This is a genomic window from Geomonas oryzisoli, from assembly GCF_018986915.1.
GTDB classification, from domain to species: domain Bacteria; phylum Desulfobacterota; class Desulfuromonadia; order Geobacterales; family Geobacteraceae; genus Geomonas; species Geomonas oryzisoli.
The window spans coordinates 2,730,057-2,960,742 of record NZ_CP076723.1; the positions used below are offsets into that span (position 1 = coordinate 2,730,057).

Annotated in this window: 201 protein-coding genes and 1 tRNA gene (2 of these 202 only partly in view); 45 read left to right on the forward strand and 157 right to left on the reverse strand. The window is 60.1% G+C overall.

The window, feature by feature from the left end; genetic code table 11:
• From KP004_RS11945 to KP004_RS11970, 6 genes are all read right to left on the reverse strand, one after another.
• Window positions 1-274 carry the 5' end (the start) of an ATP-binding protein gene (locus tag KP004_RS11945; RefSeq protein ID WP_216798765.1) on the reverse strand. 947 nt of this gene lie to the left of the window's left edge, so only the first 274 of its 1,221 coding nucleotides appear in the window; its start codon is at window positions 272-274; its stop codon lies beyond the left edge, outside the window.
• Window positions 275-450: 176 nt separating this feature from the next.
• Window positions 451-1,398 (reverse strand): IS110 family RNA-guided transposase, encoded by a 948-nt coding sequence (locus tag KP004_RS11950; protein ID WP_216798766.1) that lies wholly within the window; start codon window positions 1,396-1,398, stop codon window positions 451-453.
• 324 nt (window positions 1,399-1,722) lie between these two features.
• A complete protein-coding gene (locus KP004_RS11955) occupies window positions 1,723-2,973 on the reverse strand; it encodes a DUF6178 family protein (RefSeq protein ID WP_216798767.1) in 1,251 nt (416 codons plus the stop codon).
• A gap of 302 nt (window positions 2,974-3,275) precedes the next feature.
• Window positions 3,276-3,557 carry a YcgN family cysteine cluster protein gene (locus KP004_RS11960; RefSeq protein WP_239026783.1) on the reverse strand — a complete coding sequence of 94 codons (282 nt, stop codon included), beginning with the start codon at window positions 3,555-3,557 and terminating at the stop codon, window positions 3,276-3,278.
• Between the two features lie 6 nt (window positions 3,558-3,563).
• Window positions 3,564-4,367 (reverse strand): hypothetical protein, encoded by an 804-nt coding sequence (locus KP004_RS11965; RefSeq protein WP_216798768.1) that lies wholly within the window; start codon window positions 4,365-4,367, stop codon window positions 3,564-3,566.
• Between the two features lie 22 nt (window positions 4,368-4,389).
• Complete coding sequence (locus tag KP004_RS11970; RefSeq protein ID WP_239026784.1) at window positions 4,390-5,274, reverse strand: ExeA family protein; 885 nt, start codon at window positions 5,272-5,274, stop codon at window positions 4,390-4,392.
• 527 nt (window positions 5,275-5,801) lie between these two features.
• Between KP004_RS11970 and KP004_RS11975 the strand changes: the two genes are divergently transcribed.
• Window positions 5,802-6,449 (forward strand): hypothetical protein, encoded by a 648-nt coding sequence (locus KP004_RS11975; protein WP_216798769.1) that lies wholly within the window; start codon window positions 5,802-5,804, stop codon window positions 6,447-6,449.
• A 437-nt stretch (window positions 6,450-6,886) separates the two neighbouring features.
• Here the strand turns inward: KP004_RS11975 and KP004_RS11980 are convergent, their stop codons facing one another.
• The 53 genes from KP004_RS11980 to KP004_RS12235 form a co-directional block, all read right to left on the reverse strand.
• Window positions 6,887-8,524 (reverse strand): capsule assembly Wzi family protein, encoded by a 1,638-nt coding sequence (locus KP004_RS11980; protein WP_216798770.1) that lies wholly within the window; start codon window positions 8,522-8,524, stop codon window positions 6,887-6,889.
• A gap of 46 nt (window positions 8,525-8,570) precedes the next feature.
• Window positions 8,571-8,945, reverse strand: a complete 375-nt coding sequence (locus KP004_RS11985) for a GxxExxY protein (RefSeq protein WP_216798771.1) — start codon at window positions 8,943-8,945, stop codon at window positions 8,571-8,573.
• Window positions 8,946-9,058: 113 nt separating this feature from the next.
• The gene (locus KP004_RS11990; RefSeq protein WP_216798772.1) at window positions 9,059-11,005 is read right to left on the reverse strand and encodes a polysaccharide biosynthesis protein; all 1,947 of its coding nucleotides are present in this window, start codon (window positions 11,003-11,005) and stop codon (window positions 9,059-9,061) included.
• 311 nt (window positions 11,006-11,316) lie between these two features.
• Window positions 11,317-12,291 (reverse strand): alpha-ketoacid dehydrogenase subunit beta, encoded by a 975-nt coding sequence (locus KP004_RS11995; RefSeq protein WP_239026785.1) that lies wholly within the window; start codon window positions 12,289-12,291, stop codon window positions 11,317-11,319.
• A 46-nt stretch (window positions 12,292-12,337) separates the two neighbouring features.
• Window positions 12,338-13,318 carry a thiamine pyrophosphate-dependent dehydrogenase E1 component subunit alpha gene (locus tag KP004_RS12000; RefSeq protein ID WP_216798774.1) on the reverse strand — a complete coding sequence of 327 codons (981 nt, stop codon included), beginning with the start codon at window positions 13,316-13,318 and terminating at the stop codon, window positions 12,338-12,340.
• Between the two features lies 1 nt (window position 13,319).
• A complete protein-coding gene (locus KP004_RS12005) occupies window positions 13,320-14,171 on the reverse strand; it encodes an aldo/keto reductase (protein WP_239026786.1) in 852 nt (283 codons plus the stop codon).
• A gap of 95 nt (window positions 14,172-14,266) precedes the next feature.
• Window positions 14,267-14,869 carry a sugar transferase gene (locus KP004_RS12010; protein ID WP_216798776.1) on the reverse strand — a complete coding sequence of 201 codons (603 nt, stop codon included), beginning with the start codon at window positions 14,867-14,869 and terminating at the stop codon, window positions 14,267-14,269.
• A 171-nt stretch (window positions 14,870-15,040) separates the two neighbouring features.
• Window positions 15,041-16,276, reverse strand: a complete 1,236-nt coding sequence (locus KP004_RS12015) for a glycosyltransferase family 4 protein (RefSeq protein WP_216798777.1) — start codon at window positions 16,274-16,276, stop codon at window positions 15,041-15,043.
• Complete coding sequence (locus tag KP004_RS12020) at window positions 16,273-17,055, reverse strand: class I SAM-dependent methyltransferase (protein ID WP_216798778.1); 783 nt, start codon at window positions 17,053-17,055, stop codon at window positions 16,273-16,275. The genes KP004_RS12015 and KP004_RS12020 overlap by 4 nt, the downstream gene beginning before the upstream one ends.
• Window positions 17,056-17,103: 48 nt before the next feature.
• The gene (locus KP004_RS12025) at window positions 17,104-18,180 is read right to left on the reverse strand and encodes a radical SAM protein (protein ID WP_216798779.1); all 1,077 of its coding nucleotides are present in this window, start codon (window positions 18,178-18,180) and stop codon (window positions 17,104-17,106) included.
• Window positions 18,181-18,209: 29 nt separating this feature from the next.
• Complete coding sequence (locus tag KP004_RS12030; protein WP_216798780.1) at window positions 18,210-19,073, reverse strand: DapH/DapD/GlmU-related protein; 864 nt, start codon at window positions 19,071-19,073, stop codon at window positions 18,210-18,212.
• Window positions 19,074-19,101: 28 nt separating this feature from the next.
• Window positions 19,102-19,986: a DapH/DapD/GlmU-related protein gene (locus KP004_RS12035; protein ID WP_216798781.1), complete on the reverse strand. Its 885-nt coding sequence runs from the start codon at window positions 19,984-19,986 to the stop codon at window positions 19,102-19,104.
• Window positions 19,987-20,003: 17 nt separating this feature from the next.
• Window positions 20,004-21,326, reverse strand: a complete 1,323-nt coding sequence (locus tag KP004_RS12040; RefSeq protein ID WP_239027044.1) for a phenylacetate--CoA ligase family protein — start codon at window positions 21,324-21,326, stop codon at window positions 20,004-20,006.
• A 44-nt stretch (window positions 21,327-21,370) separates the two neighbouring features.
• Window positions 21,371-22,009 carry a PIG-L deacetylase family protein gene (locus KP004_RS12045; RefSeq protein WP_216798783.1) on the reverse strand — a complete coding sequence of 213 codons (639 nt, stop codon included), beginning with the start codon at window positions 22,007-22,009 and terminating at the stop codon, window positions 21,371-21,373.
• 68 nt (window positions 22,010-22,077) lie between these two features.
• Window positions 22,078-23,274 carry a glycosyltransferase gene (locus KP004_RS12050; protein ID WP_216798784.1) on the reverse strand — a complete coding sequence of 399 codons (1,197 nt, stop codon included), beginning with the start codon at window positions 23,272-23,274 and terminating at the stop codon, window positions 22,078-22,080.
• Window positions 23,271-24,749, reverse strand: coding sequence for an O-antigen polymerase (locus KP004_RS12055; RefSeq protein ID WP_216798785.1), 1,479 nt, complete (start codon window positions 24,747-24,749; stop codon window positions 23,271-23,273). The genes KP004_RS12050 and KP004_RS12055 overlap by 4 nt, the downstream gene beginning before the upstream one ends.
• A complete protein-coding gene (locus tag KP004_RS12060) occupies window positions 24,730-25,362 on the reverse strand; it encodes a CatB-related O-acetyltransferase (RefSeq protein ID WP_239026787.1) in 633 nt (210 codons plus the stop codon). The genes KP004_RS12055 and KP004_RS12060 overlap by 20 nt, the downstream gene beginning before the upstream one ends.
• A 39-nt stretch (window positions 25,363-25,401) precedes the next feature.
• The gene (locus KP004_RS12065) at window positions 25,402-26,910 is read right to left on the reverse strand and encodes a lipopolysaccharide biosynthesis protein (RefSeq protein WP_216798786.1); all 1,509 of its coding nucleotides are present in this window, start codon (window positions 26,908-26,910) and stop codon (window positions 25,402-25,404) included.
• Window positions 26,907-28,907, reverse strand: a complete 2,001-nt coding sequence (locus KP004_RS12070; protein WP_216798787.1) for a sulfatase family protein — start codon at window positions 28,905-28,907, stop codon at window positions 26,907-26,909. Before KP004_RS12070 ends, KP004_RS12065 begins: the two co-directional genes overlap by 4 nt.
• Window positions 28,904-30,670, reverse strand: a complete 1,767-nt coding sequence (locus KP004_RS12075; protein ID WP_216798788.1) for an alkaline phosphatase family protein — start codon at window positions 30,668-30,670, stop codon at window positions 28,904-28,906. The genes KP004_RS12070 and KP004_RS12075 overlap by 4 nt, the downstream gene beginning before the upstream one ends.
• A complete protein-coding gene (locus tag KP004_RS12080) occupies window positions 30,667-31,881 on the reverse strand; it encodes a GTP-binding protein (RefSeq protein ID WP_239027045.1) in 1,215 nt (404 codons plus the stop codon). The genes KP004_RS12075 and KP004_RS12080 overlap by 4 nt, the downstream gene beginning before the upstream one ends.
• Window positions 31,881-32,687 (reverse strand): sulfate adenylyltransferase subunit CysD, encoded by an 807-nt coding sequence (gene cysD, locus KP004_RS12085; RefSeq protein WP_216798790.1) that lies wholly within the window; start codon window positions 32,685-32,687, stop codon window positions 31,881-31,883. Before cysD ends, KP004_RS12080 begins: the two co-directional genes overlap by 1 nt.
• Window positions 32,688-32,716: 29 nt before the next feature.
• A complete protein-coding gene (locus KP004_RS12090) occupies window positions 32,717-32,932 on the reverse strand; it encodes a hypothetical protein (protein WP_216798791.1) in 216 nt (71 codons plus the stop codon).
• Window positions 32,926-34,044, reverse strand: a complete 1,119-nt coding sequence (locus KP004_RS12095; protein ID WP_216798792.1) for a DegT/DnrJ/EryC1/StrS family aminotransferase — start codon at window positions 34,042-34,044, stop codon at window positions 32,926-32,928. Before KP004_RS12095 ends, KP004_RS12090 begins: the two co-directional genes overlap by 7 nt.
• Window positions 34,041-34,694, reverse strand: coding sequence for an acyltransferase (locus KP004_RS12100; protein ID WP_239026788.1), 654 nt, complete (start codon window positions 34,692-34,694; stop codon window positions 34,041-34,043). Before KP004_RS12100 ends, KP004_RS12095 begins: the two co-directional genes overlap by 4 nt.
• Entirely contained in the window at window positions 34,687-35,667 is a 981-nt protein-coding gene (locus tag KP004_RS12105) for a Gfo/Idh/MocA family protein (protein ID WP_239026789.1), read from the reverse strand. The genes KP004_RS12100 and KP004_RS12105 overlap by 8 nt, the downstream gene beginning before the upstream one ends.
• A 45-nt stretch (window positions 35,668-35,712) precedes the next feature.
• On the reverse strand, window positions 35,713-37,008 hold the full coding sequence (locus KP004_RS12110; RefSeq protein WP_216798794.1) for a nucleotide sugar dehydrogenase: 1,296 nt from the start codon (window positions 37,006-37,008) through the stop codon (window positions 35,713-35,715).
• Window positions 37,009-37,016: 8 nt separating this feature from the next.
• On the reverse strand, window positions 37,017-38,189 hold the full coding sequence (locus KP004_RS12115) for a GumC family protein (RefSeq protein WP_216798795.1): 1,173 nt from the start codon (window positions 38,187-38,189) through the stop codon (window positions 37,017-37,019).
• 34 nt (window positions 38,190-38,223) lie between these two features.
• The gene (locus tag KP004_RS12120) at window positions 38,224-40,983 is read right to left on the reverse strand and encodes an SLBB domain-containing protein (protein WP_216798796.1); all 2,760 of its coding nucleotides are present in this window, start codon (window positions 40,981-40,983) and stop codon (window positions 38,224-38,226) included.
• 504 nt (window positions 40,984-41,487) lie between these two features.
• On the reverse strand, window positions 41,488-42,777 hold the full coding sequence (locus KP004_RS12125; protein ID WP_216798797.1) for a nucleotide sugar dehydrogenase: 1,290 nt from the start codon (window positions 42,775-42,777) through the stop codon (window positions 41,488-41,490).
• A gap of 312 nt (window positions 42,778-43,089) precedes the next feature.
• Window positions 43,090-43,605 (reverse strand): KdsC family phosphatase, encoded by a 516-nt coding sequence (locus KP004_RS12130; RefSeq protein WP_216798798.1) that lies wholly within the window; start codon window positions 43,603-43,605, stop codon window positions 43,090-43,092.
• Window positions 43,606-43,711: 106 nt separating this feature from the next.
• Window positions 43,712-44,017 carry a hypothetical protein gene (locus KP004_RS12135; protein ID WP_216798799.1) on the reverse strand — a complete coding sequence of 102 codons (306 nt, stop codon included), beginning with the start codon at window positions 44,015-44,017 and terminating at the stop codon, window positions 43,712-43,714.
• 284 nt (window positions 44,018-44,301) lie between these two features.
• Window positions 44,302-45,267: a KpsF/GutQ family sugar-phosphate isomerase gene (locus KP004_RS12140; RefSeq protein ID WP_216798800.1), complete on the reverse strand. Its 966-nt coding sequence runs from the start codon at window positions 45,265-45,267 to the stop codon at window positions 44,302-44,304.
• A gap of 90 nt (window positions 45,268-45,357) precedes the next feature.
• Window positions 45,358-46,182: a 3-deoxy-8-phosphooctulonate synthase gene (kdsA, locus tag KP004_RS12145; RefSeq protein ID WP_216798801.1), complete on the reverse strand. Its 825-nt coding sequence runs from the start codon at window positions 46,180-46,182 to the stop codon at window positions 45,358-45,360.
• A 126-nt stretch (window positions 46,183-46,308) separates the two neighbouring features.
• Window positions 46,309-47,910: a CTP synthase gene (gene pyrG, locus KP004_RS12150; protein ID WP_216798802.1), complete on the reverse strand. Its 1,602-nt coding sequence runs from the start codon at window positions 47,908-47,910 to the stop codon at window positions 46,309-46,311.
• Between the two features lie 155 nt (window positions 47,911-48,065).
• Window positions 48,066-48,821, reverse strand: a complete 756-nt coding sequence (gene kdsB / locus KP004_RS12155) for a 3-deoxy-manno-octulosonate cytidylyltransferase (protein WP_216798803.1) — start codon at window positions 48,819-48,821, stop codon at window positions 48,066-48,068.
• A gap of 194 nt (window positions 48,822-49,015) precedes the next feature.
• The gene (locus KP004_RS12160) at window positions 49,016-50,251 is read right to left on the reverse strand and encodes an EAL and HDOD domain-containing protein (protein WP_216798804.1); all 1,236 of its coding nucleotides are present in this window, start codon (window positions 50,249-50,251) and stop codon (window positions 49,016-49,018) included.
• Between the two features lie 196 nt (window positions 50,252-50,447).
• Window positions 50,448-51,515, reverse strand: coding sequence for a protein-glutamate methylesterase/protein-glutamine glutaminase (locus KP004_RS12165; RefSeq protein ID WP_216798805.1), 1,068 nt, complete (start codon window positions 51,513-51,515; stop codon window positions 50,448-50,450).
• Window positions 51,516-51,962, reverse strand: a complete 447-nt coding sequence (locus KP004_RS12170) for a chemotaxis protein CheD (RefSeq protein WP_239026790.1) — start codon at window positions 51,960-51,962, stop codon at window positions 51,516-51,518.
• A gap of 47 nt (window positions 51,963-52,009) precedes the next feature.
• Window positions 52,010-52,888: a CheR family methyltransferase gene (locus KP004_RS12175; RefSeq protein ID WP_216798807.1), complete on the reverse strand. Its 879-nt coding sequence runs from the start codon at window positions 52,886-52,888 to the stop codon at window positions 52,010-52,012.
• Window positions 52,889-52,912: 24 nt separating this feature from the next.
• Window positions 52,913-55,003, reverse strand: a complete 2,091-nt coding sequence (locus KP004_RS12180) for a chemotaxis protein CheA (protein WP_216798808.1) — start codon at window positions 55,001-55,003, stop codon at window positions 52,913-52,915.
• On the reverse strand, window positions 55,000-55,365 hold the full coding sequence (locus tag KP004_RS12185) for a response regulator (protein WP_216798809.1): 366 nt from the start codon (window positions 55,363-55,365) through the stop codon (window positions 55,000-55,002). The genes KP004_RS12180 and KP004_RS12185 overlap by 4 nt, the downstream gene beginning before the upstream one ends.
• Window positions 55,365-55,724 (reverse strand): STAS domain-containing protein, encoded by a 360-nt coding sequence (locus KP004_RS12190; protein WP_216798810.1) that lies wholly within the window; start codon window positions 55,722-55,724, stop codon window positions 55,365-55,367. Before KP004_RS12190 ends, KP004_RS12185 begins: the two co-directional genes overlap by 1 nt.
• Before the next feature lie 19 nt (window positions 55,725-55,743).
• Complete coding sequence (locus tag KP004_RS12195; protein WP_216798811.1) at window positions 55,744-57,540, reverse strand: methyl-accepting chemotaxis protein; 1,797 nt, start codon at window positions 57,538-57,540, stop codon at window positions 55,744-55,746.
• A gap of 975 nt (window positions 57,541-58,515) precedes the next feature.
• Window positions 58,516-59,160, reverse strand: a complete 645-nt coding sequence (locus KP004_RS12200; RefSeq protein ID WP_216798812.1) for a metal-dependent transcriptional regulator — start codon at window positions 59,158-59,160, stop codon at window positions 58,516-58,518.
• Complete coding sequence (locus tag KP004_RS21135; RefSeq protein WP_239026791.1) at window positions 59,157-59,339, reverse strand: hypothetical protein; 183 nt, start codon at window positions 59,337-59,339, stop codon at window positions 59,157-59,159. The genes KP004_RS12200 and KP004_RS21135 overlap by 4 nt, the downstream gene beginning before the upstream one ends.
• Before the next feature lie 267 nt (window positions 59,340-59,606).
• Window positions 59,607-61,598 carry a ferrous iron transport protein B gene (feoB, locus tag KP004_RS12205; protein ID WP_216798813.1) on the reverse strand — a complete coding sequence of 664 codons (1,992 nt, stop codon included), beginning with the start codon at window positions 61,596-61,598 and terminating at the stop codon, window positions 59,607-59,609.
• Between the two features lie 18 nt (window positions 61,599-61,616).
• Complete coding sequence (locus KP004_RS12210; RefSeq protein WP_216798814.1) at window positions 61,617-61,760, reverse strand: hypothetical protein; 144 nt, start codon at window positions 61,758-61,760, stop codon at window positions 61,617-61,619.
• 27 nt (window positions 61,761-61,787) lie between these two features.
• The gene (locus KP004_RS12215) at window positions 61,788-62,219 is read right to left on the reverse strand and encodes a Fur family transcriptional regulator (protein ID WP_216798815.1); all 432 of its coding nucleotides are present in this window, start codon (window positions 62,217-62,219) and stop codon (window positions 61,788-61,790) included.
• Between the two features lie 196 nt (window positions 62,220-62,415).
• The gene (locus KP004_RS12220; RefSeq protein WP_216798816.1) at window positions 62,416-63,168 is read right to left on the reverse strand and encodes an ankyrin repeat domain-containing protein; all 753 of its coding nucleotides are present in this window, start codon (window positions 63,166-63,168) and stop codon (window positions 62,416-62,418) included.
• Between the two features lie 17 nt (window positions 63,169-63,185).
• The gene (locus tag KP004_RS12225) at window positions 63,186-64,388 is read right to left on the reverse strand and encodes a Tle-like phospholipase domain-containing protein (RefSeq protein WP_216798817.1); all 1,203 of its coding nucleotides are present in this window, start codon (window positions 64,386-64,388) and stop codon (window positions 63,186-63,188) included.
• Window positions 64,389-64,447: 59 nt separating this feature from the next.
• Window positions 64,448-65,401: a DUF4123 domain-containing protein gene (locus tag KP004_RS12230; protein WP_216798818.1), complete on the reverse strand. Its 954-nt coding sequence runs from the start codon at window positions 65,399-65,401 to the stop codon at window positions 64,448-64,450.
• On the reverse strand, window positions 65,398-65,721 hold the full coding sequence (locus tag KP004_RS12235) for a hypothetical protein (protein WP_216798819.1): 324 nt from the start codon (window positions 65,719-65,721) through the stop codon (window positions 65,398-65,400). The genes KP004_RS12230 and KP004_RS12235 overlap by 4 nt, the downstream gene beginning before the upstream one ends.
• Before the next feature lie 170 nt (window positions 65,722-65,891).
• Between KP004_RS12235 and KP004_RS12240 the strand changes: the two genes are divergently transcribed.
• Window positions 65,892-66,302, forward strand: coding sequence for a c-type cytochrome (locus KP004_RS12240; protein ID WP_216798820.1), 411 nt, complete (start codon window positions 65,892-65,894; stop codon window positions 66,300-66,302).
• 109 nt (window positions 66,303-66,411) lie between these two features.
• Entirely contained in the window at window positions 66,412-66,711 is a 300-nt protein-coding gene (locus tag KP004_RS12245) for a PQ-loop domain-containing transporter (protein WP_216798821.1), read from the forward strand.
• Window positions 66,712-66,723: 12 nt separating this feature from the next.
• Here the strand turns inward: KP004_RS12245 and KP004_RS12250 are convergent, their stop codons facing one another.
• Together KP004_RS12250 and egtD are read right to left on the reverse strand one after the other, a co-directional pair.
• A complete protein-coding gene (locus KP004_RS12250) occupies window positions 66,724-70,131 on the reverse strand; it encodes an IscS subfamily cysteine desulfurase (protein ID WP_216798822.1) in 3,408 nt (1,135 codons plus the stop codon).
• A complete protein-coding gene (gene egtD / locus KP004_RS12255; protein ID WP_216798823.1) occupies window positions 70,128-71,198 on the reverse strand; it encodes an L-histidine N(alpha)-methyltransferase in 1,071 nt (356 codons plus the stop codon). Before egtD ends, KP004_RS12250 begins: the two co-directional genes overlap by 4 nt.
• Window positions 71,199-71,347: 149 nt before the next feature.
• Here egtD and KP004_RS12260 point away from each other — a divergent pair, with 149 nt between their 5' ends.
• Entirely contained in the window at window positions 71,348-72,541 is a 1,194-nt protein-coding gene (locus tag KP004_RS12260; RefSeq protein ID WP_239026792.1) for a hypothetical protein, read from the forward strand.
• Between the two features lie 99 nt (window positions 72,542-72,640).
• Here KP004_RS12260 and KP004_RS12265 read toward each other — a convergent pair whose 3' ends face one another.
• Window positions 72,641-72,856: a tetratricopeptide repeat protein gene (locus tag KP004_RS12265; protein ID WP_216788453.1), complete on the reverse strand. Its 216-nt coding sequence runs from the start codon at window positions 72,854-72,856 to the stop codon at window positions 72,641-72,643.
• A 322-nt stretch (window positions 72,857-73,178) separates the two neighbouring features.
• Between KP004_RS12265 and KP004_RS12270 the strand changes: the two genes are divergently transcribed.
• Together KP004_RS12270 and KP004_RS12275 are read left to right on the forward strand one after the other, a co-directional pair.
• Window positions 73,179-74,135, forward strand: coding sequence for a hypothetical protein (locus KP004_RS12270; RefSeq protein WP_216798824.1), 957 nt, complete (start codon window positions 73,179-73,181; stop codon window positions 74,133-74,135).
• A gap of 146 nt (window positions 74,136-74,281) precedes the next feature.
• Window positions 74,282-78,787 (forward strand): DEAD/DEAH box helicase, encoded by a 4,506-nt coding sequence (locus KP004_RS12275; RefSeq protein WP_216798825.1) that lies wholly within the window; start codon window positions 74,282-74,284, stop codon window positions 78,785-78,787.
• A gap of 8 nt (window positions 78,788-78,795) precedes the next feature.
• Here KP004_RS12275 and modF read toward each other — a convergent pair whose 3' ends face one another.
• The 4 genes from modF to KP004_RS12295 all read right to left on the reverse strand — a co-directional run bounded on the left by modF (window position 78,796) and on the right by KP004_RS12295 (window position 84,351).
• Window positions 78,796-80,232, reverse strand: coding sequence for a molybdate ABC transporter ATP-binding protein ModF (gene modF, locus KP004_RS12280; RefSeq protein WP_239026793.1), 1,437 nt, complete (start codon window positions 80,230-80,232; stop codon window positions 78,796-78,798).
• Between the two features lie 183 nt (window positions 80,233-80,415).
• On the reverse strand, window positions 80,416-81,585 hold the full coding sequence (gene nifS, locus KP004_RS12285; RefSeq protein WP_216798827.1) for a cysteine desulfurase NifS: 1,170 nt from the start codon (window positions 81,583-81,585) through the stop codon (window positions 80,416-80,418).
• Entirely contained in the window at window positions 81,582-82,442 is an 861-nt protein-coding gene (gene nifU / locus KP004_RS12290; RefSeq protein WP_216798828.1) for a Fe-S cluster assembly protein NifU, read from the reverse strand. The genes nifS and nifU overlap by 4 nt, the downstream gene beginning before the upstream one ends.
• A 484-nt stretch (window positions 82,443-82,926) precedes the next feature.
• Window positions 82,927-84,351, reverse strand: coding sequence for a phosphoglucomutase/phosphomannomutase family protein (locus KP004_RS12295; RefSeq protein ID WP_216798829.1), 1,425 nt, complete (start codon window positions 84,349-84,351; stop codon window positions 82,927-82,929).
• Between the two features lie 236 nt (window positions 84,352-84,587).
• Between KP004_RS12295 and KP004_RS12300 the strand changes: the two genes are divergently transcribed.
• Complete coding sequence (locus KP004_RS12300) at window positions 84,588-84,881, forward strand: PxxKW family cysteine-rich protein (protein WP_199388163.1); 294 nt, start codon at window positions 84,588-84,590, stop codon at window positions 84,879-84,881.
• A gap of 87 nt (window positions 84,882-84,968) precedes the next feature.
• Window positions 84,969-85,427 carry an NUDIX domain-containing protein gene (locus KP004_RS12305; protein ID WP_216798830.1) on the forward strand — a complete coding sequence of 153 codons (459 nt, stop codon included), beginning with the start codon at window positions 84,969-84,971 and terminating at the stop codon, window positions 85,425-85,427.
• Between the two features lie 542 nt (window positions 85,428-85,969).
• On the opposite strand, the gene KP004_RS12310 is transcribed toward KP004_RS12305, so the two are convergent.
• From KP004_RS12310 to secA, 39 genes are all read right to left on the reverse strand, one after another.
• Entirely contained in the window at window positions 85,970-86,791 is an 822-nt protein-coding gene (locus KP004_RS12310) for a menaquinone biosynthetic enzyme MqnA/MqnD family protein (RefSeq protein ID WP_216798831.1), read from the reverse strand.
• 277 nt (window positions 86,792-87,068) lie between these two features.
• Window positions 87,069-87,458: a glycine cleavage system protein GcvH gene (gene gcvH, locus KP004_RS12315; RefSeq protein WP_216798832.1), complete on the reverse strand. Its 390-nt coding sequence runs from the start codon at window positions 87,456-87,458 to the stop codon at window positions 87,069-87,071.
• 3 nt (window positions 87,459-87,461) lie between these two features.
• The gene (accC, locus tag KP004_RS12320; RefSeq protein WP_216798833.1) at window positions 87,462-88,802 is read right to left on the reverse strand and encodes an acetyl-CoA carboxylase biotin carboxylase subunit; all 1,341 of its coding nucleotides are present in this window, start codon (window positions 88,800-88,802) and stop codon (window positions 87,462-87,464) included.
• Between the two features lie 53 nt (window positions 88,803-88,855).
• A complete protein-coding gene (gene accB, locus KP004_RS12325) occupies window positions 88,856-89,338 on the reverse strand; it encodes an acetyl-CoA carboxylase biotin carboxyl carrier protein (RefSeq protein WP_216798834.1) in 483 nt (160 codons plus the stop codon).
• Window positions 89,339-89,414: 76 nt separating this feature from the next.
• Window positions 89,415-90,482 carry an aminopeptidase P family protein gene (locus tag KP004_RS12330; RefSeq protein WP_216798835.1) on the reverse strand — a complete coding sequence of 356 codons (1,068 nt, stop codon included), beginning with the start codon at window positions 90,480-90,482 and terminating at the stop codon, window positions 89,415-89,417.
• Window positions 90,483-90,503: 21 nt separating this feature from the next.
• The gene (aroQ, locus tag KP004_RS12335; RefSeq protein WP_216798836.1) at window positions 90,504-90,953 is read right to left on the reverse strand and encodes a type II 3-dehydroquinate dehydratase; all 450 of its coding nucleotides are present in this window, start codon (window positions 90,951-90,953) and stop codon (window positions 90,504-90,506) included.
• Window positions 90,950-91,309, reverse strand: a complete 360-nt coding sequence (locus KP004_RS12340; RefSeq protein WP_216798837.1) for a roadblock/LC7 domain-containing protein — start codon at window positions 91,307-91,309, stop codon at window positions 90,950-90,952. Before KP004_RS12340 ends, aroQ begins: the two co-directional genes overlap by 4 nt.
• The gene (locus tag KP004_RS12345) at window positions 91,299-92,513 is read right to left on the reverse strand and encodes a tetratricopeptide repeat protein (RefSeq protein ID WP_216798838.1); all 1,215 of its coding nucleotides are present in this window, start codon (window positions 92,511-92,513) and stop codon (window positions 91,299-91,301) included. The genes KP004_RS12340 and KP004_RS12345 overlap by 11 nt, the downstream gene beginning before the upstream one ends.
• 9 nt (window positions 92,514-92,522) lie before the next feature.
• Window positions 92,523-93,602 carry a 3-dehydroquinate synthase gene (gene aroB, locus KP004_RS12350; protein WP_216798839.1) on the reverse strand — a complete coding sequence of 360 codons (1,080 nt, stop codon included), beginning with the start codon at window positions 93,600-93,602 and terminating at the stop codon, window positions 92,523-92,525.
• Window positions 93,599-94,114 (reverse strand): shikimate kinase, encoded by a 516-nt coding sequence (locus KP004_RS12355; protein ID WP_367620730.1) that lies wholly within the window; start codon window positions 94,112-94,114, stop codon window positions 93,599-93,601. Before KP004_RS12355 ends, aroB begins: the two co-directional genes overlap by 4 nt.
• 263 nt (window positions 94,115-94,377) lie before the next feature.
• Window positions 94,378-95,559, reverse strand: a complete 1,182-nt coding sequence (aroC, locus tag KP004_RS12360) for a chorismate synthase (RefSeq protein WP_216798840.1) — start codon at window positions 95,557-95,559, stop codon at window positions 94,378-94,380.
• Between the two features lie 168 nt (window positions 95,560-95,727).
• A complete protein-coding gene (locus tag KP004_RS12365) occupies window positions 95,728-96,030 on the reverse strand; it encodes a disulfide isomerase DsbC N-terminal domain-containing protein (RefSeq protein WP_216798841.1) in 303 nt (100 codons plus the stop codon).
• Window positions 96,031-96,059: 29 nt separating this feature from the next.
• Window positions 96,060-100,181, reverse strand: coding sequence for an Ig domain-containing protein (locus KP004_RS12370; protein WP_216798842.1), 4,122 nt, complete (start codon window positions 100,179-100,181; stop codon window positions 96,060-96,062).
• A 49-nt stretch (window positions 100,182-100,230) separates the two neighbouring features.
• Window positions 100,231-100,818: a hypothetical protein gene (locus tag KP004_RS12375; RefSeq protein WP_216798843.1), complete on the reverse strand. Its 588-nt coding sequence runs from the start codon at window positions 100,816-100,818 to the stop codon at window positions 100,231-100,233.
• A gap of 9 nt (window positions 100,819-100,827) precedes the next feature.
• Entirely contained in the window at window positions 100,828-103,596 is a 2,769-nt protein-coding gene (locus KP004_RS12380; RefSeq protein WP_216798844.1) for a type IV pilus secretin PilQ, read from the reverse strand.
• A 12-nt stretch (window positions 103,597-103,608) separates the two neighbouring features.
• A complete protein-coding gene (locus KP004_RS12385; RefSeq protein ID WP_216798845.1) occupies window positions 103,609-104,139 on the reverse strand; it encodes a pilus assembly protein PilP in 531 nt (176 codons plus the stop codon).
• Window positions 104,120-104,743: a type IV pilus inner membrane component PilO gene (locus KP004_RS12390; protein ID WP_216798846.1), complete on the reverse strand. Its 624-nt coding sequence runs from the start codon at window positions 104,741-104,743 to the stop codon at window positions 104,120-104,122. Before KP004_RS12390 ends, KP004_RS12385 begins: the two co-directional genes overlap by 20 nt.
• A gap of 37 nt (window positions 104,744-104,780) precedes the next feature.
• Window positions 104,781-105,329, reverse strand: a complete 549-nt coding sequence (locus KP004_RS12395) for a PilN domain-containing protein (RefSeq protein ID WP_216798847.1) — start codon at window positions 105,327-105,329, stop codon at window positions 104,781-104,783.
• On the reverse strand, window positions 105,326-106,378 hold the full coding sequence (gene pilM / locus KP004_RS12400; protein ID WP_216798848.1) for a type IV pilus biogenesis protein PilM: 1,053 nt from the start codon (window positions 106,376-106,378) through the stop codon (window positions 105,326-105,328). Before pilM ends, KP004_RS12395 begins: the two co-directional genes overlap by 4 nt.
• Before the next feature lie 18 nt (window positions 106,379-106,396).
• A complete protein-coding gene (locus tag KP004_RS12405) occupies window positions 106,397-106,594 on the reverse strand; it encodes a helix-turn-helix transcriptional regulator (RefSeq protein ID WP_041248407.1) in 198 nt (65 codons plus the stop codon).
• Between the two features lie 254 nt (window positions 106,595-106,848).
• Window positions 106,849-107,469: a pilus assembly protein PilX gene (locus KP004_RS12410; RefSeq protein ID WP_216798849.1), complete on the reverse strand. Its 621-nt coding sequence runs from the start codon at window positions 107,467-107,469 to the stop codon at window positions 106,849-106,851.
• Window positions 107,470-107,482: 13 nt separating this feature from the next.
• Window positions 107,483-108,601: a PulJ/GspJ family protein gene (locus KP004_RS12415; RefSeq protein ID WP_239026794.1), complete on the reverse strand. Its 1,119-nt coding sequence runs from the start codon at window positions 108,599-108,601 to the stop codon at window positions 107,483-107,485.
• A gap of 44 nt (window positions 108,602-108,645) precedes the next feature.
• On the reverse strand, window positions 108,646-109,002 hold the full coding sequence (locus KP004_RS12420; protein WP_239026795.1) for a type IV pilus modification PilV family protein: 357 nt from the start codon (window positions 109,000-109,002) through the stop codon (window positions 108,646-108,648).
• Between the two features lie 28 nt (window positions 109,003-109,030).
• Window positions 109,031-109,522 (reverse strand): pilus assembly FimT family protein, encoded by a 492-nt coding sequence (locus KP004_RS12425; RefSeq protein ID WP_216798852.1) that lies wholly within the window; start codon window positions 109,520-109,522, stop codon window positions 109,031-109,033.
• 180 nt (window positions 109,523-109,702) lie between these two features.
• Window positions 109,703-110,290 carry a pilus assembly protein PilX gene (locus tag KP004_RS12430; RefSeq protein WP_239026796.1) on the reverse strand — a complete coding sequence of 196 codons (588 nt, stop codon included), beginning with the start codon at window positions 110,288-110,290 and terminating at the stop codon, window positions 109,703-109,705.
• A gap of 52 nt (window positions 110,291-110,342) precedes the next feature.
• Entirely contained in the window at window positions 110,343-111,536 is a 1,194-nt protein-coding gene (locus KP004_RS12435) for a prepilin-type N-terminal cleavage/methylation domain-containing protein (protein WP_216798854.1), read from the reverse strand.
• A 35-nt stretch (window positions 111,537-111,571) separates the two neighbouring features.
• On the reverse strand, window positions 111,572-111,982 hold the full coding sequence (locus KP004_RS12440; protein WP_216798855.1) for a type IV pilus modification PilV family protein: 411 nt from the start codon (window positions 111,980-111,982) through the stop codon (window positions 111,572-111,574).
• Entirely contained in the window at window positions 111,954-112,439 is a 486-nt protein-coding gene (locus KP004_RS12445) for a pilus assembly FimT family protein (RefSeq protein WP_216798856.1), read from the reverse strand. Before KP004_RS12445 ends, KP004_RS12440 begins: the two co-directional genes overlap by 29 nt.
• A gap of 3 nt (window positions 112,440-112,442) precedes the next feature.
• Window positions 112,443-117,365 carry a pilus assembly protein gene (locus tag KP004_RS12450; protein ID WP_216798857.1) on the reverse strand — a complete coding sequence of 1,641 codons (4,923 nt, stop codon included), beginning with the start codon at window positions 117,363-117,365 and terminating at the stop codon, window positions 112,443-112,445.
• A 61-nt stretch (window positions 117,366-117,426) separates the two neighbouring features.
• A complete protein-coding gene (locus KP004_RS12455; protein ID WP_216798858.1) occupies window positions 117,427-118,221 on the reverse strand; it encodes a DsbC family protein in 795 nt (264 codons plus the stop codon).
• A gap of 219 nt (window positions 118,222-118,440) precedes the next feature.
• Window positions 118,441-119,808, reverse strand: a complete 1,368-nt coding sequence (locus KP004_RS12460; protein WP_216798859.1) for a sigma-54-dependent transcriptional regulator — start codon at window positions 119,806-119,808, stop codon at window positions 118,441-118,443.
• 102 nt (window positions 119,809-119,910) lie between these two features.
• Complete coding sequence (locus KP004_RS12465; protein WP_367620731.1) at window positions 119,911-121,392, reverse strand: sensor histidine kinase; 1,482 nt, start codon at window positions 121,390-121,392, stop codon at window positions 119,911-119,913.
• A 4-nt stretch (window positions 121,393-121,396) separates the two neighbouring features.
• On the reverse strand, window positions 121,397-122,221 hold the full coding sequence (locus KP004_RS12470) for a prepilin peptidase (RefSeq protein WP_216798860.1): 825 nt from the start codon (window positions 122,219-122,221) through the stop codon (window positions 121,397-121,399).
• Between the two features lie 96 nt (window positions 122,222-122,317).
• Window positions 122,318-124,984: a valine--tRNA ligase gene (locus KP004_RS12475; protein WP_216798861.1), complete on the reverse strand. Its 2,667-nt coding sequence runs from the start codon at window positions 124,982-124,984 to the stop codon at window positions 122,318-122,320.
• 259 nt (window positions 124,985-125,243) lie between these two features.
• Window positions 125,244-126,605 (reverse strand): response regulator, encoded by a 1,362-nt coding sequence (locus KP004_RS12480; protein WP_216798862.1) that lies wholly within the window; start codon window positions 126,603-126,605, stop codon window positions 125,244-125,246.
• Between the two features lie 237 nt (window positions 126,606-126,842).
• Window positions 126,843-127,979: a serine hydrolase domain-containing protein gene (locus tag KP004_RS12485; protein ID WP_437178129.1), complete on the reverse strand. Its 1,137-nt coding sequence runs from the start codon at window positions 127,977-127,979 to the stop codon at window positions 126,843-126,845.
• 78 nt (window positions 127,980-128,057) lie between these two features.
• Entirely contained in the window at window positions 128,058-128,465 is a 408-nt protein-coding gene (locus KP004_RS12490; protein WP_216798864.1) for a DUF2914 domain-containing protein, read from the reverse strand.
• A gap of 87 nt (window positions 128,466-128,552) precedes the next feature.
• Window positions 128,553-129,728, reverse strand: a complete 1,176-nt coding sequence (gene argJ / locus KP004_RS12495; RefSeq protein WP_216798865.1) for a bifunctional glutamate N-acetyltransferase/amino-acid acetyltransferase ArgJ — start codon at window positions 129,726-129,728, stop codon at window positions 128,553-128,555.
• Window positions 129,729-129,960: 232 nt separating this feature from the next.
• Complete coding sequence (gene secA / locus KP004_RS12500) at window positions 129,961-132,843, reverse strand: preprotein translocase subunit SecA (RefSeq protein ID WP_216798866.1); 2,883 nt, start codon at window positions 132,841-132,843, stop codon at window positions 129,961-129,963.
• A gap of 386 nt (window positions 132,844-133,229) precedes the next feature.
• On the opposite strand from secA, the gene mnmH reads away from it, so the two are divergent.
• The gene (mnmH, locus tag KP004_RS12505; protein ID WP_216798867.1) at window positions 133,230-134,258 is read left to right on the forward strand and encodes a tRNA 2-selenouridine(34) synthase MnmH; all 1,029 of its coding nucleotides are present in this window, start codon (window positions 133,230-133,232) and stop codon (window positions 134,256-134,258) included.
• A 106-nt stretch (window positions 134,259-134,364) separates the two neighbouring features.
• On the opposite strand, the gene KP004_RS12510 is transcribed toward mnmH, so the two are convergent.
• Window positions 134,365-135,264, reverse strand: coding sequence for a DUF2156 domain-containing protein (locus KP004_RS12510; RefSeq protein WP_216798868.1), 900 nt, complete (start codon window positions 135,262-135,264; stop codon window positions 134,365-134,367).
• Window positions 135,265-135,503: 239 nt separating this feature from the next.
• Between KP004_RS12510 and KP004_RS12515 the strand changes: the two genes are divergently transcribed.
• The 12 genes from KP004_RS12515 (at window position 135,504) to KP004_RS12570 (ending at window position 149,710) form a co-directional block, all read left to right on the forward strand.
• Window positions 135,504-137,474: a cache domain-containing protein gene (locus KP004_RS12515; RefSeq protein WP_216798869.1), complete on the forward strand. Its 1,971-nt coding sequence runs from the start codon at window positions 135,504-135,506 to the stop codon at window positions 137,472-137,474.
• A 36-nt stretch (window positions 137,475-137,510) separates the two neighbouring features.
• On the forward strand, window positions 137,511-138,893 hold the full coding sequence (locus tag KP004_RS12520) for a sigma-54-dependent transcriptional regulator (protein WP_216798870.1): 1,383 nt from the start codon (window positions 137,511-137,513) through the stop codon (window positions 138,891-138,893).
• Window positions 138,894-139,268: 375 nt separating this feature from the next.
• On the forward strand, window positions 139,269-139,466 hold the full coding sequence (locus tag KP004_RS12525) for a hypothetical protein (RefSeq protein ID WP_216798871.1): 198 nt from the start codon (window positions 139,269-139,271) through the stop codon (window positions 139,464-139,466).
• A 71-nt stretch (window positions 139,467-139,537) separates the two neighbouring features.
• Complete coding sequence (locus KP004_RS12530; protein ID WP_012529954.1) at window positions 139,538-139,789, forward strand: hypothetical protein; 252 nt, start codon at window positions 139,538-139,540, stop codon at window positions 139,787-139,789.
• A 31-nt stretch (window positions 139,790-139,820) separates the two neighbouring features.
• Window positions 139,821-140,867: a hypothetical protein gene (locus tag KP004_RS12535; RefSeq protein ID WP_216798872.1), complete on the forward strand. Its 1,047-nt coding sequence runs from the start codon at window positions 139,821-139,823 to the stop codon at window positions 140,865-140,867.
• 876 nt (window positions 140,868-141,743) lie between these two features.
• The gene (locus KP004_RS12540) at window positions 141,744-142,055 is read left to right on the forward strand and encodes a DUF485 domain-containing protein (protein ID WP_216798873.1); all 312 of its coding nucleotides are present in this window, start codon (window positions 141,744-141,746) and stop codon (window positions 142,053-142,055) included.
• A gap of 16 nt (window positions 142,056-142,071) precedes the next feature.
• On the forward strand, window positions 142,072-144,063 hold the full coding sequence (locus KP004_RS12545) for a solute symporter family protein (protein WP_216798874.1): 1,992 nt from the start codon (window positions 142,072-142,074) through the stop codon (window positions 144,061-144,063).
• A gap of 205 nt (window positions 144,064-144,268) precedes the next feature.
• A complete protein-coding gene (locus KP004_RS12550) occupies window positions 144,269-145,486 on the forward strand; it encodes a putative nucleotidyltransferase substrate binding domain-containing protein (RefSeq protein WP_216798875.1) in 1,218 nt (405 codons plus the stop codon).
• 63 nt (window positions 145,487-145,549) lie between these two features.
• Complete coding sequence (locus KP004_RS12555) at window positions 145,550-145,873, forward strand: DUF4212 domain-containing protein (protein WP_216798876.1); 324 nt, start codon at window positions 145,550-145,552, stop codon at window positions 145,871-145,873.
• Complete coding sequence (locus tag KP004_RS12560) at window positions 145,866-147,386, forward strand: VC_2705 family sodium/solute symporter (protein WP_216798877.1); 1,521 nt, start codon at window positions 145,866-145,868, stop codon at window positions 147,384-147,386. The genes KP004_RS12555 and KP004_RS12560 overlap by 8 nt, the downstream gene beginning before the upstream one ends.
• A gap of 252 nt (window positions 147,387-147,638) precedes the next feature.
• Complete coding sequence (locus KP004_RS12565) at window positions 147,639-148,907, forward strand: putative nucleotidyltransferase substrate binding domain-containing protein (RefSeq protein ID WP_216798878.1); 1,269 nt, start codon at window positions 147,639-147,641, stop codon at window positions 148,905-148,907.
• Between the two features lie 8 nt (window positions 148,908-148,915).
• Window positions 148,916-149,710, forward strand: coding sequence for a sugar phosphate isomerase/epimerase family protein (locus KP004_RS12570; protein WP_216798879.1), 795 nt, complete (start codon window positions 148,916-148,918; stop codon window positions 149,708-149,710).
• Here the strand turns inward: KP004_RS12570 and KP004_RS12575 are convergent.
• The 12 genes from KP004_RS12575 to KP004_RS12630 all read right to left on the reverse strand — a co-directional run bounded on the left by KP004_RS12575 (window position 149,700) and on the right by KP004_RS12630 (window position 165,603).
• Window positions 149,700-150,155, reverse strand: coding sequence for a universal stress protein (locus tag KP004_RS12575; protein ID WP_216798880.1), 456 nt, complete (start codon window positions 150,153-150,155; stop codon window positions 149,700-149,702). The genes KP004_RS12570 and KP004_RS12575 overlap by 11 nt on opposite strands.
• Window positions 150,156-150,527: 372 nt before the next feature.
• Window positions 150,528-151,340 (reverse strand): inositol monophosphatase family protein, encoded by an 813-nt coding sequence (locus KP004_RS12580; protein ID WP_216798881.1) that lies wholly within the window; start codon window positions 151,338-151,340, stop codon window positions 150,528-150,530.
• Complete coding sequence (locus KP004_RS12585) at window positions 151,330-151,773, reverse strand: ferritin family protein (RefSeq protein WP_216798882.1); 444 nt, start codon at window positions 151,771-151,773, stop codon at window positions 151,330-151,332. Before KP004_RS12585 ends, KP004_RS12580 begins: the two co-directional genes overlap by 11 nt.
• 303 nt (window positions 151,774-152,076) lie before the next feature.
• Window positions 152,077-153,558 carry an ammonium transporter gene (locus tag KP004_RS12590; protein ID WP_275423136.1) on the reverse strand — a complete coding sequence of 494 codons (1,482 nt, stop codon included), beginning with the start codon at window positions 153,556-153,558 and terminating at the stop codon, window positions 152,077-152,079.
• A gap of 111 nt (window positions 153,559-153,669) precedes the next feature.
• On the reverse strand, window positions 153,670-154,008 hold the full coding sequence (locus KP004_RS12595; RefSeq protein WP_216798883.1) for a P-II family nitrogen regulator: 339 nt from the start codon (window positions 154,006-154,008) through the stop codon (window positions 153,670-153,672).
• 489 nt (window positions 154,009-154,497) lie between these two features.
• The gene (locus KP004_RS12600; protein WP_239026797.1) at window positions 154,498-156,795 is read right to left on the reverse strand and encodes a putative bifunctional diguanylate cyclase/phosphodiesterase; all 2,298 of its coding nucleotides are present in this window, start codon (window positions 156,793-156,795) and stop codon (window positions 154,498-154,500) included.
• Window positions 156,789-159,233 (reverse strand): response regulator, encoded by a 2,445-nt coding sequence (locus KP004_RS12605; protein WP_216798884.1) that lies wholly within the window; start codon window positions 159,231-159,233, stop codon window positions 156,789-156,791. The genes KP004_RS12600 and KP004_RS12605 overlap by 7 nt, the downstream gene beginning before the upstream one ends.
• Before the next feature lie 117 nt (window positions 159,234-159,350).
• A complete protein-coding gene (locus KP004_RS12610) occupies window positions 159,351-160,037 on the reverse strand; it encodes a type 1 glutamine amidotransferase (protein ID WP_216798885.1) in 687 nt (228 codons plus the stop codon).
• A 37-nt stretch (window positions 160,038-160,074) separates the two neighbouring features.
• Window positions 160,075-161,007, reverse strand: coding sequence for a CapA family protein (locus KP004_RS12615; protein WP_239026798.1), 933 nt, complete (start codon window positions 161,005-161,007; stop codon window positions 160,075-160,077).
• Window positions 161,008-161,389: 382 nt separating this feature from the next.
• On the reverse strand, window positions 161,390-163,384 hold the full coding sequence (locus KP004_RS12620; protein ID WP_216798886.1) for a (Fe-S)-binding protein: 1,995 nt from the start codon (window positions 163,382-163,384) through the stop codon (window positions 161,390-161,392).
• A 55-nt stretch (window positions 163,385-163,439) separates the two neighbouring features.
• Complete coding sequence (locus KP004_RS12625; RefSeq protein WP_216798887.1) at window positions 163,440-164,768, reverse strand: FAD-binding protein; 1,329 nt, start codon at window positions 164,766-164,768, stop codon at window positions 163,440-163,442.
• Window positions 164,769-164,790: 22 nt separating this feature from the next.
• Window positions 164,791-165,603, reverse strand: coding sequence for an electron transfer flavoprotein subunit beta/FixA family protein (locus tag KP004_RS12630; protein ID WP_216798888.1), 813 nt, complete (start codon window positions 165,601-165,603; stop codon window positions 164,791-164,793).
• A gap of 218 nt (window positions 165,604-165,821) precedes the next feature.
• Between KP004_RS12630 and KP004_RS12635 the strand changes: the two genes are divergently transcribed.
• Window positions 165,822-166,676 carry an energy transducer TonB gene (locus KP004_RS12635; protein ID WP_216798889.1) on the forward strand — a complete coding sequence of 285 codons (855 nt, stop codon included), beginning with the start codon at window positions 165,822-165,824 and terminating at the stop codon, window positions 166,674-166,676.
• Between the two features lie 34 nt (window positions 166,677-166,710).
• Here KP004_RS12635 and galU read toward each other — a convergent pair whose 3' ends face one another.
• The 7 genes from galU to KP004_RS12670 all read right to left on the reverse strand — a co-directional run bounded on the left by galU (window position 166,711) and on the right by KP004_RS12670 (window position 170,645).
• Window positions 166,711-167,577 carry a UTP--glucose-1-phosphate uridylyltransferase GalU gene (gene galU, locus KP004_RS12640; protein WP_216798890.1) on the reverse strand — a complete coding sequence of 289 codons (867 nt, stop codon included), beginning with the start codon at window positions 167,575-167,577 and terminating at the stop codon, window positions 166,711-166,713.
• A gap of 182 nt (window positions 167,578-167,759) precedes the next feature.
• The gene (gene folD / locus KP004_RS12645) at window positions 167,760-168,605 is read right to left on the reverse strand and encodes a bifunctional methylenetetrahydrofolate dehydrogenase/methenyltetrahydrofolate cyclohydrolase FolD (RefSeq protein WP_216798891.1); all 846 of its coding nucleotides are present in this window, start codon (window positions 168,603-168,605) and stop codon (window positions 167,760-167,762) included.
• 176 nt (window positions 168,606-168,781) lie between these two features.
• The gene (locus tag KP004_RS12650) at window positions 168,782-169,021 is read right to left on the reverse strand and encodes an FmdB family zinc ribbon protein (RefSeq protein WP_216798892.1); all 240 of its coding nucleotides are present in this window, start codon (window positions 169,019-169,021) and stop codon (window positions 168,782-168,784) included.
• A gap of 85 nt (window positions 169,022-169,106) precedes the next feature.
• On the reverse strand, window positions 169,107-169,565 hold the full coding sequence (locus KP004_RS12655) for a CBS domain-containing protein (RefSeq protein ID WP_216798893.1): 459 nt from the start codon (window positions 169,563-169,565) through the stop codon (window positions 169,107-169,109).
• Window positions 169,562-169,873, reverse strand: coding sequence for a DUF167 domain-containing protein (locus KP004_RS12660; protein WP_216798894.1), 312 nt, complete (start codon window positions 169,871-169,873; stop codon window positions 169,562-169,564). Before KP004_RS12660 ends, KP004_RS12655 begins: the two co-directional genes overlap by 4 nt.
• Entirely contained in the window at window positions 169,870-170,316 is a 447-nt protein-coding gene (locus KP004_RS12665; protein WP_216798895.1) for a DivIVA domain-containing protein, read from the reverse strand. Before KP004_RS12665 ends, KP004_RS12660 begins: the two co-directional genes overlap by 4 nt.
• Complete coding sequence (locus KP004_RS12670; RefSeq protein WP_216798896.1) at window positions 170,313-170,645, reverse strand: YggT family protein; 333 nt, start codon at window positions 170,643-170,645, stop codon at window positions 170,313-170,315. The genes KP004_RS12665 and KP004_RS12670 overlap by 4 nt, the downstream gene beginning before the upstream one ends.
• 245 nt (window positions 170,646-170,890) lie before the next feature.
• Here KP004_RS12670 and KP004_RS12675 point away from each other — a divergent pair.
• The 5 genes from KP004_RS12675 (at window position 170,891) to KP004_RS12695 (ending at window position 175,195) form a co-directional block, all read left to right on the forward strand.
• Window positions 170,891-170,988 (forward strand) — tRNA-Sec (locus KP004_RS12675).
• 189 nt (window positions 170,989-171,177) lie between these two features.
• On the forward strand, window positions 171,178-172,413 hold the full coding sequence (locus KP004_RS12680; RefSeq protein ID WP_216798897.1) for a tyrosine-type recombinase/integrase: 1,236 nt from the start codon (window positions 171,178-171,180) through the stop codon (window positions 172,411-172,413).
• A gap of 161 nt (window positions 172,414-172,574) precedes the next feature.
• Entirely contained in the window at window positions 172,575-172,772 is a 198-nt protein-coding gene (locus KP004_RS12685; RefSeq protein WP_216798898.1) for a helix-turn-helix transcriptional regulator, read from the forward strand.
• A 99-nt stretch (window positions 172,773-172,871) separates the two neighbouring features.
• Window positions 172,872-174,059 (forward strand): Fic family protein, encoded by a 1,188-nt coding sequence (locus KP004_RS12690; protein ID WP_216798899.1) that lies wholly within the window; start codon window positions 172,872-172,874, stop codon window positions 174,057-174,059.
• An 86-nt stretch (window positions 174,060-174,145) separates the two neighbouring features.
• Window positions 174,146-175,195 carry a Fic family protein gene (locus tag KP004_RS12695; RefSeq protein WP_216798900.1) on the forward strand — a complete coding sequence of 350 codons (1,050 nt, stop codon included), beginning with the start codon at window positions 174,146-174,148 and terminating at the stop codon, window positions 175,193-175,195.
• Between the two features lie 181 nt (window positions 175,196-175,376).
• On the opposite strand, the gene KP004_RS12700 is transcribed toward KP004_RS12695, so the two are convergent.
• Entirely contained in the window at window positions 175,377-175,754 is a 378-nt protein-coding gene (locus KP004_RS12700; RefSeq protein WP_216798901.1) for a hypothetical protein, read from the reverse strand.
• A 235-nt stretch (window positions 175,755-175,989) separates the two neighbouring features.
• Window positions 175,990-179,136, reverse strand: a complete 3,147-nt coding sequence (gene mobF / locus KP004_RS12705; RefSeq protein WP_216798902.1) for a MobF family relaxase — start codon at window positions 179,134-179,136, stop codon at window positions 175,990-175,992.
• Window positions 179,137-179,446: 310 nt separating this feature from the next.
• On the opposite strand from mobF, the gene KP004_RS12710 reads away from it, so the two are divergent.
• Together KP004_RS12710 and KP004_RS12715 are read left to right on the forward strand one after the other, a co-directional pair.
• Window positions 179,447-180,187 carry an abortive infection system antitoxin AbiGi family protein gene (locus tag KP004_RS12710; protein WP_216798903.1) on the forward strand — a complete coding sequence of 247 codons (741 nt, stop codon included), beginning with the start codon at window positions 179,447-179,449 and terminating at the stop codon, window positions 180,185-180,187.
• Between the two features lie 143 nt (window positions 180,188-180,330).
• Window positions 180,331-180,945, forward strand: a complete 615-nt coding sequence (locus tag KP004_RS12715) for a hypothetical protein (RefSeq protein ID WP_216798904.1) — start codon at window positions 180,331-180,333, stop codon at window positions 180,943-180,945.
• Window positions 180,946-181,657: 712 nt separating this feature from the next.
• Here the strand turns inward: KP004_RS12715 and KP004_RS12720 are convergent.
• The 5 genes from KP004_RS12720 to KP004_RS12740 all read right to left on the reverse strand — a co-directional run bounded on the left by KP004_RS12720 (window position 181,658) and on the right by KP004_RS12740 (window position 186,052).
• Window positions 181,658-182,728, reverse strand: coding sequence for a sulfate/molybdate ABC transporter ATP-binding protein (locus KP004_RS12720; RefSeq protein ID WP_216798905.1), 1,071 nt, complete (start codon window positions 182,726-182,728; stop codon window positions 181,658-181,660).
• Window positions 182,729-182,732: 4 nt separating this feature from the next.
• The gene (gene cysW / locus KP004_RS12725) at window positions 182,733-183,605 is read right to left on the reverse strand and encodes a sulfate ABC transporter permease subunit CysW (protein WP_216798906.1); all 873 of its coding nucleotides are present in this window, start codon (window positions 183,603-183,605) and stop codon (window positions 182,733-182,735) included.
• Between the two features lie 30 nt (window positions 183,606-183,635).
• Entirely contained in the window at window positions 183,636-184,460 is an 825-nt protein-coding gene (gene cysT / locus KP004_RS12730; protein WP_216798907.1) for a sulfate ABC transporter permease subunit CysT, read from the reverse strand.
• A 66-nt stretch (window positions 184,461-184,526) separates the two neighbouring features.
• Entirely contained in the window at window positions 184,527-185,519 is a 993-nt protein-coding gene (locus KP004_RS12735; protein ID WP_216798908.1) for a sulfate ABC transporter substrate-binding protein, read from the reverse strand.
• Window positions 185,520-185,590: 71 nt separating this feature from the next.
• Window positions 185,591-186,052 carry an RrF2 family transcriptional regulator gene (locus KP004_RS12740; RefSeq protein ID WP_216798909.1) on the reverse strand — a complete coding sequence of 154 codons (462 nt, stop codon included), beginning with the start codon at window positions 186,050-186,052 and terminating at the stop codon, window positions 185,591-185,593.
• A gap of 577 nt (window positions 186,053-186,629) precedes the next feature.
• Between KP004_RS12740 and KP004_RS12745 the strand changes: the two genes are divergently transcribed.
• From KP004_RS12745 to KP004_RS12755, 3 genes are all read left to right on the forward strand, one after another.
• The gene (locus KP004_RS12745) at window positions 186,630-187,676 is read left to right on the forward strand and encodes a M48 family metallopeptidase (RefSeq protein WP_216798910.1); all 1,047 of its coding nucleotides are present in this window, start codon (window positions 186,630-186,632) and stop codon (window positions 187,674-187,676) included.
• A gap of 168 nt (window positions 187,677-187,844) precedes the next feature.
• Complete coding sequence (locus KP004_RS12750) at window positions 187,845-188,216, forward strand: hypothetical protein (RefSeq protein WP_216798911.1); 372 nt, start codon at window positions 187,845-187,847, stop codon at window positions 188,214-188,216.
• 40 nt (window positions 188,217-188,256) lie between these two features.
• The gene (locus tag KP004_RS12755; RefSeq protein WP_216798912.1) at window positions 188,257-188,817 is read left to right on the forward strand and encodes a dihydrofolate reductase family protein; all 561 of its coding nucleotides are present in this window, start codon (window positions 188,257-188,259) and stop codon (window positions 188,815-188,817) included.
• Between the two features lie 24 nt (window positions 188,818-188,841).
• On the opposite strand, the gene KP004_RS12760 is transcribed toward KP004_RS12755, so the two are convergent.
• The 4 genes from KP004_RS12760 to KP004_RS12775 all read right to left on the reverse strand — a co-directional run bounded on the left by KP004_RS12760 (window position 188,842) and on the right by KP004_RS12775 (window position 191,129).
• Window positions 188,842-189,255 (reverse strand): type II toxin-antitoxin system MqsA family antitoxin, encoded by a 414-nt coding sequence (locus tag KP004_RS12760; protein WP_216798913.1) that lies wholly within the window; start codon window positions 189,253-189,255, stop codon window positions 188,842-188,844.
• On the reverse strand, window positions 189,248-189,565 hold the full coding sequence (locus tag KP004_RS12765) for a type II toxin-antitoxin system MqsR family toxin (protein WP_216798914.1): 318 nt from the start codon (window positions 189,563-189,565) through the stop codon (window positions 189,248-189,250). The genes KP004_RS12760 and KP004_RS12765 overlap by 8 nt, the downstream gene beginning before the upstream one ends.
• 132 nt (window positions 189,566-189,697) lie before the next feature.
• On the reverse strand, window positions 189,698-190,288 hold the full coding sequence (locus KP004_RS12770) for a hypothetical protein (RefSeq protein ID WP_216798915.1): 591 nt from the start codon (window positions 190,286-190,288) through the stop codon (window positions 189,698-189,700).
• Window positions 190,251-191,129, reverse strand: a complete 879-nt coding sequence (locus tag KP004_RS12775; protein WP_216798916.1) for an N-acetylmuramidase family protein — start codon at window positions 191,127-191,129, stop codon at window positions 190,251-190,253. The genes KP004_RS12770 and KP004_RS12775 overlap by 38 nt, the downstream gene beginning before the upstream one ends.
• Window positions 191,130-191,445: 316 nt before the next feature.
• Between KP004_RS12775 and KP004_RS12780 the strand changes: the two genes are divergently transcribed.
• Entirely contained in the window at window positions 191,446-192,210 is a 765-nt protein-coding gene (locus tag KP004_RS12780) for an alpha/beta hydrolase (RefSeq protein ID WP_216798917.1), read from the forward strand.
• On the opposite strand, the gene KP004_RS12785 is transcribed toward KP004_RS12780, so the two are convergent.
• The gene (locus KP004_RS12785) at window positions 192,191-192,358 is read right to left on the reverse strand and encodes a hypothetical protein (RefSeq protein ID WP_216798918.1); all 168 of its coding nucleotides are present in this window, start codon (window positions 192,356-192,358) and stop codon (window positions 192,191-192,193) included. The genes KP004_RS12780 and KP004_RS12785 overlap by 20 nt on opposite strands.
• Before the next feature lie 87 nt (window positions 192,359-192,445).
• On the opposite strand from KP004_RS12785, the gene KP004_RS12790 reads away from it, so the two are divergent.
• From KP004_RS12790 to KP004_RS12845, 12 genes are all read left to right on the forward strand, one after another.
• Complete coding sequence (locus tag KP004_RS12790) at window positions 192,446-193,027, forward strand: LemA family protein (protein WP_216798919.1); 582 nt, start codon at window positions 192,446-192,448, stop codon at window positions 193,025-193,027.
• A gap of 124 nt (window positions 193,028-193,151) precedes the next feature.
• Window positions 193,152-194,066, forward strand: a complete 915-nt coding sequence (locus KP004_RS12795; RefSeq protein ID WP_216798920.1) for a cation diffusion facilitator family transporter — start codon at window positions 193,152-193,154, stop codon at window positions 194,064-194,066.
• Between the two features lie 3 nt (window positions 194,067-194,069).
• Window positions 194,070-195,131: a M48 family metallopeptidase gene (locus tag KP004_RS12800; RefSeq protein ID WP_216798921.1), complete on the forward strand. Its 1,062-nt coding sequence runs from the start codon at window positions 194,070-194,072 to the stop codon at window positions 195,129-195,131.
• Between the two features lie 3 nt (window positions 195,132-195,134).
• Window positions 195,135-195,728: a hypothetical protein gene (locus KP004_RS12805; protein WP_216798922.1), complete on the forward strand. Its 594-nt coding sequence runs from the start codon at window positions 195,135-195,137 to the stop codon at window positions 195,726-195,728.
• A 1-nt stretch (window position 195,729) separates the two neighbouring features.
• A complete protein-coding gene (locus tag KP004_RS12810) occupies window positions 195,730-196,872 on the forward strand; it encodes a glutathionylspermidine synthase family protein (protein WP_216798923.1) in 1,143 nt (380 codons plus the stop codon).
• Between the two features lie 12 nt (window positions 196,873-196,884).
• Window positions 196,885-198,132, forward strand: a complete 1,248-nt coding sequence (locus tag KP004_RS12815; RefSeq protein WP_216798924.1) for a hypothetical protein — start codon at window positions 196,885-196,887, stop codon at window positions 198,130-198,132.
• 1 nt (window position 198,133) lies between these two features.
• A complete protein-coding gene (locus KP004_RS12820; RefSeq protein WP_216798925.1) occupies window positions 198,134-198,541 on the forward strand; it encodes a DUF350 domain-containing protein in 408 nt (135 codons plus the stop codon).
• A 667-nt stretch (window positions 198,542-199,208) separates the two neighbouring features.
• On the forward strand, window positions 199,209-199,808 hold the full coding sequence (locus KP004_RS12825) for a hypothetical protein (protein WP_216798926.1): 600 nt from the start codon (window positions 199,209-199,211) through the stop codon (window positions 199,806-199,808).
• Window positions 199,809-199,869: 61 nt separating this feature from the next.
• Window positions 199,870-200,622 carry a TRADD-N-associated membrane domain-containing protein gene (locus KP004_RS12830; RefSeq protein ID WP_216798927.1) on the forward strand — a complete coding sequence of 251 codons (753 nt, stop codon included), beginning with the start codon at window positions 199,870-199,872 and terminating at the stop codon, window positions 200,620-200,622.
• Window positions 200,623-201,148: 526 nt separating this feature from the next.
• Window positions 201,149-202,870, forward strand: coding sequence for an HD domain-containing protein (locus KP004_RS12835; protein ID WP_216798928.1), 1,722 nt, complete (start codon window positions 201,149-201,151; stop codon window positions 202,868-202,870).
• Window positions 202,858-204,255: a B12-binding domain-containing radical SAM protein gene (locus KP004_RS12840; protein WP_216798929.1), complete on the forward strand. Its 1,398-nt coding sequence runs from the start codon at window positions 202,858-202,860 to the stop codon at window positions 204,253-204,255. The genes KP004_RS12835 and KP004_RS12840 overlap by 13 nt, the downstream gene beginning before the upstream one ends.
• 14 nt (window positions 204,256-204,269) lie before the next feature.
• A complete protein-coding gene (locus KP004_RS12845) occupies window positions 204,270-204,833 on the forward strand; it encodes an ATP/GTP-binding protein (RefSeq protein WP_216798930.1) in 564 nt (187 codons plus the stop codon).
• A gap of 387 nt (window positions 204,834-205,220) precedes the next feature.
• Here the strand turns inward: KP004_RS12845 and KP004_RS21610 are convergent, their stop codons facing one another.
• From KP004_RS21610 to KP004_RS12945, 20 genes are all read right to left on the reverse strand, one after another.
• The gene (locus tag KP004_RS21610) at window positions 205,221-205,604 is read right to left on the reverse strand and encodes a VF530 family protein (RefSeq protein WP_239026799.1); all 384 of its coding nucleotides are present in this window, start codon (window positions 205,602-205,604) and stop codon (window positions 205,221-205,223) included.
• A 336-nt stretch (window positions 205,605-205,940) separates the two neighbouring features.
• Window positions 205,941-208,151 (reverse strand): nitric-oxide reductase large subunit, encoded by a 2,211-nt coding sequence (locus KP004_RS12855; protein ID WP_239026800.1) that lies wholly within the window; start codon window positions 208,149-208,151, stop codon window positions 205,941-205,943.
• A 955-nt stretch (window positions 208,152-209,106) separates the two neighbouring features.
• Entirely contained in the window at window positions 209,107-210,321 is a 1,215-nt protein-coding gene (locus tag KP004_RS12860; protein WP_216798932.1) for an IS256 family transposase, read from the reverse strand.
• Window positions 210,322-210,622: 301 nt separating this feature from the next.
• Window positions 210,623-211,054 carry a hypothetical protein gene (locus tag KP004_RS12865; RefSeq protein ID WP_216798933.1) on the reverse strand — a complete coding sequence of 144 codons (432 nt, stop codon included), beginning with the start codon at window positions 211,052-211,054 and terminating at the stop codon, window positions 210,623-210,625.
• 223 nt (window positions 211,055-211,277) lie between these two features.
• Entirely contained in the window at window positions 211,278-212,354 is a 1,077-nt protein-coding gene (locus KP004_RS12870) for a GTP pyrophosphokinase (protein WP_216798934.1), read from the reverse strand.
• A 152-nt stretch (window positions 212,355-212,506) separates the two neighbouring features.
• Window positions 212,507-213,640, reverse strand: a complete 1,134-nt coding sequence (locus KP004_RS12875; RefSeq protein ID WP_216798935.1) for a potassium channel family protein — start codon at window positions 213,638-213,640, stop codon at window positions 212,507-212,509.
• A 202-nt stretch (window positions 213,641-213,842) separates the two neighbouring features.
• Window positions 213,843-215,462: a sensor histidine kinase gene (locus KP004_RS12880; RefSeq protein ID WP_216798936.1), complete on the reverse strand. Its 1,620-nt coding sequence runs from the start codon at window positions 215,460-215,462 to the stop codon at window positions 213,843-213,845.
• Window positions 215,459-216,289, reverse strand: a complete 831-nt coding sequence (locus tag KP004_RS12885; RefSeq protein WP_216798937.1) for a phosphate/phosphite/phosphonate ABC transporter substrate-binding protein — start codon at window positions 216,287-216,289, stop codon at window positions 215,459-215,461. Before KP004_RS12885 ends, KP004_RS12880 begins: the two co-directional genes overlap by 4 nt.
• Window positions 216,290-216,613: 324 nt before the next feature.
• The gene (locus tag KP004_RS12890) at window positions 216,614-216,775 is read right to left on the reverse strand and encodes a hypothetical protein (RefSeq protein WP_216798938.1); all 162 of its coding nucleotides are present in this window, start codon (window positions 216,773-216,775) and stop codon (window positions 216,614-216,616) included.
• Window positions 216,776-216,974: 199 nt separating this feature from the next.
• The gene (locus KP004_RS12895) at window positions 216,975-218,960 is read right to left on the reverse strand and encodes a (Fe-S)-binding protein (protein WP_216798939.1); all 1,986 of its coding nucleotides are present in this window, start codon (window positions 218,958-218,960) and stop codon (window positions 216,975-216,977) included.
• Window positions 218,961-219,107: 147 nt separating this feature from the next.
• Window positions 219,108-220,451, reverse strand: coding sequence for an electron transfer flavoprotein subunit alpha (locus KP004_RS12900; RefSeq protein ID WP_216798940.1), 1,344 nt, complete (start codon window positions 220,449-220,451; stop codon window positions 219,108-219,110).
• A gap of 12 nt (window positions 220,452-220,463) precedes the next feature.
• Window positions 220,464-221,276, reverse strand: coding sequence for an electron transfer flavoprotein subunit beta/FixA family protein (locus tag KP004_RS12905; RefSeq protein WP_216798941.1), 813 nt, complete (start codon window positions 221,274-221,276; stop codon window positions 220,464-220,466).
• A 332-nt stretch (window positions 221,277-221,608) separates the two neighbouring features.
• Complete coding sequence (locus KP004_RS12910; RefSeq protein ID WP_216798942.1) at window positions 221,609-222,430, reverse strand: CoA-transferase subunit beta; 822 nt, start codon at window positions 222,428-222,430, stop codon at window positions 221,609-221,611.
• 1 nt (window position 222,431) lies between these two features.
• Window positions 222,432-223,397 (reverse strand): CoA transferase subunit A, encoded by a 966-nt coding sequence (locus KP004_RS12915; protein WP_216798943.1) that lies wholly within the window; start codon window positions 223,395-223,397, stop codon window positions 222,432-222,434.
• Between the two features lie 40 nt (window positions 223,398-223,437).
• The gene (locus tag KP004_RS12920; RefSeq protein WP_216798944.1) at window positions 223,438-224,595 is read right to left on the reverse strand and encodes an acyl-CoA dehydrogenase family protein; all 1,158 of its coding nucleotides are present in this window, start codon (window positions 224,593-224,595) and stop codon (window positions 223,438-223,440) included.
• Window positions 224,596-224,706: 111 nt separating this feature from the next.
• Window positions 224,707-225,648 carry an electron transfer flavoprotein subunit alpha/FixB family protein gene (locus KP004_RS12925; protein ID WP_216798945.1) on the reverse strand — a complete coding sequence of 314 codons (942 nt, stop codon included), beginning with the start codon at window positions 225,646-225,648 and terminating at the stop codon, window positions 224,707-224,709.
• A 114-nt stretch (window positions 225,649-225,762) separates the two neighbouring features.
• On the reverse strand, window positions 225,763-226,539 hold the full coding sequence (locus KP004_RS12930; protein ID WP_216798946.1) for an electron transfer flavoprotein subunit beta/FixA family protein: 777 nt from the start codon (window positions 226,537-226,539) through the stop codon (window positions 225,763-225,765).
• A 28-nt stretch (window positions 226,540-226,567) separates the two neighbouring features.
• Complete coding sequence (locus tag KP004_RS12935) at window positions 226,568-228,685, reverse strand: heterodisulfide reductase-related iron-sulfur binding cluster (protein WP_216798947.1); 2,118 nt, start codon at window positions 228,683-228,685, stop codon at window positions 226,568-226,570.
• A gap of 82 nt (window positions 228,686-228,767) precedes the next feature.
• On the reverse strand, window positions 228,768-229,907 hold the full coding sequence (locus tag KP004_RS12940; RefSeq protein ID WP_216798948.1) for an acyl-CoA dehydrogenase: 1,140 nt from the start codon (window positions 229,905-229,907) through the stop codon (window positions 228,768-228,770).
• A 193-nt stretch (window positions 229,908-230,100) separates the two neighbouring features.
• On the reverse strand, window positions 230,101-230,686 hold the 3' portion of the coding sequence (locus KP004_RS12945; RefSeq protein ID WP_216798949.1) for an enoyl-CoA hydratase/isomerase family protein. 197 nt of this gene lie beyond the right edge of the window; 586 of the gene's 783 nt are visible here — the last part of the coding sequence; the start codon falls outside the window, past its right edge — the gene reads right to left on this strand; its stop codon occupies window positions 230,101-230,103.

Here is a 230,686-nt window from a genome sequence, read left to right on the forward strand (position 1 = left end):
GCTCGGCTTCCCTGCTGCCGGTGTAGACCGCTGAATAGAAGATGAAGGGGATCTTGCCGAGCTCGTGGAATTTCTTGAGTTCGCGAAGGAACCGGAAGCCGTCCATCACCGGCATGAGGCAGTCGGAGATGATGAGGTCGGGGGCTTCGGCCGCTGCCATCTCGAGCCCCTGTTTGCCGTTGGCGGCCTCGACGACGTGGCAGCCGTGCCACTCCAGGTTGTAGCGGGTGATCTTGCGATCGTTTCGGGAATCGTCGACGACCAGGACCTTCATCCTCCCCCCCTAACGGCTGCGGCAAATGCCTAAGAGGATACCAATGAGGGAGAGGATTGCAACGAAAGGGGATGGAGGGGGGACCCAAGAAAGAACCCTTCGCGTTAATGGTTTAAAAACGAAACAGACTGAAACAAAATCAAAAAAGGCTCAACGCAAAGCAACCGTGTTCTCTGTCAAGCAAAAGTGTGGCTATCGCTCCAAGGCTGGTTATCTCTGAGCATTGCATTCAGTATGACCAAGAGCTTTCGCATCGTAGCGGTTATTGCCACCTTGTGCACCTTACCGGCGTTCCTTAGCCGGTCATAGAAGACTTTTATCGTGGGGTTAAATCGTACTGCTGCTAGTGCCGCCATGTACAGGACACAACGTACTGCTGCACGGCCTCCCCAGATCGAGCGTTTGCCTTTAACCCTGCCGCTGTCACGGTTGTAAGGGCACAAGCCGACTAACGCGCTGATTTGTTGCCTGGTGACAGATCCCAACTCGGGGAGTGCAGCGAGCAAAGTTGCTGCTGTCACAGGACCAATGCCCTTGACACTGGTCAGAATCTCCCCCTTTGCCTTCCACATTGGGGAAGACTGGATGAAACGAGATATATCGTCATCATAGGAGCGGATCTGCTCCTCCAGCCATTCGATGTGGCGGGTGATGCCATCTCGTACTGATTTCGGAGCAGCGGAAAGCCTGTTCTTTTCGGCCGTGAGCATCTCGACGAGTTGCCTCCGGCGCGAGATCAGCGCCGATAGTTCCTGGGCCGGCTCATCCTTAAGAGGACGAATTTCAGGCTCGATCTTCTGCCCGAATAGTGCGATTACCTTTGCATCGAGCTTGTCTGTCTTTGCAAGTAATCCACAGGCTTTGGCAAAGTCTCGAATCTGCCTGGGATTGATAATTACTACGGGAAGTGAGGCCGCAGAAGCAATTCCGGCTGCCAGCATTTCGAGTCCTCCTGTGGACTCGAAAATTACCCGGGATGGTGCTAGCTCAGCAAGGACCTTCACCAGCTCATTGCAGCCGCTCTCATCATTGACGAATCGCTGTGAAACACCCAGAGGGATCACGAATAGGTCGAGATTCTCTTTGCTTACATCAACGCCAGCTACAGCTACTTTAGGTTCCATGTGTTCTCCGTCCCTTTCTTGCGAAGATGCGGGCTCAGGCCCAGGCAACCGTTCGGGCTGTGAAGAAGAGGACATGGCGTTTTACGCTTTGCGACGGGCTCGAACCCAAGACGCGAACAAACTGCCATGTCCCGGAACAGAAAATCTAGCTGCTTGATGGTAAACATACAAGACGCAGAGGCGCGGAGACGCTAAGAAAACCCTTTAAAAGCTTTTGAATGGTTTACCCCTTGCGCCTCTGCGGCTCCGCGCCTTTGCGTTAATGATTTTAAAACTGCCTTTATCCCTTGTATCCCTTTTATCCCTGTTAGACAGGGGTTATTGTCACTGCAACTGGGCCAGCAGGTCGGAAACCCGCCGCACGTCCTCCTGGTCACGGAACTCCCGATAACCGTCGATACCGTCGGCATCGAGCCCGCGGTAGAAACGGGGACGCTTGGACTTCAGCCCCGCCAGGAGCTTCCCGGTGGCGTAATCGACGGTTTCGGTGTCGCGGGCGGCGAACTTCAACTGCAGCACGATGCTGTAACCGAGCTGGAACAGCCGCTTCAGCTCCTCCTCGACCAGGATCTGCGCAGCTTTACGCTCATCCCCACCGGCAAGCTTCTCCAGGGCGATGTTGAGATAGCCGCAGACGCGGTGCATCACACCGAGCATCGCCTCGGGCTCGTGAAAGGCCTGCCCCTCGGCAACCAGGGCGCTGTTCACCAGGTAGTTCAACTCCTGCAAGACGATTTCGGAACCGGCCATCCCCAGGGCGCGCGCGAGCAGCGTCCCTTCGTCGGCGAAGACGGGGATCAGCTGCCCCCCCTCCCCTGCCGCAGCGAGTTCCTTGCCTCCCTGCAACTGGAAATGGTCCGGGTGGATCCGGGCGTAGATGGAAAGTGCCTCTTCCAGCGGCGGAAAGCCGAGATCCTGCAGCCTCCCGGTGCGGAAACGCTGGCACTGCTCCTCGAGCTCCAGGTCCACGTCCCCTTTCACCCCCTCCATGAGCGCGGTGTACAGTTGGTTGTCCAGCTTGACCAGCATGGAGAGGAAGGACCCGATCAGCTGGCTGTGCTTCGGGTTCTTGAACTTGATCATGAAGACGTCGTCGAAGGTGTGGTCGTAGTCGGCCCGGCGCTCCTCGTCGTTGCCCTGGTCGCCGATGCCCCCGCCGACGATGATCTCGCGGCTAAAAAGCAGCTGCAGCAGCTCGAAATCCAGATGTTTCAGCAGTTCATGAACCCGCGCCTCGCCCCCCTCCATGAAGTAGGTGAGCCAATGGCAGGCCTGGTCTTCGGAGAAGGTCCAGCCGTCCCACAGTTCCATGTCCATGATGAAGACGGACTGCTCCGCCGTCGCCAGGCGCAGCAGATCCACCGAGTCGACCTCGCCCACCTCCTTCATGAGCCAGAAGAACTCCTGCGGCTGCAGACCGGCGGTCAGCCTCCTGGCGTCGGAATCGGCGACGATGAGGTCAAGTTTCTCCTTGCCGGAGACCGTCCCCAGGTAATCCTTTTTCTGTTGCAGGGAAAGCGTCTGGAACTCACGCTCGGAAAGTTTTACTACAGCTATCTGCTTCTTCTCTGCCATTACACTCCCTTTGAAACCGTTCTTAACAGGGATAAAAGGGATAAAGGGGATAAACCAAAGACTCTTGTTTACCCCCCGCCCTCTCCTGTATTCGTGTTTTCATTGCGCCTTTGCGCCTTTGCGTTAAAAAGATATGCTTTAAAACCGTTTTAACAGGGACAAAAGGGATGAAGGGGATGAACAACTTGTGTGCCCCCACGCCCTATGCCTGTTTTTATGTTTTCTCTGCGCCTTTGCGCCTTCGCGTTAATAACCTGTTTTTGTTTCTATCCCTTTTATCCCCTTTATCCCTGTTAAATGGTTTAAAGGATGCCTTTGCGCATGGCCTTTTTGTAGCCGCAGCTTCGGTGCAGCCACTTGAGCTCCTTGACCAGCTCGGGGGTGAGCTGGACGCACTCGGGGAAAACCTTGAAACGCTTCTTGTAAATCTTGCAGCGCCTCGTAGTGATGTCGAGATAACGACAGGGAGTCGAGGTGAACAGGATCCTGCCGTCCTCGTCTTCTATCTTCTCGAAACAGCAAAGGCCGCATTGCTCGCAAAGGGCCTCCCACTGCTGCTGATCCATTTCGGGTCCCGGTGCCATCGCGCCTTACTCCTCTCCCGCCCCGAGGGGGACGACAAGGCTGTTGCCCTTGCTGTTGGAAAACCTGACGCTGTCCTCATAGATCTGCTCGATCTTGTAGCCGTTCACGGTATTGCCCTGGCGCATGGGACTGCCGTTCACCATGGCGAAACTCGACTCGCTGCTGTTCTGCCAGGCGATACCGGTGACGCGGATCTCCGGTCGCGACTTCTGCTGGGTCACCGGTTGCGGCGCGGCCGGAGCGGGTGCGGCAGCTGTGGGTGCCGGTTGCGCGACAACCGGTTGGACAACGGCAAGAGCCTTGGCCGCACCCGACGGCTGAGCAAGTTGCTTCGCGGCAACCTTGGTCGCGATGTGAGGCTGGGCAGCGGCCTTGGCTGCCGCCTGGGTCACCGGCTTCGCGACCGGCGGTGCCTGTTTTGCCGCCGCTGCAGCAGCAACCGGAGCCGGCTTAGCAGCGACCTTGGCGGGGGCGGCCGTAGGCTGCGCCGGTTGAACGGACGCAGCAGGTGCGGCAGTCTGCTCGGTGACGATCACCTTTGGTTCCACGCGTACGGCCTGCGCCGCCTTGGCCGGTGCGGCAGTCGCCACAACATCGTCCTTTGGCGCAACCTGTGCGGACTTGTGGGAGAACCCGCCCATGAGGGCGTAGGTGGCCAGAGTGGCGATGGCAGCTCCCCCCAGGGTCCAGACCGGGATCAGCCAGGCGGGGCGACGCCCCCGTGCCTTGGGAAGCCCACCGGTGCCGGCGGGCCGGCGGGTCCGCTGCGACTCGTCCACCTTCTCCAATGCCTTCAGTATCGAACTCATAAGCTCCTCGAAAAGTTGAAAATCAGCTGCGGCCGCGCGAAAAGCCGCCGGTCAGGCGCTTCAGCAGCTGCGCCGCCAAACCGTAGGGGGACCGCCCGCCCACCTCGGCGACGGCCTGTGCCGCCATCGGGCCGGTGATGGTCCTCGCCTCCTCGGTGAACCCGATCAGGAGCGCCCGGTCGCAAACGACGTTGACTAGCCGCGGCACCCCTCCGGAGAAGCGATAGATCTGCTTCATGGCCGACGTGGAAAACTCGGCGGCGCGGTAGCATCCAGCCAGCTCCATGCGGTGGTCGATATAAGCGTGGGTGCTGTCGAAGTCCATGGGGAGCAGGTGGTAGCGGACCGTGATGCGCTGGTTCAGCTGGCGCAACTCCTTGCGTCCCAGGACCGAGAGGAGCTCCGGCTGCCCGGAGAGGACGATCTGGATCAGCTTGTCCGTTTCCGTCTCGAGGTTCGAGATGAGCCGGATCTGCTCCAGCACCTCCATGGGGAGGTTCTGCGCCTCGTCCATCACCAGCACCACGCTGCGTCCCGCCTGTTTCTGCTCCAACAGGAACGCGTTCAGCACCTGCAGAAGCTCCACCCTGCTCTCGGACTCCCAGACCAGGCCGAACTCCCGGTTCACGCTTTTGAGCAGTTCCAGGTCGGAGAGGCAGGGATTGAAGATGAGCGCGGTGCGGTGCCCCTCCTGGTCCAGACGGTTCAGGAAGGTGCGCAACAGCGTCGTCTTGCCGGTGCCGACCTCGCCGGTGAGTTCCACGAACCCGGCCCGGTTGTCCACCGCGTAGATCAGGTGGGCGTAGGCCTCCCGGTGCTGCTCGCTCATGAACAGGAAACGGGGATTGGGCGTAATGGTGAAGGGGCTTTCCCTGAAGCCGTAAAACTCGCAGTACATCGCAGGCATGTGGTTCCCTTGTGACGGTTGCCGTTATCGAGGCAGAGAATATAGCGCGAATCTGGCGGAAAATAAAGGGGAAAGGGGTGAGATGTGGGGGTAAAGGTTTACGGCTTTGAGGCCATCATCGCTTCGCCAGCATGTCTTTGTGAATCGTACAAGGCCAAGCGCTGCTCCAAATGGAGACCGTCATCCCTTCCATCCCTGTTGCACATCTTGCGATTCAAAGCACAGATCTCACTGCGAAGGAGTTCCTGCGCCCCTATCACAAGGTCCAGCTTCCTGTTTAACTCGGACAACAGCACCTCAATATTATCTTTTTTCACGGCCGCCTCGCTGGTAGGACTGTCGGGGGATAAGTGGACACCCGCGATTATCACACAGCGATGCGAGCAAGGCAAGGGCCACAGCCGCCGTCCAGGCGGTGACTGCGACAAGGGGCGCGGATTAAGTTTTTTACCCCTTGCATTCCGGAAAAACCGTGCGACACTTCCGGCGTTGGATTAGTAAAGACCAATACAAAAGGAGACGAGCACATGGGCAAAAAACCGAAGGTCAAACGCAGCTTGGGCCGTCTAAACGACGCCAGCCTGAGCGCAAAAGGGAAGGTGATTGTAACCTCGATGACCGACAACCCGCACTTCAAGGAACCATACCCCGAAGGCGTCACCCCACTGGCGCAAGTAAAGGGTACACTGGAAAGTTTTGACAATGCCTGCATCGAGGCGCGTAGCAATGCGAAACAGAGTGTCACCCTGCGTAAGAGCCTGCGAGCCCAGTTCATCAAAGAGCTCGGACAAATGGGGGGCTACGTTGACCTCGTCGCCCAGGGAAATATCGAGATCCTCGAATCCAGCGGCTTTGACTACACCAAGGAGACAACACCCTCCACGGTGAAGCACCAGGCGCCCTGTCCGGACATAGTATTGTCCCAAGGCGTAAAACGGGGCGGGATCGTCGGCAAGGCCAAAAGTGCACCTCGCGCCAGAAGCTGCGAATTTCATATAACGACGGGCGACCCCTCCGTGGAGGGGAACTGGAAGCATGCGGCGGTGTTCGGCCAGTTCAAGAACATGGAGCTGGATGGATTGACCCCGGGACAGCAGTACGCCCTCAGGATGAGGTGGATCATGCCTGAAGGGCCCGGTCCCTGGACCCCTCCCCTCTTCTTCATGCCCACCTAAGGAGTACCCGAAACGCCCGCAACTGCGGGCGTTTCCATTTTCCCACCAGCAGCATCCCCGCCGGCGTCATCTGATTACCAGGTCCATCCTCTTTGCGAAAGCCCTCTGCGCTCTGACTTTGGCGCTTTGCGCGCTGACTTTCCACCTTTGCAAGCTGACTTTTTACCTCTGCAAGCGTGCAAAGTACCTTTGCAAGCGTGCAGAGGTACTTTGCACGCTGACTTTTGCAGTATGCGCGGTTAAAAAATTGAAAAACAGCTATTTGAGGCGCGAATGAAGAAGGAGAAGGGGTATTGCGGCACGCTTTTTGTTCAAAACAAGTGGATTTCCAACCGACGCACGCTACAAAGGTCCAAAAGCAGCTTGTTTTTCGGCAAAAGCAACACGCAAAGGTCCTTTGCAAGCTTGCAGAGCTAGAAAAGCAGTCTGCAGCGGCATCAATACCGGTAGGAAAGCTCGGCGCGCAGGAGTCGGTTCATCCGGGTGTCGCCGGCACGCAGTTCGTAATTGTGGATCCACTCCTGCCCGTAGAGCAGCAGAGCGTTCCACTCTTTCGAGAACGGGAAGGTCCAGGTTGCCCGCAAGGCGTTCTTGCGCTCGATGGACTGCATGGTGCCGGCGGCATCGAAGCGACCGGCGGCGTTGACGGTCACCCGGCCGTAGTCGCCGCGCCTGGTATGGAAGGCCTCCAAGGCCAGGTTGTTGCGGACGGAAAACCAGTGACTGTAGCGCAGGAAGAAGTCCTGGGTCGCGCCCCCCTGCGAGTGCCCGATGGGCATGTTGTGGTAGAGGTAGCCTTCGGGGAAGGTACTGTTGGTGTAGAGGATGCGGTTGCCGCGGAAATACTCGAAGCGGAGATCGTCGCTGCCGCTTTCGGTGAGCCGCGGGATATAGAAGCCGGCGACATAGCTCTCCACGATGGGCCAGAAGGCGGCGGCGTCCTCGCCGGAAAACTCGCCGTAGAGTTCGGTGTTGCGCAGCCAGGGAAAGCGAAGACGCAGATCGAAGCCCGCCACAGTGTTGGAGTTGTCATCACTGGTGCCGCCGACCACACCGCGGATGATGTCGCCAAAGCTGTTGTTGACGCCGGGACCACCCACCTGCCGCCCCAGGTTGATGCCGAACTCGAGATCGTCGAGCGGCTTCATGGCCAGTTTGCCCGCGAACAAGAAAGGCTGACGCTCTTCACCGTTGGTGACGGTTTTTTCGAACCGGGAGAAGACGAGTGAGTACTTAAGGTCCCAGAGGTATTTAGTTTTAACCAGTTCGGGGCTGGAAAGCTTGATGAGATCGAAGTTCCTGGCGTTGTTGGTGAGCGTGAGCGCCCCGCGGTAGCCCGGCCCCAGCCAGTTCTCGTCGCGCCCCACCTCCAACTCGAGTACCCTCCCTCCCAACTTCGCATACCCCCTGTTCAGCCTGAGGGTTGCCTCGTCTCCCGCTTCGGACCACAGGAGCATCGGCTCAACCGCGGCTGAAGCTATCGAGCCGAAGTACAGCTCGCCGCTGCCGCGCAGGTCGACGTTGGTTCCCCGGTGGTAGACCACGCCGTCGTTGTTTTCGAAGAGAGGGGTACCTTCCGTTCCACGCTGCTGGACCGGTGAAGGGTAAGGATTCGGGGGTCTCAGGCCGCTGCCGATGCCGAAGACCCCGTCGTTGCCGGGGTCGTGGACCGGGCGGAAGTAGCTTCTAGGGGCACCGTCGAGGTAGACGTAACGAAGGCGAGCGGTATTGAGGGGGTCGAAGTCGAATGCCGGCGCGGCATCTTCACGGTCGTAGTAGGAGATTTCGCGCGGCAGCAGTTCTTTCAAGCGTTCGAGGAGCTCCGTCGCCAAGGCGGACGATGCGGTGGAGGCACTGCGTGCTTCGGCCTCCTTGACCAGGCGGACAGCCTCCGCCTTGGAGAAAGGACGGATTCCCTTAACGTCCGAGGAGATGAGTCCGAAACCGGACAACTTCTCCAAGTAAAGATAAATGGGACTGTCCAGCGGGATGTTGGGAGAAGACAGCGCAAAGGCAAGACATGGAAACAAGAGGACTATGGATGTCGCGACCACCACAAACTTGGAAAATTTCATTTAATTCTCAATCATTTAACAGGGATAAAAAGGATAAAAGGGATGACTACGTGCACAATCTGTTACCTAATCTTCGATACTCCAACTTCGGAGATCCAAAATTGATAAGTAAACCGATGCCAATGCCTGTGGCTTTAAGGTAATTCAAGATCTGGGCTACATGCTCAGGAGCTAAAGTTTTTACAGCTTTTAACTCTAGCAAGACGATTCCCTCAACAACGACGTCCGCATAAAAGTCGCCAACGTTTTTGTTGCGGTAAAAGACCTGTAGCGGAACTTGTGCCTGTGCCCGAAGACCTGCTTCTTCAAGAGCTATCAAAAGGGATTTTTCGTAAACCGACTCGAGGAACCCGTTACCGAGTTCGTTACTCACGTCGAAGCAAGCCGCTAGAATCTTCCCGGTCAAATCTTCATAAATCATCGGGTGGACTCCTGAGATTCAGAAGTTGAGATAGATGATTCTAAGAAGTGTGCTTCGTTTTATCCCCTGTATCCCTTTTATCCCTGTTCAATAGGGTTTGTCTCTGACTCTGTTTACGCCGCCGTTCCCTCGCTGGTGCCGGCGACGCGGAGGTTTCTGATGAAGGTGAGCCTTTGGGGCGGGAACAGGTCGGGCCTGACCCGCTGGAAGGCAAAGGGAGGAGCGACGTCGAAGTGATAGCGCGGCACGAACTCCGGCACGATGCTCCGCAGCGCATCCAGCACCGCTCCCACGTCATGAGACCTGGCGTGATTGAAAAGCTGCTCGAGGTCCGCCGTGATCTTCTTCAGGTCGGTCTCCACCGGGGCCATTACCCTGATCTTCTTGTGGCTGGTGGGCTTGATCCCCTCCCCGTCGATCAAAAGCTCCTCGAAGAGCTTCTCGCCGGGCTTCAAACCGGTGAACTCGATCTCGATCTCCTTGTGCGGTATGAACCCGGAGAGCCTGATCAGTTCCTCGGCGAGGGAGAGTATCCGCACCGGCTCTCCCATGTCAAGCACGAAGATCTCCCCGCCGTGCCCGATGCAGCCGGCCTGCATCACCAGTTGCGATGCCTCGGGGATGGTCATGAAGTACCGCACCACATCCTTGTCGGTCACCGTCACCGGGCCGCCGTTGCGGATCTGCTCCTTGAACAGCGGAATGACACTCCCGTTACTCCCCAAGACGTTGCCGAAACGCACCGTGGTGAACTTGGTCTGACTCCTGGCCGCCAGCGCCTGCACGTACATCTCGGCGCTTCTCTTGGTGGCTCCCATGACGTTGGTCGGGTTGACCGCCTTGTCCGTGGACACCATGACGAAGTTGCGCACCTTGAACTTGTGCGCCGCGTCCGCCACTATCTTCGACCCCATCACGTTGTTGAGCACCGCCTCGGCCGGGTTGTACTCCATCATGGCGACGTGCTTGTAAGCCGCCGCATGGAAGACCACCTCCGGGTTGAATTCGTCGAAGACCGTCTCGACCCGGTCCTGGTTCTTCACGTCGCCAACCATGGGGATGATGCGCAGGTCCGGGAAGGCCGCCGCAAGTTCCTTTTCGATGTAGAAGAGCGGAGTCTCGGCGTGGTCGAAGAGCACCAGTTTTGCCGGTTTGAAAAGCGCCACCTGGCGACAGATCTCGCTGCCGATGCTGCCGGCCGCGCCGGTCACCAGGATCCTCTTGTCGGTCAGGTAGTTGCGGATCGCCGTCTGGTCCAGGACCACCGGTTCACGTCCGAGCAGATCCTCGATCTCCACGTCCTTTATCTGGCTCATGGAGAACTTGCCGTCGATGATATCGGTGATGCCGGGAAGCGTCTTAAACCGCGCTTTGGCCCGCTCGCAGTTGGTGATCACGCGACGCATGAGTTCCGGCCCGCCCGACGGGATGGCGAAGATGACCTCGTCTATGCTGTACTTGCGCACGATGGCGCAGAGCCGGTCGGTCCCGCCAAGGACCCTGATCCCTGAAAGGCGCATCCCGTCCTTTTCAGGGTCGTCGTCGACGAAACCGACTACGTTATAGGTGGCCTCGCTCTGCTTGCGGATTTCCTTGAGCAGGAGGTTGCCCGCTTCCCCCGCGCCGATGATCAATGTCCGCCTCCCCTTGCGCAGGCCCGGCACCAATTGGGTTTCGCGATAGATGCGCCAGAGCAGCCGACTGGTTGCCACCATGGAGAAGAGCAGGAACCAGTCCAGGATGTAAATCGAGCGGGGCAGGCCGAAGGGACCTTTCATGAAAACAAGCACAAGAGCCGAGACGATCGTGGAGAGAGTCACCACCTTGAAAATCTCGTAACCGTCCTGCAACGATGCATAGCGCCAGATGCTGCGATACATACCGGAAGCGATGAACAGCATCGGCTTTGCAACCAGGATAACTGCCAATCCTGCCAGCATGTTTTTGAACTGTTCGGGGGGAATCTGAAAGTCGAAACGAAGCAAAAAGGAAAGACCAAAAGCACCGGCGATCAGCATTACGTCCAGGAAAAACACCAGGATTCTTCTTGCGCGGAACATGTTCCCCCCACAGCACAACAAGTCAGTGAGAAAGCTAAAGGGTCTACATTAAGGCAAACAGAGAATGACTATATCACCAAGCAAAGAAAAAGCAAACTCTAATCTCAACGTCTCCATTTCATTGTTTTAGTTCCTCTCACCCCATCAGTCATAGCGACTGTAATAAAAGAATGAATGGCGGCAAGAGAAGGTTTTCAGCCACTGCAAGTTGATTCTTCCACGCGTGTTGTCATAGGCGCGTCCGTAAAGAAACGGGCCAGCTCCTGTGACTGGAACTGGCCCATAGGTGTATGGAACAGGTATGAGGACGGCTACTGAGCTGCGTAGCTTACCCGGTGCAGTAGCATGCCTTCTTCGTGGCAGGGCTTAACCAGCCTGTTAACCGCAGTCACTATGTCAGCGCTGACGGGGTAATAGGCAGCTTCAAGGGTTCGACTAGCGGGAGCGGGAAGGTCGGGAAGGGTGACCCGCAGTACCGGTGCCCTCAAACAGCTAAAGGCTTTCTCTGCTGCCAAAGCGGCGATTTCGGCTGCAACCCCGCAGGTTTTCCAGCCGCCATCAGCCACCACCAGCCGACCTGTTTTTTGCAGCGACTTATGTATCAGGTCGAAATCCAACGGCTTCACCGTGCGCGGATCGATGATCTCTGCCTCAATCCCGTGCTGTGCCAGTTCCTCGGCGGCCTTGAGCGCCTCGCGCACCATGTAGCTCACAGCGACGATGGTGACGTCGCTTCCCTGCCGCCGTATGACCCCCTTGCCCAGCGGGATGCTGTAAAACTCCTCCGGGACCACCTCTTCCAAGCCGTAGAGCCAGCGGTCATCAATGAAAACCACCGGGTTGTTATCCTGAACCGCTGCTACCATGAGCCCTTTGGCGTCCGCCGGTGTTGCCGGCATGACCACTTTGAGCCCGGGGATATGGGCGAAAAGCGCGTGCAGGGCCTGGGAATGCTGTGCCCCCTGCTCTCCGCCCCGGTTGATCACCCCCCAGATGACCGCCGGGACCGGCAGTTTCCCGCCGTTCATGTAGAACCAGTTGGCAGCCTCGTTGACGATGGGATCGATGGCGTAAAGCATGAAATCCATGCGCGGATGCTCAACAATGGGGCGCATGCCGGCCAACGCGGCTCCGACGGCGGCGCCGGTCATGGCGTTCTCCGACACCGGCGTGTCGATAACCCGCCTCGCACCGAACCTCGCCAGCAACCCCTGGGCCGTGTTGCCCACATACCAGGGGCTCTTCACCCCTTGGCCGATGAGCATCACGGTTTCGTCGCGTTCCATGAGTTGGTGAAAGGCCTCATTTATGGCCAGGCTGTAGCTGAGTGTTCTATTGGGCGAAGACATAGTTCGAAAGTTCCTCCTTGGCCGGGAATGGGCTCTGCCGCGCGAAATCGAACGCCTCACTCACCTCTGTGTCGATGACTGCGCGTATCTGTTGCAGATCTTGGGAGCTGAAACCGCCCTGCTGCAGCAGGTATTTCTCCAGGCGCTTGATCGGGTCTTTCTTGAGCCATCTTTTTATTTCCGCGGCGGGGCGGATGTCGGTATGGGTGCCCTGGACGTTGTCGTCCGGACCAACGTGCCCGCGCTGCCGGTAAGTCAGGCATTCCAGGAAAACAGGTCCTTCGCCGTTGCGGCAAAGTTCCACCGCCTGCTTTGCATGCTCGTACACCTTCAGCACGTCGTTACCGTCGATGCGATGTCCCTTCTCGCCAAACGGCAACGCCATCTTATAGATGTTGCGACTGACGCGGATCTCATCGATGCAAAGATGGGTCGAGTAGAGGTTGTTCTCACAGACGAAAACGATAGGAAGCTTTTTGAGGGCAGCGAAGTTCAGTGATTCGGCGAGCGTCCCTTCTCCCGTCGCACCGTCGCCGAAGAAGCTGACGGCGACCTGCCTGGTGCCGCGCACCCAGGCGGACATAGCGGCACCCAGGGCCATCGAGATGGTGCCACCGACGATAGGGGCCGAGCCGAGCATGCCACAGGAGGGGTCAATGAGGTGCATGGAGCCGCCTCGCCCACGCGAGCAGCCAGTCTCTCGGCAGAACACCTCGGCCACCATCTCCTTCAATCCCCCTCCTTTAGCCAGGTAATGGCCGTGCGAGCGATGGTTGCCGAAGATGTAGTCGTCCTTTTCCAAGACCGAGCAGACTCCGGCAGCTATTGCCTCCTCGCCCGAACACAGGTGCACCGGGCAGCGTATCTCGCGATTGAGGATGGGCTCGACAAATCCCTCCTCGCTGATGCGGATGCGCAGCATCGTTGCGTACAGATCCTCTAGTAGTTTTCGCGAATAAGTCACGTCACCTCCTGGGTATACCGGTTATTGCATCGATCATGTCAAGTTCGTCGCCGGTCAGATTCCAACCGTCGCAACCGAGATTATCGCTTACCTGCTGTTCGGTCTTCGCGCCAAAGAGTGAACAGGTGAAGGGTGCCCGATCCAGCACCCAGCGCAGCGCCAACTGTCCTACCCGGCACCCCCGCGCCTGGGCCATATCCTTGAGCCGCGCCACGGCCTGTAGCCTGCGCTCGAATTCAGCGCCGCGGAACTCGGGCATGCGGCTTCTATGGTCGTCGGTTGCAAACTGAGCTGCCGCGGTGAATTTCCCGGTGAGCAGGCCGTCCGCAAGGGCTCCCCAGGCGACCAGCGTCACGTTGCGCCTGGAGCATGTTTCCTGCAGTTCGGTAAACGCTTTTCTGTCAAAGACATTCATCTTTACTTGCACAGCGCTTATCGGCGCAACTTTGAGTGCAGCTTCCAAATCCTCGCAGGAAAAATTGGAGATCCCGATTGCACCGATTTTACCTTCTTCACGCAAACGTTCAAGCTCACCGACTGAATCTTCAATAGGAGTTATGCCGTCAGGCTTGTGAATGTAATAGAGAGGAACGTGATCCAGCTTCAGCCGGGCGAGGCTCGTTTCCAGTGCGGACCTGAGATAGGTAGGAGAAATATCCACCCATATACCCCTTTCTTTGGTCCAGCGCACCCCTCCCTTGGTGGCGATCACCACCTTTTTTCTGCACCCTTCCAGCGCCCGGGCCAGCAGTTCCTCTGACTTGCCCAGCCCGTACGCGTCCGCGGTGTCGAAGAAGGTGACCCCGCCCTCGTAGGCAGCACGTATCGCCCGCAGTGATTCCGTTTCGTCCACCGCGCCCCAACCGTGCCCTCCGACGGCCCAGCAGCCCATCCCCAGGCGGCTGACCGGGCGGTCGCAGTTCCCCAGGGGCATGTGTTCCAATAGGCTCATCGGTGCGCGGCCCTTTTAAGAACGCGCCAAGCTGTCTGCCATAGGATAACGAGGTCGCTACCCAGGCTCCATTCCTTAACGTACTTCACGCGCAGCGCGTTTTTACGCGGCAGGATGTGCTCCCGAAAGAACCGGTCAGGATCCTCGCTCCCCACCTGGTCATCCAGGTCGGCAAACTCTATGGAGGCGTAGTCGGTGATGCCGGGGCGCATGCACAGGATGCAGCGCTCCTCACCGCTGTACTGCGAGGTGTACTCGAGCACCTCCGGCCGCGGGCCGACAAGGCTCATGTCCCCCTTGAGGACGTTCAGGAACTGGGGCAACTCATCCAGCTTCGTCTTGCGCAAAAAGGCACCGACACGGGTCACCCTGGGGTCGTTAGTCCCGGTGGTGGGGCCGCCCAGGGCCTCGGCATCGAGCACCATACTGCGGAACTTGAGGATCCTGAAGGTGGTCCCGTTCAACCCGGAGCGCACCCCTCGGTAGAACACGGGGCCGGGGCTGGAGAGCTTCACCGCGACCGCGGCAGCCAAAAGCAAAGGCCAGAGCACGAGGAGCACCAGCAGAGACAAAACGAAGTCTGCGCCCCTCTTCAACATAAGTGCCCAAGTCGGATGGTCTACGGAATCCGAGCAATGTTGTTGTTTTATGAAAGTCATGCTCACTCCGGATTCTGAAATAGCAATGCGTCATCCCCCTCACCATCGACATATACCAGCAGGTGAAGGTGGGCTGTACGTGTGCCACACGGTGCTTTCAATATCACGCCTTCAGCCCCTAGCACTTGCCAGGTTTTCGATATAGTCAGCGTATTGCCCATAAATCATGTCAGAACGAAATTGAGATTCATAAAGCTTGCGCGCGTTGGCTCCCAACTCACTACGAAGTGCCGAATCAGCTGAGAGCAGCGTGACTATTCGATAAAAAGAAGCGACATCGCCGGGAGGGTAAGAGTATCCGACGCTATATGCATCGATGAGTGCTTCCATTTCTCCTTGTAAAGAGGAAACAATAGGGATGGCTGCTGAAAAATATTCAAAGGGCTTGTTTGGCATAGCGTTATAATTGCTTTTGCCGGCCCCAGCCGGCATCATTCCAACATGCGAAATCGACATGAGGTGCAGGATATCTTCCTTATTAATCCACCCCAGCATAGTGACGTTCGGCAACTCATTGACCTGCCGACACACTTCGTCGTACTGCTCCCCTGTTCCCGCGAAGACAAAATGAATTCTGGTATTGCGCTCCTGACAAAGACGCTTAGCTGTGCTGATGACCGTGTCGAAGTCGTAGGTCTTACCGAAGGTCCCAACGAAGGAAAAGACAACCTTATCATGTGCAAGCTCCGCGTATTTAGAACGCGTAGCGTCAATAACAGGGTTGGGCTGGTACCCGATATAGAAAACCCGGTCAGTGCTGCGTTGAGGCCGTCCAGCTATTCTGACTCCCCACTGGAGGCAGCCGCGGGAAACAGCAACGATGCCATCAGCGTCTGTCAACAGCTCTTTAGTCATTCGGAAGTAACCGTCGAGGACCAAGCGGGCGAAAGTCTTAAACGGTCGTGGAAATTCGTCCACAATGGTGTCAGGCCACATATCGCGGACATCTATGACAATGGGGATACTTTTCTCTTTTGAAAATCTGACCGCTGCGTGCGCTAAATCAATGATGGGCATTGCGCTGACTATGATATCCGGCGCAGGCAATTTTTTAGCGCAGGCGGAAAAACGCTTGGCTAGACGCCGGTGGTGCAGAAAGCGTCTAAATGAAAAGTTCTTTTTATAGGTTCCTGCATGTAAAAGCCGTTGGTTGAACTGAGCTTTAACCTCAGAGACTGCATCATGGTCAAAAAGAAGTTCCTTCCCCTGATGGTAGAAAGTGCTGCACCACCATGTTACGTTGTGCCCCCTTTCTTGCAGCACTTCTCCCAAAATCCAGGTTCGCATTTTCCTAGAGTTCGGAACAAGAGGCTGGTTTTCGCCGTCCTTTATCAGCCAGATGTTCATTTCGCCACTTTCGGATCAGAGAGAGTAAAGATCATCTGCCATGCCATCAGCTGGACATAGGGGATTTTCAGCAAGACATCATCGACGGCTTCGAGTGTAGAGAGGATAGGCTTAAAGATAGGAGTATTGCGAAAAGGGACCGCAGCAATGGAAGCGAGATGAAAATAATCTACCTTTACCGTCCCGAAATACTTCTTTGCCTTGCGCAGATCCCGCAGGGTCAGGATATGCTCGGCCTCCCATGCCGTGCGAAGATGGGGCGTCATCTTGCGATAAAGAGAAATGATAGGGTTGTACCCCAAAGCCTCACCACAGATGATGAGCCCACCCGGTTTCAGAACCCTTGCCAGTTCGGGGTAGGCATTATCCAGATCCAGGTGGTGCAAAACTCCACTGCAAAGGATGACGTCGAAGGTATTATCCGGAAATTGCAGTTCTTCGGCATCCATAACCGAAAAGTTAGTCCGGTCAGCAACCCCGGCCTTTTTGGCCTCTGCTTCTGCCGTCTTCACAGACTCGTCGCTTATGTCTATACCATAGACAATGCCGCCCTTTTGTGCCATCTGTAACGACATTGCACCTAACCCACAACAGTAATCCAGAACGGTCTTACCTTTCACACTGCGCTCGATAAGCCCGTCTATGTACTCAGTGCTCTTTCTCTGAATCGCATAGTATTTCTTGTTGGAATATTTCTTGAGGAAAGATTCCTCGTCCATACAGGACCTGTCTTCCTCTCGCATGTTGTGGAATTGCATTTCCTGCTCTTTCCTGTTCATGTTAGCTCCTCAAGATTTGGGAATTTGTCTTATGTCGCCAATTGGCGGTTAGCACGCATCGTCGTACCAGACCCTCAAATATCCCCGCTCATCCACTTCAGCTGTTGCGGGTAACTGCCAAGACCCGTTCCACATCCGTCGCTCATCGTAGCGATAATTGCTTTGAAGCAAAATCTTGTTGTCCTTCTTTTCAACGACCACTCCCTCGTAGAACGTGATCTTGCCGATGTCTGACATAGCAGCGAACATTGGCTTTGCTCTTCCTGAAATTTTACCGCTGCAGACCAACTCCTTGACAAGTTGAAGTCCCCGCGTAACGCTGGTCCGCAAGTGATGAATGCCAACCATGGGAATACAGTGGAAGAGATAATGAGACTCTATGTTGTTCTGTCTCATCTTGTTGTAAAGTTCCACCAGCGTCTCAATGTTGTCGTTTACTCCCTTTAGGAGGACATTCTGGGAATAAACTTTAACGCCACAGTCAGAGATCCTTTTGAAGGCAGCCTCCACCTCGGGGAAAAACTCCACAGGGTGGTTGATCTGTGTGGCCAGCTCAAATCTCAGCGAAGGCTTGTTGCTGAAAAGATTCTGAACGCTTTGGTCGATTCTTGCCGGATCCTGCCCCGGTATTCTAGAGGCGATGCGGGCAATCTTAATATTTGGAGCATACTCGATGAGCGCGTTGAGCAGAACTTCTAACCGTTGCGGGAAGATGAGGGGGTCCCCCCCGGTAATCAGCACCTCGTTGAGGATATCCCTGTTGCTGGGATGCCCGCAGTATTTCGCCACTTCAATCAATTGCTTTTCGGACAGGGTGTGCTTCGCATAATTACTTCTGAGACAATAGCGGCAATGGGCAAGACAGACCAAGGTCGGTTCGATGACGAGCGTCTTCCGATACAACCGCTCCAACCCGGGGAGGATGCACTCCTCATTGTGAACTTCTACCCCAGCCTCATAGTGCTTCAGGCTGTGCTCATTTGCTACGGCCCCCTCCTCCTCTGACTTGCAGTACTGTAGTGCGAGGCCGAGGTACGCACGTGATTCCGGCCCTTCAGACGATTTTAGGTCTGAGAGTCTTTCACGAAGAAAAGGTGTTATTTTTTCGGGCAACAACTGGCTCATGAATTCCCCCTTTAGATAGCATGGCCTCTCTAACGCAGAAACCTTGCAGGGTTTCCGACGTAGACACCTGGATCCGATAAGTCCTCCACTACGACCGCCCCCTGTCCGATGGTGACGTCGTCATGTACCGTGACATTTTCTCGGATGCATGCGTTCGGCGCGATTGTTACATTGTCACCGAGCACAACATTGAAAGCAATGACGGAACCTGCTGTGACCATGCATTTGCTGCCTATGTAACTTCCGCCTCCAATATGTACAAGATCGTCGAGCTTGGTATTGGCACAAACGGTCGTATCCTCGACGATAGCACGCTCTATCGTAGTGTTCGACCCGATCCATACCTGGTCGCCCACGATCACCCGCCCCAGTTGAGGAGGATGAAAAGGAACACCATCCTCGTCATCGATGAAGCCCCACCCCTCGCTACCTACCACAGCTCCGTCCTTTATCACGCATTGCTTCCCTATTGTTGCCGGACCATTGATTACGACGTTGCTGAGAATCTTGGTATTGTCTCCTATTTCCACATCGGGACCGATAACGGACAAGGCGCCGACCATGACGTTGCGACCTATCCTGGCTTTGTCGGAAACTACAGCGGAAGGATGTACGGTATTCATGGTAAGAGTGGAAAAAAACTCTCTTAGGACGTTGCCCATGTCCAGTTCGGGGCGGTCAGTGACGATGTATGCATGGCATGGCGATCTTTCCTCTGGGGTAGAGGTCAAAAGCAGGATGTTTGCGGGGTTGGCGACATTGCGCGCCGGCCCCGATTGGTAAATCCTTAGGGAACGGGGCCCCTCCAAGATAAAATCCGTCCCAACCAGGTCCCTGTTTAGGAACCCCGCTATCTCAGAGGCCCAAACTTCAAACTTTTTCAGTTCGTACATTGGTCATCTCCTTTTGATAAGTGCCAGATTAAGGATGAATCTGACGGGAAGGCACACCTGCTACTGTCGCGCCGTCCTGGACATCCTTAAGAACCACGCTCCCCAACCCAACGACTGCTCGGTCACCCACTATTACCTTTTGCTTAACCACGCTATTAGGTGCAATCCAGCACCGTTCCCCAATCACAGCACAGCCGCATATCACCACATTGGCCATCACCAACGTATTCCTACCAATGGTGACGTTGTGTCCTACCTGTACTAGATCGTCAATCTTGCTCCCTTGCCGTATCAGGGTAGCCCCGAGCGAGGCGATTTCGACACTGGAGCACGCTCCAATCCAGACGTCGTCCTCGATTACAATCCTGCCAAGATGCGGAAAGTGTAAAGGACTTCCGTCGTCATCATATTCAAAGCCGAAGCCCTGTGCCCCGATCACGCTATTGGACTTAATTCTGCAGCGCTTGCCGAGGCTGACATTACCTTCTATAACCACTCCGGAACCGATTTCACAGCCTTCACCGATCTCGACTCCTCCCTCTATCCTGGTGTAGGCACCGACAATGACATCGCTGCCAATGCGAGCATCGGGAGAGACGAGTGCGGTCGGATGAATCCCTACGGTCTTGCGAGGCAAAAAGAACTTGGTTAGAACCTTGATGAAATCCAAACGCGGATTGTCCGAAACAATATGCGAACCAGACAGATGTGGCGCAGTTTCTTGGTCGCAAATGATCAAAGCAGGGTTCCCCTTGACGACCGCGGCTATTCTCTCAGGCGTCAGACTGCGCACCCACACCAGGTCTCCCCCCCCACACTCTTTCAAATCAGCAGGTTTCACTACCGGAACATCTGCTCCGTGCAAAGGCTTGCCGAGAAACCCGGCGATGTCAGCTGCAAATAGATCCCGCATTCGCGTCCCCTCTTTTGTCAATAAGCCTTTCTCACCCTCTTGGTTTTCCCTTCCGATCGTGGGAACATCCCATATTCCAACAGTTCCACTGCAGGCGTAAAATTGAGCTCTGATGCACACAACTCTGTTAGCATCTCCATAAGTCCGGGGAATTCATCCTTGGTCACCGTCTGCCCTGCTTCAACACGAAGCACCGGCCTTTCATAGGGAGGCGGTGTCGTAAGGACCAGCTCATACTCCCCGCTGAAACAGGCGTGGCGATCAGACAGGATTTTGCCGACTGAACTGGGGTAAACGTTGATCCCACGCACGGTAATCATGTCATCAACACGGTCTACCACCTTGAATCTAAGAGAGTTCCGCCCGCAATCACACCTGGAAGTTGACAACACTTCGATCAGGTCACCGGTTTTGTAACGGAGTAGAGGCTGTGCCTCACGAGTGAGGTTAGTCAGAACCATCTCGCCAATCTGGCCTGCAACAACAGGCAGCTTGATTCCACTATCGGGATTTATCAGTTCCAAATGGATTATCCCCTGGCCATGGAAATGAAGCCCTGCTTGATGTTCACATTCGGATCCGAAAATGCTCAGCACATCCGACATTCCGTAGTTGGCATCCATGGGTTCAAGCCCCCAAGTGCTTCGTATTTTTTCTCTGATTTCCGGATTCTGCAGTCCCCCTTCCCCCCCCAGGAAGGCCTTTTTGAGTCCGAGATCCTTTGGTGTGATTCCGAAATCCTCCTTCAGTAAAAGCTCAAGCCGTGACAGGTATGACGGAGTGCAGGAGATGCCCGTGGGCTTTATTCTTCTAATGGTTTCTATCAGTTTATGTGAGTGGCCTACACCAAAGGGAACAACCATGGCGCCGACTCCCTCAAGGCTCAAATGGTCAGTGACCCCTCCCGCCCACATACAATAACTTAGGCAGTGAACAACGGTATCGTTGGGAGTCAACCCGGCGCATCTAAAGGCACGGATTCCTGCTGTCAAAGTAGATTGGACGTCCTTTTCCGTCATTGCAATGAAGACGGATCGCCCGGAAGAACCGGAAGTGACATGGACCCGCCGCAGATTTTCCTGCATTTGTGGAGCATTGGCCAACCGGCCAAAGGGTGGAAAGTCTGCCTGCTCCTTTAAGACATCTTCCTTTGAGGTGAACGGAAGCTCGCCAAAGTTTTTCATCTCCAACACATCGGAAGTGGCGAGGCCAACTGCTTTCCATTTTTCGTTGTAAAAATCACTACAGTCGGCGATGTACTTCAGTTGTTTGCCCAAGAGGGGAAAGTCAACCTTTTCAGAGCATTCCTCATACGTAAGTGTTTCAATGGCTTCAAGCACGTTCAAAAATCACCTCCAATGATATCCACTACAGAGGGGCATCGTCACATGATCCAGCGAAGGACCTCGAATGTCTCTGCATACTTGACACCTACCTGGGTTCCCCTCGTGATGGCCAGTGATCTGAGGAACTCTTCACTAGAATAGAACCTTTGATTCTGTGACCTGTAGCATGCCAGGGCAGCTATTTTTGTTTTGAGATGATCCTCAGTCAGCGTGACGAAACAAGTCGTATTGAAAGACAGGTTGTTCCACGGGACCTCATATCCCAGAATCGTCGACGAGAGTTTGAACGCCCTCAGCCCTTCGCTCGCGATAGTGCCATGATCCTGGTGCAAGTCCTGTGACGACGGGAGGAAGACCAGATCGGGCCGAATATCTTTTCCCAGCTTTACCATGCTGTCTAAAATTTCTTGCCGGTCCCGGGGGAAGCAACGGACCTCGAAGCCTAGATTGAATACATTTGCTGCGGGAATCTTTAAGAGGCTGGTGGCTTCTCCCAATTCACGTGCCAAGGTTCCAGAAGGGCATCCCGGTGGAAGAGATTTCTCGCAATCGGAGAAGGCTGCGTAAAAAACCTCCTTCTGTTCATCTATGAACCGGGTAAGAGTTCCACCACAGCCAAACTCACCGTCATCGGTGTGCGGAGCAAGGACAAGAATACGTTTAAAGGACCTGATCATGAAAATGCACCCTTTCTGAAGGTTCTCCAGCTTCGTGACAGGTACATGGCACCGTCACTCAGCCAGCTCTAGTAACGGCTGAAATTATCCAGAAGTTCTGCGACTACGCTTTCTACTGCAAAATGTTTCATCACACGGGATCTTCCTGCTTCTATAAGTCGCAGACGCTCAGTGTTGTCTTCCAAGATATGTTGAATAGCATCGGCCAAAGCCAAAGCATTCTCCGGTGGGACCAGTACCCCCGCGCCATCAGACAGAAGCTCTGGAATCCCTCCGGTACGTGTCGAGACAACGGGAATCCCATATCCCATGGCCTCGATGAGTGATACAGGTATGCCTTCATGCAAACCGTTGCCTAGATCGATACTGGGCAGGATAACCAAATCGACCTTGTTTTCGCGGTACAGCGACATCACGTCTGAATGCGGCAAGTGGCCCATAAACTGCACAATAGGTTCAAGGCGTAGTGAGGCAACCTGTTTCTGAAGTTCATCGTAAAGAAAGCCCTCGCCTGCAAGTTGTAGCCGACATTGGACACCGCGGTCTCTCAGGATGGCGATGGCACCAAGGAGGTACTTGTGTCCTTTTACCGGGAAAAAAGTAGCCGGGCACAGAAGCGTCGGTGTGCTGCTGAGTGTTGCTGTTACCTTGAACACTTCGGGCAGAATTGCCCCCATATGCACAATGACAGCAGTTGTTTTGCCTAGGTCGGCGCCCACGGACTTGGCAAGATTGCGGCCGCTATGGGATATGAACCTCACAAACCTGGCATTTTCGAATTTAACCTGCAACAGGTTGTTGGCAACTATATCTCCCCTGTGGGCGGTGACGCTCCAAGGAATCCCTGAGACAGTACTGGCAAACAGTGCAAGCGATGCAGTAGTAGAGCACCAGTGAGCATGGATATGGTCTACTTTCTGGCAGGCGGCAAGCCTCGAGAACCAGAGCGCTTTCGGAAATACCGCGACATTATGAAAGAACACCTTCGGGCTACGGCAACGCAAAAGGAAACGGGCGGCCTTAATTGTCGCGAGTGGCTTTGAGAGCGCCTCCAACATCGCCCCCCACAACACTGGAAAGGACAATAAGGGTGCCGGGAATGCCAACCTTGCCAGTTCAGGGGCCATGACTTGCGAAGAATTCTCGGGTGACCTCGGTACAATGATGACATCAATGCCCTTTTTGAGGAGTTCGGTCACCTCGGCGATGAGAAAGGATTCGCCATTGCCAAAAGGCATCGTCGCTGTTACATACGCGATCTTCATGCCCTCTCCGCCTCCTTCTTTTCAGCAGGGCACAAGAAACTGCGGTTCAACGATGGCAGCAAGAACACGACTAGGAACGGGATGAGCCCCATAAGCAGATTCTTGAAGTTGCCGAAGAGACCGGAACGCACGGCGGCCAGGACCAGTGCGTTGTACATGACTGCGTAGATCAATGGGACCGCGTCGTAATGGATGTTTTTTTTGACCCACTGGAATATGGTCTCTACGCACCACCCGTAGACAAAAGTCAGCACCAGAACTCCCAGCACGCCGCCGGCCCAATATCCTTCCTGCAGGAAAAAGAAACCGAAACCGCCCCCCTGCTCGAGTTCTCCCGGATAAAATGTCGCTGCGAACTGCTCGCTCAGAGGCAAGGGACGGGAAGGAAAGAGTACCTTCGGAATGAAAACAAGGAACTCGGAGATCAAGGAAAGCCCGTAAGTGAAACCTGATTCGTTGGCATTGATGCCTGAAATCAGGCGCAGCAGGTTAGTGCCGACCAGCAGTTCCGTGGAAGAGGTGAAGCTTAGAAACTTGGCGTCGCCGGACTGCAGGGCGGCCTGCACAAGATTGTACATCTCGCCAAGGTTGCTTGTGCTTCTGACAAAGCTCATAACATTAACAAAAAGGTACACGAGAGCCCCTGAAAGCACAGCGGCAACAGTCTTTATTCTTCTGACGCGATAGTGATAAAAAATTGCAGGGATAATCACCGCTGCCATCACCTGTCCCCGCCATCCCGCCATAGTGTTTCTCGCCAAATAGGACAAGATGATGACACTGCCGGCTATCATGTAGGCCCGTTTCCGGCTTGTAAAAACATACAAAGTGGCAAGGCAAAGTATCAGCGTTAAAGGAAGGTTGGTGAACAGGGTCTCTGTTATCCCCGAAGCGCTATCTTGCATTCGTTCCAGGCGCAGTGCCAAGGCCCGCTCTGCATACGAAGGGACATTCAGGAAATTAAACCACGGTAGCAATCTGTAGCAGAAGATCCCTCCCAACAACAACGCAGCCCAAAACAGCTTCTGGTGAAACTTGTTGTTCTCAACAAGGAAAACGGAGGGGAAACGAATCCCTGTCGCCGGCATCTTGATGCGCTGGGCGAAAAGCATTCCACCGACAAGCCCGATCAGCCCCGCCAGGCATGAGAAGTAGTAGGTGGTTAGTACATCGTCACCGACAGGATCATTGTGTGCAGTTAGCCCCGTAGTTTCAGCAAACAGCGCGGAAGATACCGCGTACAAAAACAGCAAAACCGTGAGGCCAACACCAGGAGAAAAGAAATCAATGTCCCTTCCCTCGCAGTAAGCTGACAGGAACAGCCCAACTATCACTACGTAGACAAATACAAAGGCTTGAAAGGGGGAGCTTAGGTCATAGACACCGGCAAGCTGCCCCAGGACGGCACCGCCAGCCAGGGACGACATCAATATCCCTTTTCTCAGTGCCTGAAGATTATCTCTGTTGGGATTCAAAGCCGCTCATTCCTTTATAGGGCGAGGGATGGCAGTGGTTTCTTAACACACTCCTCGCTTTTTCTGTCTCCTCCTCAGTAGGGAAGCGAGACCTTACTGGTTTGGCCGGGATCCCGGTACAAATGGTGTAGGGGGCCACGTCCCTGGTAACAATGGATCCGGCACCGATGACGGCACCGTCGCCGATGGTAACGCCTCTTAGCACGATGACGTTGGCGCCGATCCAGACGTCGTTGCCGATTACCGGCGGTGGCTGCTCCTTGTCGGTAGTGGCATCTTCGCCTTCCAGCACTTTGATGAGGTTGGGAGAAGTTGTTACTCTCCTGTAATCATGTTCGGTAGGGCCTATCAGAACGTTGTAACCCAGCGATGACCAAGAGCCTATTACACCGCTCATGATTTCGCCGGAGTTGACGTAGGTCCCCTTCCCTACGGAGACATTACTCCCGATGGTGACGTCGCCAAAGTAAGCGGCTCCACGGATCTTCGCCCGCGGGCTAATTCGCGCCCCGGCTCCAAGCTTTACCCCCAGCAAGGACGCACGGGTAAAGCCCGCAGCATAAAAGAGCGTGTAGGCCACCAACGCCACAATATTCTGTAAAAGTTGCAACATGTGTCTTCTCCGTCCGGGACGCGAGGGGTGGTCGGGTGCCTAGCGCACACTGATTGCGGGCAGGACATACCTCCTGAAGATGCTGTTGGTCGCTGGAGTTACCAAGACGGTAGCCACAAAGCTGAGCAGGTAGCAAAGCGCAATAGTAGCGACACCTGCAAGTCCAGACATTCTCCAGAAGACGGCAAATTTGATGAGAACCACTACAGCTACCGCGGCGGCCAGTGGCCGGCAGAGATCTTCCCAGAACCATTTTGCCTGCTCCCCTGGGATGAAGCGCTTGTGTGTCACGAAGACCGCAATGGCGTTTTGCAGCAGACTGATTAACGAAAAAGTGACTGCTGCCCCTAACACACCCCATACCTTCACGGCCAACACGAGCAACGGCGCATAAACCAAAAGAAATGGCATGAACACGTACAATATGTACCTGGTCTCCCCGAAAGCCTGCTGCAGCGAGTACGGCATGTACAAGAGCCCGTTCAGCGTCCCTCCAACGAGTAGCACTGATAGAATCAGATAGCTGTACTGCACCGTTTCTTGATCGGCAATCCACAAGGACAGGATTTCCCGTGAGTAGACGGCAAGCACTGCGGAAATGGGGAAGACTGCCACCGCCATGAGTTGGCATCCCTTGTGGTAGGTAAGCTTCAGCTCAGCATGATCTCCCTTCGCGCGCAGTTGGGTGATCACTGGGAAGAAAGCTGCGTAGATAGGGTAATAGAGCATAAACAAGCTCCCTACAACTTGCCACGCAAGGCTGTAATAGCCAAATTCGATGAGCGAGAGTTGCTTGCTGAGCACAATCTTGTCCAGTTGGTTGAAGAGTAGGATCACCACCGACACAGCGCTCATGCCGATCGCCAAGCGCCAGACCGATTGGACCAGCTCGCCCTGGAACCTCGAGCGCTGGCCGCCCACCGGAAGCGAACGCCAAAGTGCAATGGCGACTGCAGCGACATTGGTGATACTCATAAGAAGTTGCCACCAAAAGAAGGCAAGTACCGGCGATGAGGCCAGCATGACTACCACCAGCGCCCCTACGCCGCGTAAGGTCCACAGCACAGTGTTGATTGAGTTGAACAGGACCTGTCGTTGCAGCCCCATTAGTCCACCGGTGTAGAATCCTACCGGCCACTGGAACACGATAGAAAGCCCCATGAGAAGAACAGATTGCTTCACCACCTCCAAAGGAAGCGCTTGAGGTTTTACCCAGTTGGCTGCAACCATTGGCGAAACCAGGAGCACTACACAGCACAGCACCGCTGCAAGCCCCCAATAAACGACTTCCAAGGTGCGTACGAGGTTACGCATCACCTGTTCTTGCCCCGACGCGGCGGAATAGCGGGCAAGTTCACGGTTGATTGAGGGGCTGAGTCCCAAATCCAATATGGTCATCAGCGGTTGGATCGTCGCGAAAATGCCAACCAGCCCATAGGCCTCGATCCCCATGTGCTTTATGTACAGCGGAACGAAAGCGATGTTGATAAGGGCAGCCCAGGCCTTACCGGCGTAGTTAGCTATTACATTCTTCTTGAGTGTGCTCAATGCCCAGCCCCGTTGCCCCTGTCGAATAATAGCTCGGTGGAAATCAGACGGTTCATTCGCGCGGCCAGCACGGCGTCTTGAACTGCAAGGCTGCTATTTTCGTTTGGATCTTTCTCCAGGTTGTACAGTTCCTCTTTTCCTGTCTGAAGATTACGGACATACTTGTAGTTGCCATCAACAACTCCGATGGTCCCTGACTTGACCACAGCCTTCTGGTAGTTCTGTTCGAGGTTCATCGAGAAAATCCTTTGTTCCTGCCTTTGCCCGCCTCTCAGTAGACCCATGAAGGATTTACCCTGCATTTCGGCAGGCGTCGGTATCCCAACGGTAGCGAGGATGGTCGGTGCCAAGTCAACCTGTTGAATATTCTGCCTGATGCGGGAGCTACCTTTTTGCCCTGGGAGGCGTACGACGAGGGGGATATGAATAAGCGGCTGGTTCAGCCTGTCCCCGCCGTGTGACTGCTGGCCCTTCTCGAAGATTTCGCCATGATCGGCAGAGACGAAAACGGCAGTATTCTCCAGATAGCCATCCTTCTCGAGTTTTTTGACAAAGAGCCCGAACTCGCTGTCGGTATAGAGAATCAATTCATCATAACGTGCCCTTAGAACGTCTATCCTAGGCTGGTCTTTAAGATCATAATTCATGCCATAGATGGTGTTTTGTGACACAGCTGTATCGTAAAGTTTCTGTTTCAGGAAGGAATACTTATACTTCTCCGGCGGCAGGTAAGGTGCGTGCGGGGTGAATACATGTATCCATAGGAAAAAAGGTCCCTCCTTCCTAGCATTCAAGAATTTCGAGGCTTCCTCGAAAGTTCTTTCCGGAGGGTTCATGACCCGGGTGTTCCACCCCTTGTTGCCGACCAAGAACAAGTCATGCCACTCGGCCTGCATTGGAGGGGCAAGAACTAAATATTTGAAGAAGTACTTGTAGGCGGTATAAACAACGACACCCTTCATGCTGTAGAACCAGTTATTGATATTACTGTCCAGTTTCAGCAGCTTTGGAGTGAATGTATTGTAGCACCAGCCGGAAACGTAGTCAGAAACATAGGGGACCGGAGCCACATAGCTGAAATCAGGGTAAGACCTGTTATGCCAAGGATGCGCCGCCGGGTTAGCCACCACCGCCGCCGTTGTATAGCCATTTTTCTTCAGTGTGGCGCAGAGATTATCGCGACGCGCTTCTTCTGTGAGGACCATGAAGTTGTTGTAAACCTTGTGCTGTGTTGGGTATTTGCTGGTCAGTATGCTGCAAACGCTGGGGGAGGTGTGGTTGGAGTTAGAGTACATGCGATCAAAGATGAAGGCGCTCCTCGCAAATTCATTCATGTTCGGGGTGGTATCCCTTGGGTAGCCGTAGAGTGACATATCCGATGCGCTCAACGCGTCGAAAGTGACCAGAATGACATTGAGTTTGCTTGTTGAAGCAGATTTTACCGGTGGTGTCGGTCCTGCATACAAAGAGACGGCAGCCAATTTCAGCACGAGGAGGAGGGCCGAAACGGCCGCAAAGACCGGGATCACCTTAAATGCCCGATTTACTATCACCGGCATCTGTTTCAGTTTTGTGGCCATGAAAATATTAAAAAGCAGAAATATGCCAATTACTGTGATGCGCCGCAGCGTGTTCTGTCCCTCGGGAACCACCGTTGCCGACCAAAGGTTCAAATAGATGAAGAAGACGAGATCAGCAAAAAGCCATACCACCACATTGTTGATCGCCAGCGTCAGTTGTCCCAGCGTCTTGCTAAAAAGACCCAGCAGGGTGCTTATCAGACCGACAGCAAGTGCAATAACTGCCGCAGCGAATCCGAGGACCAAGCCGAGCAATGACGCGTCTACAGCAATGGTAGTTAAGGTGAACGAGCGAAGGAAGGAGTCGATCCGGTAAAGAAAGTCGGCCGGCAGCAAGACGAGCAGCAGCGTGCAGCTCCAGTACTTGAATATGCTTAGCGTGTTCTGCTTAATTTCATGCGCCGAAAACTGGTTCATGGCCTGCACACACTCCCGATGACCCCGGCGACGTCGAGCACGGTGCCGATAGCTGCCATATCTTCCCTCATGTTGCCGAATATAACCCCCGGTACCAGGGAGGCGTCGCAACAGTGATCACCACTCCACTTTTTAAGGTTGTCCTCCACTACAGGGCCAGCACCGAAGGCACCTATGGCATTTTGCCAAGAGGAGCGATAGCCATCGGAAAACCCGACCACCAAGTCCGGCCCCTGTCCGGTCCCGCCGTAGAGTCCACAGGTGTCGTAGCATCCCTTGACGGCGCTGGCTCCAGCATCCGTAAGCGCCAGCAATTCCTTGGCCAGCTGTTCCTTCATGCAGGGCAATTTGTCTGGCTCCACTACACCGTGGCGCTCCCTCCCCTTCAGGTTGAAGTAGATGCTGGTGAAGCCGACTGCGTAGGCGCTGCTTTGGGACCAGTCCACCCCCTCGAAGAGTCCAGGGCAGGAGTCCGCACCCTGCTTCAGCTTCAAGTACCCCTTTTCCATGAGCCAGGCGTTGAGATGTACCGAGCGCCGGAAAGTAGTGAAACCATGGTCGGAGCAGACCAGCAACTGCGCCCCGGGTGCCCGCTCCATGACCTCGCCCAATATCCGATCCATCCAGCGGTAATACCTGCCGATCACGTCGCCTAAGTTTTCTACGGCCTGCGGGTCATGCATCGGGTGCGAGGTATCCTGCAGGCGCCAGAACATGTGCTGGATGCGGTCGGTGGTATCGAAGACGCAGCCGAGCAGTCCCTGCCGGAAGCGTGCGAGCTCATGCATCAACATCGCCTCGCGCTCCGCCATCACTTGGTCGCACAATTCGATGAATTCGCGGTCGGAGAGGACGCCGTCGTTGAGCGCGTTGGTGTCCTCGGAGATGCCGAGGGTGGCGTAAGGACCAATTGCCCTGCACAGTTCTTCGGCGTACCCTGCGGGGGTGGCGATGGGGAACTCTGCACTGGCATAGCCTACCTGAATCGGAGTCAGGTAGAGCCTGAATTCGGGGTCGGTCTGCTGCAGCAGGAAACGGCAGACGCCGGTCACGCTGCGGAAGAAGCCGATATCGAAGGAAAGGTCGATCCACGGGCTCCAGGAGCCGACCGGAAGCGTCACCACCTTCCTGCCGATCTTGAGCGTGGCCTGACGCTCGTCGAATTCGATCAACAGCGGCAGCGTGGCCGCCTTTCTCCCGGCGAGCGATGCGGTGAAAGGACCGGCTATGTCGGTCTGGATCCTGCCGCCGCGGGGAGAGACCTCGACGATGCGCCCTTTGCTGTCGGGTGCGAGATCCCCCTTCTCGGTGGTGTACCAGGCGTAGCTTCCCAGCATGCCGCGCACGTCGGGAACGCCGAGTCCGGCCAGGAGCTTGCCGTCCTGGAATGGGCGCGGGGGAAAACCCATGGGCCACTTAAGGAGCGTACCCTGCACGCCGCGCCGGGCCGCCTGCTCCCAGAAGGTCTCCCCCTGCACCGGGTTCACGTACTTGCCTCCCTGCTGGCGGTGCAGGGACAGAAACGGCTGGTAGGTAGCCGGATCGCGGTGGATGAAGTCGAAGATGCCGTGGTCGCTGGGCGCCTTGCCGGTAGCGATGCTGGACCAGACCACCGGGCTCTGCGGCGGCGCGATGGTGGCGAGCCTGCCGTAGGAGCCCTTTTTTGCCAGCCGCTCGAAGTTGGGGAGGCTCCCCTCCCCCATCATGCGTTCGGCGATGACAGGGTCCATCCCATCCACCCCGAGGAAAATGCGCCCGGTCATGCCACGATCCCTGCGCCGGCCGGGACGCCGTCGCACTCGATCACGAAGCGACCCAGTTCGGGGACCCGCGCGAACGGGTCAATCACAAGCGAAGCCTCGGTACGGATGCGGCAGCGCGCCATCTCCCCTATATTCAGGCTCTCCGGATCAAGCTCCTCGTCAGGCGCGGCCGGGTCGTACACCTTGAGGAGCTCGATTACACCGGCAACCGCCTGGGTGGCACAGCGGATCATCACGCGGCGGCCGGAGACATAGGAATCGGCGAACCAGAAAATGGTGGCGCCAAAGAGCGAGACGGCGTTGGGCGCCGGTTCACCGGCAACAACCTCCCCGCGCTGTGGTACCCGATCCGCATCAAGGAACAGCCCGACGGCGTCGCCGTAGCTGGCTGCACCCACGTCCGGCTCCGGATATTTCGCGATGGCGCGGACCCGGGCGCTGTCCCCCCCAGGCCAGACGACGACCTCGTCCCCGGTGGCCAGCCGACCGGAATCTACCTTGCCGACCACGACCGCCCCCTTCTCGTGCTGATAGACGTCCTGAACGGCGAAACGGAAAGGACGCTCTTCGATGGGCGGGGTGTCTATGGCGTCGAGCACCTCCAAAAAGCAGGGGCCGTAGTACCAGGAGAGTCCTCCCTCCCGGGCGCGGGTGGCGACGTTCTCCCCGGTCAGGGCGGAGATGGGGATGATGGCGAAGGGGGTGCCGGAGAACTCGGCGAACAGGTCGCGCACCTGTGCCGCCACCTCGAGGTAACGCCCCCGGTCGTAGCCGGCCTGGTCCAGCTTGTTGATCAACACGCAGATGTCCTTGATACCGACCAGGGAGAGGAGCTTCGCGTGACGCCTGGTCTGCGGGCAGATACCCTCGACGGCGTCCACCATCAGCACGGCGGCGTCGGCGTAACTTGCGCCCGTCAGCATATTGCGGATGAACTCGCGGTGTCCCGGCGCATCGATGATGACGTAGGGGCGCCGCGCACTGGTGAAGTAGATCTGCGAGGTGTCGATGGTGATGCCGCGGGCACGCTCCTCCTCGAAGGCGTCCAGGACGAAGGCGAATTCGCTCGCCTTGCCGGCGTCCTGTGAACTCTGCCGCATCTCGGCCAGACGGTCGGCCTGCAGCGCGCCGGTGTCGTAGAGCAACCGTCCAATCAGGGTGCTCTTGCCATGGTCGACGTGACCGGTGATGACGATCGGAAAGGGACGCATCACATGTACCCCAACGAGCGGAGTTTCTGCATGGTGTAGAGGTTCTCCTTGTCCTGGGCGCGCCCGGCCCGCTCGGACTCAGTGGTGAGCTGCAATTCCTCGATGATCTCCTCGATGCTGGCCGCGGGCGACGCGACCGGCGAGCAGCAGGGAACGCAGCCGATACTGCGGTAGCGATGCCCCTGCCGGCTCAGGTACAGATCCACCAGTGGGAGCTTTTCGCGCTGGATATAGCGCCAGATGTCCAGCTCGGTGAAGTGCAGGATAGGGTGCACCCGGTAATGCTCGCTGTCGTTCAAAAAGGAGTTGTACTGGTCCCAAAGCTCGGCCGGCTGATGCTCGTAGTCCCACTGGAACTGCGAGTCGCGCGGCGAGAAGTAGCGCTCCTTGGCCCTGATGCCGTGCTCATCCCGCCTGATGCCCAAGAGGATGGCCTGGAACCCCTCCCGGTCGATCAACTGCTTCAGTGCGTTGGTCTTAAGTTCGGTGCAACAGTCGAGCTTGGCCCCCTGGTCCGGCCCCATGCCGCAGGCAAGCTGCTCCTCGTTTCTGGCCACGATGACCTCGAAGCCCCACTCCTTGGCCAAGCGGTCCCGGAACTCGTACATCTCCGGGAACTTGTAGCCGGTGTCGATGTGAATCACCGGGAACGGGATCTTCCCGAAGAAGGCCTTGCGCACCAGACAAAGCAGCGTGGTCGAGTCCTTGCCCACCGACCAGAGCATGCCGGTGCGCCCCTTGAACTTCTGGTAGGCTTCGCGGATCACGCAGATGCTTTTACTTTCCAAGGCGTCGAGGTAGTCCATAAAACGTCCTTTAGGCCAAAGGCCCTGCGCTAGTTGTCGTCAGGCCTGCGGAAGATCTTCCGCACCAGTTTCACTATGCCGTCCCTGCAGAAGACGAACCCCGCCGCTATGGCCGAGATGATCGGGAAGAGCACCTGGAAGACGTAGCCGCCGGTGTTGGGGTCGATATAGGCATGGGCATCGGTGCGATTCAGCGCCACCAGCACCAGGGCCAGCGCCGGTACCATAACAGCCGCTCTCAACATGCGCCCTCCTTGGCCGCCACCCTGACCGAGTCGGCGATGCGCCGCTGGTCCTCGACGCTCAGGTAAGGGTGCATGGGGAGACTCATTACTCGATCGGCGGCCGCCTCGGCCACGGGGAAGCTCCCCTTGCCGAGCCCCAGGCCGGAGAAGACCGGCTGCAAGTGCAGCGGTACCGGGTAGTGCACGGCCGTGGGAATACCCGCGTCGGCGAGTATCTTCTGTACGTGGCCCCGGTTCGCCACCTGCACCGTGTACTGGGCATAGACCGAGCTGCATCCCGACGCGAGGTATGGTGTCACCACCGCGTCCCCCAACAGCTCACCGTACCGTGCTCCGACGCGAGCGCGCTCCGCCACCTCGTCCGGGAACACCTCCAGCTTCGCCAACAGCACCGCGGCCTGCAGTGTATCGATGCGGCCGTTCACACCAAGGGCGGGATGGTGGTAGCGGCGGTCCTGGCCGTGCACGCGCACCTGACGCATCCTGGCGGCCAGTTGGTCGTCATCGGTGAAGCAGGCCCCGCCGTCGCCGTAGCAGCCCAGGGGTTTGGACGGGAAGAAGCTGGTACAGCCAATGGTGGAGAGGGCACAGGAGCGCTTGCCGTGGTAGAGGGCGCCAAAGCTCTGGCAGCCGTCCTCGATCACCGGCAGACCGTGACTGGCCGCGATGGCGTTGATGGCGTCGAAGTCGGCGCACTGGCCGTACAGGCTGACCGGCAGGATCGCCCTGGTGCGCGGTGTCAGCGCAGCCTCGATCTTGGCCGGGTCGATATTGTAGGTACGCGGGTCGATGTCCACGAAGACCGGCTTCGCTCCCAGGAGCGCGATCATTTCGCCGGTGGCGATGAAGGTGAAGGGCGAGGTGACAACCTCATCCCCGGGGCCGATTCCCAGCGCCATCAACGCGATGAGCAAGGCATCGGTGCCGCTCGCTACGGCGATGGCGTGGCGCGAACCGGTGTAGGCGGCAAGCTTCGCCTCCAACTCCCCCACTTCCGGCCCCATGATGTACTGGCCGTGGCTGAGCACAGCCCTCATCCTCTGGTCCAGGTCGGGCAGGATACGCTGCTGCTGTGTCTTCAGGTCGATGAAGTCGATTGCGCTCACGGTCATGCCCCCGCCTTGAAGTTGTCGTAGAATTCCTTGCCGACGGCAAGCTCCGCCGGGAGTGCGGCCTCCTCGTCCAGGTCAAGGCAGCGCAGAACTTCTCCGCTCAACTGGTAGCGCAGCCCGCTCTCCGGGCAGGTCATGATCCCCGCGGCGTCGGGCGCGGCGAGCAGGTGTCCGTGCCTACTCATCCATCCCTTCTGGCGCGCCGGCACACCCACCATGAGGGCATAGTCGGGGACGTCCTTCGCCACCACGGCGCCTGCTGCGACAAAGGCGTAGCGCCCGATGCTGATGCCGCATACGACGGTGGCGTTGGCGCCGATGGAGCAGCCGCGCCTGAGCAGGGTCTTCTCGTAGAGCGAGCGTCTGAGTACCTGCGAGCGCGGATTGGTGACATTGGTGAGAACGCAGGAGGGCCCCAGGAAGACGTCATCCTCTATCACCGTCCCCTCGTAGATGGAGACGTTATTCTGCACCTTCACGTTGGATCCGATGACAACGCCAGGGGAAATGACGCAGTTCTGGCCGAAGCTGCAGCGCTCGCCGATCTTCGCGCCGCTCATCACATGGCAGAAGTGCCAGATTTTAGTCCCCGCACCGATCTCGCACGGCTGATCTACGAAACTGGATTCGTGGACGAAGAAGTCAGACACGCTTGGCCTCCTTGAGCTCTTGCAGGAACTCGTGGGAAGCCGAGGAAACACCCTGCGGCTTCGCCTCGCGGATCTCGTGGGCGAGGACGATGGCGGGGCGCGCATCTTTCAGGCCAAAGCCGTTGCCTTCCAGGGTGCGCTGGTAGACGACGGTGTGCAGATCGGTAAAACCTTCCGAGAACTCGACCTCCTTGCCATCGACGGTGATGGAGCGGAAGGTGGAGAGGCCCTGGTCCGTAGCCGCCTGCGGCAGGTCGCTGCGGTCCACGGAAAGGAACCAGCGCACACGCGCCCGCTCCAGTTCCACTACGCCGCCGGTGCGGTGTCCGTCGGCGTGATGCACCTCGCTGTTCTGCACAGCCCCGAAGAGCCAGATGAGCAGGTCGAAGAAGTGGATGCCGATGTTGGTCGCCACCCCACCGGCCTTGTCAAGGTTCCCCTTCCAGGAGTTATGGTACCAGGGGCCTCGGGAGGTTATGTAGGTCAGGATGACGTCGTGCTTTTGCTGGTTCGGCTTGGCCTCGTGCGCGGCCGCCAGCGTGTCCTTAAGCGCTACCAGCGATGGGTGCACCCGGAGCTGCAAAATGGTGCATACCTTTTTGCCGCTCTCCGCCTCCATCTCCTCCAAAGCATCCAGGTTCCAGGGGCTCAGTACCAAGGGCTTTTCGCAAATGGCGTTGGCGCCGACGCGCAGGGCGAAACGGATGTGGGCATCGTGCAGGTAGTTCGGAGAGCAGATCGAGACGTAGTCGATCCGTCTGGCCGGGTCCTGGCGCCTGAGTTTCTCGACGTAGCGGTCGAAGCGCTCGAACTCGGTGAAGAAGGAAACATCGGGAAAAAACCGGTCCAGTATCCCGACCGAGTCATTAACGTCCAAAGCAGCCACGAGCCTGTTGTTGGTTTCCTTGATGGCCTTCAGGTGACGGGGCGCGATGTAGCCGCCTACTCCTATCAATGCGAAGTTCTTCATCATGATAAACTCCCCTTCTTCAGCATTTTCGCGTTGCCAACTGCGTTTTCAAAGTCTCCAGAACCGAACATCGTGCTGCGCCAGTTGCTCCCTTTCGTAGATCCCCTTCACGTCGATCAGAAGCGGCGTCCCGTTCATCATCCCCCTGATATCCGGAACGCTCAGCGTCCGGTATTCCTTGTGCGCGACCGCCACCACCACAGCGTCACTTTTACCCAATTGCTCCTTGGGTACCAGCTTGACCCCGTACTCGCGCTGGGCCTCCTCCGGGTTTGCCAGCGGATCCGTGACCTGCACGGTGACCCCGTATTCCTGCAGTTCGCGGATGATCTCTATCACCTTGGAATTGCGCAGGTCAGGGCAATCCTCCTTGAAGGTAAGCCCGAGCACAGTGACCACAGACTCCCTGACGCTGTGCCCGGCACGAACCATCTCCTTCACCGTACGTTGGGCGATGAACTTGCCCATGCCGTCGTTGATCCTTCGGCCAGACAGGATTACCTGCGGGATGTAGCCGGCTTTTTCTGCTTTATGGGTGAGGTAGTAGGGGTCGACCCCGATACAGTGCCCGCCGACCAGGCCGGGCTTGAACTTGAGGAAGTTCCACTTGGTGCCGGCCGCTTCCAAGACATCGGTGGTGTCGATATCGAACTTGTCGAAGATGACGGCAAGTTCGTTCATGAGGGCGATGTTGAGGTCGCGCTGTGTGTTCTCTATGACCTTGGCGGCCTCGGCCACCTTTATCGAGGAAGCACGGTGCACACCTGCGGTCACGACGGACTCGTACATGGCGGCCACGATGTCGAGGGTACGCTGGTCCTGCCCCGAAACGACCTTCTTGATCCTGGTGAAGGTGTGCTCCTTGTCGCCGGGATTGATGCGCTCGGGGGAATAGCCGACGGTGAAATCGGTGCCGTTTTTCAGACCGGAAATTTTTTCCAGGATGGGAACGCACTCCTCCTCGGTGACCCCCGGGTACACCGTTGACTCGTACACCACAATGTCCCCCGTTTTGAGGGCGCGGGCGACGCTTTCGGAGGCACGCAGCACCGGCGTCAAATCAGGACGGTTGGCACTATCGACCGGGGTGGGCACGGCAACGATGTGAAAATCCGCCAGAGTCAGCACCGACACCTCGTCGGTGTATCTGACTTCTGCGGCGGCGAGTGCCTCGGCGGTCACCTCCCCGGTCCGGTCATATCCCTGTTGTAGTTCCCGTATCCTTGCCCGGTTCACGTCAAAGCCAATGGTCTGGTGCTTCATCCCAAAAGCTATCGCTACAGGCAAACCAACGTAACCTAACCCCACGACAGATACTGTTCTGTTCTGCATGATCTCCCCCATTTTTTGGGTTATCTGATCTGGATTGCAGATTTTTTTATTTCTTGCAGTAGCTTCCTGTCCTTCTCAGGAAGCCGTGCGAGGTATTCCTGGACGAAAACTATAAAAACACTGCCGAAAAATGCAAACAAGGTGGAAAGTATGACGATGCGGGATCTAACTGGCCGTGTTTTCTTTACAGGTATCACGGCCTCGTCCAAAACTTGTAACGACGAAGAATCTTTCGCTTCGTTCAGCTTTGCTAGTTCATACTGCTTAGTCAGCTGTTCATATACTGCTTCTTGGGTTTTGAACTCACGCATCCGTCTTGAGTACTCCAAGCCTACTTTGGGCACCTCACCCACAGCGGGAATGGCGCCTCCACCTGTGTTGCCGGTTAAAGCATAGATTTGGGTCTTGAGACTGCGGATGCTGCTCTGTACAGCTTTAACCTCGGGGCTTTGGTCGGTCTGTTTGCTACTTAACACAGCCAGTTGAACCTCTTTACTGGCAAGTTCCGCACGGAGCTTGGCGATCCCTTCAATGGAAGCCTTGGCTTGGGAGTCAACTGCAACAATCTGTTTTTGGAGGGAGTACGACTTCAACTCATCTTCAGCAGCTTTCAGGTCCTTTTTGACCACCTCAAGCCGCCTCTCCAAGAAGCTCCTCTCGGTCCCCGCCTTACTCAAGTTGAGCCTGACCATTGCCTTTCCCAGTTCGTCGGCAAGAGTGTTAGCCAACTGCGCGGCGAATTTGGGATCCTTATCCTCGACTGTTATTGCAAGGATGCCATCCTTTGACGCTTGAACCTTCAGTGATCCGGCTAGAGCTATTCTGGCGTTTTCAATGGATTCACTCTGATAAACCTTCATGAGGTCCAAGCGTCTGATAACTGCATCCGCCACGGACCTGCTTTTCAAAATGCCTTGATAAAGTTCGGTCCCTCCCCCCAACCCTGCAGCAGCAAGCCCTGTCAGTCCACCACCTTGACCGAGAAGCGCGGTCAGCCCTCCGGCAGTTTCCTTCTGTGGTGGCAGAACTTTTGTTGTCGCAGAGTAAATATTTTGAAGGGAAAGGCTATAGCCGACAGAAGCGATAACCGCTACAACGCACACCTTTGCGATGAATAGCTTCCGCTTTAACAGGATGTGCACAAGGTCAAGCAGATTTATTTCTTGTTCCACTGTTTTCTCTTTCAAGTCCATATGTGAAAGCACCTGATCGTCGGGTTAACTTGGATTAGAGTCCGGCGGCAACCAAAACACCGGCAGTAACAGCTATGTTGCCAATGACTGAAGCGATATCCTTGGCACCTCTAAGCCATGCCGTCTTCTCGTACTGCCTCGGCACGATGATGGTGTCGCCGGAGTCAAGCTTCTTGCCCCAGAAGGAGTTGTAGAACATGAACTTGGAGGAGTTTGCCTGGCTGATGACCGAGCCGTCCACCTTCACCACGTAAATGCCGTCCATGTCGGCATCGCCGGTTGGCCCGCCAACCTGCTTAATGTACCAATCGATATCCCGGCCGCGCTGGGTAACGACGGTGCTCTGGTTGTAGACGTCCCCGATCACGTTGATGCCACCGGGGTCACTCGGGACGGTAAGCTGATCCCCCCCCTGCAGTTCGAGGTCGTACATGCCACCCTTCAGGTCGCGCAGGGAGGTGATCTCCATCAGCACGCGTCCCTCCGCCTTCTTCGCTTTCAGAATCTCTATGCTGCGCATCAGGTTGTCGAGGGTGGTCTTGGAACTGGCGACCTCTTCGGCGGAGGCTGCGGTCTGGGAAACGTTGCTCTGCAGCTTGATGATCTGGTCCTGCGCCCTGTCCAGGGCCTCGTCCATGCGCTGCTGCTGCAGCTTGCGGACGTTCTCCCTGGTAAAGCGCACCCCTTTCAGGTAGGCAAGGTCGGTGAAGCCGCCGGCGCGGGCGATGACTGAGCTGAGCCGCTCCCCCTTGTAGATGGGATAGGTGCCGGGGAACATCACTTCACCCTTCAAGGTGACGTAACGCTCGGTGGCCTCTGCCCAGTTGGGAATGCGGCGCACGGTGAGTTCGTCGAACGGCTCGAGCTTGATGTTTTCCTCGCCGCCTTTCAGCGCCTGCTCCAGGTTAACGGTGAGGGAGTAGGAGGTGACCGAGCCGCCATCGCGCTTGATCCTGGTGATTTCGGCACTGCCGAGATAGGCGGAGAGCTTCACGTTCCCCACCTGCATGAGCAGGTCGCGCACGGTCATGTTGTCCAGGTAACGGACCTGTCCCGGCCGTTGCACCTCACCGCTCACCTTGACGACGGGGGTCTCCTCCATCTGCTCCCGCGAGAAGATCTTCACCCGGTCGAACTCCTTGAGCTCCACGTCCTGGGCGGGATCGCCCTTCAGCGCTCCGGTGACGTCGAAGTAGACGATCTCGGGATGCAGGTCCGGCGGATAGAGACGGATGATCTGCCCCGCACCGCCGTGATATTGCGGCAGGAGGTTGTCGCCCTGCAGAAGGGAGCTGACCTTCATGCCCGGCTTCAGCGCGTAGTCCCCGGGGCGCAGCACATGCCCCTCGAGCCTCACATAGCCACGCAGCACGCTGTCTATGGGCAGGACGTTGACCAGGTCCATGTCCTGCATTTTGATGCCGGAGATCTGTTGCTCCGCAGCCGGCCCGCTCAGGTCCAGGTTGAAGTCCTTGACGACTTTCTTGTCGTGCGCCTCGACGCGGTACAACTGCACCCTCTGCAGGTAACCGGTCGGATTGGCGCCGCCGCCCAGGGCGAAGACATCCTTCAGCGTGCTCTCCCCCTTCAGCTCGTAGATGCCGGGACGCCTGACGTTGCCCACGATGCCGGCGACGCGGCCGATGACCGGAACCAGGATGGTGTCGCCCGGCTGCAGCCGGATGTCCTTCCCTTTGTCCCCCTTCAGGAAGAAGTCATACAGATCGACCGTCTCCATAACCTTGCCGTTGCGATTGATCTGAATGTTGCGCAGGCTGCCGTTTTTGGTGGGACCGCCGGCGGCGGAGAGTGCGCTGATCACGGTGGAGAGCGAGCTCACGTTGTAGTCGCCGGGGGAAGCCACCTCCCCTACCACGTACACCTTGATCAGTCTCAGCTTGTCGAGGTTCACGTTGAGCTGGAAGTCCTTGTAGATGCGTGCCACGCTCCCCCGCAACAGGGCGGGGAGCTCACCGAAGGTCACCCCGGCGACCTTGACGGCCCCCACTTTGGGGAGCACGATCTCGCCGCTGCGATTAACTTCGAGCTTGTAACTGCCGTTGACGCTGCCCCACAGGGTGACGATCAGGCGGTCGCCCGGGCCGACCAGGTAGTCGGGCCCCACCGGAACGTCGGTCTGGGCCGCGAAGGTGTCCTTGCCGCGTTTGAAGAAGCTGTAGCCGAACTGGGTCAGCTGATCCCACCCGTAAGGCTGCGCCTTGGACTTGTCCACCGTGACGGGGTTCTCCCCCATGGCCTTTTCCAGCGCCGAGGGCTCTACCGCCTGCGGCGTCCTCTTTTTGGCCGGCGCCTTGACCGTCTTCTTCTTATCCTTTTTTTCCTTCTTGTCTGTTTTGTCCTTCTTATCCTTCTCTTCCAGGGTCTGGCGTTCCTTGCTCCACTTGCCGTCCTGCATCTGCCGCTCTTCTTTGCCCGTCGAAGGATCGAAGAAGTCACGCTCTTCCCTGCCCCGCATCTCCGTGACATCATCGGACTGTTCCTGGGTTCCCTTTGCGGGGGCGGCTTCGACAGCGTCAGAGTCTGAGCCGGCTTCACGGACAGGCGCAGTGCGCCTGTAGCTCGACTGATCGTCGTTGCGAACGGTACCCTGGGAGTCGCCATCGGCGTCTTCGGATTTGGTGAAGTAGTCGGAAGAGATTTCGGGGGAAGCGTCATCCTCTTTGACGGCCGCGGGGGACGTATAGCCGGATGAGTCCTCGGTGATGGATGCTGAAAAGGCGGTTGCAACGGACAAAAGCGTAAGGCTTACCACAAGAAACAGAATTCTCTTCATGCTTGGCTGTACCTCTGAAGTTTCAGGAAGGCGGGAACAGCAGTGGGGGATCAGACAGTAACTCACAAGAAAACGGGGTTATTCCTTTGTGACACTACCGTTGACTGCCCATCGTACGGGCAGAGCCGATCACAACTGCACCCAGCAAACAAAAGTCATTACTAATGATCAGGCTCTAGTCTATATCACTTACGAGACCGGATGTAAATGCAAAAGAGCTAGCGCTGAAGCGATTATCGTCATGATGTAGCAGGGCTTTGGGCACATCAACCAAAGCATTTTTCATGCCTTTTTTTCATGTGTGCTTACACGTAAACCCATTCCGTATCGAACGGGGTGTCCCGACCTTGTCTCAGCGACAGATACAGAGTCTATCAGAAAATAAATGAGTGCAAACTATGAGTATGTTTTTTTTCTTCCGCTTCTAAGACAGTAACAGGCAGAACTGATACTCATCGATGACATGACAAGCACCGGACGCCGACAGCAGACGAGGTGTCTGTGCTACAGCCTCCACAGCCTGATGCCGTGTTCGGCCAACTGGTTGTTGTCGAAGATCCCTTTCACGTCGATGACCAATGGTGAGCCGTCCATCATTCTCTTGAGCTGTTCCGGGGAGAGTGCACGGTACTCCCGGTGTGCTACGGCTATGACCACGGACTCGGCGGTCTGCAGTTCCGCGCGCGGAACCAGGGTGACCCCGTACTCGTGGCGGGCCTCATCCGGATCGGCCAAGGGGTCGCTCACCTGTACCTCCAGGCCATAGTCCTGCAGCTCCCGGATGATGTCGATGACCTTGGAGTTGCGCAGGTCAGGGCAGTCTTCCTTGAATGTCAGACCGAGCACGGTGACCCGCGAACCGAGCACGTTGTGCCCGGACCGGATCATCTCCTTCACGGTGCGCTGGGCGATGAACTTCCCCATGCCGTCATTGATGCGTCGACCGGCCAGGATCACCTGGGGGATGTAGCCGAGTTTCTCAGCCTTGTGGGTCAGATAGTAAGGATCGACCCCGATGCAATGCCCTCCGACCAGTCCCGGCTGGAACTTGAGGAAGTTCCACTTGGTCCCCGCCGCCTCCAGCACGGAGTTGGTGTCGATCCCCATGCGGTCGAAGATGAGGGCGAGTTCGTTCATGAGCGCGATGTTGAGGTCGCGCTGGGTGTTCTCGATGACCTTGGCGGCCTCGGCGACCATGATGGAGGCGGCCCGGTGCACGCCGGCGGTGACGACGGACTCGTAGACGTCCCCCACGATCCTGAGGGTTTTCGCGTCCTGACCGGAGACGACCTTCTTGATCTTGGTGAAGGTGTGCTCCTTATCGCCGGGGTTGATGCGTTCCGGGCTGTACCCGACGAAAAAGTCCGTGCCGCAGACCAGGCCGGAGACGCGCTCGAGAATGGGGACGCACTCGTCCTGGGTGACGCCGGGATAAACCGTCGATTCGTACACGACGATGTCCCCCTTTTTCAGAGCCCGCCCCACCGTGTCGGATGCGCGCAGCATCGGGGTCAGGTCCGGCTGGTTGGCGGAGTCGATGGGGGTGGGCACTGCCACGATGTGGAAATCGGCCTCCCTCAGCACGTCGATGCTGTCGGTGAACACGATGTCCGCCTCGCGGAGGTCGTCTGGAGTCACCTCTCCGGTACGGTCGTGTCCTTCCTTAAGCTCTGCGATACGCGCAGCGTTGATGTCGAACCCATAGGTCTTTTGCACTTTGCCAAAGGCCACCGCCACCGGCAGGCCGACATAGCCCAAGCCGATGACGGAGATGATACGGTCGTGCTTTAGCATTTGACACACTCTCCTCAACGAATATTCAGACCGAGTAACCACTCAAAGACAGGTTGCTTGATCGTAGATCCCGATGCCAAGGCATAGGCGTTTCTTTGATCCAGCTAATAGTAGGGGGGATTGTATCAGAAAATACTCAGAAAGAAACTGTGACAGAAAAAAATTTTCTCAGAAACCGGAGGGGGGGGAGACTCGAGGAAAAAAGAAAGGGGATGTCGAACCATCGACATCCCCACAATTTACAACCGGTCGTTAAACGGCTATATCCGCAGAACTCACAACTGTCTGACGCCGTCGGTCAGGCTGAGTGCCTTACACGTAGTACCTGGAGGTCACGCTCTCCCAGGTCCCCTGGGCCTTCAGGATCAGGTCACAGAGCTCACGCACAGCTCCCCAGCCGCCACGGTTCCTGGCAACGAAGTGGGCGAAGGGAAGCACCTCCTGAACGGCATCGGCAGGTGCGGCAGCGAAACCCACCCGCTTCAGAAGCGGTATGTCGATGACGTCGTCCCCCATGAAGGCGACCTGCTCGTCGGAAAGGCCGGTCGCCTCGAGCATCTGGCGGTACGGCACCAGCTTGTCCAGTGACTTCTGGTAGACCTGGCCTATCCCCAGTTCCACGGCGCGGTTGTAGACCACCTGCGACTCGCGGCCGGAGATGATGCCGACCTCGATGCCGGAGCGCTGCAGCATCTTGATGCCGTGTCCGTCCTTCACGTTGAAGAACTTGCTCTCCACACCGTTGGAATCGAAGATGATGCGTCCGTCGGTGAGGACACCGTCCACGTCGAGTATCAAGAGCTTGATCTTTTTGAGTCTTTCTTCCATGAAAACCTCACAGATGCCCTGCTCACGCAAAGACGCAAAGGCGCTAAGAACTGCATAAACATTTAACAGGGATAAAAGCGGATACAGGGGATAAAAACGTCTATCGCTAACTTTCCTTTACTCTGTAAATCCCGTGGTGGGCTTCGAATCTTCCCTCGAGCCCCTCCAGTTTATCCAAGACGGCATGATGTCCCTCGGCCAGTAAGGCAACCTGGTGGCCAAAAATCTCAACGGCCGAGCTGACATGCTGCTTGAACTCTTCAGTGGTAGCCTGTAGCTCCTGTCGAAAACTTTCGGAGGTGGCCTGTAGCTCCTGTCGAAAACTTTCGGAAGTGGCCTTTAGCTCCTGTCGGAACTCATCTCCCTGCCTGGCAAACAGCGCCTCAATAAACTGCCTGTCCTGTTCGTTCACCACACCCTCCCGATATGCCCCCACCCTTACGCAAAGCAGCAAAACTGCAAAAAACCTTTAAACAGGGATAAAGGGGATAAAAGGGATACATCAAAGCTAATTTTATAAAGCAACGACGCAAAGCAACAGGAATCTCGTGTAACTACAGAAACATTAACGTTGCATTCAACGCCATGCCCACTGCTTGTTGATATGTTTCCACTGCGTCTTTGCGGCTTTGCGTTAAATTAAAGGGTTTATGCCTTTATCCCCTGTATCCCTTTTATCCCTGTTAATTGTTTTGTCTATGCTATGCCGGCCTTCAGCAGGTCGTGCAGGTGCACGATGCCGACCGGGGCGGTGGCGTCATCGTCGGAGAAGACGAAGAGCGAGGTGATGGAGTACTGCTCCATCTGCTGCAGGGCGCGCGCGGCCAGTTCGTCGCGGCGGATCCGCTTGGCCCCCTTCTTCATCAGCGCCGATGCAGGGAGGTTGATGATGTCGAGCCCCTGCCCCAGGGCCCGGCGCAGGTCGCCGTCGGTGATGACCCCGACCAGGGCGCCGTCTTCAGAGGTGACGCCGGTGATGCCCAACCCCTTGGAGGTGATGGTGAAGAGCGCCTCGCGCATCAAGGTGTCGGCGCTCACCAGCGGAAGTCCCTCGCCGGAGTGCATGATGTCCTCGACCTTCAAAAGGAGTCTGCGCCCAAGTGCGCCGCCGGGGTGGAACATGGCGAAGTCCTCGGCTTTGAAGCCGCGGCTCACCAAAAGCGCAACGGCGATGGCGTCGCCCATGGCCAGCGTCACGGTGGTGGATGCGGTCGGGGCGAGCCCCAGGGGGCAGGCCTCTTCCTTCACAGAGATGTCGAGGAAGATGTCGCCGCTTTTGGCCAGGGTGGAGTTGGGGTTGCCGGCCATGGCGATGAGGGAAGCGCCCAGCCGCTTGATGATGGGAAGGATGCGCACCACCTCGTCGGTTTCGCCGGAGTTGGAGATGGCGATGACGACGTCCCCTTTCATAATCATGCCGAGATCGCCATGAATGCCTTCCGCGGGATGCAGGAAAAAGGCGGGCGTGCCGGTGGAGGCCATGGTGGAGGCAATCTTCTGGCCGATGAGACCGGATTTGCCCATGCCGGTGACGACGACGCGCCCGGTGGTGTTCAGTATCATCTCTACGGCTTTTTCAAAGGTCCGGTCGATGGACGCTTCCAGGTTCAAAAGCGCCTCTGCCTCGACTCTGATTACCCGCTTCGCTTCTTCTAAAATCAAGATCAACTCCTTAAACCGTTTAACAGGGATAAAAGGGGCGGGATGTTATCCCTTTTATCCCCTTTATCCCTGTTCGAGTCGGTTTTTCTTTTAGGCCTGTTTCACGATGGTGTCGATGGCCTTCAGCCTGTTCAAAAGTGCCGGCAGGTCGTCCAGGCGCACCGAGTTCGGGCCGTCGCACAGGGCGCGCTCGGGATCCTCATGCACCTCCATGAAGACGCCGTCCACACCGGCTGCAACCGCGGCCCGGGACAGGAACTCCACGTACTCGCGCTGACCGCCGGACGAGGTCCCCTCCCCTCCCGGGAGCTGGACGCTGTGGGTGGCGTCGAAGATGACCGGGAAGCCGGTGGAGCGCATGATGGGGAAGCTGCGCATGTCGACCACAAGGTTGTTGTAGCCAAAGCTCGCTCCGCGCTCGGTGAGAATGATGTTCTCGTTCTCGCAAGAGCGGATCTTGCCGACCACGTTCTTCATGTCCCACGGCGCCAGGAACTGCCCCTTCTTCACGTTGACCACCTTGCCGGTCTTGGCGGCGGCGACCAGCAGGTCGGTCTGGCGGCACAAGAACGCCGGTATCTGCAGCACGTCGAGGACGTCGGCTGCGGGCTCCACCTGCTCGATGGAATGGATGTCGGAGAGGACCGGAACGCCCAGCGATTCCTTCACCTTGGCCAGGATCCTCAGCCCTTCGTCCATGCCGGGACCGCGGAAGGCGGTGACCGAGGTGCGGTTCGCCTTGTCGTAGGAGGCCTTGAAGATCAGGGGGATGCCGACGCCGTTGCAGATGCTCATCAGGCGCTCCGCGTGGCGCAGCGTCGCCGCTTCGTTCTCAATCACGCACGGCCCGGCTACCAGCACCAGCGGCCTGTTACCGCCAATCTTTATGTTTCCTACCGAGATCTCACGAATCATCATTTTCTCCTATTTCGTCTCACGCCCGTTCGCTTTCACTCACTAAAGCCGCAAAGACGCAAAGTGACAGAGCAAACCGTTCAGTGATTTGTTCTGCGCCTTTGCGTCTTTGCGTGAGGCGGATTGCTAGCCTTTGCGCGCCTTGGTGGCCCCGATGAACGCCTTGAACAAGGGGTGCGGGTTGAGCGGCTTGGACTTGAACTCGGGGTGGAACTGGCACCCCAGGAACCAGGGATGGTCGGCCAGTTCGACGATCTCCACGAGGTTGCCTTCCTTGTAGATGCCGGAGATGATCAGCCCCTTCTCTTCCAGTGCGGCGCGGAAGGCGTTGTTAAACTCGTAACGGTGACGGTGGCGCTCGGAGATCTCGGTGGCGCCGTAGGCCTTCTGCGCGAAAGTCCCCTTGGTCAGCGAGCAGGGGTACGCGCCCAGGCGCATGGTGCCCCCCTTCTTGTCGACACCTTTCTGCTCTTCCATCAGGTGAATCACCGGGCTCTGGCAGGCGGGTTTGAACTCGCTGGAGAACGCCTCGGGGAGCTTGCAGACGTTGCGCGCGAACTCGACGGCTGCCATCTGCATGCCGAGGCAGATGCCGAAGAAGGGAACCTTGTTGACGCGGGCGTACTCGATCGCCTTGATCTTCCCCTCGGTGCCGCGCTCGCCGAAGCCGCCCGGAACCAGGATGCCGTCCACATCGGCCAGGTACTTCTCGGCCCCCTCCTCCTCTATCTTTTCGGAGTCGAGGTAGTTGAGGGTGACGCGGCAGTCGTTGGCGATGCCGCCGTGGGTGAGCGCCTCGGAGAGCGACTTGTAGGATTCCTTGAGATCGACGTACTTGCCGACGACGGCGATGCGCACCTCGCCGCAGGCAGGGTTGGTCAGCTTGGAGACCACCTGCTGCCAGTGGGAGAGGTCCGGCGCCTTGGTCCAGATGTTGAGTTTTTCGACCACCTGGTCGTCGAGCCCTTCCAGGTTCAGCGCCAGCGGCACCGCGTAGATGTGCTCGGCGTCGCGGGAGGTGATGACGGCCTTCTCCTCCACGTTGCAGAAGAGAGCGATCTTCGCCTTCATGTCCTGGGGGAGCTCCTGCTCGCAGCGGCATAAGAGGATGTCGGGCTGGATGCCGATCTCGCGCAGTTCCTTGACCGAGTGCTGGGTCGGCTTGGTCTTCAGCTCGCCCGCGGTCCTAATGTAGGGGACCAGGGTGACGTGCAGGTAGAGCACGTTCCCCGCGCCACGGTCGCTTTTCAACTGGCGGATCGCCTCGAGAAACGGCAGCGACTCGATGTCGCCCACGGTACCGCCGATCTCGACGATGGCGATGTCGCTACCCTTGGCGTTCTCGAGGATGTTGGCCTTGATCTGGTCGGTGATGTGCGGGATGACCTGCACGGTGCCACCGAGGTAATCGCCGCGGCGCTCCTTCTCGATGACCGAGAAGTAGACCTGTCCCGTGGTGAAGTTGCTCTTCTTGGAGAGCTTGCTGGAGGTGTAGCGCTCGTAGTGACCGAGGTCGAGGTCGGTCTCGGCGCCGTCGTCGGTGACGAAGACCTCGCCGTGCTGGAACGGTGACATGGTGCCCGGATCGACGTTGATGTACGGATCCAGCTTCTGGATGGTGACCCGAAGCCCCCGTGCCTCCAGCAGAGCGCCCAAAGAAGCGGCGGCGAGTCCCTTACCTATAGAGGAGACAACGCCGCCGGTAACAAAGATGAATTTTGTCTTCACTGAAAAAACCTCCGAAATAGAAACCGTTCAACGTTCAAGGTTCAACGTTCGACGAGACCACTGGTAAAACTCCAGCGGCAGCGTGACGCGATCCCTCAGCGAAGAACTTGATACAGAAAACAGCAGCAGCCAAAAACGTTGAACGTTGAACGGGTTTAGCCTTTCAACTTTGCCAGCACCTTCTCCAGGTCGGCCGGGGTGTCGACGCCGATCGACTCGCACTCGGTCTCGACGATCCTGATGCGGTAGCCGTTCTCCAGGACCCGCAACTGCTCGAGCTTCTCGGCCATCTCGAGGTAGCTCGGGGGAAGCGCTGCGAACACCGGCAGAAACTCCCTGCGGTACACGTAGAGTCCCACGTGCTTGTAACACAACAGCTTGCCGCAGCAGAAGGCATCGTCCTTCAGGTCGTTCCACTTGTCGCGGAAAAACGGCAGCGGCGAACGGGAAAAATAAAGTACGTTACCCTTCGGGTCGGCGACCACCTTCACCACGTTGGGCGACAGGAAGTCGTGCAGCGTCTTGATGCGGCACTTGAGGGTCGCCATCGGGATGGAGGGATCCTCGAGCATCGGTGCGATGGCCTGGTCGATCATGGCCGGATCGATGAGAGGTTCGTCCCCCTGCACGTTGACGATGATGTCGGCGTCGAGCCTGCCCGCCACCTCGGCGAGACGGTCGGTGCCGGTCTCGTGCTCCACCGAGGTCATCTCCACCCGCCCGCCGAAGGCGCGTACCGCAGCGGCGATCCGCTCGTCGTCGGTCGCCACGATCACCTCGGAAACGAGGGAGGCCTTCGAGGCACGCTCATACACATGCTGGACCATGGGTTTGCCCATGATGTCCGCCAATGCCTTCGCCTCAAAACGCGTAGAAGCATACCTGGCGGGAATTACCGCGGTTATTTTCATTTGGCGTCTCGGTACGACCCGCACCGGTCGGGCCGGCAGCGAGTCCTGGTTGCGGTTGTGTTTTGGTGATTTTTTTGGCTGGCTTTTGCTGCGATTTTAGCCGGTGGAGCGCAGCCTGAACCTCTGGCTCCGTCCCTTGTCTGGCGGGACGAAACAAGTTACATCAAAAGAAAGGTTCGTGTCAAGGAGTGAAATTAGAGGGATGCGCTCAGCTTGTCGGCCCACGAGAAGGTCTCCAACTGGGCGGAGAGGAGCTGATCCAGTTCCAGCTCGCAGATATCCAACTGCTCGCTTACGGCGGGGAAATCCGCCTGTTCCAGCAGCTCGGCCAGCTCCAGGAGTGCCCCGAGGTCCCCCTCGTGGTGCAAGAGCGCGCTCTTCACGTTCTCCACGAGGTTAAGCTTCCCCACCAGCTCGGCCATGGAATCCTCGAACAGCACGTCGATGAGCGACAGGATGCCGACCATGAAGCCCTGGTCCGCGAGCTCGCCGGCGCCGCGGCCGCGGGAGGCGAGAATGAGGAGCTCCATCAACTTGCCGCGGGTGGCGGCCATCTCCAGAAGCGGGCTTTGCACGCCGTTTTGGTCGTTGCTGGCGTACAGCGCGAGGGTGATCCAGCGCTTGAGCTGCTCGAGCCCCAGCACGGTCAGGGCGTGGCGCAGCGTCTTGATCCGGACCCTGAGCCCCATGGCGACGGAGTTCACCAGGCGGAGCAGGTTGTAGGTGAGCCCCGGGTTCTGCTTGAAGGTTTCCTCGATCTCGGCCCAGTCCGCGTCGGACATCACCTGCTTCATGAGCTGCATCATGGTGATCTTGCCGATGTCGATCTTGTTCTGCCTGAGCACCACCGGACGCGCGAAGTAGTACCCCTGGAACAGGTCGAAGCCGAGCTGCGAGCAGAATTTATAGTGCTCGGCGTTCTCCACCTTCTCGGCCAGAAGCGTAAGCGGCCACTTCCTTAGGTTTTCCACCATCTCCGGCAGGGAGTCCGCCGCAGTCTCCAGGACATCGACCTTCACGATGTCGATGAGGCGGTAGATGTCATGGAAGGCGGGGGAATAGACGTGGTCGTCCAGGGCGAGGCTGAAGCCTAAGGCCTTCAGGGAGCGGCAGCGGTCCACGACCTCCTGGTCGGCGACGATGCTTTCCAGCAGTTCGATCACCACGCGGTCCTTGGGCAGGAGCTCCACCGCGTCGCTCATCAGCACCTCGCGGGTGACGTTGAAGAAGCCCTTGTGACGTCCCAACACGTCCTGGATGCCGAACTGGGCGAGCGCGTTGACGATGACGCTGGCGCTGGCCATCTGCACGTCGAGGATATTGGCCGCGTTCAGGCTTTCCGGCGAGCGGAACAGGAGCTCGAACCCCATGATCTGCTGGGTCCGGTCCAGGATGGGCTGGCGCCCCAGGAAAAACTTTTCGTCAACCATGACCAACCCCAAAAGCGAAACACGTTCAAGGTTCAACGTTCAACGTTCGAGAAGGATAACTGCTTCGGTCCACCCCCACCGTGACTGCGACAATACCCACACACCAGGGAAAGTCTCAGCCACGGCACAAAGGCCCAACGTCGAACGTTGAACGTTGAACGGCCGTTGGGCGTTGGGCCGTCGGGCCGTTGGGCCGTTAGTTACACAGCCTCAAGACCTCGCGGCTGATGGCGTCCAGGGGGCGGACGTAGTCGACGCCTCCCAGCTTGATCGCCTCGTTGGGCATGCCAAAGACGATGCAGCTCGCCTCGTCCTGGGCGATGTTGAGGGCCCCGGCCTGCTTCATCTCCAGCATGCCGTGCGCACCGTCGTCCCCCATGCCGGTCATGATCACGCCGACCGCGTTCTTGCCGGCATAGCGCGCGGCGGAACGAAACAAGACGTCCACCGAGGGGCGGTGACGGGACACCAGCGGCCCGTCCTTGACCTCGACGTAGTAACGCGCACCGCTACGCTTCAGGAGCAGATGGTGGTTCCCCGGCGCGATCAGGGCGCGGCCACGCACCACGGTGTCGTTGTTCTCCGCCTCCTTGACCGTAATCCGGCACAGGCCGTCCAGCCGCTGCGAAAAGGCGCGGGTGAATCCCTCAGGCATGTGCTGCACGATGACGATGCCCGGGCAGTCCGCCGGCAGCGACTCCAAAAACGTCCGCAAGGCCTCGGTCCCGCCAGTCGAGGCGCCCACCACCACGACCTTCTCGGTGGTCTGCATCATCGCCTGGCTCTTGGGCTTTTCCATGATCACGTCGGCGGTGAGCTTGGGCGCCACCTGGTGGGTAACCGCCGAGACGCGACGCAGCCTCGCCTGGCTCGCCGCCTTCACCGCATCGCAGATCCTCACCCGGGACTCCTCCAGAAACGCCTTGGTCCCCAGGCGCGGCTTCTGGATGATCTCGACCGCCCCGTACTCCAGGGCTTTCAGGGCCGTCTCCGATCCCTTCTCGGTGAGACTGGAACACATCACCACCGGGATGGGATGCTGGCTCATGATCTTGTGCAGGAAGGTGATCCCGTCCATCCTGGGCATCTCGACGTCCAGGGTGATCACGTCGGGGACTTCCTGCCGGATGCGGTCGGCGGCGATGAAGGGATCGCCGGCCGTGGACATCACCTCGATCTGCGGGTCGGATGAGAGGATTTCCACCATGGTCTGACGTACCACGGCCGAATCGTCCACTATGAGTACCTTTATCTTCTTGGGCATTCAACAACCCCCTGATTTTCTCATCCGCTTGAGGAGAACCTCTCCGGTGTGGGAGTGGAAGATGATCTTCCTGCCGCGCTCCCCCCCCAGGTCCTGCTTGGCGACCCGCACCGACTCGTGCGCCAGCACCTTGAGCGCCATCTCCGAGTTCTGCCGCCCCACGCTGCGCAGCCTGCCCTGGGCATCGAACATGTCGGCGCCGCCGAAGACCTTGGCCTCCAGTTCCCCGCGCAGCGCCCCCCGCTTGAGCAACCTCTCCAGCATGGCCCGGATGGCGGTATCGACGTATTTGCCGTGATGCTCATCCTGGATGCCGTCGAAGAGGTCGCCGGTGCCGGGAAGCTGGGCGTGGCAGATCGCTCCCAGCCGGAGCCGATAACTGAAGATGGTGACCGCGACGCAGGAACCGAGCAGGGTCGTCACCAGCACAGGCTCAGAGCTTACCATTATCTGGCCCGGTTTCAGGAAGACGACCTTTCCCTGCGCGGGCGGGATCATCTCGGCCGGCGGTACACCGTCGGGTAGACGCTCACCAACGGCACGTTGAGACCGCTCAACGTCTCCGAGTGCCCCATGAAGATGTAGGCGCCGGGTTTCATGTGACGATGGAAACGCTGCAGCAGCCGCTCCTGGGTGGGGCGGTCGAAATAGATGATGACGTTGCGGCAGAAGATGACGTCCAGCTGGTCGCGCATGCCGAAGTCCTCGTCCATGAAGTTGAGGCGGCGAAAGCGCACCTTCTCGCGCAGCTCAGGGACGATGCGCACCACGCCGCTGGAGCGGTCCTTGCTGCGCAGGAGGTACTTTTTCTTGAGGTCCATGGCGACCGGCTCGACCTGGCTCTCGGTGTAGATCGCCGTCCTGGCCTTGTCCAGCACGCGCGTGGAGATGTCGGTGGCGAGGATCCTGAAGTCGAACCCGGGATTCCTGAGGGCGAACTCGGAGAGAACCATGCAGAGGGTGTAGGGCTCCTCGCCGGAGGAGCAACCGGCACTCCAGATGGAAAGGGTCGCGCCCGGATGCCTCTTCACCCACTCGGGAAGCACCGTCTGGGTCAGGTAATTGAAATGATCCGGCTCGCGGAAAAAGTCGGTCTTGTTGGTGGTGACCATGTCCAGCATCGGGACCAGTTCCTTCTCCATCCCGGCCGTCGAAAAGAGGAAATCGCAATAATCGGTGAAGCTGTGCATGCCGAGGCTGCGCAGCCTTTTCTGCAGGCGCGCCTCCAGCATGGTCTTCTTCACATCCGGCATCTTGATGCCGCAGGTATCGTAGATAAACCGGCTCAGCCTGCCGAAATCCCGCGCCGACAGGGTTGCGGTGTGTTCAACGACGCAAGGTTCTTCCATGATAACGGCCCCCGCTGCATGCATAGGCGCTGCCCCCTCCTCTGCTTGTCAATTCTGTTCCGTCTCGACCGCCTGCACCAGTTGCGGGATGTCCAGGATGAGCGCCACGGTGCCGTCTCCCAGGATGGTGGCCCCGGAGATCCCCTCGGTGTCCTTGTAGGCGCGCCCGAGCGACTTGATCACGGTCTGGTGCTCGCCGATCACGTGGTCCACCACGAAGCCCACCCGCATGCCGTTGACCTGGGTGATAACGATCTGTTCGATGTCCGGCGGCGTGCCGGTGATGCGGAAGTGCTGCCTAAGCGGAATGTAGGGAACCAGGTGCTCGCGCACGTGGGCGAGGTTCCTGCCGTGCGAGCGCGCCACGTCCTCGCGGGTCAGTTCGACGCACTCGTCGACCAGGGCCAGCGGCATCATGAAGGAGTCGTTGCCGATCTTCACCAGCAGGCTCTCGATGATGGCCAGGGTGAGCGGTATCTTCACGGTGATGCGGGTCCCCTGACCGCGCACGCTGGTGATGTCGATGCTGCCACGCAGCGCCTCGATGGCCCGCTTGACCACGTCCATGCCCACGCCACGCCCCGAGATCGAGGAGACGGTCTTGGCCGTGGAGAAGCCGGGGGCGAAGATGAGTCCGAAGAGCTCCTTCTCGGAGAGTTCGGCGCCGGCCGAGATGATGCCGCGCTCGATCCCCTTGGTGCGGATCGCCTCCTTGTCCAGCCCCGCCCCGTCGTCGGCAATGGTGATGAGGACGCTGTCGCCGGAGTGGACCGCCGCGAGGTGCACGGTGCCGCGCGCGGGCTTGCCGGCCGCCTCGCGCACCTCGGGAAGCTCGATGCCGTGGTCGATGCTGTTCCTGATCAGGTGCACCAGCGGGTCGTTCAACTTCTCGATCACCGTCTTGTCCAGCTCGGTCTCCGCCCCTTCCGTGGTCATCTCGATCTGTTTGCCGAGCTCTACGGAGAGGTCGCGCACCAGGCGCTTGAACTTGCTGAAGGTGCTGCCGATGGGGAGCATGCGGATGTTGAGGGCGCTGTCGCGCAGCTCGGCGGTCAGGCGCTCCACCTCTTCGGCGATCGCCATCAGTTCCGCGTCGTCGCGCTGGGCCGCGGTCTGGGACAGGCGCGCCTGCACCGTCACCATCTCGCCCACCAGGTTCACCAGCAGGTCGAGCCGTTCCGCCGGGACCCGGATGCTCGAGGAGGCGTCGGCTGCCTGTTTCTCCTGGCGCACCTCCTTCACGTGCTTTTGTTCCGCCAGGGCCGCCTGCACCTTCGCTTCGTTGAGGATCCCCTCGGAGACGGCGAGCTCGCCGAACCTGCGCTGCTGGGAAAGCACCGCCTTCATCTCGTCCGCGGTGATGTCCCCGCGCTCGAGGAGGATCTCGCCCAGTTTCTTGTAGTCCTGCTGCTCGTCGTAGCGGCTGTGCTCAGCCACGACCTCGATCTTCAGCTCGCAGTCGTCCTCGACGAAGATGAAGATGTCGCGCACCGCGTTCTCGCCCTGGTCGGTGGTGAGGATCACGTCCCAGTGGACGTAGCACCCTTCCGGGTTCATCTCCTCCAGCGGCGGGAAGCCGTCGGTCTGCGCGACTACGGTGCAGGTCCCGAGCTCCTTCATCTCGGCCAGCAGGTTCAGGGGATTGGTGCCGGTGGCGAAGATGTCCTCCTGCGGCACGAAGCGGATCCGGTAGGTGACCGGGTCCTTGCGCTGCGCCTCAACCACCTCCTGCGGCTCGATAGCCGCGCTGGCGGCGCCGGCGAAGCCGGCCAGCTCGCGCAACCCGACGATGATCTCGGCGCTTGCCTGCAGGTCGGTCTCGGCGCCGCTGTCGGCGGCATCGAGCATGGCCCGGATCTGGTCGCGGGCGGCGAGGGTCAGGTTCACCAGCCGCCCGGTCACGCTGAGCTTGCCGTTGCGCACCATGTCAAAGACCGTTTCCACCTCGTGGGTGAAGCTTGCGATGTCGTCGAAGCCGAACATGGAGCCGGACCCCTTGATGGTGTGCATGGCACGGAACACCCTGCCGATCAGGTCCTGGTCATCGGGGCGCTCCTCAAGCTCCAGAAGCGAAGACTCCAGTTCGGTAAGGAGCTCGTATGCCTCTTCCTTGAATGCCTGCCGATGTAAATCGGTCATCCCAGCACCTTCTTTACAACCGCCATCAGTTGTTCGGGTTTGAAAGGCTTGACGATCCAGCCGGTGGCGCCGGCCGCCTTTCCTTCCTGCTTCTTGGAATCCTGGGATTCCGTGGTCAGCATGACGATGGGGATGAACTTGCAGCTCGCCAGCGCCCTGGCCCCCTTGATCAGCCCGATGCCGTCCAGGTTGGGCATGTTGAGGTCGGTGATCAGCATGTCCACCTTGGTGGTGGCCAATTTCTGCAGCGCATCCTTGCCGTCCACGGCCTCCACCACGTCATACCCACCCTGTTTCAGGGTGAAGGTCACCATCTGCCGTACGCTGGCGGAATCATCAGCTGTCATTATCACTTTGGCCATTAGCTCTCTCCTCCTACCCAGATGCAACTGCAAGCTCGATCTTGCGGACACCCGGTGTGCCTTTGAAATCCGGCGCCGTTCGCCGCTTCACGGAAGGTGGCGTTGCCGCCGTCGAAGATATGCAGGCTCTTGCCGCTGCGCACCGCACTCTGGTGCGCCGCACACAATAGCTGCAGTCCGGTCAGATCGATGCCGGTGAGGGCGGAGACGTCCACCCGCACCTCCGGTGCCGCCCCGAGGGCCGCCAGGAGCGCGTCCCGGAATTCCCGGGCCTCGCAGATGGTGACCCCGCCGGAAACCTTCAGGATTTCCGTTGCCCCTTGCGGGTCTTTTACCCGTTCCAACGTAACCTCGTCCATATGGATCCTCGTCCTCGATTTAGAAAAGTTCCACGTTGCCGCCCAGTTCGTCCTCGTCGGCCGCCGGTGGCGGAGGCGCCGACTGTGTCGGCATCCTCCCGCCGGTGGCGGGCCCGCTCAGCGACTCGTGAATCCTGCGTTCGCTCTGCATGGTGTAGCGCTGGGCCAGTTGGTCCAGGTTCCCCGCCACGCCGGCCGGGGCCAGCCTGCGGGCTTCGGTCGCGACGCCGGAGATGGCCCGGATCGACTCCTCCAGCACCTGGGCCACCTTGCGGTGTACCGTGATCCCCGACACCACCTGCTCGATGTCGGTGGAGAGCCGGGTCACCGCGTCGTCCATCTTGTGCAGCGAGTGCTGCAGCGTGTCGTTCACCTGCCTTAGTGTCTGCACCAGGCCGGAAAGGGTCTGCACCATGCCGTGCACCTCGGACTCGAGTCCGGTGGTCTCGACGCTCACCCCCTGGCTGAGCCGGTCGGTGACCGCGATGATCCCCTGCAGCGTCCCGGAGACCGCGCCGGTATGGTCGATGGCATCGATGGAAAGCCGCTGGATCGCCTCCGCCAGCACCCCGAGCGCCGCCCCCTCGTCACCGGTGTAGGCGGACTTGATCTGGGCGTTCAGGGCGATCAGCTTGATCTCCTCGCCGATCTTTTCGATGTCGCCCACGAAGGTGGCGATCTCCCCCACCGTTTCCGCCACGGTCGCCATGGCCACGCACAGGGCCTGGTTCACCTTCGAGCTCTCGAGGAGCGCGTCGGAGACCACCGAGATGTCCCTTTCCATGCCGGTGAAGAAGCTGCCGCCGGCCTGGTCCGCTATGCCGGCCATGCCGCTGGTCTGGGCGGAGAGGCCCGACTGCTTCCTGGCGACTTCCCTGAGGCTATCCATGATGACCCGCACCGCGGCGTCCAGCTCGTCGGAGGCGTGGCGCAACTGGGCCATCTGCAGCTCGCAGATGGTCGCCGTCGCGTCGGCGCCGCAGCTCCCCTCGTCGAGACCGTCTTTGACCTCGGACAGCGCCTCCTGGACATGCTCGATCTGCTGGCGCACGATGTCGTGGGCCTGCATGGACATGACCACGTCGCCGATGGAGCGGTACACCTCGTCGGAGACGGCGGAGACCAGCGCCACGGAACTGGAACAGCGCGAGTTGATCTCGGTGAGGGACTGCAGACTCTTCTTGGTGCGTGCCAGCACCTCGATGACCTTGTCGTGCTGCTGGGCACCGCTCTCCAGTACCCCGGTCAGGGTCTGCTCGATTTCCCGCGCCAGGTCGTCCTTTCTTCTCATGATGAAGGCGGCCTTGTCGTTCACCTGGACCGAAAGCTCGCCCACGTCGCTGGCCAGGGTGTCGAACCCGGCGGCGCTCTGTCCCAGCCGCGCGCTCTCGATCTTGGTGGAGATCCCGAGCATGCGCAGCACCTTGTTCACCTTCTTGAAGCCGGAGAGAGGATCACCCACCTTCTCCAGCAGGCCGAGGATCTCGCGCAGCGTCTGGGCGCTCCCCTCGATCTCGTTCTGGGCCCGGTCCACGTAGTGCCCCATGTGGTCGAGCATCTCCCCGAGGCGGTCCATGGCGCCGGTCACGTGATCGCCGGCGACCTCCCCCACCATGTCCGAGGCAAGCCCGGAGATCCCCAGGCCGCGCTGGTAGAAATCCTGCAGCCTGCCACCGATCGCCAGGAACTCGTCTTCGGTGGTCCCCGAAATCACGGCCAGTTCCGCCGCAGCCTTGGCCAAGACGCCGGACCAACCCGGCGCGAGCGCTCTGGTTTCCGATTCGAGGGCGCTGGTATCATTGCCGGCAGCTATCATATCTTTCCTTTATTCGTGAGAGGTTGGTAAGCCCGGGTCTGCAATCGGTTTCGGGACGACCTGCCCGGTTGAGTTATTTTATCGACACCCTTGGGCAGATCTTGAAGCCTTTTTCTCATGGAATCGAAAACTTCGGCAATTTAATGGGAAGTCCCCGCGCTCATTGGTGTTCTACCCCGGGCGTCGCTGCCGCCCTCGGCGGTAAAAAGAAACATCACCAATGATCTCGGGCATTTTTAACCACAAAAGCAGTTACGCAAAGGACGCAAAGCAGGCGCAAGGGTCGGTAAGAGGGGCTTTTTGTTGTTACCCCAAAACCAAAGCCCTCCTTGCGCCCTTCGCGGATACTCGGCGTTCTTTGCGCTACGGCTTTTTGAAAGCAGTTACGCAAAGGACGCAAAGCAGGCGCAAGGGTCGGGAAGAAAGGCTTTTTTGTTGTCACCCCAAAACCAAAGCCCTCCTCGCGCCCTTCGCGGATACTCGGCGTTCTTTGCGCTACGGCTTTTTGAAAGCAGTTACGCAAAGGACGCAAAGCAGGCGCAAAGGCCGGGAAGAAAGACTTTTTGTTGTTACCCCAAAACCAAAGCCCTCCTTGCGCCCTTCGCGGATACTCGGCGTTCTTTGCGCTACGGCTTTTTGAAAGCAGTTACGCAAAGGACACAAAGCAGGCGCAAAGGCCGGGAAGAAAGACTTTTTGTTGTTACCCCAAAACCAAAGCCCTCCTTGCGCCCTTCGCGGATACTCGGCGTTCTTTGCGCTACAGCTTTTTGAAAGCAGTTACGTAAAGGACGCAAAGCAGGCGCAAGGGTCGGGAAGAAAGACTTTTTTGTTGTTACCCCAAAACCAAAGCCCTCCTTGCGCCCTTCGCGGATACTCGGCGTTCTTTGCGCTACAGCTTAAAAAAAAAGGCGTCCCCGGTGAAGGGACGCCCTTGTTGCTGCCTGGATGGTATGAGCGGGCCGAAGGCCCGGCCGGTTAACGCCTGACGAAGATCTCGCGGGCCATGGCCGAGTCGATGGCGAATTCGGAGAACCCGACTCTGAAGATGTAGGAGGGAAAGGCCTGCAAGAGGGAGATCCGGTTGCCCGGGAGCACCCCCATCGCCATCAGCTTCTGCATCTTCTTGCTGTCTTCGGTCTGGATGTAGGCGATGTCGCCGTCGTCGCCCGGCTTCAACTCGGTCAGCGGCACCACGCCGAGGTCGCCGCTCTTGCGCGCCTCTTCGCAGCACTCACCCGGCGGAATGGGTTTTCCGTGCGGGCAGGTGGCCGGGTGGTTCAGCATGGTGCAGACCTTGCTGTCCACGCCCTCATTCAACAGGTGCTCGAACTGGCAGGCCTTCACATCACCGCTTTCGCCCCTTATGTTCAAGACGTCCATCATCAGCCTCTCGGCCAGTCGATGCCGCCTGATGGTCATGCGCCCTTCCTCGCGTCCCTCCGGACGGAAGTAGATGCGCCCGCCCCTGATCTCCACCAGGGCATGCGCGGAGAGCTCGTGGTAGGCGGGATCGGAAGGATCGATCTCCATCCGGTCCAGCTCGGCGTAGCCGGCGCCCTTCTCCTCCGACTCGATCCAGAGCGCCTCCAGTATCTCTTCCGCTTTATCGCTAAGCTTCATAACTTCTCCTTTTTTCCGAACATTTTCTTTAGCCCTTTAACGAGAGCCGGCTCCGGCGGGTTCTCATAATTGCAGCGGGGACATTTTACCATCTTGCAGCCGGATGACATCGGGCAATTTTTGCACCCCACGTTCCCTTCACTCTCCGCGAACTCATGTCCGCAAAATCCGCACCTCATTGGAACCTCTGAAAACCAAACCGTTTAACAGGGATAAAGGGGATAAAAGGGATAACACAAGAAAAACCGGTGTCACGCCAAGACGCAAAGTCGCAAAGAAAAGACAAGGCGTTGGGGGAAACCCAAAAGCTCTTTAGGTTCTTTACCTAAATGTTTTGCGCTTCTCGTACTTCTAGCGTTTTTTGCGTCTTCGCGTGAGAAACGATTTATAGGCCTTTATCCCTTTTATCCCCTTTATCCCTGTTTGAATCGGTTTTAGGTGTCTCCTTACAGGATGTTGGTCAGGAGCAGGGCACGGTTCAACAGCCAACCGGTGCCGAAGGCAAAGGTGGAAACGAACAGGCCGATGCTGATGGCCACCTTCCAGCCCCGCTCCTTCTTCATGATCAGGAACTGCGCCACGCAGGGGATGAACAGTGTCAGGGTCACGGCGGCGACGGTCAACTGGCGCGCGTCCATCAGCCCCTTGCTCTGCAGATCGTAGAGGCCGGCAGCACCGTAGTCACGGCGGAAGAAGCCGAAGATGAACGCCACCGCACTCTCCTTGGGCAGCCCCAGGGAGGCCATGACCGGGGTCATCGCCTCGATCATCTTCTCGAAGAAATGGGTCACCTTACCCAGCCACAAAAGTACCGAGGCCAGGATGAACAGCGGCAGGATCTCCATGAAGTACCACTGCATGCGGGTGTAGGTCTTGGTCAAAACGTTGGAGAACTGCGGCAGCCGCATGGGCGGGATCTCCATGTAGAACATCGGGGTGTCCCCGGGCAGCACCTTGGACGCCAAGAGACCGACCAGCAGGAAGATGCCGAACAGGCACAGCCCCCAGACCAAAAGCGCACCGGGGGTCTTGGAGAGAAGCGACATGATCACCCCCAACTGCGCCGAGCAGGGGATCGCCAGCGCCAGCAATATCGTCGCGATGACGCGCTCGCGCACCGTCTCCAGGGTCCGGGTCACCATGGTGGCCATGGTGTCGCAGCCGAAACCGAGCACCATGGGAATGACGGCGCGGCCGGTGAGCCCCATGGTCTTGAAGACCCGGTCCACCAGGAGCGCCAGGCGCGGGAAGTAGCCGCTATCCTCCAGAACCGAGAAGAAGAGGAAGAAGGTGGCCACGATGGGAAGGATGATGCCGACGGCGTAGCGAAAGCCCAGGGTGATGATGCCGTATTCGCCGACGAAGAGCTCCTGGATGATGGGCCAGGGGACGTTCCCCTTGACGACCTCGGTGATCCACGGGTTGAAATACTCCTCGAACCCCTTCCCTTCCAGGACGTCGACCAGGGTTCCGGCGCCGAAGACACCCACGAACTGGTACAGGCCGAAGTAGAGCACGATGAGGAGCAGCGGCACTCCGGTGGTCGGGCGCACGGTCAGGCGCGAGATGCGCTCGGCCAGGGTGACCACCCGCTTCTGCGGGGTCCTGAAGGCGCCGTCCAGGACCTTCTTGACGATCGTCTTGCGCTCCATGGAGAGGTCGAGATGGAAGGATTCCCTGCGCTCGAAGCGCTTTTCCCTGACCGCCGCCTCGACCACGCCGAAGCCGTCCCCCTCGCTTGCGCGCACCAGGTCCGCCACCTCGGTGTCCCCCTGCAAGAGGAGCAGCGCCAGCGACTTCTTGGAAAGGATGTAATCGCCTTTCAGGCAGCCGGAGATCTCGGCGATGTCCCCTTCCATGAGGCGGGAGTACCCGAAGGGGGGGATGGTGCTCGCGGTGGAGCCGGCGATGGCGGCCCTGATCTCGGGAAGGCCGACCTTCTTGGCGGTAGCCGCGCCGATCACCGGAATGCCGAGACGCTGTGACAGCAGCGGGATGTCGATCTCCAGCCCCATGCGGGCCGCCTCGTCCATGATGTTCACCACCAGCACCACCGGAAGTTCCGCCTCGATCAGCTGCAGCGTCATGGGGAGCATCCGCTCCAGGTTGCGCGCGTCAAGCACGTGCAGCACCAGGTGCGGCCGCTCGTTAAGCAGGATTTCGCGGGCGACCCGCTCCTCCTCGGTGATGGGGAGGATGGAGTACATGCCAGGGGTGTCGATAATCTCGAACTCCTCGCCGTTGATCGCGGTGGTGCCGCGGGAGACCTCGACCGACGTGCCGGGGTAGTTGGAGACGGTTACGTAAGCGCCGGTCAGCGCGTTGAAGAGCACGCTTTTGCCGACGTTGGGATTCCCGACCAGGGCCACTTTCTTGGCGCCGGTGCTGCTGACGGTGGGTGTTTCGTGACAGGAACCCTTCTTACCGAAAAATGACATGACTCTACCTACCTCTTTTTAACGTTCGTTTGCCAATGAAATGCCAATGAATGTCACTTTCATGATGGCGGGATTTTTTTCCAGCAAAAGGCTATTAACAGGGATAAAGGGGATAAAAGGGATTTTGACGGAAGCCTTTGCCTCGGCCTCCATCCTGTTCATCCCTTGTATCACTGTTAAAAGCCTTTGTTACTTCCTGCAGTTGGCACAGAGGCCGTAAATTTCGAGGCGATGCCGCTCGATCAGAAAGCCACGGCTGTTGGCCACCTCGTCCTGCAGTTTTTCGATGGTCTCGTTTTCGAATTCTTCGATGTGGCCGCAACGGGTGCAGACCAGGTGGTCGTGGTGCTCCCCTTCGCTTACGTGCTCGTAACGGGTCTGGCCGTCGCCGAACTGCATTTCGCGGGCGATGCCGGCCTCCGCGAAGAGCTTGAGGGTGCGATACACGGTGGCGTAGCCGATGTTCGGGTTTTTGGATCTGAGCTTCAGATACAGCTCCTCGATGCTCAGATGCCTGTCGCTGGAGAGGAAACTGTCGAGGATGATGTCGCGCTGTTTGGTCGACTTGAGTCCCCTCTGGGACATGAAGTCGGCGAAAGCTTTTTTCTTGGCTCGTTTCATGACAACCCCAATTGAAAGTGGATGTCATGATAGCGACCGGCACAGTCACTGTCAACTCTTTTTTGGGGAACTGAAGGAAATGGGGAGGAGTCTGTGTCAGCCCCCGGGAAGGGAGAGTGAACCAAGTCACTCAGCAGTCGGAGCGGCTATCGCAAGTAACTAGATATCTGAAGCAGGGAGAAAAGTGGAAGTGGTGTTACATGCACGGCAGTCCAGGAGGAACCGATGCACCCCGCTCTTGCAACATTCGCAGCAGTTCGGCGCGCTTGTGACAGTCGGGAAGGTCGGGGTCACTGCAAAACCGCCGCTGATAATCGACCAGTTCGTCCAACACGTTCAACCCGTGCATGCTCTTTACGCGGAAGTCAGCGCCTTTGAGGAGCAGATCCTTTGCCCGGTCATACTCCATCTGCATAACCAAGTCTAGAAGCAGGGAGGAACCATTTTCATTGCGCGAGTTAATATCGGCCCCCTTGGCCAAAAGCATGTTGTATTGTCGCCATAGCCCTTCCGACACTGCAAAAAATATTAATGGAACATTCTCACTTGTTAAATCCGGATCAAGCCCATACTCAAAAAGCAATTCAAGGAAAGCCGGGTCTCTCTGGAATGTCACAACAACATCAGCAGCAGCAACCCCTTCTGGAGTCTTTAAGTTGGGGTTTACTCCCAACTGGAGAAGGGCTTTAACGGCACTTTTTTGACCTAACATCAAAGCCGTCCTCAGAGGGGTGTTCTCGTAAGCCCCTACTGCATTTAGATTTCCCCCTTCTGCGGCCAGTCTTCTGAGGGTTACGATATCGCCATCCATAATTGCAGAGATCAGCTCTTTTTCTTTGGGTGAAGAAAAGTCCTCGGAATAATCTATTTCCCTCATATGCCCCCCTTTGCTGTAGACTGTTAAAATTAACAAAAGTAGTACGGTGGCGGCAGCAGTTATTTTACGCATTTAGCCTCCTCATCCTGTCATCGTTCCATCACCTGGAGGTCATCTGCCTTTTGCTGTTCGATACCTGCTATCACATAAGTCACATCGTGCAACTCAATCTTCTGGATGGGATTAAGACGGTTATTGAGTCTCTCCGCCAGACCAGGATAGACCCCTTGCTCCTGATTGTTTGACGAAATTTCTTTTGCGTTTGAAAGAATTTTTATCCTGTGAATGGGCCCTCTGGCGCCATAGGTCAGTACCCCCTCTTCAAAGACAGCGCGACGACCGACAGTAGTAAGTGCTACACCTCCTACAGGAGTAGTAAACATCAGTCCTGCCATAGCCGTACGCTGAACTGCCGGCTGTTGAATACAATCTAAAATTTCTCCTTCTGCTACATAGTTATTTATTCTTTTATTTGCCACCTCGTTACTATACCGGACGCCAACTCGTTCGAGAGTTGCTGGATGTACGCCTGCGGGATCAATGGCCCAAACCGGCGAGTCTGTCACAATTCCTGCTAGCGTAGCCATACCTCCCCCCATTGAATGGCCGGTAATGTCCAGACGGCTGCCTAAAACCCTCTTCAACTTTTGAGCGGTTCTCACCGCTCGTGAATACTGGTCGGTTTCCCCTCCAAAAGCTTGTATCACATCAGCGGCTCCGTCTTTGATTCCTTGTGTGCCCCGGAAGGCAAGCACGTACCTTTCCTCACCGAAAATGCTGGCTTTACTTTTGGACAGTTCAGGATAGTAGCCATCACGGTATTCGGAGGCACGGAAAGTCTTGCGAAGCTGCGGAAAGAGTTCTTTTGTCATTCCCAGTTTTTTTAAATCCGTTGCAGATACCCTCTCCCACCCTTCCGGCGGTTCCCCTTGCCCCACCTTGTAGGCGTCCTCGGCCAACCGCGCCCGCTCAACTGCAACGTTGTTGCGCTCGAAGCGTTCCGTCGCCTGCGCCAGGGCGTCCCGCTGCCTTCCCGGTGGCATCGCTTGCAGCCGTTCCTTACCCGCTGCGAGTTTCGCCTTTCTTTCTGCGACCCGCTCGGCTTTCTTGTTTTTGGGACAGGGCTCGATCGCGGCTCCGGCGGGCTTGGCAAAAAGTTGCTTCGCCGCACGGCTCTTCGCCTCGGATAAGGTATGTGCCACTTTTTCTCCGGCCGCTTTGGCAACCATCCCGGCATAGTCGGAACCGTTTCTTGCCGCGCTGCCTATGCGGTCAAATAGCCCATCCAGCATACTTCCGTCTCCTTCCATAACTGCCTCGCGGGGTATCAAGCTGCAGGTGTGTGGCGGTGCTATTGCCTATCTTCACTCCCCACGGCCGTTACCTCGATGAAGTCCCAAAGCCACTCTGTTTTGCGACCGCAGTCCATCTCGTAATCAAGAAGGACTTCCTGAGCGACCGGGTACTTGTCCTCGAAGTTCATCCCCAGGATCAGGGCCGCTACGATGAAGGGGGCGACGTGTGTTTCCAGCACCAGTTTGTATCCGGTGGCCCGCTCGGTCAGTTCCTCGATCAACTGCTCCAGCGTCTTGCGCGGCATCGCCTTTGTTTCAGGGAAAACGTCTTGCAGATAACGACGCATGCGAGCCACGTAGATGCTCTGTCCCAACTGTTTGAGCTGCTCCGGCCTTAAAGCTGGCGTGCCCGTTGGTTCTCTTGAAGGCTCTACTGCGAATGAATCGGCCAATTCATCTGCCATACCTCTTTCAGCACTGTCCCGAAGAGGCACCACTCGTAGTTGCAGCACATTCTGCCGCAGAAGGAACAAGTGTACGGTTTCGGGGTCCTCATCTTCGAAAAGAAACAACCTCACTGGACCGAAGAAAGTGCTCAGTTCCTCAGCGTTACATGTCGGGAGATAGTTGCGAAGCACGGTGGGATCGTAAAAGCGGAAATACATCGGTCTCCCGTCATGCTCGATGTGAACCCACCTCCTGAAGTGCCTTTTCAAGGCGCGCAGGTCGCGCCGGGAGATACCAAAGATACCCCAGTTCTTCCCCCACCCGTTCAGCAACAGCCAGTCAGTAAAGGGTGCGTTGCGTTCGAGCGCGACAAGGTAAGGGGCGACGTGCACCATGTCCGGGCTCACCACGCCGCGCAAGAGGCAGGTGTGCTCGGGACGATACAGGTCCAAAGATGCCGGGAGGTTCGGAACTGAAGCGCCATCGAGGACGGCGAAGACCGTGGCACTGTCCAGACAGAACAGCTGTCCTTTCAGTGCGTTCAGATCGCCAGTGGGGATCATTTGGGTGCAGGCTTGTTGGTGATCTCGGGTGGGATGTCCTCGGGGAGCGGTTGCACGGGACGGCCACATTTGCGGCAACACGCCTCACAACCGGTTTCCTTGCTGGTGTCCTCTTCCAGGTGCGGTTTCATATCCTTCTTTGCCGCTTTGCATTTCTGGCAGCAGTCACAGGCGTTTTCCTGCGTCGGGCTGACCTCTACATCACGCTGGTCGGGGAGGAACTTGCCGTTGCCCCGATGCACCAGTTCTCCGTCTCCCGCACAGGAGAGCGCGACTTGACTCAAGAGCAGCAACGCAATCGCGATCGGAGTCTTCTTCATATCCGGCTCCTCCGGTAGTCCAGAATGGCGGAACGCTTAACATTAGCATCGTCAAATACGAAGTCAAACAGCGCTTTGAAAATGCAGCGATGAAAATCGCAGGTATTCCGGCGCGGTTTCGTTTCTCTGGTATACTCGCCGGATGAATAAACTCTAACAGGAGGTGTCACATGCAGAGGCGTTTGGTGGTAACTATGGCAATTTTGGCACTGATAACCGGCGGCGTGACAGGGTGCAAGAAGAAGAGCGAGGAGCAGGCACAACCTCCACAAAGTGTGGTTTCGACCGCCAAGTCGGCAACGACAAACGCTCCGCCGGCTCCGTCGGCGACCGGGCTCACCGGAGAACAGCTCTTCAAGCAGCATTGCGCGGTCTGCCACCCCAACGGCGGCAACACCATCACCCCGTCGAAAACCTTGAGCGCCAAAGCCATGGCCGACCGAAGCAAGATCACCAAGCCGGAGGACATCGTCAAGATCATGCGCCACCCCGGCCCGGGCATGAACAAGTTCGACGAGGGGATGATCTCCAACGACGACGCCAAGAAAATCGGCCAGTACATCCTGTCCACCTTCCCCTGATCCTGATCAAGTCGGTGGGGGTGCAAACGCCCTCACCGACGCCCCTTCCGCCCTTCCTTTGTGATGCAGTTCACCTCCCCCGCGGCACCGATGTAGTAAGCTGTCCCCGATGACTTTTCTACCTGCGCTCAAATCCCTCTACGCGGCAAACGGGTTCGTCGCGGTCCTTTTGTACCTGCCACAAATAACGAGGGCATGGAGCGATCGCAACCATGCCCTTTCCCTTTCACCGGTCACCTTCGGCGGCTGGTGCATCGGCTCCTTCATCACCGCCCTCTACGCCTCTTTGCTGGTGCACGATCACATCTTCACCGCGGTGAGCATCGGCAACACCGTCGGCTCCGGCGCGCTTTTCCTAATCGTCGTTGCCAGCCGCATCGCCTCACGGCGCGATTCCTCCACCTGCTGATCCTGCTCCGCTTCAGCGGCAGGGAACGAACCGGACCGATTCTGCGGTCTCGCGCAGCAGGTCTCCCAGGCAGGCCAGCACGTAGTCCATTTCCTCCTCCGTGTTCGACCACCCCAGCGAAAAGCGCACCGAGCAGTGCGCCTGCTGCGGCGTGAGCCCCATGGCGAGCAGCGCGTGGGACGGGTCGGGGTTCCCCGACTTGCAGGCGGACCCCGACGACAGCGCGATCCCCTGCCGGTCCAGATGCAGCACCAGCGACTCGCCCCGTATGCCGGGGAGGTGCATGTTGAGCGTGTTGGGGAGGCGCTGCAATGCCGGCCCGTTGCGTCGTGCGCCCGGAAGCAGCCCGAGGATCCCCCGTTCCAGGCGATCGCGCAGTTCCGCCAGGCGAGCCGGCTCCCCGGCATGCAGTTTCTGCAGGGCGAGCTCCACGGCCTTGGCAAAGCCGACGATGCCGGGGACGTTCTCGGTTCCGGCCCGCAGCCCCCGCTCCTGTCCCCCTCCCGTTATGATCGGCGCAAGACGCACATCCCGCCCCAGGTAGAGCGCCCCCACCCCCTTGGGGCCATGCACCTTGTGCGAGGAAATGGTCAACAGATCCACGCCCAGCTTTTCCACGTCCAGCTCCAGCTTCCCCAGGGCCTGCACCGCGTCGCAGTGGAAGAGCGCCCCGTGACGATGGGCGAGGTCGGCGAGTTCCGCCACCGGCTGCAGCGCCCCGGTCTCGTTGTTGGCCAGCATCACCGAGACCAGCAGCGTGTCCGGCTCCAGGGCCCGCTCCAGGGTTTCCGGACGCAGCACCCCTTCCGCATCCACGGGGAGCACCGTGAGCCGGTAGCCGCCCCCCTCCAGGGCCCGGCAGGTGTTGAGCACGGCCGGGTGCTCTACGCTGCTGGTGATGAGGTGACGCCTGGAGCCGTCGCCGGCCAGTGCCGCGCCGCGGATGGCGAGGTTGTCCGCCTCGGAACCGCCGCCGGTAAATACGATGCGGCGCGCCGTGCAGTTCAGTGCCAACGCGAGGGTCCGCCGGGCTGCGTCGAGGGCGCTGCGGGCGCGATTACCCGCACCGTGGATGCTGGAGGGATTGCCGAACTCCTCGGCGAGAAAAGGGAGCATCGCCTCGCGTACCTCGGCGTGCACCGGGGTGGTCGCGTTGTGGTCCAGATAGACCAGGCGCTGCGGTGATGACTCGAGGCGCCGCACGGTTTGGGCGGTGTAACTGCAGGGAGACGGCACCGCTGTCGATGCGGCGCGCCCCTCCTGCGCTTCCTCTTTCACGATCCGGCAGAGCAGGGTCTTGTACACCGGGAATCCGGAGACGGGGTCGAAGCGGTTCGGGTCGGTGAGCTGGTTCACGTTGCACTCACGCCAGGCCTTCGGCCCGAGCGGCCCTCCCCCTCCCATCGCCGCGTCGATACAGCCGCGCGCGATATCCTCGGTCACCTGGGCACGAAAGAGCGCCCTCCCCCGCGGCGTCTCCACCCAGACCCGCTCCCCGTCGGCCACACCGTGCTCGGCGGCGTCTTCCGCGTTCAAGGTTACCGGCGGCTCGGGCAACGGGTCGGAGAGGTCGGCCACGCCGTGGTGCTGGGTGCGGAAGTCGTGCAGGTTGCGCGCGCCTGAGTTGAACACGAGCGGGTAATCCCGTGCCAGCACCGGATCCGCCAACGGTCCCTCCCCGGGCTCGGTGTAGACCGGCAGCGACGGATAACCGTGCTCGGCCAGGATGGAGGAGGCGATCTCGAACTTGCCGCTGGGGGTGTTGAAACCTGGCCTGCCGTCCGGGCGCAGCAGCCCCTTCTCCCACTTCCTGTACTGCATCATCACGGTCGGCACGCGCGCTTCTCCCCCCGCGGCCATCACCTCTTCGAGGGTGAAGCCGGTACCCTCGAGCGCGAACCGGAGCAGTTCTTCTTCGCTTTGCGGGTAGAGCCCGCCGTAGCCCAGCCGTCTGGCGAGCTCAGCCTGGATGAAGAAGTCGTTGCGCGCTTCCCCCTGCGGCACAACCAGGCGTTCCCTCACCTTGAACAGCGGACCGTAGCGCATGTAGGAGACGTTTTCGTAGTAGGTGGTCGCCGGGAGGACGATGTCGGCGTAGGCGGAATCGGCGGTGTGGTAGCGGTTGATGGTAACCAGAAAGTCGAGCGTGCCCAGGGTCCGGCGCCAGAGTTCCGGGTCGGGCCAGGCCGTGATCAGCGAGCCTCCGAGTACGATCAGGGCGCGGATCGGGTATGGCTTTCCCTCCAGGACCGCCTCGGGGAGGACCGAGGCGTGCGACTCCCCGCGGTAGGAGCTGTAGACCGGGAAACGGTCACGCCCCAGCGCGCGCTTCATGTCGGGGTTGGCGATCAGGCCTGACCGGTTCTGCGGGAAGATGTTCTCCTTCATGCGGAACAGAAGCCCGCCGGGAACGTCCAGCTGTCCCGCCAGGGCGAAGAGGATAAACACGGCACGGATGGCCTGGACGCCGCTGTCCGAATACTCCAGTCCGGAGTACATCACCGGCACGGCGCCGCGGGCGGCGGCCAGCTGCCGCGCCAGCTCGCGAATGGTCCCGGCGGGGATCCCGGTGACGGCCTGGGCCGACTCCGGGCGGTAGTGCTGCGCCAGGGCGCAAAGTTCCTCGAACCCCACGGTCCACTCCCTGGCAAAGCGCTCGTCGTAGAGCTCCTCCTCCACCAGGACGTCGATCAGCGACAGGGCCAGCGCCCCGTCGGTACCCGGCCGGATCGGGATCCACAACGCCTCGGCCTCGCGCGCCGTCTCGCCCCGGCGCGGGTCAATGGCCACGACGCGGGCGCCGCGCTCCCGTGCCTGAAGTATCTGGCGGTGCGCCAGGGGAGGAGAGTCGGTTGCGGGGTTCGCCCCCCAAAGGACGATCAGCTCCGCCTGTTCCAGGTCCGTCTCCATGGTGGTCAGCATCTCACCCATGGTGACGTGCGGGGCGATCATCGCGAAGGAGACGTAGCAGAGGGCTCCCACGCCGAGCGTGTTGGGGGAACCGAACGGAAAGAGGACGCTGGAGGCGGAGGAGACCGCCGCGTCGGCGGGCTGAAACAGGTCGCACAGGGCCATGTCGAAGCTGCCCCGGCCGGTGTAGATCGCCGCCGTTTCCGGGCCGCGATCCTTTTTGAGATCCTCCAGCCGGGTCACGATGATGTCGAAGGCTTCGTCCCAGGTGATGCGCTCGAAGTCGTACCCGCCCTTAGGCCCCCGACGGCGCAACGGGTAGAGCAGCCGGTCAGGATCGTGCACGATCTGAGGCGAATGACGCCCGATGCGGCAGAGCATCCCCAAGGGAGTTCCCGCCCGAGGCTCCACGCCGACGAGCCTGCCGTCCCGGAGGGTCGCGGTGACGAAACAGCCGGCCGGGCAGATGCCGCAGAGTCCATCGCGCTGCTCCACGCCCTCCCCGGTCATAGCTGCCTCCTGGGCTTGCGGAGCGAATAAATGGGGCGACGGCGCAGCAGCAGGAGTGCGAACCAGCGCCGCTCGTCGGTGAACACCCTTTCCACGCTGAAGCCGCAGCGCTCCAGGTCCGGGACCACCCGATCCAGCCGGAACTTCCTGCTGATCTCGGTCTGGACCAGTTCCCCCTGCCCGATGGTGATGGTCTTTCCCGGAGGGGTCAGCCGGAAGCTCTGCGCCCGGGTGAAACGCGCCGAGATCTCCACCAGCTCCTGGTCCCGGCGGTACCACGCTGCGTGCTCGATGGCATCGAGGTCGATGGCGGAGCCCAGTTCCCGGTTCATCCGGGCGAAGAGGTTCCGTGTGAAGCGCGCCGTGACCCCGGCCTCGTCATTATAGGCCGACTCCAGCAGTGACCGTTCCTTGACCAGGTCGAGGCCCAGGAGGAAGAAGTCGCCGGGGCGCAGCGCTGCGGCCAGCGCGCGGACGAAGCACGACATCTCTTCGGGGGTGAAGTTGCCGATGCTGCTCCCCAAAAAGGCGACCAGCACCGGGGAGAGCTGCGCCAAAAGAGGAAAAGACTCCCGGTACTGGCACTGGACCCCGACCACCTCGACCGCCGGGTACGTGGAGCCGACCCGCTCGCAGGCGGCGCAAAGGGAGGCGGCACTGACGTCGACCGGGTAGTACCGGGTCGGTCCTTCCTGCTCCAGCCAGGCCCGCAGCAGGTGGTCCGTCTTCTGGGAGCTCCCCGACCCTAGTTCCAGTATGCGGAGGGGGCCGGTCAGCTCCCGGATTTCTGCGGCACGGGCGGCCAGTATCGATGACTCGGTGCGGGTGAGATAGTATTCGGGCTGCCGGGTGATCTCCTCGAAAAGGGCACTCCCCTCGGCGTCGTAAAGAAAGCGGCTTTCGAGACGGCGCGGGTCGGAGCGGAAGCCGCGCACACAGGCGTTGGCGAAATCTTCTATGGGATCGGAACTAAGCGCAGGTTGCACGATGGCGGGGGTGCGTTTCAGACACGCCTCGCGCAGGTTGCGGCAAAGATGCGACTCGGGCGAGGCGAAAAAAGCATCCATGACTCCCTCCTTGGTTCATTATCACTTGCAAAAAGATCAAAAGATTATAAATAACTAATCTTCTGCGTCAACGAACTCAAAGTCCCCGTTGCCATGGCGCAGGGCGACGGCAGAGATCGGGAGTCAATTCGGGGCGAAGGGAGATCGACATGACAGGCAAGAACATGGAAAAAGAGGAAAATATCGAGCTGGCCGCGGAGATCATGCTGGAGTTCGCCGCACAGACCGGTCTCTCCAAGGAGAACAAAACGCCGCGGCGCTATCTCTGGACCGACGCCTTCGCGGTATGCAACTTCCTGGAGCTCCATCATCACACCCAGCAGGAGGAGTGGCTGGTGCTGGCCCGGCAGCTGGTGGACCAGGTGCATCATATCCTGGGGCAGCACCGCCCGGATGCGGCCAGAAGCGGCTGGCTGAGCGGCTTGAGCGACGAGGAGGGTGGACGGCATCCCACCCGGGGCGGACTGCGCATCGGCAAGAAGATGGACGAACGGGCGCCGGACGAGCCGATGGACGAACGACTGGAATGGGAGCGGGACGGGCAGTACTACCACTACCTGACCAAGTGGATGCGCGCCCTGTGCCGCATCAGCCGGGCGACGGGGGAAGCCGGGTACCTGCGTTGGGGGATGGAACTGGCACAGACGGCGCACCGGGCATTCCGCTTCAGCGCGGCGCCCGAAGGCGCTTTGGAGCTGTGCTGGAAGATGAGCAGCGACCTCAGGCGCTCCCTGGTTCCCTCGGTCGGTCAGCACGACCCGCTGGACGGGCTGGTGACCTGCTGCGAGCTCCTCTGCGCCGCCCGGCATTTCCCCGACCAGGAGTTGCCGGACCTGCAGCGGGAGATCCGGGAGTTGACCGAGATGTGCCGCAACAGGGACTTCAGCACCAGCGACACCCTGGGGATCGGGAGCATCCTGATCGATGCCTGCCGGACCGGCGAACTGATCATCAACGACGCTTTCCAGAACCTCGCCCTTTTCCAGCGGATGGTGCACGACGCCCTTTTGTCCCTGGAGGATTGCGGCGGAGGCTTTCTGGATCAGCAAGCCAGATACCGGCTGGCGTTTCGCGAACTGGGACTCTCGATAGGGTTGAAGGGTTCCGCTCGGCTCGCCAGGCTGTTCGAGGAGTACCCGGACGTGCGAGGGGGCGAACTGGCCGCATGGCTGCAGCCCCGGCTCGAAGCCATGCTATGGTTTCACAAGATGGCCGGAAGGATAGAAAGGTTCTGGATCGAGGAGAGGAGGAAGGGGTCGGAACACTGGAAGTCCCACGGCGACATCAACATGGTGATGCTCGCGACGAGCCTGGCCCCGGGACAGTTTCTCAAAGGCAGCTGAGACCCAAACCGCACAAAATACAGCTCGTACACGAGCCACCGCAAGAGCCCCCCCGATCGGCCGAAACTCCGCTCCGGGGGGCATGTACGATGAACCGACCTATTTGCCGCCCAACGCGGCCAGCCTCTCCTGGGCCTGTTTTGCCAGCGGGCTGTCCGGGTGTTTCGTCACTATTTCCTGGTACAGCTGTTTCGCGTGTTCCCGGTTGTTCTGCTTTTCTTCGAACTGGGCCGTGTCGAAAAGTTCCTTTCCCTTATCTCCGGCGCAGCCACCAAGCGCGGCCAGCAGCAGCGCCCCCAGTACCAGTCTTTTCATCGTTGCCTCCTCCAGTCCCCACCACTGCGGGATTCTTGCCAACACTGAACATGGCACCATTACCATTAAGAACGGGCCATGTAAACATCTTTTCCTGCTCCGGGTCACCCCCTCTTCGTTCTGCTGAACCGCCCTTTGTACAGCGACAAAGCCTCCTGCTTCATGATCGCCACTGCTGATAACTGCAGCAGCGGTGACGCCTGTCACATTCCCTTGAAAAATTAGAGATATATAATTCTATGGCACAGCATCCTGACCGTCGCCGGGACCACTGCCTCTGTCGCTGTGGCAGAGGCACAACAAGCTGGATATGGAGGTGGCTATGAACATGACAGAGCTGAAGAGTATGGCCAGGATTGGTTGTGTCGCGGGCATTTTGGCCTTGCTGCCGGCCTGCGGCGGAGGAGGAGGGGGCGACCAACCGGTCGACAAGTCCAAGTACACCGGGGCGACCGCGCGGGCAAGCATCAACACCGGCAACGCAGTAGCCTTCACCACCGACGCCTACGCTGCGGGGAGCATCGGCTCGTCGGCAAACGTGATCGGCGTCGTGGTGGAGAACGACAGCAGTCCCGGCGGGAAGTTGACCACGATCCCGGAAATCGCCGCCACGGCCCAGGGGGCCCTTGCCCAGCTCTTCACGAGAGGTGGACAGACACCTTCGCTCACGGGTGTCGCAGCCAGCAGCACGGTCTACGGAGCAGTCGGGGGAACGGCCGCCGTAACCATGACCGTCAACGAAAGCACCGGCAACTTTACCGGAACCATGACCTTCAGCAAGTACCAGAACGTGAGCGACGGGCCGACGATTACGGGAACCGTCACCATGACCGGTATCTACAACCCGAGCACAGGCCGGTACGATTCGATAACCATGGACTGCGCCCCGCTTTCCGCCACCACGGCCAAGGGAACGGCAACGATTTACGGCTCCTTCGCATTCAGTGTCGACGCCGCGGCCACCAGTGAAACGCTCAAGATGTCCTGCACCGTAAGCGTCAACTCCAGCCCCAACTACTGGGTCAAGGACTGGACCTATACCTACACGGCGGGAACACTCACCATAACCGGCGTCTACTATCATCCGAGCTACGGATACGTTGAGGTGACCACACCGACACCGTTGAAGGTGAGTTCCATCTCCGGTGTACCTACCTCGGGCGTGTTCCAGGCGGCCGGCGCTCACTGCTCCAAGGCGAGGCTCACCTTCAGCTCGACGGGTTCCGCCGTCACCGCTACGGGCGGGGACGGTCAGGACTGGCAGCTCTGCAAAGAATAGCGACCCCGCTTCAGCATCTGCACCTTCATCCATGACGCCTCCTTCCCTCGCTGGAAGGAGGCGTCGTTTTGTCTGATCGGTACGACACTCTCTACCGGCACCGCCACTCCTTGAACAAATGGCTTTCATGCCCTAAAGTCATAGCTATGCCGCCATCCGCTTTGAGACATTTCCACCCGCTGATCCAGAAATGGTTCGTCGAGAAAGTGGGACAGCCAACCGATGTCCAGCTGCGCGCCTGGGACGAGATCAGCCAGGGGCGCCACGTCCTGGTAACGGCACCCACCGGCAGCGGCAAGACCCTGGCGGCATTTTTGTGGGCCATCAACCAGTTGGTCACCGGCGCCTGGCCCTGTGGCGAAACCCGCGTCCTCTACGTCTCGCCGCTGAAAGCCCTCAACAACGACGTGCGGCGCAACCTGCTCGCGCCGCTTGGCCAGTTGCGCGAGTTCTTCGTCGCCCATGGCGAAGCGTTCCCCCCCCTCGCCGTCCAGACCAGAAGCGGCGACACCCCCGGCGAGGAGCGTCGCAGGATGCTGCGTCATCCCCCCGAGATCCTGATCACCACCCCGGAAAGCCTCAACATCCTGGTCACTTCCAAGGGAAGCAGGGCCACTCTCACCGGCGTGGCCACCGTGATCCTGGATGAGATTCATGCCGTCGCCGGCGACAAGCGCGGCACCCACCTTATTACCGCGGTGGAACGGCTGACGCTGTTGAGCGGCGAATTCCAACGCATTGCCCTGTCGGCCACGGTGCGCCCGCTGGAAACGGTGGCCGATTTCGTCGCGGGGCTGCGCCAGGTCGGCCAGCGCTACCAGCCGCGCCCGGTGGCGCTGGTGCGAAGCGAACAGCAGAAGCGTTTCGAGCTGGAGATCAGTGCGCCGACGGCGGTTTCTTCCGGCGCGGAGGATGAATTCTGGCCGGCCTTGGTGGACCGGTTCACCGACATCATCACCAGGCACCGCTCCACCCTGTTCTTCGCCAACAGCCGGAGAACGACCGAAAAGGTGACCCGCCTGATCAACGAGTTCTCCGGCGAGGAACTCGCCTACTCGCACCACGGTTCGCTGTCGCGCGAGATCCGGCTCGCCGTCGAAGAACGCCTTAAGCGCGGCGAACTGAAGGCGATCGTGGCGACCAACTCGCTGGAGCTGGGGATCGACATCGGCAAGCTGGAGAGCGTGGTACTGATCCAGACACCACGTTCCATCTCCTCGGCGATCCAGCGCATCGGCCGTTCCGGTCACGGCGTGGGTGAAGTCAGCAGCGGCATGCTCTTCCCCACCTACGGCATGGACTTCGTCTGCGCTGCCGTCATCGCGCACGCCATCGCCGAGGGCGAGATCGAGGAACTGCACCCGGTGCAAGCGCCCCTGGACCTGCTGCCCCAGATCATTCTCGCCATGGGGCTCCCCGAGCAGTGGCACCTGGACGAGCTCTACGATTTCCTTCGCTGCAGCTACCCATACCGCAACCTGTCCCGGCAGCAGTTCGACCTGGTGATCGGCATGCTGGAAGGAAAGTACGCCGATTCCCATGTGCCGGAACTGCGACCGCGGGTGACCGTGGACCGCCTGGAAGAAACCATCGCCACCCGCCCTGCCCTCTCCACGCTGGTCTACCTCGAGGGGGGCACCATACCGGAACGGGGCTACTTCGAGCTCCGCCTGAAGGAGACGGGGGCAAAGATCGGGGAACTGGACGAGGAGTTCGTCTGGGAAAGAAGGCTGGGGGACACCTTCGCACTCGGGGCGCAGGTCTGGCAGATCACCGAGATCAGCCACAGCACGGTGCTGGTGATCCCGGCCCGCAAGTCCCAGCAGATCATTCCCTTCTGGCGCGCCGAGGAACTGGACCGCGACTTTTTCTACTCGGAAAAGATCGCGACCTTCCTGCAATCGTGCGAGGAGCGGTTGGCGCAACGTGCAGAAAAGGGGGAAGAGAGCTTGGTCGGGGCGCTGATGCGCCACCACTTCATGGACCAGGGGGCGGCGCAGATGCTGGAGAGCTATCTAAAGCTGCAAAGGGAGGCGAGCCGGGCCCCGCTGCCCCACCGGCGCCACCTGCTGATCGAGCATTTCCGGGACCCTGTCGGCGGGGCCGATACCGAGCAGATCATCCTGCACACGCTCTGGGGCAACGCCGTGAACCGTCCGTTCACCTTCGCGCTCACCGCTGCCTGGGAGAGGCGCTACGGGTATCCGCTGCAAGCCTTTTACAACAACGACGGCATCGCGCTGCTGCTCCCCCATGCGATGGACCAGTTGGACGAGCTCCTGGAACTGGTCACCCCGGATAACATCGAGCCCCTGCTCAGGGAATCCCTGGAGGGAACCGGCTACTTCGGGGCTCGCTTCCGGGAAAACGCGGGGCGCGCGCTGCTCCTGTCCCGGAGCAACTTCAAGAGGAGGATGCCGCTCTGGCTGAACCGCCTCCGCTCCAAGAAGCTCCTTGCCTCCGTGCTGCGCTACCGTGATTTCCCGGTCCTGCTGGAAACCTGGCGTTCGGCGCTCAAGGACGACTTCGACCTCACCAACCTGAAACGACTTCTGGAGGAGATCCAGGACGGCACCATCGCCGTCACCCGTGTTGACACCAGGGAGGCGTCTCCCTTCGCCAAGGGTCTGATCTGGCAGCAGACCAACAAGTACGTCTACGAGGATGACACCTTGGGAGGCGGTCGGAAGTCCGCCCTCGGCAGTGACTTCCTGAAGGAGCTCGCGCTCTCCCCGCACCTGCGCCCGCACCTCCCCACCGAACTGGTGCGTCTGTTCGAGGAAAAGCGGCAACGGCTGGCGCCCGGCTACGCCCCCGATTCCGCGCGCGAGCTGATTGATTGGGTCAAGGAGAGATTGCTGGTTCCACTCGAGGAGTGGCCTGAGCTGTTACGGTCGGTGGCACGGGATGGCGGTCCCGGCCCGGAGGAGCTGCTGCCGCAGGTCGCGGAGCGGGTGGTCCTTTTGGAGCTCTCCGGTGCTAAGGCCCCGCTGATTGCGGCGGTGGAAATGATTCCGGAAGTCGCGCAGGGACTGGGGAAGACCAGGGAACAAATCGCTGTCTCGCCGGTGGTTGACGATGGGCGTCTACCGGGGCTGATGCAGCAGTCGCTTGACAGGCTCTGGCAACGAGGCACGGCTGCGGCTGACGCAGGGGACGAGGACGAACCCGGTGCCGCGAGGGTGATGGGAAAATGGCTTGGCTACTACGGCCCGATGAAGGTGGCAGCCTTGCAGCACATACTGGGGCTGGAGGAGCGCCTGCTGCGCGACGCACTCCGGACGCTGGAGGAAACGGGGACGGTCCTGGTGGACCAGTTCACAGAGGGAGCGGCGGAGCCGCAGGTTTGTGATGCGGTGAACCTGGAGGCGTTGCTGCGGATGCTGCGCAGGTCGAGAAGACCCGCTTTCGAGGCGCTGGACCTCGCCCAACTCCCTCTGTTCCTGGCGCAATTCCAGGGGATCGTGCAACCTGGCGGCACCCCCGACGACCTGAGGGACCGGCTCGAGCAGCTGCTCGGCGCTCCGCTGCCGGTGGCCCTTTGGGAGGAAGATGTTCTCCCCGCCCGCGTCGCTCCCTATCTGGGTGCCTGGTTGGACAGCTTGATGCAGAGCAGCGACCTGCTCTGGTTCGGCTGCGGCCCCAAAAGGATCTCCTTTGGTTTCCCCGAAGATCTCGATCTGTTCCAGGACCAGGATGATGCCGGGACGGAAGCGATGCCGGAGCATCCGTCACTGGTTCCGGCTGACAGGGGGCACTACAACCTGAGCGCGATCTGTTCCATAGCGGGAGTAACGGCGACAACGGCGACTACGGGGCTATGGCAGGAGGCCTGGCGGGGAGAGGTGAGCAACGATTCGTTCGTCGCGGTGCGCAAGGGAATCTTGAATCGCTTCGAGCTGCCGCAGGGGGATTCGGGGCACCGCCACCAGGTGCACGGCCGGCATCCGCGGCGACTCCCCGGCAGCCGTTGGACCCGGGCCCAGGAAGGTGCCGGTAATTGGTTCCTCCTGCCGCGACCGCAAGTGGAAATCGATGTATTGGAAAAGGAAGAAAGAAACAAGGATCGCGTGCGGATACTGCTGGAGCGTTACGGCATCCTGTTCAGGGAGCTTTTGATGCGGGAGCTCCCCTCCCTGCAATGGAGCCGGCTGTTCAGGACCCTGCGCATCATGGAGATGTCCGGCGAGCTCCTTTCAGGCAATTTCTTCAGCGGCATTCCCGGACTGCAGTTCGTCTCGCAGGAGGCATACCGGCTGTTGGAGCGTGGGTTGCCCCAGGATGCCGTCTTCTGGCTCAACGCCGCCGATCCCGCCTCGCTGTGCGGCACCGGGCTGGAGGGGTTGCGCGAAGCGCTCCCTTCCCGCATACCGTCCACCCACCTGGTCTACCACGGCCCGCACCTGGTCCTCATCTCGAGACGCTACGGAAAGGAATTGGAATTCAGGACAGATGCGGACCACCCGCAGTTGGAGAGCTACCTCGCCTTGTTCAGAACCCTGGTCAGCCGCGACTTCAACCCGCTGAAGCGCATCACCGTGGAGCGGGTCAACGGGGAGCCTGCCAAGGAATCGCCCTACGCCGCGACGCTTCGGCGCTTCGGTTTCCAGGACGCCTACACCGGATTGGAATACTGGCGGCAGTACCCGTAGCGCCCAGGCTACGACGTGATCCGCGCCGTGAACCCGCCCCCCTCCGCCGGTACCAGTTCCATGCTGTTTTCGATGCAGGGGATCCGGTCCTCGGCGTGATGATTCACGTAGAGGATCTGCGTGTTGCCGGTGCGCCCCAGGTGATCGATCAGTTTCAGCACCATCTCCCGGTTCACATCGTCCAGCCCCTGGCACGGCTCGTCCAGGATCAACAGGTCCGGCTGTTTCACCATGGCGCGGGCCAGCAGCACGAGCCGCTGCTCCCCGTAGGAAAGATCCCGGAAGGCGTGCTCTTTCCTGTGATCCATGTGCAAAAGCTTGAGCCACGCCAGTGCGATTTCCTGCTGGTGCAGGGTGTACTGGGAGTACATGCCGATGGAATCGTACATCCCGGAGATCACCACGACCTTCACCGTCCCGCCGACCCGATATTCCTGCTGCAGCGAGGTGGAAACCAGGCCGATGCGCTTCTTGATGTCCCAGACGCTCTCCCCGCTACCTTTTTTGCGGCCGAACAGGCTGATGTCGTTGGCGTAGGCCTGCGGGTTGTCGCCGCTGATCAGGCTCAAGAGCGTGGACTTGCCCGATCCGTTGGGGCCGCTGATCTTCCAATGTTCACCGGCTTTGACCGTCCAGTCGACACCGTTCAGGATGTACTTCTCGCCGTAGCGCACCGTCACGTCCTTCATCTCGATGAGCGGCTCCCCCGGCACAAGCGGCGGAGCGCTGCGCGCCGTGTCGACCTCGGGCAGCGTATCCGGCAGGGTGTAGTGAAAAGCATGGAACCGGCGCAGCGCCTCCGAGCCCAGCATCTCCTCCTTGGTCCCCGACATGAGGATGCGGCACTCCTTAAGATAAGCGATGTGGGTCGTCTCCGGCATGATCTCGCTGAAGCGGTTTAGGAGCAGCACCACCTGGATGCCGCGTTCTATGCAGCGACTGATCAGTTGCCGCAACACTTCCGATGAATCCCGGTCCAGCCCGTCGAAGGGCTCGTCCAGCACCAGTAGTTCCGGCTCCTGTAGAAGCGCCTTGCAGATGAGGGTCTTGCGCATCTCCCCCGTGGAGAGGAACTTGATGCCGCGCTCCAGGATCTTGGTGAAGCCAAGCTCCCGCGCCAGTTCGGTCAATCGTGTTGCATCGGCGTCCGTGCCGGAGAGAATGAACTTGTCGACGCGGGTCCCCTCGGTCACGTAACCCAGGAAATCGGAGTCATCGTTGTAGCGCTCCTTCTCCAGGATCTCGTCGATCTTTTCGAACGAGACGAAGCCCGACCGGGCCGGAACGCGGCTGGTGCCGGTAATGACCGGCAGGTCGTTGCAGACGAGTTTCCCCAACGCCGATTTCCCCGACCCGTTCGCCCCGACCACGGCCCAGTGCTGCGCTTCCGTTATCTCAAGCGAGATATCGTCGAGATACTTTCCTTCGGTTATCTTTGCTTTCACCTTCTCTAAACTGATCTCTACCAATGTTTTTCCTTTCGCACGACGAAACAAGGGGTGAGCACAACGTGCTCACCCCTTTTCTTTGGTTACCGGTATTTCAAGCCAGGTTCACGTCCCTCCCGAAGCACTGCACGAGGCCTGGCGTCCCCCCCTTTCGCGAAGGGGGGACAGGGGGGATTCGCCCTACTTGTTCAAGAACTCGCGCCCAAACGGCGACATCGCGCGCAGGCGGGAGATGATGGGCGGCAACGCTTCGATTACCGCATCGATGTCGTCATCGGTGGTGAACCTGGACAGCGAGAAGCGGATGGAACCGTGAGCGCAGGTAAAGGGAACGCCCATGGCGCGCAGCACGTGCGACGGCTCCAGGGAACCGGAGGTGCAGGCGCTGCCGGAAGAGGCGCAGATCCCCTTCTCGGAGAGCAGCAGCAGGATCCCCTCCCCTTCCACGAACTCCATGGCGATGGAGAGGGTGTTGGGCAGACGCTCGGTGCCGCCGCCGTTGATCCTGGTGTTCGGGATCAGCGCGGTCAGTTCACGCTCCAGACGGTCGCGCATCTCGCGCACGCGCCCGGCCTCATCCGCCATGTACTGCTCGGCCAGCTGACAGGCCTTGCCCATGGCGATGATGGAAGCGGTGTTCTCGGTGCCGGCCCTGCGGCCGCGCTCCTGGTGCCCGCCGACCAGCATCGGGCGGAACGGGGTGCCGCGACGCACATAGAGAACACCGACGCCCTTGGGGGCGTGCAGCTTGTGCCCGGACAGGGAGAGCATGTCGATGGCGGATTCAGCCATGTTCAGCGGAATCTTTCCTACCGCCTGCACCGCGTCGGTGTGGAACAGAGCACCCTTCTTCTTGACGATCTTGGCGGCTTCTTCGATCGGGAAGATGACGCCGGTCTCGTTGTTGGCGTACATGAGCGAGACGATCGCGGTATCTTCGTCGACCAGCCGCTCCAGTTCGCTCAGGTCGAGTTGCCCGTTACCGTCCACGTTCAATTCGGTCACACGGTAGCCGCGCTTGGAGAGGTTGCGGCACTGGGTCAGCACCGCCGGGTGCTCGACGCGGCTGGTGATGATGTGACGCTTCTCCGGGAAGACTTCCAGCGCCGAACGGATGGCGGCGTTGTCGCTCTCGGTGCCGCAAGCGGTGAAAACGATCTCGTCCGGCAGGGCGCCCAGAAGCGAGGCGACGCGGGCGCGGGCTTCATCGACCTTCTTTTGCACCTGCCCACCGAAGAAGTGCATGGAACTCGGGTTGCCATACAGCTCGCAGAAGTAGGGACGCATCTCCTCGAAAACCCGCTCGTCCACCTTGGTGGTGGCGTTGTTGTCAAGATAGATCTCTCTCATCCCTGAACCTCCTGTACCGTGATGTCGGGGGAAACCAGTTCGCGCAGCTTCTGCTCGACGAACCTGGCGGTGTAGCCGGAGGAGGCGCAACCGGCGCAGGCCTTCCTGAAGGCGACCTGGACGTTGGAGCCGTCGATGTCGATCAGTTCGAGGTCGCCGCCGTCAGCCCACAGCTGCGGACGCACTTCGTTCTCCAGGGTTTCCTGGATCAGCTGCATCTTCCTGAGGTTGGTCAGTTTCGCCGGCTTCTCGACAGCCGCCTTCTTCTCTTCGCCCAGCACCTCGGCGATCAGTTCCTTGATCTTCGGGATGCAGCCGCCGCAAGCGCCGCCGGCCTTGGTGAAGTGGGTGACCTGCTCCGCCGTGGTCAGTTTGTTGGAGGCGATGACCTTCTTCAGGAAAACGTCGGTCAGGCCGAAGCATTTGCAGACCAGCTCACCCTCGCTTTCGACATGGTCATGGCCGTGGCCGTGTGCCGGCGCCTCGACGCCGCGATACTTGGCGATGGCGACTTCCAGCGCCTCCTGCCCCATGACCGAGCAGTGCATCTTCTCTTCGGGAAGCCCGCCCAGGAAATCGGCGATCTGCTGGTTGGTGATCTCGAGAGCCTCGTCCAGTGTCTTGCCCTTCACCATCTCGGTCAGAGCCGAAGACGAAGCGATGGCGCTGCCGCAGCCGAAGGTCTGGAATTTGGCGTCGACGATGCGCTCTTTGTTCTCGTCCAGCTTTATAAACAGCTTAAGGGCATCGCCGCAGGCCAGGCTGCCAACCTCGCCGACCGCATCAGCATCCGTTATCTCGCCCACGTTCCTGGGGTTGAGGAAATGTTCTTTTACTTTATCGGTGTAGTCCCACATAGACCCTCCCTTCTAATTAGTCCGGTTATCATAGCGCAAAGCTTGCGAAAAGAACAACCCCTAAACGACCACAATTCACAGCGGCGTGGTAGGGTACTTGGAATTACCTAACGTTTCCAGCAGGAACTGCAATTCCCGCTCCGCTTCAAGCCTCTTTCGGGCGAAGGGCAATGGCGAAGCGATAACTGCGGGAATATCCGAAAGAAGTTCTGCTGCGCGAGTGAGCGACTATTGCCGCCGCTTCCTCCACTGTGCCGATAACGTGACCGCCGACTGCCACACAAAAGAGCATCTGTAATAAAATGGGACGCAGTCGCCGGCAGGTTGGAAGCCCTGCGCGACAACTGCGTCCCGGTGGATCAGGATGAGGGGACTGGCTCCGCCAGGTGCCTGTCCCCTTTGTTTGCGGAAGTAAGTTGAGCAGAAAGGAGCGTTCCGCTAAAGGGACAGGCACCTGACGGAGCCAGTCCCTTCTGCATTGCTGTTACCCCTTGCCCAGAATGAACTCGCGGCCGGCGTCCACCAGCGCCTGCAGACGCTCCTCGCTGGACGCCTCGCAGTACAGGCGCACCACCGGCTCGGTCCCCGATTTGCGGAACAGCAGCCAACTGCCGTCCTGGAGGATGAATTTGTTCCCGTCGACGGTGATCTTCTCCTTGACCGGCTCTCCCGCGAAGCTCGCGGGCGTGGCGGCGATCCGCTCGGGGAAGATCTCTTCCAGTTCCGGAGAAAGGGTGAGGTTGACCCTCTTGGTGAGGTAGCGGCCGACCTTGCTGTAGAGACGCTCCAACAGCGCCTTGACCGGCATCCCTTCTCGGGCCACCATCTCGGCGACCAGCAGGCAGGCGAGGATGCCGTCCTTCTCCGGGACGTGCCCCTTGATGGTAAGCCCGGCGCTCTCTTCGCCGCCGATGATGATCTTGTCCTGGGCGATCAACTCGCCGATGAACTTGAAACCGACGGGCGTCTCGTAAACCTTGATATCGTGCATCTTGGCGACAGCGTCCACCAGGTGCGACGTGGCGACCGAACGCCCGACGCCCCCCTTCATCCCCTTGACCCGGACCAGGTAGTCAAGCAGCAGCGCAATGATGTAGTTCGGCTCGATGAAGGTACCGTCGCCGTCCACGATGCCGAAGCGGTCCGCGTCACCGTCGGTGGCGATGCCGAGAGCTATCTCCGGGTCCTGCTGTACCAGCTTGATGAAATCCTGGATGTATTTCTCGCTCGGTTCCGGAGGGAAGCCGCCGAAGTACGGGTCGCGGTTGGCGTTCATCTGCACCACGTTCACCCCGTGCGCCTTGAGCGGTTCGGCGAGATAGCCGCGTGCGGTTCCGTAGAGCGGGTTGACGGCGATGGTGCCCAGTTTGGCGATGGCTGCGAAATCAACCTTCTTGGCCAAGTCGTTAAGGTAGTCCTGCATCGGGTCGATCTCGACCAGGAGTCCCTTCTTCACGGCCTCATCGATGGAGCACTCGTTGTAGCAGATCTCCCCCAGCATCTCGTTGGCGCGGCGTTCGATGTCGTTGGTGGTCTGCGGCAGTGCGGGCCCGCCCCAGGAGGGAGAGAACTTGATGCCGTTATACTCGGGGGGGTTGTGGCTGGCAGTGAAGTTGATGGCGCCGGCGGCCCCGCGGCGCAGGATCTCGAAAGAGATGACGGGGGTGGGAGTGTCGCGGACACAGAGGAAGGTGGTGATGCCCGAGCCGGTCAGGACGCGGGCCGCCTCACGTGCGAAGGCCTCGCCCATGAAGCGCGAATCGTACCCGACGATAATTCCCTTGCTCCCCTCGCCGTTACTCTTAACGTGGTCGGCGATGGCTTGGGTCACTACTTTGACATTCTCAAAGATGAAATCTTCACACAAGATGCCGCGCCAGCCCGAAGTGCCGAAAGTAATCCGCTGCATAATCCCTCCAGGAGAATCGATAGTAAGGTCACCTCGATCTGGCAGATCCCCCGTCTGTGATCATAACCTATCGAAAACAGGAGTACAAGGTGGCCCGATAAAATAATTACTAGAGATTAATCGAGACCTCATGTAGAGTCAAGTTTTAGCGAAAAAAGTGGGTTGACATTTTTCTTTCGAAATTGGTAGAGTGTTCTCTATCAACCGATTACGAAGCAATTGAGGAGGCTTTAAACATGCAATGTCAAACCGTACTTCCTGGTGCCGAGTGCACTTTCTGGGGTAAACAGGGTTGTGTATTCACCGAAGGTTCCTGCCAGCTGATCGTGGAGAACTGCGAAGGCTGTGACAGGATCGTAGACGGCTCCATCGGGAAGGTTTGCAGCGCATACCCGGCTCCCGAGAAGAAGTGGGTCGGCGGTATCTGCAACTTCGCTACCCACGTCAAGGTCGAACTGAAGACCGACGACGCCAAGATCAACCCGCTCAAAGCTTCCAAGAAAGCCGCGGGCGCCAAGAAGAAGAAGTAGTACCCACCGTTATTTGCTGTACCCTAAAAAGGGAGGACCCAGGTCCTCCCTTTTTTTTACCTACAATTCCAGATTTGGAGGTGCCCGATGCCTTTCGACTTCCTGGCCTGCCCCGCCTGCGGGGCCAAGGTGAAACAGTACAAGAATCCGCTGCCGACTGTGGACGTGATCGTCGAGCTCCCGGAAGGGATCGTGCTGATCGAGCGCAAGAACGATCCGCTCGGCTGGGCCATCCCGGGCGGCTTCGTCGACTACGGCGAATCACTGGAGCATGCGGCAGTGCGGGAGATACAGGAAGAGATTTCGGTAGAGTTGGCAGAGAAGGATTTGAGGCTGCTGGGCTGCTACTCCGATCCCGCCCGCGACAAGCGCAGCCATAACATTTCGACCGTCTACGTCGCCAAGGCCACCGGCACGCCCAAAGCCGGGGACGATGCGGCCGCCTTCGCCATTTTCCCCATCGACGCCCTACCCGAACCGCTCTGTTTTGACCACGGACGGATTCTGTCCGACTACCGCAGCAGGAAAGAGGCGGGAGAGATCTAAAATAGGAAGTAGCTGTCGGAGAGGCGGTTGAATTCCCAAAAGCGATGCTCAAAAGAAAAAAGTACGGGGCAAATGCATCGGAAGCGCGTTCAAAAACATTAAAATTGAAGTCGAACTCCAAAAAAAATGCGACAACTTCGAAAACCAGGCGTTGAATTGCAAAAACAAAAGTTTAAACGCAAAAATAATTGCGACAACGTCACGGACCGACGTCTTAACTTCAAAAAAAAGAAGTTGAGCACCGAAAAGTTTTGCTTAACTTCAAAAAGTGCGCGTTAAGTTCCGAAATGAATGTTTAAACGATTAAAAAGTTGCGAAAACTTCTCGGACCTGTGTTCAACTTCCAAAAATAAAAGTTAAGCCCGAAAAAAAATTGCTTAACTTCTAAAAGCGCGCGTTAAGTTCCGAAATGAATGTTTCAAACAAAAAAAACGTGTGAAAACTTTTCGGAGCGGCGTTTAACTTCAAAAAAAAGAAGTTGAGCACCCAAAAGATCCGCTCAACTTCTAAAACTGCATCTTGCCTTCGCCTTCCCCCTCCTACTACTCAAAAAACCGCAGCTCCGGCAGGCTCGGAATGAGCCCCATCTCGAAGGCGTGACGGAAGAACAGCCGCGCGCCTTCGAGGTGCGCGTCGGTCAGCTCGTATGAGATGGTCTGCCAGTAATCGACCAGCGCCTCCTCGCTCAGCCAGGCGCGCTCCTCGCACTGCGCGGCGATCTCGGCATAGCTCGCGTAGGCGAGTTTCTTGGCCGCCACCAGGTCGTGGGCGAGTGCCGCCAGTTCGGCACGTTTCTCGCGCGCCGCCTCGCGCCGCACGATCCAGAGGGCGAAGACGAAGGGGAGCCCGGTGAACTCGTGCCACAGCGCGCCAAGGTCGTAGCAGAAGAACCCGGAACCGGAGGCGGCCCCTTTCAGGGCGGCGTCGCCGATCAGCAGCAGGCCGGGATACCGCTCCAGCGCCTGGGCAAGCGGCAGCGTCGTACGCTCGAAACTGTTATGGAAGCCGAACTTCCGGTCCAGCAACACCTTCAGCAGGTTTACGGAGGTGTCGGACTCGGCAGTGAGTCCGATGGCGGCACCGTCCAGTTCCTCGACCGGGACCCGGGAGAAGAGGAATACGCTCTTCACGGCACCGATGGCGCTGATGGAGAGCTCCGGCAGCAGGCAGTACTGCTCGTGCGCCATGGCGTATTCGATGGAGGAGGAAGGGCTGAGGTCAATCTCGCCTGCCCGCAGCATGGCGTTCAGTCGTGCCGGCACACCGTCGACGAATCGGTAGCCGGTACAGTCGAAATGGGAAGCGAGAGCGGTGAAGATGGGGGTGCAGTTCGCGTACTTGATGTGTCCTATATTGATGGTCACGGCAAAACTCCGGGATATAAGGCTGACCTATCGCTCCCCCCTTTGCGAAGGGGGGCCGGGGGGGATTTGCCTCTCTACAACCGAAAGCAAATCCCCCTAAATCCCCCTTCGCAAAGGGGGACTTTTGGATCGCTAACCAAAGGGGAGAGGAACCTGGCGGAGCCAGCCCTTTCAAACAAAACCAGGGGGACAGACACCTGGCGGAGCCAGTCCCCTCGCAAAGGAAAAAGGCGAGAGGAACTCTCGCCTTTTCAGGTATATCTCAAGCAAGTAACGGTTATTCTTCGGAAACGGAGACGGTGTCCTCGTACAGCTCGGCGGACATGAGCAGGTTAAGCTCCTCCGGGTCGGCCATCTCTATGACCACCAGCCAGCCGCCGTCGTAGGGATCGTCGTTGACGAACTCCGGTGCGGTGCCCAGTTCGGTGTTCACCTCGAGCACGGTGCCGGAAAGCGGCGCGTAGAGGTCGGCCACGGTCTTCCTGGCTTCGATGGAGCCGAAGGAATCGTCCTGCTCCAGCTCGTCCCCCGGCTCCGGGAGCTCGACGGAGGTGACGTTGCCCAGTTCCACCTGTGCGTAGTCGGTGACACCGATAACGGCGCGATCACCTTCGACGCGGACCCACAGATGCTCTTTGCTGTACTTTAGCTCGTCTGGAAAGTCCATAGCTTACTCCAGTACCAGCCTTTCGATGAAGCTGGTGTCTATGTTCCCTTCTATGAAGTCCTTGTTGGCCATGATGCGCTTGTGGAACGGAATGGTGGTCTTGATGCCGTCGACGATGTACTCGTCAAGGGCGCGCGCCATGCGCTTGATGGCCTCGTCCCTGGTGTCGGCGTGCACGATCAGCTTGGCGATCAGGGAGTCGTAGTGCGGAACCACGGTGTAGTTGGTGTACACGAAGGAGTCGACACGGACGCCGAGCCCGCCCGGGGTATGGTGGTCGGTGATCTTGCCCGGGCACGGGGTGAACTTCACCGAGTCCTCGGCGTTGATGCGGCACTCGATGGCGTGCCCCTTGATCTTGATGTCGTCCTGGGTGTAGCGGAGCTTCTCGCCGTAAGCGGAGCGGATCTGCTCCTTGACGATGTCCACGCCGGTGATCATCTCGGTCACCGGGTGCTCCACCTGCACGCGGGTGTTCATTTCCATGAAGTAGAAGTTGTTGTTCTTGTCGACCAGGAACTCCATGGTGCCCACGCTGTTGTAGTTGACGGCCTTGGCAGCGGCGACCGCGGCCTCGCCCATCGCCTTCCTGAGCTCGGGGGTGGTGACGGTGGAGGGAGCCTCCTCGATCACCTTCTGGTGACGGCGCTGGATGGAGCAGTCGCGCTCGCCCAGGTGGATGACGTTGCCATGCTTGTCGGCCAGCACCTGGATCTCGACGTGACGCGGGTTCTCGCAGTAGCGCTCGATGTAGACTTCCGGGTTGCCGAAGCCGGTCTGCGCCTCGGTCCTCGCGGTCATGAACGCGTTGGGGAGGGCCGCCGGGGAGTGCACGATCTTCATGCCGCGTCCGCCGCCGCCTGCCGTCGCCTTGATGATGACCGGGAAGCCGATTTCCTTGGCGACCTTCACCGCCTCGTTGACGTCGTTGACCCCCTCCTTGGTGCCGGGGAGGATGGGCACGCCGACCTTGATGACCGCCTGGCGGGCGGAGATCTTGTCACCCATGATGCGCATGCTCTCGGCGGTGGGGCCGATGAAGGTGATGCCGCACTTCTCGCAGATCTCTGCGAACCTGGGGTTTTCAGACAGGAAGCCGTAGCCGGGGTGGATCGCCTCCGCGTCGGTGAGTTCGGCGGCGGAGATGATGGCGTTGATGTTCAGGTAGCTGGAAAGGCTGGGAGCCGGACCGATGCAGACGCTCTCGTCGGCGAGTTTCACGTGCAGCGATTCGGAATCGGCGGAGGAGTAGACGGCGACCGTCTTGATCCCCATCTCCTTGCAGGTCCTGATGATACGGAGGGCGATCTCCCCCCGGTTTGCAATAAGAATTTTATGAAACATGATGTCTCCGAAAAACAGGTTGAGGTTGAGCTTAATCTTTATCTCAACCTGTCTTAAAGCTTCTCCACCACGAACAGGGCGTCGCCGTACTCGACCGGCTGCGCGTTCTCCTTGCAGATCTTCACGATCTTGCACTTGAACTCGGCCTCGATTTCGTTCATGAGCTTCATCGCCTCGACGATGCAGAGGACCTGCCCCTTCTCGACGATCTGGCCGACTTCCACGAAGGGAGCGGCGTCCGGAGCCGGAGCGCGGTAGAAGGTGCCGACGATGGGGGAGGTGATCACATCGCCCTGCTCTTTCTCGGCAGCAGCCGGAGCGGCTGCGGCGGCGGGAGCGACAGCCGCAGCTGCGGTGGCGGCGACGGGAGCGGCCGGAGCGTACTGGTAGGCGACGGGCGCCTGCACCTGGAACGGAGCGGCGCTGTTGCAGCCCCTCTTGATGACTACCTTGTCATCTGCGTTCTCCAGCTCGAACTCGGTGATGTCAGTCTCCGTTACCATCTTGATCAGCATCTTCAGGTCTTTTATATCCACATCATTCTCCTTTTCTTAACTTTATTGCATGGTTAAAGGCCTACCGATCGACGCCGGACAGGCCCGCCTAAAACTCTCAGAGGATCATCAATTCCTTGGGGACCCTGGTGATGGGCCGGCAGCAGTTCTGCTCGACCACCACGGTGTCCTCGATGCGGACACCACCCCACCCGGGGATGTAGATCCCGGGTTCGATGGTGAACACCATCCCCTCCTGGATCACGTGCTTGCTCCGCGGCGACGCCGTGGGGTGCTCATGGATGTCGATGCCGACGCCATGCCCCAAGCCGTGCCCGAAATACTCGCCGTACCCCTTCGCGCCGATGTAGTCACGCGCCTTGGCGTCCAGGTCTCGGAAACTCAGCCCCGGATGTACGGCTTCGAGGGCCGCACGCTGTGCCGTAAGGACCGTCTCGTACACCTCGCGCTGCTTCGCGTCGGGCTGCCCCAGACACACCGTCACCGTCTCGTCCGAGCAGTAGCCGCGGTAGATGGCACCGTAGTCGATGGTGACCAGTTCTCCAGCCACCAGCTTCTTCTCGGAAGCGCGGCCATGCGGCAGCGCGCCGCGCTCGCCGGAGGCCACTATGAAGTCGAACGACTTCCCTTCCGCTCCCCTCTCCCGCATGGCGACTTCCAGCATCCAGGCCACTTCGCTTTCGGTCATCCCGGGCTTCAGGCGCGCCGCCGTCTCCAGCAGCGCTTCCGAGGCGATCGCCGCCACGCGCTCGAGGATCTCCAGTTCGCCGGCGTCCTTCACCGTCCTCAGGCCGACCATCTCCGTGTCGGCGGAGAGGTACTCGATCTCCGGGGTCCTGGCGCAAAGCTCCTGGTAGAAAGCGACTGTGGTGGAGCCGGCTTCGAAGGCCACCCTGGCCGCGCCGCTTTGCTGCAGCAATTCGACCAGCGTATCCATCCGGTTGGAGAACTCGATAACCTTCGCGCCCGTGACCTCGGCGCCAGCCTGTGAGGTGTAACGGGAGTCGGTGAGAAACCACCCGTCGTCTGGAGAGAGTAGCAGCAGCCCTTCGCTGCCGGTGAAGCCGGCGAGGTACCGGATGTTGCTCAGATTGAGAACCAGCAACAGATCGGCATCCAGACGTTTCAGGCATTCTCGGGCCGCAAGGATTCTGTTACCTATCATAATTCCGCCCGTATGACAATCTTATTTTCCCAGCCGTTTGGCAAGGGCGCGCAGCCCCAAAAGGTAGCTTTCCGGGCCGAAACCACAGATCTGTCCGACCGCTACCGGGGCTATGAAACTGTGGCTTCGAAAGGGCTCCCGGGCGTGCACGTTGGAGAGGTGAACCTCGACGGCCGGGAGTGCTGTTGCGGCGATGGCGTCACGGATGGCGACGCTGGTGTGGGTATAGGCGGCAGGGTTGATCAGGATTCCCTGGCACTTCCCCAGGGCTCCCTGGATGGCATCCACCAGGGCTCCTTCGCTGTTGCTCTGCACGATCTCGAGTTCCAGCGACAGCTCGGTCGCAAGCTCACGGAGCTCCTGATTGATCCCTTCCAGGGTGGTCGTGCCGTAAACGCCGGGTTCACGGACCCCGAGGAGGTTCAGGTTCGGCCCGTGCAGGACCAGGATCTTGGTTGTGGCGGCGCTCATTGCAGCGACTCCCGGAAGCCCGATGCCGAGCGTTTCAACAGGAAACGGGCCTTGCCGAAGTTGCCGTCGGCGGGGAGCACCAGTGCGGCGAAGAAATCTTCGCTGATGCCGCGCACGATGATGCAGCATTTCTCGGTGATGATGGAAACCTCTTCCAGCTCGCCGGTCTTCAACACGCCGACCGTCCTCTTGATCTCCTTCAGTACCGAGGCGTACTCGATGGTCATGGTCTGCACGTCCACCCCGGTACCCTCGCGCAGGTACTCGTCGATGGCGATGCCGTCGTATCCCATGATGACCCCGCCCAGCCCGCCGCTCTCCCCGACTATCTCCTTGAGAATCCCCTTAAACCCCATCTTTTCTTCTCCTTATGTTTTCCAGCCAGCGTTGCAGCGAGCTCTCCAGGTCTTCATCGGCCGGCGCCTCATCCTGCAGCTGTGGCTGCTCCAGCGGTGCTGTTTCCAGCTGAGCCGGCGAGTCCATGCCGGCAAAAGCAGCGGGGGCGGTCGCTTCCTCCACGGTGATGGGCACCTCAATGGCAGCGGGGCCGTCATGGGCGTCGAAAGCGACTGGTGCCGACACCGCCGGTGCCGCCGATACAGCAGAGGCCGCCGGTGCGGCCGCTACAGCAGGTTCCGCCGGTGCGACCGGTGCTGCGGGAGCGGCCGACACAACCGGCGCAGCGGGAACTACGGGGGGGGCGGCAACGGTCTGCTGCGCCGAGGCCGCCTGTTGCAGTTGCTGCTGTTCCACCAGTTCTTCGCAACGAAGCCGGTACTGCTGGTTGTCAGGGTGCGCCGCAATGAGCTCGCGGTAAATGCCCATCGCCTTTTCCAGGAACCCCTGCGAAACGTAAAGCTCAGCCAGCGTCGCCGTGGTCAGCGGGTCCGGCACGGCGCCACGCGGTTGGGACGCATCAGAAGCGGGCGTTTCGGAAACCTCTTCCAGATCCTCGATGGCCCAGATGTCTTCCGCAGCATCGGCAGAGGGGGGGACGGCAACCGCGGCAGCTGCGGCCGGCGGTTGTGAAGGCGACGCGGCGACCTCGGCCGCCGGTTCCTCGACGAACTCTTCCAGCTCCTCGATTATCTCGAGTTCTTCGAGCACTTCCTCCTCGGGTTCCGATGCCTGGGACGAGGCCGGTGCCGAGGCTATCGAACTGAGGAGCATGCTGCTCTCCATGTCTTCCGGGTCTCGCGTCAGCAGCTGCCCCAGCACCTGGCGCGCCAGAGCAACCTCTCCGAGCTCGACGTAGAGCTGGCTCAGCACTTTCATGGCCTGGATGTGGTCGGGCTTCAACTCGATCGCCGTTTCCAGGGCCTGACGCGCCTCCTGCGCCATCCCCTTCGCGTAACAGGCGTTGCCCAGCGCAACGAATCCCAACGCGTATTCCGGGTGCGCCGCACAACCTTTCTGCGCCACGGACACGGCATCGTCCAAGAGGCCGAGCTTCCGATACAGGTCGGAGAGCGGTGCGAAGCAGAGCGATTTCGCGTCCGCTGCCAGCATGTCTTCGTAGCGCTGAATCTCAGTCCAAAACGATAACGCGTCCTCTACCATGTCAGGCTCCTATGCGCAGATCTCCAGAAGTGCTTTGAGGTCGGTGACCCTTTCCATCTTGTAGGCGCCGATGCCGCGGTTGCAGATGAAAAGCAACCCCTTGTCGCGCACCTTCTTGTCGTGAGAGAGAGCCTCCACGTACTTTTCCGACGGGAACGCGGGGAGCTCGGCGGGGAGCCCCAGCGCGGCGATGAGAGCCTCGATCCGGTCCCGATCGGCCTGGTTGCAGTAGCCCAGTTGCTGCGAGATCTTCGCCGCCTGCACCATGCCGATGGCCACCGCCTCGCCGTGGAGGTAGGCCGTGTATTCGGTGAGGGTTTCGACGGCGTGCCCCAGGGTGTGCCCGTAATTGAGAACGGCGCGCACCCCCCCTTCCCTCTCGTCCACCGCCACCACCTTGGCCTTGATGGAGCAGCTGCGGGCGACGGCCTCGATCAGGGCCGTCTTGTCGCGGGACAGGAGCGCGCCGACGTTCTCTTCCAGGAACCTGAAGAAGTCGCCCTCCAAAACGGCACCGTACTTGACGATCTCGCCCAGCCCGGCGCGGAACTCCCGCTCCGGCAGCGTGTCCAGCGTCATGACGTCGATCAGCACCGCCTTGGGCTGGTAGAAGGCGCCGATCAGGTTCTTGCCGCGGGGGTGGTTGATGCCCGTCTTGCCCCCCACGCTGGAGTCGACCTGGGACAAAAGCGTGGTGGGAACCTGGACGAAGGGGATGCCGCGCAGGTAGCTTGCAGCGGCGAAGCCGGCCATGTCGCCGATCACCCCGCCGCCCAGGGCAAGGATGAAAGAGCCGCGGTCGAGCGAGGCATCGACCAGGGCGTCATAGATCAGGTTCAGCGTGGCGCTGTTTTTATACGCCTCGCCGTCGGGGAGCGACACCAGGAGCACCTGGTACCCTGCCGACTCCATGGCGGCGCGCACGGTTTCGTAGTAAAGCGGGGCAACGGTGGTGTTGGAGACGACGGCTGCGGTGCCGGTGAGCCCCAGTTCGCGGCAGAGGGTGCCGATGGTTCCCAGTATCCCCGCGCCAAGCCGTATGTCGTAGCTTCGTTCTCCCAGCGCCACTTTTATCTGTTGGACGTTCACAAAGACCCCTTGCAGTAATTCAGTACCAACTCGACCACTTGGACGATTTCCTTGCCGGTGGTGTCGATGCGGACGTCGGCATCGGCGTAAAAAGCCTCCCGCCCCTCCAGCATGGTGCGGATTTTCACGACCGAGGCATCGTCTGCCAGCAACGGCCGCTCGCTGTCGCCGCTCACCCGCTGGGCGATGGTCTCCACGCTCGCGGTCAGGTTCACGATGCAGCCGTGGCTGTGCATCACGGCCCGATTGGCCGGTGCGACGACCGCGCCGCCTCCGGTAGAAACCACCTGTCCCGAACCGGCCGCCACCCGCTCCAGTACTTTGGCCTCCAGTTCGCGGAAAGAGGGTTCGCCGTCGGCGGCGAAGATCTCCTTGATGCTCCGTCCCGCCTCCTGGACGATGACCTGGTCCAGATCGACGAAAGACCACCCCAGCCGCTGCGCCAGCACCTGTCCGACACTGGTCTTGCCGCACCCCATGAAGCCGGTGAGAAATATATTGTTGAGACTCACAAAAAACCTCTAACGCAAAGACGCGGAGCCGCTAAGACGCAAAGGGGAACCTGATTGGCGACGATCTTCCGCTAACTGCCACTCCCCCGTCGTGAAGGGCCGGGGGGGATTTGCCTTTCCCGAACCTAAAGCAAATCCCCCTAAATCCCCCTTCGCAAAGGGGGACTTTTGGTCACTAATCGAGAAGGGGAAAGACTGAAGGTTAAACTTTTCTTCGCGACTTCGCGCCTTGGCGCCTCTGCGTTGACGCCTTTGCAGCGCTTTTAGAATTCCCGCAGGTACTCGATATAGGACGAGTAGTTCCTGGCGGTCTCGGCCACGGAATCGCCGCCGAATTTCTCCATGAAGGCGTTGGCGATCTCGACGGCGACCACGGCCTCGGCAACCACCGAAGCCGCGGGAACGGCACAGCAGTCCGAACGCTCCACGGTCGCCTCGAACGGCTCCTTGGTCAGGATGTCGACCGACTTGAGCGGCGTGTACAGGGTCGGGATCGGCTTCATGGCGCCGTACACCACGATCTCCTCGCCGTTGCTGATCCCCCCTTCCAGGCCGCCGGCCCGGTTGGTGTTGCGGTAGAAACCGGTTTTTTCGCCGCGCGCCATACGCTGCTCGTCGAAGTAGATCTCGTCGTGCACCTGGGAGCCCGGCAGACGCGCCGTCTCGAAGCCCGCACCGATCTCAACCCCCTTGAAAGCCTGGATGCTCATCACCGCAGCGGCCAGGCGCGCATCCAACCTGCGATCCCACTGCACGTGACTCCCCAGGCCCACCGGCAGGCCGGTCACCCTGACCTCGACCACACCTCCCAGGGTGTCGCCGGCGGCCTTGGCGCGGTCGATGGCCTCAACCATCTCCATCTCGGCCTTCGCGTCATAGGTATAAACAGGCGAGGAAGCGATCGCCTCCTGCAGCGCCTTGACCGGGAGATCGGGGCGCTCCGCCTTCACTCCGCCCAACTCCACCACGCATCCGGTCACGGCGATGCCGAACCGGGCGAGATAGGCCTTGGCCACGGCCCCGACGGCGACGCGGACCGCGGTCTCGCGGGCGCTGGAGCGCTCCAGGATGTTGCGCACGTCGTTGTGGGCATATTTCATCGCGCCGGGGAGGTCGGCGTGTCCCGGGCGGGCGCGGGTGACGCGGATGGAATCGTCGCGGTGCTCGGCGCTGACCGACATGCGCTGTTCCCAGTTGACCCAGTCCGAATTTTCCACCACCAGGGTAATAGGCGAACCCAGCGTTTCGCCCCAGCGCACGCCGGAGCGGATGCTGGCGCGGTCGGTCTCGATCTTCATGCGGCCGCCGCGGCCGTATCCTCCCTGCCTGCGGATCAGATCGGCGTTGATGTCGCTTTCGTTGAGCTTCAGCCCCGACGGGACCCCTTCGATGATGGCCGTCAACTGCGGTCCGTGGGATTCTCCCGCGGTAAGGTATCTGAACATGCATACTCCTAGTGTTCTAATTCAGCGCCAATGGGCAGGGACTAAGGTCCGCTCGGCGTCGCAGCGGATAGTAGCAGTAAATCATGCCGCAGGCAAAACAATATAACCGGATAAACGAAAGCCAGGAGCGTCCCTGGCTTTCGTCGTACGGCAATTATGTCATTGTTGCTACTTGTTCTGGAATTTCTTCTGCGTCTCCGCGGTCAGGTTGGCCTTCGTCTCAGCCGACATCACGCTGCCGGAAAACAGGTACTGGCAATCCTTGTCCAGGTAAAAGACGACGGGTTGCTTCCTCACACTGACAACAACCTCGTAAAGGCCTGCGTAAGGTTTCTCAGAGATCTGCAGCACTTCGAATTCCATCGGAATGAACTTCTTGATGGTTTCCTGTACCTGCTCCTTGGCGGGCGCTTTGGAGCAGGCACTTACGGTCAACGCGATAAAACAGACTACCAAAAACTTCTTGAACATCTAAAAGCTCCTAACGGGACCCCTGTCGATTACTGCTGCACGCTTTCGGTGGCCGGTGCCGTGAGGCGCAGGTTGCGCAGCCGGTACAATACGGCGCCGACGAACAGGACCAGCAGTGCCAGCGGATATTTCACCACGAAGATGAGCGGAGTGAGCGCCCAGCGGGTCAGCATCCTCAGGAAACCGTGCTCGTAGATGAAGTCCGCGACCGGCGGGCTGTGTTTGTAGTAGAAGCGGACGAAGGCGCGACCCGGTTCGGACTTGAGCAGCACGTTGTCGCGGAAGTGCCTGAGCACCACGACCTGAGGGTCGAGGTAGCTGCCGTATGCCGCGGTCGCGATGAAGCAGCCGCTCTTGCCCGGGGAGGATGCAGGAGGCGTATTGGTGCCGGTGTCGCCGCCAGTGGTTGCCCCTACGCTGCCGACCACGATCGGATCCTGGATATGGCCGAGGGTGGGATCGGAGTCCTGGGTGGGATCGTTGTCGGTAACAGCAAAGGTAACCGTGTTACCGTTGCGGACCAGCGGAGTGATCGGGGTCCAGGTTGCGCCGACCACCTTGTAGAAGACGGGGTTGGCGGGGAGCGAGTTGTAGGTGACGTCGACGTTGACGGTACCGCTGGGCTGAACGTTGTCCAGACGGATACCGATCACGGAACTGATGGTGAAGTCGGTGATACTCGCTGGCTTGGAAGAAGCAACCAAGACCGGGTCTACGGTGGAATATGCGATGGTCGTGGATCCGGTAGTGCCGGTGGTCCCGTTGACCGCGGCGACGGAGCTGACGCCGAAGCCGGTCAGGGTGAGCGGGTAGACGCTACCGTTACTGTCAGTGATGTTGAGAGCGGCGGTGTAGCTTTTGATCGTCTGCGGGGTGAAGAGAATCGTGACCGGCAGCGACTGGCCGCTGGCCAGGACGTAGTTCTGCTGCGCGCTGGCCATGAACGCGCTGGCATCGGTGGTCGACACCGACGCGATGGTGATCGGGGTGGCTCCGGCGTTTTTCAGCATGATGGTGGAAGCCGCGGTAGTACTGCCGGTCAGCTTACCGCCAAAAGCATAGGCGGTGGTCTGGGTGCCGGCTCCGTCGGTGTAGATGATGGAGCTGGAGGAAACACCGGGTGCGCTGACGGTGATGGTCAGCAGCTTGGTGACGACGGTGCCATCGTTGTCTTTGAGCTGGGCTACGAAGTCGTAGTCGCCGGCGCCGGAGGCGGTTCCGCTCAAGACGCCGTTGGAGAGCGTGATGCCCGGCGGCAGATTGCCCGATACCGACCAGGTGTAAGGCCTGGTACCGCCGCTTGCTATCAGCTGCTGCAGGTAGGTCGAGCCGCTGGTGACCGGGGGCAGCGTGGATGTAGTGATGGAGAGCGTCGGGTTGACGATGATGCTCATTGCGCGCGTGGCGATTGCCCCGGTGCCGTCGGTGACCTGCACGGTGAACAGCGCGGTGCCTGTGCCGGTCGGGGTACCGGTAATGTCACCGGTGCTGGGGTTGAGCTGAAGCCCCGGCGGCAAGGTCCCGTTGGTTATGGACCAGGCGTATGACGGAGTGCCCCCTACCCTGACCAGTTTCTGCGCGTAGTCGTTGCCGACTACCACATTGGGCAGGCTGCTGGTGGTGATGGAGAGCGCCGGGTTCACCGTAATGGTAAGGGTCTTGGTCGCGGTATAGGTCTTGTTGGCGACGGTATCCGTATAGCTTGCTTGCACCGTGAGGATGTTGCTCCCGGCGAACACCGGCCCGGTTGCAGCGGAGGTGATGCTGCCGTCGGAGTTGAGCAGCAGGCCTTGGGGCACCGTCCCCACCGCGGTCCAAACAACGCTGCTTTTGGGAAGAGTGACACCGCCGATCGATGCGGTGAGCTGTTCCGTGTAACCGGGGTTCCCCTGGGTCCAGGCCTTCAGGGTGGTGTTGTCGATGGTGAGCGAAGTGACGTTCATGGTGAACGTCTTGGTTGCCTTGGTATTGGCATTGTCGGTAACGGAAACGGTGAAGGTGTACGAGGGAAGTGCCGCCACGTCGACGGTGCCCGTGATGGCCCCGCTGCCGGAGTTCAGACTGAGGCCGGGCGGCAGGGTGCCGCTGGTGACGGTCCAGCTGCCGTAGGGGATCACCCCGCCGTTGGCTGCCAGAGTGGCACCGGAATACACCTGCCCTGCGGTAGCATCAGGCAGTGCGGTGCTCGAGATGGAGAGGGGCTGGGTACCGACGCCGGCGCCGGAGAAATAGATCACCGCCTGGCCGCCATCAGAGTTGAACACCAGTTTGTAGCTGTTGGACGAGTTGCCGGAATAGGAACCGGCGCCGGTCGGCGAGAAACGAACCGTCATGTCGGCGCTGCTGCCGGGGTTGATGGTGACCGGTTTCGGAGTCATCAGCGAGAACGGCGCAGCCGGATCCGAGATGGATTCGATGGTGAGCTGGGTATTGCCGTCGTTGCGGACTTTGAAATTCCAGTCAGCGTACGGAGTCGCACTGGCGATGTCGACGTTGCCGAAGTCATGCGAACCGGAAAGGACCGGGTTGTCGGCGCTGTCGGTAATGACGAGCTGCGGCAGCGCGGAGAACTCGAGGAGCTGTCCGAAGATGTCGGAGTTGGACAGGGCGCGACCGTCCTTCCAGACGATGAAGAACTTCCTGAAGTTGACGTCGCCGAAGGCAACTGCCGGCGCGAGCTGGTTGCCCGTGGCCACGGTTACGATGGAGTAGCTACCGGATAGGTTGCCGGTGGGATCCACGAACTGGCCGTAAAGGTCGATGTTGCTCAGGTTGGCGCTCTGGTTGCGTGCATCCTCCCACACGACCAGGAAACGCTGGTTGACGTTGTCGAATGCAGAGACCGGTGCCGACTGATCCCCGATCGCAGCGGAGACGGTGATCGGATTGCCGTAGGCGGTGAAACCCGAGAGGTCCATGAGCTGGGCCTGGATGTTTTTGCCGGTGGTGCTGCCGCCGTTGTTGTCCTCCCAGGCGACCAGCATCCGGTTGGTGTTCGGGTCGACCGCCAGGGTCGGGTTGGTCGCGCTGAAGGTCGCCGTGCCGAAGCTCATATCGGTAACGAAGCCAAGGCCCTGGTTCCTGCGCAGTTTGATCTTGGTCGGAGCATCATCGAGCGGGACGGAGGTGAACACCATGCTCTGATAGGTAGCGGTCGTCACCGGAGGAGGCCCGGCTACCGTGGTCTTGGTATACGTGATGGTCAGCTTGACGGTGGCGGCAGCGCCGCTCCACGCCGCGAACACCTCCCCGGTGATCGGGCTGTAGGCCAGTTTCGGATGGGCCTCGTTCAGGTGTACGGTCCAGGTATCGGTAATGGCGGAACCGTTGTCCGTGACGGAACCGGTCCTTACGGCCCGCGAGACAGACTGTAAGTTTGCGGTGGCCCCGGTCAGCGGGTCGACGTCGATGGTGCGCACGATGTTGTTGTCCGCCATGGGGACCGGGATATGCCCGACGACGACGGAGTTGACGACGCCGGCAGCGGTATAGGTCACGTTGTTGGCGGCGTTGGCATCGGTATCGAAGGTGGAAGTGTCAATCCAGGCCACGACGAACTTCTTGGTGACCTCGTTGTAGATGAGGTCCGGGTCGTTCTGGTTGATGTCCACACCGTTGGTGTAGGTGGAGATGGCGAAGTTGTTGCCGATCAGGGCCCCGGTCATACTTACGAACTGCCCGTAGATCTGGCCATAGCCGTTACGCGAGTCGGTCCAGACCACGAGGTACCTGCTGTTGGCAGGAGTGGTGGGGTCCTGGTAGAAGGCGACCTTGGGCTGGGACTTGTTCCCGGCCGTCGCGGTGATGGCGAAGTTCACCGGGTTGGCAGCCATGGTGGTCACATTGCCCGGCAGCCCCTGCCCCGGAGAGTCCGAGCCAACACTGATAGCGCCGTAGATCTGCTGCCCGTTCCTGTTGTCCACGAAGACGGTCAGGTAACGGTTGTGGGTCACCGTGTCGTAGGCCACAGCCGGTTGGGACTGGTCGGTGGGATCGCTGGTGACCTGGAAGTCGTTGGCCAGCACCTTGCCTGTTGTCTTGCCGCCGGTCGCTGCAGTACCGGAAACGTTACCCGTGTCACCAGAACAACTGAGCATAACCGCACACACCAGCAACAGCAGTGCCCAGTAACCTTTTTTCAAGAAGTTCATTTCACACCCCTTCATAGCCCGCTGATCCATGGGGCCCCTTATGCGATGGCTAGATACTGTCAGCAACGTCAAGTGTGGTCTTTGCGGTGACGGCTTTCACGTCGCCGTTGCCGCCGACCTCGGAGACCTCGAAAATGATGTCAACGTAGTACCGGAAGGTGGTTCCGGTGCAAAGTGGCATTGCCTGGGTGCTCCGGTTCAGGAGCAGCAATTTCTGGTCTCGGGAAAGGACGGGGACAGGAATCGTGACGGAGGTGTTCGGGGGCACGGGCTGGCTGTAGCTCACGAAGGAGTCAGCAAGAGCAGGAGCAGGAACCGTTCCGCCCGGAGCCGGCGTGTAGCGGATGGTGATCTTGCTGATGGAAAGATCCAGGAGCCGACCGCTACTGAACTGTGCCGTCGAGACAAAGTTGACGTCGACGTTATCCGTCTGCACGGTGCCGCCGCTGGAAACCCCGGTAGCGGAGCAGGAGTTGGCGGTGAGAATATCGGACTCGAACGGGTTGGTTTTGGCTGATGCGGTTGCGGTTACGGTGGTGAACTCACCGACTCCCCCCCCGACGTCGCCGCCGCCACAGGAGGTGAGGGCCGCGGTTGAACAGACCAGGCAAAACAACAGCGAAAACTTTTTCAGCATAAAATCTCCTTAAATTACAATCTTCGGCGTAATGAAGATCAACAGTTCGGTCTTGGTTTTCTGCTTGGAGTTCGACTTGAAGAGCCACCCGAGCAGCGGGATGTCGGCGAGGAACGGCACACCGGTATCGGAATCGGTATCGCTGTCCACGTAGATGCCACCGATGACGGTGGTGTCGCCGTTGGAAACCACGAGTTCCGTGGTCGCTTCCTTCTTGTTGATCGGCGGCGGCGAGCCGGTACCGGGGGAGTTGTTGCTCGCCTTGATCTTCATGCTGACGGACCCGTCGGCGGTGATGTGCGGCGTAACCTCGAGGGTAAGCGCCGCCTCAACGAACTCGGTCTTGGTACCCTCGGCGGAGGTAGTCTGGTACGGGATCGACTGCCCCTGGGAGATCTTGGCTGCCTTGTTGTTCAGCGTGACCACTTTCGGGGTGGAGATGATCTTTACCTGGCCGATGGTCGCGGCCGCCGCTATCCTCATGTCGAGCTGTACGTTACTGGTGAGCTTGCCGAAGGACATGCCGAGGCCGAGGCCTCCGGAGCCAGTGGCACCAGGGCCGGCAGTGGAAACGACGCCACCGAAGGTGGTCTCAACGTTGTTGATGTTCGCTACCGACGCGGAAGCGTCCCTGTAGGAGAGCCCCCACTGCACGCCGAGATCGCGGGTGAAGGTGGAAGTCGCTTCAACGATGCGCGCCTCGATCATGACCTGCTTCTCGGGGGCGTCCAGAGTCTTCAGTAACGCCCTCATGTCGTCCAGCGCAGGCTGAATGTCCTTGACGATGACCCGGCTGGTACGCGGGTCCTTGGTGATGATGCCGCGGTCACTCTTCAGCATGCCGAACTGCTGGGCGACCTCGTCTACCGCTGCGTAGTTCACCTCGAAAACTGCGGTCTTAAGCTCCATCATGCGCTCGGATGCCTTCTTCGCGGCCAGTTCCTCGTCAGCCTGGTTGGTCATCTTGCTGCGCGGTTTGATCTGGACGATGTTGCCCTGCTGCACCATGGCGAGCCCTTTGGCCTCCAGGATCACGTCCAGCGCCTGGTCCCAAGGGACGTTTACCAGCTTGATGCTGATGGTGCCGGTGACGTCGTCGGCGATCAGGAAGTTCAAGTTGCTCACCTCAGCGATCAACTGGAAGATCTTCCGGATGTCCGCGTCGGAGAACTCGAGGGTCACCCTCCTCCCCTTGTACACCTTCTTAACGCTGCGCTTCTCGACATTTCCGGAGATCTCCGTCATCTGGTCATCGGAGCGTGCCGGAGCAGCCAGTTCGTCGGCAGCCTCGTGCGCCTTGGGCTTGGCAGCCGGAGCCTGCGGCAGTTTAGCCGGCACGGCCGGCCCCGGATTCACGATGTCCCAGGTGAGAATGCCACCCTTGCGGCTGGTCGTGTACTCGGGGTTGCCGTGCAGCTTGACTGCGATCTTGGTGAGGTAACCACCTTTGACCTTCACCTGATAGGGGGTCACGGAAAGGACCGGAGAGCCGAACTTGGAGGTGTCCATGGCCCTTTGCAGGGGCTTGGGCACCTGGCAGTTGTTGATGGTAAGAGTGAGCCCCTGGGGACCGCGCACCGGCTCGCCCGGTTCACAGGTGCCGAAGAGCTTGAGGGAGATGCGCGAAACGCCGTCCACAACCTTGAAGTCTACCGCCTCAAGCGCCCCCTTCACATGGCGCCCCGGCGGGACCTCGGACTTCATGTTGGCAACCGGCGCGGGCTTGGCAACCGGTGCCGGTGCCGGAGCAGGAGCAGGGGCCGGTGCCGGTGCCGGAGCCGGTGTCGGTGCAGGAGCAGAGGCCGTCGTCGATGCCTTTGCCTTCAGCTTGATCTTCACGCCAAGGTCGCTCTTGACCACTTCGAAACCGGGGAGCCCCTCTCCGGAAGCGTCCAATACCACGCGAACCTTGTCGGGGGTGGAACCGACGCGGGCGTTGGCGACGCCAAAGGCGCCGACGGGAATCACGTTTACAGAGAGCGCGTTCTTCACCTTGAAAAGGTCGACCACGATGCGGTCCGGCTTGGCAAGCTTGAAGGAGTTAAAGGTTTCCACCCCTCCCTGGACCGAGAGTTCAACGCCGTCAGCGGCGGTGAGGACCGCGTTGAGCCGGGGCGCACCGCCGGCGTCGACGTCCTTATGGGGGGCCTGAGCTGCCTTGGCGGCGGTATTTGCAACGGCCTGGGCGGGTGGCGCGGGAACAACCGGCGCATCGCTCGCCTGGGAAGGCTGGCTCTTCGCGGCTGCGTCAGCCACCAATGTCTTCTCCTCGATGCGCGGCTCCGCTATCGGGGCTTCCCTCACCTCCACCGGTTCGCTCTTCGCCTCGGCCTCTTTCGGCAGGGTGATCTGGAGCTTGTTCTTGCTGGCGGGATCGGTAGCGACCGAGAAATCCACATCACGGGCGAGCACGAGGGAAACCCGCGTCAGCACGCTGCCTCCAATGGGCTGGCGTTCCACGTCGATGCGTTTGACGCTGCCGCGGTTCACTTCGATAGGAGAGGTAACAGCCCCCGGCTCGGTCTGGGAGATGTCGACGATGATCTTGGCCGGTTCCCCCCCCTTGTACGAGGTGTAGGTCAAGGGCTTGTCGCTGGTCAACTCCACGCTGGCACCGTCGGGCGACACGGTCACGGAGCGCAGTGTGCCGAAAGCCGATGCCTCGGCGGGAGCAGCCTCGTTTGTGGCGCTCATCCTCTTGACACAGCCGGCAGAAACCGTCAACAGGACGATGAGGGCCATGGCATGACAAAGTATTCTGCTCTGATACATGGTCATCTGAAACGCTCCTTACCTTTTCTTGGCCAGCGTAAGCACGATGGTTTTACTCTTGCGACCGCTTCTCTCCACAACCTCCACCGTCGAGGCGGTGATCCTGGAAATACGGCCGTTGGCGTTGCCTATCTGCATTCCTACCTGCACAACGTATCCCTTCCCGGTGGGGTCGATCACCAGCGCCTTGTTCTCTCGGAGTCCGGCGATGATCCCGGCCACCTTGAACTTGCTCACCTCGAAACTCTGGATCGGGAGCAGTTCAGCAGCGGGGACGCGCGGACGTCCCGCGCCTGCGGTCGCTGCGGGGGCAGCAGGCGCGGCAGGCACCAGAAACGGCTTGAAGGGGTCCTTTTTGAACGTGAGGGCACCGCCCGTTTTCGCCACCGAGGAAAGCTGCTGCTGCACCGGCACGGCAGGCTTGGGTGCTGGCTTAGGCTCTGTCTGAGGCGGCGGGGAGGCAGGCGCGGGGGCCTCCTCCTTCTTGCAGCCGGCCAAAAGCGCAAGCGCCAGCAGCAACAGCAGCCCGCTATTTCGGTTTATTAGCATTGGGATTGGCTTTGGCATTGGCATTCTTGGCCTCTTTCGCATCAAGGAACCGGAAGGTCGTGGCCAGGCAGTTCACCTTGAGCGTGGTCCGTCCGCCGGTTTCCTTTATATCGCTGAAGTTCACGTTGGTGATGTTGACGATGCGGGGGAGTTTGCCCACCGCGACGAAGAAATCGGCAACGTTGTAGTAGGTCCCTGAGACGGAGATGTCGACCGGCACCTCCGCGTAGAAGTCTTTGGGGACTTCCGGCTTGGGCCGGAACAGGAGAAACTCGAGTCCGGCCCCCTTGCCCAGATTGGAGATGCTGGTCAGCAGGGAAGGGATCTCTTTCTGGTTCGGCAGTTCGGTCAGGGCGTTGTCCAGGTCGCGCTTGAGCTGTTCATACTCGGCCTTGAACCGCGGCAGGTTGTTCGCGATACGCCGGTTCTCCTCGATCTGCTTTTGCAGTTCCTCGTGCTTGGCCTTCAGCTGCTTCTGCTCCTCGATCCGCGGGCTGAGCAGACCGTAATAAAGCCCCGCTCCCTCAAGGAGCAGCAGCAGGACCATGAGCGCGACCTTTTCCTTGGTCGGCAGCTTCAGCAATTTCTCTATCTGTGGATCCATGATTATGCCTCTGCTTGTTCGAGCCGGGCTCCCCCGGCTACGGCTTCTGGTCCAGGATCTGGAAAGCCAGATCGAAACGCTTGTACTTGACACCGCCAATTTCGGCCTGTTCGCTGACCACCAGCTCCACGTTGCCGAAAGAACCGGAAGCCTGCAGGCTTTTCATGAAGACCGCGATGAGATCCTCGCTCATTGCGCCACCACCCAGCGACACGCTGTTGCCGGTCTCTGTGTACTTGGTGAGCCACAGTTTGTCGGGCACCGTTTCGGAGAGGGCGGCGAGCCTGGAGGCGGGACCGGTCTTGCCGCGGCGCAGCCTGTTCAGGACATCGAGCTTCTTTTTGACGTCGGCCTGCAGCTTCTTCAGGTTGTCGATGACGCCGATCTTCGTCTTCAAGGTGGCGAGTTCGGCTTCAGAGGAACTGATCTCCGTCTTGAGGGTGCTGATCTGGCTGCGCAGGTACACCCACGCGCCCACTCCGACGGCGAGCAATGCGACCAGGGCGATCACCAAAATGGTGATCTGCTGCCGCATCGTTTCCTTCTTCTTCGACGTTCTCAGCGGGAGGAGGTTTATCTTGATCATTTGTCTCCAGCCCTCCTCGTAGCGAGCCCCACCGCTACCGACATGAGCGGGGCGATCTCCTCAAGGTACCTGCGATCGAATTCCTTCTCGTTCACGGCGACCTGGGCGAGCGGGTTCAAGATCTCCACCGGGAGCGCCAGCCGCTGCTGCACCGCATCCATCAAGTGCAGCGTCTTGGCCGCACCGCCGCTTAGAAAGACCTTGGTGATGCGCTCGTCGCCGGCGGTGGAGTTGTAGAAGTCCAGGGAGCGGCGCATCTCCAGGGCGATGGTGTCATTGACCCGCTGCAGCACCTCGCTCAGGCGCGGGTCCTCCGAGTGTCCTGCGGCCAGCTTCATCTCCTCGGCCTCACCACTGCTGATGCCGAACTGCTTCTGAACCTCCTCGGTGTAGAGGTTGCCCCCCATCTGGACGTCCCGGGTGAACAGGGAGACCCCGTCCCTGACGATGTTCAGGTTGAAGATGCTGGCGCCTATGTTGACCAGCGCCACCACCTGGTCCGGCTCTACCAGGTAATTCAGTTCGAAGGCGTTTTGTACGGCGAAGGAATCGACATCGACCACCACCAGCTTCAGCCCGGCCTCCGCAAAAACGGATATGTAGTCGTTGATGATGTCCTTTTTGCTGGCGACCAGCAGGACGTTCATCTTGGAGGGGTCCTGCTCATCGGGGGAGAGAATCTGGAAGTCGACATTGACATCGTTGATGTCGAAGGGAATGTACTGCTCCGCCTCCCAGTGGATCTGGTCCTCAAGTTCCTCGACGGGCATCACCGGCAGCGAGATCTTCCGGATGATGACCGAGTTGCCCGAGATGGAGCAGACCGCCTCTTTGGCCTTTACTCCCAGGGTGTCCAGAAGCTGCTTGACCGTCTCGACGATCGAAGAGCTGTCCATCAGGGTGTTGTCGACGATGGCCTCGGCCGGCAGCGGCAGGATGCCGATCTTCACCAGCTGGAAGCCCCCTTTGGCCGGGCGCAGTTGAACGAGCTTCACGGCGCTCGATCCGATGTCGACCCCTACTATGTCCTTCTTCTTGGAGAAAAGCATCGCGTGGTCCTATTACCCCTAGTCCTGGAATACCTTGTTTTTGTCGGAGAGGGAAAACCCAAGAGCAAGCAGGATCTTGCGCTTGGTCTCCATCCTGCAGTCCTCACCCCGTTCGATCCGGTCGATGGTGATCGGCGACACCCCGGCCAGCCGCGCCAGCTCGGCCTTGCTCATCAGGCGTTCTTCCCGAAGTTTCTTGACGCTGTTCATGATCATAAATAGGCACCGCTTCGACAGTCATGGCAGATTTTTGCACACATTTACACCATTAAAAAGGAATGTCAATATTTTAATGCAAATTATAGATAATTATATCCCAAAGAAAGACATTGACGTCGATCGCAGCGGCCCCACGATTGTGTGACACGGATTCTAATGGGGGAGATGCGGAGATGATACCAATAAAAAGGCGAGTTGCAATTTCCGGCAACCCGCCATCGGTTATACTCCGCCAACCGCAAGGGATGGGGTCAATAGGCGTAGAGCACTGAAAGCCGCGCCTTCTCCTGCATCCCCGTCTCTTCACGCATCCCCTGAACGCGGACATGGTACATGGCGGGAATGTGCTGCGGCCGGATCACGTCATCCTGGGCCGCCACCGCTCCCCCCGCATCCAACAGGTAGTAGCCGCTGCGGTCGGTATTGCCGGGAGCCGTGTCTACGATCTTGGTGTCGATTTTGAACCCCACTGCGGGCGGCACACCCGCCAACCGGAAGGAGAGGTCCGGCGCCTGAACCGGATCTGCGCTGGTTTGGGCATTGTTGCAACTGGTCCAGGCGGCAGCAGGCAGGATGAGTTTTTGCTGCAGGCATGCCCCAAGGGTGACCTTCAGGTCCAGGTTTGGAAAGTCCCGCTGAAAATCCGCCGTATCGTAGTCGGCTTGAAACAGCCTGGGCAGGATCTCGCGGGTGAACAGATCGACTCCTCCCTGCGCGGCCGTAAGGGAGCTATGGTAGCGCTTTTGACTCGCGGCGACATGCGTTCCTGCGATGATTGTCGCGAGAAGCGCCATTGCGATCACCAGTGATAGCGTGGTAAGCATCAGCGCCGTGACCAGGGCAGCGCCCGTTTCGGAGCGAAGCTTCTTCATGCCCCCTCCCCTGCTACAGGTTTTTGGGCTTCACCACGATGGTGTAGACTTTCCACCGGTAGTTGCGCCACTGTGCGCCGAAAGTGGCGCTCATGGTCGGGGCGCTCCAGACGTGCCCGAGTGAATCATCCAGCTCCGGGTCCCCCACCAGAATGGCACGGTCCGGGGACGACACCGGGTACTGGTATCCCGGATCCTTCTTCCCCTCCTGAGCCAGGATGTACACGCGTACCTCCTTCAGTTGCTCGCGCAGCTCCTCCGCCTTCAAGACGCTTTCGAGGGAGTCCGAATGGTAGTCGTCAACCCCGTCCCGGTTGGTATCCAGATAGAGCACGACCTGCATATCGGCAGCACAATCCAGTATGGGGTATTTCGTCGGGGATCCGTTCTGGTTGATAGTCGTCTTATAGAGCGTACCGGTTCCCTCGTTGCACAGCGGCGAGATCTCCGATCTGCGGATAAAGTAGTCGGAGCGGTTAAACGGATAATTGAGCCACGTGCCCCCGCTGTCCCCGAGCTCTACGCCATACACCAAGTGGCTGTCACCTCTTTGCTTCGGTGCGAACTCACGATCCAGTATCTTGTCGAGAAAAAAGGTGAAATTACGTCCGTTTGCCACAAGCTCCCGGGTTGGGCTGCCGTCTGCGCCGACACCAGTCCGCAGCACGATGGCACGGTCCCTGCCGCCTAGTTTCAATTCCGGCTCCACGCGCGAGGGTGAAGTCCTCGAACTGTAGTTCAGGTAGCACCAACTTCGGCAGACCCTGCTGGCTCCCAGAGGAGTCCCTTTGACCACAAGATAATCGGAGCCGTTGAAGCCGATATTGCTGCCGATGCGGTAGGCAAACGGGGCGACAGGGGCGGGACCGTCATTATATTTGTATGCCTGGGTCTCGGGATAGCCCGGCACGAGTTGCAAGCTGTCCGGGGCCTCGGTGTAGTTGATAGCCGACGGCAAGGCATAAGGGAGGCCGATCCCGGCCAGTTCCAGGTCGCCGCGCATGAGTTCCAGGCCGATCAGCCCCCCGATGTCCGTCTCGACCCGCTTGCCAAGTTGGCTGGAGCTGCGGACGATGTTGGTAAAGGAGCTGCTGATCAACGTCATCACGACGGCGAAGATCAGCATGACCACGACCAATTCGGTGAGGGTATATCCTCGCGCTCCCCAAAGCGGCCTCATTCTCCTTTCCTCCTCGTCCTCAGCACAAAGATCTCATGGCTGTTCTTCGTGCCCCTGATCGACCAGATCACGCCGACACACAGTTTCTTGGTGGCCGTTCCGACCGGCTGCAGCTTGCGGCTGACCTCGTACTGCCAGCGGGTTCCGCCGACCACCTTTTCATGGCTTTCATAGATGGTAGCGGTACCGGCACTGGTAATGCGGTCAAAAGGCTCCCTGCACCAGTCGTGCATGCGGGCTTCCGCCACTTGGACAGCTTCTTTGCGCAACTGGTCCTTCAGGTTTTGCTGATAGGCGACGTTAACCGACTGCAGCAGTCCCAGCAAGCCGACGGTCATGACCAGCATTGCCATGAGCACCTCCACCAGGGTAAAGCCGCTGCTACTTGAGTGTGATATTTTCGGGTTTGCAGTCATCGCCCTTATCCTTCTTGCCGATGCTCACCCTCGTGGTGGCAACGATGACACTGTCGACTCCGCCGTAGCCGGAAACAGATTCAAGGCAGATGGTACTCAATCCGACAAAACTGATTCCGGTTTCCTCGAAGTCGATGTCGCTGCCGTCGGCAAGATCGACGCTCGAGGTGACGGGATACGTGAACAGGAGGGTTCGCACGGGGGCAACCCTGCCACCGTCCTGCTGTGACGAATAAACTTCGAAGCGGTCTGCGTAGAGCTTGACCCGCGTCCCTCTTCTCTGGTAGATGGCCCGGGCCCGCGCCTCGAGGAGTTCGGAGAAGATCAGTCGTGTCTGGGCCTCCATCGGAAAGCCCTTCTGCTGCTTGTTAAAGAAGTAGGTGCCGACGGTGGCCAAGATGGTCACGATGGCGATCACAACCACCATCTCGACAAGGGACAAGCCGCGTGACCACATGGTCCCTCCCCCGCACGCCCGCTCCAGGCGGCCAAGGTAAATTTGAACTTTCCAATACTAGCAGAGCAGAGACAAAAAAAAAGCGGGAATGGCAAACGCCGCAAGGTGAGCAGAGCTGAGACAGGGAAAAAAAAGGCCCTCCGGGGGTGGAGGGCCGCACAGGCAGGAAGTAAGACAGGGTTAGAAGGCGTATAACACTGAGAGCTGCGCCTTCTCCTTGGGGTTAACCGCCCTCTCCCCAGTGACCTCGACGCTGTAGAGCGCAGGGTTATGCTTGGGGGCGATACCGGAGCCGATACCGGCAACGCCGACGCCGCTGTCGAGGTAATCGATGCCGGTCGTATCTGAGTTCCCGGGGACCGTGTCGACGATCTTGGCGTAGACCTTGAAGTTGCCGTTGGTACCGGTCCCCTTGAGAAGAAACTGCAGGTCCGGTGTATCCTTTGCGTCCAGGGTCTTCGAGAGGGAGCCCCAGTCACTGGTGGCGCTGCCCAACTTGGTCCGCAGCCCGCTGCTCGCCTGGAGACCGATATTGCTGTAGCCGGTCCCCGTCCCGTAGGCGGCCAGCAAGGGGCCGATACTGGTCGAGTAGTTGGTGAACAGCTTGGGGATGAACTCCTTGGTGACCAGCTCTGTGCCGCCGTAGGCCGCCTCAAGCGAGTTGCGATAGTTCTTTTCCACGGCAGAGAGCTTGGTCTGCAAAAGTAGCATCTGCATCAGCGCCGCAACGATCCCCAGGCAGATGAGGGTGAACATAAGTGCCGTCACCAGCGCAATACCATCTTGATTCTTTAGCGTTTTCATAAGAGTACCGTCGTTGTTACTGAATGAGGTTCTGCGGCCGCACCACGATGGGATACACCTTCCAGCGGTAGTTCCGCCAGTCGCCCCCTATCAGGTGCTCGAGATCGAAGCTCCTCCCCAGCAGGCTCCCTGCGAACCTTTCACCCACATCTATCGTGGTGCTCGGGTAGTTGTAGCCGGTGTCCTTCTTGCCCACATGCGCCAGGACGTAGACCCTGATCTCCTTTAACTGCTGCCGGATGTCCTGGGCGCTTCCCGTCCCGGGAAGGGTGGTCTGGCGGAAGTTGATGTCGCCGCTGCCCGAGGGGCCGACCCCGTAGACGACCTGCATATCGGCCACGCAGTCCAGCAGTGGAATCTCGCTGAAGCCGCCGCTAGCCGCCTGTTTCACGACGGCCTTGTAGAGAACGCCGGTGTTCGGTGCGCAGGCCGGCGGCATCGTCGTTGGAGTTCTCACGTAGTAGTCCGCGCGGTTGAACGGCATGCGCAGATCGGTCGCGGCATCCACCCCGTAGACCTGGAACATGTCCCCGGAAGAATGCGGAATGGTCAGGGCGGAGTAGTTCGAAAAGGTGGTCGAGTAGGCGCCGGTGGTTTCGTTCACCTGCAGCTGCCTGCTCGGGGTGTTGTTGCTGAAGGTGTTCCTGAGCACGATGACACGGTCGTTAGCGCTGAAGTTGCGGATACTGGCAGGATCGTTCCAAAGCGGAGCCTTCCTGTTGTTGGTCTCGTCGAAGCTCACCGAGAGCCATTTCTTCTGCGCCGCGGTGGCTGACCCGGCGACGGTCAAAGATTTCAGCACGAGATACTGCGACCCCACCCCGTCCTTGATGTTGAAGGTGGTGTTGCCGCTTTGCACCGCACGCGGCACCCCGGCGGCGTCGTTGTAGCTGCGCGGGTTCACACCCGAAGGCCAGAAGGTCGCGTTGGTCGGGGGCTGCCCGGTGGGCTCGGTCGTGGTCAATTCGGTGTAACCGGCCGGCGTGTTCTGCAAGCCCCACGGCAGCCCGTACCCGGTCCCCTGCAGGTCGGAGCGGAGCAGTTCCAGCCCGACGATGCTCCCGATATCGGTCTCCATCAGCTTGCTCTGCTGTCCCACCTGGGTGAGCACAGTCCTGAAGCCGGCCGTGGCCACGGTTATGATGATGGTGAAGATCGCCATAACCACGATGAGTTCGACCAGTGAGTACCCCTGTTTCCCTTTCAACATGCGAAGTTCCTTTGCCGGTCGCTGGTGGCCGCGCCTCACGGCCTGGCCACCACGGTGACCACCTCGTTTACGTAGTTCGAGTTCTTGAACGACCACCTGACGGTGACCATGAGCTGCCGGGTGCTGGGCTGTGTGCCGTCGGTTGCCAGCACTTGGGAGGTCCGTTCCACGGTGTACGGCTTGCTCACCCCCCTGACCTTCCCGTTCTCGGTGAACGTCGTGTAGGGAGTTGAGTAGGCGTCGAAGGTCTTCGCCCTGAGGTCGGCCATGTACTTCTGACCGATGCGCACCGCCTCGTTGCGCACCTCGTTCTGTAGGTTGTGCTGCAGGGAGACGTTGATCGTCTGCAGCACGCCGAACATGCCGACGGCAATGATGATCATGGCAACCAACAGCTCTACCAGGGTAAAGCCGCTGTTATTTTTGAGTGATGTTGGCTGGCGCACAGGCCCCTCCGGTTTGTCTTTTTCCCATATAGGTGCGCACGGTGGATACCACGACGCTGTCGATGCCCCCCTGGTTGTTCCCCGAGCTGTCCGGCTGCACGCAGACCGAGATATCCGAAGACTGCATCATTCCCTGGCCGTCATAGGTAACCACCGTGGGGGAGACGTTCATCACCATCGGCAGGCCGAGCTGGTACACGGTAACGGGCGCGACGGTGGTGTCGCTGGTCGCGTAGATGCTGAGCTGGTTGCCGCTGAAGGAGACTGCGCGGGGGGTACGTGTGTACATCGCATCGGCCCGAACGCCGATGAGGGTGCTGTACACCTTGCGCGCCTGTGCTTCGACTGCCGCCTTCTGCTGCATCAGGCTGAACTGCATGGTAGCTATGGTGAGCAGGATCGAGATGATCCCCACCACGACTACCAGCTCCACCAGTGTAAATCCTCGCTGTCGCATGAATTAGCGCTCCTGGATGTGGAGGATCTTCTTCACGGGCTTGTTGGCGCTTTTGCTGACGACGGGGAAGGCGTCAGCCGGCGGCTTACCGGTCATCGGCGTCGAGCTGCGCCGCATCTGACGCGAGGCGCCGCTGCCGAACGCCTGGGCCAAGTCGACCTCCTTGAATTCACCCGTGGAGAGCTGAATGAGCGCCTTCCCGGAGAGAGCCGCATCGCTCGGCCTGCCGCCGGTGTTGTAGCCCAGCGCCCACAGGAAGGAGTTGCCGCCGAACCCGCAGGCGTCGGAGGTGGGCTCGAAGGTGGTCACAAAGACCGTGCCGTTGGTGAGGGTGACGGCGTCGGAGACCACACGTTCGGCACCATAGGCCGTCGTCGAGGCGTCGAGGCCGATCGTCCAGCCACCGCTGCCGATGCTGGTGGAGATGGTGGTGGACTGGTCCGTGATATCGGAGTTACTGATGGTGGTGCTGCAGTTCGGGTCGATCTTGTTACCGGGAACGGCGGAGGTGTTGTAGCAGGGGTCCTTCAGGCCGTAGATCGAGCGCTGCGAGCTGTAGTCGTCGATGGAGTTCCCGGCACGATAGTAGTACCTGCCGGTACCGAAGTAGTACCAGAGGTTCATGTTCTTTCGGTCCTGCAGCCTGGATATCGCGGTGACCACCGGTCCGACGCCGTCAACCACCTTGCTCACCTGCCAGTTGGCGGGGTTCGTGTCGTTCTTGGTGACGATCCTGATCACTCCGCCATCGGTCCAGGTAGCGGAGGTGCCGGTACCGACTTTCTTGGTGAAGCCGACCAGGATGGCGTCGTCCTGGTAGTTGCCGACGGCGTACGGGTCCCAACGATCGGCATCGATCGACCCGCCGATCATGGAACCGGCAAACGCATTGTCGACTCCGCCGTCGAGCGGGTCACCCACGAGGAGACCAGTCTTCAGGTCGACTACGAAGAACTTGAGCCGCTGGTTGGAGCGCCCCTGGAACTGGTTGCCGCTGGTGTCGATCGGGCCGGTGGGGCCGGAGCCGAAGACAGCGAACCAGCGCCCGTTCTTGCCCTTGGGGCCGACCCTGACGATGGCCGGGCCGGTGGTGGCGAAACCGAGGTTGTCGTTTTTGAACTCCCAAAGCAGGGACGGGTTCTTGGGGTCGCTCACGTCCAGTGCGAAATAGGAGGAGAAGCCGAGCCCCTTGGTGGTTTCGACCGGATCCATGCGGGGAGTCGGCACGCAGTTGTTGGTCGCGGGGTCGGTGCAACTGGCCGAGGACGCCCCGCCGATGCCCATGCCGCCGATCAGGATGCTGCGCCAGGGGTTCTTGGAGCTGTCGATGTTGTTGCTGCCGTCCACCACGGCATTCAGCTTGTCGCAGTTGTAGTAGGTCGCGTCGGTGCAGCCGGCGACGCCGCTGGGGGCGCCGATGCTGGCATCGAAGAGCACGGTGCTGCCGTCGATGTAGTAGAGATGGTTATAGTTCACATCGGCGTAGTACTTAAGGTACGGCAGCGCCTGTTTCGGGATGTAGGCCCACATCTCCTCCCCAAGCGCCGGGTCGGTGCTCGCGAGCTTTTGCAGCGTCGCCTTCTGGGTACCGGTCGCGGTCACGTTGAGCTTGCCGAAGTTGAAGGCGTGCAGCATGCCGTCGTTGGCGCCGACGTACACCATGCCCCGGTTTTTGTAATCCTCGGACCCGACGTAGGTGTCGTACGAGCTGTCACTGTAGCCGCTGGGGGCCTGCATGTTGTAGGTGTTCAGCTTGAGGTTGGACTGGATCCGCGGCGTCGAGGAGATGATGTCCCCCAGGCGCCACACACCCGAAACCGAGGTACTGGTGGGGGTTTCCTTGATGGAAACGGTCCTGGGCCGGTAACCGGTTTGATCCACTCCGTGCACGTAGTTGATCAGTTTGGTGGCGGTCGCCTCATCGGCGACATCGAGATAGGGCGCCAGTGTTGCCGCGTTGCCCGTTGCCCCCACCACCGGGAAGGTGGAGGAGGAGAAATCGATGAGCGACGTGCCGTTGATGCTGGTCTTGATGTTGCGCGGTCTGGCGCCGGTACCGGTGAGTGGACGCGCCCAGAGTTTCTTGCCCGCCCGCCAGATGCTCTTCACCGCGTCGGCATCGACCTTCACCTCTGCGGTATCGCCGGAGCCGTCGCCGTTGAGATCCTGGGAGACCCAGGCGTAGGTGGTGTTGTCCGTGCTGTCGAAGCGGAAGCTGACCACCTTGTCCTGGATCAGGTCGAAGACGTTGTTTTGGTCGGTGTCCTCCCTGATCGTGGAGCGGTTGATCTGCGGGTCGACGAAATACCAGAGATTCTGCATCTCGCCGATCCAGTTGGCCTCGGTCTGGTCCGCGAAGACCTTCTTCGGATAGAACACGGCCTGCAGGATGTTGGCGCCGCTACCCTCGGAGTTACTGAGGATGGAGGCCGCGGTACCGGAGGACGCGCCCGCAGCGATGCTTTCCAGGGTGTCCTTGAGGTCGCTTCTAAGCTGTGCCGGGTTGTTCGGGTTTTTCATCGTGGTGCCGCCGTTGGTCGCCGTCATGTTCATCTGGTTGTAGGCGTCGCACACGCTGGTCGAGTTGGTACTGGAGGGGGCATTGTAGACTATATGGGTCTTTATGGTCTGGGCGTTCTCGCAGCTGGTGGCGCCGGTTCCGTGGCAGATCTGACTGGGGTCGAAGATGTTGCGGTGATAGGCGAAGTAGCTCAAATCATGCAGGTACGGGCTGCCCGCGTAGCTTCCGCAGACGCCTGAGGTGGAGCCGCTCTCGGTCAGGGTGTTGGGATCCCTGAAATAGTTGGACGCATCGGTCACCTTGGCTGTCATGGTGCCGTTCTGGTCAGCAGTGGAAGAGCCGTCCGTGATCAGCAGGATGTTGTTCTGCTGGCACCGGAACTGGATCGGGTTCACGTTGCTGTAGCTGTCCTGGGTGCTGGGCAGCGGCGCCTGGATCGCCGCGGTCGTCGGGGTGAATTTCGTGGCGTTGAGGGTCGGCGTAGTCGCGGCGGCATCCTTTACGAAATAGGCGATGGCGTTGTAGTAGGCCTCGGCGAAGGGGGTCCAGGTCTTGGCAGGGATGCCGTCGATGAAGCTGATGAGCCCGGTGCTGTGGTCACCGATGCTGGAGCCGATGAAGGAGTTTGGATCCAGGTACCCCCCATCCTTGTTGGTCACGGCCGTGCAGGTACCGTCGGAGGAGGAGCAGTCCGTCCCCCCTATGGTGCACATCTTGCCGCTAGTCGCGCAGAAGGCGGGGATGGGCATGGTCGTGGAGGTAGAGCTGGCCTCGCTGGCCGAACCGAAGTTGTTGAAGGCCATGGCCCCGAAACGGATTCCCGCGGAGAAATCGTTGATGACGCCGCTGGGCACCGTTGAGACCCCCACCTTGACGGGGAAGGAGTTGTTGCAGTTTTGCGACACGCAGACGCCGGAGGAGCTGCAGTCGGTGTCTGCGGTGCAGTTCAGGCTGAAATTGTTGGAGCAGACCTTGAGGCAGTCGGCGTCCGCGGAGCAGGCATTGGCCTTGAGGGAGCATTTCCCGCCGCTGGTCGGCCCCAGGGGAGAGCCGAGCGCCCTCACGCCCGCATCCATGATGACGGATGGGATGTTGCCGCTGGTGGGGATGGTGCCCGAGGGGTCGGTCACCTCCGCGAAGTTGACGCCCATGCAGTAGTGCAGGGTTTCCTCCTTCACGCAGCTGTCGTTGCCGGTGAACTTGTCCGTGGAGCCGTTCCAGCAGCTCCCGACAAAGCCGGTGGTGTTGGCGCCGTTGACGTTGTACGGTGCGACCACGTTGGAGTGGGTGGCGGCGCTGGTGCAGATGTAGTTGCCGCTCGACTCGTTGGTGATGGAAGACGGCGGCATCGGGTTCTTGTTGTCGCCGTAGACGTTGGTGCAGGCCGTCTTGATGTCCTGGATGTTGATGCCCTGCCACAGCTGGGTATCGGTGATGCTGGTGAGGGCGACCCCTGCGGCCTGCAGCCCCTGGATGTTCTTCTTGAGCTGGTAACAGGTCTGTTGGGCGTGATTCAAGGTGGCAAGGGCGTTATCCGAAGGCGTGACACCCAGGCAGTCCGTGGTGTTGGTGCTCGCCTGGCCGTAGTTGCCGTTGGCCCAGTTGTAGACGGCACACTGGCAGGCCGACTGGTTGTAGGTCCCCTCGAAGATCTCGATCCTGGTGTCGCCACCCTGGGTGCTCGGGTCGTAGAAACCCTCGACCGCGGTCGACCCCCTGACGGCAAAGGAGAGGGTGGGAATGGCGGGAACGACCTTGACGAAACGCCGCCCCACGCACCCCCTGGACTCTCCCTTGAGAATGGCGTTGGCCGCGTCGTACCGACCGCCGGTGAGGATCTTCTTCTCGATGTCGAACTTGGAGGCGGACAGCCAGTTGAGGAACCTGCCGTTGGCGATGAAGGTGTCGACCTTCCTGGTGGACGGGGTGGCGCTGGCATCGCCGGCCATCAGGATGTAGAGGTAGCTGGTGCGGTAGGTCCCGCCGCTTGTGGGAACGCCGGTGCTGATTTCCACGAACTTCCCGCCGGTAAACTGGTAGTCGGGGTAACTCACCGTGTTGGTGGCCGCATCGTACTTGCTGAAATACCCCTCGTAGTCCTGGGTGTTGCTGTAGGTGTTGTCGAAGCAGTAGGACGAGGTGACGGTCGCCGAACTGGAGCCGGTGCCGCAGGTATAGGACGGGGGCGTCGAGGTCGATCCCGCTATATAGCCCATATCGTACATACTTGCGGAGTTGTCGATCATGAGGAGCAGGTTGGGCTTGATCCCGCCCGAGATGAACGGCGGCGTGATGCACCAGTTGTCACCGGGATCGGCGGCCAGCGCAGCGCCGGGAGCAAGCATAGCGCCCAGGGCCAGCACACCTAAGGTCTTCTTCAAGAGCCTGTTCATACTCTTTGCCATTGAACACCTCGTATTGTCGGACATGAAAGCGTCAGTTGAAGAGGGACGAAAATACATGGTACTACCTCGCCAAGAGTTCGCGCATCGCTTCGGCATCCTTGTACCCCACCAGAATGCGCCCGTCGGACAAAACGAGCGTGGGGGTGGAGAGGATACCGTTGGACTCGGCGAACCTGATGGTCTCCTCCACCGGTTTTTTCGGGTCCTTATCCGTGGCAGGAGGGAGGGGCTCGCCCGCGAACGACTTGTCCAAAAGTTCCAGGGAACCTTTGGCCAGGATCACCCGGGCCTTGTCGAATGCCTTCGGGTGCATCTTGAGCGGGTAAAGCTTGATATAGATGGCGAGATCCGGTTCCAGCGCCGCCAGTTTTTTCAGTTCCAGATGCGCTTTGGCGCAGTAGGGACACTCCGGGTCGGTGAAGACGAACAGCTTCTTTTTCCCTTTCGGGTTACCCAGGATCAGGGCGTGATCGGTGCTGAGGGTCGCGGGGTCCAGGCGCTCCTTGCGCTCCTTTTTCGGCTGCTGTGCCGCCCCCCCCACCGGCTGCCGCGAGGCGATGTCGAAGACCTTGCCGGCGATGATGTGCTTCTTGCTGTAATCGAGGTAAGCGGTGCCGGTCTGCCCAGCCTGCTCGAAAGTGACCTCGTAAAGACCGCGCACCGGCGCCGGCTTCACATCCTTCACCGGCCCGATATCCTTCAGAAGGCCGGTAGCCTCCTGCAGGGTGATGGAGTGACAGGACGCGCAGTCCCCGCTGCATCCTTCCGACATGGCGAAGGCGGGTGCAGCAAAAGCAATAATGGCCAGCGTGAAGCAGTATGCAAAGATTCGGGTGAGATTTTTTGCGAAGGACATTCAACTACCTCGTGGGTGATTTCGTTGCTCCGACAGGGGGAGCAACAACCGTGCCCTGACCGTCGCGGTTGCGCTGGACCGGCTGTTTCAGCGTCAATACGGTTAGTTGTGGCATACCATAGCACGGCGGCACAGGAAAAAACTACGCATTTTTTTCATAGCAGAAGCGACTACTCTGCAAAAAATTGGCACCACCTTGCCGGTGCCGTGCGCCGGGCGCTATCCGAGGTCGTATTCTTTGAGCTTGTACAACAGGGCCCGGTGGCTGATCTCCAGAAGCCGCGCGGCGTGGGTGCGGTTTCCACCGGTCTGTTCCAGCGCACGCACGATCAGTTGGCGCTCCAGTGCCTCCGCCCCCTTCTTTATGGACAGTGAATCGGAACGGTCCACGCCCCTATGCTCCTGCCCCGCGCACGCACGCACCGCCTCCGGCAGGGAAGCAAGCCCCAGCGTCGCCCCGTCGCAGAGCACGAGGCCTCGTTCGATGCAGTTTTCAAGCTCCCGCACATTCCCAGGCCAGCTGTAGCGGACCAGTGCCTGCAACGCCTCCGGGGTCGGGTGCACCCCCGGCATACCCATCCGTTCGCCGTGCTTCTCCAGGAAATGGTCAACCAGAAGCGGCACGTCCTCGACGCGCTCCCGCAAAGCAGGGAGGGACAGGGCGAACACGTTGATGCGGAAGTAGAGGTCCTCGCGGAACCTTCCTGCCGCCACTTCCCCGGCCAGGTCCCTGCTGGTGGCAGAGACTACCCTAACGTCGACCTTTTGCGCGGCCGCGGCGCCGAGGCGGCGGATCTCCTCCTCCTGAAGCACACGCAGCAGCTTGACCTGCAGCGCGAGCGGCAGCTCGCCTATCTCGTCCAGAAACAGGGTTCCGCCGTGGGCCTCCTCGAAGAGGCCGATCTTGTCGTGACCGGCATCGGTGAACGCCCCTTTCACGTGCCCAAAGAGCTCGCTTTCCAGCAGGGCCGCGGGTATCGCGCCGCAGTTGACGGCGACGAAGGGGCCCTGGCGGCGCACCCCGCAGTAGTGCAGCGCCCGCGCCACCAGTTCCTTGCCGGTGCCGGATTCTCCCTGGATGAGGACCGTGGTCTTGTGCCCGGAAAGTTTCTTGACGAGCTCCATGATCCGGCCCATGCGGTCGTTTCTGCTGATGATGTCGGGGAAGGCGTGCCCCCGTACCGCCTCGCGCAACCTGCGATTCTCGTCCTTGAGCCGCTCGCGTTCCTCGGCCTTTTTCAGCACCAGGGAGATCTCGTCGCTATTGAAGGGTTTGGAGATGTAGTCGTAGGCACCGAGCTTCATGCACTCGATGGCATCGTCCACGGTACCGTAGGCGGACATCATGATGATGGTGGCGCCGATGCCGGATTCGGTGCAGGCGAGCAGGAACTTCTTGCCATCCATAACCGGCATGCGGATGTCGCACAGGATGAAGGCGAAGTTTCCCTCGCCCGCCTTGGCCAGGGCATCGGCCCCGTCTGCGGACTGTTCGACCTGGTAGCCCTGCTTTTTCAGGAGGACCTGGAGCATGTGACGCAGGTTGGGCTCGTCGTCCACCACCAAAATTTTCTTCTTCTCGGTCAACATCTGCTCCTTGTCAGACAGTCGGACAGTCAGACTGGTCGGACTTCTCGGACTGGTCTGAAAGCAAAAAACCGCCAGCCGCCAGCCGCCAGCCGCCAGCCCCTAGCCCCTAGCCCCTTGTCCACTGGCCGGGAGGGTCAGGGTAAAGCGGCTCCCCTTGCCGAGTTCGCTCTGTACATCGAGCCTCCCCCCACAGGATTCGGCTATGCGCGCAGCTATCGCCAGGCCAAGACCGGTTCCCTTACCCGGTTCCTTGGTGGTGAAAAATGGATCGAAAACCTTGCTGAGCAGTTCCGGGGGCATCCCTTCACCGTTATCCACCACCTCGATGACCACTTCGGTTCCAGACCGGTTCCCCTTTAGCCACAGTTTGCCCCCCTTCGGCATCGCGTCGCGCGCGTTCACGATGAGGTTGATCAGCAACTGCTCGAGCTGGTGCGGGTCGGCGTGCACCGTGGCAAGCCCGGGCTCGACCTCGATCGATACCTCGAGGTGCTTAAGCACGCCCTGGTCTGCCAGCAGTTCCACCACCTTCTCCAGCAAGGCGCGGATCTCCACCTCCTCCCAATGCACCCGCTTGGGGCGGGCGTAGTCCAAGAGCCCCCGCACGATCCGATCGATACGCCTCGACTCCTCGTCGATACGGCGCAGGTAGTCGGATTTTTCCGGGTCCCCGGTCAACTCCTCTGCCAGGATGGCGCTGTACCCCATGATCGCCGCGAGCGGCGTGCCGATTTCGTGAGCCATCCCGGCCGCCAGGAGGCCGACCGAAGCCATCTTTTCAGACCGGACCGCCTCCGTTCGTGCCTCGACCAACTCCTTGTTCGCCCACGTCAGCGCCGCAACCTTCTCCTCTACTTCAACCCTCTTCTCCCTGAGGGCAACCATCATCCCGTTGAACGCATCGGACAATTCAGCAACCTCGGTACTCCCGGGAACCTGGACGGAAACCCCGAGGTCCCCGGCGGCTATTCTGCGGGTGGCGCCGACGAGTCTCCTGATGGGTTGCACTACGGTCCGCGACAGCAGGTACGAGCCCAGCGCCAGCAGCAGCAAAAAGTCCAGCGCGAAGTAGGCGATAAACAGGTGGCGCGACGTCCTCAGCCGCTCCTGTGCAGCCAGCAGCGACACCGTAAGCCGCGCCGCGCCGGTCACTTTCCCCTGCTCGATTACCGGAAGGTAGCAAATCCCGGAACCGCCGTCGGCGGCCACTTGAAAGGCCCCGCGCCCGGAACGCATCACCTCCGTCAACGTCGCGTCGGCTACCGTGTCGTCGGAGACGGCGTACAGCCTGCGCCCCAGGTGGTCGACCATCAACAACCCCTCAAAACGCCGATGGTTCCGGAGGTGGTCTATATATTTGGAAGCTGGAGAACCCGGCTCGGGAGGGGCAATTGGACGTGGCAGCAGGAGCACGATGCTGGAAAGAAGCAGACGCGCTTCGTCGCCGCTTTGGTCGAGCAGGTCCTTTTCAGCTGTTCTGAAGGATATGAGAGAGAGTAGGAGCCAGGTGAGCACAAGCAGCATGCTCAAGGCGGAGAGGATGTAGAAGGTGAGGCTGAAACGGAATGGTCTCGTAGCCACCGTTTCAGCCTCCCATGTTCAGGTACCAGTGGATGATGCGCCTGCCGTAGAAGACGTAGAGTACAGCCGCTCCGGCCAGGAACGGGCCAAACGGTATGGCGAGCGTGGAATCCTTCTTGCGGATCAACATCAGGGTCACGCCTATGATCGACCCCAGCAGAGAAGAAACGAAGACGATGAACAGGATCGACTTCCAGCCGAGGAAGGCTCCCATCATGGCCAAAAGCTTGACGTCGCCCCCTCCCATGCCGTCTTTCTTGGCGACCACCTGGTAGACCCAGGCGATGAGGAGCAGGCTGCCCCCTCCGGCCACGATGCCGATCAGGGAATTGAGCCACCCCAGTTGCGGGATGAAGAACGACACGACGAAACCAAGCACGATGCCCGGCAGGGTGATCCGGTCCGGGATAATCTGGTGCTCCAGGTCGATGAAAGTGACCACCACCAGGGCGCTGCAGAAGATAAAAAGCACGCCGAAGTAGAACATCCCGGTGAATAGGGACTGGATGGGGGCCCCTTCCTCGAACAGGCGCTGTGGGAAGAACTTGAAGAAGAGGGCCAGGGACAGCAGGCCGTTTAAGAGTTCGACCAGCGGGTACTGGATCGAGATCGGGGTTTTGCAGGAACGGCACTTCCCGCCGAGCAGCAGGTAGCTCAGGATCGGGATGTTGTCGTACCAGCGGATCTGGTAGTCACACTTGGGGCAGTGCGACGGGGGTGACACCACCGACTCGTCGTGCGGCATCCGGCAGATGCAGACGTTCAGGAAGGAGCCGACCACGGCCCCAAAGAGGAAAGCGAATACGGCGTAAACAATGTAAGGAGTCAACGCGACCTCGTGGTGTGTCTGTTTCCTTTGTCTGACCAGTCTGACCAGTCTGACCAGTCGGACTGGTCAGACTAGTCAGACAAAAGAGGGGGACGTTTACTTAAGCCTCAGAATTTTCTCCAGGCTCTCCTGGAGGAGCTTCTTCTTGTTGCCGAAATCGGCGATCTTCTCGCGCTCTTTCTCGACTACGTCGGCGGGAGCACGCTCGATGAAGCTCGGGTTCTCCAGCTTCTTGGAGAGGAACTCAATGTCCTTCTCGATCTTGGCGATCTCCTTGTTGAGACGCTTCTCTTCTTCCTCGACGTTGACGAGCCCCTTGAGCGGCACGATGATCTCGACGTCGCCGGCCACCTGCAAGGAGGCCTCGGCAGGACGCTCGATGCCCTGACCGATGGCGAGGTCGGAGAGACGGGCCAGGCTCATGACGTATACCTCGTTCTTCTTGAGCAGCTTGAGGCTCGCCTCGGACTTGCAGTCGAGGATCGCGGCGATCTGCCTGCTCGGGGCCACTTCCATCTCGCCCCTGATGTTCCTGATCCCCTTGATGACCTCCATGACCAGTTCCATCTCCGCGGCGGCGGAGGCGTAGCCCGCCCACTCCTCGCACGGGGTCGGGAAGTCGGAAATCATGATGGAATCGGCGGCGCCGCTCTTCTTGGGCAGGGCCTGCCAGATCTCCTCGGTGATGAAGGGCATGAACGGGTGCAACAGGCGCAAAAGGTTCTCCAGCACCAGCCAGAGCACGTACTTGGCCGCGGCCTGACGCTCGGCGTCGCCCTTGTAGAGATCGTCCTTGGCGAGTTCGATGTACCAGTCGCAGAACTCGCTCCAGGTGAAGCGGTACAGCTCGCTGGCGGCCTCGTTGAAACGGAACCCGGTCAGGGCGGAGTCCAGCGCACCGGCGGCCTCGTTCAGGCGGTACAGGATCCAGCGGTCGGCGTTGGAAAGCTTGAGCGACGCGACGTCGACCTGGTTCGGGTCGAAACCTTCCAGGTTCATCATGGCGAAGCGCGATGCGTTCCAGATCTTGTTGGCGAAGTTGCGGTAGCCGGCGATCCTCTCCTCGGCAAGCTTGATGTCGCGTCCCTGCGCGGCAAAGGCGGCCAGCGTGAAGCGGAAGGCGTCGGTGCCGTAAGCGTCGATCACGGTGAGCGGATCGATGACGTTCCCCTTGGACTTGGACATCTTCTGCCCCTGCGCGTCGCGCACCAAGGCGTGGATGTAGACGTCGGTGAAGGGGACCTCGTCCATGAAGTGCAGCCCCATCATCATCATGCGGGCCACCCAGAAGAAGAGGATGTCGAAGCCGGTCACCAGGCAGGAGGTCGGGTAGAAGGCGGAGAGCTCCGGGGTCTTCTCCGGCCACCCCATGGTGGAGAAGGGCCACAGGGCCGATGAGAACCAGGTGTCCAGCACGTCGGTTTCCTGGCGGATCTCGTCGGAGCCGCACTGGCTGCACGCGGTCGGGTCTTCCTTGGCCACGGTGATGTGGCCGCAGTGGTCGCAGTACCAGGCGGGAATGCGGTGTCCCCACCAGATCTGGCGGGAGATGCACCAGTCGCGGATGTTCTCCATCCAGTCGTAGTAGGTGTTCTCCCACTGCTGCGGCACGATCTTGGTGCGCCCGTCCTTGACGGCGCCCAGGGCGCGCTCGGCCAGCGGCCCAACCTTCACGTACCACTGCAGGGACATGTACGGCTCGACCACGGTCTTGCAGCGGTAGCAGCCGCCGACGGAAAGGGCGTGGTCCTGGATCTTCTCCAGGAGCCCGGCTGCTTCGAGGTCGGCCACCACCTGCTTCCTGGCGGCGAAGCGGTCCATCCCCTCGTACTGCTTGCCGGCGGCGTTGACCACGCCGGACTCGTCGAAGACGTTGATGCGGTCCAGGTTGTGCCGCAGGCCCATCTCGAAGTCGTTGAAGTCGTGCGCCGGAGTGATCTTCACCACGCCGGTACCGAACTCGCGGTCGACGTAGTCGTCGCCGATGACCGGGATCTCGCGGTTCACCAGCGGCAGCATGACCTTCTTGCCGATCAGGTGGCTGTAGCGCTCGTCCTCGGGGTGCACGGCCACGGCGGTATCGCCCAGCATGGTCTCGGGACGTGTGGTGGCGACCACCACGTACTCGTCGCTTCCCACCACCGGGTAGCGCAGGTGCCAGAGATTCCCCGCCTTATCCTCGTGCTCGACCTCGATATCCGAGAGCGCGGTATGGCAGCGCGGGCACCAGTTGATCAGGCGGTTGTCGCGGTAGATGAGCTTCTCTTCGTACAGGCGCACGAACACCTCGCGCACCGCTTTGGAGAGGCCGGCGTCCATGGTGAAGCGCTCGCGCTCCCAGTCGCAGGACGCGCCCAGGCGCTTCAGCTGGCCGATGATCTGTCCACCGGACTCACCCTTCCACTGCCAGACCCGCTCGATGAACCCCTCGCGGCCGAGCTCGAAGCGATCCTTCCCTTCGGCGGCCAGCTGGCGCTCGACCACGTTCTGGGTCGCGATCCCGGCGTGGTCGGTGCCCGGCATCCAGAGCACGTTGTAGCCGCTCATCCTCTTCCAGCGGCACAGGATGTCCTGCAGGGTATTGTTCAGGGCGTGGCCCATGTGCAGCACGCCGGTGATGTTCGGGGGGGGGATGACGATGGAGTAGCCCGGCTTGTCGGAGGGGACGGTGGCGTGGAAGTACCCCTTCCCTTCCCACTCCTGGTACCACTTCTGCTCAACGCTTTTCGGCTCGTAAACCTTTTCCAGCTCTTTGTTTGCCATCTAATCTACCTCATGGGGAAAAATGCTTTAGCAGGGGTGGCCCCCGCGAAACGTGCTTCTAGCTCCTCCCCCCGGAGGGGGGAGGATGGGAGGGGGGAAGGCAGTAGCCATGAAGCGACATCCCCCTCCCTGTCCCTCCCCCTCCGGGGGCGGGAACGCTTGCGGGAAAGTTTGCTGCCTGCAGCTGCTGCCTCAGCTATGAAAAAAGGGGATCGTGAAATCCCCTGTTTCATAAGCGGATGCGCGAGAGACGTCCGCCTTAACCGCGTACGCCGCTCTTCAGTTTCCTGATCTCTTCCTTGATGATCACCTCGGCGAGGTCAGGCACCACTTCCCAGACGATCCTCTCGATCACCTCGCGGGACACCTTGGAGAGTGCCGCCACCAGCTGGTCCTCGGTAAGTTCGGGAACGGCAGCCGGCTGTGCGGCTGCGGCTTGCGGGGCTGCCGCCTGAACGGGGGGCACTGCGGCGGGCGCCACCACCGGTTCGGGCTGAGCCGGTGCGGCCGGTGCGGCAGGTGCGGCCGGTGCGACCGGCGCTGCGGCCTGCGGCGCGGGTTCCTCCACCTCGAACTCGAAGGGTTCGTACTCCGGCACCCCGAAAGCCTCGGCCTCGGCCTGGGTCTCGGCCTGCGCCGGTACCTCTGCGGCTACCGCGGCCGTCGCTGCTTCCTGCTCCTCGCTGAAGGCGAAGAACTCTTCCTCGCTTACGGTGAGCGAGGAATCGACGGCGGGCTCTTCCAGTTCGAGCGCCGGCCCGGTTTCTTCGATCTCTTCCGCATCGTCGAAGTTGAAGATCTCTTCAGCCTCGAACTCGGCCTCGCCACCTGCCTCAGGCTCCACGACCCCGAACAGCTCGGACGGTGCCTCGACGGCAGCGGCAGGAGTCTCCTCCTCCAGCTCGAAGGCACCCCAAAGGTCGTCTTCCATGCTCGCCTCGACCGCCTCGACCTGCGCGGCAGGGGCGGCGGCTGCGGGCTGCGCCGGGGCGACCGGAGCCTCCCAGGCGGGCTCTTGCGCTGCGGCGGGGGCCTCCCAAGCGGGTTCGGTCTCGAGTCCGACGCTCTCCCAGATGTCTTCCGGGGCGGGCGCCGGGGCCGCGGCAGGTGCGGCCGCAGGTGCGGGAGCGGCAGGTGCCGGGGCCATGGCATCCAGGGAGGAGAGGTCACCCCAGATCTCTTCGGCTGCGGCCGCCGGGGCTGCCGGCTGTGCTGCGGGCTGCGCTACCGGAGGAGCGGTCTTGCGGGTCTTGCCCACTTCCAGCATCTCCTTGACCCGGTCGATCAACTGCTGCGATTCGAAGGGCTTGGAGATGGTGGCATCGGCGCCGCATTCGCGCGCCTTCTCCTCGTCCAGCGGCTCGAACGCGCCGATCAGCAGGATGATGGGAACCGCGCCCAGCGCCGGATCGCGCCGGATCTCGGCGCAGACCTCGTAGCCGGTCTTGCCGGGCATCAACGCGTCAACCAGCATCACGTCCGGCTTGGTCTCCCGCGCCTTGTCAAGGGCAGCAGTACCGTTGTCGACAACGGTCAGTTCAAACTCCTCATTGGCGAAGATGATCGCCACGACCTTCTGGATGGTGATGCTGTCATCGGCGAGGAGCAGTCTATTGCCCATCGATCCCCCCTCTACTTACGAAGCTTACTTCAGGAGTTATGTTGCCACGACAAATTCGAGTCGTCCGACTGTAACAGAGATCATCCCGCAAATTGGCTCACAGGATTTCCGGTGCATGGGACTGACAGGAACGGCAGTCACAATAAGGCGCAAATATATCCAGTATGACACTAAAAATGGTAAAAAAAGCTAGCATAAAGGGCGTAGGGTGTCAAGGTTTTTGCCCTTTCTTATTAATCACTCATCATTGAAACGGGCCATGTCGCCGAACTCGACGGGAATGCCGAAGATCTGAGCGGCAAGGGTCGAGATATCGCCACGCAATTTATTGATCTCATGCACCTTTTTGTATTCCAGGCGCGAGGTGAGCAGGATGACGAAGGTGTCGGTGGCGGGATCGATCCAGATCGACGAACCGGAGTACCCGGTGTGACCGAAGGAGACCCGGGAGAACCCCTGTCCGCGGGGTGCGGAAAAGGGCGAAGATATGTCCCATCCCAGCCCCCTGACTACCGTCCCGCCGCGCGAGAAGTAAGGGGCGGTCATCTGGTCCACGGTGCGCCTGGCGAGGACGCGCCTACCGTCCAGGGTGCCTCCGGTGAGCATCATCCGGCAGAAGCGGGACAGGTCCCGGGCGGTGGCGAAGAGACCGGCGTGGCCGGCCACCCCACCCAACTGGCGGCAGAGGTAGTCCTGGGGCTCCCCGAAGAGAACGCGCTCGTCGCTGATCGTGCCGGAGCAGCGCGCCGTCTCCTTGGGATGGAACGCGGTGTCGGCCATCCCCAGCGGACGGTAGAAGGAGACCTGCGCGTAGAGGTCGAGGGGCGCGCCGGTGGCGCGCCGCACCAACTCGGCCAGCAGGATGAAGTTCAGATCCGCGTAGCGGAAGCGGCTTCCCACCTCCCCCTTGAGCTTCTGGGCAGCGGCCCCTTCGATGGCGCTCTGCATAGGGGTCACGCTGGAAAGAGGGATGTCGTCCAGCCCGGAGGTGTGGGTCAGAAGGTTCATGACCAGGACCGCGTCCTTACCCTTTCCTGCCAGTTCCGGAAACCATTTGGTGATGGGGTCGAGCAGGGAGATCCTCCCCTCTTCCGCCAGCTTCAGGATCGAGGGGGTGGTGGCGATGACCTTGGTCAGCGAGGCGACGTCGAAGATGGTGTCGGTCGCCATGGGAGGTGCGTCGGGGAACGGGGAGAGGCGTCCATACGCCTTCTCGAAGAGGATCTTGTCCCGGTTGCCGATGAGGACGACCCCGCCGGCGATGAGGTTGCGCCCCATGGCCTCGTTCATCAGGGAATCGATGCGGGGCTGGTCGGCGGCGTGACAGGCGGTGGCGAGGAAGATGACCAACAGGCAGCCGTAGATACTGCTCAAAAGGAAGCGCAGGCGCTCCCTAAAATACGTGTTCAATCTCAATGTGACTCTCTCGGTCCTTGCTGGTTGCTGCCCTGTTTAATTCATCCTGAAACTGATCGACTTGAGGACCTTCCCTTCGCTGTCCACCGCGTCGCAGCGCCATTCGCCGGAGAGTCCCTTTTCCACCACCTTGCGGCTGTAGGTGCGCCAGTGCGCCCCCTTGACCGGCAGTTCGTATTCCGCCACCGCCTCGTCGTTGAGGTACCAGATCTGCTTGATGGTGGTGTCCGTGTCTTCGGGGGCGGTGAACCTGGTGAAGCAGTAGAGCGCCTTGACCGAGGTGGACGAGATGCGGCGCACCGAGTCGATCGGGTTTCCTTTGACGATCTTGGTGGTGACCGCCATCTCGGTGATTTTCAGGTCGCCCGCCCACGACTGGCTCCAGCCGGCGAGGGTTGCCAACAGTACAGCGGTTGCGATCGAAAGCATCGTGGTACGGCTCATTGTGCCTCCAGCAGCGTTTGCGGAGAGTGAGATGCCGGCTTTAAGCCGGTGCCGCCCCCGGGGGGGAAGCGGCAGCGTCAGTGCGTATCAGGTCCTGTAGTCGGCGTTGATCCGGACGTAGTCGTAGGAGAGGTCGCTGGTGTAGACTACGGCCTCACCGCCGCCGATCTTGAGGTCGATGGTGACCTTGAATTCCTTTTGCTGCAGCACGCGGGTGCCGGCCGCCTCGGCGTCGCCGCCGGCGAAGACGCCGCCGGTCGCCATGACGACGTCGTCGAAGCGGATTTCCACCCGCTCCTGTTCCACCTGCGCGCCCGAGTATCCGATCGCGGCGATGATGCGGCCCCAGTTGGCGTCCTGGCCGAAGAAGGCGGTCTTGACCAGCATGGAGTTCGCGACGGCGAGCGCGGCCTTCTTGGCGTCGGCCTGGCTGGCGCCCCCTTTCACCCTGATCTCGACGAACTTGGTCGCCCCCTCGCCGTCCTTCACGATCAGTTTGGCCAGGGAGAGGAGCACGTCGTGCAGGAGCGCGGCGAAAGCGTTCCCTTCCGGGGTCCCCCCCTTGATGGCGGCGTTGCCCGCGGCGCCGTTGGCGAAAATGACGGCAGTGTCGTTGGTGGAGGTATCGTTGTCCACCGTGATGGCGTTGAAGGAGCCGTCCACCGCCTGGGCGAAGGCGCTCTTTAAAAACTCGCCGTCAACCTCGGCGTCGGTGACCAGGAACGAGAGCATGGTGGCCATGTTGGGATGGATCATCCCGGCCCCCTTGGCGATGCCCCAGATGCTGTAGGGCTTGCCGCCGGCCTCGCCGGTGCGGCGCTCGATCTTCTCGAAGGTGTCCGTGGTCATGATCGCCTTGGCCACGTCGTCCAGCGTGCCGTGGTCGAGGCCGTCCACGAGCGGCTGGATGCCTTTCCGGAAGCGCTCCATGGGGAGCGGCTGACCGATGACGCCGGTCGACGCGATCAGCAGTTCCTCGTCGGAGAGTCCCAGGGCCTCGGCGGTTTTCCTGCCGCACTCGAGGGCGTCCGTCATCCCCTGTTCGCCGGTGCAGGCGTTGGCGTTGCCGCTGTTGACCAAAAGCGCGCGGCACTTGCCGTTTTGCGAGCGCTGGCGCGAGATGATGACCGGTGCCGCCTGCACCTTGTTGGTGGTATAGACCGCCGCCACCTGGGCGGGGAAATCAGAGAATATCAGTGCCAGGTCGAGCCGCCCCGGCTTCTTGATGGCCGCCTCGACGGCGGAAAAGCGAAAACCTTTCATAGAACCTCCAAAACGGTTCAACGTTCAACGTTCAATGTTCGATAAAGCGGGTTGCCTGACGGTCAACGGACCGGTACGGCTACCTGTGGACGGCAAGAGCCGGTGAGTCACGTTCACGTTCAATGCTCAACTGAGCCACACCTGCTACAGCCGGACATGATCAACATCAACACGTCTGTCAAATAGCAGCGCTGTAGTTTTTAACGTCGAACGTTGAACGTTGAACGGCTTCTTACTTGCCGCAGCACTTCTTGTACTTCTTGCCGCTGCCGCAGGGGCAGGGCTCGTTGCGCCCGGCGTTCCTTGCGCTCTTGGCGGGACCACCCTTGCCGTGATCCTCTTCTTCCTCTTCTTCCACCAGGTTGAAGACCATCTTCTGCGGCTTGGGCTGCTCCAGCTCGTACTGCTCGATGTCCTCCTCGGTCCCCACCTGGACCCAGAAAATCTTCTCCACCACTTCCTGACGGATCCTGTTCATCATGTCCATGAACAGCTGGTATGCCTCGCGCTTGTACTCCTGCTTCGGGTCCTTCTGGCCGTAGCCGCGCAGGCCGATCCCCTCCTTCAGGTGGTCGATGGAAAGGAGATGATCCTTCCACTGGGTGTCGATGACCTGGAGCATGATCACCTTGATCAGGTGATCCATGAGCTCGTCGCCGAACTCGTTCACCTTCTGGTTGAAGCGATCGCGGGTGCCGCTTCTCAGCGTATCCTCGAAGTTCACCGGGGTGATGCGGTCAAAGAGCTCCGGGGTGAGGTCGAGGTTGAACCCGAACAGCCGGAACGTCGTGTCGGTGATCCCCTGCCAGTCCCACTCGCGCGCCGGGGTGCGGTCGATGACGAAGGCCTGGACCACGTCGGTCACGGTCTCGTCCAGCATGCCGACGAAGCTCTTCCTGATCTCGTTGCCGGCAAGGATCTCTTTGCGCTGAGTGTAGATCACCTCGCGCTGCTTGTTCATGACGTCGTCGTACTCGATCAGGTGCTTCCTGATCTCGAAGTTGTGTGCCTCGACCTTCTTCTGGGCATTCTCGATGGCCCTGGTGATCAGGCCGTGGGTGATCGCCTCGCCTTCCTCGATGCCCAGCTTGTCCATGATCATGGAGACGCGCTCGGAGCCGAAGATGCGCAAGAGGTCATCCTCCAGCGAGAGGTAGAAACGCGAGGAGCCCGGGTCGCCCTGACGGCCGGAACGGCCGCGCAGCTGGTTGTCGATGCGGCGCGACTCGTGGCGCTCGGTGCCCAGGATGTGCAGGCCGCCCAGGGCAACCACTTCGTCGTGCTCGACGGCGCAGGTCGGCTTGTACTTGTCGACGATTGCGTCGAACTGCTTCTTGAATACCGGGATTACCAGTTCCTGCAGCTCATCGAAATCGATCTCTTCATTCTGCTCGAGGTAACCGGCGACGGCGGCGGAGCTCCCGGGGAAATCCCGCTCCAGCGCCTGGAGCAGTTCCTTGTTCGCCCCACCCTCGCCCTGCGCCTTGGCGAACGCCTGCGCGAACGCCTCCGCCTTCACCTCCGGTGTGCCGCCGAACTCCTGGCGCGCCAGGCCGTCGGGGTTGCCGCCGAGGAGGATGTCGGTACCGCGGCCGGCCATGTTGGTGGCGATGGTCACCATCCCTTTGCGCCCGGCCTGGGCCACGATCTCCGCCTCGCGCTCGTGCTGCTTGGCGTTGAGGACGAAGTGCGGGATACCTTCGCGTTTCATGAGCTCGGCTAACTGCTCGGACTTTTCGATGGAGATGGTGCCGACCAGGATCGGCTGCCCCTTGGCGTGCAGTTCCCTGATCTCGCCGATGACCGCGTTGAACTTCTCGCGCTCGGTCTTGTAGATCACGTCCGGGAAGTCGGGGCGCAGCAGCGGGCGGTTGGTCGGGATGACCACGACGTCCAGCTTGTAGATCTTGTGGAACTCCTCCGCCTCGGTGTCCGCGGTACCGGTCATGCCCGAGAGCTTCTCGTACATGCGGAAGTAGTTCTGGAAGGTGATGGTGGCGAGGGTCTGGTTTTCGTTCTCGATCTTCGCCCCTTCCTTGGCCTCGATGGCCTGGTGCAGGCCGTCGGACCAGCGGCGCCCCGGCATGAGGCGGCCGGTGAACTCGTCGACGATGAGCACCTCGTTGTCGCGCACCACGTAGTCCACGTCGCGCTTGAACAGGGCGTGCGCCCTGAGTGCCTGCTGGGTGTGGTGCAGGATCTCCATGTTCCGGGGATCGTAGAGGTTGTCGATCTTCAGAAGCTGCTCGACCTTGAGCACCCCTTCCTCGGTGAGGGAGGCGCTCTTCGCCTTCTCGTCGACGGTGAAGTCGCCGGTGTAGGTCTTTCTCTTGCCGGAGAGGGTGTTGGCCTCGACCTCGATCACCTCGCCCTTCTTGAGCATGGGGATGATGCGGTCGATGATGTAGTACTTGTCCGTGGAGTCCTCGGTGGGACCGGAGATGATGAGCGGCGTCCTCGCCTCGTCGATGAGGATGGAGTCCACCTCGTCGACGACGGCGAAGTTGAAGGGACGCTGGACGTAATCGGCCAGGTCGAACTTCATGTTGTCGCGCAGGTAGTCGAAACCGAACTCGTTGTTGGTGCCGTAGGTGACGTCGGCGGCATAGGCCTCGCGGCGCTCCCAGTCCTCCAGCCCGTGCACGATCACCCCGACCGAGAGCCCCAGGAATTTATGGATGCGCCCCATCCAGTCGGCGTCGCGCTTGGCCAGGTAGTCGTTGACGGTGACCACGTGCACGCCCTTGCCGGAGATGCCGTTCAGGTAGGACGGGAGGGTCGCCACCAGGGTCTTGCCCTCGCCGGTCTTCATCTCGGCGATCTTGCCGGAGTGCAGCACCATGCCGCCGATCAGCTGCACGTCGAAGTGGCGCATACCGAGCACGCGCTTGCCCGCCTCGCGGCAGACGGCGAACGCCTCGGGGAGCATGGAGTCCAGGCTCTCCCCCTTGGCGTAGCGCTCTTTAAACTGGGCGGTCTTGCCGCGCAGCTCGTCGTCGGAGAGCTTGACCATCTCGGCTTCCAGCTGGTTGATGCGATCCACGATGGGCCAGAGACGCTTCAGTTCCCGCTCGTTCTTGCTCCCGACAAACTTCTTTATAAGCGCGCCAAACATCTATGAAATCTCCTTAGCCGTGAAAACAGGATGAAAAAAAACAGTGTACGCTACCACAAAAGTGAGAAACCCTCAACTGAAAAGGCGCCTGCTATGAGGGATTTGCGCGCCTTAGGCATCTTGCCGGAAGATCATCGCTTCTGAGAAAGTTGCCGAAGCGTCCCCGCCCCCGGAGGGGGAGGGACAGGGAGGGGGAGCGTACCGGCTCGATCCCGCTTCCCCCCTCCCAGCCTCCCCCCTCCAGGGGGAGGGGCGCTTTCTCACCGACAATAGACCGCAGCAGGCACTTTCGGGGGCTAGTCAGGAATAATTTATTCGCCCCTCCTTATTGCAATCGATGCGGCGCCTCTCTATAATGAGCCCGCCAAAAAAAGGAGCCTGTGTACGTGGAAACGACCCCGTTTAACGAAGAACTGCTGGAAAGCCACCTGCTGGTGGACGTCCGCACCCCCCTGGAATACGAAGAAGACCACATCCCCGGAGCCATCAACGTCCCCCTGCTCACCAACGAGGAGCGGGTCGAGATCGGCATCCTGCACAAGGAGTCCGGCCCCTATGCCGCGCGCCGGCGCGGGCTGGAGCTGACCGCGCACCGCTTCCCGGAGATGGTGCGCTACATCGCCGACAGCGCCGCCGGAAAACCCATCCTGGTCTACTGCTGGCGCGGCGGGCTGCGCAGCAAGACCGTCACCTCCATCCTCGACCTGGCCGGGCTGAAGGCGACCCAGCTGATCGGCGGCTACAAGAGCTACCGCCACGTGGTCGGCGAATACTTCAACCCCTACCTCCCCGCGACGCCGCTCGTCGTGCTGCACGGTATGACCGGTATCGGCAAGACCACCCTGTTGCAGCGCCTTGAGGCACGGGGCAACTCCGTGATCGACCTCGAGGGGCTGGCCTGCCACCGCGGCTCCGCCTTCGGTCAGTTGGGCCTGAACCAGAACCTCACCCAGAAGCGGTTCGAGTCGCTTTTGTGGGACGCCTGCCGCAAGGCACCCGCAGGACAGCCGCTCATCGTAGAAGGCGAGAGTGAGCGCATCGGCCGGGTTTCGCTGCCGGGGGATTTCTACCAGAAGATGGCTCAGGGGATTAGGGTGTGGTGCCACGCGAGCCTCGAGACCCGGGTGGCCAGGCTGATCGAGGAGTATGGCCTCCCCGAGTACAAGGAAGAGATGGGCGTCGCGCTGCAGCGTATCAGGAAGAAGCTGGGCGGAAAGCGGTGCGATGAGCTGGCCGAAAACCTGGAGCGCTGGGAGATGGATGAATTCATGAAAGGATTGGTCTGCGACTACTACGACAAGGTTTACTACAAGAACCGGACCTGGGAGGCGGATTACCAGCTGGACATGGAAGATTTCGATCGTGCCGCCGAAGAACTGGAACAGCGCCTTACATCGCTCCTGCCCGAGAGGTAAACGTCATCGCGACGTCCCCTCCCCTGGAGGGGGAGGGACAGGGAGGGGGACTTTTGATCGCCACGTGCTCCCCCCTCCCAGCCTCCCCCCTCCGGGGGGAGGGGGACTAGATCTTCCTCACCCGATACTTCGCCAGCAACTCCACCGGATGATAGGAAAGCTTCGCCTGCCTAAGCGACTCCTCGCCCAAGTCCTGCTCCCGGTTCAGATAAGTGCAGTCGGTGAACAGGAGCCGGGAAAACTCCCGATCCAGCAACTGGTAGAGCCCCTCCATGAAGAGGTCGCCCTTCTCGAAGTGGCAGACCGCGGTCTCCCGGTTCAGCCTCTCACCCAGGGCAAAGCCGCGCACCACATCGTCCACCAGGATCACCACCCCGGAAAGCCCCAGTTCCCGGTACAGCCTGAGCGCCTCCGCGGCCCCTTCGATTTCACCCTGCACCGAGCCCCCCTGCGTCGTCCCGCGCGGCACGATCTCCGTCCTCACCCTCCCCCATTCTTCCAGCAGCGCCAGCGCACCGGCGAGATGCCCGTCGTTCAGGATCTCCACCTGGTGCCGGTGCCGGTTCAGGAAGTAGTTCACCCGGTTTTTCTTCTTGTGGTACTGCTTGCCGCTTAGCTGCGCCATCTCGTCCTTCAGGTGCAGGTAGTCGAAGTTGTTGCGGTCCGGGACCGCCTCGACACCGTCACCGCCGCCCAGATGGCACGCCAGGAACAGGTCGTCGGCACCGTACAGGGTGAGTCCCGACTCCAGCAGTTTCCGCGACGCGCCGGCGATGTCGCCGCCAAAGGGGGGAAGAAAATAGGCGGAGCCGTCATAGCCGCGCCCAAGGGCGACAACCGCATCCCCCACGAGCGTCAGTCGGTACTCGTGCACCTTGCGGAACAGGTACAGGTTGGCAAAGGTCAGTTCCGAGACGCGGGGCTGCAATTCGGCAAAGAGCCGGTCCAACAGGGGCTTGTCCTCCAGGGTGATGCCCCGGGTCTGCGGGTGGCGCGGGATCTCCATATGCTCTCTCCTGGGAAAAATCTGTCTCAGTATACTCATTTTTTTGCAGAATTGCGAAAAAAGGACTGGCATTTCCCATACCGTATACGGTAGTATCGCGCATACTCTACCGGTAGTGTTTGCAAAAAGCTGTTTGGCAAAGCTCAAAGCCAGTAATGACAGAGAGAATGCACCCCTCCCGCGCTGAGAGAGTCAATGGTATTGGCAGTAAAAAGAAAACGGATTTTTCCGGGGGAGCCGTGCAGAGATATCTCTTCGACTTCATAAAGAACCTGAAACTGCGCTGGAAGATGGTGGTCCTGGTGCTCCCCCTGGTGATCATCCCCATCTTCCTGGTCGGCGGCATCATCGGCTACATCTCGACCAAGCAGGCCTACCTCGGCATCACCCAGACCAGTAAGGACGACCTGCAGCACATGGCCTCGTTCACGGTCGACCTGCTGAACTCCCACTACCAGCAGTTCCAGGTCTACAAGCAGGACAAGGAACGGACCTTTCACGAAGAGCTGAAGACGGTAAGCGAGCTCGCCTACAACGTGGTCAAGAGCCAGCACAACCTGCAGAAATCCGGACGCACCGACCTGGCCGGCGCCATGCGCGAGGCCAGAAACGCGCTCCTCAAGGTTAATGTCGGCAAGACCGGCTACATCTACGCCATGAACAGCCGCGGCGAGCTGAAGGTGCACGTGGCCCAGGAAGGGGCCAACGTCTCCGAGAGCCGGGACGAGACCGGCCGCTACTTCATCAAGGAGATGATCGAGAAGGCGCACCGCGCCAAGCCTGGTGAAGTGCTCTACATCGTCTACCCCTGGAAGAACGCGGCGCTGGGCGACAAATCACTCAGAAAGAAGGTGGTCGCCTACCGCTACTTCAAGGAATGGGACTGGATCATCGCCGCCGGCGGCTACCTCGAGGAAACCTACGAGGACCTGGCCTTCGAGCGCCGCTCCTTCGAGGCGCTCAAGGAAAAGATCAAGAGCAAGAAGGTGGGCAAGACCGGCTACATCTTCGCCATGGACAGCTCCGGCAACTTCATGATCCACCCCACCGGCGAGGGACACAACTTCCTCAACGCCGTCGATTTCAACGGCCAGCACTTCATCAAGGAGATGTGCGAGCGGAAAAACGGCTGGATCCGCTACCCCTGGAAGAACAAGGGTGACGAGGCGCCGCGCATGAAGATCGTGCGTTACGAGTACTTCGAGCCGTGGAACTGGATCGTCGCGGTCGGCTCCTACGAGGAGGAATTCTACCAGGAGGCCAACGCCATCAAGGGGCGCATCCTGGAAAGCATGGTGGTGCTCACCATCCTGGTTTCGGTGCTGTCGGTGTTCATGGTGCTGCTCGCCTCGCGCGTGATGACCGAGCCGATCAGCCGGATGATCGAGGTGATCCGCAAGGTCAAACAGGGGAGACTGGACGAGACCATGCCGGTCGAGTCCGAGGACGAACTGGGCGAGCTCGCCCACGCCTTCAACCGGATGACCAGGATCATCAAGCACAACAAGGAGTTGGAGGCGAACCTCGCCCAGCAGGGGAAGATGGCCTCGCTGGGGGTGCTCTCCTCGGGGGTCGCCCACGAGATCAACAACCCGCTCGGAGTGATCTTGGGCTACGCCGCCTATATCGAGAAGAAGCTCACCCCGGAGGACCCCAACTACAAGTTCATCCACGAGATAAAGCGCGAGAGCAAGCGCTGCAAGAAGATCGTCCAGGACCTCCTCTCCTACGCCAGGACGCCGCAGCCGGTCCTCGAGGAGACCGACATCAACGACCTCCTGGAACAGATCGTGGACTTCGCGGCGAACCACACCGACATGCACCACGTGACGGTGAAAAAGAGCTTCGACTACTCCCTGCCGCCGATCATGGTTGACGGCGACCAGCTGCGCCAGGTGGCCATCAACCTGATCCTGAACGCGGGCGCCGCCATGCAGAAAGGGGGCGAGCTGGTGGTGAGTACCGAGCGCGGCGGCGAAGAGTGGGTGAGCCTCAAGTTCCGCGACAACGGCGCAGGTATCTCGCCCGAGCACATGGAGAAGATCTTCGAGCCGTTCTTCACCACCAAGGTGAAAGGGACGGGACTGGGACTCGCCATCACCAGGCAGATCGTGGAGCAGCATCATGGCAAGATCGGCATCGAAAGCGAAATCGGTGCCGGCACCACGGTCGAGGTACGCCTCCCCCTGAAAAGGGACGAATACTGCTGACAAACCACCGCCCAGCGCGGCTGACGGAGTAGGTCCATGACCAAGAAACGAGTGATGCTGGTAGACAACGAGGAGGGGCTGTGCCGGATGATGGAGGCGGTCCTCTCGGACAACGGCTACGCGGTCTCCGCGTTCACCAGGAGCTTCGAGGCCGCCGAGAGCTTCCAGGCCGGCCAGTGGGACCTCCTGGTCACCGACATCAAGATGCCCGGCATGGACGGGCTGGAACTGCTGCAGAAGGTGAAGCAGAAGGACCCCGCCATACCGGTGATCATGGTCACCGCCTACGCCACCGTGGAGATGTCGATCCAGGCCCTGAGAAAAGGGGCCTACGACATGCTCACCAAGCCGTTCGAGCCCGAGGAGCTTTTGTACCGGGTCAAGAACGCGCTGCAGCACACCCGCCTCATGGAGGAGAACCGCGAGCTGCGCGAGGAGCTGGTCGGCCGTTTCAACTTCGGCAACATCATCGGCGCCTCCACGGCTCTCAAGGAGGTGCTGGAGCGGGTGGAGAAACTCGCCGTGCGCGACACGTCGGTGCTCATCACCGGCGAGTCCGGGACCGGCAAGGAGCTGATCGCCCAGGCGGTGCACTACAACTCTCCGAGAAAGGAGAAGAAGTTCGTCGCCATCAACTGCGGCGCCCTCCCCGCTTCGCTATTGGAGAGCGAGCTCTTCGGCTACAAGAAGGGGGCCTTCACCGGCGCCACCGAGAACCGGCGCGGCCTTTTGGAGACCGCCGACGGCGGCACGCTCTTTCTCGACGAGGTGGGCAACCTCCCCATGACGGTGCAAAAGACCCTCTTGCGCTTTCTCCAGGAGCAGGAGTTCAACCGGCTGGGCGACCCGACCCCGACCAAGGTCGACGTCCGCATCCTCTCCGCCACCAACGCCGACATGAAGCAGGGGGTAAAGGCGGGTGAGTTCCGCGAGGACCTCTACTACCGCCTGAACGTGGTCAACATCCACCTCCCCCCGCTGCGCCAGCGCAGGGACGACATCGCCCTGCTGGCCGCGCACTTCATCTCGCTGCAGAACTCGAAGTTCGGCACCCACATCAAGGGGCTCACCCACGATGCCATGGAGGCCGCGGTGGAGTTTCCCTGGCCGGGGAACATCCGGCAGCTCAAGAACGTGATCGAGGCCTGCATCGCCATGGAAAGCAGCGACTACATCACCCTGCCGGTGCTGTCCCAGTTCATCGAGGTGGTCCCCACCGATACCGCCGGCGAGGCGCTCACCGAAGAAGGGGAATACTCCAAGGCGCTGATGCGCTTCGAGACCGAGTACCTCAGGGGTCTTTTGCGCAAGAACCAGGGGAACGTGGAGGCCGCCGCCAAGGAAGCCGGCACCAACATGGCCACCATCTACCGCAAGATCAAGAAATACGGGATCCGCAAGGACGAGTACAACAGCTGAGCCCCGGGAAAAAAGGGGCGGCCGCTTTTGCAGCATTGCAAAAAAGAGGTCCGCCCCACTTGCATGCCTGCAAATTCAAGCGCCCCACCTCCCGCCACACCACAAACACACGTTTTCACGCCACCTTACAGCTCCCTGCGGGGAAGCGGGCACTCCGCACAACGTTAGCTCCCGATCCGACTGGCTTTAATCTTTCTTTGCGATTTTGCGAAATCCCCTCGCCCGCCATCCGTACCGCCGCCCATCCCACCCTCGCAACACGTCGAAATAATTACACTTAAAACCGAAATGCCAAGTAAACGGCAAATTGGTACGCCAGTTGCTAACACTGTTTACGTCACCCTTTCTTTACGTAGTAAAAAGGTATGAGGTCCTATGCAGGAAGCTACGGTCTGCCCCTTCTTCGGCAAAAACGATGATTACTGCGACGTGGGTTGCGGCTACATCTCGCCGCACGACGTCAAGCAGATCATCACCTTCTGCAGCTGCCGTTATCGGGAGTGCCTCAAATACCAGGAGCTGTCCGACCGGATGCCGGCCGGGCAACTCGATTCCAACCTCTGCCTGGTGTAGCCGACGGGTGAAACCGGGCGGGGGCGAATCAAACGCATCAGGCTGCATTTCCATGAAAAAGGAGAACGGCGATGAGTGAAAAAGAACTTGAACTGCTCTCGAGGCTTGAGGAGTTGGAGCGGCATACCTGGCGCAACTCTGCGATCCTGCGCGCCGTCGCCATGGTAGCCTTCACCGCCATGATCGGCATCGTGATCGCCTCCGGCGTGGTCGGTGGCGGGCGCGGCAGCCACTGGTCGGGACCCGCCTGGAACACCATGTGGCTCTATGGCCTCTTCGCCGCCAACGCGGTCTCCATGTTCTGGACCACCCACAAGGAATAACGCGCCCGGCGCCGATTAGGAGGAACGTCACATGCCGATGAAACTGTCAAACGTGATTCTTCTGTTAGTCGTCGTCGTCCTCAGCGCGACCTTTTCCCTGAGGATCTTCCAGGGACTCGACGAGATGATGGGGGACCAGTACTGGGTAGTGGACACCACCCAGGGCGACCATGGCTGGTACGGCATGGGGCTTCTCCCCCACGTGAAAAAGGTACCCAAGGAAGTGGTGCAGTCGGTCAACACCGACCCGGACAACGACGAGAAGTACATCATCTACGCGCAAAACGGCGACTTCGCCGGCAACTCCGTGTACGGCATCTGCCTCGGCATCCCGCTCATCATGTACCTGATCTGGTTCGCCTTCATCCTGGGCTTCCCGGACCGGATCGACCCGTACCTTTTGCCGCGGCGCATTTTCACCCTCACCGTGATCATCATGTGTTCGGTGATCGTGAACCTGTTCCTGATGCGCATCGCCGCCGACTTCGCCCGGGACCCCATGTCCCGCATCGCCAACGTGGCAGGCAACCACGCTTCGCTTCTGTTCCACAACGCCGGTATCTGGTTCGCCATCCTCTTCTCCGCACTGGGGACGCCGAACCACTCCATGCGGGAGACCGCCGCTCCCGACAGCCGCAACTGGCAGACCCAGGCCAACGAGAAGTTCAACTGGATGTTCGTGCTGCTGTTCGCCGTCACCATCCTCGAAGTGGCCCTGGTCAAGAACAAGCTGGCCCTCCCCGACGCCGCTGTGGACTACTCGGTCTGGATCATCCTGGTGGTGATCTTCATGCGGATGTTCGGCTTCTCGCCCAAGTACTGGGTGAAGCGCGGCCGCGGCATAGCCATCATGTTCGCCGGAACCCTGGTCACCCTGCCGGTCTTCTACCTCCTGGAGCGGGCCACCGGGACCCTGGGCGCCGGCTTCGCCTCGCCCATCCTCTCCAAGGCACTGGGCCCGGAGAACGCCAATATCGGGCTCTCCCTGATGGTTTCCATCTATCTCATCTTCTGGATGGAGTTCACTGCGGCGATACGCATGAACGGGCCGTCGCGCCGGCTGTCAATGGAGAAATAAACAAAGTAAATAACCGAATGGTACAAGTTATAAAGGGAAATCCGTCACAGGATTTCCCTTTATTTTTGCCGCAGCAACAGTAAGATACAGCATAAATAAAACAGCGTCATATCAAATTAGCCAGTTTCTTCATAATCTTCACTACTACCTTCAGTATCACTCCAGTCTGACACAATCCGTCCAATCACCACCCTTAACTTCGACTGATAATCCGTGTCATTAGCGGCAGCAGGAACGCTATCTGACGTCGGCACATTCACCTCGCGCCACGGCTTTATGCGGCCACTTCCAGGGAAACGGCTGCCCAGTGCCGGATAGTACTGCTGCCGTGGTGGCAGTTCGCAGCGAGAATGAGTCCGGAAATTGTTTTACACAATTGTGCGACAGCGTTTGAGCGACCAGCAAAACACCTCCACGAAATACCCCAAAAACGGCAACCGGCTTCACGCACCCAACAATAATAAAAAATAATTTACCGTGCGCTTTCCTTTTTTACGCTGTCATTTACAATAGTTGCATCAGACCAGATAATAAAACAAGCGGGTTTCCGGATCGCAAATTATTTAGAACGCTGTTTATTTTTATTGTACATTTGAAAATCATGTGATACAACATTCTCACGTATACGGAAAATCCGGAGACGGTGCGGGAGGGGCGGAAACGGACAAACGGGAAATTTGAGCCAGTCACCCTATGAAAAACAGTAACTTGCAAAGCAGCGCTTCAAACAGAACACTTTAACTAATTGTGGCAAAACAGCACCGACAGTTTTAGAAACGAAATTTACGAAATTATGAAAGGGGGATTTATCGGGAACTGAGACCAGAGGGGCGGGACGCCGCCGCAACGCATCTTACTGAGAAAGGAGTGACAACCATGGCAGAAAAACAGTACGACTGGAAAGCAATCGCAAAAAATCCCAAGTTCGTGGAGCTACATCACAAGAAGACGGCCTTCCTTTTCGGATGGTGGATTTTCTCCTGTGTGTACTATTTCCTGCTCCCCATCGGGGCGGCTTACACACCGGGGATCTTCAAGGTCAAAATCATCGGCGCGGTCAACTTCGGGTACATCTTCGCACTCTCCCAGTTCTTCGTCTCCTGGGGGATTGCACTCTACTACTCCCACGTTGCCAACAAGGACTTTGACCGGTTGACCAGGGAACTGATCGACGAATTACATCTCTAGGAAAGGAGGACAGGACATGACCATCAAGAAGATATTCATAGCAGCCAGCTTGGCCCTCTCGGTCGCAGCAGCCGCCTATGCCGAAGAGGCGAAGGCCCCGGCAGCCGGCGCAGCCCCGGCGATGAGCGCACCCGCAGCACAGGGAGCGCCCGCCGCGACGGCAGCAGCCCCCGCGCCCAACGCAGCCGCCTCCGTGGCCACCCCTGCCCCCGCGAAAGCACCGGTGAAGAAGGAAATGAAAGCCGACCGTACCATCACCATCGGCATGTTCCTGGTCATCATCGCCGTCACCATGGGCGTCGTGGTTTGGGCGGCCAAGCAGACCAAGTCCGCCGCCGACTTCTACGCGGCTGGCGGCGGCATCACCGGCACCCAAAACGGCTGGGCCATTGCCGGTGACTACATGTCGGCGGCCTCCTTCCTGGGTATTTCCGGCCTCATCTCGCTTTACGGCTATGACGGCTTCATGTACTCGGTCGGCTGGCTGGTGGCCTACATCACGGTGCTCCTTATCGTGGCGGAACCCTGCCGCAACGCGGGCAAGTACACCCTGGGGGACATCCTCTCCTTCAGGACCTCGCCCAAGCCGGTGCGCGCCTTCGCCGCCATCTCCACCGTCGCCGTATCCACCTTCTACCTCACAGCCCAGATGGTAGGTGCAGGCAAACTGATGGCACTTCTGGTAGGCATCCCCTACAAGATGTCCATCATCGGCGTCGGCGTCCTCATGGTCGGCTACGTCGTCTTCGGCGGCATGGTTGCCACCACCTGGGTTCAGATCATCAAGGCGGGCCTGCTCATGGCCGGCGCGTTCCTGCTCTCCTTCCTGGTCATGATCAAGGCCGGCTTCAACCCGATCGGCTTCTTCCAGACCATCGTCTCCAGCCCGGACATCCAGGACCACGTATCCAAAATGGTACTCAAAGATGGCGTCATCCTTTCCGGCATGGACGCCGGCCAGCGCTTCCTCGAGCCCGGCCTGTACCTCAAGAACCCGTTGGACCAGATCTCCCTGGGCATGGCTCTCGTGCTCGGCACCGCCGGTATGCCGCACATCCTGATGCGCTTCTTCACCGTGCCGACCGCCCAGGCCGCACGTAAATCCGTCATCATCGCCATGTTCATCATCGGCGGCTTCTACATCCTGACCACCCTGCTCGGCTTTGGCGCCGCTATCCACCTGACCCCGCAAGGGATCACCGCAGTCGATAAAGGCGGCAACATGGCCACCCTGATGCTGGCACAGCAGATGGGCGCCGACATCGCCCCGATCCTGGGCGACATCTTCCTCGCCTTCCTGTGCGCCGTCGCTTTCGCCACCATCCTCGCCGTGGTCTCCGGCCTGGTTCTGGCGGCATCCGCGGCCATCGCCCACGACATCTACGTCAACGTGATCAAGGACGGCCACGCCGACCAGCACGAGCAGGTTTTCGCTGCACGTATGACCTCCTTCGTGGTAGGCGCCTGCGGCATCCTGATCGGCATCGCCGCCGAAAAGCAGAACGTCGCTCACCTGGTGGCTCTGGCCTTCGCCGTCGCCGCCTCCGGGAACCTCCCGGTCGTCGTCCTCTCCCTCTTCTGGAGGAAGTTCAACACCGCCGGCGTCATCTCCGGCCTTGTGGTCGGCACCGTCGCCGCCATCGGTCTGGTGATGGTATCCCCCAACATGACCTACCCGAAAGTGGTCGCCGCCGGCGCCAAGAAGGTGGTAGCCGCCATGGAGAAGAAGCAGGCTGCTCTTCCGCCGGGCGCAACACTGGCCGAAACCGACGCCAAGGCACTCGCCAAGGCGAAGGTGGACGCTCAGCAGGATGGCACCTCGATGGTCGGCCTGGAGAAACCGCTCTTCACCCTGAAGAACCCGGGCATCATCTCCATCCCGCTGGGCTTCATGGCAGCCATCCTGGGTGCCCTGGCCTTCCCGAACAGGCGCTCCGAGGAGATGTTCGACGAGGTCTACGTCCGCCAGAACACCGGTTTGGGTATGGCCAAGGCTGTCGAGCACTAGTACCCGGCAACAACAGCAGCATGGAATTGGGGAAGGGAAACCTTCCCCAATTTTTTTGTCCGGCGCCAATCGTTTCCTCCCCTTCCCTGTGTCAGACCGGTTCAAAAAAGTCAACGAAACGCCCCTGTTAGCAGCAAAACAGTTTTACATCGCCGTTTTTTTCTGTAGAATCATCGCCAGCAGTTTTAATAAGAGGTGGCCGCACATGCCCCATCAGATCTACCCACCGGAGCCAGGCGACGGGGAACTCCTTGCGGAGTTGCTGGGGGAGGTGCACGCCTTTCTCCCGCTACTGGACCGGAACGAGGGGAAGAAGCTTCTGGAGGGGCTGGTGTGGCACGGCTCGGAAGAGCTCGGCAAGCTGCGCCTGTACTCGGGACGGGAAGAGACCATCATCGACCGGGTGCGGACCGAGACGGACTACGCAGCGCTCTTGAAACTCCACGAGGAGCTGAACCTTTTGGAGATGGAGCGCTTCCTCAACTTCTACTCGGTCACCGCCCTGCACGAGAACTGCACCTGGTACCGCGACGCCCTGGCCGGGCGGGCGCTGGAGCTGGTTGCGGCTGAGATGCCCTCCCCTCCCCCGGTCCCCTTCGCCCTGGTCAGCATGGGGAGCGACGGCCGCGAGGAACAGACCCTCATCACCGACCAGGACTACCTGATCGTCTACAGCGACGACGGCGGTACGGAGGCCGACGGCTACTTCCAGGAATACAGCCGGATCCTGGTGGAGCGGCTGGCCGAGATCGGCTTCAAGAAGTGCAGCGGCGGCATCATGCCCGTGAATGACAACTGGCGCGGCTCACTGTCGCAGTGGCAGCGCCGGCTGCACGCCATCGTCCGCTACGAAACCGAGGACTACGGCAAGAACATGATGGACCTGATCGTCCTCTCCGACGCCCGGTTCGTCGCCGGCGACGCCGAGCTGGCCGGGAAGCTGGTCTCCCTGATCCGCTCCCTGTTGCAGGACTACTTCATGGCACTTTGGGGCATGGCCAAGGCGGCCACCGAGATGAAACTGGCGCTGGGTTTTCTGAAACGGTTCTGGACCGAGGGGAGCGGCGAGCACAAGGGCTCCTTCAACCTGAAGCTCCTCGCCTGGGCCCCCCTGGTGATGAACGTGCGCATCCTGGCCATCAACCAGGGCATTCCCGCCACCTCGACCGTGAGAAGGATCGAGCTTTTGGAACAGGAGCACAGCTTCTCCGCCAACATGGCGCGCGGCCTGGTCGCCGCTTACCGCATCCTTACCAAACACCGCATCCTGCTCCAGATCAAGGTCATCAAGGGGATCCAGAACGACGCCTACTACCTGAACCCCTACTCGCTCCCCAGCGACGAGAGGGAACGCATGAGGCAGGCGCTGCTCCTCATCGAGGATCTGCAAAAGACCATTCACACCAACTTCTCCATAGTCTAGGAGCGAGCGGGTTTCCGGTCCTGCCCGGCTGTGCCGCCGGGGGACCCCGTCAGCGGAGGAGACATGAGCCGACCCGAAAAAACCGCAAAGGTAAACCTGCTGCGCCCCAAGGAAGGGCACATGCGGGACGAGGTGCACATCATCCTGGCCATCCTCTTCGGCTGGGGAGTCTGCACCTTCGGTTTCCAGTTCCTGGTCTACGCCTGCCGGGGTACCGGCGCCGGCAGCCTCCTGACCCGGCTCACCCTGTTCAACCTGCCGCTGCACTTCTGGTTCACCGGGCAACTCCTCCCCCTGTGGTTCATCGTCCTGTGCGTCATCTTCAACATCTACGTGGACCGGATCACCGAGTACCACAGCCGCCGGAGAGACAGAAGCTATGAATGACTCGTCCTGGTCCATCTTCGTCGTCCTGCTGGTGCTGCTCTCCTTCATCCTGGTCGGCCTCAGGCAGAAGTCGCGCGAGAGCCAGGAATACGGCTTCGGCGGCCGCTACACCGGCAGGATCGGCGGCGGTGCTGCCATCGCCAGCAACTGGATGAGCGCGGCAAGCCTCATGGGTCTGGCGGGGATCATCTACCTGCGCGGCTACCAGGGGCTCGCCTACGTGATCGGCTGGACCGGCGGCTACGTGCTCCTTTTGGTGCTCCTGGCGAGCCAGATCCGCCGTTTCGGCAAGTTCACCACCCCCGAGTTCGTGGGCGAGCGCTACGGCTCCCCCGCCGCGCGGCTCATGGCCGCGGTGATCGCCATCGCCATCTCGATCATCTACTGCGTGGCCCAGTTCAAGGGGATCGGTCTCATCTTCGCCTTCATGTTCGACATCGGCTACGAGCAGGGGGTGATCTACGGTGCCCTGGCCGTGGTTTCCTACCTGGTGGTTTCCGGCGCGCTCGGCGTTCCGCGCAACCAGCAGTTGCAGTACCTGGTGATCTGCGTCGCCTTCATCGTGCCGCTCATGTGGCTCGCCAGAAAGCTCGGCTACTTCTGGTTGCTGCCGCAGTTCGGCTACGGCCGCGCCCTCACCGACCTGGCCCGCGAGTTCCGCATCGACTTCACCCTCCCCTTCGCCGGGGACTCGCTCTTCGAGTGGTGCGCCCTCTGCTTCACCCTCATGGTGGGGACCGGCGGGCTTCCCCACGTGCTGTCGCGCTTCTACACCGTCCCCAACGTCCGGGACGCGCGCTGGAGCGTGGTCTGGGGGCTCTTCTTCATCGCCCTCATCTACTGGTCCGCCCCCGCCTTCGCCGTCTTTGGCAGGCTTTTGGAGGCGCGCCAGGGCATCGTCTTCACCCCCGGGACGGCCCGCGCCGCAGCCGACGTGATCGCACTGAAGACCGCGCTCATGGCTGGGCTTCCGGGGTGGCTGGTGGGGATGCTGGCCGCCGGCGCCCTGTCGGCCGCCTTCTTCACCGTAGCCGGGCTATTGATGACCGGGGCCGCCTCCATCTCCCATGACCTCTACTACAGCTTCATGAACCCCAGGGCCAGCGAGACCGCGCGCATGCAGGTGGCCAAAGGGGGAACCCTGGTGCTGGCGGCGCTGGTGCTCCTGGTGGCGCTGAACCCGCCCGGGCTCATCGCCGAGATTACCGCGGTCGCCTTCGCATTGGCGGGGAACACCATCTTCCCCCTGTTCCTTTTGGGGATCTGGTGGGACCGGGCCAACCGGTACGGTGCCATCGCCGGCATGGTCACCGGCGTGCTCTGTACCGTCGCCCAGCCGTTGTTGGGGGGAGTTCTGCCGGGCCTCACCTCCTATTTCCCGGTCACCGCCTCGGCCCTGTGCGGCGCCCCGCTGGTCATCTGCGTCATGATCGCCGTCTCCCTCGCGACCCCCGCCCCCCCCGAGGAGATGAGGCGCTTCCTGGAGCAGGAGGTGCACGGGCATTTGGATTAAGAGGCAAAAGACGTTCAACGTTCAAGGTTCGACGTTAAGCTCCTTGTTGAACTCCGGGCTTTTAGCTGGTGCGTTTGCTGTCATCAGTGCAGTGCCGAGGGCACGGACGTTTATCGAACGTTGAACGTTGAACCTTGAGCGGCTTTTCGGTCTTCCAGTTGGTGCACTTGCCGTCACAGTGCGCGTGCCGACAAGCACGTACGTTATCGAACGTTGAACGTTGAACCTTGAACGGCTTTTTAGGGGTTGCACATGCCCATGCTTTTGGGAACCAAGGGAGACGACATCCTCAAGTGGCGCGCCAGCACGGAGCTGGTGGAGAGCCTCAAGAAGCGCCTGGAGCGCAAGTGGGGCAGCAGCTCGTCGCGCGAGGCGGAGGCCTTCCTCGGTACGCTGATCGACACCTTCAAGGAAGAACTGGCCTACGAGGACCAGCTGGACGAGGAGCTGGCGGCACTGAATCTCGCCATCGCCGAGGCTGCCTCCCCCGCCGACCTGGTGCCGCTCCAGGCGCGCTACCGGGAAGTTGTCGCCGCCCATTTCCGGCGCCGCAACTCCCCCCTGGCCCTGTGCGGCGCCTGCAACGCGCTGCACGACAAGGTGCTGCAAAGGGCGGCACAACTGGCCGAGGAACGCATGCGCGACCTGGGACAGGGAACGGCGCCCGTCTACGCCCTGCTCGTCTCCGGGGACCGCGGCCGCGGCGAGCAGACCCTCTACGGCCGCAACCGCTACCTGTTGCTGCACCAGCTCGACTCCCAGCGCTTCTACCTGTTCTGCCGCCAGCTCACCCAGGCGCTCCACGAGGCCGGGCTCCTCGCCGAGGGGGAAACGCCCTGGCACGGCTCCCTCTCCGAATGGCGCTCCCTGTTGAAGAACGGGGACCGTGACAAGCAGCCCCCCTCCCCCGAGCTAGAGCCGCTGCTCCCCTTCGCCGCCGCGCAGAAGCAGGCGGCGCCCCCGCTTCCCGAGTGGCGCTGGCGCCTGGAATCGATGGCCGATCTCTGCCAGGTCGCGGGCTTCGAGCCGCTGGCCGAACAGGCGCTCAGCGCGGCGGCGGCCGCCCTGAAGGAACAGCGCGGCCGCGATCCCTTTTTCCAGCTGGCGCGCCGGGTGATCAACCTCCCGCTCGCCCTCGGGCACTTCGGCCGCTGGCGGCTGGAACGCAGCGGCGAGCACCAGGGGGAGATCGACATCGAGACGCTGGGGCTCTCCCCCCTGGTACAACTGGTGCGCATCCTGGCGCTGCAGGCGGAGGTGCATGAAGGGGGAACGCTGGAGCGGGTGCGGCAGCTCCTGTACCGGGGGGCGCTGGACGTGGACCTGGCGGAACGGCTCTTGAAGGCGTTGCAGTGCCTGATGCAGTTGAGGATCGAGGGGGAGATCCGCAGCGAAGGGGCGGCAGCCTTCGCCAATCCGGAAGAGTTCAGCATGACGCTGGACGGGCGCCTCAGGGCCGCACTGGAGGCGGTACTGAGCCTGCAGAAGATCGCCTACCAGAGGCTGGTGGGACAGGTATAGGACCGGGCATGCGCATATCCATCTCCGCAGGAACGCTGTTCACCTTTCCCCTCCCCAAGGCCTTCGCCATGGCCCGGGAAGCCGGCTTCGACGGCGTGGAACTGGTGATCAACCAGGAGTTCCAGAAGGTGAACTCCCGGCGCCTGGTGCAGGAGCTCGCGCAGATCATGCCGATCTTCTCGATCCATGCCCCGTTCCTGCAGCTGGACGGCTGGGGAAGTCCGGTGGATTCTTTGAAACGTTGCGTGGAGATCGCCGCGGACTGCGGCATCGGGCTGGTGAACTTCCATCCCCCTTCCTGGCTGGGGCTGGAGTTCTCGTACTGGCGCTGGCTGTACCGGATGCAGGACTTCCAGCAGGAGATCGGGGGGAACCAGGTGGCGGTCACTCTGGAGAACATGCCCTGGACCGGCAAGTACCGGATCAACGGCTACATCCTCTCCGACACCCAGAAGCTGATCGAATTCCTCCAGGAGAGGAACCTCTACCTCACCTTCGACTGCACCCACATGGGGAGCGGGCGGGCCAATTTCATCAACGACTTCTACCTCTGCTACAACAGCGGCCGGATCAGGAACATCCACTTCTCCGACTACGGGCACGGCCGGCAGCACCTCTTGCCGGGGCACGGCATCCTGCCGCTCACCCGCTTCCTGAACCACCTGCGCAACACCGCCTACAACGACATCCTGACCCTCGAGCTTTCCCCCCACGAGTTCCCCAAAGGAGAAGGGATCATCCAGGAAAGCCTCAAGGAGATCCTTGCCTACCTGAGGCAGGAGACCGCCAAGACTACCCCCTGACCACGTAGACCGAGCATTTGGCGTCGCGCACCACCTTGTGCGACACGCTCCCCAGGAGTTTCCGTTTCAGGAACCCCTTGCCGGTGCTTCCGATCACGATCACGTCGATCTCCTCCTTCTGCGAGAAGCGGATCAGCTCGTCGGCGGGATCCCCGTAGACCACCGCAGTCTCCAGCGGCACCTCCAGTTCGGCGGCGAGCTTCTCCACGACGTAGAAGATGCGTTCCTTGAGTTCGGTCCACTGGTCCTGTTCCGTGATGGGGCGCGCGGGGACGAAATCGGTGAAGGTATTGCGCGGCGCGTTGGGGAGCACCAGGAGCCCGTAGACCTTGCTCTTGAACTGGCTCGGGATGCCCGCCGCGAAACGGATCGCCTCCTCGGCGGCCTTGTCCGAAAGCGGTGAGCCGTCGATGGCCACCAGGATCTTCTTGCGCAGGTTGAGCATCGTTCCTCCGGGTGTGGCTGGGGGGTGAAAGGCTGCACAACTATATAACATCGCCGTGGTTTTTCCTACAGGATTTTAAGGCGATTCCCCCCTGCGCCGCCTTGGCAAAGGCTCTATCAGCACGCAGAGTTGGGTGCGCGGCAGAAGGGACAGGCTCCGTCAGGTGCCTGTCCCTTTAGCGGAACGCTCCGTTCAGCTCAGCCATCTTTAAACCACCAAGGGGACAGGCACCTGGCGGAGCCGGTCCCCTCCTTCGGAGAAGGCTCTACTATGGGAAAACGGAGGGGATTTGTTTCTCGCTAAGGTCGGGGAATTTGCTGTAACACAAAAGGCGCCCAAAGGCGCCCCGTTTTTCGATGATGATGAGCCGGGTCACAAAACCGGCGCGGCGTTTCCCGCCCGCTCCAGCAGGGTCTCTATCTCGTCGTGGATGAGCCCGTTGGTGGCCAGGATGCGGTGGTCGTCGACCCGGTGCGGCTCCCCCTTGTGATTGGTCACCCTCCCCCCCGCCTCCCGGACCAGCAGCGCGCCGGCCGCCACGTCCCACGGTTTCAGTTTGCACTCCCAGTAACCGTCCAGCCGCCCCGCAGCCACGTAGGCCAGGTCGAGCGCCGCGGCGCCCGCCCGGCGCACCCCGCGCGCGGCAAGCTGCAGTTCGAAGAAGTTGCGGAAGTTGTTCTCGTTGCCGCGCGCGGCGTCATAGGGAAAGCCGGTGGCGATCAGGGACTGCCTCAGCGGAGTTCTGCTGGAGACGTGGATGGGATCTCCGTTCAGGAAGGCCCCTCCCCCCCGGGTCGTCGTGAACAGCTCGTCCATCATGCAGTGGTAGATCACCCCGAGGGTCAGTTCCCCCTCCCGCTCGAGAGCGATGGAGACGCAGAACCAGGGGAAGCCGTGGGCGTAGTTGGTGGTGCCGTCCAAGGGGTCGATGATCCAGCGCCACTCCGGATCGCCGTCTGCGTAGAGGTTCTCCTCGGCCAGGAAGCTGTGGCCGGGAAAGGTACTCCTGATCCGGTTCACGATCATCTCCTCGCAGGCCCGGTCCACCTCGGTCACGATGTCGACCTCCCCCTTGAAGGAGAAGCTGAAATCCCCCCAGAGCCTCTGCTTCTGGAGAGCCCCCGCCTCCCGTGCCGCGGCGACCGCGACATCGAGCATCTGTTGCAGCCCGACCTCAATGGACATCGCTATCCTCCAGAAGTTCCTGCATCTCCTCGAGCAGCGTGAAGTGGATCTCGTCCTCGTCGGCCATGGTCTGGAACATCTCGCGCTCCCAGGGGTGCAGCGCCTCGCGGGCCAGTTCGGAGCAGGCACGCGCCGAAAGCGCCTCGAACTGCATGGCGTTCCGATACAGGCTGAGATCGCCCCGGTAGCGGGAGAGTTCGCGAACCGAGAGCCGACGCAGGATGCTCTTCGCCCCCTCCAGCGTGGCCGAGTGGGGCAGGTCCACCCTGCCGCCGTCCCGCAGCGCACGCAGCGCCCCCGCGTGACGCAGCTCGTCGTCGCTGAACATCCTGAAGATGGTGGAGAGCCCCACGACCCCCGACTCCGCGCTGCAACGCTGGTAATACCCTATGCCGTCCCCTTCCTTCCGGAGCACCATGTCCCTGGAATCCATATCTCCCTCCCGAGGTCTCTTTTTCTGGCTGGAAAACATTAACAGGAAATCTCTATATTTCAAAAGGGTAGGCGATTTTTTTGTGGCGGGAGGGGACTGGCTCCGCCAGGTGCCTGTCCCCTTAGTGGTTGTGAAAGCCCGCTCAGTCGAATGAAGCGTTCCGCCAGAGGGACAGGCACCTGACGGAGCCAGTCCCTTCCGCCGCGCCCCCTCCCTCCGGAACCAACACTGTTCGCTGCTTGGGCAAAAAGAAAAGGGGGACCTTGCGGTCCCCCCCTCTCGTTGCGGGTAGTGCAGTCTGAGCTAGTTGTAAGCGGTCTCGGAGTGCTGGGTCTGGTCGAGGCCCATGATCTCCTCTTCCTTCTCGACGCGCAGCCCGATGGTCTTGTGCAGGACGAAGGCGATGACCAGGGTCACCACCACCGCGTAGACGGCTGCGGCGCCGACGGCGACCAGCTGGGTGACGAACTGCTTCATGTTGCCGGAGGTGAGGCCGGTAGCGCCGACGGTGGCGAAGACGCCGGTCAGGATGGCGCCGGTGGTGCCGCCCACGCCGTGCACGCCAAAGGCATCCAGGGAGTCGTCGTACTTAAGCTTCGCCTTGAGCAGCACGCCGCCGTAGCAGACCAGGCCGCCGGCAACGCCCATCAAGAGGGCGGCACCCGGCTGTACGAAGCCGGCTGCGGGGGTGATCACGACCAGGCCCGCCACCACGCCGGAGCCGAAGCCCAGGGCGGAAGGTTTGCCGGCATGGATCCACTCGGCGATCATCCAGGTGAGGCCGGCAGCGGCCGGTGCGATGGTGGTGGTCATGAAGGCCAGGCCGGCCAAGCCGCCAGCCGCGTCGGAGCAGCCGGCGCCCACGATGGCGGAACCCGCGTTGAAGCCGAACCAGCCGAACCAGAGCAGACCGACGCCGAGCAGGGTCAGCGGGAGGCTGTGCGGAGCCATGCGCTCGTTGGGGAAGCCGTGACGCTTGCCGAGGAAGAAGAGTACCACCAGGGCCGAGATACCGGAGGAGAGGTGAACGACGGTGCCGCCTGCGAAGTCAAGTGCGCCCATCTTGAAGAGCCAGCCGTCGGACATCCAGACCCAGTGCGCCAGCGGATCGTAGACCAGGGTGGTCCAGAGCAGCACGAACAGGCAGTAGGCGGAGAACTTGATCCTCTCGGCCAGTGCACCCGAAATCAGGGCCACGGTGATGATGGCGAACATGGCCTGGTACATGGCGAACACGTACTCGGGAATCGCGCCCGGCTCGGTCGGGACGTTCTGGAACAGCGCGTAGATCGCGTTGCCGTCCTTGAAGGTGATCAGCCCGTTCAAAAGGGCCTTGCTGAAGTCGCCCACCAGGCCGTGCCCCATGTCGGGGCCGAAGGCCAGGGAGTAGCCGATGATGGCCCACTGCACGCCGACGATGCCCATGGCCACCAGGGAGTGCATCATGGTCGAGAGGACGTTCTTCTGACGGACCATGCCGCCGTAGAACAGGGCGAGGCCCGGGGTCATGAAGAGGACCATGGCGGCGGAGACCAGCATCCATGCGGTGTCGCCGGTGTTGAGAACCGGGGCGACGTTCTTGGCAGCCGGCGCCGCGGCAGGGGCGGCGGCCGGTGCGGCTGCGGCCGGAGCAGGTGCGGCGGCGGGGGCGGCAGCGGCGGCGGGGGCTGCGGTGGCGGTGGCGGCAGCCGGCGCCGCGGCGGAATCGGCCGCCTTCTCCTCGGCGATGGCGAGGACCGGTACCAGCATCAGGCTGGCCAGGAGGGCCAGCTTCCCGAGTTTCATTGTGAGGCAGCTGGAAGCGGGCTTAGCTGCATCCTTTACCTTTTTAATGTCACGCATCATAACACTCTCCATTGATCGTATTTATGGGTTGGATTGAAAGATCCTGAAGTCCTAGATCGCCTCGTCGCCCTTCTCGCCGGTCCTGATGCGGACCGCGTCGTCCAGCGGAAGGATGAAGATCTTGCCGTCGCCGATCCTGCCGGTTTTGGCGGTATCCTCGATGGTGGCGACGGCCTTGACTGCCAGTTCGTCGGCCACGACGATTTCCAATTTCACCTTGGGTATGAAGTCCACGACGTACTCGGCGCCGCGGTACAGTTCCGTGTGTCCCTTCTGGCGCCCGTACCCCTTCACCTCGCTCACGGTGATCCCCTCGATTCCGATCTCGTTGAGGGCGTCCTTCACCTCATCCAGTTTGAACGGCTTGATGATTGCTTCGATCAGCTTCATCGCTTGCCTCCTTTGTTAGTAATGGCGGTGGATTTGTCGTTTGCACACTGCGTGCATCACAGGTCTTGCAGAACATTCAGCAGGCCGATCAGCCGGCTTGCAGACATAGCATCCATCGGTTCCAGGTTTCACCCTCTTTTCAGGCCCCTGAAGGCTTCGATGCCCTTGCCTTTTGTTCAACTTTGAATAAACAGCTTTGCAGCCTTGAAAACAGTCCCCCTTTCCCAATAATGATGCCCTCCACCACGACCTGCACCATTGCCTAAACGGGCGGGAAAGCCTTCTGCGGCACACCCTCGTGCCGTGTAACCATCCTTTAGCACAGGCTGTGCCAGCTCGCATCAACGCTTGCAACACATTGAAACATTGACGTTTTTAGCCTTCGTCGCGTAAACGCGGCCATATACAGGTCACTTATTGCGGCAGGTATGATGATTTTTTAGGCAAGGACGGAAACGAAGGGCATGACCGGTTAACCGGGGCTGCAGGTCAGCAGCCGGAGTCACTGGGGGCGGGATCTGTGGCCGGATCTGTGGCCGGATCTGTCGCCGGATCTGTGGCCGGTTCTGAAACGGCGGCATCAGTCGTAGCTGGATCAGTCGCGGCGGCATCAATGCCGGCCGGAGCTGTCGTAGCAGGATCGTTCACAGCGGGAGCTGTCATAGCGGGATCAGTCGCTGTGGGCAGGAACAGGCGGGGATACTCCTCCGGACGCATCGGCTTGCTGAAGAGGTACCCCTGGTACATATCGCAGCGGTTCCTGGTGAGGAATTCAAGCTGTGCCGGGGTCTCCACCCCTTCCGCGATCACCTGCAGCTTCAGGGTGTGCGCCATTTCGATGGTGGCCAGTGTGATGGCGGCGTCGTCGGGGTCGTTGGTGATGTCGTTGATGAAGGTCCGGTCGATCTTCAGCACGTCGAGCGGAAACCGCTTCAGGTAGGAAAGCGAGGAGAAGCCGGTGCCGAAGTCGTCGATCGCCAGGCGCACCCCCATCCCCTTGAGGGCCTGGAGCGTCTTCACGGTTCGCTCGGTGTGCGCCATGAGCACCCCTTCGGTGAGTTCCAGCTCCAAAAGGCCGGGGTCGAGACCACTGCGCTCCAGGACGGCGGTAACCGTGTCCAGCAACTCGTTCTTCAGAAACTGCTGCCCCGAGATGTTGACGGCGATGGTTACCGGCGGCAGCCCCTGGTCGATCCAGAGCTTGTGCTGGCGGCAGGCCTCCCTCATCACCCACTGGTCGATCTGGATCACCAGCCCGATCTCCTCGGCCAGCGGCAGGAAACGGCCGGGCTCCACCACCCCCAGTTCCTTGCTGTTCCACCGCACCAGGGCCTCGATGCCAACCACCTCGCCGGTCCGGCAGCTCACCTGGGGCTGGTAGTAGACCTGGAACTCCTCCTCCTTGAGCGCCTTATGGAGCTGGCTTTCCAGGATGATCCGTTCCAGCGCCTTGGCGTTCATCGACTCGTCGTAGATCTGGTAGCCGTTTCTCCCCTGCTCCTTGGCCTGGTACATGGCGCCGTCCGCGTTTCTGATCAGGTCGCTGGCGGTGGTCGCATCGAAGGGATAGAGACTGATGCCGATGCTGGTCGAGACGAATACCTCCTGCCCTTCCAGTGAATACGGTACCGATACCGCATCCAGGATGCGCCGGGCCACCTTGGCCACGTCCTGGAAGTGCTCTATGTCCGAGAGCATGATGGTGAACTCGTCGCCGCCCAACCGCGACACCAGCGAGGGGGGACAGTCGTCTTCGGCGCGGGCGAGGCAATCGCTTCTGCGCACGCAGCGCAGCAGGCGGTCGGCCACGTCCTGCAGCAACCGGTCGCCCACCCCGTGTCCCAGCGTGTCGTTCACCAGCTTGAAGCGGTCCAGGTCGAGGAACAGTACGGCCAGCATGCGGTCGTTGCGGTTGGCGAAGACCAGCGCCTGCTCCAGCTGCTGCTGGAAGAAGCGGCGGTTGGGGAGCCCGGTCAGGGCGTCGTAGTAGGCCAGCAGGCGGATCTGCTCCTCTGCCCGCTTGCGCTCGGTGATGTCCTGGATGGTGCCGGTCAGGCAGACGGCCTCCCCCTCCTCGTCCAGCACGGTCACCAGCTCGGCGTGCAGGGTCCGATCCCCACCGTCCAGGGTGACGCGGTAATCGAAGCTCAAGGGGGCGCGCTTGGCTATGGCGTCGTCGATGGAGCCCTGCACGAAGGCGCGGTCCTGGTGGTGCACCGGGTCGAGGATGGGGTTGCCGTCGCGGTGGCCGGGGTCGATGCAGCAGATGCTGTACACCTCTTCCGAGCAGCGGATCTCTCCGCTGGTGAGGTCCCATTCCCAGGAGCCTATGTGGGCGAGGCTCTGGGCGTGGGCGAGGCCGGCGCGGCTTTCCCTGAGCTGCTCGAGCGCGCTGCTTGCCCGCAGCATGTAACTCACCCGGTAGCCCAGGATGTGCCAGTTGATCGGCTTGGTGATGAAGTCGGTGGCGCCGACCTCGTAGGCGCAGTCGATGGACTCCAGGTCGTCCAGGCCGGTCATCATCAGGACCGGCGTGTCGCGCCCCCCCTCGGTGCGCCGGATGGCGCTGCAGACGGAGAAGCCGTCCACGCCGGGGAGCATGACGTCCAGGAGCACGAGATCCGGCGCGTAAGCGTGGAATTCTTCCAGCGCCTGCTCTCCGGTCTCGGCGTCGCGCACCGCGAACCCGGAGTTCTCCAGGGTCTCCCGGGCCAGCAGACGCACGGCCTGGTCGTCGTCCACCACCATGACCAGCGCGGTGGCGCGTTTGGACTTCCTGGTCAGCATAGCGGCCCTCCCCTCAAGGCATCCCGCACCAGCCGGTACTCCTCCTCGACCTGGTGTAAAAGCGGCAGCGCCCCTTCCGTTGAGCCCGCCCGGCCGAGGCTTTCCAGTTCCATGCAGACCCCGGCCAGGCGCAGGGCGCCCAGGTTGGCGCTGCTGGATTTGAAGCTGTGCGCGGCCGCCTTGAGCTTCTCCGCGTCTCCACCGGATTCGGCCTCGCGCATGGTCTGCAGCAGCGCCGGGGTGCTGGCCAAGTACAGGTCCACCACCTTGCGCAGGATCTCCACCCCGCGGTTGCCGGGAAGGGTGCGGATCATCTCCAGGGCGCCGCTCATCTTGTCGTGGGAGATCACCTCCAGAGCCTCGTCGGGAACGCCCTCCTCTGCCGCCGGGACAGTTGCGCCGTCCAGCAGCCGGTCCATCGCCTTGGCGATCTGCTCGCACGTGAAAGGCTTGGAGAGGTAGTCGTCGGCACCCGCCTCCAGGCAGGCGACCCGGTCCCCGGGCATGGCGTATGCGGTGAGCGCTATGATGGGTACGCGCCCCTCGCCGTCCTGCTCCCAGGCCCTGATCCGCCTGGTGGCCTCCAACCCGTCCAGGACCGGCATCTGGCAGTCCATGAAGACCACGTCGTAGCGGTTACGCTGGACCTCGCTCACGGCAGCGGCGCCGTCCTCCACCACCCGGACCCGGCAACCGAGGCTTTCCAGCATCCCCCTCCCCACCTCCTGGTTCACCACGTTATCCTCCACCAGGAGCACCTGGCGCTGACTCGGGACGGCGGCGCCGCAGCACCCAAGTGCCAGCCGCTCTTCGTCATCCATCCCCAGTGCCGCCATCACGGCCCGGTAGAGCCCCTCCTGGTGCAGCAGCCGCCGCGGGAAGGTCGCAATCTCCAGCTCCGCCAGGCGCGGGGCGCCCCCCTGCTCCTCCCGCTCGGTCAGGAGCAGGATCCGCAGCGAGCGTCCCGGCGGGACGGTGCGCATGGTGGCGGCTAGCTCGATCCCGTCGGTCCCCGCCAGGCGGTGGTCCAGGATAGCGACGTCGAACGGGGCGGTCACGATGCGGCAAAAGGCGTCCGGGGCATCGCCCACGCATTCCAGGTCCATCCCCCACGAACGGAGCTGTTCCCCGATCCCGTCCCGGGTCTGCTCATCGTCGCTCGCCAGGAGCACCCGCTTGTCGCGCAGGGCGCTGCAGCAGCGCTCGTGACGTGGGGCCTCCTCGTGGGGCTCGAGCCGTGCGGTGAAACTGAAGCGTGAGCCGCGCCCAGGCTCGCTCTCCAGCTCCAGCCCCCCCCCCATCAGCTCGGTCAGCTGCCGGGCGATGGCCAGCCCCAGGCCGGTGCCGCCGTACTTGCGGGTCATGGATTCATCCCCCTGGGTGAAGAGGTTGAAGATGCGTTGCTGCGCATCGGGGGCGATGCCGATGCCGGTATCCTCGACGCTGAAACGGACCAGGGCTGGAGGCTCGGCGACCGCCACGGAAAGGCACACCGACCCCTTCAAGGTGAATTTCACCGCGTTGCCCAGCAGGTTCACCATCACCTGGCGCAGCCTCCCCGGATCTCCGAGGAAGGTGTGCGGCAAGCCCGGTTCCAGTGCCAGGGTGAGCTCCAGCCCCTTCCTGGCCGCGTCCTCGGCACAGATGGCGACCGCATCGGCGGCCACCTGGTGCAGGTCGAACGGGATCTGTTCCAGCTCCATGCGCCCCGCCTCGATCTTGGAGAAGTCGAGGATGTTGTTGATGATGGAGAGAAGCGCCTCACCCGAGCGCCGCACCGTGTCCACGTAGCGGGCCTGCTCCTTGGTCAGGTCGGTGCCCAAAAGGAGCTCGGTCATGCCGAGCACGCCGTACATCGGGGTTCTGATCTCATGGCTCATCTGCGCGAGGAAATCCGATTTGGCCCGGTTGGCCGACTGCGCGCTCTGCATCGCTTCCCGCACGCTCTCCAGGCTCGTCTCGAGCTGCCGGTTCACCTGTGACAGTTCCTGGGTCCGTTCCGCCACCTCGAGCTCCAGCTCCTCGGAATGCAGCGCCAGGCGTTCGTCCCGGATCGAGATCTCCGCGAGCATGTTGTTGAAGCAGGCGAACAGGACCGCCAGTTCGTCCGCACCGGTGCGCTCCACCCTGACCCGGTAGTCCTGGTTTTGGGTGACGATTTCCATCTTCCGGCTCAGGTCCCGGATCGGCTCCGTGATGATCCAGTCGATGCGGCGGGAGAGCAGTACGGCCAGTACCGCCGATCCGAGCAGGGTCAGGGTGATCTGGAAGGAGGCGAAGAGCAGCGGCCGGGTGTTCCAGGGTGCGGTGGGTGAGGCGAGCGGATGGTAGCTGACGAAACTGAGGGTGAGACAAAGAAGCAGCAGCGTGTTGCAGCCGAGGAGAAGCGTGATCAGTCTGGATTTGAGTGAGCTCTTTCCCGGCCACGAAAGCTTCACGGCACCTCCTTCGTCGCATTCCGAGGGGGGAATTGACCGGCCGGAGCCCCCGCAGGGGCGCGGTCTCGTGATGCCCGGAAGGCAAACGTTAGAACTTTACAATATAAGGTCGGGATTTCAAGAAAGGCGGGCGGCTGCTGCGAGGGAGATGAAGTTGGCCAGGATGGCGTGGGAAGCGGAGTTGAACGCGGTCTCGGCGGCGATGAAGCCGGAGAGGTAGTCGGCGCGGGGGGTGAACAGGGCGTCCCAGCCGTCGACGATGGCGCGGTCCACCTCGGGGTGGAACTGTACGCCGTAGACGCAGCCGGGGAGCCGGAAGGCCTGGGCCGGGCAGGCGTCGGAGGAGGCGAGCAGCGCGCCGCCGGGGGGGACGGTGAAGCTGTCGTTATGGAGCTGGAAGGTAACGAAGGGACTGGGCACCCCGGCGAAGATAGGATCGGCGCTCCCCTCCCCGTTCAGATCGACGCGGCAGATCCCCATCTCGCGGTGCGGCGACGGCGAGCTCACCACGCCGCCGGCCGCGTGGGCGAGGAGCTGTCCCCCGAGGCAAATGCCCAAGAGCGGCGTCCCCGCCTTGATGGCGGCGGCGATGAACTCCAGCACCAGGGCCAGGTGCGGATGCTCGACCGTGTCGTGCGCCCCCATTTCCCCTCCCAGGACCACCACGCCGGTAAGCGCCGCCGGGTCGGGAAAGGCCTCGCCCGCGTAAGCGGCCAGGCACCGGTAGGGATGCCCGGAGTCTTCCAGCAGATGCAGCAGCCCCCCTGCCGGGCAGTGCGGGTCGTTTTGCACGATCAGAAACATCCTGCCTCCTCTTTATTTATCTCCCCGCTCGCTCCCCTCATTTCTTAACTGCGATCCGCCCACCGTCCCCGATCACCAGCGGCGAATCCGGGAAATCCTCGGAGGAAAGCCTGCGCATCAGGCGCAGGGCCCGGCGCTTGGGGTCGGGCTGCGGCCCGGTGTAACGGGACTGCCTGAAGGAGTCGATATTCCCCCCGAGAAAAGCGCCGTCGGCGGCTAGCTCAACGGTCAGCAGCGGCGCGTAACCGCTCTCACCGGCGACGCTCACCCCGCCGTAGGTGGCGAAGTTCCCCAGGCTGTAGGCGATCAGCCGCCCCCGGTACAGCTCCAGTGCGCGCGGCACGTGCGGGCCGTGGGCGAGCACCAGGTCGGCGCCCCGCTCGATGGCGTCGTGGGCGAAGCGGACCAGGTCGCCGCGAGGCTCGTCAAGGAAACGCTCCTCCCCGGGGGCCACGTGCAGCGCCCCCCTACCCTCGGCACCGGCGTGGATGGAGAGGATGACCAGGTCGTAGTCGCGGGCGGCACGCTCGATCTCCTGCAGGGGCTGTGCCGGGAAAACGATGGAGCGCGGCGGCGGGCCAAAGGAGAGCGCGATGACGGCGACGCGCACGCCGTGCAGGTCGAAGCGGGCGATCTCACCTTTCTTGCTGGAAAACTGCAGGCCCGCCCCGGAGAGCGCCTTCCTGGTCGCCTCCAGCCCGGCCGGGCCGAAGTCGCGGGCGTGGTTGTTGGCCAGGGAAAGGACCGAGAAGCCCGCCTCTTTCAGGTTCCGGGCGTATGTGGGGGGCGTGCGGAAAAGGTAACGGCGCCCGGGCAGGGGTTCCTTGGCCGGCGCTTCCTCGCTGCACAGGGGCCCCTCCAGGTTCCCCAGCGCGATGTCGGCGCGGCGCAGGTAAGATGTGACCGCGGCGAAGAGGTCCCCGCCGTCGCGGGGCGGCAGCTTGGGCGTCGGGAAGTCGCTTCCCATCATGATGTCCCCCACGGCCGCGACGGTGACGGTCGGCGCGCCGTAGGCGTTGAACGGCAGCAGGAGTAAAAAAAAGATGACGGCGCCCCGGATCGGGCGGAGGCTGGCGGTTATGCGGGTGAAATGGGACAGGGCGAGGTTCCTTTCGTGCCTGTTTAGGGTGCAGTGCGCCCGCTTTTTACGCTATGGCAGCGCGCTTGGTATGGCGTTGCTGTTCCCGTCTCCCCCCTGCGGAGGAGCCCAGGTGCGGGTGTCAGGATAGGGCGAATGATTATTCGCCCCAACAGGGACGGTGATCGCTCCCCCTCCCTCGACGGGAGGGGGTCGGGGGGGTGGGTGACGCTGCCATCAGTTCCTCTTTTGGCGCCATCCCACCCCCGTCCCACTACGCGTTCTTTCTCAACAGCCCCTCGGCGAGCACCTCAACCACGTCCCTGACCCGGACCTGGCCCGCCCCCTTGTCCTTGAGGCCGTCCTCCACCATGGTCATGCAGTACGGGCAGGCGACGCAGATGGTGTCCGGCTTCTGTGCCAAAAGCTCGTCGACGCGGGCGTGGTTCACCCTCTCGCCGGTGAACTCCTCCATCCACATGCGCCCGCCGCCGGCGCCGCAACAGAACGAGTTCCTGCCGTTGCGTTCCGCCTCGACGGCGGCGGTGCCGGTCGCCGCCTGGACCAGGGTGCGCGGCGCGTCGAAGATGTCGTTGTGGCGCCCGAGGTAGCAGGGGTCGTGGTAGGCGATCCGCCCCAGGCTGTCGTCCTTCTTGTCCAGCTTGATGCGCCCGCTCCGGATCAACTCGGCGATCAGCTCGCTCTGGTGCACCACCTCGAGCTCGAGGCCGTACTGGCGGTAGTCGTTCTTCAGCGTGGTGAGGCAGTGCGGGCAGAGGGTGATTACCTTTTTCACCCCTCGCTCGCGGAACAGCTCCACGTTCTCCAGGGCCATCTTCTCAAACAGGTACTCGTTGCCGAGCCTCCTCAACGAATCGCCGCAGCACTTCTCGTCCTTGCCCAGGATCCCCCACGAAACACCCGCCGCGTTCAGGACGGTGGCAAGCGCCACGGTGACCTGTTTCGCACGGGAATCGAAGGAACCGGCGCAGCCGACATAGAGGAGGTACTCGGTCTCGCCGGCCGCGAACGGCTTGACCGGAAGGGTCGAAACCCACTTGGCGCGCTCGCCCGGAGCGATGCCCCAGGGATTGGAGCGCTGCTCCATGTTCTCGAACAGGTTGAGCAGTTCCTCGGGGAAGCGCGACTCCGTCTCCACCAGGTGGCGCCGCATCTTGACGATCTTGGGCATCTGCTCGATCAGCACCGGGCAGGCCTCCATGCAGGCGCCGCAGGTGGTGCATGCCCAGATCGCCTCCTCGGTGTTGGTCCCCTCACCCTCGTCGCCGATGAGCGGCAGGGTGCCGCTTCTCCCCTCCCGGAGCGCGTGGCTGTTCTCCAGCAGGTTGGTCTTGATGGCATGCACGATCTGGCGCGGGTTCAATGGTTTGCCCGTAATCGCGGCAGGGCAGGCGGCCTGGCAGCGGCCACACTCGGTGCAGGAGAAGGAATCGAACAGGTCCTTCCAAGTGAAGCGCTCCACGCTCCCCACCCCGTAGACCGCCCCCTTCTCAAATTTCTCGCGCGGCTGGGTCGCGGGCCAGGTGAGCGCCCCGAAGTAGCAGTTAGGAATCGCGGTCAGGATGTGCATGTGCTTCGAATGCGGCAAAAAGCAGATGAAGGCGAAGAGCACGAAGGCGTGCAGCCACCAGGAGACGGAATATACCGTAGAGACCAGGGACGGATGCGCCGCGAGCGCGCCCCCGACCAGGCTGGAGATCGGCATGGCCGCGGTATCGTTCTCCGTGCCAAGGGCGACCATGGCGCCGTGCAGCCCGAAGTAGGCAAGCATCAAAAGCGCGATGAAGGAAAGGATCAGGAACGCCTCCGGGCTTTTCCCCTTCACGTAGAGGCTGTCCAGGTAGGGAGGCTTGACCACCAGGCGCCTGATGAAGGAGAAGGCGATGGCGAACAGCGTCAAAAGCGACACCACGTCGAAGGCGAACAGGAGCACCCGATGCATCCCCTCCGGCAGCAGGGCGAGGCTCACCGACGGGAATACGCCGTTCACCAGGAACTCGCCGTTGGCAAGCGCCAGGATCATGAAGGACCAGAAGATCACGAAGTGGTTCAGGCCGAAGGGCTTTCTCAGCACGCGCAACTGGCCGAAGGCGTACAGGAACATCTCCGAGAGACGACGCGCCGGCTGGTCCAGACGATCCTCGGGCTGGCCGTAGCAGACCAGCGAGAAGCGACGGTACACGCTCCAGCAGAAGAACAGGAGCGAGGCGACCAGGAGCGTCGTGAAGATAACGGTTTGCGGCATCATAGGTGTACCTCGTTATGGAATGCGGCGCTGCCGCGCAACTAATCGTTTCGGTTGATCACGCCTTGGAACGGGCAGCCTTGAGCGCCCTCAGCTTGTTGGTCAGCGCCGGGATGATCTTGAACAGGTCACCCACGAGGCCGTAGCTCGCCACCTCGAAGATCGGGGCCTCGGCGTCGCGGTTGATGGCGATCACCACGTCGGAGTCCTGCATGCCGACCAGGTGCTGGATGGCACCGGAGATGCCACAGGCGATGTAGACCTTGGGGCGCACCGTCTTTCCGGTCTGCCCCACCTGACGGTCCGGCGGCATCCAGCCGGCGTCCACAGCACTTCTGGAGGCGCCCACGACGCCCCCCAACACCTCGGCCAGCTCCTCGAGCATGGCAAAATTCTCCTTGGCCATCATGCCGCGCCCGCCGGAGACGATGAACTCGGCCCCGGCGATGTCGACCTTGGAGCCGCCGCCGTCCATGAGGATGTCCAGCACCTTGACCATCACCTGGTCCTCGGCCACCGGGACCGGCTCACGGACGATCTCCCCCCTGGCCTGCGCGTCGAAGTCGGGCATGGGCATCACGTGCGGGCGCACGGTCGACATCTGGGGGCGGAACTTGTCGCAGACGATGGTGGCCATGATGTTGCCGCCGAAGGCCGGACGGGTCTGCATCAGGTTTCCCTTGTCGTCGATGGAGAGCCCGGTGCAGTCCGCGGTGAGCCCGGTGGCGAGCACGGTGGCGACCACGCCGGCGAGATCGCGGCCAAGACCGGTGGCGCCCATCAGGATCACCTCCGGCTTGTACTTCTCGACCAAGGCGCACAGGCTCTTCTGGTACGCCTCGGTGCGGTAGTGGCGCAGTACCGGCGCGTCCATGAGGTAGACCTTCTCCGCGCCGTAGCCGAAGGCTTGGTCGCAGAGCTTCTCCACCCCCTCCCCCATCACCACGGCGCACAGCGGGCACTTCCTCGCCTGCGCCAGTTCCCTTCCTTTGCCCAGGAGTTCCCAGGAGACCTTGGCGGCCTCCCCCTCGGTCTGCTCCACGAAGACCCATACCCCGGAATAGGCGGCGAGCTTCTTCCTGAGGGCGGCCTCCTCGGCGTCTTCCTCCGAGGGCTCCGCACCGGCGGAAGAGGCGGCCATCTCCTGCAGGATGCGCAGCTCCTCCGGGGTGAAAGCCATCTCCAGCGCCTGTACCGGGCAGACCTTCACGCACTTGACGCAACCGATGCATCGGGAAGCATCGATGATCGGCTCGCCCGCATCGTTCATCTGGATCGCGTCGACCGGGCAGGCGCTCTGGCAGCGGGCTCCGCAGGCGATGCACTTGTTTTCCAGCAGCCTTGCCTTGCCGCGCGGTTTCTTGGGTGGTTTCACAGCATCGGTCATTGCTTTTCCCTTGGTAATTGGATTAAAGAGCCAGGAGATCCTTCTCCAGCATCTTGTCGATCAGCAGCTGTGCCGCCCCTTCCGGGTCGTGCACCCCGTCGCCCAGCATCTCCCCCTTGGCCCGCTCGGGCGAGAAGATGCGGCTTACCCAGGTGGGGGAGCCCTTGAGACCGATCGTGTTCACGTCGAGCTGCAGCACCTTGTTGTCCCAGACCTCGACCTGGGCGTCGGCGGATTCCAGGCGCATGGCCACGGTTGGGTAACGCGGCCGGTTCAGCTCGCGCACCACGGTGAGAAGCACAGGCAGCGGAGCCTCCACGTGTTCGTGGCGCCCTTCCAGCTTGCGGCTCACCCGGATCTTCTTGCCGGAGAGGTCGAGCTCGTCGACCCTGTCCACCAGGGTGAGCTGGGAGAAACTGAGCCGGGTGGCGATGCCGGGGCCGACCTGGGCGGTGTCGCCGTCGATGGTCTGCTTGCCGCAGATCACCACCCCGACCTCCTCTTCCTGGGCCAGTTTCTCGATCGCCGCGGCCAGCACCTTGCTGGTGGCGAGCGTGTCGGCGCCGCCGAAGCTGCGGTCGGAGAGGAGCACGGCGCGGTCCACCCCCTGGGCCAGCGCCTTTCTCAGCGTCGCCTCGGCATTGGGGGGGCCCATGGAGATGGCGGCCACGCGGCAGCCGAAGCGGTCCTTGAAGCGGAGCGCCTGCTCCACTGCGTGGGTATCGTAGGGGTTGACGATGAAGGGGACACCCTCACGGATCAGGGTGTTGGTGACGGGATCGATCTGTACCTGCGTTGTGTCGGGAACCTGCTTTACGCAGACAACTACGAGCATGGTGACCTCGGATGTTTTGATGCCTTCACGTTACTAGGAGAATTGGGAAAAAAAGTTGACTTAGGTCAAGGAGCGGATGTTTACAGAAAGGATCAGGGGAATCAGATACTGTACGGCGCCCGGTCGGCCCCCAAACCCCTTGCAATTTGCCGGATGATCTTCTACCATCACGCGAGTTCAGGTGGCCACTAAACACCCGAATCAGCGGGTGGAGATACATGTCCGACAGATATATCGAAAAAAACTTCCTCTACCTGCTGGCGCTGTCACTGCTGTTCCACGTAGCGGTATATGTAGTTATCATGATAATCCCCCCGGGACAACCCAAAACGGCACCGGAACCGACCATGGTGGACCTCACCGACCTGCCGGACCTGACGCCGCAGCCACAGCCCCAGCCCAAGGAGAAACCGGAGCCCAAGCCCGAGATCAAGCGGTATTCGGAAAAAGCGCAGCGTGTTGTCAAGGAGACGGCGCCGAAGGGGCGTGACGAGGTGGATCGGATGCTGCCCAGGACGAAGCCGCTGCCGCAAGTGAGCCGTCCGGTACTGGTGCCGAGACAGCCGGTCCCGCCTCAGGCGGTGCAGCCCTCCCAGGAAGCGGTCCAGCCGGGCCAGGGGATCTTCAAGCCCAAGGCGGCCCCCCTTCCGGAGCGCGCCCAGCTGTTTCCCAGCGCGACCAAGATGGCGCGCCTGGAGGAGAGCTACCGGGAAAAGTACCGCAGCGAAGTCGAGGAAGGCGACACCCGCTTCCTCAACACCGAAGACATCGTGTTCGGCTCGTTTTTACGCCGCCTGGAGACGGCGATCTACGGCGTGTGGCACTACCCGCAGGCGGCGCTTCTGCGCGGCATCGAGGGGACCACGCCGGTCCGGATCACCTTCAACCGCAAGGGCGAAATCGTCCGGGTCGACATGCTGGAAAGTTCGGGGAGCAAGATCCTCGACGACGAAGTGCTGCGTACCCTGAACGCCCTGGGGCCGATCGGCTCATTCCCCAAGGGTTACACCGGCGAAAACTTCAAACTGATTGCCTTCTTCCACTACGGCAGCGGCAGCGGCAGGCTGCACTAGCTGCCCCCACCGCCGCCTCGCGAAGTGCCTGCAACTAGCAGCCCAGCCGCTGCCTCAGAAACGCCTCGAAATCCCCGTTGAACTCACCGCGCTTGAGCGCCATGTCCACCGTCGCCTTCAGAAAGCCCAGCTTATCGCCGCAGTCGTGGCGAATGCCGTCGAAACGGCAGCCGTAGATCGGCTCCCTGCGCGACAGCGTCTTGATGGCGTCGGTCAACTGGATCTCGCCCCCCTTGCCCGGCTCCTGGTTTTCCAGGATTGGGAAGATCCCCGGGGTCAGGATGTAGCGGCCGATGATGGCGAGGTCCGAAGGCGCCTCCGCGACCGGCGGCTTCTCCACCAGGTCCAGCACCTCGAAGGCGCGTTTGGCAAGATGGTTCGCCTTGACGCAGCCATAGAAAGAGATTGTCTCGATGGGGACCTGCTCCAGGGCGAGCACCGGCGAACGGTAGGTCTCGTAGGTCTCCAGGAGCTGACCGAGACAGGGCTGCTGTGCGTCGATGATATCGTCTCCCAGAAGTACCGCGAAAGGCTCGTCGCCTACGAAGTCCTTGGCGCAGAGGATGGCGTGGCCGAGGCCCAGCGCCTCCTTCTGTCTCACGAAGAAGATGTTGGCCATCTCAGCGATCCGGCGCACCTGCTGCAGCTCGTGATCCTTCCCCTTCTCGTAGAGGAGCGACTCGAGCTCGAAGGAGATATCGAAGTGGTCCTCGATCGCCCTCTTGCCGCGCCCGGTGACGAAGAGGATCTGTTCGATTCCCGATGCTACCGCCTCCTCCACCACGTACTGCACCAGCGGCTTATCGATGAGCGGCAGCATCTCCTTGGGGGTGGACTTGGTAGCCGGCAGGAACCTGGTACCCAGGCCCGCGACCGGAAAGACCGCCTTTTTAACGCGCATAGCGACACTCCTTGCTCATATTGAATAAAAAATTGCAACAGCGTCCGCCTCGGCACCAGCGGCGCGCCTTGTATGGGTGCCGCCCGTGCCCAGGCGTCCCGTGCCCAGCGTCCCTTGCCACACACCGCCGCCCGAGCCCAGGCGTCCCCCCCTTGTCAAAGGGGGGACAGGGGGGATTTGTTTTACATCCCTCTTTTCGCCGACTCCAGCGTATTCTGCAGCAGCATGGTAATAGTCATCGGCCCCACGCCACCCGGCACCGGGGTGATGGCCGAAGCGCGCTCGCTGGCCGCCGCGAACTCGACGTCGCCGACAAGCTTCTTCTCCCCCACGCGGTTCACGCCGACGTCGATGACAACAGCCCCCTCCTTGATCCAGGCCCCCTTGATCATCTCCGGAACGCCCACCGCCGCGATCACCACGTCCGCCTGGGCCACCTTGCCGGCGAGATCGCGGGTCTTCGAATGGCACAGGGTCACCGTTGCGTTTTGCTGCAGGCACATGAAGGCGACCGGCTTACCCACGATGTTGGAGCGCCCCACCACGACCACTTCCTTGCCGGAGAGCTCGACTCCCGCTTCCTTGAGCATCACCATGACGCCGTAGGGGGTGCAGGGCTGGAACAGCGGCTTGCCGATCACCAGGCGCCCCACGTTGTAGGGATGGAAACCGTCGGCGTCCTTCTCCGGCGAGATCGCCTCCAGGATGCGCTCGGTGTTGATCTGCTTGGGGAGCGGCAACTGCACCAGGATGCCGTGGATCTTCGGGTCCGCGTTCAGCTTCTCGATCAGGGCCAAGAGCTCCGCCTCGCCGGTCTCGGCCGGCAGCTTGTACTCGTCCGAAAAGATCCCCACATCAGCGCATGCCTTCTCCTTCATGGAGACGTAGACCTTGCTGGCCGGGTCTTCCCCCACCAGTACCACGGCCAGACCGGGGACGATCCCCTGCTCCTTGAGTCGAGCCGCCTCTGCGCTGATCTCTGCGCGGATTTTCGCCGCGATGGCCTTTCCGTCGATGATTTTCGCCATTAACGTGCACCCCTCTTTTCACTGTAATATGCAGGCGCGGTGCGGGCGCGCGGGCCCCACCGACGTCAGGATTTAAGCTGTCGATAATAAGTAATGAGGAGGTTTTTGTAAAGGATTTTGCCGGGAAACGGGGCAAAAAAAGCCCCCCGCGAACGGGGGGCTGGTGGGTTGTGTGATCAGGAGGCCGAGGGGCAGCCGGCGCAGCTCCCGCCCGAAGGGCAGGAAGGCGCCGCCTTGGAGCTGCCGTAACCGTCTCCGTACCACCCTCCCCCTTTCAGCGAAAAGCCGGACTGGGAGATCAGCTTCTCGACCGGTCCGCCGCACTGGGGGCACTCGGAAGCGGGCGCGTCGGAGAACTTCTGGCGCAACTCAAAGGTATTATTGCAGCTTTTGCATTGATACTCGTAAAGTGGCATTTTTCTACTACCTCCTAATAAACTGTGACACCGGCCAAAAGACGGCTAAGGGCAGAATTAATATAAGGACCCGGCACCATCTTTGTCAAGGGGCAAGCTGGAGGCTCTGGGAAATCGCGAAGAGCAGGCGCGAGCGGTAGATGATGCCGACCACCTTCTTGCCGTCCACGACCGGCACCCTCTGGAAGCGGTGGGTGAGGAAGAGACGGGCCACGTCGCTGACGCTGGCGTCCTGGGTGACGGAGATGGGCTGGTGTTCCATGATGGCGGAGATGGGAAGATCCTTGATGCGATCGCACAGGGAGCCGAAGAAGGCGGGGTCGGATTTTCCCTCCGGCGCGCCGTCCATGATGGCCGTGATGATGCTGAGGGGCGTCAGGATCCCCGCAAGCCCTCCCCTTTCGTTGATCACGATCAGGCCCGGCGCCGCGTTCAGGAAACTCTCGTCGCCGAAGTTGCTCTTCATGATCCGGACCGCCTCTGCCACCGTGGTCTTGGTGGTGATGGACGGCACGTCCGTTACCATAATGTCTTTCGCCTTCATGGATGCTCCTTGTTTATTTTAAATAAGCGGAGAAGTTCATCCTGTTCCACCCCCTCCACCCTTACCACCTTGTGCCGGGATTTCGCCCCGGACTTGATGCTCACCTTGGACTTGGCGATGCCAAGGCTCTTGGCGATCAGCTCGACGCACTGCTTGTTGGCCGCGTCGTCCACCGGCGGCGAGGTGAGCCTGACGCGCAGCTCGCCGTCTTTGGGTCCGCAGATTTCGCTGCGCGAGGCGCGCGGCTGCACGTGCACCGTGAAGAGATGCCCCTCCGGTGTCTGCGTTACCCTGACCTCCTCGCTCATTTGTCCAGGGCGAGCAGCTTGTAGTAGGTATCCAGGAGGTTCTTGAAGCCGGACTCGAACTGGAGCTTGTCCCGTTTGAGATCCTGGATCTGGTTGTTCAACTGCACCAGCTTGTTCTCGGCGTCGGCGACGATGCGCTCACCCTTGAGCTCCGCCTCGGAGATCATGAGGTGCGCCTCCTTCTGGGCGTTGGCCTTCATCTCCTCGGTGATGCGCTGGGCCGCCAGCATGGTCTCGCGCAGCTGCGCCTCACGGGCCTCCATCTCGGTCATGGCGGTGGCGTTGCGGTTGAGGCGCTCCTTCAGGTCGTTGTTCTCCCTGATCAGTTCCTCCATCTCGCCGGCGACCACCTGCAGGAAGGCATCGACGTCCTCGGGGTCGAGTCCGCCTAGCATCTTCCCCTTGAACTGCTGCTGCTGGATGTCCATCGGGGTGATTTTCACAGGGTGCCCCCTCCTTTGAGTTGGTTGCTGAAGATCATCAGGTAGGTGTAGGCCGTATCGAAGACGATGATCTGCACCAGGTAGATGAGGGCGAAGAGGACCAGCGGCGAGAGATCGAGCATGCCGGTGTCGGGCATGTAGCGGCGGATGCGGCGCAGGGCGGGCTCGGTCACGCGGTAGATGAAGCTGACGATGGGGTTGTAGGGATCGGCATTGACCCAGGAGATGATGACGCTGGCCAGCAGGATGTACTTGTAGATCGTTAACAGACCACTGGCCAACTCGACTATCTTCGCAAGGGCCAAGAGGATGTTGGCAAGCAGGATCATTTTTCCCCCTCAGAGATTGGGTGGTTAAGCATGCCATGCTATACAGAAATCACGATGGTTTGTCAAGGGCGACCGGGGTGGTAACAAAGCGGTAACTATCAGCAAAGACGGATACAATTAACTCCGGGCAACAAATTAAAGAGAGGTTGCGGAGAACCGGCGAGATCGAGTCGGAGAGATTACATTCCAATTTACATATTGACTAAACGTTGGAGATGTTTTAAACAGGTGCGACAGAAACGAATGGAAGCACCACCGTCGCTGGTGGGCGGCCCGGTCTTCAAAACCGGTGTGGGGGGTGAGAAACTTCCCAGGTGGGTTCGATTCCCATGTGCTTCCGCCAATTACCGTTTCACCACGTTTCAACGTGATTCTAAACCCGCTAAATCAGCGGGTTTTTTATTTTTCAAGGTCCGATATGGTGCTATACTGATCGACAGAATGCGGGTAACTGTACGTATAACTTTGAGGGTAACAGGCAAAACGGTGTGTATAACTTTGGGTTTTACGTGCGTATAACTGGAGGCACGTTATGGGACTCACGGACCTTAAGATCAGGAAAGCACAGCCGAAAGATAAGGACTACAGACTGACGGATGGCGAGGGGCTCTTTCTGCAGGTGAACGCCAAGGGAGGCAAATGGTGGCGCTTCAGGTACCGCTTCGAAGGAAAGGAGCGGTTGCTGTCGCTCGGTACCTACCCGGATGTTTCCCTTGCGGACGCGCGGGAGCGCAGGCACCAGGCGAGGGCAATGGTCGCCAACGGACTGGACCCCTCCGGAGAACGGAAGAGGACCAAGGAAATCAAGGCCGAGCTGAAGGCCAACTGCTTCGAGAACATCGCCCGGGAATGGCATAAACACATGGTGGGCAACAAGGTGTGGTCGGCGGACCACGCAGCCACTATCTTGACCCGGCTGGAAAAGGACGTCTTCCCGTGGATCGGCCATAAACCTATCAGCGAGGTTGCCGCAAAGGACATCAGGGCCATCCTGGACCGGGTACGCTCGCGCGGCGTGATCGAGACGGCGCGCCGGGTCCGCACCATCCTTGGGCAGATCTACACCTTCGCCATCGCCACCGACCGGGCAAACTACGACATCTCGGCCGGCTTCAAGGGATATCTCCCCCCGACCAGCAAGACCCGCAAACACATGGCGTCGGTCACCGACCCGAAAGAACTCGCCCCGCTTCTGCGCGCGATCGACGCCTATCAGGGGGGACTGGTGGCCCAGTCCGCCCTGAAGCTTCTCCCGATGCTCTTCGTCCGGCCGGGGGAACTGAGGCACATGGAGTGGGCCGAGATCGACTTCGAAACCGCCGAGTGGAATATCCCGGGGGCAAAAATGAAGATGGGCCAGCCGCACCTGGTCCCCCTGTCCCAACAGGCAATCGACGTCCTGAAGGAGATCAAGCCCCTTACCGGCCATGGCAGGTACGTCTTCCCCTCCACCAGGTCCTTCTTCCGCTGCATGTCGGACAACACCATAAACGCCTCATTCAGGCGCATGGGCTTCGACAGCGGTACCATCGTCGGCCACGGCTTCCGGGCCACCGCTCGCACTATCCTGGACGAAATCCTCGGCTTCAGGCCCGACCTCATCGAGCACCAACTGGCCCATGCGGTACGGGACCCGAACGGCCGAGCCTACAACCGGACGGCCTTCCTCGCCCAGCGCAAAGAGATGATGCAGGTCTGGTCCGACTACCTGGACGGCTTGAAGGCAGGGGCGAAAATACTCCCGTTCCGGAAAACCAGCAAGGAATGATACACATGGGGGCGCCGCGAGTTTAGTGGCGCCCCCTACCCCCTCCCCCCCTCCCCCATGGCGGAAAAATGACAATATGCTACCCTTGCACAGTCTAAGAGGCCCCACCTGCACAACGAAAAAAACGCATGCGAACGGCGCTCGGCGCCGGGGAGGCTGGGATGGGAGGCGAGATCCCGGAGTACGGACTGTTGCGACTTTCGAAGGTCCTGCAATTGATTCCCGTCAGCAAGACCACCTGGTGGGCCGGAGTGAGGAGCGGCCGGTTTCCAAAGCCGGTGAAGCTCGGGCCGCACACGACCTGCTGGTACTGGCAGGACATCCTGCCCCTGATCGAGAAGCCACCGCCTAGATCCTGACAGCGGAGAGCAAGCTCCTTATCCGTTAATAGCAAACCTTCTTATTTACGTTTATGACCTTATGTGTTAATAGTGGCAAAAACTATTAACGGATAAGCCATGCGTAAAACCGACCTAAGCCCTAACCGTCAACAACTGCTGGTCCCCCTGGACTCGCACCCGGGCGCGCTCGCCCTGGTGCCTCCCCCTACCCCCACGCACCTGCAGCTTCCGAATCTGAGAGGTGAGATCGCCAAGGCCCACGAGGCGCTCGGACGCCTCCAGGCCTCGGCCGCCTCCCTCCCCAATCCGAACCTGATAACCAGGACCCTGGACCGCCGGGAAGCGGTGCGAAGCAGTCAGATCGAAGGGACAAGTTCCGACCTCGATGACGTCCTCACCTTCGAGGCAACCGGCAGCGACGAAGGGCTTCCCCCCGACGTCGTGGTCACCCTGAATTACGTGAAGGCCTTAGAGTACGGGCTGGCAAAAGTAAGCCAAAACGGGGTCGGCGCGCTCAACATCGAGCTGATAAAGGAACTGCATGCCCGGCTCATGGATGGCGTCCGTGGTTACGGCGACAAGCCGGGTGAACTGCGCACCCGCCAGAACTGGATCGGGGGCCTCAGGATCTACGACGCGAAGTTCGTCCCCCCTCCTGCCGACCGCGTCAAGGAGTGCCTGGAGGACCTGGTGCGCGTGCTCCAATACGCTCCCGCCGAGGAGGATTTCTTCGAGGTACCGCTCGTCATGCGCATGGCGATCGTGCACGCGCAGTTCGAAACCATCCACCCCTTCATCGACGGCAACGGCCGCGTCGGGCGCATCATCCTCCCCCTCATGCTCGCCGCAGAAGGGTATCCCCCCGTCTACCTCGCCGGGTTCATGAAGGCCAACCAGGCCGCCTATTACGAGACCCTTGGGGCCGTGCAGCTCAAGGGGGAGTGGACCGAATGGGTCAGGTTCGTCGCCACCGGCGTCGAGGTCGCCTGCCGGGAGTCGATGCAGACCGCGCAGGAACTCACCGCCCTTCTTGCCCAGTGGCAGGAGCGGATCACAAACCTGAAACTTCGCGCCGACGCCGCCGCCTACCGGCTCCCGGAACTCCTGATGGGAACCCCGGTGGTGACGGCGACCCGCGCCGCCGAGGCCCTTGGTATCGCCTTCCCTGCAGCCAACCGGGCCCTGGCGCAACTGCAGGAGGTCGGCATCGTGGCACCGCTTGACGAGCGGAAAAGAAACCGGGTCTTCGTGGCCAAAGAGGTGTTGGAACTCCTGAGTCGCCCGACGTTACCGGAGCGATACTGACGCACCGCCGCCTTAAGATGGGACAGGTGAACTACTCCTTGCACCTTTTGGGTATTTGCGGGTATATTTACGGGTGGAGGGGGCGGATGATTAGACAGGAAACCATAACCATCGACGCGACGGTACTGAACCTGGTTGCGGAACTGGATGAGTTCAAGGGGCGCTGGGAGCTGCTGGGAAAACTCGCTCCGGACGTGTTGCAGTCGCTGCGCCGTGTAGCCACTATCGAATCGGTCGGGTCCTCGACCAGGCTCGAAGGGGCGAAGCTTTCAGACCACCAGGTGGAGCTTCTGCTCGCCAACCTCGACGTCAATTCCTTCCGCTCGCGTGACGAGGAGGAGGTCGCAGGCTATGCCGAGGCCATGGGAGTGGTCTTTGATTCCTGGGAGCAAATCACGCTCACCGAAAATCACGTGAAGCAACTGCACGGGATCCTCCTCAAGTACAGCGGCAAGGACCTTACCCACCGCGGAGAATACAAGAAGTTCCCCAACAACGTCGAGGCCTTCGACCCCGACGGAAAAAGCCTGGGCGTCATCTTCGAAACCGCCTCCCCCTTCGATACTTCCAGGCTCATGGCGGAGCTCATCGACGCTACCCGCCGCGCACTCTCGGAGCGGGAACTCCACCCGCTGCTGGTCGTTGCGGCCTTCACGGTGCACTTCCTCGCCATCCACCCTTTTCAGGACGGCAACGGCCGGCTCTCCCGGGTGCTCACCACGCTCCTCTTGACTCGGAGCGGCTACCGCTACGTCCCCTATAGCTCACTTGAGCGGGTGATCGAGGAAAACAAGGACGCCTATTACCGCGCGCTTCGGCAAGCGCAGCGGGAGATCCGCAGCGAGAAAGAGAACCTGGACCCTTGGGTGCGCTTCTTCCTGCAGAGCCTGAAAAGGCAGAAGGACGCACTCCTTTACAAGGTGGAACGGGAAAATCTCCTGGAAAGAATGTCGCCGGTAGCGGAGCGGATGGTGGCACTTGCCAGGGAGCGCGGGAGGGTCACCATTTCCGATGCGGTCGAGCTGCTCGGTCTGAACCGAAACACGGCCAAGCTTCACTTCCGCCAGCTAGTACAAGAGGGGCACCTTCTGCAGCACGGCAGCGGCAGGGGGACCTGGTACTCGCCCGGACGTTAGGCACTTCTGCCCGGATCTTATCGGCATAACTCACGCGATGAAGGAAAGGAGGCCGGTCCGGAAACCGCGAGCCAGTCGCGGCTTCCGGACTGGCCGCGACCGTCAAAGCGGCCGGTACGAAGTGCCGGCGGCTTTGGTCCAAGCACCCCGCCTTGGCAGTTGCAGAAAAGTCGTCGACGGATCAGTAATAGGTCCCTTCAGGCCGCGGGAAGACGTTTTGAAAACGCCCCACCTCGGCCTTGTCGTGCTCGACGATCTTCTTCTCCAGAAGAGCGTAAAGGTACTCCAGGCGCTCTTTCTCGTTTATGCTTGCCTCGCTGAATTTTCCGTCCATCCTCTCCCCGAAAACGGCAATGAGGTCGTAGAGTGCGAGCATGTTTTTCTCCAGCACGGCGACTCGGTCCAGCAGTGAATCCGCCTCCCGATTCTGCATTTCGACAAGGCCGATTGCATGGTCAATCAGGTCGTTAACGGAGACGTCTTTCTGCCGGGCCATGCGGCTGATTTTCTCCACAAGCTCCCGCTCCAGGCGGGCCGTCAGCATCACCTTCGAGGACATGATCCACCTCCTTGTTCCCGCCCAACAGCCGCAGGCGGAAAGCTTGCGATCTGGCGCCAGCCAAGTACCCGGCTTTCGACGCTTCAAGTAAAGCTGGCGCCATGCTGCTAGCAAAAGGATAGCAAACCGCAGCCGTGATAACGGCAGGTTGCGATTTGGCAGGGCCGAAGGCACTGCGTGAGGTGTGAAAGGAAAAAAGCGCCGAGCGCAGCGAGGCCCGCCGTCTTCTCTCAACTCACCTCTCGAGCTTCCATCCGCCCTTCTTGGTAAGGGAAAGTTCCAGCTGCCGCCCGACCTCCTTCACCGCCGGAGCCGAGACGTTCGGTGAGCGCGGCAAAACCGGAGCCGGCGTCACCTTCGCCGCCTCGTTCTCCAACGTGAGCTTCACCTGCAGGCGCCCGATTTTCTCCCCCAGGCTTCTTAGCTGCTCCACCCGTTCCGGCCCGTTCAACTGAGGGCTCTTCGTCCTCGCCCTGTCGACCTCGATCTTGGGATTCAAGGTGGAACTCTTCACGTCCACCTGCTGCACCGCCTGGGAAAACTTTTCCATGGAATTGGTGAAGACCCTCGTCTCGAACCGGGCGCGGGTGAGTGCGACGTTGAGCTCGTTGTACGTCGAGCGCCCCGGCGGTTCCACCGCGACCTTCTCCCCCTCCCCGTCCATGCCACGACTCTCAGGCGTTAGCCGCATGGGCGCATACATGATGCTCTGGTCAACTGTCGCGCCCTGGCTCTTGTAGATAGTGACCGCGTAGGCGTGGTCAACGAAGCGATATTTACTGAGATCGATCTCCACATCCCGCCCGTCCAGGTCGAGGCGCATGCGCCCCGATTCCACCTCCCTGACCACTCCAATGGTGCCGTTCTGAAGCTTCAGCTTCGAATCGTTCCTGAGCAGCACCACCCGGTCGCCGGCGGCGAAATTACGCTCCTCTTCACGAAAGACGGTGGTGCGCCCGGACATCTCTGCGGCAGAGAACCTCCTGGAGATTGTTTTAGAGACGCCTCTATCCTCCCCTTTCGAGGAGACAAAACTGTAGCTCACCTCCACCTGATTGTTGTTTCGGTCCAGAGCGGTCACCATCCCCCTGGTGTTCAGGCGCGCCCCCCAGGGCTCCACCCCGCCATCCTCCCGCACCCTGCCGCTGAAGAGCACCGTGTCCCCCATGCGGTATGCCTCCACCGTCACCCCCTGGCGTACCGGCGCGAGGACGGCAAAGGTGTTCCCTTCCCCGATCTCCCCGGCCTTCACCCGGGCCTCGCGGATCTCACGGTTCAGAAGCTTCCGGGACGCGTTGGTCGTTGTTACCAGGATTAGTTCCTGCGGCTCGCCGGCACGCTCCGACATAGGCGACGGCTTGCGGCTCTCCGCGAGGTAGTAGTCGACCACCTCGCGGTGCAAATCCGCAGGGTCCTCCCTGACCACGATACGCCCCCCCTTCTCGAGGAGGGTCATCGCCTCCCGCGCGTTCTCGGCAAGCGGCCGGTCCTCCCGGTTCAACACCTTTGCGATCTGCAAAAGTTCCGGGTCGCGCTGCCTAAGGATCTCGGACAGGGAGACCCGGTCCACCTCCCCTGCCTCCTGCAGCTGGGGCATCAGGTTCCCCGCTTGGATCCCCTGCATCTGCTTGGCGTCCCCGAGCAGGTGCAGCTTCACCCGGACCCCGGACGCCTGCAGCTCATCGATGACGGTCAAGAGCGAGTCCGTCTGCCTGACTCCCAGGAACCCCGCCTCGTCCACCCGGAACACCACCTGCCCGGACGCCCCCTGCGGCATGAGGATTTTTTCACCCGCGACCACTACCATGGGCGGCTCGCCGTTCGCCCTCTGTAGGGCAAATTTGGAAGCCGGATTGGCCTTCTCGAAACTGTGGAGGGTGCAGGCGGGCCTCCCGGTGGCGTCGGCGAGCTCCTTGGCAGCCTTCGCCGTGTAGGCGAGGTCCACCGAGACGTGCTCCTCTCCACGGGGACGCAGTACCTCCTCGTTGAAGCGCTCCGCGTACCTGAGCGTCGAGGTCTTGGCGGTGCCGGGGTCCCCCCGGGTCAACAGGCAGCCGCGCTCCCCGGCGATCTCGAGCCGCACCTCGCTCTTCTGCCCTTCGGTGAGCTTTCGCTCCCCCTCGAGAAAGCGCTCCACCTCTTCCGCTGCAGCAATGCTCTTGAACTCGGGGAGCGCCTTGATCCGCTCCAGGTTCCTCGCCTCGAGCTCGACCATCTCGGCGGTGGTGCAGAACTCCCGCCCCCTGTGGTCCTGCCCGAGCCGTAGCAGCCCCGGCGTACCGCCGTCGATGGCGCTGTTCAGCTCCTCGACACCGTGTTCTCCCCCCGAGATGCGAACGGCCTGGTCCAGAAGCCGGGCCCGCTGCAAGACTGCCTCGTGCTCTGTCATCTCCCGCATGGCAAGATCCACCACCCGCTCGGCGGGGACCGGTTCCGGTTGGGGAATAGACACCGCACGTGCCTGCTCCACCTCCCCCTTCACCCCCCTCATGGTGGTGCCGCAGGCCGTAAAGCCGTTCTCGAAGAGCCGGTCCACGTCCTCCTTCAGGATCTCCCGTTTGGGATCGCGGGTCTCGAGCGCAGCCATCTGCCAGAGTCTTCCGTGCGAGACGCCGGGAAACTGCCCAGAGGCGGTCCAGGCCTTCACCTGCTCCTTGATCTCTTCCCGCCGTGACGAAAAGTGCTCAACCAGCGTGCGCGGCACCCCGGAAAGATGCAGGTACATCCTGTCACGGTCCTCAACCTCGACCCCGAAACCGCGCGCCCTCAACTCCACGGCCAGCGCCTGCCGGTACAAGAGCCCCAGCGAGAGCTGGTCCTTGTAGATCCGGTCCGGCTCGTTAGCCCGCCACTCCCCGTTGGAAACCCTGACCGCGTTGATGATGAAAACGTGCGAGTGAAGCTGCGGGTCGATGTTGCGGGAGGTGGCGTGGTCGAATTTCGCCGCCACCATCATCTCCCCGCTCCTTACCACCCCTGAGGGGCGGCAGTGGCAGTAGTGCTTCTCCAAGTGGCTCACGACCGAGGACACCGCCGCGTCGTGCGCCTCCTTCATCCCCTCCACCCCGGCGACGTAGGCGATGGAAACCGACTTGGGGGCCGAGAAGGTGCAATCGTTCCCGGCCCTGCGCGTCTCCACGACCTCCCCAGTCGCAGGGTCACGCATAGGCCTGCAGCGAACCAACACGCTGCCGTCTGGTGCTTTCCCTGAACAGAGGGCTCGGAACTCCTCCTCCCGGACCGTGCCGGAAAGCCCCAAGGCCGACGCCCCCGAACCGCACCAAGAACTGCAGCAATCCTCCGTCCCGTGGATGTAGTAGTCCTCTCTGGAGAAATAACCCGTTGCCTGGCTGGCAGCCATCCCTTCGGAAAGTGACATCATGAGGAACCTCCCCCGGCTGCTCTGTTAGGGCTTTCGCCACCGCAAAGGTTACCAGAGGTCATCAGGTTGAGAACCGGGAGGGCCATGCAATCAAAATTAGCTTGATCGGAAGATCTTTTTAATTTAGATTTCCAGGTCATCACTGAAAGAATTAAAGCCTCCTTCGACACCCACCCTGCAGAACCGAGGGCCTTCCCCGATGCCGCCCTTGCACCTCCCCGGTCTTAGATCGAACTGGAAGAGAAGCATTAGAAACCTTTGTTTATTGTTTTAATACTTCTTTGGTTGAACTTTATAAAGGATGACGAGTATGCCGCTCAGCGCTAACACACTAATTCACTTTACAGATGAAAAGGAAAATCTTAAGGCAATCCTCCAAGAGAACTTTAGAGTTTTCAATTGCCGTGAGGAAGTTAATTTTACAAAGGGCCCGGTTCGTTATTTTGTTCCAATGGTCAGTTTTTGCGACATTCCCCTTTCAGAGATAAAAGCACACATTTCCAAGTACGGTCGCTATGGCATTGGACTTACTAAGGAATGGGCAGTTAGAAACCGACTCAATCCGGTACTCTACATTGCAAAGGGATCACATCTTGCTGAAAGCTATAGGGATGCGTTTATACATTACACTGCCCGATCCAAAAGAAGAGACGGGAAATTGACTGACGAGCAAAAATCAGTTGCAGATATAGTGAGGTACATAAAGAATTATGAAGCAGACCTCACAAGAAAAGGCACTACAATAAAAAATTATAGATTCTCAGATGAGCGAGAATGGCGCTACGTTCCGCCCTTCAAAATAGTATATGATATGTTTGTCCCACAGGACCAGTACGAGAAAGAAGGACAGCATTTTGACGATTTGTTAACAGATCTTCGACTCACATTCGAGCCCAATGACATTAAATACATCATAATTAATGATGAGGACGAGATTGGAGAATTTATAGATCACTTGAGACATACAAAGGGGAATAAATACTCGCTCCACGACATTGAGCGCCTAACCACACGCATCCTCACCTCTGCACAAATTGAACAGGACATTTAGGGTACGAATGATGAGTTAGCTTGAAGTGCATCTACGAGCACCACTTCTGCTACAGCAACGAAGTAATAGTCCCTAAATAAAAATCCGCCGAGGAACATACAAACCGTCAGGTACTCCTTGACAATATTTCAAATGGAGGACATATGGTTGCACCATTGAAAAATAAAAATTCACTTGATCTAACTGGGTTTGCTCTAGTCGATGGTGGATTTACATACCGCAATAAATATTACAAATTTGATGATGTAATAGAAACTGGAATTGCAAGAAGTGTTTTGGAACATAAAATTGTTCTTGTTGGTTCAACACACCACCATTCTGTATCAATAAGAATTGGCATGAGATCAGGAGAACAATTGCAGGTAACAGAGCAGCCAACATGGTTATCTGATAGCAAACTAAGCAGTGTTGAATATGTTGAAAATTTATTCCAGGTCATATCAAAAAAGTCTTGGGACAATAGAGTTAGAAAATATACTAACAACATAGATAATCTTGGTTACTTTGAATACAATGGATGGCGATTTTATATAAAACAGCGTAAATTACAAGACGTCAGCAATAATAATTATTATGACTTAGGATCAGTCAACCTGTTTAAAAGCTATGGGTTCATTGCTGTTAAAGAAAAAAATGAAGGACTTGGGTCTAAGCTTTTTAAAAGTTTAGTCGGCAATCAGGCTGGAATTGGAACTTTAATTGATAGTGATGTATTTTTTGCTTTGTTAAAGCATTTTTTTGGTATTAGTTGGTCATGATGTAGCGAAGAATGCAGAACGTCAACCAGGTGGCGACACAAAGGCGTTGACCACTGACGCACTGGTGCGCCCCCACCACGTTTTGTCGAATCGAAGAAATCAGCGTTAAGCTTCTGTGATTTTTGAATTACTCTCTAGACTGAATCCGCTCACACCTCTATAATGAATTGTGAAGGTGTGGCCAGTTAATTTATAGGCAATGCCAACTCGCCTCATCATTTTCGGAAGCGAACCCGTTGAACTAATTAAAATTTTGTAATATTTTGCGGGTAACAGGCTTCTGCCACAGCTAAACATGTACTGTAATTTAAGATACTTAAATCTAAAATTGTAATCCCATGTGCTTCCGCCATTAACTGTTTCCCACCATTTCGGCATCTCTCTAAACCCGCAATCGGCGGGTTTATTGTTTTTCCTGCGCTGATAAGACGACACCTCAGGCGCATCCTGCTACTTGCCCTCCGAGTCCTTATGGTTAATAACCAACGTCTTTGTTTACGTTTAGCCCATTACCCATGAATAGTGTGGCTACAATCCTGAGACTCAAGAAACTCTGATACAAAACCCGACGAAGTGGCGGTGGTGGCAGTGGCTACGCGCCTGAATCCTTGTAACTCGACCCGTTGATCAAGTTCCAGGTCAGAGTAGGTCTTGATGCAGTTAGGGCGCCACGTGCCCCTCGGAGCGCGTTGCGGAGGTCCATAGAGTGCTGCTAAATCTGGTAATCCTCAACGAAGACGCGCATCTTGCGCGGCCTGGCGTAGACCTGTTCCCCTACCTGCAACCGGAGCCGGTCCGCCTCGTCGCGCGGCAGCTCCGCCTCGATGGTGCGGTCGCTGCCGGAAAGAACAAGGTCAACGCGCACCAGCGGGCCAACCGAGAGGAGGTAGCGGACCTCTGCCTTGATGGCACCGGAACCGTTGGTGTCCCGCTCGATGGCGATGTCGTGCGAGCGAACATAGCCCACGGCAGGGGCATCCTGCGCCGAGGCGTTCTCCGGCGAGGACAGGTCTAGACCCGCCATCTGCGCGGTCCCCTCGTGCACCCTGCCGTGGAAGAGATTGACGCTGCCGAGGAAGTCGTAGACGAAGGGGGTTGCCGGGCGGTCGTACACCTCGGACGGCGTCCCTTCCTGCTCGATGCGCCCCTCGTTCATGACCACGATCCGGTCGGCAACCTCGAGCGCCTCCTCCTGGTCGTGGGTCACGAAGACGCTGGTGACGTGGATCTCGTCGTGCAACCGCCTGAGCCAGCGGCGCAACTCCAGCCTCACCTTGGCATCGAGCGCCCCGAACGGCTCGTCGAGCAAGAGTACCTGCGGCTCGACGGCGAGGGCCCGGGCGAGCGCCACACGCTGCCGCTGCCCGCCGGAAAGCTGCGCCGGATAGCGGTCGGCCAAGTTTTCCAACTGGATCAGCTTGAGCAGGTTGTGCACCTTGTCCCGAATCTCCTGCTTACCGGGGCGGCTCTTCTTCGGCTTCACGGTGAGGCCGAAGGCGATGTTGTCGAAAACGCTCATGTGCCGGAACAGGGCGTAGTGCTGGAAGACGAAACCCACCTGGCGTTCCTGAACCTGGCGCTTGGTCGCCTCCTCGCCGTCGAACAGGATCCTGCCGCTGTCCGGGCTCTCCAACCCGGCGATGATGCGCAACAGCGACGTCTTTCCCGAACCTGACGGCCCCAGAAGTGCCACCAGTTCACCGGAGGGAACCTTGAGGCTCACGTCCTTCAACGCGGTAAAGGTGCCAAACGACTTGCTTACGGCTTGGATTTCGATGCTCATGGGGTTACCTTTCTGTCTCTACTGCTGATATCGTCTGCGGCACCTTCCATTCGGACACCGTCTTCACCGCCAGGGTCACGAGGGCCAGCAGCGCGAGGAGAGATGCCACCGCGAAGGCCGCTGCGTAACTGTACTCGTTGTAGAGGATCTCAACCTGGAGCGGGATGGTATTGGTCGATCCGCGCACGTGGCCGGACACGACGGAGACTGCACCGAACTCCCCCATGGCCCTGGCGTTGCAGAGGATGACGCCGTAGAGGATGCCCCACTTGATGTTGGGGAAGGTGACCCGCAGGAAGGTCTGCAGGCCGTTGGCTCCAAGAGTGAGCGCCGCTTCCTCCTCATCGCGCCCCTGCGCCTCCATAAGCGGGATCAACTCCCGCGCGATGAACGGGAAGGTGACGAAGATGGTGGCGAGAATGATCCCCGGGACCGCGAAGATGATCTTGATGTCGTGCTCCTGCAGCCAGGGGCCGAGCCACCCTTGCAGGCCGAAGATCAGCACGTAGATGAGGCCGGAGACCACCGGCGAGACCGAGAACGGCAGGTCGATCAGCGTGACCAGGAAGCTTTTGCCGGGGAAGCTGAACTTGGCGATGGCCCAGGCCGCGACGATGCCGAAGAAGAGGTTCAAGGGTACGCAGACCGCGGCGGTGATCAGCGTGAGCCGGATGGCCGAGATCGTGTCGGGTTCTGTGAGCGCGGCGAGGTACGCCTCCCACCCCTTTTCCAACGCCTGTGAAAACACAGCGGCGAGCGGCACCACCAGGAACAGCGCCAGGAAAGCAAGTGCTACTGAGATCAGCAGCCAACGCACCCAGGCCGGTTCCGTGACCGTTGCCCCTTTTCTCTCCCTGTTAAGTCCCTTACCCACCATGTCCTGTCCCTCCCGGCGCCAAGGCCCCGACTATTCCGCGTAACGCCTGCTCCACTTCTGCAACAGGTTGATGCAGAGCAGCATGAAGAAGGAGACCACCAGCATCACGGTGGCGATGGCGGTCGCGCCGGCGTAGTCATACTGCTCCAGCTTGGTGATGATGAGCAGCGGCGTGATCTCGGAAACCATCGGCATGTTGCCGGCGATGAAGATGATGGAGCCGTACTCCCCCACGGCGCGCGCAAAGGAAAGGGCGAATCCGGTGAGGATGGCGGGGAGCATGGTCGGCAGCAGCACCCGGCGAAAGGTCTGCCAGCGGTTGGCGCCCAGGCAGGAGGCAGCCTCCTCGATCTCCTGGTCCAGTTCCTCCAGCACCGGCTGGACCGTGCGCACCACGAAGGGAAGGCCGATGAAGACCATGGCCACGGCGATGCCGAGGGGGGTGAAAGCGACCTTGATGCCGCGCGGCTCCAGGTAGCGCCCCAGCCAGCCGTTTTGCGAGTAGACGCTGGCGAGCGTGATGCCCGCGACTGCCGTGGGGAGGGCGAAGGGAAGGTCCACCAATGCGTCAATCAGTTTCCTGCCGGGAAAGCGGTAGCGGACCAGCACCCACGCCACCAGGACCCCGAAGAAGGCGTTGATGGCTGCGGCGACGAGGGAGGAGCCGAAGGTGACGCGATACGAAGCCAGCACCCGCGGTGCGGTAACCGCAGCGACAAAATCAGCCCAGCTAAGGGTGGCGGTCTTGAAGAAAAGTCCGGAGAGCGGGATAAGCACCACGATGCTCAGATAAAAGACGGTGTACCCAAGGGCCGGGGTAAAACCCGGCAAGACGTTGTTTTTTGCTCTCCCCACAGCCGTCCCCCCTCCGTTCGATCCTTTCACGCTCCCTCCAAGGCCGATCGCATCACGCAGTGTGCGCTACTTTGCACCGTAGATCTGGTCGAACACCCCGCCGTCGGCAAAGTGGGTCTTCTGGGCCTTGCGCCAGCCGCCGAAGGTGTCGTCGATGGTTACCAGCTTCACCTTGGGGAACACCTTGGCGTACTTGGCCGCCACCTTCTTGTCGCGCGGGCGGTAGTAGTGCTTGGCAGCGATTTCCTGCCCCTCAGACGAGTAGAGGTATTTCAGGTACTCCTCGGCAAGCTTCCTGGTTCCCTTCTTATCGACCACCTTGTCCACCACGGCAACCGGCGGCTCGGCCAGGATGCTCACAGACGGGACCACGATCTCGAACTTGTCCTTGCCCAACTCGTTCACAGCGAGGAACGCCTCGTTCTCCCAGGCGAGCAGCACGTCGCCCTGGCCGCGCTGCACGAAGGTCGTGGTGGCGCCGCGTGCGCCGGAATCGAGTACCGGTACGTGCCTGAAGAGCTCGGAGACGAACCGTTTTGCTTTCGCCTCGTTGCCCCCCTTCTGTTTCAGGGCGTAGGCCCAGGCCGCCAGGTAATTCCAGCGGGCGCCACCGGAGGTTTTCGGGTTCGGCGTGATGACGGCAACGCCGGGCTTCACCAGGTCGTTCCAGTCCTTGATGTTCTTGGGGTTACCCTTGCGCACCAGGAACACGATGGTCGAGGTGTAGGGAGAGCTGTTGTTGGGAAGCCTCTTCTGCCAGTCGGCCGGAAGGAGCTTTGCCTTGTCGCTGATCTCGTCGATGTCGTAGGCCAGCGCCAGGGTGACCACGTCGGCCTCGAGCCCGTCGATCACCGCCCGCGCCTGTTTACCGGATCCCCCGTGGGACTGCTTGAAAGTGACGTTCCGGTTGCCCTTTTTGGCAAAAGCCTTGTTGAAGTCCTGGTACAACTCACGGGTCGGATCGTACGAGACGTTAAGGAATTCCTGCGCCGCGAAGGCGGAGAGGGGAAGGGCTGCGGCGAGCAGCGCGACAAGAGCGGTCCGGACTAGTTTATTCATCGCCTTTCTCCTTTTTTTCTGTTTAGTCTACAGGCTTGATAGATTTAAAAAGCAAAAAAAAGCGCTGCTGATTAGATGCAAAAGTCGATGACGTTCTTTTCGGAGAGTTCGGCGTGGTCGATGCGTCCCAGCACATCAGCCAAGGTGGTGTTGTCCAGGATCTGGGCGATCGCATCGCGTACATCCTTCATCACCAACCGGATGCCGCAGGTATTCTCGTTGCCGCACTCGGTACACTCGGCATAGGCCGTTTCGCTGACGCAGGGGACTGGCGCCAGAGGACCTTCCATAATCCGGATGGCCTGCCCCATAGTTATCTGCCTGGGCGGACGCCCCAGGTAGTAGCCGCCCCCCTTCCCTTTCCGGCTCTGCAGGATACCGCTGTTTTTCAGGGCAAGCAGGATGGCTTCCAGAAACTTTTTGGGTATATTCTCGTCACGCGCCAGGTCCGCGATCAGGATCGGTCCCTGCTCGTACTGGCGTGCGAGGTAGATGAGGGCCTTGAGGCCGTATTTGGTCTTCTTCGATATCATCTACTACCCTGTCGTTTTTGTAGACTTGTGTATAATCCCTCCAAAAGGTTGTGTCAACCGTTTTTTCGACGACTTCACACTACACCAGCAGCTAATCATAGTTATTCATTGTTTATCGATGACGTCCTGCGAGAACCGGTTTCGCTTGCCCCTTCGGTTCGCGTGAGCCGTCCTCGCGCACAGGCCTTTGAAATGACACAGAAATTGCTGGACGGGGCTCATAAATTAATGATACATAAGCAGCCACCGTTAAGTTAAGGAGCTTATCAGTTCCCGTCGAAAAGAGGTCTTCGGAATGCCTTCTCGCCTTGTCGCCGTAACGTGCCCTTCGTGCGGATTCAGCAAATCCGTCCCCTACGACAAATGCCCGCCCAATGGAACCGCTACCAGCTGCCCCAGGTGCAAAACCAATTTCGTCTTTTCCAGGGACGCGGCAGCGCTGCAGCCCGAGTCGGGCCTGGACGAGTTCGCTCTGCCCGAGGCAGGAGACAATGCCCCGACAACCTGTCCCAAATGCGGCTATGAGAGACAAGGTAGCGACAGTATTTTCGATGCGGCGTCGTGCCCCAAATGCCACGTGATCTACGCCAAATGGACCTCACCCGGCCAGCCCGCTGCCTCAGCGAAGGTTTCCGGAATCCTCCGTACTGTCAACTCCGCCACCCTCGTTTACCATCGCGAACATACCCTCTTCCAGATACACGCCGTCATAGCGCTCATTTACTGGCTGGGTCTCATGTTCATGACCCGGGGTGTTTTCCTGCTCCTTCTTCCCGCCTTCCTGGTCGCCCTGCTGGTCGGGCAGTCCACGCTGATCGCCCACCTGAAAGGAAACGGGATCAGGCTTTCCACCACCCAGTTCCCCGAGCTTTACAACAGGTATCTCAACTGCTGCAGGACGCTTGGTCTTACCGATCCCCCCGAGGCGTACCTGATCAACGGCAGCGGCTTCCTCAACGCCTTCGCCACCAGATTCCTGGGGAGGAACTTCGTGGTGCTGTTCTCCAACACCATCCAGGCCATGTCCGACCGCCCCGACGCCATCAACTTCTACATCGGGCACGAGCTCGGGCACATCAAGCAAAAGCACCTGCAGTGGGCCCCCTTCATCTGGCCGGCGAGCCTGCTTCCCTTGATAGGCGCCGCCTATTCTCGCGCCCGCGAGTACACCTGCGACCAGTTCGGCCGGGCCTGCTGCGACAGTACCGAGAGCGCCCTGAAAGGGCTCATCGCGCTCTCCGCCGGAGAGAAACTCTGGGACGAGGTGAACATCGACGCCTACCTGGATCAGACCGAGCAGAGCAGGGGCTTCTGGATGTCGCTCCACGAGCTCATCTCAGACTACCCCTGGCTCGTCAAACGGGCGGCCCGCATCAACAACCCCTTCGCGTCCCCTCCCCCGCGCAGCGCCTTCGCCTGGATCTTCGCCATCTTCATGCCCCGCATGGGTGTAGGAGCATCGGCGGGCGGCGTCCTGGTGACCGTCGCGATCATAGGTATCCTTGCCGCAATAGCCATCCCGCAATTCGCGGCCTACAAAGCCAAGGCACAAAACGCGCAGATGCATTCGACGAAGATGGACGCCCCCGTCCCAGCCGGCATTGCTCCTCCAGGGCAACCGTGAATTGTGCCGCTGCTCCGAAAGTGCACGCTCGCAGGGGCCGGCCCAGCCGCTTCATTCGTTAATAAGCCGGCTGGTTATTAACGTTTATCCCGTTACGTGTTAACAAGCATCAGTGTCAGAACCTTTCTGCTCAACTCCAGCACTTTGCCGGCTAACTAAGGAGCCCCCATGCGTTACATCAATATCGACAGGATACTTGCCGCCCAGCTCACCACTCCGGCCGAAAATCCGCTCGTGGGCGACGAAACACGCCTCATCGACGTCTGGTTTGACGGCAGCGCGGTACGCAAGCAGCTGTTCAAGAAGGTGCATAAGACCGAGCAGGAAGCGATGGCCCGGGAGCTCGAGCAGAGGGGTTTCATCCGTTCCGGCAATCTCCTGATCAACCCGAAGGGGGTCCTCTTCGCCGAGATGGAGCACGAGATCGTCGGCGGCCTCGTCACCATCGGCTATCAGGACAACGGCAAACCCGTCGAGCTGAAGATGGAAACCCAGGCTTTTAAGGAGCTGTGCGAGCGGCTGGCGAAACAGGAAGGATGAGCAGGTTCGGAGATGCTGTAACTTTGAGGGATGTGCCTTTATGAAGACACAGTACTACGCAGCATCCAGTCTCGACGGGTTCATTGCCACCGAAGACGATTCACTGGATTGGCTTTTCCCGTTAGGCAATGTCGAAGACACCAGCTATCCCGCATTCATCGCCGACGTCGGCGCACTGGCGATGGGATCAGCAACCTACGCGTGGATGCTGCGTCATGCCGACGAGGTGGCCCTTGAGACGGGGGCCGCGTGGCCGTACACCCAGCCGGTGTGGATATTCTCCACCAGGGAGCTGCCAGCCATTGCGGGAGCGGACATCAACTTCGTTCGAGGCGACGTCCGGCCGGTTCATGCTGAAATGAGCAAAGCGGCCGGTTCGAAGAACATCTGGATTGTGGGTGGAGGTGATTTAGCCGGTCAGTTCTACGATGCCGGCCTGCTGGACGAGATAATCGTTCAAGTAGGTTCGGTCACCCTCGGCACGGGCAAGCCGCTCTTCCCGCGTCGCGTGGTCACTCCCCCGTTGACCCTGGTATCCGTGCAGCAGTTCGGCTCGGGATTCGCCGAGTTGCGGTACCAGGTACCGAAAAGTGCTCCCTGAGGCTCCGCTGGACACCGCGCGCCCTCAGGCTGCTTTGCGAGGACCCTTGAGAACCGACAAAGCCTCGGGATCCCTGTCGAGTAGAATCAGCGCGTTGCACACGGCTCGACTGGGAAGCAGATCGCCCTTTTCGTATTTCTGAAATGCCCTCGGACCACCTCCGATGACAACACCCGCCGCCTCCTGTGTCAGGTGCAATTTTTTCCTGATGCGTCGTATCTCCTCGGGCGGGAGGAGCCCCTCGCAAGAAGCCTTGAGCCTGTTCAACATTCTGTCCGAGACTTTCAGGTCCTCCCCTGTATGGATGCTCTCCTCCGACCGATCACAATACCATCCGGGCATGTCGAAGGTAATTGACTCCCCTTTGTAGCTAAGGGTAAAGGGCCGTGTATCTCGGTACATAGGTGCCCCGGTTTCAGGACAGACAGGGTTACTCATGATCCTTCTCCTTGAACGACAGAAGCAAAAACTCCGTAACAACATCCGCGGTGAACTTCACGTAAAGCAGCCCCACTGGCGACGGCACGTGGTAGACATCCTGCCACAGCCTCGAGTCGGCATAGGCGGTCATTGACTTGTAGAACTGCCCCCGTTGCATGGACTGGATCGTAGCCACGATCTCAACTCGCCCAAATCCTAGTGCTGCGGCGGTCCGCAGGGCCGTACCGGTGACAGCAAGCCGTTCCACCGCGCTGAAGGCAGCCTTAAATGCCGCGAGATCGTACGTCGGTTTGCGCCTCTCTGCCACGGCTTCCTTTTACACCATAATGATGTATTTATCAAGGAGTTGCCTCCCTTCAACAGCCAACATCTCCCTTGGCCAATGCCTTTTCAGTAAGCGACTCTCAATTCAGTCCTGTACTGGTTCTCGGGCGGGGGATTATTCGTCATCATCCAAATAATCACGCCCTTTCGACACAACTCCGTCCAGTTTTTCCAACCGATCAAAATAAGGCGTACTACACTGCAGAGTTTTGCCCCCCATTTTTTCTCCTATCATAGTGATCGTCACGCCCGCATCACGATGTGGCCGGGACTCTTCTCCTTCGAAATTGCTGAAGATCTCGTACGTCACCATGGCGTTGGTGAAGGAGACGGCTCTCCTATCCACTCGTGCCCTAAAATAATGAGTGGCGCGAAATTTTTGTATCGATCCGGCAAGATCTCGAGGATAGGAGAACTCCTTTTGGCCTAATGGTCCAAAACGATAAACCAAATACGCGTCTGACGCGCGTAGCGACTGAGCCCCACAAAGACTAATGTATTTCTGGGATGAGCGAACCTTACAAGAAAACACAACCGTTTCGGTACTCGTGCAGTGTGAAGGGAACGCAGGTGTGCCAGCAAAGATCTCAAGTGGGATGCACAGCACTATGGCAATCACTGCCGATAGGATATTGAGGCTCGTTGAGAAGCGCCGTAGAGGGTTGTTTTCATTGCCGGGATAGACTCCTCTTTTTATAGTATCCATATGCCGATTCCAACTTAAGATCATAGTCATTTTGCTTGTAGGCAGCACCATTATACGCTTTAGCACACAAAGCCCATTTTTTGTCTCGTAGAAATGAGATCAAGTTGTGATCCTGGCAGTATGCAACGAAACTCTTCAAATGTTCCTTCTCGGAAATAAACATTGCGTCACAGAACTCAAAAACATTTTTGAAGCCGCTGTGGTTAAAACCCATGATCTGAAATTTCCCCCAAGAAGCTGATTTCAACGCCGATTTTGGATCAAGTGAGAAGGCGTCTAACAGTCTACTCCATTGTCCAATCCCATAAAACCGTCTTGCACCTGCCCAAGTCGCCTGCGAGAGGTAGGGGTGGGAATAGTCGTACCTACCTCCTGTAAACTGATGAAACCATCTGGCTTCAAATAGGACCTTGGGTCGCCCCTTGCTGTCAAATCCGGTCCGCCCCCCTGATTCAACGTCGGAAACAGCATAAATAGCGGCAGCGTCAACGTCATAAGCCTTGGCCGTAGTTTCAATGTCGAGATCGGAGAGAAGCGGAGGTTTTGACGAGTGAGGTTGGGGAATGACGTAGCCCGAAGAATTTGCGGGGCGCGCCTTTCTCGGAAGATAGTGCAGAGACTTTATCGTATTTGGATCAGCATCGTCATTCATTCCTAACGGCCCAGGCGTAATCCCTAGCCGCGTGCGAAGATTTGGATCAGCTTGATCATTGATGCCAAGTGGTCCCGGCGTCCTTGATGGCAGGTCCCGCTGCAGACATAATCGGTTGAAAAGGTAAGTTGACCGCATCTTTAACCTCCCTATAATTCCTGAGAACAGGAACCATCTGCTGTCATTCATGCGACCGCCGCCCTAAAAAGATTAGATGGTACCAACCAGGATACCCATGTCAATCATGCTACACACGCCTCCCCCTCTCCTAGATCGCCCCCCTCCCTACTACACCAGTTTCTCCTCCAGACGTTCTTGCTACCGACACATCCTTTCCTTTCACCTCCCCACACTCACAACCCCACCCCGCCTCTGTCACAGATAGTCCCAGCACCTGTCACATTCAAACTGTTTACAGATTTAGCTTGAACAATGACAGCTCATCAATTAGATTGGGCTTACCACTTTACCCGAACATCCATCTCCCGATTCAGTTGCAGACAACATGCGCTTTTTACTTTCCATCATCATCCTCTGCCTCGCGGTGCCTGCCCTTGCCGCAAATGATCGTCTGGTAAAGATCGAAACCAGGCCGGGGGTGTCTGTTCCCTTCTATTACATGAAACGCGAAGGAGCCAAGGCGACCCTCCTCCTGTTGACCGGAGGTAGCGGCGGCATCGCGGTCAAAAACGGCGTCCCCACCTCCAACAACTTCCTGGTCAGAAGCAGGGACCTCTTCGCGGCCAACGGCTTCAACGTCATCGTGGTCGGCAAGCCCTCCGACCAGGACGATCTCGACGGAACCTTCCGCACCAGCCCCGAACATGCCGAAGACCTGCGCAGGGTAATCGCCTTCGCAAAAAGCGATGCCGGCGCCCCCGTCTGGGTGGTCGGCACCAGCATGGGGACCATTTCCGCCGCGGCCCTGGCCTCCGTCGCCGGCAAAGACGAAATAAGCGGCGTCGTGCTCACCTCCAGTGTCACCCGCAAAAAGGTCGGCGCCCTCCCCCAGCAAAAGCTCGAACAGATAAAGCAGCCCGTCCTGGTCGTGCACCACCAATCCGACGAGTGCAAGATCTGCGTCCCCGGCGATGTCCCACAAGTGATGCAGCAGTTGAAAAACGCGCCCGTAAAGAAGGAAGTCTACGTAACCGGCGGAACCACCCCGACCGGCGATCCGTGCCAGGCACTGCACCGGCATGGTTTTATCGGAGTGGAGAGAGAGGTCGTGGACAGTATTTCTGCCTGGATCAAAGCTCCAAAGCCATAGTGGACCTGTGGCCCACCCGTTCCACCCGTTCCACCCGTTCCACCCGTTCCACCCGTTCCACCAGGTCCACCAAGTCCACCAAGTCCACCAGGTCCACGTCCAGTTCAACCACTCCCAGCCCGAAACTGGAGGAAACTATTACCCCCACTCCATTGACATCATTGAGAAAAACGTATATAGTCGCCGCTAATTTGCCGGTGTTTAATGAACAACTTCCCCGGGAGGAAAAACCCTCATGACCGCTGTGATCGTCATCGGTGTCATCGCCGTTATCGCCGTCTTCGTCGCCATCTCTTCGTACAACAGCCTGATCAACCTCAAGGAACAGACCAATAACAGCTGGAAGCAGATCGACGTGCAGCTCAAAAGACGCCACGACCTGATCCCCAACCTGGTGGAGGCGGTCCGCGGCGCCATGCAGTTCGAGCGCGAAACCCTCGAAGCCGTCATCGCCGCCCGCAACAAGGCGGTCAGCGTCTGCACCGGCGCAGGTCCCGGCAACGTCGCCGAGATCGCCGCGGCCGAGGGCGCCCTCACCGCCGCCCTGTCCCGCTTCTCCGCCATCGTGGAAGCCTACCCGGAACTGAAGGCCACCGGAAACGTCGCGCAGTTCCAGGAAGAGCTCACCTCCACAGAGAACAGGGTCGGCTTCGCCCGCCAGGCCTACAACGACACCGCCACCAGCTACAACGTCGCACAGCAGCAGTTCCCCAACGTCCTCTTCGCCGGCCTGGCCAAGGCCGCTCCCGCAACGCTCTGGGAGATCAGCGAGCAGGCCGACCGCGAGGTCCCCAAGGTGAACCTCTCTTTCAAGTAACCCCCGGCGAAAGGAAACCCGATTAGTGACGATCTTCCGGTTAAAGTCCCCCTTTGCGAAGGGGGATTTAGGGGGATTTGCTTTTGGTAAGCGGAAGATCGTCGCCAATCAGCAAAGGAAATCCATGGCTTCAGGAGAAAAGGCGGTCAAGGTCGCCTTCAGAAACAACCTCGTCATCTTCGTGTGCAAGCTTTTCGCCGCCCTCACCACGCACAGCGCCGGCATGATGGCGGAAGCGGTTCACTCCCTGGCAGACACCGGCAACCAGGTCCTGCTCCTGTTCGGGATGAAACGGAGCAAGATCCCTCCCACCGATACCCATCCTTTCGGCCACGGCAAGGAAGAGTACTTCTGGAGCTTCATCGTCGCCATGCTGCTCTTCGTCCTGGGCGGCGTCTACTCGCTCGTGGAAGGGTTTCACAAGCTGCAGCACCCCGAACCGCTGCAACACCTCTATTTGAACTACGCGATCCTGGTCTGCTCCGTCGTGCTTGAGGGGCAGTCCTGGCTGATCGCCCGCCGCAGCATGGGGAAACATTCCTCCTCGGATCTGCTGCAGGGCGTCGTGGACTCCAAGGACAGCGGCACGGTCGTGGTCTTCGTGGAGGACTCCGGCGCCCTGTTGGGCTTGATCATCGCCCTCTTAGGCACCGCCCTCGTCTCCCTGACAGGCAATCCCCTCTACGACGCGGCCTCATCCCTGTGCATCGGCGCGCTCCTCTTCGTCATGGCGCTGTTTCTCGCCAACGAGATGAGGAAGCTGATGATCGGCGAGGCGATCGACCCGGTCCAGGTCCGCTATGCGCGCCGCATCATCAACGGCCACGAGCACGTGCTCGCGGTCGGCGCCATCCGCTCCATGCAGCTCGGCGTCGCCGACTCCCTCATCTGCATCGACGTCGATTTCAAGCAGGAGCTGCACGACCACGAGCTGGAACAGACCATAGCCGATTTGAGGGACAAGGTGCAGAAGACGGTCCCGCAGCTGAAGCACATCTTCATCCAGCCCGCGCCGGTAGTTGCGCGCAGCGAAGGGTAGGTAATGGCGACCTTCTTCGAGCTGCAGGAAAAGAACCGGCGAAAGACCAAGTGGGTCGTCGCCCTCTTCGTCGCCTTCTTCCTGTGGCTTGGACTGGGACTCGACCTGGCGCTTTATTACAAGAGCCGCGCCCATCCCCGCCCCGTCCCCGCGAAGATCTACCGGGAGACCGGGCCGAGCACCTACCAGGAAGCGCAACTCCCGCCGGGAGCGATCCGTCCTTACCAGAAAAAATCCCCGCCGTTTCGCCCCGTGTTCACCGTCCTGATCGGTCTTCTGGGCGCCGGCCTCGCCTGGTGGGAACTCTCCAGCGCCGCCGCCACGGTTCTCAAAGCCGTCCGTGCCACGCAGGTTGACGGCGACACCAAGGGGCCGGGGCGGATCTTTCACAACGTGGTGGAAGAGATGTCCATCGCCGCGGGGATGCCCATGCCGTCCGTCTGGATCATCCCCGACCGCGACCCCAACGCCATGGCCGTCGGCCTGAAGCCCGGCGATTTCCACGTCGCCGCGACCGAGGGGCTCCTCCTCTCCCTGACCCGCGAGGAACTGCAGGCGGTCGTGGCCCACGAGATCGCCCACATCAAGAACCAGGACGTGCGCCTGATGACGACGCTCACCGTGCTGGTGGGCATATCGGCGCTCATCGCCGAGTTCGTGGCGCGCTGCCGGTATCACAGCAGCGACCAGGGCGGGGACGACGACAGCCGCATCGGCAGCATCATCTTCGTGATCTGGCTTTTGACCGTGCTCCTCGCGCCCCTGGCCACCCGCATCATGGCGCTCATGGTCAGCAAGGAGCGCGAATACTTAGCCGACGCCTCGGCGGCGCAGTTCACCCGCAACCCGCAGGCCCTCATCTCGGCCCTGGAGAAGATATCCGGTGCGGCCGGAGCGACGCCCAGCATCAGCCAGGCCAGCGCCCATCTGTGCATAGCGAGCCCCACCGCGGCAGATCTCTCCGACGAGGAGAGCCTGTTCTCGACCCACCCGCCCATGTCGCAACGGATCGCGCGCCTGCGCCTCATCGGCAGGGGCATGGCCTTAGCGCCGTCTGGAGGTTAAGCAATGAAATGGAAACCAAGGACCGAGGTCCCCTTCGCACTGGCCGTTTTGGCCATGGGCGTACTGAACGCGCAGGCGGGAACGTCGGGGGAATGGTCGGACGGCAAAAGCCCGCAGGAGCTCGCCAACCGCGTGGGGGTGAAGATCCACCTGAAGGAAGTCTGCGACAACGGCCACGGCGTCCCCTCGTTCGGCAAAGGGGGGAGAAACGGGCGGCTGGTCATCGTGAGCCAGGAACCGGCCAACGTCAGCAGCACCATCATCGACCGCTGCGACGGCACGCGCGACATCCTCGATGATGAGACCATGCGGCAGGAGTACGAGAAGAGTCCCGGTTTCGGCGGTTCTTCCGGCGGCCATGTCCATTACAACTCCTGGCTGAACCACTACTACAACAACACGCTCTACTCCTACCGGCAGGGACGCACCGGTTCCTACGAGCACGTGAGCCCGGCGCGCTTCGCCAACCGCGCGGCCGCGGTGCAGTCCAAGGGCGCGGCGAACCACGTCGCCTCCGCGATGTCCGGGGGCAAGGTCTCCTCCGTGTCGGGCGGCCGGTCCGGCTTTTTCTCCGGCGGCGGCAGGGGAGGCGCCTGACATGGTGCGGCTCGTGGAGGCAAAACCGATCTGCTCGGACGACCTCGCCCGCGCCGGGTTCGACTGGTTCGACGAGGAGTACCAGTGCGCCGGCGAGATGGTCGAACTAAGCGAACCGGAGGTGGATGCCTATCTCGACGCGGCGGAAGAGCTGTACGAGATGTTCGTGGACACCGCCGAGGAGATCATGACCAACAACCTCCTCCCCGAGTTCGGTTTCCCGCTCGAGATGAACTCCCAGATCTGGGAAAGCTGGGAAGAGGATCGTTACTGGCACGTCTACGGCCGCTTCGACCTGGCCGGCGGCATGGACGGCGTGCCGATCAAGCTGATCGAGTTCAACGCCGACACCGCGACCCTGGTGCTGGAAACGGCGGTGGTCCAGTGGCTGCAGGCGAAACATAACGGTTTCGACGAGTCGGCGCAGGCAAACGATCTCTTCGAGGCGCTGCGGGACCAGTTCGACAAACTGGCATCGCTCAACCCGCAGCTCGAGCGGCGGCTCCTCACCACCTGCTTCGACTCCTCCGAGGACTACTGGACCTGCCGCCTCATCGAGAAGGCCGCCAACGACGCGGGGTTCGACTGCGACTTCGAGGACATCGACGCAGTCACCTTCGCCCCCGACGGGGTCTTCACCACCGATCCCGCCAAGGTCTGCTGGCCCTATCTCTATAAGCTCATCCCGTGGGAATCGATCGCCTTCGAGGAACCGGAACTGCTCGACCTCTTGGGGCAGTCGATGAAATCGGGATCGACCATGGTGATCAACCCGGCCTACACCCTGCTCTTCCAGCACAAGCGCTTCCTCGCCAAGCTCTATGAGAAGTACCCCGACCATCCGTACCTTCTGAAGACCTCGCTCGCCCCCCTCCCCGCCCCCTGCGCCAGGAAACCCGTGCTCGGGCGCGAAGGGAAGAACGTGGAACTTCTCCTGGGGACCGGCGCCATAGCGGGCGCCGACGGCGGGTACGGCGCGCAGCAGTCGATCTGGCAGGAACTGGCGCAATTCGCAGTCGATGACAGGGGCAACAAGTACCAGGCAGGCGTGTTCTTTGCGGGGCGCCCGGCAGGGCTCGGCTTCCGCAGGGATCCCCGCATTCACTCCGACCGGTCGCAGTTCATCGGCCACATCATCAGGTAGCCCGGAGTCTCCATGGCAAAGGCAAAGAAAAAGAAAACCGACTCGTCCGGCCTGCTCTCCAATTTCGGCGTCATGGCCAGCGTCATCGGGATAGGAATCGCGGTAGGCGGCGTGTACCTCGCCAACCTCTACAACGAAAGGCAGGAGCGCAACGAGAAGCTCCGGCAGTTTTGCGCCGGGGCGCTGGCCGGGGTCGCCCAGTGCCAGAGCGAGTACGCCGCGCTCACCTCCCAGAAAGAGTGGCCCGAGATCAAGCCGCTGGCCGACCGGGAGAAATGGACCCAGGCCATCGCCGAGGGAGGGGCCAGGATCAACGAGGCCAGGAAAACCGTGTGCGAGGAAGGGGCGAAGGATCTCGACGCCTGCCAGGAAGTGGCCGACACCGTGAAAGAAGAGATGGCGGGCCTGTCCGAGCACATGGAGGACATCCAGGTTTCGGCCATCGACCGTACCGGCATCAACGAGCGCCTGCACAAGGACCTTTCCGAGAGCAGGACCCTGTTGCGCCGGGCGGAAGTGTTGCTGGGAGACCCGAAGAGCCTGCGGGAGGGAGGCGACCGCACCCTGGTCGCGAACATCAAGCAGGAACTGTCAGGCGCGAAAGAGGGAGGCGCCCTCACCTTCAGCGAACTCTACCTCAGCTCCCGGACCGCCGAGAAAAGCGCCGAGCGGCTGCGCTGGCTGGTGCAGAGGCTTACCGGCGAGAAGGCGGTCCAGTCCGATGAGTGGGTGGTGCACGTCCTCGACAGCCGTCCCGCCTATCTCGCGACCCTGGTTCGCTACACCTGGGACAACAGCAAGGATTCGCCCACCGTGTCGAGCACCGAGTCCACCGTCGAAGTGAGCAAGGACGTATTGGACACCATCAGGAGCAGCACCGGCGCCACCATCGCAGAAACGAGATCGTCCGGAGCGCTCCTGCAGTCCCGGGTGAACGAGGAAGTTGCCACCGCGCTGGGCCTGCCCTCCCTGGCCCAGGCCCCCTACCCTTATATGGACAGCCACGGCGAGATCTACCTCGATGAATGTTCCGAGGCGTTGAAAGTCACCTTCCAGTTCAAGTTCAAGGGGCGGACCATCGAACAAGCCGCAACCATTTACAAAGAAGATCTGGGTGTGCTCTACCCGCTGACCGCCGCCCAGACCTTCGTGCTGAAAGAGAAAAACGCCTCCACCGACCAATTACAGATACCGGTGTGGCTGGCGCAGACCTGGAGCCAGGTTTACAACCAGCGTACCCCGCAACAAGGAGGGATCTAGGATGGCCATCGCGCTCGATCACAACATCATCATCAACTACGGTACCTACCAGGTCCTCTCCATGTTTTACCTCGCCCTCTTCTCCTGGATCTACATCCGGTTCACGCCCTACGACGAGATCGGCCTGATCCGCGAGGGGAACCTGGCCGCAGCCGTAAGTCTCACCGGAGCCCTGCTCGGTTTCGCCATCCCCGTAGCCATCGTAATAGCGCACAGCGTGAACCTGGTGGACATGGCCGCCTGGGCCCTGATGGCCACCATGGTGCAGCTTTTCGTGTTCAGCGTGCTGCGCAAAGTACTGGGGTTTGTAGTAGACGACATACAAGCCGGCAAAGTCCCCTCCGCCCTCATCCTCGCCGCCTTTTCCAGCGTCGCAGGCATACTCAACGCTGCGTGTATGACGTACTGACGAGGGGAGCGAGGTATGAACATTAATAAGTTACATAAGTCACCTGCGTCCCATCCTGCCATGACGACTACTATCTCGGCTGGACCTTTGGCCCGGTACTGGTCGACAACCCATTCACTATAGAGGACGATATCGATCGTGCCCATATTGGTTTTGGTTTCTTGGTTGCCGCGTCCCATCTGATCCTGGAATCCTACGGCTTCATCTTCGGCAGCCGCTGGATTTGGTCTAGGATGGGTGAATCAGAAATCATGGCATCAGTCATATTACTGCAGCGGTTAGCGCTACAGGATTCGTCAGGTGTGGTAAATGTTCTGAACGATCTGGAGAAGAAATCCGCGGCCGATGTTGTTCGGGAACTGGTCAAGCTAGATCTGGTCTCAATGCACAAAGAGCGCCCCAAGCTGAGCACAAGGGGAAAAGCGTTTCTTGAAGTGAAGACATAATGGGCGCAGTAGAGTGTAGGCGTTAAGCGGCATCATCTCGCCAGATCAAGAGAAATGTACAACATTAACAAGTTACACATGCTACCTGTGTCCCGATCTCCCTTTGACGGGTAAATAGGGTTCGACTAAAACCCATTCAGAGCCGTGATCTGTTGTCACTGATAAGAGGCACGTTGCCTATACAGGTGGCACGGATACCTATCAACATCCAGAAGTGAAATATGATTGAAATCAAACTCGCAGAAACTTTCAAAAATCGATTTGCTGAGCGAGATCTCGCTTTTCAAAAAGCAATGCAGAAAGTGTTCGAGGAGATGAATACCCGCGGCATTTTGGCTTCTGGCGCGACTGCTGTGCGAGTTCAAGAGGTAGTCCAGGAGGAAATGAAAGCATCAGGAGACGAAAGCCTGCGGGTGCTCAAAGATGTCTACCCTGTTTATGGACGAAATACAAAGACGGCGACTGTGAAGCTCAAAACAGAAGGACTGCTGAAACTGCGATTAAAAGAGATCGAGGCATATAAAATGTTGCGGCTACAGCAAATGCTTGGCGATGTGGCCAGCAGACGAGTTCTAGATGCTGTCGATTCTCAAGATCAAATTTCAAGGGTGGAAGCTGAATTTGAACTTCAAGCAGACAAATTTTTTCACGAGATGGAGCAGGCAAAGGGAAAGAATCTTAAAGACCGCATTATCAACTCCTTCTATGACCGACCTGTCATTGCGGCCATCGCAATCATAATTGCTGTGGTAGTTGCAATCTGCGGGTTTGTAGTTGTGGTCCAGAATTTCAAAATTGGGGAAGGGATAATCGGCAAATAGACGTCTCGCTCCGCTCTCAGGTCATTCACGACATCGTTGGTATAAAGACAAAGAGGACAATATGGAATTCCTATTCAGGAAAAATGACGTCATTACGGCAGTGTTCAAAAACCTAGTAAAAGCATGGCAAGGTGGGCCTAAAAAAGTCCGTACAATAATTGTTTCCGGGCTAGCTGCCGGAGGAGTTGGAATTACTGTGCTGTCCTTATCTGATGCCAATATCATCACTAAGGAATTATCACAGGCTATTGCACCAATTTTCTTTGTGTACTGTGCTGTAATTATAGTAGCTATTACAGCAAGGCAAGAAATAATAGAAGAGGATGAGAGTGATCAAAAAATAGAAGCTGTTGCAGAGCGTGTTCGCGAGAATCCTAAGGAAACACAAGCGGCATGGGAATTGGCTAGAGTAAAGCTTGAAAGCTACTTAAATCGGAATATCAATCAGGTTCGCTCAATATTTTGGCTTACTGCATTCGTTATGTCAGTCGGATTTTCGCTCATCATTTATGGAGTCTATATTTCTTATAAGAACCCCAATGTATTAGAGCCGTCTATAATCGCTGCTTGCTCAGGGGTGTTGGTGAATTTTATAGGAGCGACTTTTTTGGTCATATACCGTTCCACAATGGCTCAAGCAAAGGATTACGTAACGGTATTAGAGAGAATAAACGCAGTTGGCATGGCGGTCCAAATTCTTGAAACGATAGACGATAAAGATGGGCAACTCAAACCAAAAGCGACTGCCGATTTAGCTAAACAATTGCTTCAGCTATACACAAACAATGACAAATACAAGCCAAAACGGAAGTAAGGGGGCGAGGGGCGAGGGGGGCGAGGGGGACATCCCTGAAATCCTGAGTAACGCTAAAATAGTGATTTTTCAAGACCTGACACCCAACACCGCGAGGGCATTTTTGTCGCGCTACGGAAGATGAGTATCAACTCGAAATCTATCTACGGAGACTTATCTGGTTTGGCAAAAGCCATACGGATGGAGATACAAGCTTACACTAGATGACGAGAGGGTAGAGTAGATAGCAGGTGTTACCCTGCCCGCCTCATCAAACCGTGCATGGCCGAGGGGGACGTTGCTAAGCTTGTTAAGTTGTAGAAGGGGCTGGAAATAGGTTGAGGAACAGTGGGGTCAGCCCTTCTAACAGGTAACAGGTGCCAGGTCTTGAATTATTGGGTTTTGGTCAGAGAAAAGTGATTTTTCAAGACCTAGCACCGCATGTAGGCACCGCATGTCATTCAACTTCTGCTCCCTTGAAGTTGATTCAACTTGCAACTTTGCTTCGCCTTAGACGCCCAAACATAGTTACGACCGGAGCTTAGAAATGTACGACCAATCTCAGGAACGCGCAGTCTTTGTGGCAAGCCTTCCTTACATGGTTAGTGCTAAAGCACTCGCCCTTTCTAAAGGCATGAATGATCATGGCCCACTACACGCACAACGCGTTCACGCGATCATTGGTCGCTTATGTGCGTTACTTCCGCTCACCGTGTACGAGCGAGACCTCGTCTGTGCCGCGGCGCTCCTACATGACATCGGCATGGCAAAGGACAGAGAAAACCATCATGTGGTTTCCGCCGAGCTCGTTCGTGCGCTTGCTGAGGAAACCAAGCTACCTTTCACTACTGCCGAAGCTGAAGTAGTATCGACTTTATGTGAATGGCATCGACGAGATTATGATGCTGACGCCGTTCATTCTGAGAGTGGAATACGCATAGGCGTTCTAGCGTCACTTTTGCGCCTAGCGGACGCATTGGACCTAGATTATCGGCGGGCCGAGGACTATTTAAAACAGGAACCTGTTATCGCACACGTCCACCACACACAAGCACCGCACCATCTTAGCGTCCGGAGTATCCTCGGTGTCAGGTTGTATGCAAGCCAGATGGGAACTGAAGTACAGCTTCTAGTCGATCAAATGACACATGCGGGACTGCAACTAGAGCGACTGGTTGATGAGCTGCTGGGCACACCAATCACATGGCCAGTAAAGTTAATTCCTGTCAGAAGACGTCCCTCCGCCGGTCACATTTTCAATACAGTGCGAGGTGCCGCTGTGTTTTCCTATTGTAATGCCCATGGCATCATACAGGCCGGCATGTCTAAGAGCGCCCTCGATATGGCTGGCTTCTCAACTACTGTCATTTGCGACAAGGAGCGTACAGGTTCTCCTCCGAAATTTTGGGAAAAGACGGTTCCGCAGTTGGACCTTTCAAAGTTTAAGCTCATTGCTATTCTCGGATTGGATATTCCGGAAGAAAATTTCCAACAGTTCCTGAAAATTGTGCGGCAAAATCCAGAGTGTCGCTGGGTCTATGCCACGCCGCTGGAGCAGACATCTGAGAGAGTTGCAGCCCTCCTGAACGAGGGCGTCGACGTTGTGGTCGGCGATGCGCGCTTACTTTTTGCTGGCGACGCACTGACAGAACATGCAGCTCAGTGGTCAAAAATTGCCGGATTATGCAACGCCGATGACTGGCTTACGTCTAGTGGGAGTTTCAGTCGAAAAGAGTTCCTTGCAGCACGTGGGCTCCGCTTGGAGTTACTGCAACTTTTTGAATCCCGGGCGGATAACGATGCTTACATGTCGCTTATAAACAGGGTTGCATCCGGAGACCTTGATTCCTTCATCACGAGTGAGAATGGCTGGACGAGTGTGCTCGCAGGGCGAATGCCAGCTGTTGACCGCAGAGACCGCGTACTTATTCTGCAGGACTGCCAATCCATGCCGGGCCGTTTCATTTACGACCTTGCTCACCTCGCAATCGAACAGCAGGGTGTCCTCCCGTGGGATCAGAACGAGTTCGCAACACCATATGCAATTTGTCGGCTCCCACTCTCGGACGGTTCGGAAAGAATCCTTTACCTCAGCAGGTTCAGTCGGCTGGAAGGCGCTGTGCCGATCAAATACTTCGTCTCATACTCCAAGCACCAACTAGGATCTGGTGCCACCATCTGGCAAACATATCCGACAAAAGAGTCAGCAGACGCGGCAATCGAAGCAACTGTCCAGAATATCAATAGGTTTTTCTCATGCGAAGATTAACGCTTGTCCTTCCCTTGTTCAAGACTCGGGCGGTGCCTAGACGCCGAGTCCCCTCTGGGCTTCTCTCTCTTGCTGCCGAAGTACAGGCCATAAAAGACGTTCGTGTGGAGGTCGTTGACGCGGAGTCCTTAGGATGGGATGCTGCGGACGTTGTAGAATACTTGGTTTCGAGTAAACCAGACGCGGTTGGCATATCGGTCTGCTCACCTACTTTTCCATCCGCCTTAGAGTTGACGAAGGTAATTCGCACAAAAATGCCGGAGGTCTTAATTGTTCTCGGTGGTAAGTATGTCACCCACAGCTGGCAATCGGCATTAAACGCTGGAGCAAATGCTGATGCCATGGTGCGTGGCGACGGGGAGTCTGCCATCGCCGTTTTGGCGCAGGGGCTCGCGGCTGGCGCTAACCGATTGGAGATAGTGTCTGCTCTGGAAGCGCTTCCAAATGTTTGGGTACCAGGAAAGAAGGCTCCCACTCTTCCTCCCGCATTCAATTTGCAAAATGCACAGCCTTGGCCACTCGAAGTGCTGGCTCACAATCTAGACCTCTATCAAGGCGATAGGATGCTCATAGAGTTTTCGCGTGGCTGCCCTGGACGATGCAGTTACTGTCTAGCCTCGCGTGATCGGCAACAGATTTCATTTCGACCCGTAGCTCAAGTAGTCGAGACGATTGCACACTTCAGTGCGAAAGGCTTCTCCGCTTTCTTTTTCACCGATGACGATTTTGCAGCTTCACCTAACCATCTAGCATCCCTTCTTGAGGGGATTGTTGAGCGTGGACTAAAAATAAAGTTCGACGCTAATGTCCGTCCCGACAGTCTCGTGCGTTGTGAGAAAATCGCACCTCTATTGAAAAGGGCGGGCTGCCGTTGCCTTTGGCTTGGCATCGAAAGTGGCAGCCCCGCGATACTGGAAACTTACCGAAAAGGGTTCGATACTAACGTGTGTGAGCGGGCTGTTGTGACTGCACTCATTGCTGCCGATGTGGTGCGAACAAACTGGATTATTGGAGCTCCACTAGAAACTAGGGAAACTGTCAACGCTTCGATGGATTTTGCTACGCGGTTGCGACGACTCGGCCCCCACGTTCCGCACATCTCGTTCATGGTTCCCTATCCAGGAACCCCACTTTGTGACGAAGCGCTCGCACTCGGTCTGATTTCGCCGTCACATCTTGCAGAACTCGCGGAGTCCACTCATGACGAACCAGTCATGCCGTCCCAATTTCTGACAAAAAATGAGCTGAAAGAGCTTTTTTATCAATTCCATCAGAGGTGTTTTACTCCTGAGTCCCTTGCGTCCTCACCGCCTGCCGTTGCAGATGAAGCACGACTTGTTTTAAGCAGTGCAGGCCTCACGAATAAAAATTGCCCTAAACCATAAAAGCGGAGACTTTCGTGAAAGTTGCATTCACAGGATCGAGCAGCACAGGGAAGACTACTCTGGCATTAAGACTCCAAACCGACCCACGATTTTGCATTCTGCTGCCGGCTTTCATTACAGTCGATGCACGACGGATTCTAGCCGAGAGGGGGTTCGGAAGCATGGACCGAATGCAACCAGAAGAACTCAGGAGTTTTCAACATGCTTACCTTGAGCGCAAACTCGCACTTGAAAACGGACGGGACGGGTACTTCACTGATCGATCTTTCATTGATTTAGCAGCATATTGGCTTGAAAGAGATGCCGCAGGGTTGCCAGCAAGCGAGGTGGAAGCTTTCGTTGAAATTTGCCGCCACGAAGCGAATCGGTATGACCTTCACGTCTACTTTCCTTATGGCTTAATTCCTTTTGAAAGTGACGGTTATCGCTCTGAGGATGAGATCTTCCATCAGCGGATCAATTCTCGAATATGTCAACTCCTTCATGACTGGGGCCACCGTGTGGTGCGACTCAATGCCATCGATATATCTGAACGGTGCGATGCGGTAATTGGCACATTACAGGAGATCGGTACTTAATAGTCAGGGGACAGGGGGACGGTCATAAGATCATAAGTTTCTTTTGGCTGAAAGGCTCAGCTGATCTAGTTTGTTACGGAAACAGAGGGACGCCCGTGAAATTATGCGTTACTCGTTGCAATACTCCCGGAAGGAATGGCATCCCCACTCTCCGGTACCCGAATCAGAAGGTAATTTATGGAGGGAGCTATGGCGCAACAGGGGAACGCCCATGAAATTATGCGTTTCCCTTTGCCATGAGGTCGGAAGAAACGCATGAAATCATGGGCGTCCCCAAGTCCTCGGGAGCGAGGGGGACGTAGTTGGGGGACGAGGGGGACGTAGTTGAGTTCGTTGAGTTTTGCTAGGGGGACGTGGATGTGGTTGAAAGGGAGGCGCTGTCACCCTCTACATCTTCAACCGCAGGTACATCTCCTCGACCTTGTCTCTGGCCCAGGGCGTCCTTCTTAGGAACTTGAGGCTTGAGGAAATGCTGGGGGTGTGGGTAAAACAGCGAATGTCGATCCGCCTTCCCAGTTCTTCCCAGCCGAGTTCCTCCACCAATTCGGTGAGAATCATCTTCAAAGTGACACCGTGGAGCGGGTCGGTTGGCGATTGAGTGTTCATCGTTTCTTCCTGTGCTGTTAGCTGTAAATCTGAAAAAAGAGTCGTGCTGATGATATGGCTGATTTGCTGAAAGAAGTCAACGGATTCAGTCGGCTCAGGGTAGCGTCTTGATGAGGAGACCGTAGTGGGGTTAGAAGAGAAACAGAGAGAATTCAATGCTGCCATGGAGTTGTAGGACGAAAAGTCAAAATCTCAAGAACGTCCCCCCCTTTCCCGTCGATACCAGATGAGTTGCTGGTCGCCAGAGACTAAGGGAGAGTCGTCTTCTTCTGCGGATCAGGCGTCTCACGGGCTCGTGCAGGACTATCGGATTACTTTGGTTTGGCGGAAAAAGTAACTGATACTTTAGAAGTGAGTACAAAAAATCGCCCACCGGCCAGAGATGGACGGGGGGCGGTTTTAGTTGCTCAGGGAAGTGTCTTGGAACGGGATGCTTACCGGCAGGCACCAAGCGCCGCAACCGGTCGAGGAGAGGACCGTCGCATTATGCGCCCGCAACTCCTACATGACGCGCGGCCGGTTCCGGTTAAGGAACATGCGCACGGCAAGATAAACCACTGGCAGTATCCCTATGATGAAGAGGGTGTCACCCGGCAGGCGCAGCCACTCGAATACACGCACCATGGGGTCGGTGAAGAATTCCGGCTGCCGCCCCTGCCAGTAAGAGGTGGTGAGGATTTGTCTCAACTGGAGAAACCCCACAGGGAAGAGGTTCAGGAACAGCATACAGGCGAGCCCCAAGTTCGTGCACCAGAAGGAGATGGCCATGGCGCGGTTGCTTGCGCGGTCGAGGGGGACGAAGTAGCGCGCGACGAACATGAAAAAGCCAAGAGAGAGCATGCCGTACACCCCCATCATGGCACCGTGCCCGTGGTTGGCGGTCCACTGGGTGCCAATCTCGTAGTAGCTGACGATGGGGAGGTTGATCAGGAAGCCAAATACGCCTGCTCCCAAAAAGTTCCAGAATCCCACCGCTATCAGGAACATCACCGCCCACTTGTGCGGGAACATATCGGCGCTGGTACTGAGCATGGAATTGCCGGCAGGGGCGCCGAGGCCCATGAACTTCCACGCCTCGTAAGTCAGGAGCAGCAGGGGGATGACTTCCATGGCGGAGAAGAACGCACCGAACGCCATGTGCACCTCAGGCTGACCGCTGAAATAGAGATGGTGCATGGTACCAAGCACCCCCCCTATGGAGTAGAGGATGATGTCCAGGTAGATGATGGTGGTGGCAACCCGCACGCGTACCACCCCCATGAGCATGAAGACGTAGGCCACCATGATGGTGGTAAAAAGCTCAAGGAAATCCTCAACCCACAGATGCACCACCCAAAAGCGCCAGAACTCCACCTGGTTGAAGTGGGTAGTCTTGCCGTACAGCATGCCGGCTGCATAGAATAGAGGTATGGAGATGGCGCTGTACACGAAAAGCCAGGGCATGTTTCCCGGATGCTCCCCGTGCAGCCTTTCCCTCATTCCGCGTATGAGGATAACCAGCCAGAGCAGCATCCCGACAGTCAGCAGTATCTGCCACAAACGCCCAAGATCCAGGTACTCCCACCCTTGGGACCCCACGTAGAACCAGGGGCCGCCGGTGGAAAGCATCCCTTTGAGGCTCATAGCCTCCCCACCGAGACTCCCCAGCACCACAACCACCAGCGCGCCCAGGAGGACGAGCGCCAGTTTTTCCTGGTGCGGCGGCTCCTTCCCCGCGATCATGGGGGTCAGGAATATTCCCATGGCAAGGAAGCTTGAGGCAACAAAGAAGAGCGCCAACTGCACGTGCCACATACGGGAAAGGTTGTACGGCAGAATGTCCCCTATTGAGAACCCGTAAAACCCGGCAGGCTCGACGTGGTAGTGGGCATTTACACCACCCAATAGCCCCTGCAAAAGAAAGAGCCCCGACACCACCAGGAAGTACCAGGCAATCGTGCGTTGCGAAGGGGTAAGTTGCACCTTTTCCGGCGCTTCAATCTTTGCTGAGTATTCGTCTGCCGCATGCCAGCCGAGGAACTCGTAGCGTCCGAATGCGAAGAGTGTGGCGCCGGTGCCGCACAGTAGCGCGATGAGACTCAGTACGCTCCAAAGCAGCGCCCCCGCCGTGGGCCGGTTGCCCGCAAGATTGTCCGGAGGCCAGTTGTTGGTGTAGGAGTGCCCGGTGCCCGGACGCTGAGCGGTACTTGTCCAGGCCGCCCAGGAGAAATATGCCGTCAGTTTCCTGATTTCCTCAGGGTCGTCTACATGAGGCCGTTTCAACCCCTGCTGCGTCTGCAGCGGACCAAACCAGCCACGGTAGTAGTCGATAAGTTCCGCGTGTGCACGTGCCCGGGCTGGAGAAAAGGTTATGAGACCGCTCTCCGCAACGTAGCTGTTTTCCCTCAACTCGGCGCGCACTTTCGCTGCCGCGTCGTCAGCCGAAAGCCCCTGCCCCATGTAGTACCTCACCACCTTCTCGCCACCCAGGTGCAGATACTCGGCGGTGAAATCCGGCCCCAGATATGCGCCGTGGCCGAAAATGGTACCGTACTGCATGAGACCCAGCTTCTGGAAGATCTGTTGGCCGCCCATCACATCGTCGCCGGTGTACAATACCGTACCATCCGTCACCCGCACCTCCCGCGGGACCGGCGGTCCCTCGTATGCGTTGCGGTATGCCAGGTAGCCCATCACGGCAAATCCAAACAAGAAGGTGACCACTGCTGTCATAAGCCAGCGGGGCGAAAGAACCAAGTTTTTGTCGCGCACGCTCATGCGAACCTCCATTACCAGGTTTTGATGACAGCCAGTTCAACACTGCGGGACTCTTTGCAAGGGCTATGTTACAGCGTAGGGGGAGGAGAAGGGGTGCTTTCGAATTGTCACAGTAGAAGACTGTACCAGCCTCTATTCATGTGTCAAACAGAAGGGAGGATGGAGCATCTGCAGACAGATCAACTAAGACGGAAGACGGACATCACAGCATCAAGGTTCAGCCCAGGCTAAAAAGTCCCCGGCCAGAACTGGAGGAGCAAGGGAGCAAAGGGGACGGAGGGGATTAGTTGACTAAGAGCTGAAAACGGTAGGAATAGTCAACAGATCAACCCCGTCCCCTTAGTCCGCAACGTTGCCAGCGTGCCCCACGGTTTCCCTTAAGGTACGATCGCCTGGTAGGAGTTGAAAAAGGAGATCGCGGTAGAGGCCATTAAGTCGTTTAGTTCCCGTGCATCACGATTTAGTTCCCGTGTATCGCGATTTAGTTCCCGTGTATCGCGATTTAGTTCCCGTGTATCGCGATTTAGTTCCCGTGCATCACGGTTTAGTTCCCGTGCATCGCGATTTAGCTCCCGTGCATCGCGATTTAGTTCCCGTGCATCTCGATTTAGTTCCCGTGCATCGCGATTTAGTTCCAGTGCATCGCGATTTAGTTCCCGTGTATCTCGATTTAGTTCCCGTGTATCGCGATTTAGTTCCAGTGTATCGCGATTTAGTTCCCGTGCATCACGATTTAGTTCCCGTGCATCACGATTTAGTTCCCGTGCATCACGATTCAGTTCCCGTGCATCACGATTTAGTTCCCGTGCATCGCGATTTAGTTCCCGTGCATCGCGATTCAGTTCACGTGCATCGGGATTTAGGTCCCGTGTATGGGCGTGTAAAGGATTTTGTGTAAATGCCCCATCGGCTACATTTGTGGCATTCTTCCTTCGTAAATAATTGAGAATTGATTTAGAGCTAGCCTCCACCCGGGAATTGCTTTGCACCAGGTTTTGGAAACGTTCCTAAAAGCCAAGTAAAGCAGCTTGAACATGGCCTCGTCGTTCGGGAAAGATCCTCGGTTTTTCGTTACCTTCCGTACCGACATGTTTAGGGACTCAATGGCGTTGGTGGTGTAGATGACCCTCCTGATCTCGGGAGCATACGAAAAGAAGGGAATTATATTATCCCAGTTTCTTCGCCACGCCTTCGATACCGACGGATAAGTCGGGTCCCATTTTGCCTCAAATGCCTCCAGATTCATCTCGGCCTGCTCTGCCGTCGGGGCCTGATATATTGCCCTCAAATCCTCAGCAACTTCTTTCCAACGCTTCCTAGCAACGTAGTTCATGCTGTGACGGACCATGTGCACGATGCAAAGCTGAACCTGGGTATTTGGGAAAACCGCTTCAATTGCTTCAGGAAAGCCTTTGAGACCATCAACACATGCTATGAAGATGTCCTTTACTCCCCGATTTCTCAGTTCCGTAACTACCTGAAGCCAGAACTTGGCACCTTCATTTTCGGCAGTCCACACTCCTAGGATCTCCTTGATCCCTTCCGCAGTGATGCCTATGCCGAGATAGACTGCCTTATTAATAACATGGCCATTATGTCGGACTCGTACTCTGATGGCATCCAGATATACAATCGGGTAAACCTCTTCTAAAAGCCGATTCTGCCACTGTTTTACTTCATCTGCGATGGCATCCGTGACCTGTGATACGAGCGTTGGCGAGACCTCTACTCCATACATCTCCTGAAGGTGACCCTGAATGTCACGAGTGGTCATTCCACGGGCGTACATGGAGATGATCTTGTCGTCAAAGCCGGTAAAACGAGTCTGCCCCTTTGGCAGGATAAGCGGCTCGAATGTTCCATTGCGGTCGCGCGGGACGGTGACTTTGAGGGTACCGAATTCTCCCTTTACCGTTTTGTCATAACTCCCATTGCGCGAGTTCCCGCTGTTATTGCCGTCTTGGGAATGCTTCTCATAACCAAGATGATCTGTCATCTCGGCCTGCATTGCGCGCTCGAGGACGCGTTTAGTCAGATGCTTCAGAAGCCCGTTTTCACCAACGATGTCCTCGGGTTTCTTGCAGTCCTTCATCAAAGCATCATGCAATTCATCTACACTGGCCATCGGTTTCCCTCCTGAGAAGTGGGTTCTAACCGAAATTGGCCATTTACACAAAGGATTTTACAGGCCCCCGTGTATCGCGGTTTGTAGCACGTAAGCGTTGATATATTGGTTACTAGCGAACATTTGTAACTTGTAAATCAAGATAAAAGGATTGAAGAATTAGGGGGCAAGAAAGAAGAGCTAGACGCGGACGACGGCATACGGGGGGCATGGAAGGAAGTGCGGGAAATGAATGAAATAGGGGGTGTCGAGAGACACCCCCCCGTTGAAATGTCCTTTGAGGCGGAGAGCCGGAAGCGCATCAAGATGAGCTACCGCCCTCACCTTCTCCCGGCTCGCTCTGACCTGCACCGAGTGCTGCATTTACGGCCTTGCCCCGGCCGTGCCCCCTTCTGTCCTTGCACAGGTCGAATCCGGAGACGCTATACACGTCAGGTCTCAAAACGGCGACCATTTCCAGGTACAACACAATCTGGTCGAGGTAAATGACAAGCTGCGCCTGGAGTAGGTCGCGTTCCACAAGCAACATCCTATTGCCCATCATGGTCTCGTTATGCACCGCATCGTGTTTGACCACTGCAGCAAAAAACGCCTGGAGCAGCGCCAATCTCCCTTCCCAAAATGAATCGGGAAATCTGGTCTTGTCACCCAGCGCGGCTGCAACCCTCTGCACAAAGGTGTGAAACTTCGTTGGCGGCAGATTCCGGTAGTTCCGTATAATCCGAAAACCCATGTCGCACCTCCCTTGCTTCGCATCAGCGAAAGCCCTGACCTTCGTTTAATTAGTCTACTCCAATCTATGCAGCGTAATTGAGAATACAACGTAGATGACGCAATGCAAGCCGGAGCGGTTAAATACTCCAATGGCCCCTGAGGGGGCTAAAAGCGCTGCCGCGGTCTGCAGAAAAGAGATGTCATTGCGAGGAGGGGAAAGGTGTCGGAGCAGAAGCAGGGAATCAGGACTGCGATGTTGCGGGGGCTAGCTGCTGATTGGCCTTCAACCATGCGACGAAACGCTCCCTGTTCCTTCTCGACAGGATGCGTGCGAACTTGTCCTGGTCGTAGAGATAGAGGCAGTGCCTGATCGAGGTGTAGGCGCTGAAGGTTCTTTCAGGGTTTTCCGCGAGCATGTGGTCGCGATACTCCCTGACGACCTTCAGATTCTCGTTCAGGCACCGGTGCAGTTCGGCCTTTTGCAGGGTGCTGTTTTGCTCGAGTATGTCCTGGACGAAATCATCTACCTTCTCGTCGTCGAAGACGAAGTCACGGAAAAAGTGCCCGGCAATGGGCATGAAATTAAAGGCGTTCACCGTCCTCGTGCCCGAGATAACCGCCTGGCCCGGCGCTTCCGGTTCGACCTGCGTCACCGTCGCCTGCTGCATCAGGTCGGAGGTCGCGTTCCTGATCTCTTTAAACTCACGGTCAGCGAGCTCGAAAAGGGCGGCGAGCACGTTGATCCTGCGCTTCAGATCCACCGGGATCGACTTCTTGTACTTGATCTTATGGTCCAGCATGCTCCAGGCGTCCTGGATCAGCGACCGAATCTGCACCTCGAAGCAGAGATCAGCCGACGGCAGGTTCCTGGTGAGATAAGCCGCCTCAGGGTCCAGTGCCAGATCCATGTGCAGCCCCTTGTAGCCGAAGGAGTCTTCCGTGCTCTCCACAGCTGAAGTCTTGTCGGTGACGTTTAATATCTTGAAATTGCGCTGCAGCAGTTCCGACACCACCGGGACCTCATCTTCATAGAGGCAGACGATACGAACGCCTATCAGGTCCGAGATGAAGTCCCTTATCTGGTAGGGCTGCTCGTCGGCCTCGAGTTTCCCCTGGTACTTGCGCTGGAACTTTTTGATGCACTCCTCTTTGTCCTTGACGCGCCCTTCTACCTTTGTGGTCGCCCCCGCTCCAGTCTGGCTCACGAGGCTTCTGACGATGTCGACAAAGGAGTCCTTCGCCGCAATCAACCGTTTCTCGTTAGTCTCGTAGTATTTCCTGAAAAGTACTTTTTCCCGCTCAAAATCAACTGATGCCATCATCGAATTCCTTATACCTCAAACCGCACAGCCGGAGTTCCTCCGTAGGAAGTGCATATTCGCTCCTGCTCACGAAGCTGTCCGTTGTTCAATAGCACAGGCGGGCTCTTTCAAAAAGGGAATTCGCTCAACGGTGAGGCCGAGGTCGCATCTCAGAAATGCCGCTCTTCGACCTCTTCGGCGGCTTTGTGGCGCTTGGCGGGGGGCTTCCAGAAGCTCGCCTGCCAGTTGTCGATCCCGTTTTCCCGTGCCACCCACGGGGGAAGACCGACCTTGAAATGGCGGGAGAGCGCGTAGACGTAGGGCTCGTACATGAGGCGGAGCTCGGCAAGGTTTTGTTCCAGGACTCCCCTCTCCTTCAGCTTGTAGCCGCTCTCGCGAAGGATGTCGCAGATCTCATCCAGCTTCGCCGAAGGCAGCCGGTCAGCCGGCAGTTGCCGGGGCTGGGTACGGAACACCAGCGCCAGGTCGACCACGGCATGGCGCGACATGGCGAAGGTAAGCTCCGCCTGGCGGTTGCAGGTCCCCTCCACTCCCGCCATGATCAGGGCGCAGGTGTCCAGGATCGAGGTGAGCGCGGCCAACCAGGACTGGTTGTCGTGCTGGGAACGGAAATAGGCGAGCACGGGGTAGGACAGATGCCCTTCGAGGAATTCCGCGGACCAGCGCTCCCACTCGTGCAGCAGTTCGCGAAGGGATTCGGCGCCGCCGTGGTGGCTGTGTCTGCGCAGCATCTCCGAAGCGGTGGGAGGTGAACCGGCCCTGGCGTCAAGCAGGGAGATGCTCACCTCGCGCCGGGCGAAGGATTGGTTCAGGGCCGGCAGGTAGCTGATGACCAGGGCGAGGAACGCGAACCCCATCCCGGATTCGACCACCACCAGCAAACGCCCCAGGCTCGTCTTGGGCACCACGTCGCCGATGCCGAGGGTGAAGAAGGTGGTGCCGCTCAGGTAGAGGTCGCTGATCAGCGCGGTGCCGCCGTCGGAGTAAAAAAGCCAGGAACCGCCCCAGTGGATGAAGGCGAAACCGGTGATCAGCACCGCCGCCCAAAGGCTTAAAAGAAGTAACAGCGACAGCGGCCCGAAGTAGCTCAGCCATGTTTCCCTGCGCCTGGGGGGAACGAAGTTGTGGATGAGCCAGGTCCAGGGACGCCAGCTGCTGCGGTAGAAGACCCGCGTGATTCGGAAGCGGCGCGTCACCCGGCGCGGCAGGATGATGGTTTCGAACCCCTCCCACAGTACCAGGAGCACCAGCACGGCTCCAAGAATCATCGCCACGATAGCCATATCCGCCTCTCATCCGCCCTTCGCACCGCCGTTAACTCTCATAGCATTATAACCTAGAACCATTGGCCACGGAGAAAATCTGAGGACTTCTGAGAAAACCGGAAACCAGACACAAAAAAAGAGGGGTTTCCCCCTCTCGTATTGTGCCTCTCTCAGATTTTCTCAGATTTTCTCCGTGGCTAATGGTTTGCAGCCTTGGAATCTATGCCACGCATGCCTCCTGGGACACCGGCAGCCTTACCTTGAAGGTGGTGCCTGAGCCGGGGACGCTTTCGACGGCGATCTCGCCGTTGTGCTTCCTGATGATGTCGTAGCTGATGGAGAGCCCGAGGCCGGTTCCCTTGCCGACATCCTTGGTCGTGAAAAAGGGCTCGAAAATCCGGTTCACGATCTCCGGCGGGATCCCCGCGCCGGTGTCGCTTACCGAGACGAAGACATCGTCACCGTCGCTCCAGGTTCGGATCACGATCTCCCCTGAGCTCTCGATTGCTTGCGAGGCGTTGATCAGCAGGTTGAGAAATACCTGGTTGAGCTGCTGCGGGTAACAACAGACGGGGGGGAGCACTCCGAACTCCCGCTTCAAGGTGGCGACGTACTTGATCTCGTTCCAGGCGATACTGATGGTGGTCTCGAGGCATTCGTTCAGATCGACCCGCGAGTATTGAACCTGGTCCACCCGGGAGAAGTTCTTCAGGCTCTGCACAATGTGCTGCACCCGCCCTCCCCCTTCCAGCGACTCGGCGATCAGCTGTTTGCCGTCATCGAGGATGTGATCGATCTTCAGCTGCTTCCTGGTCCGGGAGAGGTCGTCACAGACGGCTTGATCCCCTCCTTTGCCGATCGCCTCGTCCTGGGCCGCGATGAACTCCTCCAGTCGTTGCAGGTATTTGCCCAGTGTGGAGAGGTTACTGGTGACGAACCCCATGGGGTTGTTGATCTCGTGGGCGACGCCGGCGGCCAGCTGTCCGATGGAGGCCATCTTCTCCTGCTGGGTGAGGTAGTTGTCCTTCTCCCGGTTCTTCGCCACCTCATCCTGGACCCTGGACTCCAGGGTCAGGTTCAAATCCTCGAGTTCCCGGGCGCGTTCCTGCAACGCTTCCTTGGCCGCGGTCAGCTCGCGCACCCGTTCGGAAATGGCGCGGGACATCATGTTGAAGGCGGCACCCAGCCGCCCGACGTCGTCATGCCCCTCGCGCACCGGCGCCGGTGTCAGGTTGCCGTTGGCGACCTCGAGACTCGCCCTGGTGAGCGTGACCAGGTGTCGGGTCAGCCAGTAGCCGAGCAGGGTCAGTATCACCGTAGAAAGGAACACCTCGATGATGGCGATGGTTCCCCCCTGCAGTAGCAGGAGGTGCCGGGCGGCGACGATCTGGGCGAGATCCAGCCCGAAGTGCAGGGTGCCCAGAGGCTGCCCGGTCTGGTCGATGGGGACGAGCACGTCGTAGCGCGGAGCGCGGGTCCCCTGGAACAACTCGAAGCTTTGACTGGGGGGAGGAAGGGCCTGGTCACGCCCCCAGCCGCTGGAGGCGACCCGCCTCCCGGCGCTGTCCAGGATCACGATGTACTTGACCCCGCCGGCACGGCGGCTCTCGTCGATGACGGCCTGAACGGTTGCGAAGTCCTGCTGGGCAAGGGGGGCGGTAAGCGCGGCAATGAGGACCGGCGACATCTGCTCGGCCTGCCACCGGGCCTGTTTGGTCATGGCACCGTGCAGAAGGCGCAGGCTGTTGAACACCATCACGAACAACATCAGTATCTCGATGCCGATGGCGAGCATCACCAGACGGCCCCGTACCGTTGACCAGGGAGCGAGCGGTCTCATCTTTCTTCTTTTTTAAGCAGCCTTTTGACCTCGGCTGCATAGCGGTCCATACCTTCCAGCTCCCCCTGGTGGAGCTTTCGGTAGCCGCCGAGCTTGTTGGCGTCGAAATAGCGCTTACCCTCCGGTGTCTCCGCAAACGACCACAGTGCCGCGTTGATGGCCTTTTCTCGCGACGACCAGCGCTGGTTCAAGAGGTATACCCGCCCGGCGAGGGGGGTGCTTTGGGCGATGATGCGCAACTGCCCCTGCACCTCCGGGCGCAGCTTCTGGAAGTTGGCGAGCGAGGTGAACCCTGCTGCGGCTTCGCCGGCCAAGAGGAGCTGCGCGACGCTGTCCGAGGCGCTGACGAATTTGACCGGCAAGGTGGTGACGTGATTTTCGACGAGCCAGTGTTCCCCCCACAGGGTTACCAGCGAAGCCGCGCTGAGCCCGAGGACCTTCTTCCCTTTCAGATCCGCGGCCTTTGTTATGTCGCTGTTTCGGGGGACGATGGTGACGGCCTTGAAGTCGGCCTTGTAGGTGAGTTGCGGCAGGTAGTCGGCGTCGAGTTGCAGCAGCCGCGCCTGGTGACCGGTGGTGATGGCGAGATCGTACTTCTGGGCCAGGGCGCGCCGTGCGAACTCATCGAAGTCCGGCGCGGTGACGATCTCCACCGGCATGTTCAGCCTCTTGCCCAGGTAAAGCCGCAACGGCTGGTACATCTCGAGGATGACCCGGGCACTGGTATGGGGGGCCACCCCTATCACGAAACTCCCTTGGGCAGAGGCGATCCCCGGGAGAAGCGTCAGAAACAATACAAGGCCAAAGAGACGGATCATGCTTCGCATTACTCCTCCTTGCATCCATTTCCGCTGCTTGCAATTGCCGGGCGATGCAGGCGGGCGAGCCGCGGCTCCGGCACTTCAAGCATCCGGAAAAGCCAGGTGTGTTAGTTGCTACTGGGTGACCGTATCGGTAAGGGCCGCAGAAACTTGAATTGATCGGCGCGGAGGGCGAGGGGGAAGTCAGGACGGCTTGGCGAACACAGCTATGCGGGCGGTGCAGTACTAAAGCACAAAAAGCCCACCGAGTAAAACCGGCGGGCTTTTGTGCACCTGCAAATTAAAGCGGTGATTGAGCGCTTCAGGCGCCTGTTTCCTTACAAGCGGAAACTACCTGCGCCCGCCATACGGGCCGCGCCCATAATAGCCATAGTCATCGTAGTAATAGCCATGATGGTGCCCATAATAACCGTCCACCGGCACGACAATGCATGCCGACAGCAGTGCCGGCAGCACCGCCAGTGCCACCAGGTAACGGATTTTCCTTTTCATATCCGTGCTCCTTTTCACCGTGCTCCTTATAACTGGAAATGTCGCCACCTCCTTTGATTATAGAGAGATTGGGGTGAAAAGTGGAGACGGCAAAAGGGACTGGCTCCGTTAGGTGCCTGTCCCTCTCGCGGAACGTTCTTTTCAGCTTAGCCACCAAAGGGGGACAGGCACCTGGCGGAGCCAGTCCCCTCTGGCCGCTTCAGGGACGCAACCCCTCCGCCACCACCTCGGCCAGGTCCTTCACCCGGACCGATCCTCCCTGCAGGTCCTTCAGGCCGTCCTCCATCATGGTGAGACAGTAGGGACAGCTGACGCAGATGGTATCGGGATTCTGCCGCAGCGCCTCCTTCACCCGGTTCAGGTTGATCCTCTCCCCTTCCTGCTCCTCCTGCCACATCCGCCCGCCCCCCGCACCGCAACAGAAGGAGCGCCCGGCGTTACGGTCGAACTCCGCGGGTTCGGCTCCGGTCGCCGTCTTCAGAACCTGCCGGGGCGCGTCGTAGACGTCGTTGTGCCGCCCCAGGTAGCAGGAGTCGTGGAAAAGCAGCCGCCCCAGGTCGGCAACCCGCTGCTTCAGCTGCAACTGTCCGGCGGCGAGGAGCGCGGCTATCAGTTCGGAGTGGTGCACGACTTCCAGTTCGATGCCGTACTGGCGGTAGTCGTTTTTGAGCGTCGAAAAGCAGTGCGGACACTGGGTGACGATCTTCCTTACCCCGCGTTGAGCGAAGAGGTCGACGTTCTCCCGCGCGGTGCGGTCGAAGACGTACTCGTTGCCGAGGCGGCGCAGGCTGTCCCCGCAACAGCGCTCGTCCTTGCCCAGCGTTCCCCAGGAGACGCCGGCGGCGTCGAGGATGGAGGCGAGCGCCACCGTCACCTGCTTCTGCCGTGCATCGAAGGCGCCCGCGCAACCGACGTAGAGCAGGTACTCGGTCTGCCCCGCTTCAAACGGCCTGACCTGCATGGTGGCATGCCACTTGGTCCTCTCGGTGGGGGCGATCCCCCAGGGGTTGCTCCTGGCCTCGATGTTTTCGAAGAAGGTGGCCAGTTCTTCGGGGAATGAGGCCTTCATCTGCACCAGGTGACGGCGCATCTTGACGATCTTTGGCATGTGCTCGATGAGCACCGGGCACACGTTCATGCAGGCCCCGCAGGTGGTGCAGGCCCAGACGGTCGCTTCGGTCGCGCTCCCCTCCCCTTCCGCTCCGATCAGCGGCACGGCAGGCTTCTCCCCGGCACGCAGCGCGGCGCCGTTGGCCAACAGGTTGGTCTTCACGGCATGGATCACGGCGCGCGGATTCAGGGACTTCCCGGTCGCCGATGCGGGGCAGGCCTCCTGGCAGCGGCCGCACTCTGTGCAGGAAAAGGAATCGAACAGATCCTTCCAGGTGAACTCGTCCACACGCCCGACGCCGAAGCTCATCCCCCTGGCGAACTGTTCGCGCGGCTGCGTGTTCGGTTGTTCGCGGCCGGCCAGGAAGCAGTTGGGGATGGCAGTCAGGATGTGCATGTGCTTGCTCTGGGGAAGATAGGCGAGGAAGGAAAGGAGCGCCAGGGCGTGCAGCCACCAGGACCAGGTTGCCAGGGCAGCGGGATCGGCGGCCAGCGCGTCCGGCAGGTGCCGCGCGATGAACGCCGACACCGGCATGGCGGCGGGAATCTCGACCCCCATGGCGATCCGCGCGGCGTGCAGGCCGAAATAGGCCAGCATGAGCAGGGCGATCAGGGAAAGGATCAGGAACGCCTCCGGGCTGCGCGCCTTGACGTAGTCGCTGCTCAGGGACGGTTCGGGGAAGAAGAGCCTGCGGGCGCAGGCGATAAGGACGCAGGCGAGCGTCAGCAGGGAGACCAGATCGAAGAGGAGGAGCAGGGCGTGCTGGAGCGGCGCGGGGAGCGCGGCAAGGGTTACCTGCGGCAGCATGCCGCTCGCCAGGAACTCGGCGTTGGCGGCGGCAAGGATGATGAAGGACCAGAAGATGACGAAATGGTTCATCCCGAAGGGCTTGCCGAGCACCCGCTGTTGGCCGAAAGCAAGGCGGAGCATGCGCGAGAACCGGGTCCCCGGCGCGTCGAGGCGGTTCTCGGGGCGGCCGAGGGCGACCAGGCTGAACCGGCGGTAACAGCCGATGACAAAAGCGGAGGCGGAGAGAAGCAGGAGTACGGCAAAGAGTTTCGGGTTCGGAGACATGGTCATTCCTTTAAATGCACAAAGGCTTTAACGCAAAGGCGCGGAGGCGCAGAGACGCAAGGTAAAAACGTGTGACGGGTTAAACCCCACTGCTTCGTCTTTGCGCCTTCGCGCCTTGGCGCCTTTGCGTTAGGGCTTTTACGTCTTTTAGCCGTTGCTGCAGACCGCCGTTTCCGGCGCCTTCTGTTTCAGGCTCCGCAACCGCTCGGTAAGGGCCGGGACGACTTGGAAGAGGTCGCCGACGATGCCAAGATGGGCGACTTCGAAGATGGGTGCCTCGGGATCTCGGTTGATGGCGATGATGACGTCGGAGTCCTGCATGCCGACCAGGTGCTGAATGGCGCCGCTGATGCCGCAGGCTATGTAGATCTTGGGACGCACGGTCTTGCCGGTCTGCCCCACCTGCCGCTCGTGCGGCATCCATCCGGCATCGACCGCGCTGCGCGAGGCGCCGACCACGCCGCCCAACTCGTCGGCCAACTCCTGCAGCAGCACGAAGTTCTCCTTACCCATCATGCCGCGCCCGCCGGAAACGATGAACTCCGCGCCGGCAACGTCCACCTGGTCCTTGTTCCGGTCCGAAACGATCTCCAGCACCTTGGTGAGAATGTCTTCTTCCCGTACTTTGCTGCGCAGGCGGATCACGGTGCCGCTGCTCCCCGCGACGCGCTCGGGAAGCGGCATGACGTGGGGACGAACCGTGGCCATCTGGGGACGGAACCTGTCGCACATGATGGTGGCCATGATGTTGCCGCCGAAGGCGGGACGGGTCTGCATCAGGTTGCGCTTGTCGTCGATGCCGAGCCCGGTACAGTCCGCGGTGAGCCCGGTGCCGACCACGGTCGCCACGGCTCCGGCCAGATCGCGCCCCAGCCCCGTCGCCCCCATGAGCACGATCTCCGGACGGTAATCGTCGATCATCCGGCAGACCGCCTTCAGGTACGCCTCGGTGCGGTAGTGCCGGAACACCGGCTCATCCACCAGGTAGGCTTGATCGGCCCCATAGCAGAAGGACTCGTAACAGAGTTCCTCGACCCGCGATCCCACCACGACGGCGGAGAGCGGCACCCCCAGGGTGTCGGCCAGTTCCCTCCCCTTCCCCATCAGCTCCCAGGAAACCCGGGCCGGCTCCCCTTCGGTCTGCTCAACGAAGACCCACACGCCGCGGTAGGCGGCGAGTTTTTCCGCGAGCGCCCGCGCCTCGGGATCGGCTTCGGCCTCACCACCGGCCGGATCCGACGCCAGCTGCTCCAGGATGCGCCGCTCTTCCGTCGTGAAGACGATCTCCAGCGCCTGGACCGGACAGACCTTGACGCACTTCACGCAGCCGATGCATTTGTCGGCGATGATCTCCGGCTCGCCGCCACCGGTCATCTCGACGGCATCGACCGGGCAGGCACTTTGGCAGCGCCCGCCGCAGGCGATACACCTTCCCTCCATAAGCCGCGCCTTCCCGCGCGGCCTTTTTATCTTTCCCTGCACCTCGCTCATCACCTGGGCTCCCTATACGACGAGCAGATCGCTGCTCACAAGTTTGTCGATCAGCAGTTTGGCGGCGCCTGCCGGGTCAGCGGCGCCATCGCCCACGATCTCCCCTTTCTGCCGCTCGGGCGAAAAGATCCGGCTCACCCAGGTCGGGGAGCCTTTCAGGCCGATCCCCTCCTGGTCCAGTTGCAGCTCCTGGTTGCTCCAGACCTGCACCGTCGCCTCCTCTGATTCCAGCCGCATAGGGACGGTCGGGTAGCGGGGCCGGTTCAGCTCGCGCACCACGGTTAGCAGCACGGGCAGAGGTGCATCAACCATCTCGTGGCGCCCTTCCAGCTTGCGCCGCACCGTGATCCGGTCCTGCAGGGGGTCGAGTTTTTCGACCCGATCGACCAGGGTGAGTTGGGTGTAACCAAGGCGCGTTGCGATGCCGGGGCCGACCTGGGCCGTATCGCCGTCGATGGTCTGCTTGCCGCAAATGACGATGCCGACTTTTTCCTGCCGGTTGAGCCTCGCGATCGCCTCCGAGAGGACCCGGCTGGTCGCCAGGGTGTCCGCCCCTCCGAAGACGCGATCGGAAAGGAGGATCGCCTGGTCCACCCCGAGGGCCAGTGCCTTCTTGAGCGTGGCCTCGGCATTGGGAGGGCCCATGGAAAGCGCGGCGACGCGGAAGCCGAAGCGGTCCTTCAGTCTGAGCGCCTCTTCCAGGGCATGGGCGTCGTACGGGTTCACGATGAAGGGGATTCCCTCGCGAATCAGGGTGTTGGTGACCGGGTCGATCTGAACCTGGGTGGTGTCCGGTACCTGTTTGATGCAGACTACGACGAGCATGAACACTCCACTAAAGTTGACGTTGACGTAAAATGCAAAGTCTTGGCAAAAAAAATTCTTGCTGATGCCGAAAATCTTGCTACGTTCCCACCTTAGCAAAATCCTCTCTGTCTCCCCTTCGCAAAGGGGAGGACGCGAGTTCTCGTGCTGCCCTTCGTGAACAGCAGACAGGTGCTCCCGTAATTCTCGGCGGAGTGCGGAGTGTCGACCACTAACAGCGCACGTGCCCTAGAGTCCCCCCTTTGCGAAGGGGGGACAGGGGGGATTTGCCTCTGGGCAACCCCCCTTCGCAAAGGGGGACTTACAAAGCGAAAGGCCCTAAAAATTTCGTGCTACGCCCGTTTCACCTTGGGAATGAAGATCTGCTCCGGGTCGAGCACTTCGTGGATGAAATGCAGCTCCTCCCTGGTGGGAGGGAGGGTTTCGCCGCTAACCCGGGTGATGTCGAGGTCGAACTGACACATCTCCCGGATCTGCTCGGGCGTGTTGCCGGCATGACAGGTATCGAGGTAGATCCGGCCGGTCTCGTCATCGAAACGGAACACACCCAGCGTGGATATGACCGCCGAGGGGCCGCCGCGGTAGGCCGCGCCGTAGAGCTCGCGCCGATGCACGGTTTCACCGCCAGGCCACTTGCGCACCCGCCAGCCGGGGCTGGTGATGTAGCTCACCTGCTCGGTGAAGCGGCGCTTTTCATGCACCATGATGAACACGGTGCGCCTGGCGAAGGAGTTGATGTCGGGGTTGCCGCCGCTGCCGGTCAGGCGCAGCTCCGGGCTCAGGTAATCGCCGATGCAGGTCGTGTTGACGTTGCCGTACTGGTCCACCTCGGCGCCCCCTAGGAACCCCAGGTCGACGTAGCCGCGCTGGGCGATGCTGAAGGCGTCGTGCAGGCCCGAGGAGCGCGAGGCGCCCATCTCGCAGCGGGCGTCGCCGACCGAGGTGGGAATCTCCGGCGGCCGGCCGTCCAGCGTCCCGGCCTCGAAGATCAGCTTGAGGTTGGGCGCGTGGGTCTTCTGCGCCAGCATGATGGCCACCATGGGGAGCCCGGTGCCGGCGAAGACGATTTCGTGGTCCTGCACCTCGCGGGAGGCGGCGCAGCAGAGGAGATCGGCCAGCCCGTATTCTTCAGGTTTTGCGAACTCTTTGTTCATGTCACTGCCCCCTTTTCACGCCGGTGCTGTACTTGAGCGCTGTATTGGCTTTCAGGTTCAGCATCTTCGGCCAGCCGAGCTTCTCCAGGTAGGCCACGTGGTCCAGACCGTGAATCCACTCCTTGGCAAAGGCATCGAACCCTTCCTGGGTCCTGGTCTTGGCGTAGAAGTCCTTCAGGAAAGCGCCATCCACATCGTAGCGGCCGAACATCCCCGTGGGGTGGGCGCCGAAGGGGACTTCGAGGATGTGATCGACCTCGAAGCTGGTGATGGTATTCAGGTCGCTGTCGCGCCTAAGGTACTCTTCCGGGACGATCTCCTCCGCGATGACGATGGTGACGTCGGCCGCCCTGGCCACCTCGGGATCTGAGTAGAACTGGCCGTTCACCCGCACCGTCCCCTCCTCCCCCACCTGCTGCACGCAGAGGATGGCCACGTCCACCTTGGCCGCCGGGACCAGCACCTGGGCGCCGGCACCGTAGAAGGGATCTTCGGTGAAGCGGTATTTGTGGCTGGGGATGCGCTTGCCGTCGCGAAGCCCTGCGTTGCCGAGCGTGTCGTAGGCGGGATTGTGGATGTCGGTGCCGAGCGAGGTCTGGGTCACGGCGTAGGGAGCGCCCGAGGCGGCCGCGCTGAAGCGGAACAGCATCTCGGCGTGGCTGTAATCCTCGACCAGGATCTCCTTGTTGCCGACCTTTCTGGAGAGGTTGGCGCCGTACTTGCCGTAGAGCTCATGGCCGACCCAGCACGACTCCCAGATGTCGACGCACCCGGCACCGACCAGGAACTCGGTCTGGGGGCCGCCGTTCACCTCGATGAGGTGGAGTCCCTTCTTCCTTTGCCGGATCAGTTCGTAGACCAGCGCGAAGGGGCGCCGCCAGATGGTGAAGCCGGAAAAGGTCAGGCTGGAGCCGTTTTTCACGATCTCGGCCGCCTGCTGCAACGTAATCCGCTTGCCGCTACTCATGCGTCCCTCCTTGAGACGAGGTTAAGGGCTCAACCTGTCTTTAGCTGTGGTTCTTCAGAATCTCGCGGGCGATGATGACGCGCTGGATTTCACTGGTTCCCTCGTAGATGGAGGTGATCCTGACGTCGCGGGCGTAGCGCTCGACCGGGAAATCGGCGGTGTAGCCGTAGCCACCCAGCATCTGCACGGCGTTGTAGCAGGCACGATTGGCGGCCTCGGTGGCGAAGAGCTTGGCCATGGAGGCTTCTTTGGCGAAGGGACGGCCGCTCTCTTTGCGGAAGGCGGCGCTCATCAGCAAAAGGCGCGCAGCCTCCAGTTCGGTGTAGCTGTCGGCGATCTTCCACTGGGTAGCCTGGAAAGCGCTGATCTTCTGCCCGAACTGCACCCGCTCGGTGCTGTACCGGGTGGCGTAGTCCATGGCGGCGAGACCTATGCCGAGCGCCAGGGAACCGATGCCGATCCTCCCGCCACCCAACTCGGCGACGGCAATCCGGAAACCGTCGTTCAGCTTCCCCATCAGCGCGTCCTTCGGGATGCGGCAGTTGTCAAAGACCACTTCGTTGGTGGCCGAGGCGTGCTGCCCGGTTTTCTCCTCCTGCTTGCCGATGACGAGCCCCGGCGTCCCCTGCTCCACCAGGAAACAGCTGATCCCCTTCCCTTTGGGCGCCTCCTTGTCGGTCACCGCCCAGACCACGAAGACGCCGGCGTAGGGCGCGCTGGTGATGAAGATCTTGGAGCCGTTCAAAACCCAGCTGTCGCCGTCGAGAACGGCGGTGGTGGTCATGCCGGCAGGATCGGATCCGGCGCCGGTCTCGGTGAGGGCGAAGCTCCCGGCGGCGTAGGCGCCGGAACAGATGCGCGGGATATACTTCTCCTTCTGCTCCTGCGAGCCGATCGCCTGGATCACCTCGCACACCATGTTGTTCACCGAGACGGTCACCGCGGTGGAGGCGCAGGCGCGGGCGATTTCGGTCATGGCGACACTGAAGGCGACCACACCGGCCTCGGAACCGCCATACTCCCCCTGGACGTTCAGCCCCATGAAGCCCAACTCCGCCAGCTTCTTCAGGTTGGCAAGGAAGGCGGGATGATCCCCCTCACGGTCCAGCTTGGCCGCGAGCGGTTCCAGCACGGAACGGGCGAAGTTGCGGGCGGTTTCCTGGATCAGCTTCTGTTCTTCGGTAAGTTCGAGAAACATCGGTGTCTCCCACTTTCAACTCCGGTTGCTGTTCGCCTTCCTGCAGGGGCCGCTGCCCCCTCCCTAACCCTCCCCCTCCGGGGGAGGGGACGGACCGGCATCACTACTGTTTCATCGTGCGCACTTGGCGGTGAAGGCGGGGACGAACTGCATCACGTCGGCCACCACCAGGACGTCGGCGATCTCGCCGATGGGGGCGTCCTTGTCCTTGTTGATGGCGACGATGAAGTCGGCCTTCTTCATACCGGCCAGGTGCTGGATGGCGCCACTGATGCCGCAGGCGACGTACAGCTTCGGGCTCACGGTCTGCCCCGTGGTACCGACCTGGTGGCTGTGATCGATCCAGCCGGCATCGACCACAGGGCGGCTCGCGCCGAGCTCTCCCCCCAGGGCGCTGGCCAGGGCGGCGATGACGGGGACGTTGTCCTTCTTGCCCACGCCGCGGCCGGCGCTCACGATCACCTCGGCCCGGGTCAGGTCGACCCCCTTCTGCTCGGCCGCCTCGTAGCCTACGAACTCGATGCCTGAGTCGGCCTGGGACAGCTCCAGGGGTTCCACCTGCGGCGTCCCCTGCGGTTCACCGGCCAGGGTGAAGGCGCCGGCCTGGATGGTGAGGACCAAAAGGGGACAGGCACCTGACGGAGCCAGTCCCCTTGCAGGCGTCACGGTCCGGCGCAGCTTGGCGTTGCAGACGTTCACCTCGAAGGCGCCTTCGTTAAGCGCCACGATCTCGGACACCTGCCCCACCTTCAGGGCCGCGGCGACACGCGGGGCGAGATCCCAGCCGTATGAGGAGTGGACGAAGACGATGCAGTCCGGGTTCTCCCGCTCCACCGCCTGCAGCACCAGCTTCTTGTGCAGGTCCGGATTGTACTCGCCGTACTTCGCGGCGTCGGCCAGGTACAGCCTGCCGTCGTATTTCGGAAGTTGTGACTGGTTTCCCACCAGCAGCAGCGCGCTCTCGGCGCCGAGCCGATCGGCGAAGGCCAGAAGTTCGTAGGTGGTGTCGAGGAGCTTGCCCTGCCGGTATTCCCCTATCAGTAACGCTTTCATTGATCCCTCCGTTGCAGCGCTATTTTGTCGCCCCGTTGCGGTGGCGGTCGGTTCTCCCTCGTTTAGAGAGGGGGACAGGCACCTGCGGAGCCAGTCCCCTCCGCCCTGCCCTCGCTATCTGAGCACCGCGATCTTTTCCTTCAGTATCCCCATGAGCCGGTCCACCTGGTTGCCCAGTTCCCCTTCCAGCACGATGCCGCCTCCCTTCTTGGCCGGAGGATAGATCGCGGCGGTGGCGGTCAGTTCCGCTTCCTGGGAGAGTTCGGCCACCGGGAAGGTGGCGATCTCCTTCTTCTTCGCCTTCATGATGTTGGGAAGCGTCGGGTAACGCGGGGTGTTGAGCCCCAGCTGGCAGGTGACCAGCGCCGGGAGCTTCAGCTTCGCCACGCCTTTGATCCCCCCTTCCAGTTCCCGCTTCACGGTCACGGTGCCGCCGTCGTAGCTGAAGCCGACCAGGGTGGTGGCGCAGGAGATACCAAGGAGCTCGGCGACGGTGACGCCGACCTGGGCCGAGCCGCGGTCCTGGGACTGCATGCCGGTGAAGATGAGGTCGAAGCCCTGCCCCTTGGCGTAGCTCGCGATGATCGAGGCGATCTGCCAGGGATCCTTCTGGTAGTAGCGATCGTCCTGGATGTGGACGGCGCGGTCCCCGCCCATGGCGAGCGCCTTCTTGATCGCCTCCACCGTCCGCTCCGGGCCGATGGAGAGGACCGTGATCTCGGGCTCCCCACCCAGTTGCTCCTTGAGCTGGACCGCCTGCTCGACCGCGTACTCGTCGTATTCGTTCATGCGGAAGGCGAGGTCGGCCTCGTCGTACCAGGTCTTGTCGCCGTTGGCCCTGAACCGGGACTCCATGTCCGGTACCTGTTTGATGCATACCAGTATCTTCATAGCTTCCTCCTCTGAATTCTTTGCGGCGTCACGCCGACACACCTTCCGCAGCCGCCAGCCGCTCTTCTTCCGGCGGGGCCTGCTCCTTTCTCCCGGACGCCTCGGCCAGCGACACCACCGCGGCCAGGCTCAGTTCCTTTTCCGGCGTCCCGAAGTTCACCGGCGTGGCCAGCCGTTCCACCACGACCTCGGCCAGGTCCCGCACCGCCAGTTTCCCTTCGCACTCGCCGGTCTTGATGCCGTCCTCGAACATGGTGAGGCAGAAGGGGCAGTTGGAGACGATGAGCGGCGCGCCGGTCGCCTCGGCCATTTTGACCCGCTGCACGTTGATCCGGTTGCCAAGTTTCTCCTCGGCGAGGATCCGGCCGCCGCCGGCCCCGCAGCAGAAACTCTCCAGCCCGGACCGCTGCATCTCGTTGATCCTCCCTCCCGCCACGTGCAGCACGTTGCGCGGCTGCTCCATGATTCCCTGGTAGCGCCCCAGGTAGCAGGAGTCGTGGTAGGTGTAATCGAACTGGTGCGGAGCGAGGGTGAGCGCGCCCTCGCCGATGAGCCGGTCGATGAACACCGTGTAGTGCTCGACCTCGATATCGAGCCCCAGGTCGCGGTAGTCGCGCCCCAGGGTGTTCAGGCAGTGGGGGCAGGTGGTGACGATCTTCTTCACGCCGTACCCCTTGATCAGCTCGATGTTCTCCTGCGCGGTCATCTGGTACAGGTACTCGTTGCCCAGCTTGCGCAGCGGCTCGCCGCAGCAGCGCTCCTCCTTGCCCAGGATGCCGACGCTCACCCCGGCAGCGTCGCAGATCTTCACGAAGCTCTTGGCCACCTCCTGGTTTCTCTTGTCAAAGGAGGCGTAGCAGCCGACGAAGTAGAGGATATCGGCCTCCTCCCCGTCGGAGAGATGCCGCACCGGGAGACCGTCGGCCCACTTGCCGCGTTCGGCGTAGGCCATGCCGAAGGGATTGCCGTTCACCTCGACGTTGTTGGCAGCGACCATGACCTCCTCGCCGGGAAACTCCCCCTGCATGAGCACCAGGTTGCGCCTCATCTCGATGACCTTGTTGACGTGCTCCACCTGTGCCGGGCAGATCTCCTGGCAGGAACGGCAGGTGGTGCAGGACCAGAGGGCGTCGCGTCCAACGGTCCCGATCAGGTCCGCCTGCGGCGCCGTGCACGCCGTTTCGCCGATCTGCTGCACCACCTGCATGGGCGAAAGCGGTTTCTCCGTGTTGAAGGCGGGACAGCGGTCCTGGCACCTTTTGCAGCTGGTGCAGGCGTCGGCGTCGAAAATGTCCTTCCAGGTGAGGTCGGCGACCTTGTCCACCCCGAAATGTTCGACCCCTTCGGCCTCGAGATCGATGGTGTCGATGCTCCCCTTCGGCCTCAAATCGACGAAGAGGTAGTTGGCGGGGGTGGTTAAGAGGTGACGGAACTTGGTCCACGGGATGGCGGCGATGAAGCCGGTCACCAGCAGGAAATGGCACCACCACCAGAGCCGGTGCAGTTCCTTGAGGGACTGCAGGTCGAGTGCTGCGAACTGGCCGGCGACGAAGAGCCCTATCGGCGAGAAGCGGGCCAGCTCCGGGTTCTGGTTCAGCTCGGTGGCGGCCATGCGCACGCCTTCGGCCAGGAAGCCGGTGATGATGATGGCGGACAGAAGGCCGTGCATCAGGTAATCGTCGCGGGTGATCTTGAGCCCCTCCGGACGGGCCACGAAGCGCCGCAGCGCGAGGCCGAACAGGGTGAAGAGCGCGGCCAGCCCGGCCAGGTCCAGCACCAGCGAGTATCCCTTGTAGAAGCTGCCGGTGAGAATCCTGACGCCGAAGAGCGGCTGCGAGAAATCGGCCTGCGCCATGACGAAAAGCGTCCCGATGAAGAGGACGACGAAGCCCCAGAAGAACAGTGCGTGCGGGATCCCGGGGCCGGCGACGCGCAGCACCCTGGTCTGGCCGAACAGGTTCGTCGCCGTCAGCGCGATCCGTTCACGGAGGTTGTCCAGGCGGTTTACGGGTCTCCCCTGGCGGTAGACCTCGATCCGCTTCCAGCACCCGTAGGCACAGGCGGCGAAGGCCAGCAGCGTCAGCAGGTACATCGGGAGCACCACGCCGTGCCCTACGTTCCAATAGATTTCCCTGGTAGCTTCCATAAATCACTCCTGCGTGTTGACTGATGCCGATTGCCCCTGCCCGGCTTCCCCCCACCCAGCCTCCCCCCTCCTGGGGGAGGAGTTACGCGAGAAGCATCTTCGAGATGACCACGCGCTGCACCTCGTTGGTCCCCTCGTAAATCTCGGTGATCTTGGCGTCGCGGTACATGCGCTCCACCTCGTAGTCGCAGATGAAGCCGTAGCCGCCGTGGATCTGGATCGCTTCCTTGGTGACGTAGGTGGCGGCCTCGGAGGCGAGCATCTTGCACATCGCCGACTCCGCCGTGTAGTTCTTCTTGGCGTCCTTGAGGCAGGCCGCCTTGTAGGTCATCAGCTTGCTGGTCTCGATGCGGGTGTACATGTCGGCCAGCTTGAACTGGACCGCCTGCAGCTCGCAGATGGGGTGGTCGAACTGCTTGCGCTCCTTGGAGTAGGAAAGCGCCCGCTCGAAGGCACCCTCGGCGATGCCCAGCGCCTGCGAGGCGATGCCGATGCGCCCGCCGTTCAGGGTGTCCATGGCGATCTTGAAGCCCTGCCCTTCCTGGCCCAGGAGGTTCTCGGCCGGGATGCGGACGCCGTCCAGGGCGAAGGCGGTGGTGTAGCTGCCGCGGATGCCCATCTTGTTCTCGTTCTTGAGGATCTCGACGCCCGGGGAGTTGAGGTCGATGATGAAGGCCGAGACACCCCTGTGTTTGAGGCTCTTGTCTGAGGTGGCGAACAGGACGCCGGTGCCCCGGTAGCCGCCGTTGGTGATGAAGATCTTGGAGCCGTTGATGACGAACTCATCGCCCTCGCGGCGGTAGGTCGTGGAGATGGCCCCGGCGTCGCTGCCGGCGTCCGGCTCGGTGAGGAGGAAACAGCCGATCACCCGGCCGGTGTTGAGCGCCGGGAGCCACTTCTTCTTCTGCGTCTCGGTGCCGAAGGTGTAGATCGGGCCGCAGGCCAGGGAGGTGTGGGCCGAGATGAGCACGCCGCTGGAGCCGCACGCCTTGGAGACCTCCTCGACCACGATGGCGTAGGAGAGCATGTCGAGGCCGGCCCCGTCGTACTCCTCGGGGAAGTAGCTCCCCAGAAAGCCCATTTCACCCATCTTTTGCACCAGCGCGTCCGGAATCATGTGCTCCTCGTCGATCTTCATCGCGATCGGCTTGATCTCCTTCTCCACGAACTCGCGCACCGAATCCCTCAATACCTTGTGGTCCTGGCTCAGTTCGAAATCCATCGCATCCTCCCCCTTTTTAGAAGACGTTCTATGTTCTACGTTCTAAGTTCTACGTTTACCCCACTAATGCTGGTCAGGTTCTATGTTCTTTGTTCCCTTCCTGATGGCTCCGACGTCAGTGCTAATGCGTCTTTTTGGAAGCCGCCTCGGTTCTCAACGTAGAACGTAGAACATAGAACGTAGAACTGCCTTTTTATTTGCCCTGGAACTGCGCCTTGCGCTTCTCGACGAAGGCGCCCATGCCTTCCTTCTGATCCTCGGTGGCGAAGAGGACTCCGAAGAGGGAGCTCTCGTAGCGGAAGCCGTCCTCTTTGGTCATGTTGAGACCGTTGACGATGGCGTTCTTGGCGTAGCCGACGCCGAGACTGCCGTTTTTGGCGATCTCCCGCGCCAGATCCAGGGCCTTCGCCGCAAGCTCCGCCTGCGCGACGACTTCGTTGACGACACCCCAGGCGAGCGCTTTCTGCGCGTTGATCATCCTGCCGCTCAGGACCAGCTCTTTGGCCCGGTTGGGGCCGATGAGCCGGGAGAGGTTCTGGGTGCCGCCGAAACCGGGGATGATCCCCAAGGTGACTTCGGGGAAGCCGAGCTTGGCGTTGTCGGAGGCGTAGATCACGTCGCAGGCGAGAGCCAGCTCCAGCCCGCCGCCAAGGGCGTAACCGTTCACGGCGGCGATGACCGGCTTGCTCATCTTCTCGATGAAGAGCATGACCCGCTGCCCCTGGAGGGCGAAACGGTGCCCCTCGAAGGAGGTCATCTCCGCCATTTCCTTGATGTCC

Bases quoted from the DNA above. Each gene is read 5' to 3' on its own strand.
- KP004_RS11950 (WP_216798766.1), bottom strand. From the start codon at position 1,398: ATGGAACCTAAAGTAGCTGTAGCTGGCGTTGATGTAAGCAAAGAGAAT.
- KP004_RS11955 (WP_216798767.1), bottom strand. From the start codon at position 2,973: ATGGCAGAGAAGAAGCAGATAGCTGTAGTAAAACTTTCCGAGCGTGAG.
- KP004_RS11960 (WP_239026783.1), bottom strand. From the start codon at position 3,557: ATGGCACCGGGACCCGAAATGGATCAGCAGCAGTGGGAGGCCCTTTGC.
- KP004_RS11965 (WP_216798768.1), bottom strand. From the start codon at position 4,367: ATGAGTTCGATACTGAAGGCATTGGAGAAGGTGGACGAGTCGCAGCGG.
- KP004_RS11970 (WP_239026784.1), bottom strand. From the start codon at position 5,274: ATGCCTGCGATGTACTGCGAGTTTTACGGCTTCAGGGAAAGCCCCTTC.
- KP004_RS11975 (WP_216798769.1), top strand. From the start codon at position 5,802: ATGGGCAAAAAACCGAAGGTCAAACGCAGCTTGGGCCGTCTAAACGAC.
- KP004_RS11980 (WP_216798770.1), bottom strand. From the start codon at position 8,524: ATGAAATTTTCCAAGTTTGTGGTGGTCGCGACATCCATAGTCCTCTTG.
- KP004_RS11985 (WP_216798771.1), bottom strand. From the start codon at position 8,945: ATGATTTATGAAGATTTGACCGGGAAGATTCTAGCGGCTTGCTTCGAC.
- KP004_RS11990 (WP_216798772.1), bottom strand. From the start codon at position 11,005: ATGTTCCGCGCAAGAAGAATCCTGGTGTTTTTCCTGGACGTAATGCTG.
- KP004_RS11995 (WP_239026785.1), bottom strand. From the start codon at position 12,291: ATGGAACGCGACGAAACCGTGATGCTCATCGGCCAAGGGGTGAAGAGC.
- KP004_RS12010 (WP_216798776.1), bottom strand. From the start codon at position 14,869: ATGTTGAAGAGGGGCGCAGACTTCGTTTTGTCTCTGCTGGTGCTCCTC.
- KP004_RS12015 (WP_216798777.1), bottom strand. From the start codon at position 16,276: ATGAACATCTGGCTGATAAAGGACGGCGAAAACCAGCCTCTTGTTCCG.
- KP004_RS12020 (WP_216798778.1), bottom strand. From the start codon at position 17,055: ATGAACAGGAAAGAGCAGGAAATGCAATTCCACAACATGCGAGAGGAA.
- KP004_RS12025 (WP_216798779.1), bottom strand. From the start codon at position 18,180: ATGAGCCAGTTGTTGCCCGAAAAAATAACACCTTTTCTTCGTGAAAGA.
- KP004_RS12030 (WP_216798780.1), bottom strand. From the start codon at position 19,073: ATGTACGAACTGAAAAAGTTTGAAGTTTGGGCCTCTGAGATAGCGGGG.
- KP004_RS12035 (WP_216798781.1), bottom strand. From the start codon at position 19,986: ATGCGGGATCTATTTGCAGCTGACATCGCCGGGTTTCTCGGCAAGCCT.
- KP004_RS12045 (WP_216798783.1), bottom strand. From the start codon at position 22,009: ATGATCAGGTCCTTTAAACGTATTCTTGTCCTTGCTCCGCACACCGAT.
- KP004_RS12050 (WP_216798784.1), bottom strand. From the start codon at position 23,274: ATGAAGATCGCGTATGTAACAGCGACGATGCCTTTTGGCAATGGCGAA.
- KP004_RS12060 (WP_239026787.1), bottom strand. From the start codon at position 25,362: ATGTTGCAACTTTTACAGAATATTGTGGCGTTGGTGGCCTACACGCTC.
- KP004_RS12070 (WP_216798787.1), bottom strand. From the start codon at position 28,907: ATGAACCAGTTTTCGGCGCATGAAATTAAGCAGAACACGCTAAGCATA.
- KP004_RS12075 (WP_216798788.1), bottom strand. From the start codon at position 30,670: ATGACCGGGCGCATTTTCCTCGGGGTGGATGGGATGGACCCTGTCATC.
- KP004_RS12080 (WP_239027045.1), bottom strand. From the start codon at position 31,881: ATGCGTCCCTTTCCGATCGTCATCACCGGTCACGTCGACCATGGCAAG.
- cysD (WP_216798790.1), bottom strand. From the start codon at position 32,687: ATGGACTACCTCGACGCCTTGGAAAGTAAAAGCATCTGCGTGATCCGC.
- KP004_RS12090 (WP_216798791.1), bottom strand. From the start codon at position 32,932: ATGTTGAGAGCGGCTGTTATGGTACCGGCGCTGGCCCTGGTGCTGGTG.
- KP004_RS12095 (WP_216798792.1), bottom strand. From the start codon at position 34,044: ATGACCGTGAGCGCAATCGACTTCATCGACCTGAAGACACAGCAGCAG.
- KP004_RS12105 (WP_239026789.1), bottom strand. From the start codon at position 35,667: ATGATGAAGAACTTCGCATTGATAGGAGTAGGCGGCTACATCGCGCCC.
- KP004_RS12110 (WP_216798794.1), bottom strand. From the start codon at position 37,008: ATGGGGGAGATCATGCAGAACAGAACAGTATCTGTCGTGGGGTTAGGT.
- KP004_RS12115 (WP_216798795.1), bottom strand. From the start codon at position 38,189: ATGGACTTGAAAGAGAAAACAGTGGAACAAGAAATAAATCTGCTTGAC.
- KP004_RS12120 (WP_216798796.1), bottom strand. From the start codon at position 40,983: ATGAAGAGAATTCTGTTTCTTGTGGTAAGCCTTACGCTTTTGTCCGTT.
- KP004_RS12125 (WP_216798797.1), bottom strand. From the start codon at position 42,777: ATGCTAAAGCACGACCGTATCATCTCCGTCATCGGCTTGGGCTATGTC.
- KP004_RS12130 (WP_216798798.1), bottom strand. From the start codon at position 43,605: ATGGAAGAAAGACTCAAAAAGATCAAGCTCTTGATACTCGACGTGGAC.
- kdsA (WP_216798801.1), bottom strand. From the start codon at position 46,182: ATGATTCGTGAGATCTCGGTAGGAAACATAAAGATTGGCGGTAACAGG.
- kdsB (WP_216798803.1), bottom strand. From the start codon at position 48,821: ATGAAAATAACCGCGGTAATTCCCGCCAGGTATGCTTCTACGCGTTTT.
- KP004_RS12160 (WP_216798804.1), bottom strand. From the start codon at position 50,251: ATGGTTGACGAAAAGTTTTTCCTGGGGCGCCAGCCCATCCTGGACCGG.
- KP004_RS12165 (WP_216798805.1), bottom strand. From the start codon at position 51,515: ATGCCCAAGAAGATAAAGGTACTCATAGTGGACGATTCGGCCGTGGTA.
- KP004_RS12170 (WP_239026790.1), bottom strand. From the start codon at position 51,962: ATGGTAAGCTCTGAGCCTGTGCTGGTGACGACCCTGCTCGGTTCCTGC.
- KP004_RS12175 (WP_216798807.1), bottom strand. From the start codon at position 52,888: ATGCATGCAGCGGGGGCCGTTATCATGGAAGAACCTTGCGTCGTTGAA.
- KP004_RS12180 (WP_216798808.1), bottom strand. From the start codon at position 55,003: ATGACCGATTTACATCGGCAGGCATTCAAGGAAGAGGCATACGAGCTC.
- KP004_RS12185 (WP_216798809.1), bottom strand. From the start codon at position 55,365: ATGGCCAAAGTGATAATGACAGCTGATGATTCCGCCAGCGTACGGCAG.
- KP004_RS12190 (WP_216798810.1), bottom strand. From the start codon at position 55,724: ATGGACGAGGTTACGTTGGAACGGGTAAAAGACCCGCAAGGGGCAACG.
- KP004_RS12195 (WP_216798811.1), bottom strand. From the start codon at position 57,540: ATGATAGCTGCCGGCAATGATACCAGCGCCCTCGAATCGGAAACCAGA.
- KP004_RS12200 (WP_216798812.1), bottom strand. From the start codon at position 59,160: ATGAAGCTTAGCGATAAAGCGGAAGAGATACTGGAGGCGCTCTGGATC.
- KP004_RS21135 (WP_239026791.1), bottom strand. From the start codon at position 59,339: ATGAGGTGCGGATTTTGCGGACATGAGTTCGCGGAGAGTGAAGGGAAC.
- feoB (WP_216798813.1), bottom strand. From the start codon at position 61,598: ATGTCATTTTTCGGTAAGAAGGGTTCCTGTCACGAAACACCCACCGTC.
- KP004_RS12210 (WP_216798814.1), bottom strand. From the start codon at position 61,760: ATGAACAGGATGGAGGCCGAGGCAAAGGCTTCCGTCAAAATCCCTTTT.
- KP004_RS12215 (WP_216798815.1), bottom strand. From the start codon at position 62,219: ATGAAACGAGCCAAGAAAAAAGCTTTCGCCGACTTCATGTCCCAGAGG.
- KP004_RS12220 (WP_216798816.1), bottom strand. From the start codon at position 63,168: ATGCGTAAAATAACTGCTGCCGCCACCGTACTACTTTTGTTAATTTTA.
- KP004_RS12225 (WP_216798817.1), bottom strand. From the start codon at position 64,388: ATGCTGGATGGGCTATTTGACCGCATAGGCAGCGCGGCAAGAAACGGT.
- KP004_RS12230 (WP_216798818.1), bottom strand. From the start codon at position 65,401: ATGATCCCCACTGGCGATCTGAACGCACTGAAAGGACAGCTGTTCTGT.
- KP004_RS12235 (WP_216798819.1), bottom strand. From the start codon at position 65,721: ATGAAGAAGACTCCGATCGCGATTGCGTTGCTGCTCTTGAGTCAAGTC.
- KP004_RS12240 (WP_216798820.1), top strand. From the start codon at position 65,892: ATGCAGAGGCGTTTGGTGGTAACTATGGCAATTTTGGCACTGATAACC.
- KP004_RS12245 (WP_216798821.1), top strand. From the start codon at position 66,412: ATGACTTTTCTACCTGCGCTCAAATCCCTCTACGCGGCAAACGGGTTC.
- KP004_RS12250 (WP_216798822.1), bottom strand. From the start codon at position 70,131: ATGACCGGGGAGGGCGTGGAGCAGCGCGATGGACTCTGCGGCATCTGC.
- egtD (WP_216798823.1), bottom strand. From the start codon at position 71,198: ATGGATGCTTTTTTCGCCTCGCCCGAGTCGCATCTTTGCCGCAACCTG.
- KP004_RS12260 (WP_239026792.1), top strand. From the start codon at position 71,348: ATGACAGGCAAGAACATGGAAAAAGAGGAAAATATCGAGCTGGCCGCG.
- KP004_RS12265 (WP_216788453.1), bottom strand. From the start codon at position 72,856: ATGAAAAGACTGGTACTGGGGGCGCTGCTGCTGGCCGCGCTTGGTGGC.
- KP004_RS12270 (WP_216798824.1), top strand. From the start codon at position 73,179: ATGAACATGACAGAGCTGAAGAGTATGGCCAGGATTGGTTGTGTCGCG.
- KP004_RS12275 (WP_216798825.1), top strand. From the start codon at position 74,282: ATGCCGCCATCCGCTTTGAGACATTTCCACCCGCTGATCCAGAAATGG.
- nifS (WP_216798827.1), bottom strand. From the start codon at position 81,585: ATGAGAGAGATCTATCTTGACAACAACGCCACCACCAAGGTGGACGAG.
- nifU (WP_216798828.1), bottom strand. From the start codon at position 82,442: ATGTGGGACTACACCGATAAAGTAAAAGAACATTTCCTCAACCCCAGG.
- KP004_RS12295 (WP_216798829.1), bottom strand. From the start codon at position 84,351: ATGCAGCGGATTACTTTCGGCACTTCGGGCTGGCGCGGCATCTTGTGT.
- KP004_RS12300 (WP_199388163.1), top strand. From the start codon at position 84,588: ATGCAATGTCAAACCGTACTTCCTGGTGCCGAGTGCACTTTCTGGGGT.
- KP004_RS12305 (WP_216798830.1), top strand. From the start codon at position 84,969: ATGCCTTTCGACTTCCTGGCCTGCCCCGCCTGCGGGGCCAAGGTGAAA.
- gcvH (WP_216798832.1), bottom strand. From the start codon at position 87,458: ATGGACTTTCCAGACGAGCTAAAGTACAGCAAAGAGCATCTGTGGGTC.
- accC (WP_216798833.1), bottom strand. From the start codon at position 88,802: ATGTTTCATAAAATTCTTATTGCAAACCGGGGGGAGATCGCCCTCCGT.
- KP004_RS12330 (WP_216798835.1), bottom strand. From the start codon at position 90,482: ATGATAGGTAACAGAATCCTTGCGGCCCGAGAATGCCTGAAACGTCTG.
- aroQ (WP_216798836.1), bottom strand. From the start codon at position 90,953: ATGAGCGCCGCCACAACCAAGATCCTGGTCCTGCACGGGCCGAACCTG.
- KP004_RS12340 (WP_216798837.1), bottom strand. From the start codon at position 91,309: ATGGGGTTTAAGGGGATTCTCAAGGAGATAGTCGGGGAGAGCGGCGGG.
- KP004_RS12345 (WP_216798838.1), bottom strand. From the start codon at position 92,513: ATGGTAGAGGACGCGTTATCGTTTTGGACTGAGATTCAGCGCTACGAA.
- aroC (WP_216798840.1), bottom strand. From the start codon at position 95,559: ATGTTCAGATACCTTACCGCGGGAGAATCCCACGGACCGCAGTTGACG.
- KP004_RS12365 (WP_216798841.1), bottom strand. From the start codon at position 96,030: ATGTTCAAGAAGTTTTTGGTAGTCTGTTTTATCGCGTTGACCGTAAGT.
- KP004_RS12370 (WP_216798842.1), bottom strand. From the start codon at position 100,181: ATGAACTTCTTGAAAAAAGGTTACTGGGCACTGCTGTTGCTGGTGTGT.
- KP004_RS12375 (WP_216798843.1), bottom strand. From the start codon at position 100,818: ATGCTGAAAAAGTTTTCGCTGTTGTTTTGCCTGGTCTGTTCAACCGCG.
- KP004_RS12380 (WP_216798844.1), bottom strand. From the start codon at position 103,596: ATGACCATGTATCAGAGCAGAATACTTTGTCATGCCATGGCCCTCATC.
- KP004_RS12385 (WP_216798845.1), bottom strand. From the start codon at position 104,139: ATGCTAATAAACCGAAATAGCGGGCTGCTGTTGCTGCTGGCGCTTGCG.
- KP004_RS12390 (WP_216798846.1), bottom strand. From the start codon at position 104,743: ATGGATCCACAGATAGAGAAATTGCTGAAGCTGCCGACCAAGGAAAAG.
- KP004_RS12395 (WP_216798847.1), bottom strand. From the start codon at position 105,329: ATGATCAAGATAAACCTCCTCCCGCTGAGAACGTCGAAGAAGAAGGAA.
- pilM (WP_216798848.1), bottom strand. From the start codon at position 106,378: ATGCTTTTCTCCAAGAAGAAGGACATAGTAGGGGTCGACATCGGATCG.
- KP004_RS12405 (WP_041248407.1), bottom strand. From the start codon at position 106,594: ATGATCATGAACAGCGTCAAGAAACTTCGGGAAGAACGCCTGATGAGC.
- KP004_RS12410 (WP_216798849.1), bottom strand. From the start codon at position 107,469: ATGAAGAAGCTTCGCTCCGAAACGGGCGCTGCCCTGGTCACGGCGCTG.
- KP004_RS12420 (WP_239026795.1), bottom strand. From the start codon at position 109,002: ATGGCAATGCTGGTCATGACCGTCGGCTTGCTGGGACTGCTGCAGTCG.
- KP004_RS12425 (WP_216798852.1), bottom strand. From the start codon at position 109,522: ATGTGGTCACGCGGCTTGTCCCTTGTCGAGATGGTGGTTGTGATCGCC.
- KP004_RS12435 (WP_216798854.1), bottom strand. From the start codon at position 111,536: ATGTTGAAAGGGAAACAGGGGTACTCACTGGTCGAACTCATCGTGGTT.
- KP004_RS12445 (WP_216798856.1), bottom strand. From the start codon at position 112,439: ATGCGACAGCGAGGATTTACACTGGTGGAGCTGGTAGTCGTGGTGGGG.
- KP004_RS12450 (WP_216798857.1), bottom strand. From the start codon at position 117,365: ATGGCAAAGAGTATGAACAGGCTCTTGAAGAAGACCTTAGGTGTGCTG.
- KP004_RS12455 (WP_216798858.1), bottom strand. From the start codon at position 118,221: ATGTCCTTCGCAAAAAATCTCACCCGAATCTTTGCATACTGCTTCACG.
- KP004_RS12475 (WP_216798861.1), bottom strand. From the start codon at position 124,984: ATGGCAAACAAAGAGCTGGAAAAGGTTTACGAGCCGAAAAGCGTTGAG.
- KP004_RS12480 (WP_216798862.1), bottom strand. From the start codon at position 126,605: ATGGGCAATAGACTGCTCCTCGCCGATGACAGCATCACCATCCAGAAG.
- KP004_RS12490 (WP_216798864.1), bottom strand. From the start codon at position 128,465: ATGAGCCGTACCACGATGCTTTCGATCGCAACCGCTGTACTGTTGGCA.
- argJ (WP_216798865.1), bottom strand. From the start codon at position 129,728: ATGAAAGGTTTTCGCTTTTCCGCCGTCGAGGCGGCCATCAAGAAGCCG.
- secA (WP_216798866.1), bottom strand. From the start codon at position 132,843: ATGTTTGGCGCGCTTATAAAGAAGTTTGTCGGGAGCAAGAACGAGCGG.
- KP004_RS12510 (WP_216798868.1), bottom strand. From the start codon at position 135,264: ATGGAGATCCCGCGCCACCCGCAGACCCGGGGCATCACCCTGGAGGAC.
- KP004_RS12520 (WP_216798870.1), top strand. From the start codon at position 137,511: ATGACCAAGAAACGAGTGATGCTGGTAGACAACGAGGAGGGGCTGTGC.
- KP004_RS12525 (WP_216798871.1), top strand. From the start codon at position 139,269: ATGCAGGAAGCTACGGTCTGCCCCTTCTTCGGCAAAAACGATGATTAC.
- KP004_RS12530 (WP_012529954.1), top strand. From the start codon at position 139,538: ATGAGTGAAAAAGAACTTGAACTGCTCTCGAGGCTTGAGGAGTTGGAG.
- KP004_RS12535 (WP_216798872.1), top strand. From the start codon at position 139,821: ATGCCGATGAAACTGTCAAACGTGATTCTTCTGTTAGTCGTCGTCGTC.
- KP004_RS12540 (WP_216798873.1), top strand. From the start codon at position 141,744: ATGGCAGAAAAACAGTACGACTGGAAAGCAATCGCAAAAAATCCCAAG.
- KP004_RS12545 (WP_216798874.1), top strand. From the start codon at position 142,072: ATGACCATCAAGAAGATATTCATAGCAGCCAGCTTGGCCCTCTCGGTC.
- KP004_RS12550 (WP_216798875.1), top strand. From the start codon at position 144,269: ATGCCCCATCAGATCTACCCACCGGAGCCAGGCGACGGGGAACTCCTT.
- KP004_RS12555 (WP_216798876.1), top strand. From the start codon at position 145,550: ATGAGCCGACCCGAAAAAACCGCAAAGGTAAACCTGCTGCGCCCCAAG.
- KP004_RS12560 (WP_216798877.1), top strand. From the start codon at position 145,866: ATGAATGACTCGTCCTGGTCCATCTTCGTCGTCCTGCTGGTGCTGCTC.
- KP004_RS12565 (WP_216798878.1), top strand. From the start codon at position 147,639: ATGCCCATGCTTTTGGGAACCAAGGGAGACGACATCCTCAAGTGGCGC.
- KP004_RS12570 (WP_216798879.1), top strand. From the start codon at position 148,916: ATGCGCATATCCATCTCCGCAGGAACGCTGTTCACCTTTCCCCTCCCC.
- KP004_RS12575 (WP_216798880.1), bottom strand. From the start codon at position 150,155: ATGCTCAACCTGCGCAAGAAGATCCTGGTGGCCATCGACGGCTCACCG.
- KP004_RS12580 (WP_216798881.1), bottom strand. From the start codon at position 151,340: ATGTCCATTGAGGTCGGGCTGCAACAGATGCTCGATGTCGCGGTCGCC.
- KP004_RS12585 (WP_216798882.1), bottom strand. From the start codon at position 151,773: ATGGATTCCAGGGACATGGTGCTCCGGAAGGAAGGGGACGGCATAGGG.
- KP004_RS12590 (WP_275423136.1), bottom strand. From the start codon at position 153,558: ATGAAACTCGGGAAGCTGGCCCTCCTGGCCAGCCTGATGCTGGTACCG.
- KP004_RS12595 (WP_216798883.1), bottom strand. From the start codon at position 154,008: ATGAAGCTGATCGAAGCAATCATCAAGCCGTTCAAACTGGATGAGGTG.
- KP004_RS12600 (WP_239026797.1), bottom strand. From the start codon at position 156,795: ATGCTGACCAGGAAGTCCAAACGCGCCACCGCGCTGGTCATGGTGGTG.
- KP004_RS12610 (WP_216798885.1), bottom strand. From the start codon at position 160,037: ATGTTTCTGATCGTGCAAAACGACCCGCACTGCCCGGCAGGGGGGCTG.
- KP004_RS12615 (WP_239026798.1), bottom strand. From the start codon at position 161,007: ATGATGGGAAGCGACTTCCCGACGCCCAAGCTGCCGCCCCGCGACGGC.
- KP004_RS12620 (WP_216798886.1), bottom strand. From the start codon at position 163,384: ATGATGCCGCAAACCGTTATCTTCACGACGCTCCTGGTCGCCTCGCTC.
- KP004_RS12625 (WP_216798887.1), bottom strand. From the start codon at position 164,768: ATGACCGATGCTGTGAAACCACCCAAGAAACCGCGCGGCAAGGCAAGG.
- KP004_RS12630 (WP_216798888.1), bottom strand. From the start codon at position 165,603: ATGCTCGTAGTTGTCTGCGTAAAGCAGGTTCCCGACACAACGCAGGTA.
- KP004_RS12635 (WP_216798889.1), top strand. From the start codon at position 165,822: ATGTCCGACAGATATATCGAAAAAAACTTCCTCTACCTGCTGGCGCTG.
- galU (WP_216798890.1), bottom strand. From the start codon at position 167,577: ATGCGCGTTAAAAAGGCGGTCTTTCCGGTCGCGGGCCTGGGTACCAGG.
- folD (WP_216798891.1), bottom strand. From the start codon at position 168,605: ATGGCGAAAATCATCGACGGAAAGGCCATCGCGGCGAAAATCCGCGCA.
- KP004_RS12650 (WP_216798892.1), bottom strand. From the start codon at position 169,021: ATGCCACTTTACGAGTATCAATGCAAAAGCTGCAATAATACCTTTGAG.
- KP004_RS12655 (WP_216798893.1), bottom strand. From the start codon at position 169,565: ATGAAGGCGAAAGACATTATGGTAACGGACGTGCCGTCCATCACCACC.
- KP004_RS12660 (WP_216798894.1), bottom strand. From the start codon at position 169,873: ATGAGCGAGGAGGTCAGGGTAACGCAGACACCGGAGGGGCATCTCTTC.
- KP004_RS12670 (WP_216798896.1), bottom strand. From the start codon at position 170,645: ATGATCCTGCTTGCCAACATCCTCTTGGCCCTTGCGAAGATAGTCGAG.
- KP004_RS12680 (WP_216798897.1), top strand. From the start codon at position 171,178: ATGGGACTCACGGACCTTAAGATCAGGAAAGCACAGCCGAAAGATAAG.
- KP004_RS12685 (WP_216798898.1), top strand. From the start codon at position 172,575: ATGGGAGGCGAGATCCCGGAGTACGGACTGTTGCGACTTTCGAAGGTC.
- KP004_RS12690 (WP_216798899.1), top strand. From the start codon at position 172,872: ATGCGTAAAACCGACCTAAGCCCTAACCGTCAACAACTGCTGGTCCCC.
- KP004_RS12695 (WP_216798900.1), top strand. From the start codon at position 174,146: ATGATTAGACAGGAAACCATAACCATCGACGCGACGGTACTGAACCTG.
- KP004_RS12700 (WP_216798901.1), bottom strand. From the start codon at position 175,754: ATGTCCTCGAAGGTGATGCTGACGGCCCGCCTGGAGCGGGAGCTTGTG.
- mobF (WP_216798902.1), bottom strand. From the start codon at position 179,136: ATGATGTCACTTTCCGAAGGGATGGCTGCCAGCCAGGCAACGGGTTAT.
- KP004_RS12710 (WP_216798903.1), top strand. From the start codon at position 179,447: ATGCCGCTCAGCGCTAACACACTAATTCACTTTACAGATGAAAAGGAA.
- KP004_RS12715 (WP_216798904.1), top strand. From the start codon at position 180,331: ATGGTTGCACCATTGAAAAATAAAAATTCACTTGATCTAACTGGGTTT.
- KP004_RS12720 (WP_216798905.1), bottom strand. From the start codon at position 182,728: ATGAGCATCGAAATCCAAGCCGTAAGCAAGTCGTTTGGCACCTTTACC.
- cysW (WP_216798906.1), bottom strand. From the start codon at position 183,605: ATGGTGGGTAAGGGACTTAACAGGGAGAGAAAAGGGGCAACGGTCACG.
- KP004_RS12735 (WP_216798908.1), bottom strand. From the start codon at position 185,519: ATGAATAAACTAGTCCGGACCGCTCTTGTCGCGCTGCTCGCCGCAGCC.
- KP004_RS12740 (WP_216798909.1), bottom strand. From the start codon at position 186,052: ATGATATCGAAGAAGACCAAATACGGCCTCAAGGCCCTCATCTACCTC.
- KP004_RS12750 (WP_216798911.1), top strand. From the start codon at position 187,845: ATGCGTTACATCAATATCGACAGGATACTTGCCGCCCAGCTCACCACT.
- KP004_RS12755 (WP_216798912.1), top strand. From the start codon at position 188,257: ATGAAGACACAGTACTACGCAGCATCCAGTCTCGACGGGTTCATTGCC.
- KP004_RS12760 (WP_216798913.1), bottom strand. From the start codon at position 189,255: ATGAGTAACCCTGTCTGTCCTGAAACCGGGGCACCTATGTACCGAGAT.
- KP004_RS12770 (WP_216798915.1), bottom strand. From the start codon at position 190,288: ATGGATACTATAAAAAGAGGAGTCTATCCCGGCAATGAAAACAACCCT.
- KP004_RS12775 (WP_216798916.1), bottom strand. From the start codon at position 191,129: ATGAATGACAGCAGATGGTTCCTGTTCTCAGGAATTATAGGGAGGTTA.
- KP004_RS12780 (WP_216798917.1), top strand. From the start codon at position 191,446: ATGCGCTTTTTACTTTCCATCATCATCCTCTGCCTCGCGGTGCCTGCC.
- KP004_RS12790 (WP_216798919.1), top strand. From the start codon at position 192,446: ATGACCGCTGTGATCGTCATCGGTGTCATCGCCGTTATCGCCGTCTTC.
- KP004_RS12795 (WP_216798920.1), top strand. From the start codon at position 193,152: ATGGCTTCAGGAGAAAAGGCGGTCAAGGTCGCCTTCAGAAACAACCTC.
- KP004_RS12800 (WP_216798921.1), top strand. From the start codon at position 194,070: ATGGCGACCTTCTTCGAGCTGCAGGAAAAGAACCGGCGAAAGACCAAG.
- KP004_RS12805 (WP_216798922.1), top strand. From the start codon at position 195,135: ATGAAATGGAAACCAAGGACCGAGGTCCCCTTCGCACTGGCCGTTTTG.
- KP004_RS12810 (WP_216798923.1), top strand. From the start codon at position 195,730: ATGGTGCGGCTCGTGGAGGCAAAACCGATCTGCTCGGACGACCTCGCC.
- KP004_RS12815 (WP_216798924.1), top strand. From the start codon at position 196,885: ATGGCAAAGGCAAAGAAAAAGAAAACCGACTCGTCCGGCCTGCTCTCC.
- KP004_RS12820 (WP_216798925.1), top strand. From the start codon at position 198,134: ATGGCCATCGCGCTCGATCACAACATCATCATCAACTACGGTACCTAC.
- KP004_RS12825 (WP_216798926.1), top strand. From the start codon at position 199,209: ATGATTGAAATCAAACTCGCAGAAACTTTCAAAAATCGATTTGCTGAG.
- KP004_RS12830 (WP_216798927.1), top strand. From the start codon at position 199,870: ATGGAATTCCTATTCAGGAAAAATGACGTCATTACGGCAGTGTTCAAA.
- KP004_RS12835 (WP_216798928.1), top strand. From the start codon at position 201,149: ATGTACGACCAATCTCAGGAACGCGCAGTCTTTGTGGCAAGCCTTCCT.
- KP004_RS12840 (WP_216798929.1), top strand. From the start codon at position 202,858: ATGCGAAGATTAACGCTTGTCCTTCCCTTGTTCAAGACTCGGGCGGTG.
- KP004_RS21610 (WP_239026799.1), bottom strand. From the start codon at position 205,604: ATGGCAGCATTGAATTCTCTCTGTTTCTCTTCTAACCCCACTACGGTC.
- KP004_RS12855 (WP_239026800.1), bottom strand. From the start codon at position 208,151: ATGACAGCAGTGGTCACCTTCTTGTTTGGATTTGCCGTGATGGGCTAC.
- KP004_RS12860 (WP_216798932.1), bottom strand. From the start codon at position 210,321: ATGGCCAGTGTAGATGAATTGCATGATGCTTTGATGAAGGACTGCAAG.
- KP004_RS12865 (WP_216798933.1), bottom strand. From the start codon at position 211,054: ATGGGTTTTCGGATTATACGGAACTACCGGAATCTGCCGCCAACGAAG.
- KP004_RS12870 (WP_216798934.1), bottom strand. From the start codon at position 212,354: ATGGCATCAGTTGATTTTGAGCGGGAAAAAGTACTTTTCAGGAAATAC.
- KP004_RS12875 (WP_216798935.1), bottom strand. From the start codon at position 213,640: ATGGCTATCGTGGCGATGATTCTTGGAGCCGTGCTGGTGCTCCTGGTA.
- KP004_RS12880 (WP_216798936.1), bottom strand. From the start codon at position 215,462: ATGAGACCGCTCGCTCCCTGGTCAACGGTACGGGGCCGTCTGGTGATG.
- KP004_RS12885 (WP_216798937.1), bottom strand. From the start codon at position 216,289: ATGCGAAGCATGATCCGTCTCTTTGGCCTTGTATTGTTTCTGACGCTT.
- KP004_RS12890 (WP_216798938.1), bottom strand. From the start codon at position 216,775: ATGAAAAGGAAAATCCGTTACCTGGTGGCACTGGCGGTGCTGCCGGCA.
- KP004_RS12895 (WP_216798939.1), bottom strand. From the start codon at position 218,960: ATGTCTCCGAACCCGAAACTCTTTGCCGTACTCCTGCTTCTCTCCGCC.
- KP004_RS12900 (WP_216798940.1), bottom strand. From the start codon at position 220,451: ATGAGCGAGGTGCAGGGAAAGATAAAAAGGCCGCGCGGGAAGGCGCGG.
- KP004_RS12905 (WP_216798941.1), bottom strand. From the start codon at position 221,276: ATGCTCGTCGTAGTCTGCATCAAACAGGTACCGGACACCACCCAGGTT.
- KP004_RS12910 (WP_216798942.1), bottom strand. From the start codon at position 222,430: ATGAACAAAGAGTTCGCAAAACCTGAAGAATACGGGCTGGCCGATCTC.
- KP004_RS12915 (WP_216798943.1), bottom strand. From the start codon at position 223,397: ATGAGTAGCGGCAAGCGGATTACGTTGCAGCAGGCGGCCGAGATCGTG.
- KP004_RS12920 (WP_216798944.1), bottom strand. From the start codon at position 224,595: ATGTTTCTCGAACTTACCGAAGAACAGAAGCTGATCCAGGAAACCGCC.
- KP004_RS12925 (WP_216798945.1), bottom strand. From the start codon at position 225,648: ATGAAAGCGTTACTGATAGGGGAATACCGGCAGGGCAAGCTCCTCGAC.
- KP004_RS12930 (WP_216798946.1), bottom strand. From the start codon at position 226,539: ATGAAGATACTGGTATGCATCAAACAGGTACCGGACATGGAGTCCCGG.
- KP004_RS12935 (WP_216798947.1), bottom strand. From the start codon at position 228,685: ATGGAAGCTACCAGGGAAATCTATTGGAACGTAGGGCACGGCGTGGTG.
- KP004_RS12940 (WP_216798948.1), bottom strand. From the start codon at position 229,907: ATGGATTTCGAACTGAGCCAGGACCACAAGGTATTGAGGGATTCGGTG.